Genomic DNA, 227,953 nt, shown 5'->3' on the forward strand with positions numbered 1-227,953 from the left:
CTGTACCGCCGAGGTGCCGCCCCCGACCACGATGACGCGGGCCCCGGCGAACTCCTGCGGCCCGGGGTAGTTCGCCGTGTGCAGCTGTCGCCCGCGGAACAGTTCCTGGCCCGGGTAGCGCGGCCAGAACGGCCGGTCCCAGGTGCCCGTGGCGTTGACCAGCGCCCGCGCCGACCAGGTGCCCGCCGTCGATTCGACGAGCAGCCGTCCGCCCGGGCCCTGGCCGCCGTCGCGCACCGCCTTCACGTCCACGGGCCGGCGTACGCGCAGGCCGAACCGCTCCTCGTACGCCGCGAAGTACGCCCCGATCACCTCGGACGAGGGCCGCAGCGGATCGGCGTCCACCAGTTCCAAGCCGGGCAGGGCGTGCATGCCGTGGACCTTGCCGTAGGTGAGCGAGGGCCAGCGGAACTGCCAGGCCCCGCCCGGCCGCGGGGCGTGGTCCAGGACCACGTGTCCGATCCCCGCCCTGGCCAGGTGGTACGCGCTGGACAGACCCGCCTGTCCGGCCCCGACGACCACCACGTCCACCTCTGCCGCGCCCCGCACCGTTTCGTTCACGGTTCTACCAACTCGGGGCGGCCCCCCGGTCTTCCCCGCCCGCCAGCAGGCCCCGCGCCGCCAGTTCCGGAGCGACGCCCTCGCCGAACCAGTACGCCTCCTCCAGGTGCGGGTACCCCGACAGGACGAAGTGCTCGATCCCGAGCGCGTGGTACTCCTCGATCCGGTCGGCCACGTCCCCGTGGCTGCCGACGAGGGCCGTACCCGCACCGCCCCGGACCAGGCCGACGCCCGCCCACAGGTTGGGCGAGATCTCCAGACCGTCCCGCGAGCCGCCGTGCAGGGCCAGCATCCGCTGCTGCCCGACCGACTCGCTCACGCCCAGCAGCGACTGCGCGGTGGCGATGTCCTCGTCGGAGAGGTCCCCCAGCAGCCGGTCGGCCGCCCCCCACGCCTCCTTCGCGGAATCCCGTGAAATGGTGTGCAGCCGGATGCCGAACCGCACCGTGCGCCCCCGCTCCTCGGCCAGCGAACGGATCCAGTCGATCTTCTCCTTCACCTGCTGCGGCGGTTCGCCCCAGGTCAGGTACACATCGGCGTGCTCGGCCGCGACGGGCCCGGCCGCGGCCGAGGACCCGCCGAAGAAGATCTCCGGGAGCGGGTCGGGCGGCAGCGCCGTGAGCCCGCCGTCGATCCGGTAGTGCTCGCCGTGGAAGTCGTACGGCCGGCCGCCCCAGACCCCCCGGACGACCGACAGGAACTCGGCGGTGCGCTCGTAGCGGCGGTCGTGGTCGAGGTGGTCCCCGAACCGCCGCTGCTCGGAGGAGTCCCCGCCCGTCACCACGTTCAGCAGCAGCCGCCCCCGCGTGATCCGCTGGTACGTCGCCGCCATCTGCGCGGCGAGCGTCGGCGAGATCACCCCGGGCCGGAAGGCCACCAGGAACTTCAGCCGCTCCGTGTGCTGCGCGAGGGCCACCGTGGTCAGCCAGGCGTCCTCGCACCAGGTCCCGGTCGGCGTCAGCACCGCCTCGAAGCCGAGCCGCTCGGCCGCCTTGGCGATCTGGGCCAGGTACTCGATGTCCGGGGCGCGCACCCCGGCAGCGGCCTTGTTGTGGGCGTACGCGTGCCGGTCGACCAGGGTGCGTCCGTCCCCGCCGGTCGGCAGGAACCAGTGCAGGCGGACGGTCATCAGGAGTCCTTTCCGTACACGCGGGGCGCGCTGGTGGAAGGCGGCAGGTCACGGTTGAACCGGGTGTCGACGAAGTCCTTGAAGACGACCTTGCCGGGGATCAGCTTCAGCTCGGCGAAGGTGTCGGCGATCTTCTGCTCGGAGGCCACGGCCGCGTCGTCCACGGCGACCGTGACCCGGGTGCCGCTGCTGCGCTTGACGGCGTCGAGGGCGACCTCGTACGGCAGGCCCGTCTCCTTCGCCCACACCTTCGCCCACTCCTCCGGGTGCTTGAACACCCAGTCCTGGGCGCGCTGGAGCCGCTGGAGGTAGTCCGCGACGGCCTTGCCCCTGGCCGGGTCCTCCAGCGCCGCCGGAGCCGCGACCTGGAAGCCGAGGCCGTTGACGACGCCCTCGCCGGTGGCCAGCACCCGTGCCCCGGTGCGCAGCACCTGGGAGGTGTACGGGTCCCAGACCGCCCACGCGTCCACCTTGCCGCTGTTGAAGGCGGCGAGCGCGTCCGCCGGCTGGAGCAGGGTGATCTGCACGTCGGAAGGCGTCAGGCCGGCCTTCTGGAGGGCGGAGATCAGCTGGAAGTGTGCCGAACTGCCCTGCGCCACCGCGATCTTCTTGCCGCGCAGGTCGGCGGGGTTCTGGAGGGGCGAGTCCTTCGGTACGAGCACGGCCTCGCCCGCCGAGGAGCCGTGGGTGGCGCCCACCACGGCGATCTTCGACTTGGCGGCGGCGGCGAAGACCGGCGGGGTGTTGCCCACCCCGCCGATGTCGACGGCCTTGGCGTTGACCGCCTCCAGCAGCGGCGGGCCGGAGGTGAAGGTGGACCACTTGATGGTGTAGTCGAGGTGCTCCAGTTCGCCGGCCGCCCGCAGCAGGGACTCGGCGCCGCCCTTCTGGTCGCCGACGTTGAGGGTGATCTTCGCTCCGCCCTTGGCCGCGCCGTCGGCGGGGGTCGCGCCGCTGTCCGCGGCGGAGCTGCCGCCGCAGGCGGTCAGGGCCAGCGACAGCGGGACCAGGGTGGCGAGCAGGGGCAGGGACAGGGAGGTGCGTCTCATGTCGGTTCTCTTCGTTCTGTGGTGCGCGGGCATGCGGCGCAGCGGGCAGGGGAAGGGCGGGAAGGGAGGAGGGGCGGGAAGGGGAAGGGTGCAACGGGGGGAGAGGAGCGGCGGGGCGGCAGCGGCGGTCAGCCGACGCCGAGTTCGGCGAGCAGCCGGGTCCGCAGGTCCGCGAACCCCGGGTCACCGGCCGAGCGCGGCCGGTCCAGCGGGACCTGGACGTCGCAGGAGATCCGGCCCTCGTCCATCACCAGTACCCGGTCGGCCAGCAGGACGGCCTCGTCCACGTCGTGCGTGACCAGCAGCACCGCACAGCCGCGCCGCTGCCACAGTTCGGCCACCAGCCGCTGCGCCTTGATGCGGGTCAGCGCGTCCAGCGCGCCGAAAGGCTCGTCCAGAAGCAGCAGATCCGGCTCGCGCACCAGCGCACGGGCCAGCGAGGCCCGCTGCGCCTCGCCGCCCGACAGGGTCTTGGGCCAGGCGTCGACGCGGTGTTCGAGTCCCACCTCGGCCAGGGCCCTTTCGGCGCGCTCCCGTTCGGGCCGCCCCGGCAGCCCGAGCAGTACGTTGCGCCAGACCCGCTTCCACGGCATCAGCCGGGGTGCCTGGAAGGCCACCGCCCGTCGCTCCGGCACCAGTACCTCGCCCTCGATCTCCCGGTCCAGGCCGGCCAGGATCCGCAGCAGGGTCGACTTCCCGCAGCCGCTGCGGCCCAGCAGCACCGTGAACTCCCCGGCTCGCAGGGCCAGATCGAGCCCGTCGATGACGGGACGCCCGTCGAAGGACCGGGTCAGCCCCCGGACCCGTACGGCGGTCCGCGGGATCACTGTCCCGTGAAGGTCGGTCGCCATTGCAGCAGCAGCCTTTCGAGAGCGCGGACGACGAGGTCGGCGGTGAGGCCGAGGAAGGCGTAGACGACGAGGCAGACGACGATCACGTCGGTACGGAAGAACTCGCGCGCCTGGTTCATCAGGAACCCGATGCCGGCGTCGGCGTTGATGGACTCCCCGAAGACCAGGGCCAGCCAGGCCGTGGCGAGCGAGTAGCGCAGCCCGGTCATGAACCCGGGCAGCGCGCCCGGCAGCACCACGTGCCGGACCAGTCCCCACCGGCCGAGCCCCAGTGATCCGCCCGCCTCGATGAGTTGCTCGTCCACGCCGCGGATCCCCGCGTACACGTTGAGGTAGAGGTGGAAGGCGGTGCCCAGTGCGATGAGCGCGACCTTGGGGGCCTCGCCGATGCCCATCCAGATGATGAACAGTGGGATGAGACCGACCCAGGGGACGGTGCGCAGCATCTGCACGCTCGCGTCGATCAGGTCCTCGCCGAGCCGGGACAGCCCGGACAGCAGGGCGAGGGCCGTGCCCACCGTCCCGCCGAGCAGCAGGCCGATGGCCACGCGCTGGAGGGAGATCCCCATCGCGGCCGGCAGGGTCCCGTCCCCGATCAGGCGGGCGCCCGCGGTGGCGATCGTCGACGGCGGGGCGAGGGTGTCGGCGGGCAGCGCCCCGAAGGTGCTGGCCAGTTGCCACAGCGCGAGCAGGAGCAGAGGTCCGGCGGTCCGGCGCGCCCAGCGGGGCACGGACCTGCGGCGCGCCGAGGACGGAGTGACGGGGACCAGCGCGGGGGAGGTGTCGGCGGTGTCCCCGGCGGGGGACGGCTCGACCGGATCGGATCCCGCTACGGGGGATATGTCGGGCGGCGCATGGCCGATGCTCATCGGGGCTCCACGGAGGGGGAGAGTCAGGGAGGCGTGCGCACACCCCGGCCGGAGCCCCCGCCCCCGGCCGGCCGCAGGTACGGCGGAGCGGGGCGGGGCACGGCTACGGGAGCGGTACGGCCGGGGGACCCGTACGGCTACGGGACCCGTGCGGCCGGGGGACCGGTACGGCGGGGAAGTCCGGGGTGCGCGACGGCCGAGCGCGAGGCGCTCGTGACACGGAAAGGAGGTGAAAGGGCGTCAGCAGCCGCGGCGACACGCGGCGGAGGCCACCCGCAGCAGGTCGATGTGACCGCGCGTGGTGAGGAGGGCTGAACGCAACATGCCGCAGAACGTAGCCACCCGGCCGTCGACGGGTCAATGGTGTCTCGCCCAATGGACATCCCGTCTCCGATACCGGAACGCGGCGTGACGCGCGAAGCCCCCGTGCGGCGGCGGGGGAACGTCGCCGCACGGGGGCCTCGTGCGTCCGGGGTCAGGCGGAGTCCGCTATCCAGGCGGCCAGCTGCTCCGGTGTCGTGGACGGGTCCGCCACCAGGGTGGCGAGTTCGTCCTCCCGGAAGGTGGCCGTGGTGACGGCCGGGCAGCGGTGGCAGGCGGCCACCCCCGACTGCTGCCACCACTGGCACCGCGCACGCAGGTGGCACCGCGGGACCGCACGGGTGTCCGCCGTGGCCGAGGGCAGGGTCAGGACCCGCTCCACCAGGGAGCAGTCGTCGCCCCGCCGGTTGGCGCAGGCGGAGACGCAGTGCGAGGCGAAGCGCAGGACCCGGGTCGGCTCGATCCCCTGGGGGAGCGTGCCGAGCACCTCGGACGCCGGGACCGGATCGGCGAGGTAGACCACCTGGCCGTCGGATCCCGAACGCACGCCGAGGACCACGGACTCGGGGGCCCGGGCCTCACCGCTCGGGCACCAGGTCGCCGGTGCCACCGCCGATGCCGCCGTCGCCGGTGCCGCCGCCGGTGCCACCGTCCGTGCCGCCGCCGTCTGGTCGCTTCCCACGGTGCTCACCCGGCCCGTCAGCCGTCGACGGCGTCGCTCGACGCCAGGACCTCACGGCCGACGGGGTCGCCGAGGGTGCCCTGGAGTCCGAGGGCCTGCTCCCGCTGCACCGCCTGCGCGAGGTTCTGGTGCAGCTGCTCCACCGAGGTGATGCGGGCGCCGCCCGGAGCAGCGTTCGCCGTGCCGACCGAGGTCATCGCGATCCCCGCCGCCATCACGACCGCGGCGCCGCCGGCCGCCAGTTTGTTCCGGTTCATTTCCATCGAGCCCTCTCCTGGTCCGGGCGGCGCGCTCTCCCGCCGCCGAGGGCCCGAGCGTAGGAGCGGCGGACGGGCCGAGGGGGCAGTTCCCGGGGGCAGTTCAGGCCGTTTTCCGACCCCGGCGCCCGGGCCCGGAAGGGCGGGGAGAGGGCTCAGGAGGGGGTGCGGGAGAGCAGCCACGCTCAGGAGGAGGTGCGGGAGAGCAGCCACGCGTGGGCCGTCCGCGCGCTGAACTCCCGCTGCCCGCCCGCGAAGAGCAGCCCCGCGCCGGCGAAGGCCGGATCGCCGGCGGTGTCCGGAACGTAGGGGACCGCCAGGCAGTCCATGCCGGCGGCGTGCGCGGCCAGGGCGCCCGGAGCCGCGTCCTCCACGACCACGCAGTCGGCCGGCGCGGCTCCGAGCCGGCGGGCCGCCTCCAGGAACACGTCCGGGGCCGGCTTGCCCCGCGCGACCTCCTCCGCCGAGACCACCGTGGTCAGCAGCGCGTCCAGCCCGGTGCCCGCCAGTACGGCGTCGATCGCCTCGCGCGAGGAGCCGGAGGCCACCGCCATCGGCACGCCCCGCGCGTGCAGGAGCTCCACGAACGTCCGCATCTCCGGGAAGGCTTCGGTGCGGGTGCGGGCCAGCTCCAGGTAGGCGGCGTTCTGCTCCGCGAGCAGCTGCTCCAGTGGGGCGTCGAGCCCGTGGCGCTCCTTGAGGATCTCCAGCGTCTCCAGGGTGCCGATGCCGATGAAGCGGGAGTGCTGCTCCCAGGTGAAATCGGGGACCCCGTGGCGCTCCAGGGTGCGGCGGCCCGACTCGTAGTAGTTCGGCTCGCTGTCCACGAGGGTGCCGTCGAGATCGAATATGACGGAGATCATCCGCTGTGCCGTCCTGCCGGTTACATACCTGTCTCCGCCATCTTGTCAGGGTTTGCGAGCCGCTCGTCCCGCCGCCTCCCGGCCCACGGACTCGACCAGCGGCAGCAGCCGGTGGGCCACCCGTTCGCGCAGGGCCACCTCGGTGCGGGTGCGGACCACCCCCGGCAGCCGGATCAGCTGCTGGATCACGTCCTCCAGATGGGCGTTGTCCCGGGCCGCCACCCGGGTCAGCAGGTCCCCGCCGCCGGTGATCGAGAAGGCCTCGATGATCTCGGGGACGGCGGCGAGCGCGTCGCCGACCTCGTCCAGGTGCCCCTGGGTGACCTCGATGTGCACGAAGGCGAGGACGGGGTGGCCCAGTGCGGCGGGCGAGAGCGCGGGGCCGGTTCCGGTGATCACCCCGGTCCGCTCCAGCCGGTCCAGCCTGGCCTGGAGGGTGCCGCGGGCCACGCCGAGGATCCGGGCGTACTCGCGGACGCTGGTGCGCGGCTGCTCGATCAGCAGGCGCAGGATCAGGGTGTCGAGCTCGTCCACCGCCATGCCAGGACTGTACCAATGGCCCGGGATCACCCCTTTTCGGCGCGACCGGAGCCAAGGCCGCGGCCGTCGCCCCCGCCGTCCCTCTCCGGAGCCCGGACCCGCCTCGGCGGCCACGGCAGGAACCCGCTGGTCCGGGCCCGGTACTCGGCGTAGCCCGGCCGCTCGGCCATGTGCCGCTCCAGCAGCCGCTTCCCGCTCCCCGCGATCAGCAGGTACGACATCACCAGCGGGGAGACCACGGACACCGCGGCCGCCTGCGCCGACCCGCACGCGATCAGGAAGAGCCCCCACCAGACGCAGAAGTCGCCGAAGTAGTTCGGGTGCCGGGTCCACGACCACAGCCCCCGGTCCATGATCCGGCCCCGGTTCGCGGGATCCGCCGTGAACCGGGCCAGCTGGTGGTCGCCCACCGCCTCGAAGACGATCCCGCAGAGCCACAGGGCGCTCCCGGCCACCGCGAGGCCGACCGGCCACCCCGCCCCTCCCTCGACGTACGCGCCCGCCTGCACCGGCAGCGACACCAGCCACACCAGCGCCGCCTGCAGCAGGTACACCATCCGCAGCGCGTACAGGTTCCGGTTCCCCGGGGCCCGCGCCAGCATCCGCTCGTACCGCGGGTCCTCCCCGCGCCCGCGCCCCCGCCACGCGATGTGCCCGGCCAGCCGCAGCCCCCACACCACCGTCAGCGCCGTCAGCAACAGTCCGCGCCCGCCGCCCCCGCCGGACATCCCGTACGTGGCCACCGCGACGGCGGCGAAGCCGAGACCCCACGCCACGTCCACCACCCGGTGGACGCCCTTGCGCACCCCCACCGCGAACGCGAGCAGCATGACGCCCAGGGCCGCGCCCGCCGCCACGGCCAGGTTGACCCCGAAGGCGCCCCAGTTCACCGTCCGCCGCCTTCCCCGCCCGTGAGCAGGAACTGGTGGACGTCCAGGTAACCGGAGGCGAACCCGGCCTCGCAGTAGGCGAGGTAGAAGGTCCACATCCGCCGGAACCGCTCGTCGAAGCCGAGCTCCGCCACCCGCTCGGACCGCTCCGCGAACCGTTCCCGCCACAGCCGCAGGGTCTGCGCGTAGTGGGCCCCGTAGCCCTCGCACCGTACGACCCGCAGCCCGGTGTGCTCGCGCGCCATCTCCTCCACGACCCGCACCGAGGGCAGCATCCCGCCGGGGAAGATGTACTTCTGGATCCAGGTGTACGTGTCCTTCGTGGCCAGCATCCGCTCGTGCGGCATGGTGATCGCCTGGAGCGCCACCCGGCCGCCCGGCTCCAGCAGCCGGTCCAGCGCGCGGAAGTACACCGGCCAGTACTCGACGCCGACCGCCTCGATCATCTCCACGCTGACGATCGCGTCGTACCAGCCGTGCGCGTCGCGGTAGTCGCACAGCCGCACCTCCACCCGGTCCGCGACACCCGCCGCCGCGATCCGCCGCATCGCCAGCTCCCGCTGCTCCCGCGAGAGCGTCAGGGTCACCACGCGGGCGCCGCGCCGGGCCGCCCGGAGCGCGAGTTCGCCCCAGCCCGTGCCGATCTCCAGCAGCCGGGTGTCCGGGCCCACACCGGCCAGGTCCAGCAGCATGTCGATCTTCCGGTGCTGGGCGGCGGGCAGCTCGGCCGCCCCGGCGGGCAGGGCGCGGAACACCGCCGAGGAGTACGTCATCGTCGGGTCGAGGAACTCGGCGAACAGTTCGTTGGACAGGTCGTAGTGCCACTCGACGTTGGTACGGGAACCGGAGCGCGTGTTGCGCCGCTCCGCCGGCTGCCGGGCCGCCCACAGCCCCCGCAGCCGCTGGAGCGGGGCCGGGACCAGCGCGGCGACGTGCCCGGCCAGGACGGTCAGCACCGCCACCGGATCGCGGGCGTCCCACTCCCCGGCCACGTACGACTCGCCGAACCCGATCAGTCCCCCGGCCGTGATCCGGCGTTCGAAGGCGGCCGGGTCGTGGACCGCCATCGCCGGACCTCCCTGCCCCAGGAGTCCCTCGGGCCCCATCTTCACCTGGAGCGGGAGCCGGTCCAGCGCCCGGCGGATGATCATCCGGCCCACGGCCGCCCTCGTCCGGGAACAGGGCGGCACGTCCGGAAGCGTCGTCAGCGTCACTTCACACCCTCCTGGGGTACGTGGCGGGGCCGCGGCAGCACGGGCACCCCGCGCAGCCACAGCCGGACGCCGTGGAAACGGATGCCCACCGCCACCGCGGCCGTGGGCCAGGGGCGGCGCGCCAGGGCGCGCAGCAGGCCGCGCACACCCGCGCGGCGGCGCCGGCCCCGCACGGTCGCCGTCAGCCGGGCGCCGTCGGCCCCGCCCGCCAGCTGGACGGTCAGGTCGAGGCGTTCGCCCGGTACGGGCAGCCGCATCCGGTAGTCCCCGTCCACCTCCAGGAAGGGGGAGACGTGGAACTCCTTGGGGACGCGGGCCTCCCGGGCGGCCTCCGGGCCGAGGAGGTAGCAGTGCCGCTCCCCGTACGTGTTGTGCACCTCGGCGACCGTGTGCAGCAGGGCGCCGTCCGGGCCGTGGCACCAGTACACCGACAGCGGGTTGAAGACGTACCCGAACACCCGGGCGTGCGCCAGCATCAGCACCCTCGACCCCGGCGGCAGGGCGGCCCCGCGCGCCGCGAGGAAACCGTCCAGGCCGGCCCGGATCGAGGGGAGCCGCCCGCCGAAGTGGTCCCGCGCGTCGAACCCGGCCAGGACCCGCAGCGGCCCCGGCAGCCGGGGCAGCGCGTCCAGGTCCACCAGCCACAGGAAGGTGCGGTGGCGCAGGGCGTAACGGTGCCCGCCCGCCCGCACGTGCCGGACGTCGGCCTCGTACAGCGCGCCGCCCGCCGCCAGGGGCGCGCGCGGCCCGGCCGTCACCAGTCCACCCCCAGCGCGGCGGCCGCCGCCACGCCCGAACGGCAGCCGTCCTCGTGGAACCCCCAGCCGTGGTACGCCCCCGCGAAGGCCGTCACCGGCCCCGACAGCCCGGGCAGCCGCCGCTGCGCCGCCACCGAATCCGGCGTGTACAGCGGGTGTTCGTAGTCCATCTCCGCCACCACCCGGTCCGGCCGCACCCGCCCGGTCCCGGCGTTCAGCGTGACCACGTAAGGCTCCGGAGCCGCCAGCCCCTGGAGCCGGTCCATGTCGTAGCTGACCTGGACCGGCACCTCCCCGGCCGGCCGGCAGTCGGACAGCCGGTAGTTCCAGCAGCCCCGCGCCCCCGCCGCACGCGGCAGCACGGAGTCGTCGGTGTGCAGCACCGTGCGGTTGCGGGAGTAGCGGAAGGCCCCGAGAACCGCCAGCTCGGCGTCGGTCGGGTCGGCCAGCATGCGCAGCGCCTGGTCGGCGTGGACGGCGACCACCACCGAGTCGTACGCGGCCGAGGCCCCGTCCGCGGTGGTCAGCCAGACCCCGCCCGGGGTGCGGGCGAGGGACCGCACCCGGACGCCGGAACGGACCGCGCCCGGCCCCAGCGCCTCGCGGACCCGCTCCACGTAGCGCGCGGAGCCGCCCTCGACCGTGCGCCAGCGCGGCGAGCCGCCGACCGACAGCATGCCGTGGTGGGAGAGGAACCGGAACAGGTAGCGGGCCGGGTGCGCGAGCGCCCCGCCCGGCGGGCAGGACCACACCGAGGCCACCAGCGGGATCGCGAAGTGCCCCGTGAAGTACGCCCCGAAGCCGCCCCGCTCCAGGAACTCGCCCAGCGTCGGCTCCGGTCCGGCCCCGGGCGGCGTGGCCAGCAGCCGCCGGGCCCGCCGGTGGAAGACCGGCACCTGCGCGAGCATCCGCAGGTAGGCGGGGCGCAGCGCGCTCCCGGGCCGGGCGAACAGCCCCCTCGGCCCGCGCGCCCCCGCGTACTCCAGCCCGCAGCCCTCGCAGTGCACCGACAGGCTCATGGTCGTGGGACGGGTGGCCACCCCCAGCTCACCGAAGAGCCGCAGCAGGTGCGGGTAGGTGCGGTCGTTGTGGACGATGAAACCGGAATCGACACCCCGGACCAGGCCGTCGGGGCCCTTCACCGGATGGGTGTGGGCGTGCCCGCCCAGTCGGTCGTCCGCCTCGTACAGGGTCACCGCATGGCTCCTGGCCAGCACGTACGCCGCCGTCAGCCCGGACACGCCCCCGCCGATCACGGCCGTGCGCGGTCGTCCTCGCTCGGTCATCTCGCTCCCTCCTTCACGCTCACTTCGGAGCCGGAGGGGGTGTCGGATGTGTCGAGGGGCGAAACCGTACGGGGGAGGGCAGGCTGGGTGCCGTACCCGGCGTACGTGCGGTACGCGCCGTACGCGTCGCCCACGGCCCCGCCCACGGCCCGGGCCGCATCCGAAAGCGCCGGTCCGGCCGAATCCCCTACGGGCCCGTGGGGGGCCCGGGGGCGGCCGACGACGGGGGAACGACGAGCGGAGACAGCCCATGACAGGCCCGCACTGCCTGGTCACCGGGGCCACCGGCTACATCGGCGGCCGCCTGGTGCCCGAACTCCTCGACAGCGGACACCGGGTCCGCTGCATGGCCCGCTCCCCGGAGCGGCTGCGCGACCACCCCTGGGCCGGCCGTGCCGAAGTGGTGCGCGGGGACGTCACCGACCCCGCTTCGCTGGCGGAGGCCCTGCGCGGCATCGACGTCGCCTACTACCTCGTCCACGCCCTCGGCACCGGCCACGGCTTCGAGGACCGCGACCGCGCCGCCGCCCGGACCTTCGCCGAAGAGGCCCGCGCGGCCGGGGTCCGCCGGATCGTCTACCTCGGCGGCCTCGTCCCCGCGGACGTCCCCCGCGACGCGCTCTCCCCGCACCTGCGCTCGCGTGCCGAGGTCGGTGAGATCCTCCTCGCCTCCGGGGTGCCCACCACCGTCCTGCGCGCGGCCGTCATCATCGGCTCCGGCTCCGCCTCCTTCGAGATGCTGCGCTACCTCACCGAGCGGCTGCCCGTCATGGTCACCCCCAGCTGGGTCGGCACCCGCATCCAGCCCATCGCCGTCCGCGATGTGCTGCGCTACCTCGTCGGCAGCGCCGCCATGCCCCCCGGGGTGAGCCGGACCTTCGACATCGGCGGACCGGACGTGGTCACGTACGAGGAGATGATGCGCCGCTACGCCGTCGTGGCCGAGCTCCCCAAACGGCTCATCGTGCGCGTCCCCATGCTGACGCCACGGCTCTCCAGCCACTGGATCGGCCTCGTCACCCCCGTCCCGCGCGCGCTCGCCCGGCCGCTCGCCGAATCCCTGCGCCACGAGGTGGTCTGCGACGAGCACGACATCGCCGCCTACGTCCCCGACCCGCCCGGCTCCCCGATCGGCTTCGACCGGGCCCTCGACCTGGCCCTCCAGCGGGTCCGCGAGGCCAAGGTCACCACCCGCTGGTCCTCCGCCTCCCTGCCCGGCGCGCCCAGCGACCCGCTGCCCACCGACCCCGACTGGGCGGGCGGCAGCCTCTACACCGACGAGCGGGAACTGCCCGTCGACGCCCCGCAGGACGCGCTGTGGCGGGTGGTGGAGGGCATCGGCGGGGAGAACGGCTGGTACTCCTTCCCCCTGGCCTGGGCCGTACGGGGCTGGCTGGACCGGCTCGTCGGAGGGGTCGGCATCCGGCGGGGCCGCCGCGACGCCGACCGGCTGCGGGTGGGGGACTCCCTCGACTTCTGGCGGGTGGAGGAGATCGAAGCGGGCCGTCTGCTGCGCCTGCGCGCCGAGATGCGGCTGCCGGGGCTGGCCTGGCTGGAGCTGTACGCGGAGCCGCGCGCGTCCGGCCCTTCCACCGGCCCCGCCGGGCAGCGGGCCCTGTACCGGCAGCGGGCCCTGTTCCACCCGCACGGGCTGCTCGGACACCTGTACTGGTGGAGCGTGTCCCCCTTCCACGCCGTCGTCTTCGGCGGCATGGCCCGCAACATCGCGGGCGCCGCGGAACGGGCCGCGTCGGGATCCGGGTCCGCGCCGTCCCCCGGGTCCGCGCCGTCCCCCGCCCCCGCATCCGGAACGGGCCCCCGCGCCGAAGAACCCCCGACGACCGACGCCCCCAGCCCTGACGCGGAGCCCAGAGCATGAACACCGCCGTGGTCCTGTACACCTCCGACCTGCGCCTGCACGACCATCCACCCCTGCGGGCCGCCCTCTCCTCCGGCGACCAAGTCGTCCCGCTCTTCGTCCGCGACCGCGTCATCGAGGACTCCGCCTTCGCCGCGCCCAACCGGCTGGCCTTCCTCGCCGACTGCCTCGCCGACCTCGACGCCGCCCTGCGCGACCGCGGAGGCCGCCTCCTGCTGCGCTCCGGGGATGTCGTCGCCGAGGTCTGCGCCCTCGTCCAGGAGGCCGACGCCGACGAGGTGCACATGGCCGCCGGGGTCAGCGGCTACGCCCACGCCCGCGAGGAACGCCTGCGCGAGGCCCTCGAAGCCCAGGGACGGCGCCTCTACGTCCACGACACCGTCGTCACCGCCGTGGCCCCGGGAGCGGTGCTGCCCTCCGGCTCCGGAGCCGACCACTTCGCCGTCTTCACCCCGTACCTGCGCCGCTGGACGGAACTGCCCCTCAGGCCGGCCGAGCCCGCGCCCCGCGCCGTACGGGTACCCGAAGACCTCGGCTCCGAGCCGCTGCCCCGCCGCTCCGCCGTCACCGGCACCTCCCCGGGCCTCGCCCGAGGCGGCGAGACCGAGGCCCGCAGGCTGCTCACCAACTGGCTGCGCTCCGGCATCACCCGCTACGAGGACACCCACGACGACCTCGCCGGAGACGCCACCTCGAAGCTCTCCCCGCACCTGCACTTCGGCACCCTCTCGCCCACCGAGGCCGTCCACCGCGCCCGCGCCGCCGGCGGCCCCGGCGCCGAGGCCTTCGTCCGCCAGCTGTGCTGGCGCGACTTCCACCACCAGGTCCTCGCCGCCCGCCCCGAAACCGCCGCCGAGGACTACCGGGCCCGCCAGGACCGCTGGCGCACCGGACCCGACGCCGAGGAGGAGATCCAGGCCTGGAAGGACGGCCGCACCGGCTACCCGGTCGTCGACGCGGCCATGCGCCAGCTGCGCCACGAGGGCTGGATGCACAACCGGGGCCGCCTGCTGGCCGCCAGCTTCCTCGCCAAGACCCTCTACGTGGACTGGCGCACCGGAGCCCGCCACTTCATGGACCTCCTCGTCGACGGGGACGTGGCCAACAACCAGCTCAACTGGCAGTGGGTGGCCGGCACCGGCACCGACACCCGCCCCAACCGGGTCCTCAACCCCGTCCGCCAGGGCCTGCGCTACGACCCCGAGGGCCGTTACGTCCACCGCTGGGTGCCCGAACTCGCCGGCCTGCCCGCGCCCCGCGTCCACGAGCCCTGGCGGCTGCCCGGCCTGGAACGGGCCCGCTTCGACTACCCGGACCCCGTCGTGGACCTCGCCGACGGCCTCGGCCGCTTCCGCGAGGGGCGGCCCGGCGCCGTATCGTGAGCCGGGTGGACCCCGTGCCGGCCCCCGTGCCGCCGCCCCCCGAACCCGCCCTGAGCACGGGCGCCGTCGCCCGTCGCCTGGGGGTCTCGCCGACCACCCTGCGCTCCTGGGAACGCCGCTACGCCATCGGCCCGGCCCGCCGCGAGGACGGCCGGCACCGCCGTTGGACCCCCGAGGACATCGCCCGCCTCGACGAGATGTGCCGGCTCACCGCGCGGGGCGTGCCCCCGTCCGAGGCGGCACGGGCCGCGCTCGGCGAAGCACCTGCCGCCCGCGCGGGGGACCGGGCGGCGGCCGTGACGCCGGGCGGGCCCGGGGCCCTCCCCCTCGGGGAGGTGCGGCCGGAGGCCAGGGGGCTCGCGCGGGCCGCCGTACGCCTGGACGCGCCCGCGGTGGCGGACCTGCTGGAGGCCGCCCTCGCGGAACACGGCCCGGTCACCGCGTGGGAGGAGATCATCGCGCCGACCCTGCACGCGGTGGGCCGCAAATGGGCCTCGGCGGGGGAGCGGTACATCGAGGTGGAGCACCTGCTGTCCTGGCACGTCTCCGCCGCCCTGCACCGCGCCCGTCCGGCCCCCGAGCGCTCGCACACACCCCCGGTGCTGCTCGCCTGCGCGCCCGGGGAGCTGCACAGCCTGCCCATCGAGGCGCTGGCCGCCGCGCTCGGGGAACTGGGCGTGCCGGTACGGATGTTCGGCGCCGCCCTGCCCGCCGAGGCGCTGCGGGACGCGGTACGGCGGACGGGGCCCTGCGCGGCCGTGCTCTGGTCGCAGTCCCGTACGACGGCGGACCGGGCCCTGGTCCGTTCCGTGGCCGGCATCGCGTGGGGGCCGCCCGGGGCGCGCGGTCACTCGGCGCTGCTGCTGGCCGGACCCGGCTGGGACGGGCGGGACACCCAGCCGCGCGCCGAGCGGCTGTTCGGGCTGCGGTCGGGCGTCGCCGTCATCGCGGCGCTGGCAGCCGGGCCGGGGCCGGGGCAGGGGGCCGGTCGGGGTCCAGGGCCTGCCGCAGGACGCGCAGCGCCCGCCGCATGTGGCTCTTGACGGTGCCCAGCGGGATCCCGGTGCGGGCGGCGATCTGGCTCTGGCTGAGGTCGGCGTAGAACGCCAGCCACAACACGTGCCGCTGCGCCTGCGGCAGCCGGGCCAGCTCCCCGGTCACCAGCAGCCGGTCCAGGGACTCTTCCGGACCGGGCCGGCCGGACCCTCCGGAGCTCCCGGGGTGCGTGCCGGGCGGGTGCGGGCCGCCCGCCAGGGCGAGGGCGGCGGCCGCCACCGCACGGGCCCGGCGGGAACGGGCCTCCAGGGCGTCGGCCACCTTGTGCCGGGTGATCCCGGTGAGCCAGGCGCCGAGTCCGCCCGGGCCGGGCCGGTAGCCGTCGCGGCCGCGCCAGGCGGCCAGGAACACCTGTTGCGTCACGTCCTCGGCCTCGCGGTCGTCGCCCAGGGAACGCCGGGCGAGGGAGTGCACCAGGGGCCGCCAGCGCCGGTAGACCGCCTCCACGGCGCCCTCGTCCCCCGCCGCGAACCCGGCGGAGAGGGCGGTGTCCCGGTCGGTGGTGCGGGGAGGGTCGTCCATGACACGAGCGTCGCCACCACCGGGGACGGAGGAAAGTTGCAGCGTTTTCGCAGCGAATGCCCGCAGGGGCGCGCAGGGCCACGGGGGAGGGGGCGTGGCTACCGGGTGTGCAGCAGCGGCAACAGGGTCCGGTGCGCCACCGTCACCCCCGCCACCACCACCGCCGCCGGGAGCAGCACCTCGCCCACGCTCCACCCGGCCCGCACCAGCAGAGCCCCCGTCAGGCCGCCCGCGAACATGGCCAGTACCGCCAGCGCCCGCCGCGCCCAGGCCCCGCTCCCGTAGCCGAAGGCACTGTCCCGCCCGAGTGCCGAGCCGGCCAGCAGGCCGGTCATGGACCGGGTGACCAGCGTGGTCGGCACACCGGGCACGTTCACCCGCATGCTCGTCACGTTCCGGATGCCCATGGCCATCGACAGCAGCGCGGCCTCCACCAGGTGCGGCGCCCCCGGATCGCCGAACCGCGGGGTCACCCGCCACCCGCCCACGGCCGCGGCGAGGATCAGCGCGGTCTCCGCGTACAGACCCACGCACATCCCGCGCCAGCCCCGGCCCTCCGCCGCCGACTCCATCCGCGCGCCGCACACCGCGCCCAGGGCGAAGGCCACCAGCGAGACGGCGGCGGGCAGCGCGGGCAGGTCGCCCTCGTGGGCCGCGCCGAAGGCCAGGAAGAGCACGTTGCCGGTCTGCATCGCCGTGAACACCGGCCCCAGGGCGAGCAGGCTCACCGCCTCGATCAGACCGGTGACCGCGGTCAGGGCGAGCATGAGCGCCGTCAGGGAAGGCCGCAGCGCCCGCGCGTCCACCCCTCAGCCCCCGGCCCGTGCGGCACGCGGGAGGGGCCGGCGGGGGTTCACGTCCATGACGCCCGACAGTGGCACGGCCCCCGCCCCGGCTGAAGCCGACATGCGGGAAGGGGTGAGGGAGTTCGCGGACATGCCCTAGGGTCCGGATCATGAGTGATCTTCTACTGGTGCGTCACGGGGAGACGGCCTGGAGCGCCACCGGGCGGCACACGGGCCTCACCGACGTGCCCCTGACCGCGCGCGGGGTCGAGGAGGCCATCTCGCTGGCCCCCTTCTTCCGCGACGGGCAACCGGCCCTGGTGCTGACCAGCCCGCTGAGCCGGGCCGTGGCCACCGCCCGGCTCGCCGGGCTCACCGACGGGGTCCCCGACCCCGACCTCCACGAATGGGACTACGGCGGCTACGAGGGCATCACCACCGCCGAGATCCAGCGGACCGTGCCCCACTGGTCGCTGTGGACCGACGGGGTCCCGCAGGGCGACTCCCACCACCCCGGAGAGAGCGCCGCCCAGGTCGGCGCCCGCGCGGACCGGGTGCTGGCGCGGGCCGCCGCGGTGCTGCGCGAGGACCGGGGGGACGTGGTGCTCGTCGCCCACGGACACTTCCTGCGCGTCCTGACGGCCCGCTACCTCGGTCTGCCCCCCGAGGACGGCCGGCTCTTCCTGCTGCGCACCGGCACGGTCAGCGTGCTGTCCACGGAGCACGGACTTCCGGTCGTGGCCGGGTGGAACACCCGCCCCTGAACCGCGGCACCGGGCTTCCCCGGCCGGGCCCGTCCGCCTCGCGCGGCCGGGCCGGGTGCGTGACGATGCGTACATGGACGACGGCGACCACGGTGCGGCGGGCAGCACCCTCCCCGAGGCCGACGCGAGCCTGAAGGCCAACGCCATCGGCTTCCTCGACGCCCTGGTCATCGGCCTGAACTCCACCTCGCCGGCCTACTCGCTGGCCGCCGTCCTGGGACCGATCGTGGCCCTGGTCGGGGTCTACGCGCCGGGCGTGATGCTCGCGTCCTTCGTCCCGATGCTGCTGATCGCCGCCGCCTTCTACTACCTCAACAAGGTCGACCAGGACTGCGGCACCACCTTCTCCTGGGTGACCCGCGCCATGGGCCCCTGGGCGGGCTGGCTCGGCGGCTGGGCCATCACCATGACCGGCGTGCTCGTCATCGGCTCCCTCGCGGACGTCGCCGTCCACTTCGGCCTGCTCGCCGCCGGGCTCGACGGCCTGGCCGCGAACCAGCTGGTCCGGCAGGGCCTGAGCGTCCTGGTGATCCTCGCGATGACCGCCGTCTGCGTCATCGGCACCGAGATGTCCGCCCGGCTCCAGGACGTCCTGATCCTCGCCCAGGTCTTCTTCCTGCTCGCGTTCGCCGTGGTCGCCATCTACCGGGTCTACGCCGGCACCAGCACCCTCGGCGGCATCCCGCCCTCCCTGAGCTGGCTCAACCCCTTCGGCGCCGGAGGCGCCGCGCTCACCGGCGGACTGCTGCTCGGCGTCTTCATCTACTGGGGCTGGGAGTCCGCCGTGAACCTCACCGAGGAGGTCGAGGACTCCGCCACCGCGCCCGGCAAGGCGGGCATCTGGTCCACCATCGTCCTCCTGGTGACCTACCTGTCCGTCGGCTACGCCGTCGTCGCCTACGCCGGTACGCAGTTCCTCGCCGAGAACGCCGGCGAGGAGGAGGCCGTCTTCGCCGTCCTCGCGCACGAGGTGATGGGCGGCTGGGACTGGATGGTGCTCCTCGCCGTCTGCACCTCCGCCCTCGCCTCCACCCAGACGACGATCATCCCCGCCTCACGGACCGCCCTGTCGATGGCCCGCCGGCACGCCCTGCCGCCGCACCTCGCGCACATCCACCCCCGCTTCCGCACGCCCGACGTGAGCACCTGGTGGGTCGCCGCCATCGCCATCGCCTGGTACCTCGCCGTCAACCAGATCAGCGAGAACGCCCTCCTCGACTCCCTCACCGCGCTCTCCCTGCTCATCGCCTTCTACTACGCCCTCACCGGCGTGGCCTGCGCCGTCTACTACCGCCGCCACCTGCTGGAGAACGCGCACAACTTCCTCCTCATCGGCCTCGGCCCGCTGGTCGGAGCGGGCCTGCTGACCTGGCTGCTGGTGGAGTCCGTGGGCGACATGTCCAACCCGGCGAACTCCGCCGGCGGGGTCTCCTGGTTCGGCCTCGGCCCGCCCCTCGTCATCGGCATCGGGATCGCCGTCGTCGGCGTCCTCCTCATGTGCTTCTGGCGGGTCCGGGACGGCAGGTTCTGGCAGGAGCGCCGGGGCGTGGTCGACCCGGCCCTCGTACGCGGCAGGAAGTCCTGAGGAGGCCGGATGTCCGTGGTCCTGGGTTACGACGAGTCCCCCGGCGCCGAACGCGCCCTGCACGTGGCGCTGGAGGTCGCCACCGCCTTCGGTGAACCACTGGTCCTCGTCTACGGAGCCGCCGCGCCCGGAGCCACCGGCGAGGAGTACCGGGCCCACCGCGAGGCCGTCCGCCAGGCCGGCCGCAGCGCCCTGGCGCGGGCCGTCGGGGCCGCCGACGAGGCGGGTGTCCCCTCCACCGTCGAGGTGGTCGACGACAAACCCGCCCAGGCGCTGCTGGACGCCGCCGAACGCCACGACGCCCGGGTCATCGTCGTCGGCACCTGGGGCGACAGCCCGATCCGCGGCGCCCTCCTCGGCTCCACCCCGCACAAGCTCCTGCACCTCTCGCCCGTCCCGGTGCTCTGCGTGCCGACCGCGGACGAGGCGTAGGGCGGGGGGCGGACGGCATGGCGAAGGCGAACGGGGCGGGCGCAAGGCGCGGGCTCTTCCACGGCCGGGACCGGGCGGTGATCGCGGCCGCCGCGATCTCGATGCTGCTGGTCCAGATGGACTGGTTCGCCCTCAACCTGATGCTCCCCGTCATCGGGCGCGAGTTCGACACCCCCACCACCAACCTCCAATGGCTGGTCAGCGGCTACATGCTGACCCTCGGCGCCCTGATGGTCACCGGCGGCCGGTCCGCCGACCTCTTCGGCAGGCGGCGGGTCCTCGTCTGCGGGCTCACCGGCTTCGCCCTCGTCTCCGTGGTGTGCGCCGCCGCGCGGAGCACCGCCTGGCTCACCGCCGGACGCTTCGTGCAGGGGTGCACCGCCGCAATGATCCTCCCCGTGTCCGTCGCCGTGGTCACCGCGTACTTCCGGGACGAACGGCAGGGCCGCGCCGTCGGCACCGTCCTCGCCTTCAGCGCCATCGGCACGGCCCTGGGACCCTTCGTCGGCGGGGCCTTCGCCGAACACGTCAGCTGGCGCGCCGTGTTCCTGCTCAACGTGCCCTTCGCCCTCGCCGCGGCCCTGCTCCTGCTGCGCTTCGTCCCCGAGACCCGCGACGAGGAGGCCGGACGCGGCCTGGACCTGCCCGGCGTGCTCACCCTCGCGGGAGGCCTGATGGCCCTGATGACCGGCGTGGACCAAGGCGCCCACTGGGGGTGGGGCTCCGCGGCGACCCTGGGCTGCCTCATCGGCGGCGCGGTCCTGCTGGCCGCGTTCGTCCTGATCGAGCGGCGCAGCCCGCAGCCCCTGCTGGACCTCGAACTCCTGCACAACGGCCCCTTCGTCGCCGTCACCCTCGCCGGATCCCTGTCCAACGTCGTGTACTGCCTCGTCGCCGTGTTCTCGGCCCTCTACCTCCAGCAGGCGCGGGGGCTCTCGCCCCTGGACTCCGGGCTGATCTTCCTGGCCCTGTCCGTCGGCGCCGGAGCCGCCAGCTACTGGTCCGGCCACCTCGCGCTGCGCGTGCGCCCCGAGCGGCTGATGGCCGCAGCGATGCTGCTGAGCGGAGTCAGCCTGTTCGTCCTGACGCTGGTGAACTCGCTCGTCGTCTACACCGCCGTGTTCGCGGTGGTCGGCGTCGGCGTCGGCCTCGGCTGGGCGCTGACCAACGTCGCCACCCAGTCCTACGTCCCGCCCGGCCGCCTCGCGGCCGCCTCCGGGCTCGTCCTGACCTCCCTCGTCCTGCTGGGAGCCGTCGCCGTGGCCGTCGCCTCCACCGTCCTGGAGGTGATCAGCGGCTCCGTCGAGGGGGCCGCCTCGGACGGCTCCGCCATCGAGACCGTCCTGCGCGCGGCGGCCCTGCTGGCCGTGCTGGGCGCCGCCGCTCTCGCCGCCGTCGTCCGCCGGGTCCCGGTCCCGGCCCCGGAGCCTTCCTAGGCCCGCGAGCCGGTGACCCCGCGGCTCAGTCCGCGAACACCCCCGACAGGTACGCGGACAGCTCCCCGGCCGCCGGCGGGCACAGCCGGGCCCCGAGGTGGCCGTCCGGCCGGACCACGAAGGCGGTCGGCTCCCGGACCCCGTAGACCCGGCGGAACTCGCCCCGCCCGTCGAGGTACACCGGCATCGGAGCCCAGGCGGGCGCGGTCCCGCCCTCGGTGAGGACCGCGTACGCCGTGAGCCGTCCCGCGGGCAACCCGCCGGTCAGTGAGGCGAGTTCGGGGACGCAAGGGGCCTGCGGGCCGTCGGCGCAGAGCAGGAGCACGTGCTCGCTGCCCCGCAGCAGCTCGTGCAGGCGGACGGGCCGGTTCTCGATGCGCCCGATCAGCCCGTCGCAGTCGGGAGCGCGATCGCCGGGGCGCGGTGCGGGACCGGCGCCGTCCGGGCCCGCGGGGCGCACCAGCGGGCTGTCCGGATAGCCGACGAGCAGCTGCGCCTCGCGCATCAGTACGGTCGTCAGGTCCCCGGCGTCGCCCGGAACGCCCTGGTTGGCGTGCCGCACGGTCCGCCCGACGACCTCCTCGCCGACCGGCCGGCGCTCGGCGTCGTAACTGGCCGTCAGCCGCGGGTGCGCCGTCCCGTCGACGGCCAGGGCCAGCTTCCAGGCCAGGTTCCACGCGTCCTGGATCCCGGTGTTCATGCCCTGCGCGCCGGTCGGGGGATGGATGTGCGCCGCGTCCCCGGCGACGAAGACCCGCCCGTCGCCGTACCGGTCGACGATCCGGTGGCTGATCCGGAAGACCGAGGACCAGCGCAGGCCGGAGGCGGTCGCGGGCCGCGGCGCCAGACGGTCCAGGACCGCCTGCACATGGGAGAGCCCGGGGGCCCGGCCGCCCTCCAGCCCGTGCGCCACCCCGTCCTCGCCGGCCGGCGGGGCGGACAGCTCCGGCGGCACCAGCATCGACGCCCGGTACCGGCCCGGACCCGGCAGCGGAATGCACACCAGCAGGTCGTCCAGGGCGCCGGCGGCGTCGTGGTGCAGGGCCCGGACCCCGTAGGCGTGGGGCAGGTCCCAGTCCACCACCACGTCGGCCAGCATGTACTCCTCGGGGAACGCCCCGCCCTCGAAGCCGAGGCCGAGCCCCTTGCGCACCGTGCTGTGGGCCCCGTCGCACCCCACCAGGAACCCGGCGCGCACCTCCTCCTCGCCGTCCGGCCCGACGAGCCGGCAGGTCACCCCGTCGGGGTCCTGCGCGAAGGACACCAGTTCGGTGTTCCGCTCGATCCGGGTGCCGAACCGGGCGAGGAACTCTTCCAGGAGCCGCTCGGTCTCGTTCTGCGGCAGAGCGGCGAAACCGTAGGGGACGTCGCCCGGCAGCGACATCTCCACCCGTGCCCGCTCCCGGCCGTCGACGTACACCAGCTGCCCGCGCATCGGGATCGCGGCGTCCAGCACGGCCCGCACCAGCCCCATCCGGTCCCACAGTTCCAGCGTGCGCGGCTGGATGCCCACCGCCTTCGCGTACGGCATCCGCTCCGGCAGCCGGTCCACCAGCCGGCAGCCGACCCCGCGCCGGCGCAGCTCGATCGCCGCGGTCAGCCCCACCGGGCCCGCGCCCGCGACCAGAACGTCCACCGGTGCGCCGTGCACCCTCCCATGGTCGCCGCCACCGCGGCCCCCGGCGACCGCAAGGCCGTCCTGCCGGCGGGCGCGGGCCCGGTGGGGCGGGCCGCGTCCCGTTCAGGCCTCGTCCTGTGCCCGGATGGCCTCCCGGAGCCGACGGGCCGCCCGTCCCGGCTCGCCGCGCTGCTGCTCCAGCAGCGCGGCGGCGATCGCGTCCAGCTTCTGCTGGATCGCGTGCTCCGCGCGCCGTTCGGAGTTCTTCAGCAAGGCCAGCAGCAGCAGCGACACGGCCGCCATCGTGTCCCCGGCGAACAGCTGCCAGCTCAAGGGCAGGCCCGCGAGGTGCACGGCCACGAACCCGGCGACCAGCACCAGGCACACCACGGAGAACGCCGCCGAGCTCGTGAAATTGGAGGCGAGTTCGGCCAGCTTCCCGAAGCGGCCGATCCGCCCGTCGCCGTGCCTCTCCGCCGGATGCTCGAAGCTCATGCCCGGCGACTGCCCCTGGCGGAGCCCCGTACACCTCGGACGGGATCCGGACGCGACCGCACCGGCGCCGGCGGAGCTTCCCCGGAGGGCCGTCGCCGGGGCGCCGCACGTGCCATGCTCGTGGCATGGACAGCGATGCCGCCTCCGTCGGCGAGGGCACGGCACCCGAGGTCCTCGCGCTGGCCAGGACCGTCGCCAGGCTGCGCTCGGAGATCGTGGACCTGAAGGGCGTCCTCGCGACCGCGGTCGTCGTGGAGCGGGCCCAAGGCGTGCTCATGGGCCGGCTCGGGATCTCCGCCGAGGCCGCCCACGAGCGGCTCGTCGCGCACGCCGCGCGGCGGGGCCGGACCGTCCTGGAAGAGTGCTGGATCACCCTCGGACGGGCGGGCGCGGACTCCCCGCCGGATCCGCCCCCACCCCCGCCGACGCCCGCCACGCCGGCCGTCCGCACCCGCGGGACCCCCGGCCCGGCGGCCGCCGCCACGGTCCTGGCCCGGCTGGCCGAAGGGCTGGTGGGCGCGCGCACCGGCGACGACGTCGCCGAGCTGCTCCGCGGGGAGCTGGCCCCGACGGAGGTCCCGGACCTCGACGGAGTGATGATCTACGTGGCGACCCACGGCGGCGCCCTGGAGCTGGTGGGCCACGCCGGTGTGGGCGACGTGGTGGCGGGCCAGTGGCGCCACGTCCCGCCGCTCGGCGGGCTCGCCGCCCTCCAGGCCCTCAGCGGCGGCGAGCCGCTGTGGCTGCAGGATCCGGTCGGCGACGCCCGGCGCCACACGCTGATCGGCCCACCGGACCGCTGGCCCGCGCGCGCCTGGCTGCCCGTGTCCCGCGACGGTGCCCCCGGGGCCGTCATCGGCTTCCTGCGGACCGGACCGGGGCCCTTCGGCCCGTCCACCAGGGACCTGCTGCGGCGTGCCGTACGGCTCTGCGGCGGCCCGCTCCGCACGTTCGGACGCCCCGGCCCCACCCGGCCCGACGACCCGGCGGAGGCCGGCGGGGCCCCGGCCGACGCGGACGCCGTCCAGCGGATCCTTGACGCCCTGGCCGGGCCCGCGGTCCTGCTCACCCCCCTGCGCGGGGCCGGCGGCGAAGTGGAGGACTACCGGATCGACGCGGCCGCCCCGGACTCGGTCGACGTGGCCGGACGCCGGGGCCGGGAACTCGTGGGCCTGCGCGTGCTGGAGACGTACCCCACCGTGGCGGGCACCGCCGTGTGGGAGGGCTACCTGGACGCGCTGACGACGGGCAGGCCGTACGAGGGCGAACCGTTCACCTACGAGGAGGTGCTCGCCGGGGTCCCGAAGCGGTCCGTGTACTCGGTCCGGGCGACCGCGCTGGGGGAGCACCTGGTCGTCTCCTGGCTCCGCCACGACGGCGACGAGCGGGAGCTCCGGCGCCTCGCGGACATGCAGCGGCTCGGCAACCTCGGCTGGGCGGGCTGGAACCCGGTGACGGGGACCGCCGTCTGGTCCGACCAGGTCTACGCGATCTTCGACCGTGACCCCGCCCTGGGGCCTGTCCGGCTGGAGGACCTGCCCCGCCACCTGCCAGCGGCGGACCGGCCCGCCGTCGACGCGGCCGTCGCCCGGCTGCTGGGCCGGGGCGGGTCCGTGGACGAGGTCTTCCGCATCAACACCCCCCACGGCGTGCGCCACGTCCGGATGGTCGCCGAGGCGCTGACGGACGCCGACGGCCGGCCGGTCGAGGTCCACGGACTCCTCCAGGACGTCACGGCCCGGCAGGACGCCGAACGCGCCCTGCTGGAGAGCGAACGCGACGTCCTCGTCCAACGCGGCAGGTTCGAAGCCGAGCGCGCGCTCGCCGCCAACCTCCAGAACACCCTGCTGCCGATCCCCGAACAGTCCCTGGAACTCGCCGGTCTCTGCGTCGACGTCGCCTACGTGCCCGCCGACAGTGGCATCAACGTCGGCGGCGACTGGTACAGCGCCATCGAACTTCCCGACCGCAGCGCCCTGTTCGTGGTCGGGGACGTCGCGGGCCACGGGCTGCCCGCCGTCGGCACCATGGCCCAGCTGCGGTTCACGGCCAAGGGGATGGCCATCACGGGGTCGGCGCTGCCCGAGGTCCTGGCCCGGCTCAACCGACTGCTGCTCCACACCGCCTCCGACCCGGCCGGGGGCGCCACCGCCACCATGGTGATGGGCCGCTACCGCCCCTCGGACCGGCGTCTGACCTGGGTACGGGCCGGGCACCTGCCGCCCCTGCTGATCCGCGGCGAGGGCGCGCGCTTCCTCCCGCAGCCCAAGGGCGTCCTGCTCGGCGCCGCCTTCGGGGCCGAGTACGGCCAGTCCGTGGCCGACCTGCTGCCCGGTGACCACCTGCTGCTCTACACCGACGGTCTCGTCGAGGAGCCGGGGGAGGACATCCGGACCGGCCTCGCCCGGCTCGCCGACACCGCCCTGCGCCTCGTGCGCGAGGGCCGGGGCGAAACCCTCGCCCGGACCCTCGTCGCCCTGCGGCCGCGCCACCGCGACGACATCTGCGTACTGGACCTCCACGTCCCCGACGAGGCCTGAACGGGCCTTACGGGGGCCCGGTCCCGCGGACGAGGAGGGGCGACGGCGCGCACAGGGGCCCGGACACCGGGGACCTCCGGTGTCCGGGCCCAGGGGGCCCGACGGGTGGGGCGGGTGGTGCGGGTGCGCCGGGCGGCCGGCTACGCGGCTTCGGGGCTCAGGGCATTGTCGGCATGGGCCTGCACCGCGGAGCGGAAGGCCGTCATGCAGGGCGCGCAGTAGCGCTCGCCGGCCGTTCCGTCGGATATGGCGGGGACGGCGGGCGGTGGCGGGGCGTGCCGGCCGCAGAGGGTGCCGGAGGAGGGTTCCTTGGAGAGGACGTGCCAGAGGAGTTCACCGAGGCCGTCCGGGGATTCAGCGCGCATTTCGTACATGAGGACGCCTTTCCGCGCTTGCGTGGGTGGGCGGGAAACCGCCCGCTGTCCCATGAGAGCCCCCGATCGGCCGAGCGGCCACCGGACTTCGGCCGACCGGGGGAATCCGCCGCGCGGGAGGTTTGAAGCGGCCCGGAACCTCCGGTCCGGAACCTCCGGTCCGGCGGGTCAGACGGCGAGGCCGGTCCCGTCCATCTCCCGCGGAGCGTGGTGGGCGCCGTCCGCGAGGCGGAGTTCCGCGGCGCGCAGCGCCTCGTACGCCGTGGGGCGGCCCATCAGCACGCACAGCGTGTACGTGGCGTCGTCCATCGCCCGGCGGGCGCGCTCGTCCGCCGGGTCGGCCCACAGCCAGGCCCGGCACCCGCGGAAGCGGCCGAGGGCCTCCTCCGTCCGCTCCCGGCTCGGCACCAGCGGCCGGGCCGGAGCCGTCCCCGCCCCGGCCCCGCCGGCCCCCGACGTACGGGCCGCCTCCACGGCCCGCCGCAGGGCCCGCTCCACTCCCTTGGGCGCCTTCACGCCCCACGCGGCGGCGGCCATCGAAGCCGCCAGCCCCTCGACGCCGATGCGTGCCGCCGCGGCAGCGGCCGCCAGTACGCGGTGCGCCTCCCGCGCCGGACAAGGAGTCACCACCATCACCACGCCCACCGCCCACACGGTCGCGCACGGGGCGGAGGCTTCGCGTCCGCCAATCTGAGGAATGTGAGGAAACGCCACCGGATGATCCCTTCAACCCAAGGCCGAGCGCGCACATGTCCGCACGTATGAAAGGTATGCCCGCCTCGAAACCGGTCGGCACCCCCACCTCGCCCCGGCTCCCGCCGACGGCGCGTCCCGCAGCCCCCGGCCGCCGCCCGGCACGCTGCGTCCGATCGGGCGGGTGCTGCCGAGCCTCACCGCCCGCACGGCCCGGCAGGGCTACGGTGGGCCGGTTCCGTACGCCGCGCGGCAGAGGAGACGTGGGACCGGTGTCGACATCCAGCCATGAGCTCGCGGGCGTGCCCTGCTGGGTCAGCCTGATGACCCGGGACCTCCCGGCAGGCCAGGAGTTCTACGCCGCGGTGATGGGGTGGGAGTTCCGCGACACCGGGGACGGCCTCTCGGTGGCCTTCCGCGACGGGACGCCGGTCGCGGGCATCGGCGCGCCGGCCCCCTCGCCGGGCCTGCCCGTGGGCTGGACCCCGTACTTCGCCGTCGACGACGCCGACGTGACCGCCGCGCGCGTCCGTGAGCGCGGCGCCACCGTGGCCGTCGGCCCGCTCCCCTTCGGGACGGGCCGCGCCGCCCTGGCGGCCGACCCCGACGGGGCCGTCTTCGGCTTCTGGCAGGGCGGGGTCATCCCCGACTGGAGCGTCGGACGCGGCTCCGCCCCCGCCTGGCTGGAACTGCGCACCCGCGACGCCTTCGCCGCCGCCATCTTCTACGGCCAGGTCCTCGACTGGGCCGATGACAGCACGGGCTGCTGCACCGTCTCCTACGAGCACGACCGCGTGGTCCTGCGGCACGGCCGGGACACCGTCGCCCGGATCACCGGCGGCGCGATCGAGGCGGACCCCGACCCGCACGTCCGCCCCCGCTGGCACACCCACTTCCACGTCCCCGACCTCGAAGCCGCCGTCGAGCGGGCGACGGCCCTCGGCGGGAGCGTCGCCTCCCCGGTCCAGACCACGGGAACCAGCCGCTCCGTCACCCTGCGCGACCCCGACGGGGCCCTCTTCACCGCGGTGGCCGCCAACACCGCCTGACGCCCCCGCGCGGTCCGCCGGAGTGCGGCCCCCGTCGCAGCCTCGGTGGCCAGAGCCGCACCCCGTACGGCCGAACGTACCCGCCTCCGGGCCGTCCTGGTCCGCCGGTCGGATCCCGGTCGATTTCCGGACGCCGCGGCTGTGCCAATGGCCCAGTGGCAGGGGGCCCGCTTGAGCCAGTGGGCCTCCGGATGGTTATCTGTGGCGTATCCATGTACTTACGGCGCCACGCAGCGCCGGACGGCAACGAGGCCGGTCCGGACCGTGGCGCCTTCGCCGTGCCCCCACACCGCCCACCACCCCCGGGCGGCAGGCGGCCCGGCGTGCTCCATCGCAAGGGGGGCGGCACACCGCCGTGAAGAGAATGTTCGTGGCTCCGGACCCGGGGCGCACCAGACTCAGGAACTCACTGCGCGCGGTCGTCGGCGTGGGACTCGCCGTCGTCGCGGCCGAACTGGCGGGGCTCTCCCTGACCGCCTCCATCACCGGCGGACTCGCCGCCCTGCTCGCGCTGTTCACCGTCCTCGACGCGGACGTGCGCGCCCAGCGGGTGACCACCGCCCTGCTGCCCGCCGCCGGTTTCCCCGTCCTGGCGCTGGCCACCACCCTGCACGGGATGCCCCAGGCCCGGGACGCCGGCTTCCTCGCCGTGGTCTTCGCCGGGGTCTACGCCCGCCGCTGGGGACCGCGCGGCCACGCCCTCGGCGTCTTCGCCTTCATGATGTTCTTCGTCACCCAGTTCCTGCACGCCGTGCCCGCCCAGCTCCCGGAGCTGTTCGCGGCCGTCGGGCTGGCGCTGCTGTCCGCGGGGGCCGCCCGCTTCGTCCTGTGGCCCATCGAGCGCCGCACCCCGCCCCCGGCCGCCCCGCCGGGGCTGCCCGGCACCGGTCTGGCCCGCCCCACGACCCGGCAGGCCTTCCAGGCCACCGCCGCCTGCGGCTTCGCCCTCGCCGTCGGCCAGGCGCTGTCCGAGGACCGCTGGTACTGGGCCGTCGGCACCGCCTGGTGGATCTTCGTCAACACCGCCTCGCGCGGCGAGACCCTGGTGCGCGGCTTCCGCCGGGTGCTGGGCACCGTCATCGGCATCGCGGCCGGACTGCTGATCGCCGTACCGCTGCACGGGGCGCCCGCGCCCACCGCCGCCCTCGTCGCGGTGTGCGTCTTCGGCATCTTCTACACGGCGGCGCCCTCGTACTCCTGGATGATGTTCTTCGTCACCGTCATGGCCGGCCTCCTCTACGGGCTCCTCGGCGTGCTGCACCCCGGCCTGCTGCTGCTCCGCTTCCAGGAGACGGCCGTCGGCGCGCTGGGCGCCTCGCTCGCCGTGGTCCTGGTCCTCCCGGTCACCACGCACGCCGCCAACGACGCCTGGATCCAGCGCGCGCTGCACTGCGTACGGGCGTCCACCGCGGCCTCCCTCGACCGGCTCGCGGGGGACCCGGCCGCCGACCCCGCCCCCCACGCCGCCGAGCTGGAGCTGCTGCTGGGCCGGGTGCGGATGGCCCTCGCGCCGCTGGTCCACCCGCTGAGCCCGCTGCGCGCCCGCAAGGCCCGCGCCCGGCAGGTGCTGGCGCTGCTCGACGACTGCGCCCGCGAGGTGCGCGGGCTGGTGGCCGTCGCCGCCGACCCGCAGGCCTCGCACGACGCCCGGCTCGCCGCCGCCTGCTGGCGCGTGGAGGCGGCCGTCGAGGCGCTCACCGCCCCGCAGGGCACCGCCGGTCCGGCCGCCCCGCGGACCGAGAAGCCCCGACCGGCCGCCGCGGAGCCCGCGCTGGCCCACCTCCACGGCCTGGAGGAGGCCCTGGCGGCCCTCGCCGCGCCCCTGCGCACCGACCCCCGCGCTCCGCTGGCCACCGTCGGGGCGTGAGCCGTCCCTGCGACTGACCGTCCGGTCGTCCGGCTGCGGCGGATGATACGACCGCCGCAGCCCCCACCGCGGGCCAACGGGCGAAGACCACTCGGACGGGTGTTCCCTGCCCGCCCCGCTCACGGCGCTGACCTGCGACAGGTACAACGGGTGATTGTTCACAGCACATTCATCCGGCACGTACAGGGTGGATCTGGTCGGACGGGGGGTAGCGGGTCGGGATGGAAATTCTCCAGCAGAACGCGAGCGCCGCGCAGGTGTGGGAAGAAGCCGAGGAGTTCATCCGGCTCTTCCACCGGGAGAATCCGGAGGCCGGCGATCCGCGGGCCCGGCTCGCCGAGGTACGGGCGGAGCTCGCGGACACCGGCACCTACCGGCACACCCCCCGGGAGCTGGTCCACGGCGCCCGCGTGGCCTGGCGCAACAGCAACCGCTGCATAGGCCGCCTCTACTGGAACTCGCTGCGCGTGCGCGACCGCCGCACGCTCACCGAGGCCGAGGACATAGCCGACGAGTGCTTCGCGCACCTGCGCGAGGCCACCAACGGCGGCCGCGTCCGCCCCACGATCACGGTCTTCGCCCCCGACGCCCCGGACCGCCCCGGCCCGCTGATCTGGAACGAGCAGCTGGTGCGCTACGCCGGCTACGGGGACCATCACTCCATCACCGTCGGGGACGCCCGCAACGCCCCGCTGACCGAGGCCCTGCTGCGGCACGGCTGGGCGGGCGGCGCCGGCACCCCCTTCGACCTCCTCCCGCTGGTGGTCCAGGGCGTCGACGACAAGCCCCGCTGGTTCGACACCCCCGTCGACGCCGTGCTGGAGGTGCCGATCCGGCACCCGGACCGGCGGGACGACTGGGGCGACTGGGACCTGCGCTGGCACGCCGTTCCCGCCATCTCCAACATGTGCCTGGAGATCGGCGGGGTGCACTACCCGGCCGCCCCCTTCAACGGCTGGTACATGGGCACCGAGATCGGCGCCCGCAACCTCGCCGACACCGACCGCTACAACCTCCTGCCGGCCGTGGCCCGCAGGCTCGGCCTGGCCACCACCAGCGACCGCTCGCTCTGGAAGGACCGGGCTCTGGTCGAACTCAACCGGGCCGTGCTGCACTCCTTCGACGAGGCCGGGGTCACCATTGCCGACCACCACACCGAGTCCCGGCGGTTCCTCTCCCACCTGGAAAGGGAGGAGAGCAAGGGGCGCGAGGTGGGCGCGGACTGGTCCTGGATCGTCCCGCCGATCTCCGGTGCGGCGACCCCAGTCTTCCACCGGACCTACGAGGACCGGCCGAGCGCCACCGCGTACGTGCACCACGCCGGTGCCCAGGAACGCGCCAGAGGCGAGGACTTGGTCTAGACCTTCTGTTACGGTCGGCCCGTACGGATCCGGAACGGCGGAGGAGGGGCACCCGTGGACGACGCGGACAGCACGGACCAGAGCGGCGGACACCGGGCCCACATCGGCTCGTTCACCTCGGGGGGCGGCCGCGGCATCACCACCGCGGCCGTGGATCCGGCCACCGGGGCGCTGACCCCGCTGGCGACGGAGGGCTCCCTGGCCGACCCCTCCTACCTGGCCCTCGACCGCGGCACCGGAGTGCTCTACGCGGTCAGCGAGACCGAGCGGGGCGCGGCGGCCGCCTTCCGCCCCGTCCCCGGGGGGCTGGTCCCGCTGGGGGCGCCCGTCCGCGTCGGCGGCTCGGGGCCCACCCACCTCGCCCCGGCCGGACGCCGGCTGCTCACCGCCAACTACGGTTCGGGCAGCGTCAGCAGCCTGCCGCTCGCCGGGGACGGCGGCCTCCACGGGCCCGCCTCCGTCCTCACCCACCGGGGCTCCGGACCCGACGCCGGCCGGCAGGAGGCGCCGCACGCCCACCAGGTGCTGCCCGACCCCACCGGCCGGTGGGTGCTGAGCGTGGACCTGGGCACCGACTCCGTACGGGTCTGCGTGCTCGACCCGGCCACCGGGGAGCTCCGGGTGCACGCGGAGGTGGTGCTGCGCGCCGGCACCGGGCCGCGCCACCTCGCCTTCCACCCGTCGGGCGAGGTGGTCTACGTACTGCACGAGCTGGAGCCGCAGCTGACCGTCTGCCGCTGGAACGCGGGCTCCGGGCAACTGCAACCGGTCGGCGAGGTTCCGGTCGCCCCAGCGGGCGCCCCGGGGGCCGCACGGGCCCATCCCTCCGCGATCGTGGCCTCGCCCGACGGGCGCTTCGTGTGGGCGGCCGTCCGCGGCCCCGACACCCTCGTGACCTTCTCGCTCGCCGGAGGCCCGGAGAAGCCGCAGCTCACCGGCACCGTCGGCTGCGGCGGCCGCTGGCCCCGCGATCTCGCGGTCGATCCCTCGGGGCGCCGGCTCTACGCGGCCAACGAGCGCTCGGGCGACGTCACCTGGTTCGAGGTCGACCCGCTGACCGGGCATCCGCGCCGCGCCGGTTCCGTCGCCGTACCGGCCGCCTCCTGCGTGGTCTTCGGCTGACCCCGGAGCCGTGGGCCCCGGGTGGCGGTCCACCGGTACGGCGAGGGCCCGCCCCGGATCCGGGGCGGGCCCTCGCCGTGTCGTACGGGACCTCAGTGGGCGGCGGCGCCCAGCGTGATCCCGAGGGCGGCGCTGTACTGGGCGACGGCGAGCTTGCCGAGCGCCGGGTAGGCACCGAGCACCTCGGCGGCGGCGCAGTCCGCCTCCTTGCAGGCGGTGTCCAGCAGCCCCTCGGCGGCCTCGGGACCGATCAGGTACGGCGCCAGGGCCAGCTGGGCGGAACCGGAGCCGCGGAGCTCGGCGGCGACGGCGGCCACCGATCCCTCCTGGTCCAGAGCCGCGGCGATCACGGGCACCGCGAGGCGGGCGGCCAGCAGCATGCCGGTGATCCCGGCGGCCTGGACGGCCTCCTCGCCGCCGGTGGTGGCCAGGATGATGCCGTCGGCCGCGGTGGCCACGGTGAACAGGCGGGCCCGGTCGGCGCGGGCCAGGCCGGCCTCGGAGAGCCGGACGTGCAGGCCCTCGGCGAGCAGCGGGTGCGGACCGAGTACGTCGGCCAGCTCGGCGGCGGCGGAGGAGTCCATCAGCGCCTGGCGGACCCGGCGCAGCAGGTCGCCGTCGGGGCCGGCCAGCAGGGGCACGACCACGGCGTCGGGGCCGGTCGGCGCGGGCACCTCGTGCCCGGCGGCGCGCGCGAACTCGGCGCGCGCGGTCCGCTCGTTGGCGACGGCGGTCAGCACGCCGGAGAGCGAGGGGAACTCGGCCCCCTCGGCGTCGTCACCTTCGAGGTACCCGATCCGGGCGTCCAGGCCGGGCAGCTCGGAGCGGCCGATGCTGATGATCTCTTCCGCGAGACCGCGCGAGGCGGCGGAGGGAGCACCGGGCACGGCGAGCACCAGCGCGGGCGCGCCCTCGGGCGCCACCGCGGGCTCGGGCCGGCGGTGCCGTCCGGTCTGGCGGGGTCGCGGCATTCGTACGGGCAGGCCGTTGGCGGGCCCAGTGGGGGAGCTCATGGCGCCGCATGCTACTGGTTCATCGGAACGACGTGTTCGGGCAGGGCCTGTTCGGGCGGCTTCTGTCCGTATTTATCCGTGGAATGTCGTAGCTCAATGTCATATAAGGTTCAACTGACCGTCGGCAGGCGCCAGTCGACCGGCTCCGCACCCAGGCCCACCAGCAGCTCATTGGTCCGGCTGAAGGGCCGGGAGCCGAAGAAGCCGTTGGCCGCGGACATCGGGGAGGGGTGGACCGACTCCACGGCGGGCAGGTCGCCCAGCAGCGGCCGGAGGTTGCGGGCGTCACGCCCCCACAGCACCGACACCAGCGGCTTGCCGCGCGCCGCCAGGGCGCGGATCGCCTGCTCGGTGACCGCCTCCCAGCCCTTGCCGCGGTGGCCGCCGGTCTTGCGGGGGGCGGTGGTGAGCGCGCGGTTCAGCAGCAGGACGCCCTGCCGGGTCCACGGGGTCAGGTCGCCGTTCAGCGGCCGGCCGGTGCCGAGGTCCGCGTGCAGTTCGCGGAAGATGTTGTCCAGGCTGGGCGGCCACGGGTCCACCTCGGGCGCCACGGAGAAGGACAGGCCCATCGCGTGCCCCGGGGTGGGGTACGGGTCCTGTCCGACGATGAGCACCTTCACCTCGTCGAAGGGCTGCTGGAAGGCGCGCAGGACGTTCGCGCCGGAGGGGACGTAGGTCCTCCCGGCCGCGATCTCCGTGCGCAGGAAGTCGCCCATCGCGGCGATCTGCCCCGCCACCGGCTCCAGGGCCCGGGCCCAGCCCGGTTCGACGATCTCGTTCAACGGTCTTGCTGCCATGGGTGATCACTCTACTGGCCCACACCGACAGCCGGTCCCGTTCGGCTCAGTACGGCGGCCCGGACGCACAGGACGTCCGGGAGGTGGGCGGCCAGCTGCTGCCAGCTGTCGCCGTCGTCGTGGCTGGCGTACAGCTCGCCGTTGCGGTTGCCGAAGTAGATGCCGGCCGGGTCCGCGTCGTCGGTGCACAGGGCGTCGCGCAGCACCGTGCCGTAGTGGTCCCCGGGCGGCAACCCCCTGGAGAGCGGCTCCCAGTGCGCTCCCGCGTCCTCGGTGCGGAAGACCCGGCAGCGGTGCTGGGCCGGGACCCGGTCGGAGTCGGCGTTGAGCGGGAACACGTAGGCGGTGTCGGGCCGGTGGGGGTGAGCGGCCACGGCGAAGCCGAAGTCGGACGGCAGTCCGGCGCCGATGTCGGTCCACTCGGCGCCGGCGTCGTCGCTGCGGTACACGCCCCAGTGGTTCTGGAGGTAGAGCCGGCCGGGAGCCCCGGCGTCCCGGGCGATCTTGTGGACGCACTGGCCGAACTCGGGGTGCGGGTCGGGCAGGAACACCGCCGAGACCCCGTGGTTGGACGGCTCCCAGCGGGCTCCGCCGTCGCGGGTGCGGAAGACCCCGGCGGTGGAGACGGCCACCGTCACGGCCGCCGGATCGGCCGGGTCGGTGATCACCGTGTGCAGGCCCTCGCCCCCGCCGCCCGGAACCCAGGCGGAGCGGGTCGGGTGCTCCCACAGCGGCCGGACCAGCTTGAAGGAGTCGCCGCGGTCGGTGGAGCGGAACAGGGCGGCCGGCTCGGTCCCGGCGTAGACCACGTCCGGGGCCTCGGGGCCCGCGGGCTGCAGCTGCCAGATCCGCTCCAGCGAGGCGCCCGTGTCCTGGGGGAACCGCACGGCGGGCGTGGCCGGTTCCCGCCAGGTGGCCCCCAGGTCGTCGGAGGTGAAGACGGAGGGCCCCCAGTGCGAGCTGTCCCCGCCGACCAGGAGCCGGGGCGCGGGCCCGCGGTTGTCGATGGCCACGGCGGACACGGCCTGGGCGTTGAAGAGGGGTCCTTCGAGCTCCCAGGGGCCGGTGTCCCGGCGCCGGCCGATGAACAGCCCCTTGCGCGTTCCCGCGAGCAACAACACATCGGTCATGGCCGGTACCTCCGGACGCCCTCGCCCACCTGGTGGCTTTCCGCCAGTCTGCACCCGGCCGCCGACACCGGCCGGGCGGCGCGCGGCGCCCCGCCGGGACGCTTGTACGTGAGGTCTCGTACTACGAGAGATTTCGTAGTACGGTGTTTCTCGTACTTAGCGCCGGTCCCCGGCGCGCGTCCGGTGACATCTGGAGAGACCCATGAGTGCTGCACCCGCCGCCTTCACCGCCCTTTTCCAGCCCTACACCCTGCGGTCGGTGACCGTGCCGAACCGCGTCTGGATGGCGCCGATGTGCCAGTACAGCGCCGAGCCCGCCGGCCCCGACGCCGGCGTGGCCCACGACTGGCACTTCACGCACTACGCGGCCCGCGCCACCGGCGGCACCGGACTGATCGTCCAGGAGGCCACGGCGGTCTCCCCCGAGGGCCGGATCAGCCCCTACGACCTGGGCATCTGGAACGACACCCAGGTGGCGGCCCTGCGCCGGATCACCGACTTCGTCAAGTCCCAGGGCGCCGTTCCCGGGATCCAGATCGGCCACGCCGGCCGCAAGGCGTCCACCGAGCGGCCCTGGAAGGGCGGCCGCCTCGTCGGGCCCGAAGCGCACGGCTGGACCCCGGTCGCGCCGAGCGCCGTGCCGTTCGCCGAGGGCGACCCGGAGCCGCGGGCCCTCACCGTGGAGGAGATCCGGGAGATCACCGGGCAGTTCGCCGCCGCCGCCGGGCGCGCGCTGGCCGCCGGGTACCGGGTCCTGGAGATCCACGGCGCCCACGGGTACCTGATCGGCCAGTTCCTCTCCCCGTACACCAACCGGCGCACGGACTCCTACGGCGGCTCCTTCGAGAACCGCACCCGCTTCGCCCTCGAAGTCGTCGACGCCGTGCGGGAGGTGTGGCCCGAGGAGCTGCCGCTGTTCTTCCGGATCTCCGCCACCGACTGGCTGGACGAGGAGGGCTGGACCGCCGACGACACCGTCCGGCTGTCCGCCCTGCTCCTGGAGCACGGGGTGGACCTGCTCGACGTCTCCACCGGCGGCCTCGTCCCGCACGCGAAGATCCCCGTCGGCCCCGACTACCAGGTGCCCTTCGCGGCCCGAGTCAAGAAGGAGACGGCGCTCCCCGTGGCCGCCGTCGGGCTGATCACCGAGCCCGAGCAGGCCGAGAAGATCCTGGCCAACGGAGAGGCGGACGCCGTCCTCCTCGGCCGCGAGCTGCTGCGCGACCCCTACTGGGCCCGCCGCGCCGCCGCCGAACTCGGCGGGGAGCTGCGCATGCCCGACCAGTACCACCGCTCCTGGTGAACCGGGTGCGGCGCGGGAGTTCCCCACGCCCGCGCCGCACCCCCACCCGTCCTACGACGGTTCTCGTACGATGGGGGTCCGCCGCCCGGCGGAGGCCGATCCGAAACGAGAGGAGCCGGACATGACGGAACGGGACACCGTCCGCACCCTGGCCCACCCCGAGCCGGACGAGATCCGCCTCGAAGGCGTCCTGCACGCCCTGTCCGACCCGGTGAGGCTGTCCATCGTGCGCGACCTCGCGGCGACCGAAGCCGAGCTCTCCTGCTCGCACTTCGACCTGCCGGTCACCAAGTCCACGACCACCCACCACTTCCGCGTCCTGCGCGAGAGCGGGGTCGTGCGCCAGACCTACCGGGGCACGGCCAAGATGAACGGTCTGCGCCGCACGGAGCTCCAGACGCTCTTCCCCGGCCTGCTGGACAGCGTCCTGGAGGCCGCCGCCGCCGAAGGCGCCCGGCTCGGCGCCCCGGGCGCGCCCCTCACATAGGGGTGCCGGAGGCGGGGGCGTCCCGCGCGGGACGGCCGGCTCAGGCGATGCCCGCCGCCGCGCGCAGGCCCGGCCAGTCGGGGATCTTGACCGAGCGGCGGCCCAGCGAGCGGCCCAGATCCGCTTCGGCCGCCTCGATGGCCAGCCAGCCCGGCCATTCCACGGGGTGCAGCCCGGCCGCGTGCAGGGCGGTGAGCGGATCGGCCGGCAGCGCGCGCCGGGCCAGCGGGCCCGCGTCCTGGAGCAGCGAGGACACCGTCTCCTTGGCGCACGGCCGGTTGGTGCCGATGACCCCGGTCGGGCCCCGCTTGATCCACCCCGCCACGTACTCGCCGACCGAGGCCCGGCCCGCGCGCAGCACCCGGCCCGCCGCGTGCGGCACCGTTCCGGTGGCGGCGTCGAAGGGCAGCCCGGCCGGCGGCACGCCCAGGTAGCCCACCGAGCGCAGCACCAGTTCGGCGTCGAGGTCCTCGTACGCGCCCGTACCCCGCACCCCGCCCCGGCCGTCCGGGGCGGTCCGCTCGAAGCGGACCCCCCGCACCCGGCCCCGCGGGCCGGCCAGCAGCTCGACCGGGCGCAGGTAGAAGCGCAGTGAGATCGACCGCCGGGCGCCGGGGTCCGGCGCCGCCCGCGCCCAGCCGCGCAGCACCTCCACGTTCCGCCGGGCCACGGCGGGCAGGGCGGCCGCCGCGGCCGGGTCGCCCGGTTCGGCGCAGGCCGGGTCGAGGGCCAGATCGGCGGGGTCCACCCGGGTGTCCACCTGCGCCAGCGTGCCCAGTTCGCGCAGTTCCTTGGTGGTGAACCTGCCCTGAGACGGGCCCCGCCGGGCCACCATCGTCACCGTCCGCAGCCCGCTGTCGGCCAGCGCCCCCAGGGCCGCCTGCGGCATGTCGGTCGGCCGCAGCTCGGGCACGCCCCGGGCCAGGATCCGGGTCACGTCCACCGCGACGTTCCCGGCCCCGACGACCACGGCCGAGCGCACCCCGGCCAGGTCGAAGGGGCGGGCATCGGGGTGCCCGCTGTACCAGGAGACGAACTCCGTCGCGGAGTGCACCCCGGCCAGTTCCTCGCCGGGGAGGCCCAGCGTCCGGTCGCGCGCCGCGCCCACGCAGTACACCACCGCGTGGTACAGCTCCAGCAGCCGTGCGGTGGGCAGGAGTTCACCGCCGACCTCGACGTTGCCGAGGAAGCGGATCCGCTCGTCCTCCAGGACCGACCGGAGGCTTCCGGTCAGCGACTTGATCTTCTCGTGGTCGGGGGCCACCCCGTACCGTACGAGGCCGTACGGCGCCGGCAGCCGGTCCAGCACGTCGATCCGGACGCCCGGTACCTCCCGCTGCTGGACCAGTGCCTGAGCGGCGTAGACCCCGCTGGGGCCCGAACCGACGACGGCGACACGAAGCACGGCGGAGCTCCTCCCGCAGGTGCTCCCAGCATGCCACCGGGGCCCCGGCCCGTCAGCCCATCGCGCGCATCCGGTGGATCTCGGCGGTCTGGGTGGCCACCACCTCGTTGGCCATCTCCTCGACGGCCCCGTTGTTGCCCTGGGCCAGCGCCTCGCCGGCCATCTTCACGGCCCCCTCGTGGTGGGCGGTCATCAGCTTCAGGAAGAGCCGGTCGAAGTCGGCGCCCCTGGCCGCGGTCAGTTCCTCGATCTGCTGCTGCGTGGCCATGCCGGGCATCGCGCCGTGGTCGTGGGCCCCGGCGTCGGAGCCGGGCGAGGGGTAGCGGGAGAGCCACTTCTCCATGGCCCCGATCTCGGGCCGCTGAGCGGCCGCGATGCGCTCGGCGAGGCGTTTGACGGCGTCCGAGGAGGCCCGCTCGGGGGCGAGGGCGCTCATCGTGAGGGCCTGGCGGTGGTGTTCGGTCATGTGCCGCACGTAGGCCTGGTCGGCGGCGTTGGGGGAGTCGTCGGGGCGTTCCTTCGCGGCCTGTTCCGGGGAGAGGGTGCGGGACTTCTCGCCCGGTTTGCCGGGGGCGACGACCACCGGGGAGTCTTCGGCGGCCCGTCCGCCGCCGCCGCCGTCCTGGCAGCCGGTGAGTGTGAGGAGGAGTGCGGCGGCCAGAGCCGCCCCCAGGAATCGGCCGAGTAATGCGTTTGCCATGTCCATGGAAAGGAAGATACTGCCGGGGTCCAGGTTCCGTTCCCAGGAGGAGCGAAACGTACGGGCCCCCACGGGAGGCACAGTGACCACGTTGCACACCGTCAGAGTGCGCCACCGGAGTCTGGGGGTGGCGCTGGCCGCCGCCGGACTCCTCACTACGCTCCTGGCCACCGCCGGACCGGCGGCCGCCACCCCCGACCCCGGCGACCTCACGCCGGGAGCGGGTTCCCGGCAGAGCGCCGGCCCCGCGCAGGAACGCGAACTCGCACCCGGTGAGATCCCCGGCAAGGACGAGATCGTGCACAGCCGCAACATCAAACCCCTGGCCAACATCCCGAGCGCCAACCCCAACACCATCAACTCCGACCTGGCGTTCCAGGGGAACTACGCCTACGCCGGGAACTACGACGGCTTCACGATCTACGACATCGCCGATCCCAAGTCCCCCAAGGTGGTCACCCGGGTCCTGTGCCCCGGCGGCCAGAACGACGTCTCCGTCTCCGGTGACCTGCTCTTCCTCTCCACCGACTCCTCGCGCAGCGACGACTCGTGCAACAGCGTCTCGCAGCCCGCCACGGAGAAGTCCTCGTGGGAGGGCATCAAGATCTTCGACATCAAGGACAAGAAGAACCCCAAGTACATCAAGTCCGTCGAGACCGCCTGCGGTTCCCACACCCACACCCTGGTGCCGGGCGGCCGCGACATCTACCTCTACGTCGCCTCCTACTCGCCCAGCGAGGCCTTCCCGGACTGCCAGCCGCCGCACGACGGCATCTCGGTCGTCAAGGTCCCGAAGAAGGCGCCGACCAAGGCCGCCGTCGTCGCCTTCCCGGTGCTCTTCCCGGACGGCGGGAACCCCGGCGCGCCCACCAACCCCGGGGTCTCCAAGACCACCGGCTGCCACGACATCACCGTGCTGCCCTCCGAGGACCTGGCCGCCGGTGCCTGCATGGGCGACGGCATCCTCTTCGACATCAGCGAGCCCGAGCGGCCCCGCGTCATCGACCGGGTCCAGGACAACGTCAACTTCTCGTTCTGGCACTCGGCGACCTTCAACGAGGACGCGGACAAGGTGGTGTTCACCGACGAGCTGGGCGGCGGAGGCGGCGCCACCTGCAACGCGGCCACCGGGCCCGACCGGGGCGCCGACGGCATCTACGACATCACGGGCCGCGGAGACCAGCGCAAACTGGTCTTCAAGGGCTACTTCAAGATCCCGCGCGCCCAGGCCGACACCGAGAACTGCGTGGCCCACAACGGCTCGCTGATCCCGGTCGGCGACGGCCGCGACATCATGGTCCAGGCCTGGTACCAGGGCGGTGTGTCCGTCTGGGACTTCACCGACTCCACCAGCCCCAAGGAGATCGGCTACTTCGAGCGCGGCCCGCTGACCACCGACCAGCTCGGCCTCGGCGGCTCCTGGTCGGCGTACTACTACAACGGCCACATCTACTCGAACGACATCGCCAAGGGGCTGGACGTCCTGCGGCTCGACGACTGGCGCACCGACGGCGCCAAGCGGGTCCGGATGGACCGGCTCAACGTACAGAGCCAGCCCGAGTACCACTGACGGGCCCGCCCCGGGCTACCGGGGGAACGTTCCGCCGGGCGGTCCGCCGTCCGGCGGGACACCCAGTTCCCAGTCCAGCCCGTACCGCTGGAACAGCTCCGCCCGCAGCCGGGACGCGGGCATCGGCGCCCCCGGCAGCAGCACCGCCACCACCGCCCCCATCAGCAGTGCCCGCAGCAGCGGATAGTCCGTGTCCGCGTCCGTCGAGCCGTAGCGGACCACGGTGTCCCGCAGCAGTGCCGCCAGCCGCTGCTGCTCGGGGCACTGGATGAACCCGTCCGCCTGGAGGATCCCCGCCATGTGCGTCCGCATCAGCCGCGGCTGGTCGCGGGCCAGTCCCAGGATCGCGTCGATGGCACGGGCGAGCCGCTCGCGGCCGTCGTCGCTGCGCGGCTCGCGCTCCAGCCCCGCCTCCAGCGTCAGGTGCATCAGCCGGTGCACCGCGGACTGCAGCAGCTGCCGCTTGCCGGGGAAGTAGTACGAGACCAGGCCGCGGGCCGTGCCCGCCCGGTCGGCGATGTCGCCGAGCTTGGTGGCCTCGTAGCCGCGCTCGGCGACCAGTTCGACCGTCGCCTGCAGCAGCCGCTCCCGGGAACGTCTGCGCAATTCTTCATTGACCGATGCGCTGCGCGGGGACATGCTTACTCCTGCGTTGACTGGCTCCGAGCCAATGTACTCAGCGCGCGGGACCGTCTGCCCGGGGTGACGCGGGGGATCACCCCGGGCAGGCACCCCTTCCCCCTCTTCGTTCCGCCCTCCTCTCCGCGCTCCGGCGGTCTTCCACCACGGCTCCAGCGGAACCCTTCCTTCCGGACCGCCGCGCCGCCGTCCGCCGTGCCGCCGTCCGCCGTGCCACCGCCCGCCGGGCGGGCGGCCGGGTACGGGCGCATCCTGGCCAGGTGGAGCGGTCACCCGAGCCGGAGGAGGACCCCGTCATGGACGCCGTGGACGCGGCACTCGAAGGAACGGTCGCCCTGGTCACGGGCGCCTCCAGCGGCATCGGCGCCGCAACGGCCGAGGTCCTGGCGGCCCACGGCGCGGCCGTGGCGCTCGTCGCCCGGCGCGCCGACCGGCTGGAGGAACTGTCCGCGCGACTGAACGCCGCCGGAGGGACCACGCTCGTCATCGCCGCCGACATGGCGTACGAGGCCCAGGTGCGCGAGGCCGTCGAGCGGACGGTCACCGAACTGGGCCGGCTCGACACCCTCGTCAACAACGCGGGCCTGATGATCCTCGGGCCGGCCGCCGCCGCCACGACCGACGAGTGGCGGCGCATGGTCGACATCAACCTGACCGGACTGATGAACACCACCCACGCGGCCCTGCCCCACCTGGCCGCGGCCGCCGCCGAGGGCTCCCGGCGGGTCGCCGACGTGGTCAACGTGTCCTCGGTCGCCGGCCGCGTCGCCTTCGCGGGCAGCAGCGCCTACTGCGCCACCAAGTACGGGGTCGTCGCCTTCAGCGAGGCCCTGCGCCAGGAGACCGCCGGCCGCCACGTCCGGGTGTCCGTGGTGGAGCCGGGCGCCGTGGACACCGAGCTGCGCGAGCACAACAGCCCGGAGGTCCAGGAGGCGCTCACCCGCCGGTTCGGCTCGATCGAACGGCTCCGGGCCCGGGACGTCGCCGACACGATCGGCTACGTCGTCACCCGCCCCCGGCACGTGGCGGTGGCCGAGCTGCTGGTGCGCCCCACCGAGCAGGTCTGACCCCGGCCCGTCCCGGGCGCCCGCCGCGCGCGCCGTGCTACGCCAGCGCGCTGAGCCCCGGTACGAAGGCCACCAGCAGCGGCACCGCGGGCACCAGGGTGGCCAGGGCCGTCAGCCGCAGCCGGCGGCCCGCCGAGAGACGGGGTACGGGCGTCAGCAGCCGCCGCACCCGCTGCGGTACGTGGGCCTGGGTCGGGCAGGGGCCGAAGACGCCCCGGTCCTCGTTCAGCCCGACCAGGGCCAGGGCCACCGTCAGGCGCCCGTAGCGCCGCGAGGCCACGTCGTCGGCGGCCAGCTCCACCAGCCGGTGCATCTCCGCCTCGAACGCCGCGAACACCGGCACCTGCGGGAACCCCTGCGACAGCGCCCCCGAGCAGTGCAGCAGCCAGTCGTGCCGCGCCGCCACGTGGCCCTGCTCGTGCGCCAGCACCGCGTCCAGCTGGCTGCCCTTGAGCCGGCCCAGCGCCGCCGTGGTCACCACCAGCCGGGGCGCGGCCCCCGGCTGCCACCAGGCCTCCGGACGCGGGCCCTCCAGGACCACCAGCTTCGTCGCCGCCGGGTCCTCCCCGGGCAACAGCGGCGCCCGCAGATCCAGTTCGGCCCCGCTCGTGCGCCGCCGGGCCCGCGCCCGCAGCACCTCCCGGGTCAGCATCGCCCCGGTCCACAGCCCTCCGCAGGCCAGCGCGAGGGCGGTCCCGGTGGCCCACGGGCCGCCTTCGGCCCCCAGCCCGTACGCGTCGACCACCCCGTGGGGCGCCGCCGCGAACAGCCGGCCGCGCACCGCCTCCCAGGCGGCGGCCGCGCTGAGCAGCATCGACAGCGCCAGGCACAACAGGGTGGCGCCCACCACGCACTGCCACGCCCACAGCGCGACGACGGGTTCACGCTCGGGCCACCGGGCCCGGGCCAGCAGGCGGGGCGCGAGGAACGCGGTCAGGGCGCCGAGCACCAGAAGAGCGGCGGGGACCATCATGTCCGCCAGCCTATGAGCGGCGCACTTCCCGCGGGTACGGTCCCGGGTCATTGGTGACGCAGGACACGTTCCGCCCGCGTTCCGGCGGGGCGTCACATGGTCATCAGCATCGCCAACATCCCCGTACCCATGGCGAGTCGGCAGGCCCGGGTGAGGTCGTCCACCCCGCTTCCCCCGCCCGGCCCGCTTCCCGGGCCCACCCCGCTTCCGGCGCCCAGCCCGATCCCCGCCCCCGCCCCCGCCGCCGCCCGGGCCGCGCTCCCCGCCGCGACCGGCAGCGCGCCGCCGGCCGCGGTCACCAGCCGGGCCCCGCCGAGCAGCACGTACCCGGCGTAGTAGACGAGGAGCGCCCCCGTCACCCACGGCAGCCCCGCCCGGCCGTGCCCGTGCTCCGGCCCGCCGCCCGCCGCCAGCGCCATGTAGGCCATCGTCAGCGAGCCGACCAGGTGGTGCGCGTGATGCACCCCGTCGCGCAGCAGCCACAGCGCGTGGAGCGAGGCGGCGCAGAAGACCGCCAGCAGGACCGGCGGCCCCCAGGACCCTGTCCCCACGGGCACGGCCATCGCCGCCATCCCCAGCCCCATCACCGCCTCGCCGCCGGCCGCGCCGCGCGCCCGCCGGCCCGCTCTGCGCGCCCGCAGCAGACAGTACGTACCGCTCACGGCGCACAGCAGGACCAGCAGCCAGGCGGAGACGGCGGAGGCGGAGAAGGGGGAGAGCGGCATCGCGGGACCGTGCACGGCGGAACCTCCCGGTTCGTCGGCGTCACCGGAAGGAATGCCCGCCCGGCGGCCCTCTCACGCCGCGCTCAGGGCGCCCCGCGTTAGGCTCTCCCTGCCGCACCCGGCGCCCGCGCGCGCCGCCGTACCGAACGGAGCCCTCCCGATGCCGACCGCCCACTCCGCAGCCCTGAGTTTCCGCAGTGCCGTGGACGCCGACGTTCCGGAGCTGGTGGCCCTCGTCGAGTCCGCCTACCGGGGTGACGCCAGCCGGGCCGGCTGGACCACCGAGGCCGACTTCCTCGACGGGCAGCGCACCGACCCCGACGGCGTCCGCGCGGTCATCGCCCAGCCGGACTCCGTCCTCCTCGTCGTCGAGCGGGCCGGCGAGCTGATCGCCTGCTGCCAGCTCGAACACCGCGGTGACCACGTCTACTTCGGCATGTTCGCCGTCCGCCCCGGGCTCCAGGGCGGCGGCCTCGGCAAGGAGATCATGGCGGAGGCCGAGCGCCGCGCCCGTGAGACGTGGGACGCCAAGGAGATGCGGATGACGGTGGTCAACGTACGGGAGGAGCTCATCGCCTACTACGTGCGCCGCGGTTACGAGCGCACCGGCGAACTGAGCCCCTTCCCCTACGGCGACGAGCGCTTCGGCGTGCCGCTCCGCGACGACCTGGCCTTCGAGCTGCTCGTCAAGGCCCTCTGAGGACCAGCACCAGCACCAGGGCCGGGACCGCTCCGGGGGTTCCGGCCGCTCACGCCGTGAAGCGGCCCGTGCTGCGGATCTCCGGGAAGTCGGTGGCGGCGCCGTCCAGTTGCAGGGCGCGCGCCAGCCGCAGCCCGTCCAGCGTGTTCACCGTCCAGCCCGTCACCCGCAGTCCGGCCGCGTGCGCCGCCTCCACCGTCTCCAGGCAGATCCGGCCGATGTCGAGCGCGAGGGTCCGCGCCCCCGCCGCCCGGCCCAGGTCCACGACGCCCTCGTGCTGCCCGGCGACGCGCAGGACGGTGCGGACGCCCGGGGCCCGTTCGGCGACCGGGGCGAGGAGGCCGCCGTCGGTGGAGGCCACCTCCACCCGCGAGGTCAGGTCCCGGCGCACGAGCAGCTCCGCGAGCGCCAGCGCGGCGCCCCGGTCGTGCACCGCCACCAGCAGCGGGGGCCGCACGGCGTCGAGCACCTCGTCCAGGAGCGGTACGCGTTCCCCGTCGCCGGCGTCCAGCCCGCGCAGTTCGGCCAGGGTCAGGTCGGCGACGGCGCCCGCGCCGTCGGTGGTGCGGTCGACCTCGGCGTCGTGCAGGACGACGAGGGCGCCGTCCTTGCTGAGACGGACGTCCAGCGCGATCACGTCCATCCCGCAGCGTTCCGCGCGGACGAACGACCGCAGGGTGTTCTCCGGCTCTACACCCATGACCCCGCGGTGACCGATGGTGAGGAAAGTCAAGGTTCTCTCGCTTCCGTCGACGGCGGCTCGGCGCGCGTTCACGGTGTCCCTGCCGGCCGCGCGCGCGGTGAGGTCGCATGCTAGTGCGCCGCGCTCACGAGGGGACCGGTCGTGCAGGGCCTCGCGGAAGCCCCCCGGCCGCTTCCCGGCAGGGCCGTGCGCGCCGGGCGCCGCCGGGGAGGCGTTGCCGCGTCACCCGGGCGTGGGCGAGTCCCCGTCGGCTTGACGCCCGGGGTCCGCGGGGGCCCCGGCCGCCGGGCCGGCGGGCCCGGCCTGCGCGAGGTCCGCCAGCAGGGCCTCGGCCAGCTCCAGTTCGGCCAGGTGCTGGCGCTCGCTCCAGCGCAGGGCCAGCGTGGGGAAGGCCCACTCCGGGACCTCCGCCGCGTGCGCCATGGCCTCCCGTACGGCGGCCAGCTCGGCCAGCGTCCGGTCCATGTGCTCCTCCACCATCGCGCGCAGCCGCTCCGGCTCCGACAGGTGCCCGAGCCAGACGCGCAGCAGCAGTCCGTGCTTGAGCACCGGGGGACCCGCCTCGGCCGTGTCGGAGGCCCAGCCGGCCAGGGCCGCGCGCCCCGCGTCGGTGATGGCGTAGCGGCGCTTGGCGCGGACCTCCTCGGGTCCCGAGCGCGCGGAGGCCGCGTAGCCGAGCTCCTCCAGCCGCCGCAGTTCCGCGTAGATCTGGCTGATGGCGGGCGACCAGTAGAAGAAGCGCAGCGAGGAGTCCGCCCACTTCTTCAGTTCGTACCCGGTGCGCTCCCCGGGGAACGACAGCAGGCCGAGGACGGCCCACGCGGTCGGCGGGAGCTCTTGCTTGTTCGAGGTCTGACTACTAGTCATATTTCGAATAGAAGTGAGTCCGGGCAGTGGACGCGATCCTGGAGGCACCGTGATTTTCTCCGTCATCTTCGAAGCTCAGCTCGCCGACCCGACCGTGGAACGGGAGCACCAGGTGATCCGCGACTGCGTCGAGCAGGCGGTGCTCGCCGAACGCATGGGATTCGACCGGATCTGGGCCGTCGAACACCACTCCCTGAAGTGGTACGCGCACATGTCAGCCCCGGAGGTCTTCCTCAGCTTCGTCGCGGCCCGGACGCACACCATACGCATCGGGCACGGCGTCGTGTGCATGCCCTTCAATTTCAACCATCCGGTCCGGGTCGCCGAGCGTGCCGCCATGCTCGACCTGCTCTCCGGCGGCCGCCTCGACCTGGGCGCCGGGCGCGGGGGCACCGCGCAGGAGACCTCGCTCTGCGGGGTCGACCCGCTGCGCACCACGGCGGAGGTGGAGGAGGCGCTGCGGATCATCGGGAAGGCCTGGGAAGAGGAGGAGCTGGAGTACCACGGCCCGCTCGTGGACATCGACCCGCACCCGATCCTGCCGCGCCCGGCCCAGCGGCCGCACCCGCCGCTCTTCCTCGCGTGCAGCCGGGGCGAGACCCTGGTGCGGGCCGCCGAGCTGGGGGTCGGGGCACTGGTGATGGGCTTCGCCGGACCGGAGGCGGTCGCGGGGATGCGGTCCGTGTACGACGGGGCGCGCGCGGCCCGGGACGGGAGCGCGTTCGTCTCCCGCGTCGTCAACGACCACTTCTCGGTGCTCTGCCCGACCATCGTGCTCGACGACCCCGAGGAGGCCCGGCGGATCGGGGTGCGGGGCCAGCGCTTCTTCGCGCAGTCCATCGGCCACTGGTACGGGGGCGCCGGCGTGCCGGACGAGGCGGTGGAGGAGGGCGGCGACGAGGAGGCCCGGATGCGCGGGGCCGCCGAGCAGGTCGTCGCCCGGCTGCACGAGCTGGACATCCCCGTCCGGCCCACCGCCACCGCCATCTTCAACGCCGACCACGCCTACGGGAGCGCGGACGAGGCCATCGCGTACGTGGAGCGGCTGCGGCGGGCGGGCGCGGACGAGGTGATGTGCCTGATCCAGATGGGCACGGTGCCGCAGGAGGCCTGTCTGGAGACGCTCCGGCAGTGGGGGGAGAAGGTCATTCCGCACTTCACGGGCAAAGCGGGCGCCGCAGGCGTCGCGGGCGTCTCCGGCGGGGGTGTGTGAGGTATTCGGCGCGACGGCGCTCCGGGCGTCGCGCATACCCCTCCGAGCCTTGGAACGCCTAGGCGGAGTGGTGGCTTCCACCCATAACAACGGGAAGACTTTCGGTGGAGAAGGGGGTCGGGCGGGATAATTTCCCGCATCCCCTCTTGAGCAGGAGAGCCTCACATGCATACGCTGTCTTGACGTGAGGTTCTCCTGTGGAGGAAGTGACATGACGGAAACTCTTGTGCCGGGTGCCGGCGGTGCCGTGATAACCGCTGGGGCGCGGGTGGTCGACCACCCTGCGTGGCCCGCGCTCAAGGCCGCCGTGGAGGAGATCCGCCCCTGGCAGTCCAAGGACGGTTCGATCGACTTCGAGGCAGCCGGTGCCCCCGCCCCGGTCGACGTCGAGGCCGCCGTGGAGCGGGCCATCGACGCCGTGGAGACGCTGTCCCCGCTGCTGCCGCACGCCGCCGCGTACCACCGCGCGCTCGTCGCCGACCTGCGCAAGTGGGTCGCGGACGGCTTCAAGGTGCCGGACTTCCTGGACTCCCTGCTGGCCTTCCACCCGGCCGCCGAGCGCGCCGACGGGCTCCAGCACCTCGTCGTCTTCCCCATGTACACGCAGAACGGCAACCTCGACCGCAACTTCGAGGCCGTCGTCCTGAAGATGGTGTGGCCCGAGTGGCTCTCCGAGCTGGAGCGCACGCGGTACGACAACCCGCTGTTCCTCGGCATCACCTTCGAGGACTTCACCCCGGGCTACGACACCCACTCCGCCGTGCTCTTCCCGGAGACCATCGCCGTCCGCGAGGCCCCCGAGCGCTTCACCTGGGGCGGCATCTTCTGTGACCGCGAGGCCGCCCGCTACCGCAAGGTGACCGAGGCCGCCGTCGACATCCTCGGCATCGAGCTGCCCGAGGACATCGCGCGCATGGTCGAGGACCAGGAGCGCTGCGAGAAGGCCTTCGTCCTGTGGGACATGGTCCACGACCGCACCCACAGCCACGGCGACCTGCCGTTCGACCCCTTCATGATCAAGCAGCGCCAGCCGTTCTGGATGTACGGCCTGGAGGAGCTGCGCTGCGACCTCACCGCCTTCAAGGAGGCCGTGAAGCTGGAGTCCGAGGGCAACGAGCACGGCCGCGACGTCCAGTACGCCGTCCTCTTCGACCGGATGTTCCGCTTCCCGGTCTCGGGCGACCGCAACCGCAACTACGACGGTCTCGGCGGCCAGCTCCTCTTCGCGTACCTCCACAAGCACGACGTCGTGCGCTGGACGGACAACAAGCTGAAGATCGACTGGATGCGGGCCCCGCAGGTCACCAACCAGCTGTGCGCCGAGATCGAGGACCTCTACCGGGCCGGCATCGACCGCCCGAAGCTCGTCCACTGGTTCAAGGCGTACGAGCTCGTCTCCACCTACCTCGCCCCGCACCCGGGCTCCAAGTGGGCCAAGGGCCCCGACGCCCTCGACCTGACGCAGCCGCCGCGCAAGCTCGTCGACGACGTGCTCGCGGACGAGTTTCCGCTCAGCATGTTCTACGAGGCCCTCGCCAAGAAGCTCAAGGGTGTGATCGCCTCGACCAAGGGCATCACCGCCCTGAACGCCGCAACGGCCGAGCGGGCCGACGCGTGAGCACTCGCCCTCAGGAGGCTGCACAGATGAACGGCTCCGGGAACGGCAACGGCGCCCTGCGCGGAGCGGTGGTGGCGGTCGCCGGCGCCGCCGGCCCCGCCGGCCGCGCCACCCTGCTCCGTCTGGCCGAGGCGGGTGCCACCGTGGTGGCCGCCGACGCGGACGCGGCGCGGCTCGCGGAGGCCGTCGACGCGGCCCGCTACGCCCACGGCGGTGCGACCGTCACCGGTGACACCGTCGACCTGCTCGACCTGGAGGCCACCAAGGCCTGGGCCGAGCGCACCGAGAAGGAGTTCGGCCGGATCGACGGCGTCGTTCACCTGGTCGGCGGCTGGCGCGGCAGCAAGACGTTCACCGACGTGGACCTCGCGGACTGGGACTTCCTGGAGAAGCTCCTCATCCGCACCGTCCAGCACACCTCGCTCGCCTTCCACGACGGCCTGCTGCGCAGCGACCGCGGACGCTACGTGCTGATCAGCCAGTCCGGTGCGCACAAGCCGGTCGCCAACAACGCCGCGTACAACGCGGGCAAGGCGGCCGCCGAGGCCTGGACCCTGGCCATGGCGGACTCCTTCCGCAAGGCGGGGGGCGACGACGGCCCGAGCGCCGCGGCTGCGATCCTGGTCATCAAGGCACTGGTGCACGACGCGATGCGCGCCGAGCGTCCCAATGCGAAGTTCGCGGGCTTCACCGACGTCAAGGAGCTGGCCGAGGCCATCGCCGGCGTGTGGGAGCGGCCCGCCTCCGATGTGAACGGACAGCGTCTGTGGCTCACCCCGCAACCGTGAGGACCGATACCGGCAAGACCGATGCCCGGCGTCACCACGACCCGGCCGTGCGCGGATTCGCCAGCGACAACTACGCGGGCGTGCACCCCGAGGTGCTCGCCGCCGTCGCGCTCGCCAACGGCGGCCACCAGGTCTCCTACGGCGAGGACGAGTACACCGAACACCTGCAGAAGATCTTCCGCAGTCACTTCGGGCCGTCCGCGCAGGCCTTCCCGGTCTTCAACGGCACGGGTGCCAACGTCACCGCCCTCCAGGCCATGACCGACCGCTGGGGCGCGGTGATCTGCGCCAAGACCGCCCACATCAACGTGGACGAGGGCGGCGCGCCCGAGCGGATGGCGGGCATCAAGCTGCTCGCCGTACCGACGCCGGACGGCAAGCTCACCCCCGAGCTGATCGACCAGGAGGCCTGGGGCTTCGAGGACGAGCACCGGGCGATGCCGCAGGTCGTCTCGATCACGCAGAACACCGAGCTCGGCACGGTCTACACCCGGGACGAGATCAAGGCGATCTGCGACCACGCGCACGGCCTCGGCATGAAGGTGCACCTCGACGGTGCCCGGATAGCCAACGCCGCGGCCTCCCTCGACCTGCCGATGCGCACCTTCACCAACACGGTGGGCGTGGACGTGCTGTCCTACGGCGGCACGAAGAACGGCATGATGTTCGGCGAGGCCGTGGTGGTGCTGAACCCGGACGCGGTCCGGCAGATGAAGCACATCCGCAAGATGTCGATGCAGCTCGCCTCCAAGATGCGGTTCGTCTCGGTGCAGCTGGAAGCGCTGCTCGCGAAGGACCTGTGGCTGCGCAACGCCCGCCACGCCAACGCGATGGCGCAGCGGCTCGCCGCCGGTGTGCGCGAGACCGACGGGGTGGAGATCCTCTACCCGGTGCAGGCCAACGCCGTCTTCGCGCGGCTGCCGCACGAGGTCACGCGCCGGCTCCAGCAGCGGTACCGCTTCTACTTCTGGGACGAGGCGGCCGGTGACGTCCGCTGGATGTGCGGCTTCGACACCCAGGAAGAGGACGTGGACGGCTTCCTCCAGGCGCTCAAGGAGGAGCTGGCCCGCTAGCCACCTCCCCGCCAAGAACTGAATATATATGCCTCCGACCGCAAATCTATTGATCTGCGGTCGGAGGCATGCCTATGCTGCGGATCATGGAACTCATCCAACAGAACCCAGACCTGCACGCCTATTTGGCATCCGACGAGGCCATCGACCACTGGCATCCGCTGGTACAGGAGACCGCCGACGCCCTGTGGGCCGCCACCGGTGATGCATATTCATACGCCGAAGCCGCCTTCGAGTTCGTCCGCGACACGATCCCGCACTCCGCCGACTCCGGGGACACCCGGGTCTCCTGGCGCGCCTCCGACGTGCTGAGCACGCGCAACGGCACCTGCTACGCCAAAGCCCACGCCCTCGCCGCCCTGCTGCGCGCCCAGGGGATCCCCGCGGCCCTCTGCTACCAGCTGCTCGCCGACGACGACGGCGGCGCCCCCGCCGCCCACGGCCTCGTGGCCCTGCGGCTGCCCGGCAGCGAGCGCTGGGCCCGTGTCGACCCGCGCGGCAACAAGCCCGGCGTCGACGCCCGGTTCACCCTCGACCACGAGCGGCTCGCCTTCCCCGTGCGCCCGGAACTCGGCGAGGTCGACCACCCCGAGCTCCACGCCGCCCCGCACCCCGCCGTGCTCAAGGTCCTCCGGGAGTCCGCCGACCGGCAGGAGCTGTGGCGGAAGCTGCCGACCGCCCTGTAGCCGGGACCCCGCCCACCCGCCCGCGCGCCGACACCAGCAGGTGCAGCGCGGCGGCCGCGAGCTGCAGCACGGCGATCCCGAGCAGCAGCGTCCACGGCGGAGCGGCGGCGGCCAGCCCGACCAGGGCGGCGCCCGTCGAAGCCGCCGTCACCTTCAGCCCCGCCCCCAGGGTGAACACCTGGGCCCGCACCGCGCCCGGCGCGTGCTCCGAGCGGATCCGCAGCGTGGCCGTCAGCAGTGGCCCGTCGCACACCCCCGCCGCCGCGAACGCGGCCGCCGTCAGCGCGACCGACGGAGTGAACGCCGCCACCCCGAGGGCGGCCCCCGTCCCCGCCATGGCCCAGCGGGCCAGCCGCCCGGGCGCCACCGACGTCATCCGGCCCAGCGTCAGCGACCCGGCCAGCGCACCCACCGCGAAGGCCGTCATCAGCACCCCGCCCGCGCCCGGCCTGCCGAGCCCGCGGGCCAGCAGCACCGAGGTGGTGGTCAGCGCCCCGACGCCGACGAAGGCCAGCGTCGTCGCCGAGGTGATCGCCCGCAGTTCCCGCACCCGCCACAGGGTTGCCAGGCCCGCCCCCAGGCCGGCCCGGGGCGCCTCGGGCGGCGGGCCCGCGCCCTGGTCCTCGTACGCGTCCTCCCGCGGCCTGCCGTGCGGGTCCTCGTACGGCAGGGACGCCGCCAGCGCCGCCGCCAGTGCCGCGGAGACCGCCAGCACCCCCATCGCGGGCCCCGCCGAGACCACCGCCCCGGCCAGGCCGACCGCCGCCGGGGCCAGCACCGAAGCCGCGTTGTAGGTCGAGGCGTCCCAGCCGTAGGCCCGGTCGCGCCGGGGGCCCTCCGGGACCAGCCCCGCCACCAGGCTCGACAGCCCGCCCGTCACCACCGGCCCGCAGGATCCGCCCAGCACCGCCACCGCCAGCACCACCGGGACCGGAGCCCGGCCCAGCAGCACCGCCAGCGCCGCCACCGCGGCCGTGAAACCGGCCAGCGCGCCCGCGTAGAACAGCCGGGGCCGGCGCGCCCGCGCCGCGGCGGCGCCCGCGAGCGGCGCGGCCAGCACGTGCGGGGCCATCCACGCCGTCAGGACGAACGCCCCGTGCGCGGCGCTCCCCGTCCGCTCCAGGGCCAGCAGCACCACGCCCATGCCCATGCCCTCGGACGCGAAACGGGCGGTGAGCGCCGCCGCCAGATACCGCCCGAACCCGCCCACCGGCGAACCCCCTCCGCTGCCCGGTCACGTCCCGCGCGATCAGGACGTTACGCCGGACGGGTGGAGGGCGGAAGGAGCCGGGGAGGGGACCCGGCGCACTCGAACATCGACACGGGGAGTGAGCCGGACCGCGGCGCGTGCGCGGCCCGGGCGCCCCCTCCGCGGGGGTGGGGTCAGCCCGCTTCCTTGACCTGCGCCGCCGTCGGGGCCGTGCCGCCGAGGTGCGCGGGCAGCCACCAGGAGTCCTCGGGGCCCTTGGGCTTGGCCGGGTAGGCGGCCTGCGCCGCGTCCAGCAGCTCCTGCACGCGCTCGCGCAGCCGGCGCGTGATGGCGCCCGCGTACTGGTCGGCCGGGGCCTCCAGGGGCTCGCCGACGCGCATCGTCACCGGGATGTGGCTGCGCTTGAGGTCCTTGGGCCGGCCCTTGGTCCACAGGCGCTGGGTCCCCCACAGTGCGACCGGGATCAGCGGGACGCCGGCCTCCTGCGCCATGCGCGCGGCGCCGGACTTGAAGCTCTTGAGGGTGAAGGACTGGGAGATCGTCGCCTCCGGGAACACCCCGATGATCTCGCCGGAGCGCAGCGAGTCCAGCGCGTGCTGGTAGGCGGCCTCACCCTGCTTGCGGTCCACCGGGATGTGCTTCATCGCGCGCATCAGCGGACCGGACACCTTGTGCCGGAACACCGACTCCTTGGCCATGAAGCGGACCAGGCGCTTCTGCGGCCGCGCGGTCAGGCCCGCGAAGATGAAGTCGAGGTATCCGATGTGGTTCGACACCAGGACCGCCCCGCCCTTGCGCGGGATGTTCTCGGTTCCCTTCATGTCGATGCGGATGTCCAGCGCACGGAAGAGGGTGTGCGCGGCGCCGATCACTGGGGGGTAGACGAGCTCAGCCATGGTGGGGAGACCCCGCTTTCTGCCTGGGGAGGTGCTCCCGGCCGGAAGTTACGGAAGCGTAGGTACGCGACCATGGGGATGGTGCCCCAAACACGGCGCGCTGGCCAGCCCAGACGCCCGTGCCCGGGGAGATTCTCGTCACGCGGGGAATGCGCGGCGCCGGACCGGTGCTGCGATCAGCGTACGTACATACGGACGGGGCGGACGGGAGCGGGCGTGCAGGGGCGCGAACAGGGTGGTCGGGGTGCGGGCGGACACGGCCGGCTGGGCGCCGCCGAGCTGGGGCGCGAACCGGGGGAGCGGGCCAGCCTGGTCCAGTTCTCCAGCGCCTTCTGCCAGCCCTGCCGGGCCACCCGGCGGATCCTCGCCGAGGTCGCCGCCATGGTCGACGGGGTCGCGCACATCGAGATCGACGCCGAGCGGAACCTCCCCCTGGTGCGCGCCCTCGGCATCGAGAAGACCCCGACCGTGCTCGTCCTGGACTCCGCCGGGCGGATCGTCCGGCGCGCCGCCGGGATGCCGCGCAAGGCGGACGTGATCGCCGCACTGGGGGCCGCGGTGTGACGGGCGCGCCGGTCCGTGCGCCCGCACGCAGCGTGACGCGCCTGACATCTGACCGTCGCGGCTTGACTGTGTACACGTGAGATCGCCAGGCTGACGACATGCGGTATGAACTCCTGCTCTACGGGCGGGTCCACGTGGACCTCGTCCGCTACGCGAGCGCGCGCTGTCGGGATCACTGAACGCCCCCGGCCCCCCGATCCTCGACCGCGCCCGCGATCTCCGCGGCAGAAGGAAGTCTTCCCATGACGGCCCCGACGCTCCCGACGGCTCCGTACGCACCTTTCGCCCCTGACGCCTCCACCGCCTCCCACGCCTCCGGCGGTGCGGACCGCGCCGCCCCCGCCGGGGCGGCCGACGGGTCCCCCGGTCCCGAGGGCGGCACCGCCCGGCCCGGGTCGCCCGAACTGCTGCGCTCCGTCTTCCGCCGGCACGCCGCAGGTGTCGCCGTGATCACCGCGGAGTCCGGCGGCCGGCCCGCCGGATTCACGGCGACCTCGCTGAATTCCGTCTCGGCCGAACCGCCGCTGCTCTCGTTCACCATCGGCACGGGCTCCTCCAGCTGGCCCGCCGTACGGGACAGCGACTACCTCGGCGTCCACATACTCGGCGAGCACCAGCGGGAGCTGGCGGGCCTCTTCGCGCGCAGCGGGGCGGACCGCTTCGGCCCCGGTACCGGCTGGGCCGCGGGTCCGCACGGGGTGCCGCTGCTCGACGGGGTGCTGGCGTGGCTGGTGTGCCGGGTGGTGGCCAGGGTGCCCGCCGGTGAGCATCGTGTGATCATCGCGGAGGCGGTGGCGGGGGACCCTGCGGGCGAGGGCCGGCCGCTGCTGTACCACCAGGGAAGCTTCAACGCGTTGCGCGACTGAATCGTCCCTGCTGGGGCGGGTTCGGGCGGCGTTGGCCAGATCACAGTTCGGTGGCCTTGCCTCCGGGGAGCACCCGCTGTGTACTGACGAGTAACATTCCCTTCGGAGCGCGGGCCGCCCCGACCGGGATCCGCCCCACAAGGCGCCTATGCTGCCTGCACAAGGCGGTACCAGTAAAAGACGATGCGGTAGGAGAGTCGGCGTGAGCCTGAGGATCGTTGTCTGTGTGAAGTACGTGCCCGACGCCACCGGTGACCGGCACTTCGCCGATGACCTGACCGTGGACCGCGACGACGTCGACGGCCTGCTGTCGGAGCTCGACGAGTACGCCGTCGAGCAGGCGCTGCAGATCGCCGACGAGGCGGACGACGCCGAGATCACCGTTCTGACGGTGGGCCCCGAGGACGCCAAGGACGCGCTGCGCAAGGCGCTGTCCATGGGCGCCGACAAGGCCATCCACGTCGAGGACGACGACCTGCACGGCAGCGACGTCATGGGCACCTCCCTGGTGCTCGCCAAGGCGATCGAGAAGGCCGGCTACGACCTGGTCATCACCGGCATGGCGTCGACGGACGGCACCATGGGTGTCCTCCCGGCGATCCTGGCCGAGCGCCTGGGCGTCCCGCAGGTCACGCTGCTGTCCGAGGTCAAGGTCGAGGACGGCACCGTGACCGGCCGCCGCGACGGCGACTCCGCCAGCGAGCAGCTGGAGGCCTCCCTCCCCGCGGTCGTCTCCGTGACCGACCAGTCCGGCGAGGCCCGCTACCCGTCCTTCAAGGGCATCATGGCCGCCAAGAAGAAGCCGGTGGAGTCCTGGGACCTGGACGAGCTGGACATCGAGGCCGAAGAGGTCGGCCTCGAAGGCTCCTGGACCGCGGTCGACTCCGCGGCGCAGCGTCCGGCCCGCACCGCCGGCACGATCGTCAAGGACGAGGGCGAGGGCGGCAAGCAGCTGGCCGAGTTCCTGGCCGGCCAGAAGTTCATCTAAGAACTTCAGCCCCCTTAGTAGCCCCCAGACACTTCGCAATCGCAGGAGAGCAGTCCCATGGCTGAAGTTCTCGTCTACGTCGACCACGTGGACGGCGCCGTCCGCAAGCCCACCCTTGAGCTGCTGACGCTGGCCCGCCGCATCGGCGAGCCCGTCGCCGTCGCCCTCGGCGCCGGTGCCGAGGCCACCGCCGCCGTCCTCGCCGAGCACGGTGCGGTCAAGGTCCTCACCGCCGACGCCCCCGAGTTCACCGAGTACCTCGTGGTGCCGAAGGTGGACGCGCTCCAGGCCGCGTACGACGCCGTCTCCCCGGCCGCCGTGCTCGTCCCGTCCTCCGCCGAGGGCAAGGAGATCGCCGCCCGTCTCGCCGTGCGCATCGGCTCCGGCATCATCACGGACGCCATCGACCTGGAGGCCGGTGACGAGGGTCCGGTCGCGACGCAGGCCGCCTTCGCCGCGTCGTTCACCACCAAGTCCCGCGTCTCCAAGGGCACCCCGGTCATCACCGTGAAGCCGAACTCGGCCCCGGTCGAGGCCGCTGCGGCCGCCGGCACCGTCGAGGCGCTCGCCGTCACCTTCGGCGCCCTGGCCACCGGCACCAAGGTCACCTCGCGCACCCCGCGCGAGTCGACCGGCCGTCCGGAGCTGACCGAGGCCGCGATCGTCGTCTCCGGCGGCCGTGGCGTCAACGGTGCCGAGAACTTCGGCATCATCGAGGAGCTCGCGGACTCCCTCGGCGCGGCCGTCGGCGCCTCCCGCGCCGCCGTGGACGCCGGCTGGTACCCGCACACCAACCAGGTCGGCCAGACCGGCAAGTCGGTCTCCCCGCAGCTGTACATCGCCTCCGGCATCTCGGGCGCGATCCAGCACCGGGCCGGCATGCAGACCTCGAAGACCATCGTGGCCATCAACAAGGACGCCGAGGCCCCGATCTTCGACCTGGTCGACTACGGCGTGGTCGGCGACCTCTTCGAGGTCGTCCCGCAGCTGACCGGCGAGATCAAGGCGCGCAAGGGCTAAACCCCGGGTCACTCGCTGACCTGCGCACTCTTTGCCTCCGGGGCCGTGTGGTGATTGTCACCGCACGGCCCCGAGTCGTTTGTCCAGGACGGCGGGGGCACCATTGACGGAGCGGAACCCCGTGGCTAAATTCTGCTATGCGGATCTAAGCTTCCGTGAAGCGGAAAAGAGGAGAGTGCACGATGGGTCAGCAGGAGAAGGTGGCGACGAGCCTCGCAGGCGCGGTCAGCGAGGGCATCAGCGCCTCCCTGGCGCCGGTGGACGCGGAACTCGCGCGTCACTACCCGGGCGACCCCGGCACCCGCCAGCCCATCCACACCGTCTACGTCCCCGGTGACGTCTTCACCGCCGACACCATCCGCTCCTGGGGCGACCAGGCCCTCGCGGCCCTCGACGAGCACGCCCCGGACGCCGCCACCTTCGCCAAGGTGCTCGGCATCTCCGACGAACTGGCCGTCCCCGTCTACGACCGCGTCCGCGCCAAGCTCGCCTCCGAGCCCATCGAGGACCTCCGCGTGGACTTCGAGGACGGTTTCGGCGTCCGCTCCGACGAGGAGGAGGACCAGGCCGCGGCCCGCGCCGCCCGCCTCGTCTCGGAGGCCTTCGCCAACGGCGCGAACGCCCCGTACATGGGCATCCGCATGAAGTGCATGGAGTCCAACGTCCGTGACCGCGGCATCCGCACCACGGACGTCTTCCTCTCCGGCCTCCTGGAGCACGGCGGCCTCCCCGAGGGCCTCGTGCTGACCCTCCCCAAGGTCACCTACGCCGAGCAGGTCAGCGCCTTCGTCAAGCTGCTGGAGGCCTTCGAGACCACCCGCGGCCTGCGCCCCGGCCGGATCGGCTTCGAGATCCAGATCGAGACCAGCCAGTCCATCCTGGCCTCGGACGGCACCGCCACCGTCGCCCGGATGATCGAGGCCGCCAAGGGCCGCGCCACCGGCCTGCACTACGGCACCTTCGACTACAGCGCCTGCGTCGGTGTCTCCGCCGCGTACCAGGCCAGCGACCACCCGGCCGCCGACCACGCCAAGGCGATCATGCAGGTCGCGGCCGCCGGCACCGGCGTACGCGTCTCCGACGGCTCGACGAACGTCCTGCCGATCGGCACCACCGACAAGGTCCACGAGGCCTGGAAGCTGCACTACGGCCTCACCCGCCGCGCCCTGGCCCGCGCCTACTACCAGGGCTGGGACATGCACCCGGGCCACCTCCCGACCCGCTACGCGGCGGTGTTCACGTTCTACCGCGAGGGCCTGGAGGCCGCGGCGGCGCGCCTGAAGGCGTACGTGGCCAAGATCGAGGGCGACGTGATGGACGAGCCCGCCACCGCGAAGGCCCTGGCCGGCTACCTGGTCCGCGGCCTGGACTGCGGCGCGGTCGGCACCGACGAGGTCACCGCCCTGACCGGCCTGACCCGCGCCGAGCTCGACGCCTTCGCCATCCCCCGCCGCTCGGCCACCCTGACGGCCACCGCCTGACCGGCCCCGCCTGAGCGGCCCCGCCGCCACCCGACCCGCAGCCCCGCCCGGACGCTCCCGGCCGGGGCTGCGCTCAGTGGGCCGGCGGGAGTTCGCCCGAGCCGCGGGGGATCAGGCGGGTGGGGAGCTCGATGCGGGACGGGGGCGGGGCGGCGCCGGCCAGGCGCTGGAAGAGCCGGTCCGTGGCCACCCGGCCCAGGGCCGCCGCGTCCTGGGCCACCACCGTGACGCCCGGACGCAGCAGGTCGGCCAGCTCGAAGTCGTCGAAGCCGACCAGTGCCACCGGGCGGGGGTGTTCGGCCAGGACGCGGACCACCGTCACGGTCACCCGGTTGTTGCCCGCGAAGACCGCCGTCACCGGATCGGGTCCCTCCAGCATCGACCGGGTCGCCGCCGTGACCCGGCCGGGGGCCGTCGCGCCGAGCGACACCCACGCGTCGGCCACCGGCAGGCCCGCCCGGCCCATGGCCTCGCGGTAGCCGCGCAGACGTTCGGTGGCGGTGTGGATGCGGGGGCTGTCGCCGATGAAGCCGATCCGCCGGTGGCCGCCGGCGATCAGGTGGGCCACCCCGTCGCGGGCGCCGCCAAAGCTGTCGGAGAGGACGACGTCCGCCTCGATCCGGCCGGCCGGACGGTCCACGAACACGGTCGCCACGCCCGCGCGGATCTCGGGCTCCAGGTAGCGGTGGTCCTCCCCGGCCGGGATCACGATCAGCCCGTCCACCCGGCGGGCGCACAGCGCGAGCGCCAACTCCCTCTCGCGGTCCGGGTCCTCGGCACTGGAGCCGTTGATGAGCAGGGCGCCGTGCGCCCGGGCCACCTCCTCGACGGCCCGGTTGAGGGGACCGTAGAAGGGGTCGGCGAGGTCCTCCAGGACCAGGCCCACGGTCGCGGTGCGGCCCTTGCGGAGCACCCGCGCGCTGTCGTTGCGGCGGAACCCGAGGGCCTCGATGGCCTCCTGGACCCGCCGCTCGGTGTCCGGGGTGACCCCCGGCTCGCCGTTGACGACCCGTGAGACCGTCTTCAGGCCCACGCCCGCCCGGGCCGCCACGTCCTTCATGGTCGGCCGGTTGCCGTAGCGGGGCTCGGACGGCTGGCGGGTCTGCGGCACGGCGGGACGACCTCCGGAGGTGACGGTGGCGGGGCTGGATCCCGCCGCTGACCTTGAGGATAAGCACTCGGCCGGTGAGCGGGTTTCCGTGGCAGGGTGGTGCGGGCAAGCCACAGGGGGCTTCGGAGACGAGCCATTGGGAGAGGGGTAGACGTGATTGTCTGGATCAACGGCACGTTCGGTGCCGGGAAGACCAGCACGGCGCGCGAACTGGCCGGGCTCCTGCCCGACGGCACCCTGTACGACCCGGAGCTCATAGGCGACGCGCTGCGCCGGCTCCTGCCGCACAAACGCCTGGCCGAGGTCTGCGACTACCAGGACCTGCCGAGCTGGCGGCGGCTCGTCGTGGACGCGGCCGCGGCGATGCTCGCCGAGCTGGGCGGGGTGCTGGTGGTGCCGATGACACTGCTGCGCCAGGAGTACCGCGATGAGATCTTCGGGGCTCTGGCCGCTCGCCGGATCCCGGTGCGGCACGTGCTCCTGGCCCCGGCGGAAACGATCCTGCGGGAGCGCATCGCACGGCGTCAGGAGACGGAGCCCGAACCGGCGGACCCCCGGGACAGGACCTGGGCGTACGACCACATCCCCGTGTACCGGCAGGCGCTGGGCTGGCTCACCGCCGACGCGCACGTCATCGACAACGGTCCGCTGACGGCACGGGAGACCGCCGAGCGGATCGCGGAGGCCGTCCGCACCGACGCGGCGGGGATCTGCGACATCGTGCAGACCCCGGAGCCGACGCGGGAGACGGTGGCGGCGGGGGTGCTGCTCTTCGACGACCAGGACCGGGTGCTCCTGGTGGATCCGACGTACAAACCGGGCTGGGAGTTCCCGGGCGGCGTGGTCGAGGCGGGCGAGGCACCGGCGTGCGCGGGCGTACGGGAGGTCGCGGAGGAGCTGGGCCTGACCCTGGAACAGGTCCCGGGGCTGCTCGTGGTCGACTGGGAGCCGCCCCGCTCACCGGCCTACGGGGGCCTGCGGCTGCTGTTCGACGGCGGCCGGCTGACGCGGCAGGACGCGGAGCGCCTGCGGCTGCCGGGGCCGGAGCTGCGCGCCTGGCGGTTCGTCACCGAGACGGAGGCCGCCGGGCTGTTGCCGCCGCAGCGCTACGAACGGCTGCGCTGGGCCCTGCGCGCCCGCGAGCGGGGCCACCCGCTGTACCTGGAGGCGGGTCGCCCGACACCCTGAGGCCGGGGTACGCCCCCGCCGCCCGGGCCGGCCGCCCCGGCGCGGGGGCGCCGGTCCGCCGGGGAGCGGCCGTAGGCGGCGAGGGCGAGGGCCGTGGCGATCAGGGCGGCGGCGACCGCGAAGGCGGTCCGCGTTCCGCCGGCGACCGCATCCGGGCCCGCCGTCGTGACGTCCGCCGCCCCCGAGGCGAGGGCGAACACGGCGCCCATGACCGAGGCCCCGGTGACCAGCCCGAGGTTGCGCGACAGGTTGAGCAGGCCCGAGACGACGCCCCGCCGGTCCGGGTGGACCTCCGCCATGACGGCGGTGTTGTTGGCCGTCTGGAACACCGCGTAGCCGAGGGTGAGGACCGCCAGCGGGCCCACGTAGCCGGGTATCCCCAGGCGGACCGGGAGCAGCGACAGCAGGCCTGTGCCGGCCGCCATGGCGGTGAGCCCGGCGAACGTCGTGCGCCGCGCACCGAACCGGTCCACGAGGCGGCCGGCCGGCACACCGGCCGCCGCGGCGACCAACGGCCCCGCCGACAGGACCAGTCCGACGGTCGCGGGGGCGAGCCCGAGCGCGCGGGAGAGGTGGAACGGGCCCACCACCAGCGTCGACATCATCACCGTCGAGACGAGCGCGCTCATGCCGAGGCTCGTGCTCAGGGCCCGGTCGCGGAACGCCGACGGCCGGATCAGCGGCGAGGCCGCGCGCGCCTCGACGCGCACGAAGGCGACGGCCCCCAGACCGGCGGCCGCCAGCAGCACGAACGTGAGCGGGCCGGACGAGCCGGCGCCCCGGGTCAGGGCGAGCGCGTACGCGCCCAGGGCCGCCGCGAGCAGCAGGGTGCCCGCGCGGTCGAAGCGGGCCCGCCCCGCCCGGGATCCGGGCCGGTCGGCGGGCAGGTGCCGCCGCGCCAGGAGGAACGCGAGGACGCCGAGCGGCGCGTTGACGAGGAAGACCGCCCGCCAGCCGGGTCCGGCGAGCAGCACCCCGCCCAGCGACGGCCCCAGGGCGGTGCCGATGGCCGAGGTGGTGCCGAGCAGCCCCATGGCCCGGCCGGTGGCCTCCTTGGAGACGGTCTCGCCGACGAAGGCCATGGTGAGGGCCATCATGACGGCCGCTCCCAGGCCCTGCGCCGCCCGGGCGGCGATCAGCAGCCACAGGGTGGGCGCAAGCCCGCACAGGACCGAGGCCCCGGTGAACAGCAGGATGCCGGCCAGCAGCAGCCGCCGCCGCCCGACGAGGTCACCGAGCCGTCCGACGCTGACGATCAGGGTGGTGACGGCGAGGAGGTACGCGAGGACGATCCACTGCACCGCCTGGAAGGAGGCGTCGAATGCCTGCGCCAGGGCCGGCAGGCCGACGTTGGCGATGCTCGTGCCCAGCGAGGACAGCAGCATGGACAGGGCGAGGCCCGCGAGCGCCCACCGGGCCGCGGGCCGTGGCCGCTCCGGCTTCACAGGACCGGGCGCTTTCCGGCGAAGACCGTGGCGGCCGACAGCAGGAAGACGTCGGGACGCCGCCGCAGGCCCTCCGCCGCGGCCGGGTCGAGCAGACGGTCGAGGGTCTCCAGGTCCAGCGCGTCCAGGGAGCCGTCCGACGCGTCCCGCAGCCGGGTCAGCCGGGAGTGCAGGAAGTCGCGGCCCGGCTCGCCGAGGGGGGCGGGCAGGTCGAGCAGGGTGGTGAAGGCGCCCACCCCGGTCAGCCCGGCGCGCCGGAGCATCGCCGGCCAGTCCTCGGCCACGGGGACGCTGCCGGGCAGCCCGGCCCGCATGGCCTGGTACCGGTCCTCCTGGAGGGCGTCGAGCCGGGCCTGCAGCCCCGGCCTGCCGAAGCCGAGGTCGCGGGGGAGGAACCGCATGGGCAGGCCGCTCTCGGCCACGGCGAGCATCCCCCCGGGGCGCAGGACCCGGGCCAGGGCGTCCAGCGCGCCCTGCTGGTCCCCGAGATGGTGCACGGCCTCGCTGCTCCAGACCAGGTCCGCCGCCCCCAGGGCCCCGTCGGCCAGGCCTTCCGGCAGCCGGGCGTGGTGGACGCCCACCCGGCCGGAGAGGCCGAGCCGCCCGGCGCGCGCCAGGGCGCGGTCGAGCAGTGCGGGCGTGCCGTCGACGGCGACGACCTCGGCCTCCGGGAAGGCCTCGGCGAGCACGCAGGTCATCACGCCGGGCCCGCTGCCGATGTCGAGGACGCGCCGGACCTCGCGGCCACCGCCGAGGAGTTCGCTCAGGCGGGCCGCGGCGGCGCGGTGGGCGGGGACGTGCAGCTCGCCACTGGCCTCCAGGTGGCCTGCCAGGAGCTCCCAGTCGAGGTCGTCGGCGACGGCGTGGTGGGCGTGGCCGTGCGTGTGGCCGTGGGTGTGGGCGTCGCCGTGCCGGTGGGCGGGGGCGGGGGCGGGGGCGGGGGCCGGGGCGCGGCCGGAAAGGTCGTGGTGCTGTGCGGGGTCCTTCGGTGCGTTCATGCCGAGGAGGGTGGGCCTGGCGGGAGGGATCCGGCAACTCCTGTTGCCGATTCCGGGAAACCGGGGTGGAATGCCCGCATGGACACACCGGCCCCGTACCAGACGGTCCTCGACGAGGTGGCTCCCCGGCTCAAGCGGCTGCGCGCCCAGCGCGGCCTCACCCTGGCCGCCCTCTCCGAGGCGACCGGCATCTCCAAGAGCACCCTGTCCCGCCTGGAGGCCGGGCAGCGCCGTCCGAGCCTGGAGCTGCTGCTCCCGCTCGCCGGCGCGTACCGGGTGCCCCTCGACGACCTCGTCGGGGCGCCCGAGGTGGGGGACCCCCGGGTCCGGCTGAAGCCCCACCCGCTGCCCAACGGCGGTACCTTCGTGCCCCTGACGCGGAGTCCGGGCCCCCTCCAGGCGTACAAGATGATCATCACGGACCGGGGTCCCGAACCCGACCACCGCACGCACGAGGGCTACGAGTGGCTCTACGTGCTCAACGGCCGGCTGCGCCTCGTCCTCGCCGACCACGACCTCGTCCTCGGGCCCGGCGAGGCCGCCGAGTTCGACACCCGCCTGCCCCACTGGTTCAGCAGCGCGGACGGGCAGCCCGTCGAGATCCTGAGCCTCTTCGGGAGGCAGGGCGAGCGCATGCACGTACGGGCCAAGCCCCAGGACCGGGACGGGACCTGACGCCGCGCGGCCCCGCGCGTCTGTGCGCCCGCGCGCCCGCGCGTCTGCGGGGCCGCGCGGCCCGGCCGCTCAGCCCGCGTGCGCGGGGGCCTGCGCCGCCGCCCGGAGGGTGGCCGCCGTCTCCGTCACACAGGGGTCTCCATGGCCGAAACAGGCCACCGCCGGGTCCAGGGCGGCCAGCCGCCGGAAGGAGGCGAGTGCCTGGTCCCGGTCCACGTTGAACACACCCGGCATCACCTGTCCCACCCCCGCGACGCAGTCCCCCGTGAACAGCACCCCGTGCCGCGGCAGATGGACGCCGATGCTGCCCGGGGTGTGACCGGGCGCGTGGACCACGACCGCCCCACCGCCGAACGGCAGCACCTCCCCGTCCAGGAGCTCCCGGTCGACCGGGGTGGGCGGGGCCTCGGGAACCGTGAGGCCGTGCGCGTAGAGGGGGAGCTCCCAGTCCAGCAGCACCGGTTCGGGGACCGGCTGCTCACCGCGGATGACCGGGGCGTCCAGCCGGTGCGCCGCCACCTCCGCGCCCCGGCGGGCGGCGAGCTCACCGGCCGCGCCGACGTGGTCGCGGTGGCAGTGGGTGAGGACGATCCGTTCCAGCCGTTCGGGTGCGAGACCGAGGGAACGTATCGCCTCCTCGATGGCGTCGGCGGACCCGGCGTGTCCGGCGTCGATCAGCGTCAGGGCCCCCTCGTCCTGCCAGAGGTAGGCCTGGCCGATGGGGAAGCGCAGCATGTGCAGGCGGTTCGGGATGACTTCGACGAGTTCCATGCCGCGAACGTAGGCAGCCGGCCCCGGCCCCCGCACACGACTTCGCCGGGAGCGGAGTACGCGCAGAGCGCAGGGGCACGGGAACCCGGAGCCCCGGACCCAGGGCCGGGGGAGGGCCGCCCGGCCCGTGTGTCCACGGGCCGGGCGGGTCCCCGCGGGACTCAGGCGCGCTTGGACTCCGCGTAGTTGACGAGGAAGAGGGCCTCGGCCACCGACAGGCGCTCCAGCTCCTCCGGGGAGACGCTCTCGTTCACCGCGTGGATCTGCGCCTCCGGCTCGCTCAGGCCGATCAGCAGCATCTCCGCCTCCGGGTACAGCGACGTCAGCGTGTTGCAGAGCGGGATGGACCCGCCCATGCCGCTGACCTGCATCTCCTGGCCGGGGTAGGCGACCTGCATGGCCGCCGCCATCGAGGCGTACGCCGGGCTGGAGGTGTCGGCCTGGAAGGGCTGCCCCTGGCCGACGACCTCAAGCTCCAGCTTCGCCTGCCACGGGGTGTGCGCGATCAGGTGCGCCTCCAGCAGCTTGATGGCCTCGGCGGTGTCCACACCCGGCGGCACGCGCAGGCTGATCAGCGCGCCCGCGCTCGCGTGCACCGAGGGGGTGGCGCCGATCACCGGCGGGCAGTCGATGCCGAGCACGGTGACGGCCGGACGGGCCCACAGCCGGTCCGCGATCGTGCCCTCGCCGATCAGGCCGACCCCGTCGAGCACCTTGGCGTCGGCCCGGAAGTCCGCCTCCGGGTACTGCAGGCCCTCCCACACCGCGTCCGAGGCCAGTCCGTCGACGGTGGTCGAACCGTCCGCCGAGCGCAGCGAGTCCAGCAGGCGGATCAGCGCGGCCAGCGCGTCGGGGGCGACGCCGCCGAACATGCCCGAGTGCAGGTTGCCGCCCAGCGTGTCGATCTTCACCTTGACGAGCGTCATGCCGCGCAGGGTGGCCGTCACCGTGGGCAGGCCCAGGCGGAAGTTGCCCGCGTCGCCGATGACGATGGTGTCGGCGGCGAGCAGCTCCGGGTGCGCCTCGGCGTACTGCTGCAGACCGCCGGTGCCCTGCTCCTCCGAGCCCTCGACGATCACCTTCACGGCGACCGGCACGCCGCCGTTCGCCTTCAGCGCGCGCAGCGCCAGCAGGTGCATGATGAAGCCGCCCTTGCAGTCGGCCGCGCCGCGCCCGTACCAGCGGCCGTCGCGCTCGGTCAGTTCGAAGGCGGGGGAGACCCAGGCGTCGTCGTCCAGCGGCGGCTGGACGTCGTAGTGGGCGTAGAGCAGCACGGTCGGGGCGCCCTCGGGGCCGGGCAGGAAGCCGTACACCGACTGGGTGCCGTCAGGCGTGTCGAGCAGGGCCACGTCCTGGAAGCCCTCGGCGCGCAGGGCGTCGGCCACCCAGTTCGCGGCGCCCTCGCTCTCGCTCTTGGGGAACTGGGCCCAGTCCGCGACCGACTGGAAGGCCACCAGCTCCGTCAGCTCCGCCTTGGCGCGGGGCATCAGCGAGGCGATGGTCTCGGCGATCGGATTCTGGGACATGGGCACGCTCCTCGTGGGTGCGACGTTGGTGTAAGTGCCGGGGTACGGCGGAAGTAAGGCGAAAGACAGTCCCGATCCTCGCACAGAGGGTCGGGCGGCACTCTCGCCGTAGGATTTCCACGGCATCGGAGCAACCGCGTGATCAGGAGCAGCAGCACATCGTGAGCAGCGACGACGACGTACACGGCGCAGGCGCAGGACAGGTCGCTCGGGGGGCGGACGCAGGGACGGACGCCGGGGGGAGGGAAGGGACGGACACGGCGGCCCGGAAGGGTCCGCAGGACGGAACGGCCGCGGGTGCGGCCGAGGTGACGGCCGCGGTCACGGTGGAGGCGGAGGCGGACGCAGAAGCAGCGGCGCCGACCGAGACGGTCGCGGCAGCGGCGGCGGACGCGGACGCCGTTCCCGGCGGGGCGGCGGGGGAGGCCCCCGTACCGGTCCACCTGCCGGCTCCCGTGCCGTCCCCCGACGGGCTTCCCGAGACGGCCGCTTCCGAGGCGGTACCCGAGGGCACCGGCGAGGTCTGGGACGTCGTCGTGGTCGGCGCGGGACCGGCCGGCGCCTCGGCGGCCTACGCGGCGGCCACGGCGGGGCGCCGCGTCCTGCTTCTGGAGAAGGCCGAACTGCCCCGGTACAAGACCTGTGGCGGCGGCATCATCGGCCCCTCGCGCGACGCCCTCCCGCCGGGCTTCGTCCTGCCCTTCAAGGACCGCATCCACGCGGTCACCTTCTCCTACGACGGGAAGCTGGCCCGCACCCGGCGCTCGAAGGGCATGCTCTTCGGGCTCATCAACCGGCCGGAGTTCGACGCCGCGCTGGTCGTGGAGGCCGAGAAGGCCGGCGCGACGCTCCGTACGGGTACGGCCGTGTCCCGCGTCGAACAACACGGCGCGGCGGTGCCCGACCGGCGCACGGTCGCCGTGGTCCTGGCCGACGGCGAGACGGTGCTCGCCCGTGCCGTGGTCGGCGCGGACGGCAGCGCCAGCCGGATCGGCGCCCACGTGGGGGTCGAGATGGACCAGGTCGACCTCGGCCTGGAGGCGGAGATCCCCGTCCCGCAGACGGTCGCCGACGACTGGAAGGGCCGCGTCCTCATCGACTGGGGTCCGCTGCCCGGCAGTTACGGATGGGTCTTCCCCAAGGGCGACACCCTCACCGTCGGGGTCATCTCGGCGAAGGGCGAGGGCGCCGCGACCAAGCGGTACCTGGACGACTTCATCGCCCGGCTGGGCCTCGCCGGTTTCGAACCGGCCGTCTCCTCCGGGCACCTGACCCGCTGCCGCAAGCCCGGTTCGCCGCTCTCGCGCGGCCGGGTGCTGGTGGCGGGTGACGCGGCCGGCCTCTTGGAGCCTTGGACCCGTGAGGGCATCTCCTTCGCGCTGCGCTCGGGGCGGCTCGCGGGGGAGTGGGCCGTCAAGATCTCGGAGGCGCAGGACGCGGTGGACGCCCGGCGCCAGGCGCTCAACTACGCCTTCGCGGTCAAGGCCGGGCTGGGCGTGGAGATGGGCGTCGGCAAGCGGATGCTGAGCCTGTTCGAGTCCCGCCCCGGGATGTTCCACGCGGCGCTCACGGGTCTGCGGCCCGCGTGGCTGGCGTTCGCCCGCATCACCCGCGGGTCGACGACGCTGGCCGACCTGGTGCGTACGTACCCGCTCGCGCGGAAGGCGCTGCACCTGCTGGACGCCCGTCAGGCCCGCAACGGCCGGGGCTGATCCGACGGCGGAGGGCCGCTCCGGCGGCCCTCCGCACCCGCGGGCCGGGTGGTGGGCCGGCTAGTGGGCCGCGCGGCAGGCGCCGTTCGAGACGTCCGTGGAGATGCCGGCCGCCTTCAGGCTCGCGACGCAGCTGGTCTGGTTGCCGATGGCGCCCTGGTAGCAGGCCTGGGCGACGTCGGCCGTGGACGACTTCCCGTGCGACACGACGTACTGCTGGCACTGCTGGACGCTGGCGGAGGCGGCCGGGGCGACGACGAGGGCTCCGCCGGCGGCGAGGACCAGGCCGGCGAGGATGCTGGGGATACGGGCCGACGGACGCATGCGGATGCACCTGCTCTCTCGGTCGGTCACGCGATCCGCGAGTACGCCGGACCACGGGCGGGGGCGGCGCGGAGCGGGCACTCGGGGGGTCGACCGGCTCGGCGCATCGGTCACCCCCGCCCTTCCGACGCTAGAGCACCGCACCGGCGCTCGCACCACGGCCGTACGGGGCCCGCGCCGCTGCGGGGACGGCCGTTGCCGGGGGTTCAGTCCGACACCGTGATGCGGAAGACCGGGTGGTCCCCGGCGGCCGCCCGGAGCTCGGCGTCGGAGGACTTCGCGGTGACGCCCTGGAAGAACCGGTTGACCTCCCAGCCCCACTTCTCCAGGTAGGCGCGCAGCACCTCCGCCTTCTGCGCCGGGTCCGTGAGCTCCGTGACGGTGAAGGTCCTGACCTTGCGGCCCACGCGCAGCTCGCCGCCGCCCGCCACCCGCATGTTGCGGACCCACTGGGAGTGACCCCGGGCCGAGACCAGGTACTGGGCACCGTCGTAGGTGTGCGGGTTGACGGGGATCCGCTGCATCTGGCCGGACTTGCGGCCGCGCACCGAGAGCTCGGCCGTTCCGGCGAGGCTGATGCCGACCCGGGCGAGCCGGCCGAGGAGGGCGTTGAAGCGGGTACCGAGTCGGCTGGCCTGGACGTAGTAGGGGGCGGACGCGTTCACGGTGACCTCCGGAGCGGATGGGGAGAGCAGTGCTCTCGCTTGAGGCCAGTGTGCACGGATCGCCGCACCAAAACAAGAGCAGTGCTCTCCGAAATGAGCGCCGCTCCCGTTTTTGTGCACTGCTCCACATGTATGGCACACTGACCTGCATGAGCACCGTGCGAGGAGCCAGGGAACGGGCCCGCCTTGAGGTCACCGCCGCCATCAAGGACGAGGCGCGCCGCAGACTCGCCGCCGAGGGCGCGGCCAAGCTCTCGCTGCGCGCCGTTGCCCGCGAGCTGGGCATGGTCTCCTCCGCCCTCTACCGCTACTTCCCGAGCCGCGACGAACTCCTGACCGCCCTGATCATCGACGCATACGACAGCGTGGGCGTCGCGGCCGAAACGGCCGATGCGGTCTCCCTCGCCGCCGGTGCCGCGCCCCGCCCCCGCTGGATCGCCGTCTGTGGGGCGGTCCGCGCCTGGGCGCTCGCGCACCCCCACGAGTACGCCTTGATCTACGGCTCCCCGGTCCCCGGCTACAGCGCCCCCGCCGACACCATCGGCCCCGCCTCCCGGGTCGCCAACGTCCTCATCGGCATCCTCCGCTCCGCCCACGAGGGCCGCGGCCTGTCCCTGCCGCCGCTGCCCGCCGCCCTGCGCTCCGAAGCGGACCGGATGACCGCCGACTTCGCCCTGGGTCTGCCGCCCGAGGTGACCGCCGCCCTGGTCGCGGCCTGGGCGCAACTCGTCGGCCTGATCTCCTTCGAACTGTTCGGCCAGTTCAACCGGGTCGTCGAGGAGCGGGACGCGTTCTTCGCGCACGCCGTCGGCCGGCTGGCGCACGAGGTGGGACTGCCCGCCGTCTGACGGGGAGTCCGCGCCATCCGGCGTCCGTGCCATCCGGCGTCCGTGCCATCCGGCGTCCGCGCCGCCCGGCGGGTGTTCGGACGGCGAGGTGACGGATCGATTCCCTGTTCCTCCCGTCAATGTGGGTGGTTCACCCTTCACCGACTTGCCGCGCGTCTACTGTTCCTCGGGTCGACCCCCTGCCCCGCCGGAGGAAACAGCCCATGGCCCGCGCCCGCGCCGTGAAGGCCCTGTACGCCGTCCTGGTCACCTGGCTGCTCACCGCCCCGGCGCCCGCCCCGCCCGCCCCGGCCGAGGCGGCCCGAGCGGTCGGCGCCGACCGCGCGGCCGGCGCCGACCGGGGTCCGTCACCCGGCCCCGCTCCCTCCAGACCCGGCGGGGCGGAACCCGCCCTGGGCGCCGCCCCCTCACCCGCCTCCGTACCCGCCCCCACGGTCACGCCCGTACCCCGGGCCCCCGGCGTCCGCGGTCTGGAGATAGCCGTGCCCGCCTACGTCTGGGCCGACGACCCGGTACTGGCCGACCTCTCCGCCACCGGCCCCGCCCCCTCCGTCGTCGTCCTCAACCCGGGCAACGGCGACGCCCCCTTCGACGCCCGGTGGCAGGCCCGCGCGGACGCCCTGCGCACCGGGACCACGGCCACGGGCGAGCGCACCAAGGTCCTCGGCTACGTCCACACCGACCACGGCAGACGCGACCCCGCCGCCGTCAGGGCCTCCGTCGACAACTACCTCAAGCCCTCGGGGAACGGGAGCGGACGCCTCCATGTGGACGGCATCTTCTTCGACGTCGTCAGCCGCGACTGCGGCCCCGGCAACGCCACCCGCGACCACTACGCCGCACTGCGCCGCTACGTCCAGGACACGATGCACGCCGCCGACCCCGACGCCGCCGAGCTGGTCGTCGACAACCCCGGCACGGCCATCGCCGACTGCTACCTCGAACCCGGCCACCGCACCGCCGACGTCTTCGTCACCTTCGAGGACACGTACGCGGCGTACACCTCGGGCGGCTGGCGCGGCGGCAACGTGTTCGACCCGCTCGGCGGGTACCGCGCGGGCACCGAACTCGACCCGAGCGGCACCGCGTTCTGGCACCTCGTCCACGACGTCCCCGACGCCGCGGCCATGCGCACCACGCTGCGCACCGCCTTCGAACGCGGCGCGGGCTACGCCTACGCCACCAGCGCGGTCATGCCCAACCCCTGGAACACCGCCCCCGAATGGAAGTACGCCCTCCAGACCGGCTACGCCGCCACCCTCGGCTGAACCCCGCCCGAAGGCCCCGCCCCGCGCGCCCCGCCCCGCGCGCCCCGCCCCGCGCGCCCCGCGCCGGGCGTCCTACGGAGCGCCGGTTCCGCCGCCCCCGGCCGCCCCGCCGGCCCGCGCGGAGGCGTCCCCGAAGTACCCCACCGCGAAGTCCGCGAGGCTCCGGGCGCCCAGGGACGCGTAGGCGCCCCCGGCCCGGACGAGGCGCAGTTCCCGGCGGGCGTCGGACGAGGCCAGCCCGGCCCAGGCCACGATGTCCCGGGTGCCGGACTCCCGGGCGAGGGCCGGCACCAGCGCCACTCCGAGCCCGGCGGCGACCAGGTCCAGTACCGCCCCCGGTTCGTCCCCCTCGCACACGACCGTCGGCCGTACCCCGGCCCGATCGAACAGCCGCTCGGCCAGCACCCGCTGCCAGTGCCCCCGCCCCGGGGTGACGAACGGCTCCCCGGCCAGCTCCGCCACCGCCACCCGGTCCCGCCCGGCCAGCCGGTGGCCGCGGGGCACCGCGAGCAGCACCTCCTCGGTGAGCAGCACCACCGACTCCAGGGCGGGCCCGGCGAGCGGCTGCGAGGCGAAGCACAGGTCCGCCTCCCGGGTCCGCAGCAGGTGCGCCATCGTGTCGGCCGACGCCTGCCGCAGCCGGACGTCGACCCCGGGACGGGCCGCGCGGAAACGGGCCAGCAGCCCGGTGAGGGTCAGCAGGGTCTCGCTCGCCACCGTCACCTCGCCGCCCCCGCCGGCGCGCGCGACGTCCGCCAACTCGCGGCGGCCGTCTTCGAGTTCGGCCAGTGCCCGGTCCACCCGCAGCAGGAAGGCCGCGCCGTGCCGGTTGAGGTGGATCCGGCGGCCCCGCCGGTCGAAGAGCGGCACCCCCAGCTCGGCTTCCAGCCGGGCGATCGTCCGGCTCACCGACGGCTGGGCGGTGCGCAGTTCGTCCGCGGCCCGGCTGATGTGCTCGTGCCGCGCGACCACCTGGAAGCACCTCAACGACAGCAGGTCCACCGCCCGCCCCCCTTTCATAACCCCGAGAGCACGTTCTCATGGCGGAGCCGGTCTTGGACGGCATGAACGAGCGCCCCCTAACCTCCGAGGACCACCCGCACCTCCCACAGGACCCCACCAAGAAGGGGGCAGTACCGTCATGCCCGGATCCCCGCGACCGCCCTACGAGAGCTACGTGGACGCCCTCCTCGCCGTCCTCGCGCGCCCGGACCACCCGCCCGCCCGGCCCGTGATCGTCGCCGCCGACCGGACCGTCGGCGCCCGCGCCCTCCACGCCGGGATCCACCGGGCCGCACGGCTGCTGGCGGCCCGCGGCGTCACCCGTGGGAGCACCGTCGCCCTGCTCACCGGGAACCATCCCGAGGCCCTCGTCGCCCGCTACGGAGCCAACCTGCTCGGCGCCAGGGTCGTGCACCTGAGCCCGGGTTCGCCCGCCGCGGCACGGGCGCGGATCCTGGAGAGCACCGGTGCGGTCCTCCTCCTGGTGGACCCCGCCACGCGGGACCTGCCGACCGGGACCCCCGAGCCCCTGCGGCTGGTCCTGGACCCCGGCCTGTTCACCGACGGCGAGCCCGACCGGCACCCCGTGACGCCCCCGGCCGCGGTCCGCCCAGAGGACGACTGGTGCCTGCGCTTCACCGGCGGGACCACGGGCCCGCCCAAGCTGGTCCGGCTGTCCCACGGCCCGTACCGGAGGATGCTGGCCGGGCACGCCGCCCACTTCCCCTCCGGCGCCTCCGTCCGGTTCCTCGCCTGCACGGCCCTCGCGCACGTGGCCGGCATCGCCGCCGACGCCACCCTGCTCGCCGGCGGCTCCGTCGTCGTGCAGGAGGGCTTCGACCCGGCCGGGGTCCTGGCGGCGGTCGAGCGGTACGGCGTCACCGACCTCTGGCTCCTGCCGCCCCTCCTCCACGAGCTGCTGGACCACCCGGACCTCGCCACCACCGACGTCTCCGCCCTGCGCCGCCTCTTCTACGGGGGCACCCCCGCGTCCGCCGCGCGGCTGCGCCGGGCGGCGGAGGTCTTCGGCCCCGTCCTGCACGGTTCGTACGGGCAGACCGAGACGGGTCCGATCTCCGAGGTCCTTCCGCACGAGCACACCGTCACCGGCCCCGGCGGGCGCGTCACCGCGGGCCGCCCGCTGCCCGGCGTGGACGTCGAGATCCGGGATCCTTCGGGCATGGCGCTCCCGCCCGGGAGTACGGGGGAGGTCCACGTCCGCACGCCCACGGCGATGGCCGGCTACTGGGGGCGCCCCGAACCGGCCGGGGCGGCGGCGGTCCCGGACGGCTGGACGGCCACCGGGGACCTGGGGCTCCTCGACGCCCGGGGCTACCTCCACCTCGTCGACCGGCTCAAGGAGACGGTCATCGTCGTGGGCGCCCATCTCCACCCGGCGGAGGTGGAGGAGGTCCTGCACGCCCACCCGGCCGTCGCCCGCTGCGCGGCCTTCGGGATCAGCGCGGCGGACGGGGACGAGGAACTCCACGTCGCGGTCGTAACCGCTGCGGGCCGGGCCCCGGACGCCGCCCGGGAGCTCGGAGCCTTCGTGACCGCCCGCCTGGGGGCGGCGTACGAACCGGCCGCGATCCACGTCATGGACCGGCTGCCCCTCACCGAGGCAGGCAAACCGGACAAGGTCCTCCTGCGGAGCCGGTACGGCGGAGGCGCGGATCCCGCCTGACGGCCGCTCCCCGGTCCGGCCGGCGGACCCCGGGCCGCGTCCGGCGGATGACCGTCAGGCGGCCCCGGCCCCGGCTCCGGCTCCGGCTCCGGCTCCGGCTCCGGCTCCGGCTCCGGCCCCGGCTCCGGCCCCGGACCCGGGGCCGGGGCCGGGCCCGGGACAGGGCCCGATGGAGCGCGGGCGCCTGCGCCGGGAGTACTCCCGGGCCGGCATCAGCCGGCACGCGCCGTCGGTCCGGCCGACGAACACCGGTGCCCCGACGGGTACCCCGCCGACCGGGGCGATCACGAACACGTAGCCGTCCTCGCGGGTCGCCCACTCGTCCCACCCCAGCGTCCAGCCGTCCTCCGTCCACCCCCGGATCTCGCCGCGCAGGAAGGCGCGCGCGAGCCGCTCGGCCTCCTCCAGCGTCACCTTCCCCACCACATGGGTCCGCCTCCACGCCACCACGTCAGCCACCACGTCAGTCAACTCCCGCCATTCCCTCTAACCGGCCGCACGACCGTCCGTCAGACGGCCCGGCCCTCCCCGAACGGGCCGTCCTCGGCGAAGGCCAGCTCGGCGAAGCGCTCCCCGATCCGGCGGTGGCCGGCCGGGTCCGGGTGCAGGCCGTCCGGCAGCGGGAACTCGGCGAAGTCGGCCTCCCCGTAGAGGGAACGGCCGTCGATGTGGTGCAGGTTCGGGTCGTCGGCGCCGCGCTGCGCGGTGATGCGGGCGAGCTCGCGGCGGATGACGGTGAGCGTGAGCCGCCCGGCGGCGACCTCCGCCGGATCCCCCAGGGCCCGGAAGCTCAGCTTCCCGTCGCGCAGGTCCGGGGCGAGCGGCCCCGGGGTGTCCTCCTGGAGCGGGCACAGGATGGGGGAGACGACCAGCAGCGGAGTGTCGGGGTGTCCCTCGCGGATGGTGTCGAGGAAGCCGTGCACCGCCGGGCCGAAGGCCCGCAGCCGCATCAGATCGGTGTTGACGATGTTGATGCCGATCTTCACGCTGATCAGGTCCGCGGGGGTGTCCCGCAGGGCGCGCGCGGTGAACGGGTCGAGCAGGGCGTTGCCGCCCAGCCCCAGGTTGACCAGCTCCACGCCGCCCAGCGAGGCGGCCAGCGCCGGCCAGATCGTCGCCGGGCCCGCCGCGTTGGAGCCGTGGCTGATGGAACTGCCGTGGTGCAGCCACACCCGGCGGCCGTGTTCCCGCGCCGGTTCGACCGGAGCGTCGGTGCGCAGCGCGATCAGTTCGGTGACCTCGTTGTACGGCAGCCAGATCTCGACGTCCTTGAGCCGGGCGGGCAGCCCCTCGAAACGGACGGTGCCGGGCGGTCCGGGCACGAGTTCCGCGGAGCCGGTGGCCATGTCCACCATCAGGACGTTGCCGCCGTTCGCGGTGGCCTGACCGGCCGGGTGGCCGTCCACGAGCAGGTCGTACACGCCGTCCGGGCGGGGCGGGACGCCCCGGTAGCCGTTCTTGGTGCGGAGCGCGTCGAGTTCGACGGTGGTGGCCCGCGTGCGGAAGACCAGCCGGACCCCGGAGGGCTGCGTCTCGACGGTGGCGAGGTAGGCATCGGGGAACTGCCGGCGGGCCCGGGCCGGCAGCCGGTGCGGCAGTACCCCGTGCGCGGTGCGTTCCACTTCGAGGGCGCCGCGCAGCAGGTCCGCCCCGATCGGCGTGGTGGTCCATCCGGCCGCGCCCGCCGCCTGCGGATCGTCGGTCGCGTCGTTGAGCTGGGAGTTCATACCCTCCACCCTGTCAACCGGATTCCCGATCCGCACACCCGTTTTCCGCGCCGCGGCCCCCCGCCCGGGGGAGGCCGCGGCGGCCGTCAGATGCGGCCGGCCTCCTGCCAGAGCGCCGCCAGCGAGGCGTCGCCGCTCACCTCCGGGCCGGCCAGCGGGAGCCGGTTCCACAGGGCCGCGTACAGCCAGGACGCCGCACCGGTCAGCTCGCAGTCCACCGGGTCGCCGGTGTCGCCGCGCACCGTGCGCGCGGGCTCCTTCGACAGGTGCACCGTCCACACCGCGCCGGTGTCCGCCGCCCGGATCCGCAGCACCTTCGGCTCCTCGGTACGCACCCGGCTGCGCGGCCGGGCGTGGAAGCCGGTCAGCAGCTCGTCCACCCCGTCCTCCGCGAACTCCGGGGTGACCGCGGAGAAGGCCGGACCCTCGGCGGACTCGGCGTCGAAGCGGTGCACGGTCGTCTCGTGCGCCTGCCGGCGGGCCCAGAACGCCAGCGGCGACGGCGCCGCGGTCGGGAGGAAGGTCCAGCACACCAGCTCCGCCGGGGCCGAGGCCAGCGCCCGGACCAGCTCCGCGTGCCCCTCCCGGAACCAGGCCAGCAGCTCGGCCCCGGACAGCTCCGGCGCGTCCGGGAACGGCACCGGGTCCACCAGGCCGTCCGCGACGAAGCCCGTCGCCCAGCGGTGCACCGCACCGGTGTGCCGCAGCAGGTCGGCCACCCGCCACCCCGGGCAGGTCGGCACCAGGGCCTCCGTACCGGTCCGTTCGGCGGTGGCGGCCAGCAGCTCGCCCTCCCGGGCGAGGGTCTCCACGTATTCGGTGATCTTCATACCGCGAGTCTGCCAGCGCGCCCCGACAATGGAGGGGTGACCGGTGAACTGTTCCCGCGCGAGCGGGCCGAGATCGCACCCGGCGCCGTCCACCTGCCCGACTGGATCGGGCCCCGGCGCCAGGGCGAGCTGCTCGCCGCCTGCCGGGAGTGGGCGCGCCCGCCCGCCGGACTGCGCACCGTGCACACCCCCGGCGGCGGGACGATGACCGCCCGGCAGGTGTGCCTGGGGCTGCACTGGTACCCGTACGGATACGCCCGCACGGCCGTCGACGGCGACGGGGCGCCCGTCAAACCGATGCCCGGATGGCTGGCCGCACTGGGCCGCGAGGCCGTCCTCGCCGCGTACGGCACGCCGCTGCCGCCCGCCGAGGAGTACGACATCGCGCTGGTCAACTTCTACGCCGGCGACTCCCGGATGGGCATGCACCGGGACGCCGAGGAACGGTCCGGGGCGCCGGTGGTCTCGCTCAGCCTCGGTGACTCCTGCCTCTTCCGCTTCGGCAACACCGTCTCGCGCGGACGCCCGTTCCGGGACGTCGAGCTGCGCAGCGGGGACCTGTTCGTCTTCGGCGGACCGGCCCGGCGGGCCTTCCACGGGGTGCCGAAGGTCCTGCCCGGCACCGCGCCGCCCGGCCTGGGGCTGACCGGGCGGCTCAACATCACCCTGCGGGTCGGCGGGCTCGGGTCCTAGCGCCGTGCGCCCGGGGCCTCCCGATCATGCGAGGATCCATGTCATGAAAGGCAACGGGGCCCCGCCGCGGGTGGGGGATGTGACCACGGCGTCCACGGCGGCCGACGCTTCCGGGACCTCCGGGACCTCCGGGACCTCCGGGACCTCCGGGACCTCGGCGGCTTCGGCGGCCTCCGCGCGGACCAGGCTGGAACGGGGCCGGGGCGCGCTCGGCCCCGCGCTGGAGCTCGTCCATACCGGCCGGGCCCCGACCCGGGCGGTCCTGACGGCCGAGCTCGGCGTCACCCGCGCCACCGCGGGCGCCGTCGCCGCCGAGCTGGAGGCCCTCGGCCTGATCCGCGTCGACTCCCGCCCCGGCGGGGCGGGCGGGGCCCAGGGCCGTCCCTCGCACCGGCTGTCGGTCGACGAGAACGGCCCGGTGGCGCTGGCCGCGCAGGTGCACCCGGACGGGTTCCGGGCGGCCCTGGTCGGCCTCGGCGGGCGGATCGTGGCCACCGCGCCCGGCAAGGTCACGGTCTCCGCCGACCCGGCGCAGGTCCTCGGCGCGGTCGTCGACGCCGGCGCCGCGCTGCTCGCCGAGTCCGGGCGGCGCTGCGTGGGCGCCGGTCTGGCCGTGCCCTCCGCGGTCGCGGAGCCCGAGGGCACCGCCCTGAACCCGCTGCACCTGGCCTGGCCGGCAGGCGCTCCCGTGCGGGCCATCTTCGCCGAGCGCGTCAAGGCGGCCGGGATCGACGGACCGGCCCTGACCGGCAACGACGTCAACCTCGCCGCACTCGCCGAGCACCGCCACGGCGCGGGCCGCAGCGCCCAGCACCTGCTCTGCGTGGCGACCGGGCACCGCGGAGTGGGCGGGGCGCTGGTCCTGGACGGCCGGCTGCACAGCGGGAGCGCGGGGCTGGCCCTGGAGGTCGGCCACCTCACCGTCAACCCGGAGGGGCGGGCCTGCCACTGCGGCAGCCGGGGCTGCCTGGACGTGGAGGCCGACCCGCTGGCCTTCCTCACCGCCGCGGGCCGTATCCCGGGCCCCGAGGTGTCCCTGCTCCAGCAGGCCCGTGACCTGCTGCGCGCCGAGTACGCGGACCCGGGCGTGCGGGCCGCCGCCGAGGAGCTCATCGACCGGCTCGGGCTCGGGCTCGCGGGGCTGGTCAACATCCTGAACCCGGACCGGATCATTCTCGGCGGGCTGCACCGGGAGCTGCTGTACGCCGACCCGGAGCGGCTGCGCGCGGTCGTCGCCGACCGCAGCCTGTGGGGGCGCAGCGGCGGCGTGCCGATCCTGCCGTGCACCCTCGACCACAACAGCCTGGTCGGGGCGGCGGAGCTGGCCTGGCAGCCGGTGCTGGACGACCCGCTGGGGGCCTTGGGCGCGGCTGCCTGAGGCGGCCCGGGCCCGGGCCGCGGCCGGGCCGTCCGCCCCGGGGTGCGGCGGGGCGGGCGTCGGGGCCGGTCCGCGGGGGTGCGGCCGGGGGCGTCAGCCGGGCCCGGTGCCGACCGGGACCGGTACCGGCACGGCGACCGGGACGGCCTGCGCGTCCACGGCGGTGAGCACCGCCCGGGCGGGTTCCCGTACCGGCTTGTTCACGCCGATACGGACCGTGCCCGTGGGCGCCGCCGGCGCGGGGGCGGCCCGTAGCGAGAACCACACCACCTTGCCGGTGCCGTCCGGCCGGTGCCGGGCCCCCCAGGCCTCGCTGACGGCCTCCACGAGCGCGAGTCCGCGCCCGCAGGTCTCCAGGGCGTCGGCCGCCCGGACCACGGGCAGCCGCGGATCGCTGTCGGAGACGGAGACGGTCAGCCGCCCGAGGCGCAGTTCGATCTCGACCGTGCAGACCTTGTCGGGCTGCGCATGGCGGTGGACGTTGCTGAGCAGCTCCGTCACGCCGAGCGCAGCCCGGTCTATGAGCGGATCGAGCTGCCAGTGGCGCAGTTGCGCGGAGACGATTCTGCGGACCTGACCGATCCGCGCTGGCAAGGCCTGCAGTTCGACGACGCAGTGCCTGCGGGAATGACTGATCACGGCTGCGACTCCCCGATATCAGTGTTACGGGTGCTGCACCCTCGGTAGCGCACCACCAGGGTCACCCACAGTGGCCCCGGGTGCAACCGAACGCGACCGAAAGCGATCCGCATGGAAACCCAAAGTAACCATTTGTGCAGGTGGGAGGGGTACATTGCGAAAGCAGGGGGCCACGGAACCGACAAAGGAGCAAGGCGCATGAGCACCACCGGTACCACCGGTACGACGGACGCGAGCGTGGCCGCGAACAAGGCCGCGGGAGCGGTCATGACGACGGTCGACGTCGACCGGAGCGACGCGGAATACCGCGCCTGGCTCAACGAAGCCGTCCGCAAGGTCCAGGCGGACGCGAACCGCTCCGCCGACACCCACCTGCTGCGCTTCCCCCTCCCCGAGGCGTGGGGCATCGACCTGTACCTCAAGGACGAGTCCACGCACCCGACGGGCTCCCTCAAGCACAGACTCGCCCGCTCCCTGTTCCTGTACGCGCTCTGCAACGGCTGGATCCGCCCCGGGCGCCCGGTCATCGAGGCCTCCAGCGGCTCGACGGCCGTCTCCGAGGCCTACTTCGCCAAGCTGATCGGCGTCCCCTTCGTCGCGGTGATGCCGAGGACCACCAGCCCGGAGAAGTGCCGTCTCATCGAATTCCACGGCGGCACCTGCCACTTCGTCGACGACCCGATGAAGATGTACGAGGAGTCCGCCGACCTGGCCGCCCGCACCGGCGGCCACTACATGGACCAGTTCACCTACGCGGAGCGGGCCACCGACTGGCGCGGCAACAACAACATCGCGGAGTCGATGTACCAGCAGCTCCGCCTGGAGCGGTACCCCGAACCGGCATGGATCGTCGCGACGGCCGGCACCGGCGGCACCTCCGCCACCATCGCGCGCTACGTGCACTACATGCAGCACGACACCCGCATCTGCGTCCCGGACCCGGAGAACTCCTGTTTCTTCGACGGCTGGACCCACGGCGACCCCCACGCGAGCAGCGACTGCGGCTCGCGCATCGAGGGCATCGGGCGGCCGCGGATGGAGCCCAGCTTCGTGCCGGGCGCCATCGACCGCATGATGCGGGTGCCGGACGCGGCGAGCGTCGCCGCCTGCCGCGCCCTGGAACGGGCCATAGGGCGCAAGGCGGGCGGTTCCACCGGCACCGGACTGTGGAGCGCCCTGAAGATCATCTCCGAGATGGTCGCGCAGGGCCGCACGGGCAGCGTCGTCACCCTGCTCTGCGACCCGGGCGACCGCTACCTCGACAAGTACTACTCGGACGAATGGCTGGCCGCGCAGGGCCTCGACATCGCCCCGTACGAGAAGACGATCGAGACCCTCCTGGAGACGGGGGACTGGCGCGAGCCCACCGCCTGAGCCCGGGCGCGGCCGGGGCCCGCCCGGTGGCCGTCCGTCAGCCGCGGGTGCGGGCCGCCAGGCGGGCGTCGAGCGTGCGCACCGCCGTGCGGAAGGAGTGGCCGAGGCCCGGGCGGGCGGCGGTCAGCGCCAGCCGGAAGGCGGGCGGGCCGTCAGCGGCGAAGGTCCAGCGGACCAGGGTGCCGGGGGAGTGGTCCGCCGGGGCCAGGAGCCACTCCTCCAACAGGGCCCGTACGCCGGGCACGTTGGTCTCGTCGACCCGGTAGGCGTACCGCAGCCCGGGATCCGCGGCCATGACGGTCTCCTGGAAGCGGACCCCGCCCATCAGCCGGACCTCCCGGCCCCCGCCGCCCCGCGTGGGCCGGGCCAGCGTCACGGCCCGGAACCAGGACGGCCAGCCCGTCACCTCCTCCGCCAGCGCCCGGTACACGGCGTCGGGTGCGGCCGAGGCGCGGGCGGTGAACACCAGGCGCGTCGGGGCGTCTTCGGCGAAACCCAGCCCCACGGGGCGGAGTCGGCGGGTCATGTCGTTACCCCCTGGGCGGTGCGGGGCACCGGGTGCGCCGCCGCCGCGCCACCATAACCGGCGGCCCGTCAGAAGTCTCCGCCCGGCCGGGACATCGCCCGGCCCCGGCCCGAACGGCCTTCACACGCACGGGGCCTGGGCAGCGGCGCCCCGGAGCGGGATGCTGAAGGGGCCGCCCCGCGCGCACCAGCCCCTCACCTGCGGAGGCCCCCACATGCCGGACCCCGTCGCCGCCGCCGAACCGCCGCCCCCGGGCCCGCCGCCCGCGCTCGAACTGCTCGTCCACGGCGTGGGCGGAGCCTCCCCCGCCGAACTGCTCCGGGACCCCTACCCCGTCCGGATCACCGGCGACTCGACCGCCGCCGTGTTCCGCCGCCCCGAGGACGCCGACGCCGAGGACCGTCCCGGGCGCCCCCGCGGCCGGCCCGTGGCCGAGGCCTACTGCTGGTCCCGCCTCACCTCCGGCAACGGGGCCCGGGCCCTGTGGCTGCTGCTCCTGCCGTTCATGGTCGCCAACCTCGCCCACTGGGCCCGGCCCGCCGCCGCACCCGGCAAGGCCGCGGCCCGGGCGGTGCGCACGTACGGGCTCCTCGTACGGGTCCTCGCCCTCAGCCTCACCGTGCTCCTCGTCGCGGCCGCCTGCGAGGTGGCGCTGGACCTCCTCGCCTGGCAGTGCGCGGGCAACACCGCCTGCGCGGGCACCCGTTCCCCGCTCGGTGCCCTGCGGCCCGGCACCTGGTGGGGGCAGCCCGGACGCCGCCTCGCGGTCGGCGCCCTCGTCCCCGCCGCCCTGACCGGCCTGCTCTGGTACCTCTCGACCCGCACCTGGAGCGCCTACGAATCCCAGCCGCCGCCCGCCGGCCCCGCCACCCCGGGCGCCCCCGGAACGGGCGGGGAGGAGGCACCGCTGGGGCAGGCCGGATTCTGGTACGGGCGGCGGATCGTGGCACGGCTGCGCGCCGCGCACACCGCCGCCGGACTCCTCACCGTGGCGGTGGCCGTCGCCGCCCCCGCCGTCCGCCACGACCGGGCCGCCACCGGAACGTCCCCCGCCCTCCAGGCCGCCGGATGGGCCGTCGAGGCACTGCTCGCCACCGGAGCCGCCACCGTCCTGTGGGTCGTCTGCCGGCGCGGCCGCACCGAGGTCCGGCCCGACCACCGGCTCGACCGGGCCGCCCTCACCCTGCTGCCCGGCGGCGCCCTCGCCCTGCTCGCCGCGGTCCTCCTCTACGCGGGGTGGTCCCGCCCCGGCTGGGTCTCGGCCGGGCGCCTCCCGGGGGACTTCGCGTTCGGGGTGCTCATGCTCGGCCAGGGCTGCTGCGCGCTGGCCCTCGCCTTCGTCGCCCACCGCCTGCACCGCGACACCCCCGAGCCCGGAGCCGCCCTGCGGGGCCTCGCCGGACCCGCCGTCGCCGTGCTCGGCTGCGCCCTCGGCGGGGTCATGTCCGGCGGGGTCGCCCAGCGCGTCGCCGACTGGCTCGACGGGGGCGGCACACCGGGCACCCCCGGGGCCGCACTGCCCGGACCGCCCGTCCTGCTGTCCTGGCAGGCCGCCGTGCTGCCACCGCTGCTGATCGCCCTGCTGCTGCCGGCCGCCTGGGCACTCGCCCGCGCCGCCCTGGCCCGGCGCCGGATGGCCGCCGGCCTCGCCGCCGAGTACCCGGGAGAGCCCGCCGACCCCGACCGCAGCCGCCGGATCGCCGGGGCACGGGCGGCCGCCGCCCTCACCGACTCCGCGCCGTGGTTCGTGGGGGCCGTCTCCGGGATCACCCTGCTGCTCGGCACCGGCGCCCTCGCCGGAGCCTGGATCAGCGGACGGGTCCCGGCCGAGGCCGCCCGGGGGGCCCACCCGCTGCTCGCCGCCGCCGCCCGCGGCGCCCAGGACACCGGGTCCTGGCTGATAGGGCTCGGCGTCGCCGCCTTCGTCGCCTGGGGCCGCCGCGCCTACCGCGACCCCGCCGCCCGCCGGACCGTCGGGATCCTCTGGGACGTCGGCACCTTCTGGCCGCGCGCCGCCCACCCCTTCGCCCCGCCCTGCTATGCCGAGCGGGCGGTCCCCGACCTGACCTGGCGGATGACCGGCTGGACCGCCCGCACCGGGGGCCGCCTCGTCATCTCCGGACACTCCCAGGGCAGCGTGCTCGCGGCGGCCGCCGTCTGGCAACTGCCGCCCGAAGTGCGCGGCCGCGTCGGCATGCTGACCTACGGCTCCCCGCTGGCCCGGCTCTACGGCCGCTGGTTCCCCGACTTCTTCGGCCCCGGCCGGCTCGCCGCCCTGCACCGCGACCTCGACTGCTGGCGCAACCTGTGGCGGGCCACCGACCCCATAGGAGGGCCCGTCGAGACCGGTGCTGCCGTCGGCGAACCCGTCGACCGGGGCCCCCTGCGCGACCCGCTCGCCTACGGGCGCAGCCCCCGCCACCCGCTGCCCGCGCCGATCCTCGGCCACGGCGACTACCAGGCCGATCCGGCCTTCACCGCCGAACGCGACGCACTCCTCGCGCGACTGGACGCCGCCCCGCGCGGCGACGTACACGACACCCGGGAGGTGCCCGGCCCGCGGATCAGCAGGGCGCGGACAGAGCCGGCAGATCCGCCGGGAAGAGCAGGGTGAGCTCGTCCGTACTCGGCTCGGCCAGCTGAGCCACCCGCCCCGCGTGCCGCTCCACCATCGACTCGAAGGTCTGGCGCGCGGTGCGGCCGTTGCCGAACGCCGGACCCTTGGGCAGCTCCGTGAAGTACGCCAGCAACGCCTCTCCCGTGCCCTCGCCCAGCCGGTACTCGTGCTCCTCCGCCTGCTGCTCCACGATCCGCAGGAGCTCCTGGGGCCCGTAGTCGCCGAAGGTGATGGTGCGGGAGAAACGCGACGCCACCCCCGGGTTGACGGTCAGGAAGCGTTCCATCTCCTCCGTGTACCCGGCGACGATCACCACCACCGCGTCCCGGTGGTCCTCCATCAGCTTCACCAGCGTGTCGATCGCCTCGCGCCCGAAGTCCCGGCCCGAGTCCTCCGGCGAGAGCGCGTACGCCTCGTCGATGAACAGCACCCCGCCGCGCGCCCGGTCGAAGGCCTCCTGCGTACGGATCGCGGTCGAGCCGATGTGCTCACCGACCAGGTCCACCCGGGACACCTCCACCAGGTGGCCGCGCTCCAGCACCCCGAGGGAGGCCAGGATCTCCCCGTACAGCCGGGCCACCGTCGTCTTGCCGGTGCCGGGGGAGCCCGTGAAGACCAGGTGCCGGCGCACCGAGGCCGCCTTCAGGCCCGCCTGCTGCCGTCTGCGCCCGACCTCGATCATGTCGGTGAGGGCCCGTACCTCGCGTTTGACGCTGTCCAGACCGACCAGCGCGTCCAGCTGGCCCAGCGCCTCGCCCGAACCGCGGACCGCACCCGCGTCGGCCGCGTCGCCCGCCCCAGGCGCCCCCGGGTCCGAGGGCCGCTGCCCGGGCATCGCGGCAGGCGCTCCCGCCGGACCCGGCACGGCCGCCGCACGGACCACCGGCTGCGCCCCGGCGGGCACGTCGCCCGCGGCCGCCCGCGCGCCGAGGCGCGGCCCGGGCTCGTCGCCGGTGCACCCCTCGGCGACCGGGCCGTCCTCCGCGAACTCGTACCCGCCGCGTGCGCAGCGCTCGGTGTGGCAGCGGCTGAGAGTGGTCCGGCAGCCGTCGATGACGTGGAAGCCGAAACCGGAACTGCCGCTCACCCGGCAGGCCGTGAACGTGCCGCGGCCGCCCGCCGACACGTAGAAACCGGCCTCGGCCGCCGAAGTGACGGTGCACCGCTCCACCACCGGGTCGGCGCCCTTGGTCACGATCACGCCGGACTGCACGTCGTCGATGGTGCAGTTGGCGAGGGTGCCGCCGCTGCCGTGGTCGCGGAACCAGGCCCCGGTGCCGGCCTCCCGGATGCGGCAGTCGTCCAGCCGCGCGCCGGCGCCGTCGCTGACGGAGACGGCCGTGTTGCGGACCTGGGTGAGGTCGCTGTCGACCACGTCCACGCGCGAACCCCGGTCCAGCACGAACAGGGCGTCCGGCACGTCGTGCACCCGGCAGGAGTCCAGGGAGACCGTGGCCCCGTCGCTGATCCACACCGCCGGGTAGTCACCCGTGCTGTCGTGGATCTCGCAGGACTCGGCATCGACCCGGGTTCCCGGATCCCACACCGACAGGCCGTTGCGCCCGAACCGGCGGACCGTGCTGCGGCTGAGGGTCAGTACCGAACGGGAGCGCAGGTCGACCGCGTTCTCCGGGATGTCGTGGATGTCGCAGCCGGCGAGGGTCAGCACGGCGTCGGTGTCGAGGGTGACCCCGTCGGCGGAGGTGCGGTGCACCGCGCAGTCCGTGAGGCGGGCCGCGGCGCGCGCCGCGATCTGCACCCCGCTGCCCTTGATCTCGTACACCTCGCAGCCCAGCGCCTCCAGGCCCGAACCCTCACCGGTCACGGCGATGCCCGCGCCCGTGGCGTGGTGGATGCGGCAGCGCTCCAGGCGCGGGTGGCCGCCGCGCACCGAGACCCCGGCCTGCCCGGCGGCCACCACCTCGCACTCCTCGAACACCCCGCCGCCGCCGTCCAGGACGGAGATCCCGACCCCGGCCGGATTCTCCACGGTGCACCGGCGCACCAGCGGCCGGGCCCCGCCGCGCACCTCGATGCCGGCCGAGGAGCGGGTGTGCACGCGCAGGTCGCTCAGCTCCGGACAGCCGTCCTCGACGAGCAGCGCGGGCGCCGCCCGGTCGGCACCCTCCAGATGGAGGTCCTGGACCACGGCCGAGGCGCGCACCGTCAGCGCGACCCCGTCGAGCGGGGCGATCCGCACCGAGCCGGCCGCGGCACCCTCGGGCCCGCGCAGGGTGACGGCATGGTGCAGGACCAGGTTCTCCCGGTAGGTGCCGGGGGCGATGGACAGGACGTCGCCGTCGCCCGCGGCGGCGAGCGCGGCGCTCAGCGTCGGATACTCACCGGAGCGCCGCCGCCACCGCGAGGCCCCGCCGTGCGTCACCTGGACCGTGCCCTGAGCCATCGCGATGTCGTGCCCCCACCCTCGTACTCGTGTTGCAGAAGTTCCCGGCGCGGCCGGAGCGGCCGGAGCCGTTCCCTGCGGTTGGAGCGGCCGGAGCGGCCGGACCGGACTCCGGCTCCACGGTAGCGCGCGCGGGGCCGGGGAGTTGCCAGGTCAGCTGCCCGCGCCCGCCCGGCCCCAGTCCGGCCCGGCCGCGGCCCACGCGCGGTCCAGACGGGTGTACCGCCGATGCATGAGCCGGCGTACGACCAGCCGCCGGAGCGTCTCCGCCAGCGCGGCCGCGGTCAGCGCGGCGGCCAGCCCGGCCACGCCCGCGTGGAAGGAGGCGGCGGACGGGTCGAGGGGCCGCCCCACCAGCCGTCCCCGGATGTCCGTCCATATCCGGAACCGGTCGCCCGGGAGGGGCGGTTCCTCCGCCGCCGGGACCGTGCCCTCGTGGCTGCTGCCGTCGGGCGCGGTCCAGGACGCCACGATCCGCGTCCGCTCCGGGGCCTGACGCCCCGCTCCCGGATCGGTGGCCGAACCGGCGACGGGACCCGGCGTCGGCCGGACCACCACCGCCGGAACCAGATACCGCTCGTGCCGCTGCTCGCGCGCGGCCCGCTGCAGCGTGCCGTCCACCTTCAGGCCCGCCGCGCAGCCGAGGGCGGGAGCCACCAGCAGCACGCACACGAGCGCGGCGAACGCCACCCACGCCTCGAAGAGATCGGTCGGTCTGCGCAGCGGATTGCGCCGCCAGCGCCACACACCCATTGCTGTCCGCACGGTCCCCGGCTCCCCCTACTTGCGCCAGCCATCCGTCTGTCTGCGCGTCCAAGCCTTCCGCACGCCCGGCGGACGCGCATTCCGGGACGCGCGGGACATGTGGCCACCCGATCCGGTACGGACGGTCGTGGTGGGTGTTCACATGTCCTGCCTGCTCCAACGGCCCCGTGCCGCCCGTTGGTTCCATCGGGCACCCGGAGCCCCTCGAAGGTGTCATTCCACCCGCCGTGGTCAGCGGCGCGCGGAGCTCTGCCGGGTGCTGTGGGGGCCGTGCGGGGCCGCGCGGGATCACTCCAGCACGCGCACCTCGTCGCCCACCCGGACCGTGCCCAGGACCACCGGCACCAGCTGCCGTCCGAAGGCGAGGGACTTGCCGATCCGCCGGTGCCGGGCGAGCGTCTTGAGCGGCTCCCGGCCGCGCTCCGCCGTCTCCTGGTCGGTGGTGGTGACGATGCAGCGCCCGCACTCGCGCACGCCGCGGAAGACGGCGTCACCGATCGCGATCCGCCGCCAGCCGTCCTCGGCCCACGCCTGCGCCGGGCCGCCGACCACCAGGTTCGGGCGGAACCGGTTCATGGGCAGGGGCCCCTCCTGCGGGTGGTCGCCGTGGGCGATCAGCTCGTTGAGGGCGTCGAGCGAGGAGGTCGTGGTCAGCAGCAGCGGATAGGCGTCGGCCAGGCTGACGGTCTCGCCGGGGAGCGCGTAGTCGGGGTCCACGGGCCGGCGCACGGCCGGATCGTCGAGGTGGACCAGCCGCGCGGGCTGCCCGAGGTAGGTGCTGAACCAGTCGGCGGCGGTGCCCGCCGCGACGACGGTGTCGATCTTCTTGCCGAACAGGACGACGGGCTCCAGCGGGCCCGGCTCCGGCACGTCCACCACCAGCTCCGCCATCCCGGGCCCGGACAGGGCGATCCGGCCGTCCGGCAGCGGACGGGACGAGGCCAGGGCCAGTCGCGGCTGCTGGCGCTGGGTGATGACGGCCCCCGCCGTGTCGACGACCGCCCAGCGGCGGTCCCCGGACAGCCCCCAGGGCTCCACGGCCACCTCGTCGGGAGCAGTCCCCGCTACCGACTTGACGGGATGGACGTGGAGCGACTGGACGTACAGATTCGACATGGGAGCATTTTGCCAGCCCTCCCTGCCGGATCCCCAGCGCGTATTTCGCGGGGCCCGGCGGCGGGAGGCCGGGTCAGTAGCCCCGTCCCTGGAACTGGCGGCCGTACGGGTCCTCGTACGAGGGGACCTGGGCGGGGGCCGCCACCGGCCGCGGCGCCGCCGGGCGCATGGCCTCGTAGCCGGTGCCCATGGCGGCCGGCCGCGGCTGCTGCTGGGGCTGGGGCTGCTGGACGTACCCCGCGCGGGCCGCCATCGGCTGCTGCTGCGGGATGTACGGCGCGGGCGCGTTCTGCAGGGGCACCGGCATCGCCATCGGCATCTGCTGCTGGGGCGCGGCCTGCTGCTGGTACTGGTAGCCGTACCCCGGGCCCCCCTGCTGCTGCGGCGCGGACGGCGCGGCGGGGAGGGCGGGAAGGGCGGACGGGAGGGCCGGCAGGTACCCACCGCTCGAATAGCCGGCACTGGGCGACTCGTAGGCGGCCGGAACGCGGATGGGGGCGATCTGCGGAGTGCCGCGTTCGGCTACGAGGGAGTCGTAGATGGGGGTGTCTTTGAAGGAGGGCGCGGAGTAGTAACCGCCGCCATAAGTGGAGCGGGGGGAGGTCATGGGACCTAAGTTAAGCCCACGACTTCACCGGGTCCATAGCGAGGTGTCGTCAACACCGCCCTGACCTGCATATTCCCAGGTCAGGGCCTCAGCTTTCACTTGAAGTTCACCTGCACGATTCGTCACTTGCACCCCGGCTTGTTCCCACTCGTACTCACCGGTTGGGTGTTGCACCTATGTGGTGCTGACGCAGGGTCACAATGCGATGACCTCGGATGACGTTCCCTCAGTCGGTGCGCGGGCTGGTCCCGCGGGCCGGAAGGCGGACGTTTCAGACATCACCGGGCCGGGCATAGGTGCGGCCCTTCCACGCGGCCCCGCGCCCCCGGTAGTGCTGGACCGCCGAGTCGACGGTCATCAGCAGGTACAGCAGCGCCGTAAGCGGAAGCAGCGGCGCCAGCAGCGGCGACTGGCGGTAGTAGCGCAGCATCGGCAGGTAGGTGGCGGCCATCAGCAGCCAGGCCGTGCCCCCGGCCCAGGCCATGGCGGGACGTCCGGCGGCGAGCCCCGCGCAGAGGGCGGCCGGGGGCACCAGGTACACGAGGACCAGCCCGGCCACCGTCCCGGCCAGCAGCACGGGCCGGTGGCGCAGTTGGGCGTACGCGCTGCGCGACACCATCCGCCACAGGTCGCCGAGGCCGGAGTAGGGCCGGACGCTGTCGACCCGCTCCGCCAGCCCGAGCCAGATCCGGCCGCCGGCGCGGCGGACCGCGCGGGCGAGGGCGACGTCGTCGATGACGGCCTGGCGGATCGAGTCGGGGATCCCCGCCCGGACGGCTGCCTCCGTGCGCAGCAGCACGCAGCCGCCCGCGGCCGCGGAGGTCCGGGCGCCGGGTCGGTTGATCCGGCGGAAGGGGTACAACTGGGCGAAGAAGTACACGAACGCGGGCACGACGAGCCGCTCCCACGGGCTCACCACGCGCAGGCGGGCCATCTGCGAGACGAGGTCGAGGTCGGCGGAGGTCGCGGCGGCGACGAGTTCGCGGAGGCTGTCGGGCTCGTGGGCGATGTCGGCGTCGGTGAGGAGCAGGAACTCCGGCCCGGGGCCTTCCGGGGTGCCGGGCGCGTGCGCGGGCTCGTGTGCGGGCTCGTGTGCGTGTCCGTTGACGTGGGCGCGGGTGTGCGCGGTGCGGACGTGGGCGATGCCGTGGCGCACGGCCCACAGCTTGCCCGTCCACCCGGGCGGGGGGTCTCCCGGCGAGACCACGGTGAGGGGCAGGCCCGGCTGCTCGGCGGCCAGCCGGGCGGCGAGGGCGCCGGTTCCGTCGCCGCTGCCGTCGTCGACGAGGACGATCCCCGCCTCGCCGGGATAGTCCTGGGCGAGGAGGGAGGGAAGGCTGAGGGGGAGCACCTCGGCCTCGTCGCGCGCCGGGACGATGATCGCGACGGAGGGCCAGCGGGCGGGGGCGGAGCGCGGGGGGAGACGGACGTCGGTGCGCCAGAACATGCCCTGGGCGAGGGTGAGCCAGAGCCAGGCGGCGAGGGAGGCGTAGGCGGCGATGAGGAGGCCCATGCCCGCAGTCTGCCGAACCCCGCGGACCCTGTCCCGCACCCGGACGGTGCGCCGCCACCCGCCACCCGGGGCAGCACCGCCCCGGAACCCCACCCCGGCCGCCCGGCCCGCCCCGCCCCGCCCCGCCCGCGAGGTCCGACCGCCCGCAGCTGCCCGGCCCGCCTGGCCGCTCGCGGTCCGGCGGGTCCGGCGGGTGCGGGTACGGGCCCGGTCCGGCGGGGTTTTCGGGTGTTTCGGGGGCTGCGCGGTGGCGTGGTCGTCCGGGTGGTGGGCGGTGCGGGGCCCGGGTGGGGGCGGGGCGTCGATTAAGGTGACCAGGTGAAGATCGCCCTCATGGACTCCGGAATCGGCCTCCTCGCGGCGGCCGCCGCCACGCGTCGGCTGCGGCCCGACGCCGATCTGCTGCTGTCCTCGGATCCCGACGGGATGCCCTGGGGGCCGCGCACGCCCGCCGACCTGACCGAGCGTGCCCGCGGCGTCGCCCGGGCCGCCGCGGCGCTGGGCCCGGACGCGCTGATCGTCGCCTGCAACACCGCCAGTGTGCACTCCCTGGAGACCCTGCGCGCCGATCTGGAGCCCGGCATCCCCGTCATCGGGACCGTGCCGGCGATCAAGCCCGCCGCCGTGGCCGGCGGGCGCGTGGCGATCTGGGCCACCCCCGCCACCACCGGCAGCCCGTACCAGCGCGGCCTGATCCGTGACTTCGCCGCCGGGGCCCGCGTCACCGAGGTGCCCTGCCCCGGGCTCGCCGACGCCGTCGAGGCCGCCGACGAGGCCGCCATCGTCCGTACCGTCGAGGCCGCCGCGGCGCTCACCCCCGCCGACGTCACCGACCTCGTCCTCGGCTGCACCCACTACGAGCTGGTCGAGGAGACCATCCGGGCCGCCCTCGCCGTACGCACCGGCGGCGCCCAGCTGACCTTCCACGGTTCCGCCGAGGCAGTCGCCGTCCAGGCCCTGCGCCGCATCGGCGCCGAGCCCGCACCCGCTCTGCCCCGCACCGGCAGCCTGACCGTCCTGCACAGCGGGAGGACGTCCACGCTGTCGGCGGCGGCCCTCGGCTACGCCGAGGGACGGCTGCTCGCCGGGCTGGAGCTCCGCGCGCCCGTCGCGGGCTGACCCCCGCGACGGCGGGGCGGGAATCCCCGTTCCGCCGTGCCCCGGGCGCTCCCATACTGGGCCGGTGACCGCCTACGCCAAGCACCTGCCCACCGGGGCGACGCCGGCAACCGACGTGAGTACGTGGGGAGTCGAGGCGGCCGAGCGCTGGCGCGGAGCACGCGCCCCGGCCGTGTTCGCGCCCGGCGCCGGAAGCCGGGTCCTCGGCCCCCTCGTCGTCCTCTCGCTCGTCCTGATCCTGAGGAACGACGCCCCCGGACCACCGGCGGGAACGGCATGGCGGGCCTATCCCGACGCCGTGCTGCTCGTGGCGCTGCCGCTCTGGTACCGGTACCTGCCGGGCGCGACCCTCGTGTCCGCGACGCTGCTCGCGGTGGAGTCGGCCGTCGCCCTCCCCGCACGCCCCGCCGCCGACACCGCGGGCCGGACCGGGCTGTTCCTCGTCTGCCTGCTGTCGCTGTGGGCGCTGACCGGGGCGTTCCTGCGGCTGCGGGCCCGCCGCAGGCAGGCCCGGCTCGCGGGCGCCGCGGCCGGCCCCGCCCGGTTCCCGCTCCCGGCCCGCCTGCCGGCCGGACACGACCGGCGCGGCAACGGGCGCCTCCTGGGCGGATCCTTCCTCTGCCTCGTCGCCGCGGGCATCCTGCTCGACGGCATCCTGGGCGACCTCGGCGCGCACGGTGGCCCCCACCCGTACGACGCCGTCGGCCAGCAGTGCTTCGCCCTGCCCCTGCTGGTCCTCGGGAGCACCCTGCTGGGCGCGGGCTGGAGCGCCGACCTCACCGCGCGGCGCCTGCACCGCGCACCGCAGCCCGTGCTGCTGGTCGGCGTACGGGCCGCCCCGTCGGGGCACTTCTGGCTCTACCCGGACGCCGACACCACCGCCGGGCGGCCCCTGATCCCGTACCGGCCGCGCCGCGAGGACACCCTCGGATCCGTACGGCTGCTGGCGCGCGGGGCGCCCGGATCCCTCCCGCGTGGTCTGCACGACATAGACGCCCGCGCCGAACCCTTCGAGGCGCTCCTGTACGGGGCCCCGTACGACGGCGCCGAGGTGGTCCTGGAGTACGCGGTCCACGGCGGAGCCGGCATCTCCGCCTCCGTCACGGCCGCCGTCCTGCTGCCCCGCCGACGGCACGGGCTCGACCGCTGGATCCCGTCCGGCGTCTCCTACGAGCAGACCCGGGAACGGCGCCGGGCACGGGAGCGGGAGCGGGCCCGTCCGTACGCCCCGCCCGAGCGGCGCGGGCGGACCACCCGCGGCACGGCGACCGCCGGCGGCACGGGCGCCGCGGCCACCGGAGGCGGCTGCGGGGGCGACGGCGGGGGAAGCGGGTGCGGGGGCGGGTGTGGCGGCGGCTGCGGAGGGTGCGGCTGTGGCTGACCCGGCGCGCGGCCCGCAGCCGCGACGGCCCGGCTCCGGCCGCCCCCCGTCAGGCCGCCCCGGCCCCCGCCCCCGCGAGCCGCCGGGCCAGGGCGCGCAGGTCCCCGGCGTCCAGGACCCGGTCGGGCACCCGGCCGCCGCCGCGCTCCCCGTGGCCCGGCCCCGCACCGGGCAGCGGCACGTGCAGCGGTTCCGTCCACTCCCGGGGGACCGCCCGGGCCCCGTAGACCGCCCCGGCCAGCGCCCCGGTCACCGCGGCGACCGTGTCGGTGTCCCCGCCCAGGTCCACCGCGGCCCGCACGGCCGCTGCGAAGCCGCCGGTCGTGCGCAGCGCCCACACCGCCGAGCCCAGGCAGGGCCACACCGCTCCGTTGAACTCGGTGGCCAGGTCCGGATGCCATGCGGGCCCGAGCACGCGGGCGTACCGCGCGCGGTGCTCCGGATGTACGGCGTCCAGCACCTCGGGCAGGGCGGCGAGCGGATCGGCCCCGTCCAGGGCCACCCGTACGAGCTCGTGCAGGACGGCCGTGCCCTCCCAGGCGGCCCGGTCCCCGTGTGTGAGGGCGGCGATCCGCCGGGCGGCGTCCATGGTGGCCCCGCGCCCGGCGGGTGCGAACCAGACGGCCGAGGTCGCGGCCCGCATCAGGGAACCGTTGCCCGCCGCCCGGGCGTTGACCTGGAAGTGCAGGGCGGCCGCCAGGTCCCAGGGGTCGCCGCCGCTCAGCACGGCCTCGGTCTGGAGGCCGATGTCCTTGGGCTCCCAGGCCGCCCAGTGCCGGAACCGCGCGAAGACGTCGGCCGGCTCCAGCCCGCCGTGTTCCAGGAGCGATTCCCCGACCAGCACCGCCATCTGGGTGTCGTCCGTGGCCTCGCCCGGATCCCACCCGCCGCCCCCGCGCATCTCCTCGCCCCGCGCGCTCAGCGCGCCCGCCGGGCCGAACTCGTACGGAGCGCCGAGGGCGTCGCCGGCCGCCGAACCGAGCACGGCCCCCACGGCCCGGTCGAGCCGCTCGCCCGGACCGCCCGCTCCGCCGCCGTCCCCGGCGTGGACGCGGGCTCCCGCGGTCGGGGCCGCACCGGCCGTGCCCCGCGTCTGTTCCCTCGCTCGCTGATCCATGCCGTCACTCCACCACGCGCGTGGTCCCGCGCACAGGGGGAGCCACCGTTTCGCCGCCCCCCCGGGTGCGCTGCGCCGACTGGCGCAGAGGTGGTGGTGGCTCGGCGGAACGTGGGTACGCTGCTGGACATGACGGTTCACCCCCCGGGTCCGCTGTGGACGGGACGGGCCTCCAACCGCGTCCAGTGGCTGCTCGCCGCGGCCGGTGCCGCGTGCCTCGCGCTCGGCATCGAGCTCGCCGTCGACAACGCCTGGACCTCCGGCACGGTGCCGCTGCTCATGTCGGTGATCGGCTGCCTCGCCGCCGGGCTGCTCATCCTCTACGGCACCCTCGCGTTCGTGCACGTGGCCGTCACCGTCGACGCCGAACGCCTCGACGTGCGCTGCGGCCACATGGGACTGCCGCGCCGCACGATCCGGCTCTCCGACGTCGTCGCCGCCGAGTTCCTGCCCCTCATCACCCCGCAGCAGTGGGGCGGCTGGGGCTACCGCTGGCGACCGGACAAGGGCACCGCGATCATCGTCCGCCGCGGCGAGGGCGTCGAGCTCAGGCTCGGCGACGGCAAGCTCTTCACGGTCACCGTCGACGACGCCGAGAACGCCGTCCGCGTCATCCGCACGCACCTGCGCACCCTCGCCCGATAGCCGGCTCCCCGCTTCCCCGGCCGCCGGGTCCGTCCGGGCCGTCCGGTGCCCTGTGTCCGGCGGCTCCTTACCGACCCTTGGGGTACGGGGACGTACACTCCGCCAGATGAGCAGCAGTGTCACCAGCGCCGCCGGGAGCGGGCCCTCGCAGCCCGCCGGACGAGCCGAAGCGGGTACCGAGACCACGGCCGGAGCCACGGCCGCAGCCGAGGCCGCGGCCGCCGCCGGGCCGGGGAAGCGCAAGGCGGCCTGGCTGCTGCGGGCCGCCCTCGCCGCCGTCGCCGGAGTCCTGCTCTACCTCAGCTTCCCGCCCCGCCCCACGTGGTGGCTGGCCCCCTTCGCCGTCGCCCTGCTGGCGGGCTGCCTGCGCGGCCGCCGCGCCCGGGCGGGCTTCGGGCTCGGTTTCCTCTTCGGGCTCGGCTACCTGCTGCCGCTGCTCGTCTGGACCAGCGAGGGGGTCGGCCCCGTGCCCTGGCTGGCCCTCGTCACCCTCGAAGCCCTGTTGATCGGCCTCGCCGGTCTCGGTATCGCCCTCGTCTCCAAGCTCCCCGGCTGGCCGCTGTGGGCCGCCGCCGTCTGGGTCGCGGACGAGGCCCTGCGCGCCCGTGCCCCCTTCGGCGGCTTCTCCTGGGGCCGGCTCGCCTTCGGCCAGGCCGACGGGGTCTTCACCCCGCTCGCCGCCGTCGGCGGCACCCCGCTGCTGTCCTTCGGCGTGGCGCTGTGCGGATTCGGGCTCTACGAGGCGGCCCGCATCGCCCGCCGCCACCCGGGCCGGACCACCGCCGCGCTCGCCGCCGTCGCCGTGGTCGCCCCGGTCGGCGCGGCCCTCGCCGCCCGGCCGCTGGTCTCCGACGCCGCCGAGGACGGCACCGCCGTGGCCGCCGTCATCCAGGGCAACGTGCCCCGCGCCGGGTTCGACTTCAACGCCCAGCGCCGCCAGGTCCTCGACAACCACGCGAACCGCACCCTCCAGCTCGCCGAGGACGTCAAGGCCGGGCGGGTCGCCAAGCCCGCCTTCGTGGTGTGGCCGGAGAACTCCTCCGACATCGACCCCTTCACCCAGCCCGACGCCTACGCCGTGATCGACCGGGCGGTGAAGGCCATCGGCGTGCCCGTCGCGATCGGCTCCGTCCTGGCCCCCGAGACCGGCCCGCTGCGCAACACGATGATCCTGTGGGACCCGGTCAAGGGACCCACCGCCACCTACGACAAGCGCAAGATCCAGCCCTTCGGCGAGCGGATCCCGATGCGCTCCTTCGTCCGGCTCTTCAGCTCCGACGTGGACCGCGTGCGCCGCGACTTCGGCCCCGGCAAGGAGCCGGGCGTCTTCGACATGGGCGGCAGCGGGATCGGCATGGTCACCTGCTACGAGGCCGCCTTCGACGACGCCGTCCGCTCGACCGTCCGGGCCGGGGCCCAGGTCATCGCCGTCCCCAGCAACAACGCCACCTTCGGCCGGACCGAGATGACCTACCAGCAGCTCGCCATGGACCGGATCCGCGCGGTCGAGCACAGCCGCAGCGTCCTCGTCCCCGTCACCAGTGGGGTCAGCGCCGTCATCCGCCCCGACGGCTCGGTCGTGTCGCAGACGAAGATGTTCACCGCCGACGCGCTCGTGGCCGAGATCCCGCTGCGTTCCACACAGACCCCGGCCACCCGCCTGGGCCCGCTGCCGGAGTACGCGCTGGTCCTGGTCGCCGCGGGCGGCCTCGCAGCGGTGCTCTTCCGCCGCATTCGCGCCCGCCGGGCCGCATGACGACGGTGACCGGCGTCCGGCCTCGTAAGGTCGGGGCATGACCACTCCCGAATTCATCCGCGCGATCCGGGCGGGCGCCGGGCAGCTGCTGCTCCTGCTGCCCGGGGTGACCGCCGTCGTCTTCGACGACCGGGGCCGGGTGCTGCTCGGACGCCGCGCCGACACCGGCCGCTGGTCCGTCATCGGGGGGATCGCCGAACCGGGGGAGCAGCCCGCCGACACCGCGGTGCGCGAGGTGTACGAGGAGACGGCCGTGCGGTGCGTGCCCGAGCGGGTCGTGCTCGTCCAGATGCTCGAACCGGTCACCTACCCCAACGGCGACGTCTGCCAGTTCCAGGACATCACCTTCCGCTGCCGTGCGACCGGCGGCGAGGCCCGCGCCGCCGACGGGGAGCTGCTGGAGGTCGCCTGGTTCGGCCCGGAGGAGCTGCCGCCCCTGGAGCCCTTCGCGCTGGACCGCGTACGCCGTGCCCGGCGCGAGGAGCCCACCTGGTTCGAGGCACCGGCCGGCCCCGGAGCGCGGTAGCGGCCCGGGCGGCGGTTCAGCCCGCCGGGACGGCCGCCTCGCGGTAGAGCTCCAGGGCCTGGTCGCCCATCACCGCGCTGTAGGAGACCTCCGGGACGGAGCCGCCCTCCTCGTAGCCGCCGAGGACCCCCGCCAGCGCGCCGTCCGCCAGCCAGGGGCTGCCGCTGGTGCCGCCGCTCAGATCGGGGCATTCGACGCGCCGCTGGGTCTCGGACAACAGGCTGGTGGCGTTGGAGCAGCGCAGCGGGGCGTCCAGCGTGCTGGGGTAGCCGAGGACCGTCACCGTCACGTCGTCGGGCTGCTCGGTGGCGACCGGGAAACCGCCGACGATGTCCTCGATCTGCGCCCCGTCCAGCGGTGCGAGCGTCGCGAAGGCGATGTCGTCGTCGGGGTCCTTGCGGTCCGTCCAGTCCCCGGCCACGTTCACACCGGTCAGCCGCCACACCCCGTACGGGGCCTTCCCGTCCCGGTAGCCCGGGGCGAACACGGTGGTGTCCGGGTGGTCGAGGCAGTGCGCGGCCGTGGCGATCACGTCGCGGTCGGCGCTGTGTACCACGGCGGCGGTGCAGAAGTGCCCGCCGTCGAGGCCGCCCGCGAACAGCGCGCCCACCCGGGCCACCGTCGCGTCGGGCAGGGCGGCGGCGGTGACGCCGAGCGGGGGCACGGCCGCGGCGCTCGGCATGTCCACGCTCAGCAGGGCGGCCATCGCGGCCACCGCGAGCAGGATCCGGGACGCCCGCCGGGCGCGGGGGCGGCCGGCCTGTCGGAGGAGGATGCGCTGGATCATGCACCGAGCCTCCCCGGGGAAACTGTGTCCGGAGCCCGGTGCTCCGTATGAATCCGCTGTGAATCACCCACGGGCTCCCCGGACGCCGTTCCCGGCTCCGCCGAGTCTATGGACGCCGCGGTGGGTTTCCGCACCGGCTGTTGTGCACCGCGGAGCGTGATCGCCGGGCCCGCCCGCCCCTAGCCTCGCCGCAGGAGCACGAACGAGGGGCGGTACCCGGTGAACTGGCTCATCCACGACTACCGCGAGAGCGATCTCGCAGCGGTGGTCCACCTGATCGACACCACGGCGGAGCTCGGCCAGGAGTCCGTCTTCTCCCTCGCCGAGTGCATCAGCGCGCTCACCGACCGGCAGCCCTGTGTGGTCGCCGTCCACCAGGGCGTACCGATCGGCGCGGCCCTCGCCTGCGTGACCGGCGAGCGCGCCTGGGTGATGCGCCTCGCGATCGCCGCCGGCTGGCGCGGGCGGGGCCTGGCCAGCGCCCTGCTGGTCGAGCTGGAGCGGCGGCTGATCGCCGCCCGCGTCGGCCGGATCGCCTACGTCCTGCCCGAGGAGGACCTGCTCGGCGAGGGCCTGCTGAACGCGGGCTACACCCGCCAGCCCGCGGTCGCCTACTTCGAGAAGACCGAGCCCCTGCACGGACCGGCCGCCGGCCTCCTCGACGACCTCGGCGGCCGGTTCCTCCAGAGCGACCTCTGGGACCGGGTCGCCGGCATGGAGAAGGAGAAGGACCTCATCGAGCGGCGCGTGGTGCTGCCGCTCGCCGAGCCGGAGCGGGCCGCCTCGCACGGGGTGCGGCCCCCGCGGGCCATCACCCTCTTCGGCCCGCCCGGCACCGGGAAGACCACCTTCGCCCGGGCCATCGCCTCCCGGCTGGGCTGGCCCTTCGTGGAACTGCTGCCCTCGCGCCTCGCCGACGAGGGCAACCTGTCGGCCGCGCTGCGCGACGCCTTCGCCCGGATCGCCGAGCTGGAGCGGGTCCTCGTCTTCATCGACGAGGTCGAGGAGATCGCCCCCGTGCGCACCGAGCCCGCGCAGCCCGGCGGGATCCACGGGGTGACCAACGAACTGCTCAAGCTGATACCCGGCTTCCGGGAGGGCGACGAGCGGCTGCTGGTCTGCGCCACCAACTCCATCCGCTCCCTCGACCCGGCCTTCCTGCGGCCCGGCCGCTTCGACTACCTGATCCCGATCGGCACCCCCGACGCCGGGGCGCGCGCCGCGATCTGGTCCCGCTACACGGCGGGCCGCGCGGGCGTGGACGTGGCGGCGCTGGTGGAGGCGAGCGAGCTGTTCACCCCCGCCGACATCGAGCACGCGGCCCGGATCGCGGCGCAGGTCTCCTTCGAACGGGACCTGGAGGCGGCGGTCGTGCGGGGTCTGGGGGCCACCCCGCCCGGGGCGACCACGGAGGACTACCTGGCGGCGGTCGCGCAGTGCCGTCCGACGGTCACCCCGGCGATGACGGGCGAGTTCCAGGCGGACATCGCCGCCCACGCCCGCTTCTGAGTTCCGCCCTCCCCGGAGCCCCGTGCCCCGGGCGGGCGGATCCGCAGGGGCCGGGCCGCACCCCGCCCGGTACGCGAAACGGCCCGCAGCCACTCCCCAAAGCGGCTGCGGGCCTCCCGCGCGGACTCGGCATCCGTGCGGGACGGCCACGCTCCGGTTGGGGTGTCGCCGGCTGGAACGGCCGCCGGCCGGAACGCGGCACGCAGGGGTGCCTGTGGGCGTCCTGCACGCCCTCGTCTACGTCCACGAGTCAACCAGCGCAGCCCGGCCCCCCGCTTCGGCCGGACGGCCACCGCGACCCCGGCCGGAAGACCGACCCGCACGGACCCTCACGGGCCGGGCCGTGGGCCGCGCCGTGATCCGGCTGCCCGCTACGGGCGGCAGCGGTACGTGAAGTCCGTCGCCGCGGACCGCGTGACGGGGGAGATCAGCTGGAGCTCGGCCCGCGCCGGGTAGCTGCCGGTCCCCCGGAACGTCCACAGCAGGTGCAGCGTGGCCTCCTTGCGCCCGCCCGGCACCCGCTCCGTCAGCTCCTCCGAGCGCGTGCCGTCGCTGCGGACCCAGCGGTAGGTGAGGGTTCCGGGCCGCCCGTCGGTGCGTACGACGGCCACCACATCGGCGGCCCGGTCGCAGCCGGGACCCGCCGGGTCGGTGCTGACCGCCAGGTCCCGGACGACGACACCGGGCCCGAACCGCTGCCAGCCCAGATACGCCAGCACCAGCGCGAGCACCACGGCGGCGAGGGCGTACCGCCGCCAGCCCCCTCCCCGGCGCCGGACCGGCGCCGCAGCGGCGGGCCCCAGGGGGAACGGCGCCGGCATCGCCGCCGTCACACCCGGCCCGAAGCGCAGCACGGAACCCTCGACCCGGTCGGGGGCGGCGTCCTCGGGAGTCGGCGGCCCGGTGAACCAGTGGCTGCCGAGGACGGTGGCGCTGTAGTCGTCGCCGTGCGGGGCGCGGGGATCGCTCATCGCGGGGGCTCCTGGTCCTGGCAGCGCAGCAGCGGCTTCGAGTCGGATGCCGCACCGTTCCCGGCGGCCGGCTTGGTGGTGACGCGGACGCCGCCGTAGCAGCCGTACCCCCGCGGGAAGGTGTGGGAGCGCACCACGGGGGCCGCGGAGCCGGCCTCGACGACGAAGGTGTCGGTGCCGTCGGGCACCGTGTAGGCCCCCTGGGCGGAGCCCAGGTACCACTGCAGGACCACCGTGACGGTCCCCTTCCCCACCGCGGTCACGGAGACGGCGGCGTCGGTCCGGTAGACCCCCGCCTTGAGGGAGACGTCCACGGCGCTCACCCGCAGGGTGGGGGTCGGCGTGGGCGTCGGCGTCGGGGACCAGGACACGGTCGGCTTCCCCGTCGGGGTCGGCGAAGGGCTCGGGCTCGCCGAGGGGGAGGCCGTCGGCGTCGGGGACCACGAGGGGCTCGGCGCGGCCGACGGCCCGGGGGACCCGCCGGGGGAGGCGGAGGCGGAGACGGAGCCCGACGGGGACGCGGACGGACCCGGGGCGGGCGGCGCGGACCCGGGCGGGGCCGCGCTCGTGGTGGCGAGGGCGCTCAGCGCCGACGCCCCGTCGGGGGCGGCGCCGACGGCGTCGGTGGTCAGCACCAGCGCCGCCCCCAGGACCAGGGCCAGCCCGGCCGCGAACCAGCCGGTCCGCCCCGGGGCCCAGCCGGCGCCCTGCCCGATCGAGGTCGTGGCCACCGCGGTGGTGCCCGCCGCGGTGGCGCCCGCCGAGGGGAACAGCAGCGGCAGCAGGGCGGCCAGCGCGGCGAGCTTGCGCTGCCCGCGCTCCTCCCAGCCCGGCCCGTACGCGGTCAGCGCCAGCTCCTCCAGCTCCGCGACGAAGGCCTCGGCGTTCTCCGGCCGCTGGTCCGGCCGCTTGGCCAGACCGCGCCGGATCAGCGGACGCACCGGCTCCGGGGCCTCCGTCTCCGGTACCGGAGCCTCGATGTGCTGGACGGCGAGCTCCGCGAAGTTCGTCCCGTCGTACGGCTTGCGCCCGGTCAGGAACTCGAAGAAGGTCGCGGTGGCCGCGTACACGTCGGCGGCCGGCGAGGCGGGTTCGCCCTGCCACTGTTCGGGCGCCATGTAGGCGGGGGTGCCGGCCACGCCCGGGGTGGTGCCGCGGCCCGTCGCGATCCCGAAGTCGACCAGCTTCGAGGAACCGTCCGGGGCGACCAGTACGTTCTCCGGCTTGTAGTCCCGGTGGACCACGCCCGCCCGGTGGGCCGCGGCCAGCCCCAGCAGGGAGCCCTTCAGCACGACCAGGGCCGCCTCGGGCTCCGCCCGCCCGGACTCCCTGAGCACCGCGCGCAGCGAGATCCCGTCGACCAGCTCCATCACGATCGCGGCGCCGCCCGGCGCCTCGACGTACTCGTAGAGGCCCACCACGTACGGGGAGCCGAGACCGCCGAGCAGCCGCGCCTCCGCCCGGAACTCCCGGACGAAGGCCGGGTCCCGGCGCAGCCGCTCCGACAGGTACTTCACCGCGACCGCCGTGCCCGTGGCCGCGTGCACCGCGAGCACCACCCGGCCGCTGGCGCCCGCACCGAGCTCACGGACCTCGCTGTAGCCGGGCACCGTCCAGCCGTTGTCCATCGTCCGCCCCCGTCCGTGGCGTCACCGGCCTCCGAGGGGCCGGCCGGTCGTCCCCCGACCGGCACCCTCCAGGACACGGTTTCCGCCACGGCCGGTTCCCAACCCCGCGACGTGTCCAGGACCCGGACGCCCGGTACGGGTCAGGCGGCGGCCGAGACCGCGCCGATCATGGTGTGCAGCCGGTCGGCGGCGGCCCGCCCGAAGGCCGGGTCGTTGATGTGGGTGGCGTAGTCGTAGAGGCGGGCGGCGCTCCCGCGCAGCCCCTCGCGCAGCGTCGAGAACAGGGCCCCGTCCGCACGGGGGTCGTGGTACGGGCCGCCCGGCGCGCCGAGCGCGGACAGCCCGCGCAGGGGCAGGCAGACCGCCGTCGGCCCCGTCGACGCGCGCAGCTTCGCCGCGACCCGGCGGCCGAGCTCCGCGCATTCGGACTCGGTCGTACGGATCACCGTGATCGAGGGGTTGTGGATGCGGATCCTGCGGTAGCGGGCCCGTTCGGGCAGGGTCTCCAGCGGCCCGAACTTCACCATGTCCAGCGCGCCCAGGCTCACCACCTGCGGGATCCCCGCCCGCCCGGCGGCGCTGAGCCGGTCGGGCCCCGCCGTGAGGATGCCGCCGCACAGGTCGTCGGCGAGCTCGCCCAGGGTCAGGTCCAGCACCCCGGCGAAGATCCCCTGCCCGGCCAGGGTCTCCAGCGTCCGTCCGCCCGTACCGCTGGAGTGGAAGACCAGTACCTCGTAGCCCAGTTCGGTCAGCCGCTCGCGGGCCGCGTCCACACCGGTCGTGGTCACCCCCGCCATGCTCGCCGCGACCAGCGGCCGGGCGCCCGCCCCCAGCCGCGCCGGGCGGCGCAGCTCCAAGGAGGCGCGCTGGAACGCCTTGGCCATCCCGGCGACCGCCTCCGCGGCGTTCGCCAGCACCGGCGCCGAGATGCTGTTGATCCCGGCGATGTCCACCACGCTGTACATCATCGTGATGTCCGCGGACCCGACGTACGGGGCCACGTCCCCTGACGCCATCGAGGAGACCATCAGCTTCGGCACGCCCAGCGGCAGCGCCCGCATGGCGCGCGTCGCGATCGAGGTGCCCCCGCTGCCCCCGATCGCGAGCACCCCGTGCAGCCGCCCCTCGGCGTGCAGGCGCGTGAGGGCGGCCTCGGCACCCCGCGCCATCGTGGTCACGGCCGCGCCCCGGTCGGCGGCGGCCCGCAGGTCGGACAGTTCCGTGCCCGCCGCCCGGGCCACCGCTTCGTTCGGCACGTCCGCGTCCACCCGGGGCTCTCCCATGATCCCCGTGTCGACCAGTACCACCTCGACGCCGGCGCGCAGCAGCCTCTCGCGCAGCCAGCCGTACTCGACACCCTTGGTGTCCAGGGTTCCCACCAGCACGACGCTCGTCATATGTGCAATGTCCACGCAGGTGGGGTTTATTGGCAAGTAAAGGTCGAGTCAACCCTCCAGGAGCACCAACAGGCGCTCCAGAAACGGAATTTGAGGAACCATCAGCTTGTTTCGCGCCATCGGTGGAGCGAACCAGGCCACCCGGTCCAACTCGGGGAACTCCCTCTCCTGCCCGGAGTGCGGGGGCCATTCCATCGTGAACGTCCCGGGCACCATCAGCGCCGGATCGAGGTCCGCCTCGACCGCCCAGATGGTCACCAGCTTCCCGCTCGTCAGCCGCACCTCGCCGAGCGGCAGGTAGTCGCCCTCCGGCGGCGCCAGCCCGAGCTCCTCCGTGAACTCGCGGCGGGCCGCGTCCCGGGGCGCCTCGTCCGGCCCGTACTCGCCCTTGGGGATCGCCCAGCCGCCGGCGTCCCGCCCCGCCCACAGGGGACCGCCCATATGGCCGAGCAGGACCTCCACGCCGCCGCCGGTACGGCGGAACAGCAGCAGGCCGGCGCTGCGCTTGTGCCTCTTCGGCTCCGTCATGGGTTCATGTATGCCCCGCCGGCCGGCCCCTCAGTGCGCGTGCGGGCCCTCGCGGTGGACCGGGCCGTGCGCGTCGGCGCAGTGCGGGTCACGGCCGCCCGGCTCCTCGCCCGCCCGGCCGACCGACAGCAGCGCCTCCTGGACGTGGTCCACCTGGAGCGTGGTGTGAGTGATCCCGTACTCCTTCTCCAGCATCCGCTCCAGCTCCCGGCGCACCGCGTGGCAGTCGCCCTCCGGCGCCACCAGCACGTGCGCGGACAGTGCGGCCTGCCCCGAGGTGATCGTCCAGATGTGCAGGTCGTGCACCTCCGTCACCGGCGGGTGCCCGACGAGACGGTCCCCGACCGCGTCGGGGTCCAGGTGCGCGGGGGCCGCCTCCAGGAAGATCCGCCCCGACTCGCGCACCAGCCCGTAGCCCGCCTTCACCATCAGCACCACGACCACGAGCGTGGCGATCGCGTCCGCCTGGACGAAGCCGGTGGTGAGCACGATCAGGCCGGCCACGGCCGTCCCGATGAAGGCGAACAGGTCGTTCAGGATGTGCTGGTAGGCGCCCTCCACGGCCAGCGAGGACCGGTTCGCCCGCGAGATGCACCAGGCCGCCCCCACGTTGACGACGATGCCGGCCAGCGCCGTCACCAGCACCAGACCGCCCTCCACCTGCGGTGGGTCGATCAGCCGCCGGACCGCCTCGTACGCCAGCCAGAGCGCCAGCAGCAGCAGGGTCAGCCCGTTGGCCTGGGCGGAGAGGATCTCGGCCCGCTTGAGGCCGAACGTGAAACCACCGCGCGCCGGGCGCGCCGCCAGCCGCATCGCGATCAGCGCGAGGACGATCGAGACGGCGTCGGTCAGCATGTGCGCCGCGTCGGAGATCAGGGCCAGGGACTGGGCCATCACGCCGATGACCACCTCGACGGCCATGAACCCGCCGATCAGCGCGAGCGCGATCGCCAGCCAGCGGCGGTCCGCGTCCGGGTCGACCCCGTGACTGTGCCCGGCGTGCCCGTGGCCGTGGTCGGGCCCCTCGTCGTGGTCGTGCGCGTGGTCGTGCCCGGTCATGGCGTCCCCCGTTTGTTCGGTTCCGACGCGTGAAGTGAAGCGCACCTCGGCGGGATCGGCAAAGGCTGCAACGGGGACCGTTGTCATTCTCCATAAGACCCCTCTGACCTGCGACGATGCTGCCCGCGCCGGGACCGGCCGATCGTGGGAAGATCTGTGCATGGTCCAGCGCCCCGGTGCGGACACCGCGCCCGAACTCGTCCTGGAGACCGCCGGGGGCTCGACCGAGATGAGCCCGCCGCGGACCTATCACGTCGGCCGGGACCCTCTCTGCGAGATCTGCCTCGACGACGCCCGCGTCTCCTGGCACCACGCCGTCCTGTGCCCCGACGGGGACCACTGGACCGTCCGGGACGAGGACAGCACCAACGGCACCTGGGCCGACGGGCACCGCATCCACGAATGGCGCGTCGGCCCCGGCAGCGAGCTGCGTTTCGGCAGCGCCCAGGACGGCCCGCGCGCCGTCCTCTCCATCCGCACGCCCCCGCCCCCGCCCCCGCCCCCGCCCCTGGCCACGGCCGTCGCGTCCGCCGCCCCCGTCGCCCACCCGGAGCGCACCGGCACCTTCCGCCGCCCCACCACCGTCCGCCCGCTGGCCGCCCGCACCGCCCTGCGCATCGGCCGCGACCCCGCCAACGACCTCGTCCTCGACGACCTCGTCGTCTCCCGCCGCCACGCCGAACTGCGCGCCCTCGCCGACGGCGGCTACGAGATCGCCGACCTCGGCAGCCACAACGGCACCTACCTCAACGGCACCCCCGTGGAACGGGCCAGGATCGCCGAGGGGGACATCGTCGGCATCGGCCACTCGGCCTTCTGCCTCCTCGGCGACCAGCTCCAGGAGTACGTCGACAGCGGTGAGGTCTCCCTCGACGTGCAGGACCTCGCCGTAGCCGTCGACCACGGCCGCAAGACGCTCCTCGACGACGTCTCCTTCCCCGTCGGCGGGAAATGCCTGCTCGCCGTCGTAGGACCCAGCGGCGCCGGCAAGTCCACCCTGCTCGGCGCCCTGACCGGACTGCGCCCCGCCGACCACGGCACCGTCCTCTACGACGGCCGCGACCTCTACCGCGACTACGCAGAACTGCGCAGCCGCATCGGCCTGGTCCCCCAGGACGACATCCTGCACGCCCAGCTCACCGTCCGCCGCGCCCTCACCTACGCCGCCGAACTGCGCTTCCCACAGGACACCGCCAAGGCCGAACGCCGGGCCCGGGTGGACGAGGTGATCGGCGAACTCGGCCTCGGACAGCGCGCGGACCAGCCCATCCACAGCCTCTCCGGCGGCCAGCGCAAACGGGTCTCCGTCGCCCTGGAACTGCTGACCAAACCGTCCCTGCTCTTCCTGGACGAACCCACCTCCGGCCTCGACCCCGGCATGGACCGCTCCGTCATGCACATGCTGCGCGACCTCGCCGACGACGGCCGCACCGTCATCGTCGTCACCCACAGCGTGCTCAGCCTGGACGTCTGCGACCGGCTGCTGGTCCTCGCCCCCGGCGGCCGCGTCGCCTGGTACGGGCCGCCCGGCGAGACGCTCGGATTCTTCGGCTTCGACCAGTGGCCCGAGGCCTTCGAGGCCTTCGAGAACGAGCGGGACCGCGACTGGGCCGGCCAGTACGCCGCCTCCCCGCAGTACCGCGCCTACGGAGCCGGAGCACCCCGTCGCCCCCGCGGCGCCCCCGACGGCCCGGCCGGCCAGGGCCCGGCCGGCTTCGCCCCCGCGCCGCCCAAGGCACAGAGCTGGGGATCCCAGCTCTCCACCCTGGTCCGCCGCTACGCCGCCGCGCTCGGCGCCGACCGCACCTTCCTCGCCATCATGATCGCCCTGCCGTTCGTGATGGGCGCCATGGCCCGCGCCCTGGCCGGAAGCGCCCTCACCCAGGAGACGGCGATCAACGCCCTGCTCATCCTGTGCGTCGGCGGCGTCCTGACCGGAGCCGCCAACGCCGTCCGGGAACTGGTCAAGGAACGGGTGATCTACCAGCGCGAACGCGCCGTCGGACTGTCCCGGTCCGCCTACCTGATGTCCAAGGTGGTGGTGCTGGGCACGATCACCGTGGCCCAGGCCGTGGTCCTGACCCTCGTGGGCCTCTTCGGCGTGCGGCTCGTCCCGCCGGGCGCCACGGGGGTGTTCCTGCCGCCGCTCGTCGAGATCACCCTGGCCGTCGCCCTGCTGTCCTTCACCGCGATGACGCTCGGCCTGCTCGTGTCCGCCCTGGTGAAGAAGGAGGAGGTCACCATGCCGCTGCTGGTCCTCCTCGCCATCGTCCAGGTGGTCTTCTGCGGGGCGCTGCTCCAGCTCGACGGGGTGCCGGTGATCGAGCAGCTCGCCTGGTTCGTCCCCTCCCGCTGGGCGCTCGGCGCGATGGCCGGCACCATCGACCTCGCCCGGATCGTGCCCGGCCCGCTCACCGACGACCCCCTCTTCGCGCACTCCGCCGGGGTCTGGCTCCTCGACATGGGCATGCTGGTGGCCCTGTCCGTCCTGTTCTGCGTACTGGTCGCGCGGCTGCTGCGGCGGCACGAGCCCGCGATCATGCGGAAGTAGGCCCGGCCGATGACCACCCCGGACGGCCCCGGCGCCGTGTTCCGGCCCACGCACGTGGTCCCGCCCGACGGGCTGCCCGCCTGGGAGGCGCCCGACACCACCCGGCCGACCACCGCCCTGGACGCCTTCCTCCCCGTACGCCTGCTGTCCCGGAGCGGGGAGTGGGGGGAGGTCCTGTGCGCCAACGGCTGGTCCGCCTGGGTCGACGGCCGGCTGCTGGTGGCCGTGCCGCAGCCGCCGCCCACCGGCGGCCGGCCCGTCGCCCCGGCCGAGGACCCCGGGCCGCTGCTCTCCGCCGCCGCCGAGGCCCTCGACCGCTACCGGCGGGCCGTCCGCGACCTCGCCGCGGACCCGGCGGACACCGGCGCGTTCCGGGAGGCCGTACGCGGCCTGCGGGCCGGGATCGTCATCGACGGCGGGTCCGTGTGGCTCTACGACGCCCCGGCGGAGCGGTGGACGTACGCGGACGGGAGCCGCCTGGCCCCCTACGCGGTCGTCTCGGGACCGGGCACCCCGCCCGCGCCGCAGCCGCAGGACCCGCAGCCGCAGGACCCGCAGCCGCGGGATTCCGGCGGCCCCGCTCCCGGCGCCGGCCCCGCGGAGGCCGCCCACGATCCCACCAGGGTCGTGGACCCGCCCCCGCCCGAACCGGGCGGGCGCTGATGGCCCCCGACGACCCACGGGCCGGGCGGGCGTCCGGACCCGCCGGCGGGCGGATCGCCGGCTACCAGCTGGAGGAGGAGATCGGGCGCGGCGGCATGGCCGTCGTCTACCGGGCCCGGGACCTGCGCCTGGACCGCACGGTCGCGCTGAAGGTGCTGGCCCCCGAACTGGCCCGCAACGACACCTTCCGGCAGCGCTTCGCCCACGAGTCCAAAGTGGCGGCGGCCATCGACCACCCGCACATCGTGCCCGTGTTCGAGGCGGGAGAGGCGGACGGGCTGCTGTACATCGCCATGCGCTACGTCCCCGGGCAGGACCTGCGCGCCCTCCTCGACCGCACCGGTCCGCTCTCCGTGGCGACGGCGGCCCGGATCGCGGGCCAGCTGGCCTCCGCGCTCGACGCCGCCCACGCCCACGACCTGGTCCACCGGGACGTCAAACCCGGCAACGTCCTGGTCGCGGAGGGCACGGACGGCGAACACCCCGAGCACGTGTACCTGACGGACTTCGGCCTCACCAAGAAGTCCCTCTCGCTGACCGGGTTCACGACCGTCGGCCAGTTCGTCGGAACCCTGGACTACGTCGCCCCGGAGCAGATCTCCGGGAAGCCGGTGGACGGCCGCTGCGACGTGTACGGGCTGGGCTGCGTGGTCTACGAGATGCTGACCGGGGGCCCGCCGTTCCGCCGCGACGACGACCTCGCCCTGCTCTGGGCCCACCAGTACGACCCGCCGCCCCCACCGTCCTCGCACCGCCCGGAACTGCCGCCCGCCGTCGACTCCGTCCTCGCCAAGGCCCTCGCCAAGGCCCCCGAGGACCGCTGGGGGACCTGCCTGGCCTTCACCGCCGCCCTCCGCGCCACGGCCGGCCGGCCGCCACCCGCCGCCCCCGCCTGCCCGCCGCCCCCGGACTGGGCCCTGCCCGTGTTCCGCGGCCCGTCCGGGCACGCGTAGCGAGCGCCACGGAGCCCGCAGCCATCACGGCCTCACGGTGACGAGGGCGTGCGCGCGGCGCGGCGGCGCCGCAGGGGCCGGGACAGGAGGTCGCCGAGGAGACCCGCCACCGCGCCCCACAGGAGGGCCAGGCCCGTCGTCCGCCACAGCTGCGGGGTGAGCTCGGCGCTGCCGCCGAGACCGGCCGCGTCGCCGATGCCCAGCAGGGACAGCCCGAACCTGACCTCCACCCGGGCCAGCAGGCACACCGTCAGGGTGGCCAGCGCGAGTGCCACCGCAAGGTGCAGGGCGTGCTGCCACGGCCGCACGTGCGCGGGGGAGCGTACGGCGGCCAGCACCCCGGTGGCGAGCAGCAGGACGGCCGCCACCGGGACCAGCCACCAGGCCCGCGGGTCGTGCTCCGCGAGCGAGGCCACGTCGACGGTCGACGGCTCGGAGCCGCGCAGGACCTCGTCCAGCACCTGCGGCACCGGCAGGCCGAACGGCCCCTCCACACGGCCCTGCCAGGCACCGCCGAAGCCGACGGTCAGGGCGGGCCAGGCGAGGTTGGGCAGGCCGAGCAGGAGGACGGCCAGGGTCCGGGCGGCGTGGCCCCGGGCCGCGGCCGTCACCAGGCCGACGATCAGGCCCAGCCCCACGTACGCGACGAGCAGCACGGCGCCGGCGTGGGCGGCCGGGCGGACCGCCGCGTGGAAGCGGACGAGGGAGGCGGGCAGCGGCGCGCGCCGCGAGACCAGCAGGGTGATCAGCAGCAGCCCCAGGATCCACAGCAGCCCGAAGAGGAGCGTCGCGGGCAGGTCGGCACGGAAACCCACCGTCGGCGCGGAGCCGCCGAGCAGCTCGCCGAGGTCCCCGAGGGGTGAGTCCCCGGGGAAGAGTCCGAAGTCCTGCCGGGCCAGGAGGGCGGTCGCCAGGAGCAGGAGCAGCCACAGGACGGTCAGCCGGGCGGCCCGCAGCGCCAGTTCCCGGGGCACGGCCACCGCCCGGCCCCGCAGCGGACGCAGGAAGAGGAAACCGGTGGTGAGCGCCCCGGCCAGGCTGACCGACAGGGGCATCACCGACAGGCTCACGTCCGCCCCCGCCAGCGGACCCGCGTCGGCGGAGCCCTCGACCGCGCCGCCGGCGGCCATCACCACGACGGCGGCGAGCACCCGGGGGAAGGCACCCTCCGGAAGATCGCCCGCTCCGGCGCAGGCGAGCCCGGCCGCGGCCACCGCGGTCATCACCACGAAGCCCGCCAGGGCGGCCACGAGCGCGTCGCGCCAGGCCCTGGTGGAGGTGCGTGCGGAGGTCCCGGCGGAGGAACGGATCACCCGCTCACCGTGGCACCCCCGGCTTGCGGGCACCACCGGGAGCACGCACACAATGGTCCGCAGGAGTGTACGAGTCGGTACGAAGAGGTATCGGTCGGAGCTTTCGGGAATTCCGCCGCTCGGGGAGAAGAGCCCGTGACCACGCAGCCCTCCGGCGAACGGCCGCCGCAGCCCCACCAGCCGTCACCGCCGGACGCGTCCTCGTCCGGGCCCCCGTCCGGACGGCCCACCGGGCCCCCTTCCGGGCCGCTTTCCGGCGGGGCGGGCCAAGGTCCCCCCGAGCCGCCGCCCCCGGCACCGCCGGGCGGGTCCCGGCCGCCCTGGTGGCGGTCCGGCCCCGGGATCGCGGCGGCGGTCGTGGCGCTGGCCGCAGTGGCCGCGCTGGTCGTGGTGCTGACCCGGCCCGGCGGCGGGGGCTCCACGCAGCGGGCCGGGGCCGAGGTGTTCCTCCAGCCGGCCTCCGCGACCGGCCCCGCCCCCTTCACCGAGTCCACGGCTGCGCGGCAGGCCACCCCGCCCCCGTACAGCCCGGCCCCGGTCCCGTCCCCGGTGGGCACCGGCACCACCCCGACCCGCAGCGTCAGCGGCGCCGCCCCCGGCCTGTACGGCGGCACGAAGAACGTGGTCAGCTGCGACGTGCCCAGGCAGATCGCCGCGCTGTCCGCCGATCCCGCCAAGAACGCGGCCTTCGCCTCCGCCCTCGGTATCGGACCCCGGGCCGTCCCCGGCTACCTGCGCGGACTGACTTCCGTACAGCTGCGCACGGACACCCGGGTCACCAACCACGGCTACCGCGACGGCAGGGCCACCCCCTACCAGGCGGTCCTCCAGGCGGGAACGGCCGTACTCGTGGACGACCGGGGGGTCCCGCGGGTCCGCTGCGCCTGCGGCAACCCCCTCGGCGCCCCCGTACCGCTGCCGGCGAACCCGAAGCGCTCCGGACAGCCCTGGCCCTCGTACCGGCCCTCCGAGGTCGTGGTGATCGCACCGTCGAAGACGGTCGTGCACAAGATCGTGATCTACGACCACGGGAGCGGCCGCTGGTACGAGCGCGACCGGGGCGCCCGGCCGAAGCCGGACCGGCCCGTTCCGCCACCGGCGACCCCGACCCCGCCGACCGGCACCCCGTCGCCGGTCACCTCCCCGCCGCCCTCCGGCGCCACCTCGCCGCCCGTGACCGGCACCCCGAGCACTCCGAGCACTCCGGACACAGGAACGCCCGAGGACACCGCCACGGCGACCACCCCCGCAGGGAGCCCGTCGGGCAGCCCAGGGGACACGTCCACCCCCTCGGGACCCGCGTCGAAGCCGCCCGCCCTCACCGACCGCAGCACCCCGAGCGGACCCGCCACCCCCTCCGGCCCCTCCACCGCCCCGCCCGCGAGCGCGCCCGCGCAGGGGTGAAACGTGCACGGTGCCCGTACCCACCTTTGGTGATCTTCGTCAGTACCGGGATCCGGAGGCTCCCGCCCGGCCCCAGCTTGCCGCCCCCGGAGCCCCGGCAATCGCACCGCACGCGCGCCGAGAACGGGCGGGAGTGAGACCCTGGCTGCATGGACCAGCGGGGACGGACCCATGAGGTCGACTGGCCCGCGCGGCCGGACCTGAGCCTCGCGCTCAACCGCATGGGCACCTTCGACTGGGACCTCGACAGCGGGCGCATGCATCTGGACGGCACCGCCCTCGGGGTCCTCGACCTGCGCCCCGAGGAGTTCGGCGGCACCCCCGAGGGGCTGCTCGGCCGGGTCGCGCCCGGCGAACGGGCCCGGCTGGAGCGCCGCGTCGAGGAGGCCCTGCGGGAAGGGCGCAGCCACTACGGGGCCTACTTCCGCACCCTGCGCCGGGACGGCGGCGCCGCCTGGACCCACGTCCAGGGACACGTCCTGCGGGACCCGCACGGCCGCCCGTACCGGATCATCGGCATCCTCCGCGACGCCACCACGGACCCCAACGAGCCGGGCGCCGCCGGGAACGGGGACGAGGGACGCCGCCGGATGACCGGGGTCGTCGAGCGGACCACCGCGATCCTCGCGCACGCCCGCACCGTCAACGACGTGACCGACGTCCTCAAGGACCCCGAGGCCCTCGGCCACCTCGGCGCCGTCAGCGTCATGCTCGGGATCGTCGACGGCGCCCGCATCCACCTGGTCGCCGAGGGACAGCTCGGCTCGTACGTCCCCGAGATCGAGTACACGCGGATCGACGCGCAGTTCCCCATGAGCGAGGCCGTACGGACCCTCCAGCCGGTGTTCATCGCCTCCCGGGAACAGTTCCAGCGCAACTATCCGCAGTTGTGGCCGTACATCGAGCCGCTCGCCGTGCGCAGCGGCGTCTACCTGCCGCTGATCGCCCAGGGACGGGCCGTCGGCGCCCTCGGCCTGCTGTACACGCGGGACGGGGACTTCACCGCGGAGGAGCGCAACGTCCTGGTCGCCCTCGGCAGCGGCATCGCGCAGAGCCTCCAGCGGGCGATCCTCTTCGAGCAGGAGCACGACCTCGCCGAAGGCCTCCAGCGGGCCATGCTGCCCCGCCGCATCCCGGACGTACCGGGCGCGCTGATCGCCGTCCGGTACCGGGCGGCGCGGATGGGACGCGACATCGGCGGCGACTGGTACGACGTGGTCCCGCTCGGCGACGGCCGGGTCGGGGTGATGATCGGCGACGTCGAGGGCCACGACACGGACGCGGCGGCCGTGATGGGCCAGCTCCGGATCGTGTTCCGGGCCTACGTCATGGAGGGCCACACCCCCGGTGCGGCGATGGCGCGCGCCTCCGCCTTCCTGCGCGACCTGGCCACCGAACGCTTCGCCACCTGCACCTATGCCGAGGTGGACCTGAACACCGGAACCCTCCACCTGGTCCGGGCCGGCCACCTGGACCCCGTCGTCCGGCGCGGCGACGGCACCTGCCACCGCATCCAGGTCGCGGGCGGGCTGCCGCTCGGCCTGCCCCCGCGCGAGCAGCCGGGCACCGGCTCCGGCTACCCCGTCACCAGCCTGGAACTGCACCCGGGGGACACCCTGCTGCTCTGCACCGACGGGCTGCTCGAACGCTCCGGCGGTGACCTGGAGACCGGGATGCGGGAGCTGATGGACGCGGCCCGCGAGGGTCCCGTCGACGTCGAGGAACTGGCCGACGTACTGTGCGACCTCGTCGGGGACGCGGGCGGCGGGGACGACATGGCCATGCTCCTGCTGCGCCGGCGCGGCACCCCCGCCCCGCGCGGCGGCGGACCGCTGCACCAGCGCCTCGTCCCCGGCGACCCCGACAGCCTGGTGATGGGCCGCCACCTGATCCGGGCGGCGGTGGCCGCCTGGGGGGCCCGGGAGCGGGCCGACGAGATCGAGCTGGTGGCGGACGAGCTGATGACCAACGCCCTCGTGCACACCGACGGCGGCGGCCTGGTCAGCCTGCGGCTGACGGCCGAGGGCCGGATCCGGATCGAGGTCGAGGACTACAGCAGCGCCCTGCCGCGCCGCCGCGAGGCGGACGACTGGGCGGTGTCCGGCCGTGGCCTGATGCTGGTGGAGCGGCTCGCGGAGGGCTGGGGCGTGGAGCCCAGGGGCGGCGGGAAGTGCGTGTGGTGCGAGTTCGCCGTACCGCCGGGGGACGGGCGCTGAGGACGCCCGTCCCGAGGGAGCCGGTTCAGGCGGCGGCGTAGGGCCCCTGAGCGGCCTTCACGTTCTGCAGGGACGTCAGCCGGAGCACGAAGACGATGCCGAGCGCGGCCGCGGCCACCGTGGTCACACCGGCGAACGCGCCCAGGGCGGACGCGGTCCGCAGGGCCTCGGGGGTCTGCGCCCGGCTGCCGAGCAGCGTGGCCGTCGTGTCGAGGACCCGGCAGAGGACCCAGAGGATCCACCACGAGGTCAGCGGCACCGTGGAGACCCGCCGGAAGGAGCCGTCCGGCCCCAGCTGCACGCTCGCCGCCCAGGTCTGCGCCGCGACCCGGTAGGGCAGGAAGAGGTTCCCGAAGGGGATGAACCAGGACCCCACGGCCCAGCCCGCGGACCCGGTGAAGGCACCCGGGTTGAAGATCCCGCCGTTGGTCCGCACGCGGTGGAACCAGATGACGAAGACGACCGCCGTGGCCAGCAGCGTCAGGCTCTGGAAGCCGCCGGTGAGGCTGGTGAGCAGGTCCGCGCCTTCGAGGGTGTCCTGCTCCACCGAGAAGGGGGCGGCCTGTACGTCCTTCATCAGCGACCAGGTGTACAGGTCGGCGGCGGACCCCAGCAGGGCGGCCAGGGCCGCAGCGCAGAGCAGCACCGTGACGGCCGTCGCCAGCCCCCGCGGGGAACGCAGCACGGGGGCGGCCGGCTGCCCGTAGGGCGGCTGGCCGTACGGCGGCTGCCCGTACGGGGCCTGTCCGTGGGGCGGCTGACCGTACGGCGGCTGTCCGTACGGCGGCGGGCCGGGCGGAGGCGGCGGTGAGCCGGGCGCGCTGAAGGACATGACGGAGGACCCCCCACGGGTACGGAAGACGGCTGGAGCGGGCCGGCCTGCTGACGGGCCGCCCGGGCAGGGTCGAACATATGCCAGCCCGTCTTCCGCGTCCAAAGGGATGCGGAAGGGCCCCGGCAGGCTGTCCCTAAAGCCGTACGAGGGTGACCTCGGTCGCCTTCACGCTCGTCCACACCGCGGCGCCGTCGGCCAGTCCCAGTTCGGCCGCCGCCTCCGGAGTGATCTCCGCGACCAGGTCGGGGACTTCGGCGGACCCGACGAGGACGCGCAGCCGGCTGCCGACCGCGGTGATCTCCCGTACGGTGCCGGGCCAGACGTTGCGCGGACTGCCACCGGGGCGCTCCCGGTGCACCGCCACCGCCTCCGGGGCGATGATCGCCAGCGCCGCCGCCCCTTCGGGCAGGGACTCCGCCACCACCAGCCGCCCGCCCGGCCCGAGCGCCATCCCGTCGGCGGAGGCGGTGCCGGGCCAGGCGTTGCGGCCCAGCATCCGGGCCACCCAGGGCGAGCGCGGCCGGCGGGTCACCTCGGCCGGGGCCGCGTCCTGCAGCGTGCGCCCGTCGGAGAGCACGAGGACCCGGTCGGCCAGCGACACCGCCTCGACGGGATCGTGCGTGACGATCAGGCAGACCCCGCCGAAGCCCGCCAGGTGCGTGCGCAGGGTGTGCCGCACGTGGGCCCGGGTGGTCTGGTCGAGGGCGGCGAGGGGCTCGTCGAGCAGCAGCAGCCGGGGCCGGGCGGCGAGCGCCCGGGCGAGCGCCACCCGCTGGGCCTGCCCGCCGGACAGCTGGGCCGGCTTGCGCCGGGCGAGGTGGCCGACGCCGAGCCGGTCCAGCCAGTCCTGCGCCTCGCGGCGGGCCTCGGCGCGGCCGGCCCCGCGGGCGCGCAGCCCGTACGCGGTGTTGGCGAGGGCGGTCAGATGGGGGAACAGCGCCCCGTCCTGGGGCACCCAGGCCACCTGGCGCCGGTGCGGGGGCAGGGCGGTGACGTCGGTGTCGCCCAGGCGCAGCCGGGCGTGGGCGCGCGGGGTGAGCCCCAGCAGGGCCCGCAGCAGGGTGGTCTTGCCGGCGCCGTTCTCGCCGACGACGGCGATGGTGGTGCCCGGCCCGGCGTCCAGGGTGAGCTCGTTGAAGCCCGTCACCTCGGCGTGCAGGGCCCAGTCGCCGCCGTCGGCCCGCACGGCCTCCCCGTCGGGCACGGGGCCTCCGTCGCCTCCGTCGGGCCCCGGGACGGACGGCGACGGCTCCTCGGTGACCGCCGCGGCCCCGGCCTCCTTCGCGGCGACCGGGGTGCCGGTCCAGCGTCCGCGCAGGGCGATGAGCACGCCCATGGCGATGGCGAGCAGCAGCAGCGACACCGAGGTGGCGGCCTCCGGCTTGTCCTGGAGCAGCAGGTACACCTGGAGGGGAAGCGTCTGGGTGGTGCCGGGCAGGTTGCCCGCGAAGGTGATGGTCGCGCCGAACTCGCCCAGCGCGCGGGCCCAGGTGAGGGCCGCCCCGGCGACCAGACCGGGCGCCACCATGGGCAGCGTCACGGTGAAGAACACCCGGACCGGCGGGGCGCCGAGGGAGGCGGCGGTTTCCTCGTAGCTCTGCTTGAGCCCGCCGAGCGCGCCCTCCAGGCTGATCACCAGGAAGGGCATCGCGACGAACGTCGCCGCGACGACGGCGCCGGAGGTGTGGAACGGCAGGGTGATGCCGAAGGTGCCCTCCAGCCAGGGGCCGAGGAGCCCGCGCCGCCCGAAGCCCAGCAGCAGGGCCACACCGCCGACGGTCGGCGGCAGCACCATCGGCAGCAGCACCAGCGAGCGGACCAGGGCCTTGCCCTTGAAGGGGACCCGGGCCAGCAGCCAGGCGAGCGGCACGCCCAGCAGCAGGGAGAGCCCCAGCGCCCACAGCGACACCACCAGCGACAGCCGCAGCGCCTCGACGACGCCGGGGCTGGTGAGGTGGGTACCGAGTTCGCCCCACTGCGTACGGGAGAGGATCCCGATCAGCGGGAGCAGCAGGAACGCGACGGCGAGCAGCGCGGGCAGCGCGAGCGCCAGGGGAGGCCGGGGGCGGATGCGGAGTCTGCTCATGGGGTTCCTGCTCGAAGCGGCGGCGGTGGGCACCGGGGGCGCGGAAGGAGGATACGGACGAGGGGGCTGCCCGTCCCCCCGGACCGGGCAGCCCCCTGGAACCTGTGGCGGGTTACGCCTTCTGGAAGCCGGCGTCCTGGAGGATCTTCTGCGCCTCCGGGGTGCTCAGCCAGGCCACGAACGCGGCCGCGGCCTCGCTGTTCTTGGACTGCTTGAGCGTGGCGGCCGGGTAGGAGGCCACGGCGTTCTGGTCGTCCGGGATGTCGACGGTGACGACCTTGTCGCCGGACTTCGCGGAGTCCGTCTTGTAGACGAGACCGGCGTCGGCCTCGCCCAGCTCGACCTTGGACAGGACCGCGCGGACGTTCGCCTCCTGGGAGACCGGCTTCACCTCGATCTTCTGGGCGTCGAGGATTTGCTTGGAGTAGCGGCCGACGGGGACCTCGGGAGCCGCCAGGACGACCTTGATCTTGGAGTCGGCGAGGTCCTTCAGCTCGTCGATCTTGAACGGGTTGCCCTTGCCCGCCGCGATGACGAGACGGTTCTTCGCGATGACGAGACGGTTCTTCGCGATGACGGTGGCGTCGTTGGTCTCGCCCTTGAGGCCGTCCATCGTCTTGGTGTCGGCGGTGACCAGGGCGTCGGCCGGGGCGCCCTGCTTGACCTGCGCGGCCAGCTCCTGCGAACCGGCGAAGGAGAAGGTGACCTTCGTCCCGGGGTGGGACTTCTGGTACGCCTCACCGGCGGTCTTGAAGACGTCGGTGAGGGAGGAGGCCGCGAGGACCGTGAGGTTCACGGCCTTGGGCGAGGCCGGGGCCGGGGCGGACGCGGAGCTCGCGGCGTCGTCCTTCTTCTCCGCGTCGCTGCCACAGGCGGACAGCGGGACGAGCAGGGCGGCGGTCAGCGCCGCGGCGGCGGCACGGCGGTTCAGGATCGCGGACATGGAAGGGCTCCTCGGTCGGGTCGGCGGCCGGCCGGGGGCCGGACCGCGTGGTGGTGACCCGCGCCGGTGACGGGCGGAGCGGGTGGGGACGGGCGGACGGGAAAGCGGTGCGGCTGCTGGATCGGGCGGATCGGGTGGTATCAGGCGCGGTCGATGTGCACGCTGGTGGACTTCACGCGGGCGGTGGCCTGCATGCCGACCTCCAGGCCCAGTTCCTCGACGGCCTCGCGGGTGAGCAGGGAGACCAGGCGGTGGGGACCGGCCTGGATCTCGACCTGGGCGGCCACGTCGCCGAGCTTGACGGCGGTGACGATCCCGGGGAACGCGTTGCGCGCGGAGGTGTAGGGCTCTCCGTCCTCGGCGTGGGCGCCCTGCCCCACCTCGACGGAGAAGGCCGCCAGGTCACGGCCGTTGATCAGGCGACGGCCGCCCTCGTCGCGATGGGTCGCGACCCGGCCTGCGTCGGCCCAGCGGCGCGCCGTGTCCGGGCTGACGCCCAGCAGACGTGCCGCCTGTCCGATGGTGTAGGACTGCATGGGCGACAAGGTAGGGGCAGTTCTGGCGCATTTGCAATTCGTTTGGGACGATCTCCATCGCAGATGCCATCCCCATTGTGTTATCCGCCAAAACTCATTCCGCTTTCCGGCCTTCCGGTCGCTAAAGTCTGGGCATGGCTGATGCAGACGTGAGGACGACGGGTTCGACGGATGCCGGTGGCACGGCGCGGGTGGACGCCTGGATCTGGTCGGTGCGCCTGACGAAGACCCGATCGGTCGCCGCCACCGCCTGCCGGGCGGGCCACGTCAAGGTCAACGGGGAGCGCGCGAAGCCCGCGCAGAGCGTGCGCGCGGGGGACGAGGTACGGCTCTTCCACGCGGGGCGCGAGCGGATCGTGGTGGTCCGCAGGCCCGTGACCAAGAGGGTCGGGGCACCCGTCGCGGCGGAGTGCTTCATCGACAACAGCCCGCCGCCGCCCACCCCGGTGGAGGCGGCCGTGGTCGGCATCCGCGACCGCGGCGCGGGCCGCCCCACGAAGCGCGAACGCCGCGAGATCGAAATCCTGCGCGGCCGCCCGTAGCCTCCGGCGGAGACCGGGCGGGGCCGGCCGCGACGCCCCTCCGCCCTACCGGGCCCACGGACCCACCGCCGTGCCCTACGGATCCACCCAGGCCTCGCCGTGCCCTGCCGGGCCTCATGGGCCCGCCACCGTGTCGTGCGGGGGTCCGGGCCGCGCGGGTCGCCGCCGTGCCCTGCCGGGCAGGGCCGCGTCGGGCCGGGCCGCGCAGGGGCGCCGGGCGGCCCGGGGTGGGCGGGTCGGTTGTGGTCGGGCCGCGTGGAGGCCGGGTTTGGTGGGGGCGGCCGGCGCCGGTGGGGGTGCCCGGTCCGGGTCAGGCCTTGCGGTAGTCGTACGCTTCCGCGGCGGCCGCCGCCACCGCGTCCAGGGGGGCGCCCGCGGAGGCGGCCACCACCGCCGCCACCGCCCCCTCCAGGAAGGGGGCGTCCACCAGCCGGGATCCGGCGGGCAGTTCCTCGTCCTCCAGCAGGGCCTTGACCGTCAGCACGGAGCTGCCCAGGTCCGTGAGGAGCGCCACCCCCGCCCCCCGGTCCACCGACGCCGCGGCCGCCAGGACCAGCTCCGCGCTCGTGCCCAGCCCGCCGTCGACGGTGCCGCCCGCCGGGGCCACCGGCGCCACCGCTCCGCCCGCGGCCAGCCCCCGGGCCAGCTCCGCCACCGACTCCGCGACCGCGGCGCTGTGGGAGACCAGCACGATCCCGACCACCGGCCCGGCGCTCATGCCGCACCACCCGCGGCATCGGCCAGCGCGCGCAGCAGCAGCGCCGACGAGGTGGCCCCCGGGTCCTGGTGCCCGATGCTGCGCTCCCCGAGGTAACTGGCCCGGCCCTTGCGCGCGAGCATCGGGGTGGTCGCCACCGCACCGGCATCGGCCGCGTCCGCGGCATCGGCGTAGGAGGTGGCGAGCGCCGCGACCCCCGGTACCAGCGCGTCCAGCATGGTCTTGTCGCCCGGTGCCGCGCCGCCCAGCCGGGCCACCGCGTCCACCCCCGCGTCCAGCGCCTCCCGCACCTGCTCGTCGGAGACCTCCGCGGCCTCCCCGAGCTCCTTGCCCGTGCGCCGCAGCAGCGTTCCGTACAGCGGACCGGAGGCGCCGCCGACGGTGGAGATCAGCGTCCGCCCGGCCAGTTGCAGCAGGGCGCCCGGCGGGGCCGACGCGTCGGCCCCGGCCAGTGCGGCGCGGACGGCGACGAACCCCCGCAGCAGGTTGCTCCCGTGGTCGGCGTCCCCGATGGGGGAGTCCAGCTCCGTCAGCCGGTCCGCCTCCCGTTCCACGGCCGCCGCGGCGGCGTCCAACCAGCGTCGGAAGAAGTCTGCGTCACGCACCGGATCTCCTCGTCTCGCACCCGCTCGGACGGTCCCACCGCCACCCTACGGTCACCCGCGTCTCAGCGGCCCCAGCGCAGGGCGGCGGTCTGCACCGGCGCGTCCCACAGGCGCAGCAGCTCGTCGTCGGCCCGGCACAGGGTCACCGAACAGCCGGCCATGTCCAGGGAGGTCACGTAGTTGCCGACGAGGGACCGCGCCACCGGTACGCCGCGCGCCTCCAGCACCCGGGCCACCTCGGCGTGGAACCCGTACAGCTCCAGCAGCGGGGTCGCCCCCATGCCGTTGACCAGGGCCAGTACCGGCGCGTCCGCCGGGCCCGACCGCGCCAGGTCCTCCAGTACGGCGCCCACCGCGAACTCCGCGATCTCGCGGGAGGTCATCATCGCCCGCCGCTCCCGCCCGGGCTCGCCGTGGATGCCGATGCCCAACTCCAGCTCCCCGTCCGGGAGGTCGAAGGTGGGGCTGCCCTTGGCGGGGGTGGTGCAGGCGCTGAGCGCCACACCGAAGCTGCGCGAGGACTCGTTGACCTGACGGGCGATCGCCGCGACCCGGTCCAGGGGGGCTCCCTCCTCGGCGGCCGCTCCGGCGATCTTCTCGACGAACAGGGTGCCGCCGGTGCCGCGCCGGCCCGCCGTGTAGAGACTGTCGGTGACGGCCACGTCATCGTTGACCAGGACCTGTTCCACCCGCAGCCCGTCGTCCTCGGCCAGCTCCGCGGCCATCTGGAAGTTGAGCACGTCGCCGGTGTAGTTCTTCACGACGAACAGCACGCCCTGCCCGGAGTCGACGGCGCCGGCCGCGCGCAGCATCTGGTCCGGCACCGGCGAGGTGAAGACCTCCCCGGGGCAGGCGGCCGACAGCATCCCGTACCCGACGAAGCCGCCGTGCAGGGGTTCGTGCCCGGAGCCGCCGCCGGACACCAGTCCGACCCGGCCGCCCTCGCGGGCGTCGCGGCGCACCACGAGCCGGTTCTCGACGTCCACGTCCAGGTCCGGATGTGCGGCCGCCATGCCGCGCAGCGCGTCCGCGACCACCGTGTCCGCGGTGTTGATCAGCATCCTCATGGTTCTCTCCCGGTGAGGTCGACGGTGTTCTCCACGACCGCCCAGCCCTTGCCGCCGTCGGGGGCGGCGACCTCGATCAGGTGGTGGTCGAGGTGGCCCGTGATCATGACTGCCATGAGGGAGAGGTACTCGCGCTGCAGGTCGGGGGCGAGTCCGTGGTCCCCCGGCACCTCCAGTACGGTCCGGTCGCCTTCCTCCAGCAGTGCGCAGGTGGACTGGACCGCGCGGACGAGGACCTCGAACCGCTCCCCGTCGAGGCGGTCCCGCACGTCCTCCAGGTAGGTTCCCAGGACGTCGGCCTCCCGGTCGTCGTCCCGGTCCGGCGGTCGGTATCCGCTCACCATGCCACCTCTCCCGGACGGCCGTGTCCACTCGAAGTGTAGGCCGCGGGCCCCGTCCGACGCCGGGTATGCCGTTCGCATATTCCGCACGAATACACTTTCGGTATTTTCCGGATGAATTCATCTTCTCCTCTCGTCCTACATTGACAGTGCGCTGCGGCCTGCGAGTTAATTAGTTCAACGGTGGCCTGATGTGGTCGTGTGTCGGCGGGATCTGGTCGCTCCATGACCGGTTCATTTCGGCAGCCACAGCCGGCCGTCGCGACAATGCCGCAGCAGGAGGGGTGTCTTCACACGATCGTGACCGTCACGGTCGTTCACGTGAGCGGGTATTGGCGAATCGGACTCTTTCATGGGGGGATCAATGACCCAGCTCAACTCTTTCTCTGTTCCCGATTTTCACCTTCCCTTCGGGAATTCCAAACATCCGCTGGCCGCCCGTGCCAACGCCGAGGCCGCCACGTGGGCGGTGCGGCACGAACTCGTCACCGATGCCGTGGACCAATTCGCGGGCATCGGGTTCGGTCATCTCGCGGGCCGGGTGAGCGGTGACGTGCCGTACGAAACGGTCGTCCTGCTCGCGGAGTGGATGGCGTGGTCGTTCGTCCTGGACGACCAGCACGACCACCTCATCAGGACGGGTGAGGTCGCCGCCTGGCGGCCGGTGGCCGAAGCGATCACCGAGCACCTGGCGACGGGATCGGCCGGTGGATCGGGGGCCCGCCGCAACCCGCTGGTGAAGGGGTTCGTCGACGTGTGCGACCGGATCCTCGACGGCATGCCCGAGGGGCCCGCGGCCCGCTACCGGGCCCATGTCCCGCTCATGCTGGACTCCTTGGACCAGGAGGCCGGCAACCGCGGGGGCGAAGGCCGTCCGACCGTCCGGGACTACATCCTGATGCGCCGTCACAGCTCGCAGATACTGCCGATGATGGACATGGTGGAGGCGGGCCTCGGCCTGGACGTGCCGCAGCGCATCCACGACCTGCCCGAGTTCAAGGCGCTCGTGGCGAGCGCCCTGGACGTCATCTCCTGGGGCAACGACGTGTTCTCCCTCCCCAAGGAGCACTCCTGCGGGGACAACAACAACCTCGTCTCCCTCATCTCCTCGTGGGAGGGCTGCTCGCTCGCCACGGCGGTGCGGGCGGTCGAGGGCCGGATCCAGGACCGGATCGAGGAGTACCTCGCGGGCGAGAGGCTGCTGACGGAGACCCTGGACGCCCGCGGCGAGACCGATCCGCAGGTGCGCGCCGCGGTCTCCCGGATCGTGCGCAGCTACGAGGACTGGATCATCGGCGCCGATCTGTGGCAGCGTTACGAGTGCACGCGGTACAGCGACGAACGGTTCGCGGCCGGGCTGGAGTCGGCGTACACCCGCCCCGGCCTGGTTTCGGTGGCATGACAGGGAGTCGGTCCATGGCACAGGCGGAGCAGCCCGGCTCTGTGGTCCCCGCGCCCGTGGCCCCGGGGCGGTTACCGCTCCTGGGCCACGCGGTGCAGCTGTGGCGGCGTCCGATCGCCTTCCTGGAGTCCTTGCGGGAGCACGGTGAGGTCGTGCGCCTCGACATCGGCACCTGGCCCGTGCACGTCCTCACGAGCCCGGAGCACGTCCACGACGTACTCGTCCAGCAGGCGCAGCGGTTCGGGCGGGGCCGGGTCTTCGAGCGGCTGCGCCCGATGTTCGGCAACGGCATCGTCACCACCGACGGGGACTTCCACCGCAAACAGCGCCGGATGATGCAGCCGGCCTTCCACCGCGGCCACATCACCGAGTACGCCGAGGTGATGGGCCGCCAGGCCACGGCGATGTCCTCGTCGTGGACCTCCGGCCGCGAGGTCTCGATGGTCACCGAGACCCGCCGCTACGCGCTCTCCTCGGTCGCCGAGATGATCTTCTCGGGAGACCTGAGCCGGCCCGCCGTGGAGGAGGTGCACCGCTCGCTGCCCATCGTCCTGGAGGGCATGCTCATACGCGCGGTCATGCCCAAGTCGCTGGACCGGCTGCCCATTCCGCTCAACCGCAGGTTCGACGCCGCCGCCGCGCGGCTGCGCGCGATCATCGACCAGGTGATCGCGACCTACGGTTCCGACGGCGAGGAGCGGCACGACCTGCTGTCCCTGCTGCTGTCGAGCGTGGACGCCGAGACGGGCGCGGGGATGTCTCCCGAGCAGGTGCGCGACGAGGTGATCGCCATCATGTTCGCCGGTACGGAGACCTCGGCGACCACCCTGGCCTGGACCTTCCACGAACTCGGCCGGCACCCCGAGGTGCAGGAGCGGCTCCAGGCGGAGGTCGACGAGGTGGTGGGCGAGGGCCCGGTCCGCGCCGAGGACCTGGCACGGCTGACGTACGCGCACGACGTGTTCCAGGAGGCGCTGCGCCTGCACTCGCCGCTGCTGTTCACCCGGCGCGCCCTCGCCCCGCTGACGCTCGGCGGCTTCGCGATCCCGGCCGGGGCCGAACTGGCCTACAGTCCGTACGCGTTGCACCGCGACCCCGAGCTCTTCCCCGACCCCACGGTCTTCGATCCGGACCGCTGGCGCCGGGACGCGGGGGAGCGGTCGCGCGACCACCGGTACGTCCCGTTCGGGGCCGGCCAGCACAAGTGCATCGGCGACACGTTCGCGGTGGCGGAGATCCTGACGGCCCTGGCCACCGTGTCCTCACGCTGGCACCTGACCCCGGCCCCGGGCGTCACGGTGCGTGAGGTTCCGGCGGGCATTCCCCAGCCGAGTGAACTTCCGATGATTCCGATAGCCCGACGCTGACGAAATCCGATCGTTCTTGATCGATTCTAGGCGGATTTACGTCAAAACCGAGTATCACACCGCAATGAAGCCGAGTGATGGTACAGCATTGTTCCCGTAAGAGTGGCGAGATGCCTCAATATTAACTTTAAGCAGCAACATCTCGCCCCCGGGGTCGTACACTCGGCCGCACGCGCAGGAGGGGGCAGGAATGTCACATGTCACGGAACCGAGAGGGTGGGCCCCCGCGCCCCTCCTCGAACGGGAATCCGAAATTCTGGCGATCCATCGCGCGGTGGACGAACTCTTCGGTGTCTCGGACACGGGTTCGCCCACCCGCCGCGGAGGCGTGCTGACCTTCGCGGGGTCGGGCGGCATAGGCAAGACCACCCTGCTCGGCGAGGCCCGCCGGCACGCGGCCGACCGCGGCTGCACCGTGCTCTTCGCACGCGGCGGCGAGCAGGAGAAGCAGGTCCCGTTCCACGTCATGCGCCAGCTGATCCAGCCCACGTTCGCCGCCCTGAGCGAGCAGGAGCGGCGCGACGTCCTCGGCAGCTGGCACGGCATCGTCGCCCCGGCACTCGGCCTGACGGCCTCCGCCAAGGGCCGCACCGCACCCGACCCGCAAGGCGTCCGGGACGGCCTGGACTGGGTCGTCACGCATTTAGCGGTACGCAGCGGCGCGCCCGTCGTCCTGATCCTCGACGACGCGCACTGGGCCGACGCCGAATCCCTGGCGTGGCTGGCCGCCTTCGCGGCGCGGGCCGAGGAACTGGCCATGCTGATCATGGTGGCCTGCAGGCCCGACGAGATCCCGTCGGACGCCGCCCCGCTGCGCGCCCTGATGGGCCGCCAGGGGACCCGCCCGCACGAACTGGCCCCGCTCACCACGAGCGCCGTGGCCCGCATCGTGCGCGAGGCCCTGGGCGACAGCGCCGACGACGTGTTCTGCCGGGAATGCTGGGCGATCACCGGCGGCAACCCCTTCGAAGTCGTCGAACTGGGCATGAAGGGCCGCGACCGCGGTCTCAAACCGCACCAGGACAACATCCCCCAGCTGCGCGACCTGGCCTCCGCCGTCAAGGGCAGCGGCCTGATCGAGCGCCTCGAACAGCTCGGCCCCTCCACCGTCCGGCTGGCCTGGGCCGCCGCCGTCCTCGGCAACGCGGTCCCGATCGGCATCGTCGGGGGAGTCGCGGCGCTCGGCGACGCACAGGCCGCCGACGCCATCGACCAGCTGCACAACGCGCGCATCCTCACCGTCCTGACCAGCGTGCAGCGCAAGGAGGTCGTGGAGTTCTTCCACCCCCTCATCGCCACCGCCGTCTACCGCTCGATCCCGCCCGGCGTGCGCGTCGGCATGCACGGGATGGCCGCGCAGGCCCTGGTCGACGACGGGCACGGTCCCACCGCCGCGGCCCGCCACCTGCTGGAGATGCACCCCGAGGGCGACCCCTGGGTGGTGCAGCAGCTGCGCCGGGCCGCGCGCGAGAGCTTCTCCGCCGGAGCGCCCGACGCCGCGCGGCGCTACCTGGCGCGGGCACTGCGCAAACCGCCCGAGGCCGAACACCGGGCCGAGGTGCTCTTCGAACTCGGCTCCGCCAACCTCCTGCACGACCCGGTGACCACCATCAACCAGCTCAGGACGGCACTGGAGGAACCCAGTACCGCGCCGGAGCTCCGCGAGGCGATCACCTACCGGCTCGCCCAGGCCCTCGGCCACACCGGGCAGCTGGCGCAGGCCGCCGAACTCCTCGCCGAGGAGGCCCGCCACGCGACGAACTCCCGCACCCGGCTGCGCATGCAGGCCGAACAGTTCAAGTGGAACTCCGTCCGCGTCGACGAGGAGAACTCCCCGGCCCGGTCCCGGCTGCTCTCCCAGTTCGCCAAGCGGATCGTCGGCCGGGGCCTGGCCGAGCGGCACATCCTGGGCCTGCGCGCCTGGGACGCCGCACTGCGCGGCGAACCCGTGGGCACCGCCCTGGAGTACGCGGAGCAGGCGCTCGACGGAGGCATGAGCTGGATCGACCAGGACTTCGGTTTCGAGGTCCCGGCCGTCGTGGCCCTCACCCTCATGTACTGCGACCAGCCGGGCCGCGCCGAGGAGCTCTTCAACACCGCCATCATGGAGTTCGAGGCGAAGGGCTGGCGCGGCGCCCACCTGTCGTTCGTCTACACTCTGCTCGGCTACATCCGGTACCGGCGCGGACGCCTCGCGGAGGCCGAGGACTTCGTCCGCAACGGCCTGCAGATCGCCGACCGCATCGGGCACGACATCCCGGCCCAGTGGTACGCGATCGGCACCCTCATCGAGACGCTGCTCGCCCGTGGGAACGTCGCCGAGGCCCGGCAGGTCGCCCGGACCTACAAGCTCGCCGACGGAGGATTCCCCAAGGCGGTCGTCTACCCCGATCCGCAAGCCGTGTGGGGCAAGCTGCTCCTGGCCCAGGGCCGCATCGAGGAGGCCGAACACCACCTCTCCACCGCAGGGAAGCGGCTCGACCTGCGCGGCACGCGGAACCCGTCGTGGAGCCCCTGGCAGCTCGACCTGGCCCTCGCCCAGGTCACCCACGACACCGAACTGGCCGCCGCCACGGCGGCCGAAGCGGTCGTGCGCGCCCGCGCGTTCGGAGCCTCCAGCGTGATCGGCCACGCCCTGCGCGTCGCGGCGGCGGCAGCCGAGCCCGCCCGGGCCGCCCTCCTGCTCAAGGAGGCCGTGGACCACCTCGACCAGTCCCCGGCCGCCGCCGAACTGGCGCACGCGCTGATCGACCACGGGACGGCCCTGCACACCCTGGGCGACCCGCACCAGGCGGCGCAGCAGCTCTACCGGGGCATGGAAACCGCCGCCGCCTGCGGTGCGGACGCCCTGGTGGACCGGGCCCGCGCCCAGATCGCCTCGGCCGGGCTGCGTCCGCGCCGCCTGTCCTCCTCCGAGCAGGAGAGCCTGACGGTCGCCGAGCTCGCGGCGGCGCGCCACGCCGCCCGGGGCCTCGACAACGCGGCGATCGCCAAGGAACTGCGCATCGACTCCCGGACGGTCGCGGCACGGCTGTCCGCGGCCTTCACCAAACTGGGCACCGACCGGCTCGGCCTGGGCCGGGCCCTCGGGGACTGAGCGGGGGCCGGGACCCCGGCCACGAGGGGTGCGGGCCGCCGCGACACGCGCGCGGCGGCCCGCAGCCCCCACCGGCGCTCAGTAGCCGTACACGCTCAGCTCGGTGATGGACGCGAAGACGTGCTCCCACAACTCCTGCGCCGGGCCGGGTTCCAGGGCGGCCGGTTCCAGGACGGCGACCTCCTCGTGGAAGTCCCCGGTGCCGTCCTCGCACGGGTACGGGTCCCAGCAGGCCCCCATGTACCGGCGGACGGCCTCCAGCAGCCTGACGAAGGTCTCCGCGTCCCGGGCGAGGACGAACGGTTCCTCCTCGTTGCGGGAGACGAGGACCTCGCCCGTCCCCGTGTCGAGGAGCACCCGGCCCTCGTCCCCGTACGCCAGCTCGAAGGAGCCCAGGCACAGCGTGCCCTCCGGGTCCTCCGGGGTCCGTACGGGGCCCTCGTCCCCGAAATCCAGCTCGAAGGAGGTCACCCCCGCGCCCCAGTGACGGGGCACGCCCACGCGGGTCAGCAGCTCCCGCGTCGGGGCGTGCTTCAGGGTGGCGGGCAGCGCGGACTCCGCCAGGCGCTGCACCTGCCCGGCGCCGAAGACCCCCTCCAGCCGGGCCGTGTCCAGCGGGGTGTCGGCCGGCGCCGGGTCCAGGAACCACGGCTCGCCGTCCCCGTCGTCATCGGTGCCGGCCCCGCCGGCGGGCCAGTCGGCCACCGCCGGGTTGCGCTCGGCGACCAGCACGCCGCGCGCCTCGGCGAGCAGGAACCGGCCCCCGCCGAGTGCGACGGGCTCCTCCCAGGTCCCGGGACACCGCAGTGCCCAGGCCTCCTCGTCCCCGTCGAAGAGGAACGGCCCCTCCTCCTCGGCCTCCCCGGCCCGGGGCTCGTACGACCCCTCGGCCGGAGCCGGGCACGGCGTACCGGTGGCCAGGTCGAACCAGCGGTCGGCGGTCCAGATCGACCACACCTTGAGCAGCGGCCCGGCCCCGGTGCCCCGCGCGTCGTCGAAGACCTCGGCGCTGCTGTCCCCGCTGAGGTTCGGCTCGGCCCGGTGCGCGCCGACCGGACGCCACCAGGCCCACACCGTCCGCCACGGCATCCCGGGCTCGGCGGCCGCGACCCCGTCGGCGTAGGCGTCGCGGCCCAGCACCTTCGCCGCACAGTGCAGCCACGACGCGAACTCGGCGCGTGAGACCTCCCCGCGCCCGAACACAGCCTCGGCCTGGGTGAACACCTCGCGCCCCACCCCGCCGGCCGATCCGGCGAGGGCGCGGGCGCGGTCGGGACCGGCCTCCAGCAGGGCTGCCGGGGAGGCGAAGGGGGAGCCGGCGGAATCCGGGGACACAACGTCATCAAGATCGTCACGAAGCATGGGGGCCATGGTGCCACCGGCCACCGACAGCACTGCGCCGGGTGCCGCCCCGTCCCCGGCGCCCCGGCCGACGTCAATCGGGAACGAGATTTCACTCGAAGGGCGGACGGTCCAATCCGCCGGACCGGTGGCCCCGAAGACCCGTTGTGAGGATCAACCGCAGCACCTTCGCCCGCACCGCCCCGGCGGCGCTCGGCGGCCTGCTCTCCGGCTACGCGGCCCTGGCGGTCGCCGAGCTGGTCTCGGCCGCGGTGCGCCCCGAGGCGGGGCCCGTCACAGCGGTGGGCGGGGCGGCCATCGACCGCACGCCGCCCGCCCTGAAGGACTGGGCGATCCGGCACTTCGGCACCGACGACAAACTGGTCCTCCAGCTCGGGATCCTGGCCGTCCTCGGCCTCCTCGCCGCCGCCCTGGGCATCCTCGCGCTCCGCCACCGGCGCACCGGCGCGGCCGGCGTGCTGCTCTTCGGAGCGGTCGGCGGAGCGGCCGCCCTGACCCGCCCCGACTCCACCGGCCCGGCCGACGTCCTGCCCTCGCTGGCGGGCGCGCTGGCCGGAGCGGGGCTGCTGTACCTCCTGACCGGACTGCTGACCGCCCCGCGAACGGCGCCCGCCCCGGGCGGCGGCACCGGCTGGAACCGCAGGGGCTTCCTGGCCGCCGCCGGGGCCGCCGCACTGACCGCCACGGCGGCCGGCGCCCTGGGGCGCCGCCTCGGGGCCTCGCGGGGCCGGGACGCGGCCGCCACCCGGGACGCCGTACGGCTGCCCGCACCCGCCTCGCCCGCCGCGCCGCTGCCCCGGGCAGCCTCCCTCCGCGTTCCCGGGATCAGCCCCTTCACCACCCCGAACGCCGACTTCTACCGGGTCGACACCGCCCTGGTGGTCCCCCGGTTGTCCGCCGACACCTGGCGGCTGCGCATTCACGGCCGGGGAGTGTCCCGGCCCCGCACCTACACCTACGCCGACCTGCTCGGCCGGGACCTGATCGAACGGGACGTCACCCTGACCTGCGTCTCCAACGAGGTCGGCGGCCCCTACGTCGGCACCGCCCGCTGGCTCGGCGTCCCCCTCGCCGGACTGCTCCGCGAGGCCGGGGTGCGGCCCCCGTCCGAGGGCGGCCCGGCCGACCAGCTGGTGGCCCGGTCCACCGACGGCATGACCCTGGGCAGCCCCGTCGAGGAGGTCATGGACGGCCGGGACGCCCTGCTGGCCGTCGGCATGAACGGCGAGCCGCTGCCCTTCGCGCACGGCTTCCCCGTACGGATGCTCGTACCGGGCCTCTACGGATACGTGTCCGCCTGCAAGTGGATCCAGGACATCGAGCTCACCACCTTCGACGCCTACGACCCGTACTGGGTCAAGCGGAAGTGGGCCCGCAGGGCCCCCGTCAAGACGCAGGCGCGCATCGACACGCCCAAGCCCTTCGCACGGCTGGGCGCCGGCCCGGTCACCGTCGCCGGGGTGGCCTGGGCGCAGCACCGCGGCATCGACCGGGTGGAGGTGCGCGTCGACGAGGGCCCCTGGGAGCAGGCCGACCTCGCGGCCGAGGACAGCGCCGACACCTGGCGGCAGTGGTCCTACCCCTGGCGGGCCGCTCCGGGCGGCCACACCCTCACCGTCCGCGCCACCGACCGGACCGGAACCGTCCAGACCGAGGAGCGCACCCGGACCGTCCCGGACGGTGCGAGCGGCCGGCACTCGGTGGTGGTCAGCGTGGACTGAATCCCCCCTCCAGCTCCCCCCACGACCCCTCCAGCCCCCCCCCACGACCCTTCCAGCCTCCCCACGACCCTTCCAGACCTCCGCTCCGGCGGCAGACCTCCCAAGGAGAACCCCCGTCATGAACACCCCCCGTTTCCGCCGTACCGCCGTCGCCGTGGCCGCCGCCGCGGTCCTGCCCTTCGCCCTGGCCGCCTGCTCCTCCGACTCCGGCTCCGACACCGCGTCCGGCAGTCAGGCGGCGGCCGCCGGGACCACCCCGAGCAGTGCGGGATCGATGCCCGCGGCCGCGATGGACCAGCCCTTCGGCCCGGCCTGTGCCGGTGTGCCCAAGGAGGGCGCGGGCAGCTTCGACGGCATGGCCAAGGACCCCGTGGCCACCGCCGCCTCCAACAACCCGGCGCTGTCCACGCTGGTCACGGCCGTCAAGAAGGCGGGGCTGGTGGACACCCTGAACAACGCAAAGGGCATCACGGTGTTCGCCCCGACCAACGACGCCTTCGCGAAGATCCCGAAGGCCGACCTGGACAAGGTGCTGGCCGACAAGGCCACGCTGACCAAGATCCTCACGTACCACGTGGTGGGCCAGTCGATCACTCCCAAGCAGCTGGAGAACGGCTCCTTCGACACCCTGGAGAAGGGAAAGATCACGACGGCCGGCTCGGACGGCTCGTACAAGGTCAACGACACCTCGAACGTGGTCTGCGGCAACGTCCCGACCGCGAACGCCACGGTCTACATCGTCGACACCGTCCTGATGCCGAAGTAGCGCCCCGGCCCAGCGCCGCGCGCGCCGTCCGGCGGCGCCGCGGTCCATGGACGGACGCCGTGCGGCCCCGGGGAATGGGCCGTGCGGCGTCCTCGGCGCCCGCGATGGCGGGCGCCCCGCGCCGTCAGGCGGCCCGGTCGGAGGGCCTCCTGGCGGCGGCGGCCGAGGCGGCCGCCTGGAGGGAGCGCAGCGCCAGCAACAGGATGCCGATGTCGTCGAGGTACACCGGGTCCGGAACCAGGTCCACGGGCGACAGGGTGTAGGCGACGGCCACCCAGAACAGCGCCTTGTCGCGCAGCGGGATCCCCGCGTCCAGCAGCAGCCGGCGCGCCGCGAAGACCCGGACCAGCAGCACGCCCGCCGCGACCGCCAGCCCGAGGGCGAGGACCGCGGCGAGGATCACCCAGGCATTTCCGTCCATGAGGGACTTCTACCCGTCAGGCGCCCTGTTCGCGCAGCCGGCGGCTGACCTCGCCGAGACCGGCGGCCAGCGCGTCGAGCTGCTCGGGGGTCAGGACGTCTACGAGGATCTCCCGGACGGTGGTCACGTGCCCGGGGGCGGCCGCCTCCAGCCGGGCCAGACCCGCCTCGGTGAGCACCGCGAAGACCCCGCGGACGTCGGAGGGGCAGCTGCGGCGGCGGACCAGACCGGCCTTCTCCATCTGGGTGACCTGGTAGGTCAGACCGCTCTTGGAGTTGATCAGGCCGTTGGCCAGTTCGGTCATGCGCAGCTCGTGGTCGGGTGCCGCGGCGAGCCGCACGAGGATCTCGTACTGCGGATGGGAGAGGCCGGAGTCGTCCTTGAGCTGTTGGTCGAGGCGCCGGTTCACCAGGGCGGAGGCGGCCAGGAAGCCGTTCCAGGCCCGCATCTCGCGGTCGTCCAGCCATCTCGTCTCAGCCATGGGGCCAGCCTACACGGGTTGTTCCAATTTGAATCAATGGTTAGGGTCGGGGTGTCGGTTCGAATTTGAACAACTCCCCTCGGACCGTACCGACCGGAAGGAACCTCCCCATGACCAGCGCCTCCGCCACCGCGACGAAGGCCCGGGCCACGGCACCGGCCGTGCAGGACGCCCCCACCGCCCCCACCGCCACCAGCACCGCCCACGACGCCGGACTGCTGCTCCTGCGCGTGGTCCTCGGCCTGACGGTCGCCGCCCACGGAGTGCAGAAGCTCTTCGGCTGGTTCGACGGCGGCGGCATCACCGGCACCGGCCATTTCTTCACCGCCAGCGGCTACCCGGCCGGGGAGACCATGGCCGTCGTCGCCGGCCTGACCGAGACCCTGGGCGGACTCGCCCTCGCCGTCGGCCTCCTCACCCCGCTCGCCGGCGCCGCGGTGCTCGGCACGATGATCAACGCCGCCGCCGTCCACGGCCCCGGAGCCTTCTTCGCCCCCAAGGGCATGGAGTACGAGCTCCTCCTCGCCGTGGCCGCCGCCGCCCTCACCCTCTCCGGCCCGGGCCGCTTCGCCGTCGACCGGCTGCTGCCCGTTCCCGCGCTGCGCAACCACCGGCTGGCCCTCGGTGCCCAGGCCCTGGCCCTCGGAGTGGTCCTCGCGGCCGTGACGCTCCTCGTGCGCAGCTAGTCCGGGCCCTTTCGCCCGCGGCGGGCGGGTCCCTCCCCCGGAGGGATCCGTCCGGGCACCCTGATTGGCTCCGGGCAATCGGGGGAACAGCGGAGAAATGACACAACCCATCGAAGACTACGCACTCATCGGCGACCTGATGACCAGCGGTCTGGTCGGCCGCGACGGGTCCATCGACTGGCTGTGCCTGCCCCGCTTCGACTCCGCCGCCTGCTTCGCCGCCCTCCTCGGCGAAGTGGACAACGGCCACTGGCGCATCGCCCCGAAGAGCGCCGCCGACGGCGAGCGCTGCACCCGCCGGGCGTACGTGGACGGCTCGCTGGTCCTGGAATCCCACTGGGAGACCGAGGACGGCACCGTCAAGGTCACCGACTTCATGCCGCAACGGGACGCCGCGCCCGAGGTGATGCGCATCGTGGAGGGGATCACCGGCCAGGTGGCCGTCCGCAGCACCCTGCGGCTGCGCTTCGACTACGGCCACGTGGTCCCCTGGGTACGGCGCAGCGACGGCGACCGGGTCGCCGTGGCCGGACCCGACTCGGTGTGGTTCCGCAGCGACCCGCCGGTCCACACCTGGGGCGAGGACAAGAGCACCCGCTCGGAGTTCACCGTCGGCCCCGGAGACCGGGTCGCCTTCGTGCTCACCTGGCACGCCTCGCACGAACCGCGCCCCGAGCAGACCGACCCGTACGAGGCGCTCCAGCAGAGCCTCGCCGACTGGCAGGAGTGGTCCGGGCGCTGCCTCTACCGCGGGCCCTACCGGGAGGCGGTCGTCCGCTCCCTGATCACCCTCAAGGGCCTCACCTACGCCCCCACCGGCGGAATCGTCGCGGCGGCCACCACCTCGCTGCCCGAGGAACTCGGCGGCGTCCGCAACTGGGACTACCGCTACTGCTGGCTGCGCGACTCCACCCTCACCCTCGGCACCCTCCTGTCCACCGGCTACCTCGACGAGGCCGGCGCCTGGCGCCGCTGGCTGCTGAGGGCCGTCGCCGGCGACCCGGCCGACCTCCAGATCATGTACGGCCTCGCGGGCGAGCGCCGGATCCCCGAGAGCGACCTGGCCTGGCTGCGCGGATACGGCGGCTCCGCGCCCGTCCGCGTCGGGAACGCCGCCGTGGACCAGCTCCAGCTCGACGTGTACGGAGAGGTCCTGGACTCGCTGCACCTCGCGCGGACCACCGGTCTCGCCAAGGAACGGCACGCCTGGAAGATCCAGCTCGCCCTCCTCGACTTCCTGGAGCGCAACTGGCACCGCCCCGACGAGGGGCTGTGGGAGGTGCGCGGCCCGCGCCGCCACTTCGTGCACTCCAAGGTGATGGCCTGGGTCGCCGCCGACCGGGCCGTGCAGGCCCTGGAGGGGGACCCGACCATGCCCGGGGACGTGGAGCGCTGGCGGACCATGCGCGACGAGGTCCACCGCGACGTCTGCGAGCACGGGTTCGACGCCGAGCGGGGCACCTTCACCCAGTACTACGGCTCGCGCGAGCTGGACGCCGCCACCCTCCTCATCCCCCGGGTCGGCTTCCTGCCGCCCCACGACCCGCGCGTCATCGGCACCGTCGACGCGGTCCGCGCGGAACTGGGCCGCAGCGGTCTGGTCCGCCGCTACTCCACCGAGGGCCCCTCGGTGGACGGGCTGCCCGGGGACGAGGGAGCCTTCCTCGCCTGCTCGTTCTGGCTGGCGGACGCGCTGCACCTGACCGGCCGGGAGAAGGAGGCGCGCACCCTCTTCGAACGGCTGCTGGACGTGCGCAACGACGTGGGACTGCTGGCCGAGGAGTACGACCCGATCGCCGGACGCCAGCTCGGCAACTTCCCGCAGGCCTTCAGCCACGTCGGCCTGGTGAACACCGCCCTCACCCTGTCCGGGGAGGGCACCACGACCGGCTGAGCGTGCTCCGAACCCCGCGCCCGCGCGAACGCCCCCGGGGCCGTCGCGCGTCGCGACGGCCCCGGGGGCGTGGAGGGGGCGGGCCGGGGGATCAGTCCTCCAGGCCCTCCTCGGTCTCCGGGATGCTCACCAGCCAGCGCGAGTCCTTGCGCGGCCGCAGGTACAGGGCCCAGTACAGGGTGGCCACCGCGGTGATGCCACCGGTCCACAGCAGGTACTGGGTCTCCTGCTGGGTCAGGATGTACGCGAGGACGAGGATCAGCGCGATCGGCACCGCCGGCCACAGCGGCATCCGCCAGGCGGACGCCTGTCCGTGCGCCCCGCGCCGGCTGAACAGCGCGGCCACCGCGACCAGCAGGTACATGCCGGTCACCGAGACGCCGGTGACCCCGTAGAGGGTGTCCAGGTTCACGAAGCACATCGCGGCGCCGGGCAGGCCCACCAGCAGGGTGGCCACCCACGGGGAGCCGAAGCGGCCCAGGCGGGCCAGACCGCGGTTGACCGGCTCGGGCCAGGCCTTGTCACGGGCGGAGGCGAACAGCACCCGGGAGTTCTGGATGACCATGACGATGCCGGCGTTGATGATCGCCAGGGCCACGCACAGGCTGACGAAGGTGCCGACCGCCGAGTTCGACCAGGCCGTCACCATCGCGCCGAGGTCGCCGCCGGCCAGGGCGTCCAGGTCCGGGGCGCCCATGGTGATCGCGATGACCGGCACGAGGATGACCGCGGTGGAGATGGCCAGGGTGGCCAGGACCGTGCGCGGCACGTTGCGGCGCGGCTTCTCCAGCTCCTCCGACAGGTACACGGCGGTGGAGAAGCCCTGGGTGATGAACAGCGCGATGGCCAGCCCCGAGACCACCATCATCGCGGTCACGGTGGAGGTGCCGCCGCCCTCGACGGCGACCGAACCGTGCACCAGGGCGCCCGCGCCCCGCTCGCTGTGGGCGAAGCCGAGCACGGCGACCAGCGCCGCGGCCACCACTTCGAGGACGAGGAAGATGCCGGTGATCCAGGCGTTGGCCCGCAGGTCGAGCAGACCGGCGAGCGTGGCGAGCAGCATCACGGCGCCGCCGGCGACCGGGGCCGGTATGTCGATCACGGGGGAGAGGTAGTCGGCCGTACCCATGGCGATCACCGGCGGCACGATCATCACCACCAGCAGCGACAGCACGAACACCAGCCAGCCCGCGAGCCGGCCCGCGAGGGTGGACACCATGGCGTACTCACCGCCCGCGCTGGGGATCAGGGTGCCCAGCTCCGAGTAGCAGAAGGCCACGCCGACGCAGAGCAGCGACCCGATGGCGATCGTGAGCGCGGTCCAGGTGCCGAGGCTGGAGAAGAGGTCGGGCACGACGACGAAGAGGGTCGAGGCGGGCGTCACGCACGACAGCGTGAGCAGTGTCCCGCCGACGACGCCGATGGAACGCTTGAGCTTCTGCGGGGTCGGCCCGGTCGCCGGGGCGAGGGCCTGGGGGGCGCTGATCGTGTCAGTCATCGTGCGGGATTTCCGATCGCCAGATGCGGGGAATGAGCGCGGGAGCGGTATCGCCTCCGGGGCGGTGGTGGGCAAATCGCTGCGTGCTCCCGTGGCCGATATGGAAACTCCACGAGATCCGCAGGTCAATAGCTGTTCACCTGCGGATTCCATCGTGCGGGTCGGGGGCGCGGCCCTGAGGCGAGCGTTAAGACCGCGTAAACATTGACCCGCGCAGGGGTGCGATAACCGCAGCATGATCGTACGAATTTCCTTCCGCTTTGCCCGCCGCGGGAGCGATCCGGCGACCGGATCCGGCCACCGGACCCGGTTACCGGTCCCCGCCCGTGCGGGAGGCGAGCAGCAGGGCGATGTCGTCGGGGCGGTCGGCGGTGCTCCCCGCCTCGGCGACCAGCCGGTCCGCCGTCTCCGTCAGCGGCGACGGCCGGGCCCCGGCCAGCGCGGCCCGCAACCGCTCCACCCCCTCGTCGATGTCCGTGCCCGGCATCTCCACCAGCCCGTCGGTGTACAGGGCGAGCACCGCACCCGGCTCCAGCCACAGCTCGGTCACCGGGTAGTCGCCGCCCGGGTCGATGCCCAGCACGACCCCGCCGGGCAGGTCCAGCACCTCGGTGCGGCCGCCGGGGTGGCGCAGCAGCGGCTGGGGATGACCGGCCCGGGCGGCGAGGGCCCGGCCGGAGCCCGGGTCCAGCAGGACGTAGCAGCAGCTCGCGAACTGGCCCGGGTCCAGGTCGATCAGCAGTTGGTTCGTCCCCCGCACCACCTCGTCCGGGGCGTTGCCGCTCAGCGCGAAGGCCCGCACCGCGCTGCGCAGTTGCCCCATGGTCGCGGCGGCCGCCACCCCGTGCCCCTGGACGTCCCCGATGACGAGCGCCAGCAGCCCCGCACTCGTCTCGATCACGTCGTACCAGTCACCGCCGACGTCCATGCCGACCGTGCCCGGAAGGTAGCGGCCCACCGTGTCCACGTGCTTGAGCACCGGCAGCCGCCGCGGCAGCAGGGCCGCCTGCAGACCCCGGGCCAGCGCCGCCTCGCTGTCGTAGCGCCGCGCCCGCTCCAGGGCCTGCGCGATCAGCCCCGCGAGCGCGGTGAGCACCGTACGCTCCTCCGCGCTGAAGCCGCGCGGGGCGTCGAAACCGAGGATGCAGGAACCCACCGGCCGCCCGGAGGCGATCAACGGCAGGAACGCGCGGGCGCCGACGTCCGCGTCCAGCGGGATCCCCGGATAGGCCGCCGCCAGGTGCTGCATCGACTCGAAGAACAGCGGCCGGCCCGTGGTCAGGGTCTCCACACCGGGCAGCCGGACGTCGAGCGACACCCCGTCGAAGCGGTCGAGGAACCCGTGGGGGAAGCCGGTCTCCCAGGCCAGGAACAGGTGCCGCTCGTTCAGCAGGTAGATCGCCAGCTGGCGGCCGCCGAAGGCCGGCAGCAGCTCCTCGGTGACCACCGCCGACACCTGACGGGCGGTGACCGCCTCCGTCAGCGCGATGGCCAGGGCCACCGGCCGGTACAGGGCGGCCGCCCGGTCGGCGGGCGTCCCGGACCCCGTGGCGGTCCGGGCCTGCGCATCGGGCACGGGGGCCGGTTCCCCACCGGGTTCCAGGGTCACCGTCACCCCGTCCGGCCCGGGGTAGAGCCCCACCGTCATCCAGTCGCGGTCCGGGTCCGGGCCGCTGCGCGCCGCGAAGTGCACCGGCACGGGGGACAGGAACACCCCCCGGAAGTGGTCCTCGTAGGCGGGATGCCCCAGCCACGGCACCGCCTCCCACAGGAAGCGGCCGGGCAGCCCCTGCGCGCCGGGGCCGATGAGCGCCTCGGCGGCGGAGTTGGCGAAACCGATCCTGCCCTCCCGGTCCACCGACAGCAGGGCCTGCGCAAGGCGGTTCACGGCCTCCCGGGCGCCCCCCGCCGGGGCCGTCGGGGGGATCTCCACCGGGTCACCGGTCCACACCACCGGGTCCCCCGCCGCCGCCAGCGCGGCCAGCTCCGCCGACAGAGCCTCGGCGGCCGCGCGCAGCAGCTCCCGGTCGGCCTCCCCGACGGCGTGGCCCGGGGTCGCCGGGCGCAGCACGAACAGCACCCCGAAGCGCTCGGGGCCGCCCGTCACGGGCTCGTACAGCGAGGAGAAGGGGACCGGCAGCCCCGCCATCAGCTGGGGGAAGCGCCGCATGGCCGCCTCCTCGTCCGCGAGGTGCACGGACTGGCCGGAGCGGTAGGCCTCGGCGACCGGGTACGGGCGGTTCACCTGCATCCGCCACCAGGGGCCGAACAACGGCCCCGGCAGACCGGTGAACACCGCCAGCCGCAGCAGCTCCGGGGACTCGGAACGCAGGTACACCCCGCCCGCGTACCCGCCGAGGGCCTCCACGGCGCTCACGGTGGCGCGCGCGAGCACCCGGTCCCGGTCCTCGTCGGGGCAGGAGCCACCGCTGTCCGGTCTCGCCGTCACACAGCAAGGATGCGCCCGCGGCGGCGAGCGGTGCATCCCGGCACCCGCCTCCGCGCCCGGCCCCCGGGGGCCGCCGGGGGAGTACGGGAGCGGCCGCGGAGCCCCCGCCGGGCCCGCGCCGGCCCCGCGGCGACCGGACGCCGTAACCACTGACCCGAACGCCTCCCCCGTCCGGGGGACGGACCGGCGCGCGGGCCGTCGCCCGGGCCCGTACCGGGGAGGCATCCCGGCATGCACCAGCCCTACGACACGTCCACGCACCCGGCGCCCCGGGCCGCCTTCACCGCGGCCGACGCCTACACGCTCCGCACCGCGCTGGACGCCCTGGGCGGGGTCCGCGACCTCGACGCCCTCGACGTGGCCTGCGGGCACGGCGGCACCGTCACCCTGCTCACCGGCGGGGGAGCCCGGCGCACCGTGGGGGTCGACAGCTGCCCCGACCGCCTGCGCCGCGCCCGGGCGGCGGCCTCCGGCTCGGCCGCGGTGGAGTACGTCCTCGCCGACGCCGCCGCCATGCCCCACCTCGGTCCCTTCGACCTGGCCACCGCCGTCTACGTGTTCAGCCACGCACCCGACCGGGAGGCCCTGCACGCCATGTTCCGCGGGATCCGCGCGAACCTGCGGCCCGGCGGCCGGCTGCTGTCACTGGTGCGCAACCCGGGCGCCTTCCCGCGCGTGGACTGGTCACCGTACGGCGTGCGCATCCTCGACCGCGTACAGGAGGGCGACGCACCGCTGCTGAAGGCCCAGCTCCTGACCGAGCCCCCGCAGCACTTCGAGTACCGCGAATGGGCGCACGCCGACTTCGCCGAAGCCGCCGTCGACGCCGGCTTCACCACCGTCGGCTGGCAGCCCAGCCGGACCCCGCCCGCCGACCCGGCGCGCGACGAGGCCTACTGGAGCGCGTACCGGGCCTGGCCCGTCAGCTCGCTCATGACCTGCACCGCCTAGAGCGGATCGGCCGCCGCCGTGACGAGCTCGACGATGCGCTCCCGGGCCGCGCGCCCCTCCGGGACCGGGAGCAGCGGGTACCCGTGCGGCAGGCCCGGCTCCTCGTGCCACTCCACCTCGACCCCGGCGGCCCGCGCCCGGCGCAGCAGCTCGCGGCTGTCGGTGCTCAGCACGTCCCGGGTCCCGGTGAACACCGTCAGCGGCGCCAGCCCCTCGAAGGAGCCGTGCAGCGGGCTCACCCGGGGGTCGTCGAAGGGGAGGGTGCCCGCGTACAGCCGGCCCGCCTCGGCCAGACCCGCGCGGGCCAGCACCGGGTCGGCCGGCTCGATGGCCGCCTGGTCCGGGTGGGTCATGCTCACGTCCAGCCAGGGGGAGACCAGCACGATCCGGGACGGCTGCGCCCCGGTGCGCTCGCGCAGCCGCTGTGCGGCCGCCAGTGCCAGCCCGGCCCCGGCCGAGTCGCCCAGGAGGATCGTCCCGCCCGCCCCGCCGCTCTCGATCAGACCGCTCAGCAGGTCGGCGGCGACCGGAACCGTACGGTCGGCGGTCCCGCGCGGCGCCAGTACGTACGCCGGTACGACGACCCGGGCCCGCGCCCGGGTCACCAGGGTCCGGACCAGCGACCAGTGCGGCCGGACCAGCTCGTCGACGAAGGCCCCGCCGTGCACGTAGAGCACCCGCGCCACCGGCTCGGCCCCGCGCGGCGAGGCGTCGTACACGGGCCAGGCCCCGACGAACGTCCGCGACACCTCGGCGACGCGGCCCAGCGAGCGCGGCGGCAGGTGCGAAGCGGGCCGGCGGGCCGACCGCGCCACCGTCGCCCGGACCGCTTCCGCCGTCGCGAACCGTCTTCGCCGCCCCGTCGCGACCAGTGCGGCCGAAAGCGCCCTGCTGCGCAGACTCGGCACGCCCCTCACCTCCCCTTTTCCCCGAACCGGGACCGTCCACCGGGTCGTGCCCCGGCCCCCGTCCCCCATCACCTGAGGAGCATAGGCGTGAAGCTGCGCTGTCGACCCGCTTAAGAAAGTCTCGATGGACTGATCACTACGCCGATCGGCAGATTGGTGCCAGTCACCCACGCCACCCGCGCACCTGCGCACCCGGCGTCCCCTTCCGCAATGCCCCTGGAGCCACCCGCATGAAGGCACTCGTCAAGCACAAGGCCGAGCCCGGACTGTGGCTCATGGACGTCCCCGAGCCGGAGTACGGCCCGGGCGACGTGCTGATCAAGGTGCTGCGCACCGGCATCTGCGGGACCGACCTGCACATCCGCGCCTGGGACGGCTGGGCGCAGGGGGCCGTCAAGACTCCCCTGGTCCTCGGCCACGAGTTCGTCGGGGAGGTCGCCGCGCTCGGCGCGGACGTCCGCGACATCGAGATCGGCGCCCTGGTCAGCGGCGAGGGCCACCTGGTCTGCGGCAAGTGCCGCAACTGCCTGGCCGGCCGCCGCCACCTGTGCCGCAGCACCATCGGGCTGGGCGTCGGACGCGACGGGGCCTTCGCCGAGTACGTGGTGCTGCCCGCGCAGAACGTGTGGGTGCACCGCACCGCCGTGAACCTGGACGTGGCGGCCATCTTCGACCCGTTCGGCAACGCCGTGCACACCGCGCTGTCCTTCCCGCTCGTCGGCGAGGACGTCCTGATCACCGGCGCCGGCCCGATCGGGATCATGGCGGCGGCCGTGGCGAAGCACGCCGGAGCGCGCAACGTGGTGATCACCGACGTCAGCCCCGAGCGGCTGGAGATCGCCCGCAAGGCCGGTGCCACGCTCGCGGTCAACGTCGCCGAGACCTCCATCGCCGACGCGCAGGCACGGCTGGGCCTGCGCGAGGGCTTCGACGTCGGCCTGGAGATGTCCGGCCGCGCCGAGGCCATGCGCGACATGATCGACAACATGACGCACGGCGGCCGGATCGCCATGCTCGGCCTGCCGGCCCAGGAGTTCCCGGTGGACTGGGCCAAGGTCGTCACCTCGATGATCACCATCAAGGGGATCTACGGCCGCGAGATGTTCGAGACCTGGTACGCGATGACCGTGCTGCTGGAGGGCGGGCTCGACCTGTCCCCGGTCATCACCGGCCGCTACTCGCACCGCGACTTCGAGGCGGCCTTCGACGAGGCGTCGACCGCCCGGAGCGGGAAGATCATCCTGGACTGGACGGCCTGATCCCGCGGGTGCGGTGTGCGGGTGCGCGGACGGCTACCGGGCGGGGTCACACCCCCGGCCGGCCCCGCCACCCCGCTCCGAACCGCCGCCCGGCCGCGGGGCGCGGGGCCTCCGGGCCGCAGGGCCTCCGGCTCCCGGCGCCAAGGGGCCACTCGGCCACGGGCTCACCGGCCACCGGGCCCATCGGCCACCGGGCCCACCGGGCCGTCCGGCCACTGGCTCACCGAGTCAGACGGTCACCGGGCTTCCGGGCCCTGGGGCCACTGGCTCACCGAGTCAGACGGTCACCGGCTCCTCGGGCCACCGGGCCACCGGGCCACGGGCCACGGGCCACGGTTCACCGGACCGGTCGGGCCGTTCGTTCACCAGGGCCACCGGCCCGCCGGGCGGGGCGATCCGTCCCGGTCGGTTCGGGCCGCCACAAGACCATTTCCCTACGCCGGGCCCCGCACACCCTCCCCCCTCCGCGGGGCCCGGCCCCCCTCGTCCGCCCGCCCCGCCTCCGCTCCCGCCGGACGGCGCCGCCGCACAAGGAGACACCGAAGACATGTTCGAGTCCGTCCGCGAAGACCTCCGCACCACCCTCGACGAGATCCGCGCCGCGGGCCTGCACAAGCCCGAGCGCGTCATCGGCACCCCGCAGAACGCCGCCGTCGCCGTCACCGCGGGCGGCGCCCCCGGCGAGGTCCTCAACTTCTGCGCCAACAACTACCTCGGGCTGGCCGACCACCCCGAGGTCGTCGCCGCCGCGAAGGACGCCCTGGACCGCTGGGGCTACGGCATGGCCTCCGTCCGCTTCATCTGCGGCACGCAGGAAGTGCACAAGGAGCTGGAGGCGCGGCTCTCGTCCTTCCTCGGCCAGGAGGACACGATCCTCTACTCCTCCTGCTTCGACGCCAACGGCGGCGTCTTCGAGACCCTGCTCGGCGCCGAGGACGCGGTGATCTCCGACGCCCTCAACCACGCCTCGATCATCGACGGCATCCGCCTCTCCAAGGCCCGCCGCTACCGCTACGCGAACCGCGACCTCGCCGAGCTGGAAGCCCGGCTCAAGGACGCGCAGGACGCCCGCCGCCGCCTGATCGTCACCGACGGCGTGTTCTCCATGGACGGCTACGTCGCCCCCCTCGCCGAGATCTGCGACCTCGCCGACCGCTACGACGCCATGGTCATGGTCGACGACTCGCACGCCGTCGGCTTCGTCGGCCCCGGCGGCCGCGGCACCCCCGAACTGCACGGGGTCATGGACCGCGTCGACATCATCACCGGCACCCTCGGCAAGGCCCTGGGCGGCGCCTCCGGCGGCTACGTCGCGGCCCGCGCCGAGATCGTCGAGCTGCTGCGCCAGCGCTCGCGCCCGTACCTCTTCTCCAACTCCCTCGCCCCGGTCATCGCGGCCGCCTCCCTCAAGGTCCTCGACCTGCTGGAGTCCGCCGGCGACCTGCGCGAGCGGCTCGCGGCCAACACCGCGCTCTTCCGCGCGAAGATGACCGAGGCGGGCTTCGAGGTCCTGCCCGGCGACCACGCCATCGCCCCCGTCATGATCGGCGACGCCGCCGAGGCCGCGAAGATGGCCGAGCTGCTGCTGGAGCGCGGCGTGTACGTGATCGGCTTCTCCTACCCGGTCGTGCCGATGGGCGCCGCCCGCATCCGCGTCCAGCTCTCCGCGGCCCACTCCACGGCCGACGTGGAGCGCGCGGTGGCCGCGTTCGTCGACGCCCGCACGGCGCTCGGCACGTCCGCCGGCTGAGACAATGGAGGGGTGATCGACCCCCGCCGGCTGCGCATCCTGCGGGCCGTGGCGGACCACCGTACGGTGACCGCCGCGGCCGCAGCCCTGTACCTCACCCCTTCCGCCGTGTCCCAGCAGCTCGCCGCGCTGGAGCAGGAGACCGGCCACGCGCTGCTGACCCGCAGCGGACGGGGCGTACGGCTCACCGCGGCCGGGGAGATCCTGCTGGGCCACACCCACGAGGTCCTGGCCCAGTTGGAGCGCGCCGAAGCCGAACTCGCCGCCTACGCGGGCGGATCGGCGGGCGAGGTCACGGTCGCCGCCTTCGCGACCGGCATCGCCGAGGTCCTGGCCCCCGCGATCTCCCGGCTGGCGCTGGAACACCCGGGGATCCGCCTGCGGGTCCGGGACGCGGAGGGCGACCAGAGCCTGCCGATGCTGCTCGACGGGGAGGCCGACGTGGCCCTGGCCGTCGAGTACCGCGGCGGTCCGGGCGCCGACGACGCCCGCCTGTCGGTGCTCCCGCTCTACGCGGAACCCTTCGACGCGGTCCTGCCCTCGGGGCACCCGCTCGCCGACCTGCCCGCCGTGGCGCTGGCGGACCTCTCCGACGCGGACTGGGTGGGCCAGTACCCGGGCAACCCCTGTCACGACGTGACCCTGCTCGCCTGCGAACTGGCGGGCTTCCAGCCCCGCTTCGCGCACTCCTCCGACGACTTCCGGGCCGTGACGGCCCTGGTGGGCGCGGGGGCCGGGGTGGCCCTGGTGCCGCGTTCGGCGCTGCGCGGCATGGACCTCAAGGAGGTCCGCGTCCGCCCGGTGATAGGCCCGGCCGCCACCCGCCGCGTCTTCGCCGCCACCCGCCGCGGCGCCGAGTCCCACCCCCTGATCGCCCCGGTCCTGGCGGCCCTGTCCCGCGAGGCGGAACGGGTTCCGGCGCACTGAGGGGGTCGGGGTCGGGGGGTCGCGGGACTCTGGTCGGTCGGGCTCCCGGAGGGTCTGGGGGCTTCCCGCCAGTCCACTGTCCTTCCGTGCCGTGCCGGCCTGTCAAGGGCGCTCCCTTCGGTCGCGTCGCTTCGCGATGGCCTTCGGCCACCCTTGACAGACCGACCCGTCCCGGAATGCCAAAGACTGCCGGGAAGCCCCCAGAGGAACGGTCAGGGGGACGAGACACAGGAACGGCCCCGTCGGAGAAGCGCCGAGGCGTCCCGCTCCATCCCCGAATCGGCGATCGGTCCGACGCCGGGCACCCCCCGAGGCCCCACCCGCACCAGATCGCTACGCGCTCCTCCCGGCATGGCGTCCGGCGGCTGTCTGGGGTTGGGCACAAGCCGCCCAAGGCCACCCGCTTTTGCCAGTCAGGCGGTTGCGGGCAATTCGTCCCGATCGGGGGGCCGTGCAGACGTCGGATGGCTGCTTGTGGGAGCGAGAGGACGAAGAAGGTGTCGTCGGACTCCTACAAGGTCCTTGCCCGCCCCGCTGGCGGCGGTCAGGCGCCCGTCGACGCGGCGGGAAAGGGCGATCTGGCGGCTTGTGTCCAGCCCCAGACGGCTGGGGGACGCCATGCCGGGAGAAGCGCGTAGCGATCCGATGCGCCCGGGGCTCGGGGAACGGTCTGGTCGCCGTTTCGTGCGGGTTGGGCCGGCCCCCGGCGCTGAAGGGGTGGCTGATGGGCCCGTCTCCCGGGCGTGCCGAGGCGCAGGCAGGTCGTCGCTTCTCTGACGGGGCCGTTCCTGTCTCTCGTCCCCCTGACCATTCCTCTGGGGGCTTCCCGGCAGTCTTTGGCATTCCGGGACGGGTCGGGCTGTCAAGGGTGGCCGAAGGCCATCGCGAAGCGACGCGACCGAAGGGAGCGCCCTTGACAGGCCGGCACGGCACGGAAGGACAGTGGACTGGCGGGAAGCCCCCAGGCCCTCCGAGAGCCCGACCGGGCCGGTGCCCCGCCACCCCCCGACCCCGACCATGTCGCACTCCCGGCCGGCCGGAGTCCCCCACCCCCCGCCCCCGCCCCTCACACCCGGACCACCTCCACCCCCGCCGCCGTGAAGCCCTGGGCGACTTCCGGGGGGAGGCCCGTGTCCGTCACCAGGACGTCCACCTCCGAGGTGGCGCAGATGCGGGCGAAGGCGCGGACGCCGAGTTTGCTGGAGTCGGCGGCGATGACGACCCTGCGGGCGCGTTCGCACAGGAGGCGGTTCATCGCCGCCTCGTCCTCGTGCCGGGTCGCCGCTCCGTCCGCCGGGTCGAAGGCGTCCACCCCGAGGACGGCCGTGTCCATCGTGAGCTGGCCGAGGACCTGCTGCGCCAGCGGGCCCGTCAGTTCGTAGGACTGGGGGCGGGCCACCCCACCCGTCAGGACGATCTTGAACTGCGGGCGGATCACCAGCTCGCCCGCGATGTTCAGGGCGTTGGTCACCACCGTCAGCGCGGGCGAGCCCGCGGCCAGGTCCGCGCGGGCCGCCAGGGCGCGGGCCACCTCCGTGGTCGTGGTGCCGCCCGTGAGGCCGACGACCTCGCCCGGAGCGATCAGCGCCGCCACCGCCTCGCTGATCCGGAGCTTCTCCGCGGCCCGCCGGGACGTGCGGTAGCGCAGGGGCAGTTCGTACGAGACCCCGTGCGGGACGGCCCCGCCGCGCGTGCGGACCAGCAGCTGCTGCTCGGCGAGCTGGTCGAGGTCGCGGCGGATCGTCGCGGCGGACACGCCGAGGGCCTCGGCGGCCGGCTCCACCTCCAGCCCGCCCCGCTCCACCAGCAGATCCAGCAGCGTCTGCCAGCGTTCCTTGCGGGTCATGGCGCCCCTCCCGTGTGCTCCCCGAGCCTCGCTCCCGGCCCGCCATCGAGATTAACCCAGGCCGCCACCCCGTAGATGCTTGAAGTTGCGCGAAACAGCCCGCTACCTTGCAGGAAAACGCACCCAACGCGCAGGGAGCCCGCATGAGTCACGTCGCGTACGAGTTGGCCACGCAGCCCGAAAGCTGGGAACGGGCCGCCGAACTGGCCCCGGCCCACCGGGCGGTGCTGCCGAAGCCGGGGGAGCGTACCGCGATCGTCGGGTGCGGCACCTCGTACTTCATGGCCCAGGCCGCCGCCGCCCTGCGCGAGGAGGCCGGACAGGGCGAGACCGACGCCTTCCCCGCCTCGGAGTTCCCCCACCACCGCCGCTACGACCGGGTCGTGGCGCTCACCCGGTCCGGGACCACCACCGAGGTCCTCGACCTGCTGGCCGGCCTGCGGGAGGCCGGGGTCGTGACCACCGCCGTCATCGGCGACCCCGACACACCGGTGACCACCCTGGCGCACGACCTCGTCGTGCTTGACTTCGCCGACGAACGCTCCGTGGTCCAGACCCGGTTCGCCACCACCGCCCTCACGCTGCTGCGCGCCCACGTCGGCGCGCACACCCCGGCCGTGGTCGCCGACGCCCGCGTCGCGCTCGCCGAACCGCTGCCCGCCGGCCTGGAGGACCGGGGCCAGTTCACCTTCCTCGGCCGGGGCTGGGGCGTGGGACTGGCCAACGAGGCCGCCCTCAAGATGCGCGAGGCCTCCCTGTCCTGGGCGGAGGCCTACCCGGCGATGGAGTACCGGCACGGCCCGGTCAGCGTCACCGGGCCCGGCTCGGTGACCTGGTCGCTGGGCGGGACCCCCGACGGGATCGCCGAGCAGGTCCTCGGCACCGGCGCCGCGTGGATCGACGGCACGCTCGACCCGCTCGCCGAACTGGTGCGCGTCCACCGGCTGGCCGTCGCCGTGGCCGCCCACCGGCAGCTGGACCCGGACGCACCCCGCAACCTCACCCGCTCGGTCATCCTCACCGCCACCGGAGAGGGGGCGGTCCGATGACCCTCGCCCCCGCCGGAGACCTCGTCGCCGGAGCGGCCGTGGCCGGAGGTGCCGTCGCCGCCTTCAACATCATCACCCTGGAGCACGTCGAGGCCGTGGTCGAGGGGGCCGAGCGCGCCGGTCTGCCCGTCATCCTGCAACTCAGCGAGAACGCCGTGAAGTTCCGCGGCGGAGCCCTGCTGCCCATCGCCCGTGCCGCCGCCGCCTGCGCCGAGGCCGCCGGGGTGCCCGTCGGGCTCCACCTGGACCACGTCAAGAGCCCCGACCTGCTGCGGCGGGCCGTGGACGCCGGCTTCGGATCGGTGATGTACGACGCCGCGCACCTGCCCTACGCCGAGAACCTGGAGGCCACCCGCTCCGCCGCCGACTGGGCCCACGCCAACGGCCTCTGGATCGAGGCCGAGCTGGGCGAGGTCGGCGGCAAGGACGGCGCCGCCCCCCTGGACCCCCACGCGCCGGGCGCCCGTACCGACCCGGACGAGGCGCGCCGGTTCGTCGCCGACTCGGGGGTGGACGCCCTGGCCGTGGCCATCGGCAGCAGCCATGCCATGACCAGCCGGACCGCGGCCCTGGACCACGCGCTGCTGGCGCGGCTCGCCAAGACGGTGGACGTCCCGCTCGTGCTGCACGGCTCCTCCGGCCTCCCCGACGCGGAGCTCGCGGCCGCCGTCGCCGGGGGGATCCGCAAGGTCAACATCGGCACCGCCCTCAACGTGGCCATGACCGGGGCCATCCGCGCCCACCTCACCCCCGCGGACCCGCGCCCCTACCTCACCGCGGCACGGACGGCGATGGCGGCGACGGCCGCCGCCATGATCGGCGCCCTGAGCCGGCGGCCCTGAGGCTGTGGCCCTGAGGCTGTGGCGCCCTGAACCGACGGCCCGGGAAGCGCGGATCCCGGAAGGGCGCGGCGGGCGGGCGGCCCGGACGGCCCGGACGTCCCACTCAGCGGGAGGACCGGGCCGCCGTCGTTGAAGGTGCGGCCCGGGCGGTGTTTCGTCGGACGGCGGCCACCCACCGTCCGAACGCCCGCACCCTCCGAAGGGACACCCGCGCATGCCCCAGCCGTACCTCCCGTCCGCCTTCGGGGTGTTCCTCGCCCCCTACCACCGGCCCGATCGCGACCCCGCCCTCCAGCTGCGCCGCGATCTGGAGCTGGTGACCGAGCTCGACCGGCTCGGGTACGAGGAGGTGTGGGCCGGGGAGCACCACTCCGCCGGGTACGAGATCATCGCCTCGCCGGAACTCTTCCTGGCGGCCGCCGCCGAACGCACCGGGCGGATCAGGCTCGGTACGGGGGTCAACTCCCTCCCGTACCACCAGCCGCTGGTCCTCGCCGACCGGATCTGCCAGCTCGACCAGCAGTCCCGGGGGCGCGCCATGCTGGGCGTCGGCCCCGGCCAGCTGGCCTCCGACGCCTTCATGATGGGTGTCGACCCGATGGACTCCCGCACGATGATGGCCGATTCCCTGGAGGTCATCGTCCGCCTGCTGCGCGGGGAGACCGTCACGGCCGCCACCGACTGGTTCACCCTGGACGAGGCCCGGCTGCAACTCGGGCCCTACCGGGGCAGGGAGATGGAGGTGGCCGTGGCCTCCGCCGTCTCCCCGACCGGCGCCGTCCTCGCGGGACGCCACGGGGCCGGGGTGCTCTCGCTCGCCGCCGCCGACCCGGCCGGATTCGCCACGCTCGACACCAACTGGGCCGCCCACGAACGGGCGTGCGCCGAGGCGGGCCGCACCGCCGACCGGGGGAGCTGGCGGCTGGTCACCCCCGTCCACCTGGCCGAGACCCGCGAAGAGGCCCTGAAACAGTCCGAGTTCGGTGTGCTCGACCTCGTCGCCTACATCGAGGCCCTGGGCGGTGTCCGGCTGCCGGGGTGCGCCACCGCGGCCGGTGCCGTCCGGCGCTGGACCGAGGAGGGGCTGCCCGCCTTCGGCCGGGCCGTGATCGGAACCGCCGAGGACGCCGTCGAGCGGATCGGGCAACTGGCAAGGAAGACGGGTGGGTTCGGGACCTTCCTGATCCTCCAGCTGGACCTCGCCGAACCGGCCGCCGCCCTGCACAGCCTGGAGCTGTTCGCCGAACGGGTCGTGCCCCGGCTCACCGGAACCACCGACGCCCGCCGGGCCAGCCTCGACTGGGCCGCCCGCAACGGCGAGCGCTTCACCGGAGCCCTGCGCCGCTCCACCGAGCAGGCCATCGCCCGCAAGGGAGAGGTGTGTTGAGGGCGGCGGCCCTGGTGGCCGGCCGCTTCGCCGTCGGCGAGCAGCCGGACCCGGTACCCGGGCCCGGACAGGCGCTGGTCGCCACCGAGGCCTGCGGGATCTGCGGTTCCGACCTCAGCGCGGTCGCGCACACCGCCGAGTTCCTCCGGGCCTCCCGGGACAGCGGCACCACCGGCTTCCTCTTCGATCCGGCGCGCCCCCTGGTCATGGGCCACGAGTTCTCCGGCCGGGTCCTCGGCTACGGCCCCGGCGCGCGCGGTCCCGCACCCGGCACCGGAGTGGTCGCCCTGCCCTGGGCCCTCGACGCCGGCGGGGTCGTCCGTACCGTCGGCTACAGCAACGCCTTCCCCGGCGGCTTCGGCGAACGGATCGTCGTCCAGGCGGAGGCCCTGCTGCCGGTCCCGGACTCCCTGGACCTGGCCCTGGCCGCCCTCACCGAGCCGCTGGCCGTCGGCTTCGGGAACATCGCCCGTACGGAGGCCGGGCCCGGCACCCCCGCCGTGGTCGTCGGCTGCGGACCCGTCGGGCTGGGCGCCGTCGCGGCCCTGCTGGAGCGCGGGGCCGGCCCCGTCGTGGCCTGCGACCCCTCGGCGTTGCGGCGGGCGGCCGCGGCCCGGCTCGGCGCGCACGCGGTGGTGGACCCGTCCGGGGGAGAGGATCCGGTGGCGCACTGCGCGGCGCTCGCCGGGCCCCGGCCGCGGCCGACGGTCGTGGTCAACTGCGTGGGCCTGCCCGGGATGCTGAACCGGTTGCTGCACACCGTCCCGCGCGGCGCCGAGATCCTCCAGATCGGCGGGGTGATGACGGACGACGTGATCCGCCCGGTGGTCGGCATCTACAAGGACGTCACCGTACGGATGTGCCTGACCTACCCGCCGCGGGAGTTCGGCGCCACCCTCGACCGGCTGGCCGACGGCCGTATCGACGCGGCCGCGCTGGTCACCGGCGAGGCGGGGTTCGGCGGGCTCGACGAGGCCTTCGCCTCCCTGCGGCGCCCGGAGCGGCACATCAAGGTGCTGATCCGCCCCGGGCTGCCGGGCGCGGGCCTCCTGCCGCCCGGGGTCTGACCGGACCCGCTCCCGAACCGCCCCCGGCCCCCGAGCGGCCGGGTGCCCCGAGCGGCCGGGGGCCCGCCGCCGCGCCACAGCAGGCGGTCGCAGTCCCCCGAGCGGCCTACTCGCCGGTACCGCAAGTGCAAGGAAAAATCGAGGATCCGGCCTTACTTGCCTACTTATCTGACTGCTACATTCCGCAAGTGCATCGCGCTGCTGCAGGGCGGCGGGCAAGCCACGACCTGGCCTGCCCCGCCCCGCCGCAGATATGTGACACCGGTCCATGCCGCCGCTCCGCCATGCCGACCACCCGATCAGAATTCCTCCCTCCCCCCGCAGCGCCGAACCGGACCCCGTCCGGCGAACGGTGCTGCCCCCGTGCGGCCCCGGCCGCCCGAACCTCCTCTCCGAAAGGGAGCATCCGTGCGCAATTTCCTCCTGCGGCGTCCCGTCGTGGGCAAGGCGCTGATCGTGGGCGCCCTGCTGGCCCTGTCCGTCCCCGGCACCGCCTACGCGAACACGGTCGGCGTGACGGTGAAGACCCCCGGCGCCACCGCCGGACCGGTCGCCGCCTTCTCCGAGATCTCCACCGACGCCGCGTGCGCGAGCGGCCTGGTCTCCGGCGGTGGCATCAACCAGGCCATCGGCACCGGGTCCTCCTCCAACGGCAACAAGATCAACGGCACGTCGCCGAGCCCGGACGGAAGCACCGAGTACCTAGGCTCCACGGGCGTGGTCGGCACCGACGTCACCCACTGGCTCGGCATCGGCGGCAGCGGCGGCGCGGTCAACGCCTCCTTCTCCAGCACCCCGTACGCCATGTGCTTCGGCAGCAGCCTGATCAACCACACCCAGGTGGTGATGAACAAGCTGGCCGGCCCCACCACCGGCTCGACCGTCGGGCTCGTCACCGCGACCTGTCCGGCCAACACCCGTCTGCTCGGCGGCGGGGCCCGGATCACCCCGGCCGACATCGGCAGCCTCAAGCCGATCGCCAGTTTCCCGACCTTCAACAACTCCGCCCACGGCTACGGCCAGAAGGCCGCGGCCGACGGTGAGGGCAACCCCGACTCCTGGAGCGCCGTCGGCTGGAACGGCGGCGGCGGCAACAGCGACAACACCACGTACGCGTACGCCATCTGCAGCGGCAACGGCATCAACATCAGCGGCGCGACCGTGAAGGTCCGCCACAGCGAGGTGAGCGGCCCCACCGCCGCGACCGCCGGCCAGACCGTGACGGTCGGCTGCGGGGGCGGCGACGGGAAGCTGATCGGCGGCGGCGCCGCGATCAGCGGAGGCAGCGTCACGACCACGAACTTCACCGGGCCGGGCTCCCAGGGCGACCACTTGAACGGCAGCTACCCCAGTGACTCGGGCGGCAACCCGGTCGCGGACGGGACCACCACGGCCGCGTACTGGTCCGCGACGACCCACACCGGGGGAGTCAGTTCCCCGAGCACCTACTCCGACGCCTGGGCGCTGTGCGCCGACGACGGCGTCTGATCCACCCGCAGCACGGTCGCCGCAGCCAGGGCCACGGACGTGTCCCGGCTGCGGCCCCGCACGTCCCGTCTCCCGAGTACCGTCGTTTGGAACCCACTTGAGCACGTACCGATCGAAGATTCTGAAGATGGCCGGAGCCGCCGGCCTGGTGGCCGCCGCGATGGCCCCGCTGCCCGCGACGGCCGAGCCGACGGCGCCGTCCGCCGCCACCCCCTGCGGCGCGGGCGGCGTCTTCACCGCCGCGTCGCCCACCTGCACCTACACCACCGTGGGCACGGACACCTTCACCGTCCCCGCAGGGGTGACCGCGGTGACGGTCGACCTCCTCGGTGCCGAGGGCGGCAGCGCGGCCGGCTTCGTCCTCCCCAGCCCCCCGAACGACGGTGCACCCGGCGGACTGGGCGGCGAGACCCGCGCCGACCTGGCCGTCACGGCGGGCCAGACCCTCCAGATCACCATCGGCGGCGTCGGAAGCTCCGGCACCTCCCGGCACGGCGAGTTCGCCCGGCCCGGCGGCACCGGTCACGGCTCCGGCGGTGGCGGCGCCCACGGCGGCGGCGGGTCCGGCGGCGGCGCCAGCGACCTGCGTACGGGGGCCTTCGGCCCGGCCGACCGGGTCCTGGTGGCGGGCGGCGGCGGTGGCGCGGGCAACGGCGGGCCGCTGCTGCACGGCGGCGACGGCGGCGGGCCCGAAGGGGAGCCCGGCGGCCAGGGCGGCGGCCCCGAGGGGTCCGGCCTCGCGGGCGGCGGCGGAACCCGCTCCGCGCACGGGGCGGGCGGAAGCCGCAACTCCGCGGTCGGAGCCCCCGGCGCCGCGGGCAGCGACATCGACCAGTACACCAGCCAGCCCAGCCCCGGGAGCGGCGGCTCCGGCGGCAACGGCGGGGGCGGCGGCAACGGAGGCGGAGGCGGTGGCGGCGGCTACTTCGCCGGCGGCGGCGGCTCCGGCGGCGGCAGGCCCGGCAACCTCTACGGGGCCGGCGGCGGCGGGGGCAGCGGCTTCGCGGCCCCGACGGCCGTCGGCGCCACCCTCACCGGGGGCGTCAACCACGGCAACGGCAAGGCGGTCGTCTCCTTCCGCTACGGCACCTCGGTCACGGTGACCGCCGATACGGCCACCCCGCTGTTCGGACGGCCGGTCACCCTCACGGCGACCGTCGACCCGGCCGGCACGGACGTCGGAACCCCCGGCGGGGAGGTCACCTTCTTCGACGGGCCGACCCCGATCGGCACCGCCGCGCTCGACGGCGGCCGCGCGAGCATCCGTACCGGCGTCCTCCAGCCCTCCGCCCACCCCATCACCGCACGCTACGGCGGCGACGCGGCCTTCACCCCGGGCCCGACGACGGCGCCCACCGAGGTCACCGTCGGGTTCAGCGGCCCCTGCCTCACCACCGCACACGCCGGCCCGCTGACCGTGGGCCCGGGCGAAGCCCTGTGCCTCGCGGCGGGCGGCAGCCAGAGCGGCCCGCTGACCGTACGCCCCGGCGGGGCCCTGGCCGTCTCGGGCGCGACGATCACCGGACCGCTGTCGGCCCAGGGCGCCACCGCGGTCACCCTCTGCGGGTCCGCGCTCACCGGCCCGGTCTCCGTGGCGGGGACCACCGGTCCGGTGCTCATCGGCTCCGACCGCGAGGCGACGGCCTGCGCCGGGAACACCGTCCGGGGCCCGCTGACCCTCGACGCGAACACCGGCGGCCTCGAAGCCTCGGCCGACACGGTCACCGGACCGGTCCGGATCACCGGCAACAGCGGCCCGGGCACCGCGTCCGCGGACCCCGCGCCCGCCTTCCGGTCCAACCGCGTCACCGGCCCGCTGCGCTGCGAGGACAATGCGCCGACCCTCCTCCAGGCGCGGAACACCGTCACCGGCCCGCGCACCGGGCAGTGCCGCCTGGACGGCTAGGACGTGCTGCGGCGGCCGCCCGGCCGGCCCGCGGATCATGCATCTACGCTTGTGCCCCGTCAGAGAGTCGAGACGGACGACCGGTCGTGGAACGGAGAATGTGGTGCCAGCGGGCCAAGCGGGGGAAGCCAATGACGGGGACCTGATCGGAAAGGTGCTCGGGGGACGCTACCGGGTGACCTCCGTGGTCGGCCGCGGCGGCATGGGCGTGGTCGCGCGGGCCCACGACGAACTGCTCGCCCGCGAGGTCGCCGTCAAGGTCCTGCGGGCCTACACCGACTCCAGTGACGCCGAACTGGCCGACCTGCGCACGCGGATGGAGCGCGAGGCGCAGGCGGCCGCCCGCATCCGGCACGCCGGCGTCGTCACCGTGCACGACGTGACGCACGAGCAGGGGCTGCCCGTCATCGTCATGGAACTCGTCGACGGGCCCTCTCTCGACGAGGTGGTGACCCGGCACGGCGCGCTCGACCCGTACGAGGCCGCCGCGATCGGCGCCAAGCTGATGGACGCACTCGACGCCGCGCACCGCGCGGGCGTCCTGCACCGCGACGTGAAACCGGGCAACGTCCTGCTGGAGCGCGGCGGCCGGGTCGTGCTCACGGACTTCGGCATCGCCACCATGGAGTCCTCCGGCGACGAGGCCGTGGCCAAGCTGACCCGCAGCGGTGAGCTGGTCGGCTCGCTCGACTACCTGCCGCCGGAGCGCGCCCAGGGCAGGGAGCCCGGCCCGGCCTCCGACATCTGGTCGCTCGGGATGACCCTGTACGCGGCGGTGGAGGGCGTCTCGCCGTTCCGCCGCACCTCGGTGTGGTCCACGCTGGCCGCGATCGTCGGCGAGCCGCTGCCCGAACCCCGGCGCGCGGGGCCGCTCACCCCGGTGCTGCGGGCGCTGATGGCGAAGGAGCCGGAGCAGCGGCCCACCGCCGATCAGGCCCGCGCCATGCTGGAGCAGGTGGCGGCGGGCGGCGGCGCGGCTCCGGCGTCCGCGGCGGCGCCCACTACGGCGGTCCCCACCGCACCGTCCGTTCCCGCGCCCGTTCCCGGCTTCGGACCCCCGCCCCCGGCCGGTTTCGACGTCGGCGCAGGATCGTTTCCGCAGCCCTACGCCCCCACCCCCGGGCCCGGCTTCCCCCCGCAGGGACCCCCGCCCGGCCAGCCGTTCACGGCCGACCGCTCCGGCTCGGCCGCCGTGGACCGGGCGCGGCGCCGCAGCCGCGCCGCGATGGCCGTCGCGGTCGTGGCCGTACTCGCCGCCGGCGGCGTCACCTACGCCGTGACCTCGGGCGGCAGCGGCGACGACCCGGCGCGGGCGGTGGCCGCGACCCCGGCGCCCGGCGGCTCCCCGGCCGCCGACGGGCAGCCGGGTGCGCAGAGTCCGCCGCCGTCGCCCTCCGGCTCCGGACCCACGGCGAAGCCGTCCGCGAGCGCCTCCAAGAAGACCGGCACGTCATCTCCCTCCCCGAAGGGCTCCTCGTCCGCCCCGGCCAAACCGGGCCCCGTACCGACGGGCTGCGCCGGCTGGACCCACAAGAACCCGACGCCGGGCACGTACGGCTACATCTCCGGCGACCACCACCTGCTGGCCGCTCCGTACCAGCAGTGCGCGCAGGGCAGCCTGGTCAAGGACGGCACCAAGCTCTGGTACGAGTGCTACATCGTCAACTCCTACGGCAACCAGTGGACGTTCGTGCGCGTGGACGGCACGAACGCGACCGGGTGGCTGTACAACCGCGACCTCAAGGGCCAGAAGGGCTCTTCACCCGCCTGCTGACGGTTCGTCACCGCCCCTTCCGGATTACTGCAACGGGTTCTACCCTGGCCGCCGCCACCACACGACCGGCTGGACCGCGAGACTCCCGGAGGGGCCGTGCACCTCGAATACACGCCTGAGCAGCAGCGGTTGCGCACCGAGCTGCGCGCCTACTTCGCCGAGCTCGTGCCGCAGGACGTCTACGCCCGCTACGAGGACCCGGCCGCGCAGAAGCGCTTCTACCGGGAGACCATCCGCCGTCTCGGTGCCGACGGCTGGCTCGGCGTCGGCTGGCCGAAGGAGTACGGCGGGCGCGGCATTTCGCCGATGGACCAGTTCATCTTCTTCGACGAGGCCGCGCAGGCCGTCGTCCCGCTGCCGCTGATGGCGCTGAACACCGTCGGTCCCACCCTCATGCAGTTCGGCACCGACGAGCAGAAGGCGTACTTCCTCCCCAGGATCCTCGCCGGGGAGATCGACTTCGCCATCGGCTACAGCGAGCCCGACGCGGGCACCGACCTCGCCGCCCTCCGGTGCAAGGCCGTCCGCGAAGGCGACGAGGAGACCGGCACCTACGTGGTGAACGGCCAGAAGATCTGGACCACCAACGGGGACACCGCCGACTGGGTCTGGCTGGCCGTGCGCACCGACCCGGACGCCCCCGCGCACAAGGGCATCACCATGCTCCTCGTGCCGACCTCCGACCCCGGCTACTCCTGCACCCTGATCAACACCCTGGCCTCGCACGACACCACCGCCAGCCACTACGAGGACATCCGGGTCCCGGCGGACCGCCGCGTGGGCCAGGAGAACAAGGGCTGGCGGCTGATCACCAACCAGCTCAACCACGAACGCGTCACCCTCGCCGCCCACGGCACCATGGCGATCCGCGCCCTGCATGACGTCCAGAGCTGGGCCGCCGCGACCAAGCTGGCCGACGGCCGCCGCGTCATCGACCTGCCCTGGGTACGCGGCCGCCTCGCCCGCACCCACGCCCGCCTCGACGCGATGAAACTGCTCAACTGGCAGATGGTGAACGCGGTCCAGTCCGCCACCCTCACCCCGCAGGACGCCTCCGCCGTCAAGGTCTACGGCTCCGAGGCGCGCCGGGACGCGTACGCCTGGCTCATGGAGGTGGTCGGCGCGGCCGGTTCCCTCAAGGACGGGTCGGCCGGCGCGGTCCTGCACGGCGAACTGGAGCGCGGCTACCGCAGCGCGGTGATCTTCACCTTCGGCGGCGGGAACAACGAGATCCAGCGCGAGATCATCGCGTGGATCGGCCTCGGCATGCCGCGGGTACGCCGCTGAACCGCGTCCTCAGTGGTCCAGCGCAGCTCCGGCCACTCCAGGGGCTGGGAGGTCGTCGAGGTGGCCAGACCGTCGGCGGTGGCCGCGGCCGGTGCCATGACCCGGATCACAGCATGGGGGGAGGAACGTCCGTCCGAATGTGATCGAGGGTTCGGTAGCCGACGGGTACGGTTTGGCCATGGATTTTTCCGGAACTGGTGCTACCGATGAGAACACCGGGCAGGTGGGGGCCATCAAGGCCGTGGCGCGCCGGCTGCTGCTGAAGACGGGGGCCCCGGGGCTGTCCCCGGAGGCGGTGGCCGCCGAGGGCGGGCTGGCCGTCGCCGATGTGGCGGCCGTCTTCCCGCACCGGGACGACCTGTTGACGGCGTTGGTGATCGACGCCTACGACGCGTCGGCCGCCGCCATGGAACGGGCCGACGCGGACGCCGTCGCCGAGGGCGCCCCGGCGGGCGCGCGGCTGCTGGCGGTCACCCGGGCCCTGCGCGCCTGGTCCTTCGCCCACACCGGCGAGTTCACGCTGATCTACGGTTCGCCCGTACCCGGCTACCACGCCCCGCAGGACACCGTCCCGCCCGCCTCGCGCACCCCCGCCGTACTCGCCGGCATCGTGCGGGCCGCGCTGGAGGGCGGCGAACTCCTCCCGCCCCGGCGGACCGTACCGGGACCGCCGCTGCTCCGGCCGGAGGCCGTGGAACTCTTCGGTGGGGTCCCCGACGCCCCGTTCTCGGACCTCGTCGAGCGCGGGATCGTGCTCTGGAGCAGCCTGATCGGGCTCCTGGTGTTCCAGGTCTTCAGCCGTACCCACGACAGCGTCCGGGACGAGGCCGCCTACTTCGACTTCGCCATCGCGGTGGCGGCCGAAGGCATCGGCCTGACCGTCCCCTCGGACGAACCCACCCACACCGACTAGACCGTCTGCCGCGCGGAAACGCCCGGCACCGGCGGGGAATCAGGCCGTGAACACCACAAGAACCCTCTGCTTCGTCATCGCGGCGCTCTCGTCGTACGCCGCCCTCGTCTACCGGCTCTGCCAAGCGCGCCGCAGCTGGCGGGACAACGCCTACCGCACCCTCGTGGTCACCCTGCTGCTGCAGTGCCTCACCTTCACGATGGGCGCCGTCGCCATGGGCGGCGACAGCTTCCTGGGCGTCGGCAACCTCGCCATCCTGCTGATGCACGTGTCGGCCGTCGCCTTCTGCGTCGCGGCCCAGATCATCCTGTTGCGCTGGGCGGCCGACCCCGAGGAGGCGGTGCGCAAGGCCCGTTACTGGCTGATCACCGGCATCGCCCTCAGCGTGCTCCTGATCGCCCTCTTCTTCGTCGCCGACGGCCCCGGCCGGCCGGCGACGGACTTCAACACCGGCAGCGGCCAACCGCTGGTCCTCGTCTACCTCCTGGTCTTCATCGTCTCCCAGGCGGTTCCGTGCGTGACCATCTTCCGCCAGTGCGGTCCCTACGCCCGGATGACCGGCAAGGCCTCGCTGCGCCAGGCGCTGCGCATGCTGTCGGTGGCCGCGGTGATCCTCTTCCTCTACTGCACCTGCCGGACGGTGAACATCCTCACCGCCGCGGCCGGGATCGACATCGGCGTCTGGCAGCTCGCGTCGAACGTCTTCAGCGCCGCGGGGATCGTCACCCTCTCGCTCAGCCTGACGACCTCCTCCTGGGAGGCGTCGGCCGCCAGGCTGCTGGAGTGGGCCCACAGCTACCGTTCCTACCGGGCCCTCTACCCGCTCTGGCGGGACCTGTACGAGTCCTCCCCGGACATCGTCCTGGAGCCGCCGGGCTCGGCCTCGGTCTCGGACCTCAACTACCGCCTGCACCGCCGCGTGATCGAGATACGCGACGGGTGGCGGGACCTGCGCCCCTACATCGACCGCACCGCACCCGTCGCCGGGGCGGCGGATCCCGGAGCGGGCGAGGAGTACCGGCAGGCCCACGCCGAGGCGGCGCGGATCAGGCAGGCCCTGGATGCGAAGCGGGCCGGGACCGTCCCCGATCTCAACAAGGACGCGGGCGACTTCGACGACCGGGACACGGACAACTTCTCGGCGGAGGTCGCCTGGCTCACCCAAGTGGCAGTCGTCTATCGTAAACTCGGTAAAGCGGGTTGAGAGCTCCCGCCCGGTCTGTCCCCCGTCAGGCCGGGCGGGTTTTCCCTTTTTCACCCTCCCCGTGGTTCCCCCCGTTTTCCCCCGTGGGTCCCCCCGTTGTTTCCCCCCGTTTCCCCCGTGTTGCTTCCGGGCCGAGCGGGTGTGTTCCGCTCGGTTCCGGCCCTCATCCCCCGAGGGCCGGCCCGGACCGACAACCGTCAGCACATCAACTCGGCTACCCCCGTAAGCAAAGTTAGCTGCCAGCTATCGGCGAGGTCCACGGTGGCGGACTCTGATCAGATTGTCAACTGACCGCTAATCTGCAAAACTTCCGGATAGCTGAGAGCAATGCCGAGGAGGTGACGGAAGGGAGATTCGCAGTGTCGGAGACCGACGACCGGCCCAAGCTGGCAGTGCGTCTGGACAACCTCTTCAAGACGGTCCGCCCCAAGGGCAAGCACTGGACCAACGCCGAGGTCGCGGAGGAACTCAAGCGGGGCAACCCCGAACTCAAGGCGGGCGGCGTCTACTTGTCGCAGCTGCGGACCGGCAAGCGCTCCAACCCCTCGCCGGACCTGCTGGCTGCCCTCGCCCGGTTCTTCGGCGTTTCCGTCGCGTACTTCTTCGACGACGAGGTCGCCGAGTCCGTCCTCAGCGAGGTGGCCGCCATCGAGGCGCTGCGCCAGGCCGGAGTCCGCTCCGTGGCCATGCGGGCGGCCGGGATGAAGAAGGAGAACCTCCAGGCCATCACGGCCATCATGGACCAGTACCGGCAGTTGCAGGGCCTCCCGCCCGTCACCGACCCCTCGGAAGAGCCGGAGTGAGGGTCCCCGGCAGGGGGCGCTCGGCCGATCACGGCCGCCGCAGTCAGCTCAAGAAGCTTCGCAAGGACGGCGCGCGCCGGATCGCGGAGCTCAACCTGCCGGACGGGGCCGACGTGGCCGAACTCTGCCGCTACATCGGAGAGATCCGCGACCGCCCCATCACCCTGATCCCGATGCAGATGCCCGCCTCGCAGCCGTGCGGCATGTGGGTCGCCGCACGGGACGAGGACCTGATCTTCTACGACGCCAACACCACCAGCGCGCATCAGGAGCACATCATCTTGCACGAGCTGGGCCACATCATCTGCTGTCACCGCGGGGCGGGCTGGCTGGACGAGGCGAGCTCCCGCCTCCTGTTCCCCAACCTCGACCCCGACCTCGTCCGGGACATGCTCCTGCGCGCCACCTACGACGACGTGCAGGAACAGGAGGCGGAGGTCATCGCCTACCTGCTCTCCCAGCGGCTGGGCGGCGCCGAGGAAGGTCCCGGTGCGCCCGCCGGCCCGGACGGCGGACCGTCCGGGAAGGGCGACGACGCGCTCAGCCGCATCGAACGCACCCTGTTCTGAGGCGGGGCGCCGGGCAGGGCAGGGCGGGGCCGGACCGGCCCCGGCCCGCGGTCACACGTCGCGCCGGCGTACGACGACCACCGCGAGGGCGACCGCGACCAGCGGCCACACCGCGTACACGGCCCAGGAGCCGGGGACCGTGGCGTCGTGGACGCGGTTGATGTCGGGGAGGTCCCCCCAGTTCTGCACCAGGCGCTTCCAGGCGCTGACCACCATCACGTGGTTGACGTCGGCCGACCACTGCCGGGAGGTGCTGAACAGCGGCGGCAGCATCACGAGCGTGAACAGGGTGGCGGCCACGCTGCCCGGGGTGTGTCTGATCAGCGCGCCGAGCCCCAGGCCGACCAGGGCGCAGGCCGGAGCCAGCAGGGCGGACGCCACCAGGGCCCGGGCCACGCCCGGATGGGTGAGCGGGACCCCGGCGTGCCGTCCGTCGAGGACGGCCTGGGAGGCCAGGAAGGCGGCCAGGGAGATCACCGTCCCGACCGTGGTCCACACCGCCGCGAGGACCACGGCCTTGGCCAGGACCACCGCATGACGGGCGGGTACGGCCACCATGGTGGTCCGGATCAGCCCGCTCCCGTGCTCGCTCACGATCGTGACGGCCCCGACGCTGCCGGAGACGAGCATCAGCGTCATGTAGGCGCCCGGTGTGAAGGCGTCGAAGGGCAGGAAGCCGCTGGTGCCGCCGTGGTCCGCCAGCGAGGCGACGGTGGCGCACCCGATGACGAACAGCGCGGTGAGGGCGATGGTCCACCACGTGGAGCGCAGGGAGCGCATCTTGATCCACTCGGCGGCGAGCAGGTCACCGAAGCGGGCGGGAGGCCCGGCGGCGGAGGTGGCGGAGGCGACGGAGGGCGCGTGGGCGGGGGCGTGGGCGTGGGCGGGGGCGGTTCGGGTCATCGGGTCCGTCCGGTGGGGTATTCGACGCTGTCGGCGGTCAGTTCCATGAAGGCCTCCTCCAGGGAAGCCGTGCGCGGGGTCAGTTCGTCGAGCACGATCCCGTGCGCCAGGGCGAGCGCCCCGATCCGGTCCGCCGCCAGCCCGGTCACCACGAGCCTGCGGGTGTCCGCCGGGCCCTGCGGCTCGACCGAAGCGCCCGCGCCGGCCAGCAGCGCCCCCAGTTCGGCCGCCCGCGACGTGCCGACGACGGTGCCGGGCCGGGTGCTGCGGGCCGCGAACTCCCGTACCGACTCGGCGGCGATGAGCCGGCCGCGGCCGATGACGACGAGGTCGTCGGCGGTGTTCTGCATCTCCGACATCAGATGGCTGGAGAGGAAGACCGTACGGCCCTCGGCCGCCAGCCGCCGGAACAGGCCGCGCATCCAGAGCACGCCCTCCGGGTCCATGCCGTTGACGGGCTCGTCGAACATCAGCACCGGGGGATCGCCGAGGAGGGCGGTGGCGATCCCGAGGCGCTGCTTCATGCCGAGCGAGAACCCGCCCGCGCGACGGGCCGCCGCCCCGGTCAGGCCGACCTCCTGGAGCACCTCGTCCACCCGGCGCGCCGGGATGCCGTTGCTCCGGGCCAGCGCCGACAGGTGGGCCGTGGCGCTGCGTCCGCCGTGCACCTGGCCGGCGTCGAGGAGGGCGCCCGCGTGCCGCAGTCCGCGCGGGTGGTCGCGGAAGGGGACGCCGGAGACGGTGGCGGAGCCGGAGGTGGGCCGGTCCAGGCCGAGGAGCATCCGCAGGGTGGTGGTCTTGCCGGCTCCGTTCGGGCCGAGGAACCCGGTGACGCGGCCCGGCCGGACCGTGAAGGACAGCCGGTCGACGGCGGTCCTGGCGCCGTAGCGCTTGGTGAGTTCGTTGACTTCGATCACAAGGGCAACCCTGCCGGGAGGGCGCCCCGAGGGCATGGTGCCGTGGGCTGCAATCGCGCGGCCGGACCCGCCCCGGGGCGTACGCCCCCGGACGGTCCCGCGTGGGGCCGGAGGTGTCAGCCCCCGGCCGCCGCCACCTCCTGGGCCAGGATCGACACGGCCCGGCGGACGTCCTCTTCGCGGTGGTCGGAGGTGACGAAGAACCGCAGCCGGGAGAGCCCCTCCTCCACCGCGGGATGGAAGATCGGATCGGCGATCACCCCGCGGTCGTACAGCCGGCCGGCGACGCGCAGGGTCCTCGCCGAGTCGCCGAGGAGGCACGGCACGATCGGGGTGTGGGCGCTGGAGCCGGTCGCGAGACCGGCGGAGGCGGCCAGCGAGAGGAAGAGCTCGGCGTTGCGGCGCAGGGCACGGACCCGGTCCGCGGTGATCAGCTCGCTCGCGGCCAGCGCGGCGGCCGCGTTGGCCGGGGTCAGGCCGACGCTGTAGACGAAGCCGGGCAGCGTGTGCCGCAGCCACCGCACCATCCGGGCCGAACCGCCGAGGTAACCGCCGCAGCTGGCGAAGGCCTTGGAGAGGGTGCCCATCCACAGGTCCACTCCGGACCGGTCGACGCCGAAGAACTCGCCCACACCGCGGCCGTGTTCGCCCACGGTGCCGATGCTGTGGGCCTCGTCGACCATCAACAGCGCGCCGTATCGTTTCTTCAGCTCGATCACGGCCGGCAGGTCCACCAGGTCGCCGTCCATGCTGTAGGCGCCCTCGACGGCGATCAGTACCCGCCGGAACCGTGGCCGGTTGACCCGCAGCATGTGCGCCAGCTGGTCCGTGTCGTTGTGGGCGAAGGGCCGCCGGGCCGCCCCGGACAGCGCGCAGCCCTGCAGGATGCTGTCGTGGGCGAGGGCGTCGTGCAGCACCAGGTCCCCGGCTCCGACGAGGTGCCCGATCGCGGTGACGTTGGTGGCGTGGCCGCTGACCAGCGCCAGGCAGTCCTCGACGCCGAGGAAGCGGGCGAGCGCCCGCTCCAGCCGTACGGTCAGCTCCCGTTCGCCGGAGAGCACCCGGCTCGCCGAGACCGAGGTCCCGTACCGGTCCACCGCTTCGTGGACGGCGGCGGTGACCGCCGGATGGCCCGAGAGCCCCAGGTAGTTGTAGGAACCGAAGGAGAGGTACTCCCGGTCGCCGATCACGGTCGTGTCGCGGATCGTGCCCCGGTGGACCCGGAAGTACGGGAACTCCGCGCCGTCGGCGGTGATCGCCTCCAGACGTTCCTCGAACTGCCGCACCTCCGGGAACCCGTCGACGCTCGCCGTGGCGGCGTACTCGTCCCCGCACGGCTCCTGCACCTCCCACGGCTCGCGCGCGGGAGCGGCGGGGGCGGGCGGGAGCGCGAGGTAGGGGGCGACCAGTTCCGTCAGCCGCCCGATGGTGAGGCCGGGCTTGAAGGTCTCCTCGGTGGGGAACCCCGGCGCGTGCCGCGCGAGGATGACGTCCAGCTCCTGGAGCATCAGGGAGTCGAAGCCGAGATCGGTCGTCAGCACCATCCGCTCGCTCAGGTCGGAGAGCGGGAAGACCCCGGTGCGCGACACCGCTTCGAGGACGACGGACGCGGCGGACCCGCCCGGCGCGGCGGAGGGCACGACCGCGGGCGCAGCCCGCGGGGGTTCCTCCACACGGCCGCCCGGGTCCACGGTCTCGCGGGCCGATGCGTCCACCACCCAGTGGTGGCGGGGCGCCAGGGGGCTGGGCGGCAAAGTGCACGGCGGTGTCCGCTCCGTCGCGGGAGGCGGTACGGGGTCGTCGGCGCCACGCACGGCGAGGCCCGCCGTGACGGCCCCGGCCGCGGCGGTCAGCCGGACCGCGGCCTCGGCCGCGTCCCGCGCCACCACCGTCAGCCGCTCCGCGAAGGGCGTACGGCGCGCCAGGGTGTCCGCGACCCGGGCCAGCGGGGGCCGGTCCTCGGTGAGGACCTCCGCCAGATCGAGGGCGTAGCGGGCCAGCCCCGCCCGGTCACGGGCGCTGAGCACCAGGAGGTGCGGCTCCCCGGCCGCGTCGGGCACGGCCGGCGCCGGGGCGGCGCACTCCTCCACCACCAGGTGGACGCCGGTGCCGCCGAAGCCGAAGGCGCTCACCCCGGCCCGGCGCGGCCCCCGGGTCCGCGGCCACGGCGTCGCCTCCGTCGGGACGACCAGCCGCGCGGCGTCGAGGGCCGCGGGCTCCGCCGGTTCGAACTCCGGCTGGGGCGGTACCACCCCCCGGTGCACGGCCAGGACGGTCTTGATGAGCCCGGCCATCCCCGCGGCGTTGAGGGAATGGCCCACCACCGCCTTCACCGCACCGAGGAAGGCGGGCGCCGCGTCCGCACCGCGCAGTTCGCGCAGCACCCCGACCTCGACCGGGTCGCCGACCGTCGTCCCCGTGCCGTGCGCCTCCAGGTACCCGACCGAGTCCGAGGCCAGGCCCGCGTCGCGGTAGGCCCGGCGCAGCGCCCGGAGCTGACCGGCCGCCTGGGGGTGCATACCGCCCTGCACGGTCCCGTCGTTGGCCGTGCCCACCCCGCGGATCACCGCGTAGACGCGGTCGCCCGCGGCCAGCGCGTCGGCCAGCGGGCGCAGCACCAGGACCCCGGCGCCCTCGCCCAGGACGAAGCCGTCGGCCCCCGCCCCGAACGGCAGGCACCGGCCGCTGCGCGAGATGGCGCCGATCCGGCTCAGGCCCACCAGCAGGTCGGGGGTGAGGATCAGCTGGGCGCCGCCCGCCAGCGCGATGCGGGTGCGGCCCGCGCGCAGCGCGAACACGGCGTTCGCCACGGCCATCAGCCCACCGGAGCACGCCGAGTCCAGCGCGTAGCTCTCGCCGTGCAGGTCGAAGACGGAACTGATGCTGTTCGGGCCCATGTTGAGCAGGAGTCCGGCCACCGACGTGCCCTGGAGGTGGTCCACGCCCCGGACCGTCTCCAGCCACCGGGGACCGTCCGGCCGGGCCCCGAACTCGCCGCCGGCCACCTGGCGCATCCGGATCTGCAGGGTGCTGAGCTCGCGGTAGCCGCTCTCGGTGAGCGAGGTGATCACCGAGGTCTCCTCGCGGTCGAAGCCCTCGGTCTCCCACCCCGCGTCCTGGATCGCCTCGCGGGCGAGGTCGATCAGCAGCCGGTGCTGGGGGTCCATCGACCGGGCCCGTCGTGGGGGGATGCCGTAGTGCGCCGCGTCGAAGTGGCCCACGTCCGGCAGCAGCGCCATGGTGTCCGTGTACGTCGTCGACGGGTCGCGGAAGTTCTCGCTGAGGAACGCGGAGGCGTTCCACCGCGACTGCGGGATGGCGGTGAACTGGGGCCGCGGGTCCGTCAGGAGGCGCCAGTACGCGTTCACGTTCCGCGCCCCCGGGAACCGGCAGGCCATGCCCACGATCGCGACGTCGTCGTGCCGGGCCGCCGGGGATCCCGCGGAGCCGTCCGTCTGCGCCACGCGTGTCACCCGGCGGTGGTCAGTCGCTCGCGCCACCATGCGACCGTCGTCTTGACCTGCTCGTCGACGGGCGTGGCCCGGACCGCGAAGGCGGTTTCCCAGGCGCTGGAATCGACCACGAACGGGCGGTCGAACTGGTAACGGATCTCCTTGAGCTCACGCATCAGGGGGGAGAAGAGCGAGAGCGCGCCCAGCACGGCCGACGGCAGTGCGCGTACGGGGACGGGCCCGGTGCCCGCCTCGGCGGCGAGCCGGGCGACCATCTCCCTTACGGACAGGGCCGGTCCGGTCGGGACGTGCCAGGCGCGGCCCCAGGACCGTTCCTCGCCCGCGGCCTCGGCCAGCGCCGCGGCCACGTCGGGGAGGTAGGTCCAGCTGTGCGGGGCGTCGGGGTCGCCGAGGGCGGAGACGGGCCGGCCGCGCAGCACCTGCGGTACGACCCGGCCGGCCAGGTGCCCGCCGTCGGTCACCCCGGGGCCGAAGAAGTCCGAGGCCCGCAGCTCGACGGCCTTCAGGCGGCCCTGTTCGTGCAGGGTCCGGACCGTCTCCCACGCGGCGGCCCGCACCCGCCCCTTGGGGCCGGTCGCCGCGAGCGGCAGCTCCTCGGTGAGGGGGATGTTCACCGGGCCGTAGCCGTAGAGGTTGCCGAGCATGACCAGCACGGCCCCGGTCCGCTCGGCCGCCGTGCACAGGGCCGAGGTCAGCGCGGGCCATTCGGCCGCCCAGCGGTGGTAGGGCGGTGCGGCGCAGCCGAAGACGGCGGCGGCGCCCCGTACGGCCTCGGTCAGCCGGTCGCCGTCGGCGGCGTCCAGTGCGACGTGCTCGATGCCCGGTTCCGGGGCACGGCCCGATCTGGTGACGACCCGTACGGAGTGTCCCCGCCCGGCCAGCAGCCGGGCCGTGGCCGCACCGGCGGGCCCGAATCCCACGACGACATAGAAACTCACGTGCGAACCCTAGCGCGCGGACCCGGCGTCACTCCCGGCCCGCAGGGCCCGGGCCGTGCCACGATGGCGGAGACCCCTGGGGACCACGGGAGGGGTTTGGCGGTCTTTGACGGTGAACGGAGCGAATTCAGGCAGCGGTTGTGACCGAGCGTTCGTCCGAAATCCGGCGGTCCGGCGAGGGGGACCTGGCGTCCGGGGGAGAGGGCGCCGGGCGGGCCGGTGGCGCGGAGCGGAGCGGGGCCCCCGGCGGGGGGTGAGCGACGAGCTCGCCGCGAACATGCGGCAGGGCTGGGCCGGCACCGAGCGCCACGACATCGAGCCCCTCCCGCAGGCCGCCCACACCGCCCGCCGGCGCGCGGCGCTCTCCGCCCGCTTCCCGGGCGAGCGCCTGGTGATCCCGGGGGCAACCCGCGGGTCCGCGCCAACGACACGTACCACCCCTTCCGCGCCTGCTCCGACTACGTCCATCTGACCGGCGACCGGTCCGAGGACGCCGTCCTGGTCCTGGAGCCCGAGGAGGACGGCGGCCCGGTCCGGGTCCTGCGCGGCCACGACGCCGGCGTGGAGACCCGCACCCTCTACGCCGCCGACGGCACCCGCACCCTGCCCGTCAGCGGCACCTTCTCCCCGCTCCAGCGCACGGTCTACGACGCGGTCCACGACGCGCAGGAGGCCGGGATCGCCGCCGTCAGGCCCGGCGCCCGCTTCCGCGACTTCCACGACTGCGCCGCCGCCCGCGCCGAGGCGTACGCCGACGGGGTCCTGGAACCCGGCGTCGTGCTCACCGTGGAGCCCGGCCCGTACTTCCAGGCCGACGACCTGACCGTCCCCGAGGAGTACCGCGGCATCGGCGTCCGGATCGAGGACGACGTCCTCGTCACCGAGGACGGCAACGAGAACCTCTCGGCGGCCCTGCCGCGCCGGTCCGACGAGGTCGAGTCCTGGATGGCCGACCTGCGGGCCTGACACCACGGCATCGGTTCTGTGGCGCTATGTCCGTAATCCGGCGCGCTGCGCAAACGTGAATCGCACGCTTATGAAGCCGTGGAGCGTCACTGGAGGCCGGAAAACGGCCCTTCCGTGGGACAGGATTCAGGTGCAGGAGCTGATGCCCTCCCCACGCGCCAACCCCCACTGACCTGGGGTTACGGCGGAATTCTCCCTACCCGTCGCGGGCTTTGTGCTGCCCGGACGCACCCAGGGGGAACGGGAACGGGCGGGCTCGAATCCGACCCTCCAGGAGACAGCGACGTGTCCACCACCACCGCCCCGCAGGAAGCCTTCCTCGCCGACACCCACACCGGCCTGCCCATCCCCGCCGATCCCGTCTTCTCCTCCACCGACGAGGAACGCCGCCACCGCAAGCAGCGACTGGCCGCGGCCATGCGCCTGTTCGGCAAGGAGGGCTACGCCGAGGGCATCTCCGGCCACATCTCGGTCCGCGACCCCGAGGACCACGACACCTTCTGGGTCAACCCCTTCGGCGTCTCCTTCAACCGCGTCCGCGTGGCCGACCTGATCCGCGTCGACGCCACCGGCCGGGTCGTCGACGGCACCGGCAAGGTCAACCCGAGCGCCTTCACCATCCACTCCTCGATCCACGAGCGCCCCGAGGCCAACGCCATCGCCCACGGCCACACCGTCCACGCCCGCGCCCTGGGCGCCCTGGAACGGCTGCTGGAGCCCTACGACCAGGAGTCCGCGGCCTTCTACCAGGACCAGGTCCTCTACGGGGACTACGACGGCCCCGCCATCAAGATCGAGCACGGCCGGGACATCGCCGACCGCCTCGGCGCCAAGCGCGCCATGCTGCTGCGCCACCACGGCCTGATCACCGTCGGCGGCTCCCTCGAAGAGGCCGTCCACTGGTTCTTCACCTACGAGAGCTGCGCCCGCGTCCAGCTCCTCGCCCTCGCCGCCGGCCGCCCCGTCCCCATGTCCCACGAGCAGGCCCTGCTGGCCCGCGACGGCTTCGGCGACGAACAGCTCGGCCGCTACAGCTTCCAGATCATGTGGGACGAGATCACGGCCGAACAGCCCGATCTGCTCGACGAGTAGCCACCCGCGCACCGAGCAGCACACCGGCCGGCCGCCCCAGATCCCAGGAAGCCCCTCATGAGTTCCACAGCCTCACCGCGCGCCGAAGCGCGCACCGTCCTCATCATCGTCGCGATCGTGCAGTTCGTCATCGGCGGCTGGTTCTCGTGGTCGGCCTCCCGCGCCGAACCCCGCGACCTGCCCGTCCTCGTCGTCGCCGCCCCGGGCGCGGAGCAGCTCACCGAGCGGCTGCGCGAGGCCGCACCGGGCGCCTACGCGGTCAAGAGCGCGGCCACCGCCGAGGAGGCCGACGCCGCCCTGCGCGACCGCGAGGCCTACGGCGTCCTGCTGCCGGTCTCCGGCGGGCTGGAACTGCACCTCGCCTCCGCCGCGTCGCCCACCGTGGCCCAGACCCTCACCGGCCAGGCGCAGGAGCTCGCCGGCGGCCCCGTCCGCGTCACCGACGTGGTGCCCGCCGACGCCGACGACCCGCACGGCGCGGGGCTGTCCACGGGCTTCCTGCCGCTGCTGATCACCGCGGTGATCGCGGCCCTGCTCTTCGTCCTCAAGGTCCGCGACGCGGGCGCCCGACTCCTCGGCGCCGTCGGCTTCGCCGTCGTCTCCGGCCTGCTCAGCTCCCTGATGCTCACGCACCTCAGTGGGGTGCTGCCCGGAAACTACTTCGTCAACGCCGGCATCGTGGCCCTGCTGGAGCTCGCCATGGTCTCCGTGATCACCGGCCTCGGCTCGCTGGTCGGACCGCCCGGGATCGCCGTCGGCGCGGTGCTGATGTTCGTGGTCGGCAACCCGCTCTCCGGTCTGGCCTCGGCCCCCGAGATGCTGCCCCAGCCGTTCGGCGCGATCGGCCAGTTCCTTCCCGCCGGCGCCGCCGCCACGCTGCTGCGCACGGTGGGCCCCTTCGACGGAGCGGGCGCGGGCGGACCCGTCCTGGTGCTCGTGGTCTGGGCGCTGATCGGCCTCGGCCTGCTCTACGCGAGCTCCCGCCGCCGCCCCGCCCCGGCAGCCCCGCAGGACCCGTCCGCCGCCCCGCGGCCCGCCGCCGCGCACTGACCGCACGCGCGCCGGCCCCTCCCCGACTGACTCCTTTTCCGTGAAGGGTGACCATGAACACGAACTCCAGTGACCGCCCGCCGACGCGCATCGCCCTGGTCGGCGGAGGGGCCGCAGCCGTCTGCCTGCTGGACCGGCTGTCCCGCACCCCCGGCCTCGGGCGGGGGACGATCACCGTCTTCGAGCCCTCGGGCAGCCTCTGGCGCGGGCGCGCCTACCAGCTCGACACCGACGCCGTCCTCGCCAACATCATCCCGTCCGAGATGAGCGCGCGCGTCGGCGACCCCGGCCACTTCCTGCGCTGGCTCCGCGAGTTCGGCCTGCCCTTCGGGGAGGGGGACTACGCCGCCGACGGCTACTTCCCGCCCCGCTGGGTGTTCGGCAGCTACCTGGAGCGCACCGGTGAGACCGCCGTCCGCGCGCTCTCCCTCGACGGTCTGCCCGTCCGGATCGTCAGGGAGGCGGTCGTCGCCGCCCGCGAGACCGACCGGGAGGTGGTGCTGACCTCCTCCGACGGCCGGTCGCAGGCCTTCGACTACGTGGTCTGCGCCGTCGGCGCCGGCCGCCCCGCCGACCACTACGGACTCCACGGATCCCCGGGCTACTTCGGCGACCCCTACCCGCTCGGCACCACCGTCGCCGCGGTCCCGGAGTCCGCCGACGTCACCGTCCTCGGCACCGGCCTCGCCGCCGTCGACGCCGTGGTCTCCCTCGCCGCCCACGGCCACCGGGGCCGGATCACCATGGCCTCCCGCAACGGCGCGCTCCCGGCCGTCCGCCAGCGACCCGTCTTCCCGGAGATCACGCACTTCACCCCGGCCGCCCTGCACGCGGCGGCCGCCCGGTCCGACGACCGGTGGATCGAGCTGGGCGACGTACTCGACCTCCTCGGGCGGGAGCTGGCCGAACACGGCGCCGACCCGTCCGTGGTCCTGGCCGAACTGCTCTCCCTCGGCGACGAGGCCCCGATGGAGCGGCTGCGCCGCCAGTACGAGGACCTCGACGCGGCGGACACCGGCCTGCGGGTCCTGCAGCACGCGGTGCCCGAGAGCGGCCCGGACGCCTGGACCCTGCTGCGCCCGGAGGACCAGCGGTTCATCCGCGAGAACCACTACCGGGCCGTGATGAGCCTGTGCTGCCCGATGCCGCCCGCCAACGCGCGCCGGCTCCTCGACCTGCACCGGACCGGCCGGCTGCACGTCACGGGCGGCCTGTGGAACGTGAAGCCGCTGGCCGCGGGAGGCTTCCACGTCGCCGCCGACACCGGGGAGTACGAGAGCGACGTCGTCATCAACGCCGTCAGTGCCCCCTCGCACCGGGTGCCCGAGCGGGCCCGCCCCTTCCTCGACTCCCTCGTCGAGGACGGCATCGGCGAGTACCACCCGCACGGCGGTCTGCGCGTCGAACCGGCCACCAGCCGGGCCGTGGGCGGGGGGCGGGCGCACCGCCGGATGCACGCCATCGGCGACATGGGCGCCGGAACCCTCTTCTTCACCTCCGGCATGCCCTCCGTCCTCGAACGGGCCGACGACATAGTCCGCGCCGTCGTGGAGGACCTCACGGCCGCCGCCCAAGCACCCACCACCCTCCAGGAGCAGCCCGCATGAGCCCCCGCACCGCCCCCGTCACCCGCCGGGACATGATGCGCGCCGCCCTGACCACCGCGGTGGTCGTCGGCACCAGCGCCGCCGTCGCCCCCATCGTGCTGGCCGACCCGGCCCCCGCCCCCGCCCCGGCCGCCCCCCGCGGCACCTTCGACGAGGTGTACCGGGGCCGCCGGATCCAGGGCGGGCCGGTCCCCGTCCGCTACGCCTCCGCCCGGGGCGCCGCCGCCCCTGCCTCCGGACCGGGCGTGGAGATCAGCATCGACGGCCGTCCGCTGCACGTCATGCGCCGCGCCGACGGCAGCTACCTGAGTCTCGTCAACCACTACCGGTCGTTCCCGACGCCGCTGGAGGCGGCGCGCGCGGCCGTGGACGAGATCGGCACCGCACAGCTCTCGACGGCCTCCTTCCACCACCACTGACCGCCGCCGACCACCACCGACCGCCGCCGAGGCGGGGAAACGGACACACGTGTACACCCGCAAGAACCAGAAGGACCTGGACCCCGACGAGCGCGCGAGGTTCGTGGGCGCCGTCCTGGAGGTCAAACGACGTGGCGTCTACGACGAGTTCGTCCGGCTGCACGGCCGGTACTTCGTCTCCGACGGCGAGGGCGGACAGCGGGTGGGGCACATGTCCCCCTCCTTCTTCCCCTGGCACCGCCAGTACCTGCTGGAGTTCGAACGCGCCCTCCAGCAGGTCGACCCCGCGGTGACCCTGCCCTACTGGGACTGGACGGTGGACCAGGCGCCCTCCTCGTCCCCGTGGACCGACGACTTCCTCGGCGGCGACGGCCGCCCCGGCGACCACCGCGTCATGACGGGTCCGTTCGCCTTCGACGGGGGCAACTGGCCGGTGGACGTGGGCGTCACCGAGGAGAAGTACCTCATGCGCAGCTTCGGCCGCCCGGCCGATCCCGTCGCGCTGCCCACCCCCGCCGAACTGGAGTGGGCCATCGGCGACCCGGTCTACGACAGCGCCCCCTGGGACTCCACCTCCACCACCGCCGGCTTCCGCAACAAGGTCGAGGGCTGGACCGTCGGCGAGCAGGAGGGCTGGCACAACCACAACCGGGTCCACCTGTGGGTCGGCGGCCAGATGACCGGCGGGACCTCGCCCAACGACCCCGTCTTCTGGCTCCACCACACCTTCATCGACCTCATCTGGGCCCGCTGGCAGCGCCGCCACCGGGGCTCCGGATACGAGCCCGCCCGGCCGCTGCCCGCATCCGACCCCCAGCACGGCCGGGTCGTCAGCCTCGACGAGCCCCTGTCCCCGTGGCAGGTGCGCCCCTCCGAACTGCTCGACCACACCCGCTTCTACCTGTACGCCGAGTGATCCGTCCGCACCCGCGGCCCGTCACCGCTTCCCGTCCCACCCACCGAAAAGGAACCGTCATGCGCATCCGCACCCTCCGCACCGCCGTCCCGGCCCTCGCCGCCGCGGCCCTGATCACCCTGGCCGGGGCCCCGTCGGCGCAGGCCGCCCCCGCGCAGGCGGCCTCCGCCCCGGCGCCCGCCGCCGTCCCGGACTTCGCGGGTCACACGTACGTCCTCACGCTCGACAACGGCGCGGTCCTGCGCAACTCCTACTCCGCGGACGGCACCACCCTGGACTGGACCGCCCTGGAGGGCCCGATGGCCGGGCACGGCGGCCGGGAGGCGCTCTCCGTGCGCGCCGTCGGCGAGGGTCTGTACTTCGTCAACTGGGTCGAGGCCTCGGGCATGACGGTCAGCCACGTGATGGACCTCGGCCGCGGCACCGTCAGCGTCTACTGGACCTACGCCACCCCCGACGGCGGCCGGACCGGCGAACTGCACACCGCGACGCTCCAGCGCGTCTCTTCTTGACCGGCACGGTCGGGCGGGGCCGGGCGCACGGCGTCCGGCCCCGCCCGCACCCGTTTCCAGGGGGGAAACACCACATGCCCGTACCACCGACCGGCTCGGCGCCCGCGCCCACCGCTCCCGCGCCCACCGCGCCCGCACCGCTGCCCGCCCCGCCGACGGGGGCCGGGCCTCCGGCCCCCGGCGCCCCGGGCGGGGAGGGGCTCGCGGGCTCCCTGAGGCCGCGCCACCTCACCATGCTGGCCCTGGGCGGGGTCATCGGGGCCGGCCTGTTCGTCGGGTCCGGCACCGGCCTGCGGATCGCGGGCCCGGCCATCATCCTCTCGTACGCCCTCGCAGCCGCCCTGGCCCTGCTGGTGATGCGGATGCTCGGCGAGATGGCCGCCGCCATGCCGGCCGGCGGATCGTTCTCCGTCTACGCCGACCGCGCCCTCGGCCGGTGGGCCGGATTCACCGCGGGCTGGCTGTACTGGGCGGTGACGGCCATCGCGATCGCCATCGAGCTGATCGCCGCCGCGACGATCCTGCACCAGTGGATGCCGGCCGTTCCGCAGTGGGCGATCGCCCTCGTGGCGCTCGGCGTCTTCACCCAGTCCAACATGCTGTCGGTCTCCTCCTTCGGGGAGGCCGAGTTCTGGTTCGCGGGCATCAAGGTCGCGGCCATCATCGCCTTCCTCGCCCTCGGCGTGGCCGCCCTGTGCGGGGCGGTCCCCGGCGTCGACGCCCCGGGCATGGCCAACCTGACCGGCCGCGGCGGTTTCCTCCCGCAGGGGTGGAACAGCGTGGTGGCGGGACTGCTCACCGTCGTCTTCGCCTTCGGCGGCATGGAGGTCATCACGATGGCGGCCGCGGAGTCCGGGGACCCGGCCCGCTCCGTCACCAAGGCGGTCGGCAGCGCGATCTGGCGGATCAGCCTCTTCTACCTCGGCTCGATCGCCGTCATCATCACCCTGCTGCCCTGGGACGCGGCCGTCCCCGGCCGCAGCCCCTACGTCGCCGTCCTGGACCGGCTCGGCATCCCCGGCGCGGGACGGCTGATCGAGGTCGTCGTACTCATCGCCCTGCTCTCGGCGATGAACGCCAACCTCTACGGCGCCTCGCGCATGGCCCACTCGCTCGCCGTGCGCGGGGAGGCGCCGCGCCTGCTGCGGCGCACCTCGGGCCGCGGGGCCCCGCGCCCGGCGGTGGCGGCGTCGGCGGCCTTCGGCTTCGTCGCGATCGGCCTGGACCACTGCTGGCCGGAGCGGATCCTGCCGTTCCTGGCCAAGGCCATGGGCGGGTCCATGCTGTACATGTGGCTGACGGTGGCGGCCGCCCACCTGGTGCTGCGGCGCCGCCTGGAGCGGGAGTCCCCGCACCTGCTGGTGGTGCGCACGCGGGGGTTCCCGTACCTGTCCTGGCTCGCCGCCGCGGGCATCGTCGCCGTGCTGCTGCTGATGGCCGTCGATCCGCAGGCGCGCGGGCAGCTGGGCTGGTCGACGCTGCTGGTGCTGGTCCTGCTGGCGGCCGCGGGAGTGCGGGCGCTGTGGGCGCGCCGGGCGTCCGGCCGCTGAAGGCGGGGCCCGGCCGGGAGGGTTCCCGGCCGGGCCGTACGGATGGTCTGGGCGGTGGCGCGGCGTCAGGCCGACAGCGGATCGCAGTCCCGCTCGGCGCCCTCGTCCGCGGGCAGCAGCCCCGACGTGGCGATGAGGTAGCCGAGCTGGGCCCGGCTGCGGCTCTGGAGCAGGGCGGCGATCCGGCTCACGTGGGCCGCGACGGTACGCCGGCTGGTGCCCAGCCGCCGGGCGATCGCCTCGTCGGTGTACCCGGCCACCAGCAGGCGCATCACGGCCCGCTGGATCTCGTCCGCGATGTCGGGTTCCACGGTGCGCGAGGCGCGCGGGTCGACGGACGAGCCGCGCTCCCAGGCCTCCTCGAAGACCTGCACCAGGAAGGCGACGATGGCCGGTTGCCTGATCTCCAGGGCCGAGGTGCGGGCCTCGACGTGGCCCGGCACGTAGGCGACGGCGCGGTCGACGACGACCAGCCGGTCGAAGACGTGGTCCAGGGTGCGGACCTCGCAGCCCGCCTCGGTCAGCCGCTCGATGTGGCGCAGGGTGGCCGCGTGGGTCCGCACCGCGTGCGGATAGAGCGTCCGGTGGCGGGCGGGGCCGCGGACGTGGTCGAGTTCGTCCAGGTCGTAGGAGACCCGGGAGCCCCCGGGCTGCACGGTCATCAGTTCCTCACGGCACTCGCGGACCGCGTGGGCCAGCGTGGAGTGGACGACCTTCTCCCCGTCGATCGGCGTGGCCCAGCCGGTGTGTTCGCGCTGCGCCGCGGTGTAGATCGCGGCGACCGGAACGAAGCTGCCGGCGATGGCCTGCGCGTCCCTGCGCTGCTTCTGCAGCGACTGCTCGATGGGCCGGACCAGTTCGGCCTTGGCCACGTCCGGCGAGACGGGCACCAGCACCGTCGGATCGTCGGGCGGAGGGACCAGCAGCCCCATCCGCAACAGGCAGGCCGGTGCGCCCTCCCTGGGCGCGCACCCCTTCACCACGGCCTTGCGGTAGAAGCCGAGGCCCTCACCGCATACGCCGCCCCCTCCTCCTGCAGAGTCGTCACCTTCACAACATTCCCCCGTGTACTGCCTTGCAAGATCCTGCATGGCGCCATTATGCACGTGAAAATCCAGCCACTATCGGTCGATTATCTGTCATCTTGGTGTCTTAATGAGTTGTTGACCATGGAACCGGAGGTAACAGGGCAAAATGGCAAGCAGATTCGGTGTGCTGGCCGAGGTCCTCGAAACATGGCGCACGGCCTTCGACGAACGGCGCGTGGACGACCTCGTGGACCTCTTCTCCGACGACGCCCTCTTCCAGGGGCTGTCCCCCCGCCTCCTCGCCGGACGGGACGAGATCCGCACCTACTACGCGAACGTCCCGCCCGGCACCACGGCGACCGTGGAGGTCCTGCACTCCCGCCCGCTCGCCGCCGAGGCGCTCGCCGGATTCGCCGACGTGACGTTCCGGACGGTGACCCCGCAGGATCCGGCCGGCACCCCGCTCCCGGTCCGCCTCTCGGTCATCGCCCAGCACCTCGACGACAGCTGGCGGATCCGCCAGTACCACGTCTCACGGGTGGGCTGACCCCCTCCCGGGTAGGCTCCCCGGCGGGAGGCGGGCCATGAGCACAGCTCCGTACGGGGGTGCGGACCCGGGGCTCTACGGGCCCGGGTCCGTCACCTGGCAGTGCCACGGCGACCCGGTCATGTGGATCGCCGGCGTCCGCGCGCTCTACCTCCAGGCCCTCCACCCCCGCGCCGTGCGCGGGGTGATGGCGAACAGCACCTTCCACCGCGACGCCTGGGGCCGGCTGCTGCGCACCGCCGACTTCGTCGGCACCCTCACCTACGGCACCACCGACACCGCCGAGCGGGCCGGGGCCCGGGTCCGGGCCCTGCACGCCCGGCTGTCCGCCACCGACCCGGACACCGGGGAGCGCTTCCGCGTCGACGACCCCGAACTGCTGCTGTGGGTGCACTGCGCGCAGATCGACAGCTTCCTCCACGTCCTGCTCCGCTCCGGCGTCCCCCTCACCGCGGACCAGGCCGACCGCTACGTGGACGAGAACCGGGTGAACGCGCGCCTCGTCGGCCTCGACCCGGCCGACGTGCCCGCCGACACCGCCGCGCTCGCCGCGTACTTCGAGGAGGTCCGTCCCCGCCTCGCCGCCGGGGCCGACGCCCGCGCCGTCGACGACTTCCTGCGGGCCCCGCCCGTACACCCCCTCCTCGTCCCTGGCCGAAACCTGCTGTGGAGACCGCTCGCCGAAACCGCCTACGGGACCCTGCCCGACTGGGCGCACCGGCTCTACGGGCGCCCCGCCCCGCCCCCGCGTGTCGTCACCCGGCGCCTGCGCCTCACGGGTCGCGTGTTGCGCAGCATTCCCGCAGGTCTACGCTGGCGGCTGCCTCCAGGTCACATCTTGAAAGCGATGCGCCGGCTGGGCCCCGGGAGCCGCCCCTGCGCGTACACACTGCGTACACCAGCGGCCATACTGGACCGGCCGAGGAGGGCGCGGCACGACGACGGGGGCGGCTTTAAGACATGGCGGAGTCCAGACTGATCCAGGGCCGGTACCGGTCACTCGATCTGATCGGGCGCGGCGGCATGGGCGAGGTGTGGCGCGCCCGGGACGAATCGCTCGGCCGTCAGGTCGCGGTGAAGTGCCTCAAGCCCATCGGGCCCGAACAGGACGCCCACTTCACCCAGGTCCTGCGCGAGCGCTTCCGCCGCGAGGCCCGGGTCGCGGCCTCGCTCCAGCACCGGGGCGTCACCGTCGTCCACGACTTCGGCGACGACAGCGCGGCGGGCGGTCCCCTCTACCTCGTCATGGAACTGCTCGAAGGCCGCAACCTCAGCCAGCTGATGGAGGACAACGAGGCGCGCCCGCTCCCCGTCGACGTGGTCCTCGACATCGCCGAGCAGATGGCCGCGGCCCTCGGCTACACCCACGACCAGGGCGTCGTCCACCGCGACCTCAAGCCCGCGAACATCATGCGGCTGACCGACGGCACCGTGAAGATCTGTGACTTCGGCATCGCGCGGCTGGCCCACGACATCGGCTTCACCGCCAAGCTCACCGGCGGCGGCATGGCCATGGGCACCCCCCACTACATGTCGCCCGAGCAGATCGCGGGCGGCGAGGTCGACCACCTCAGCGACCTCTACTCCCTCGGCTGCGTCCTCTACGAGATCGCCACCGGAGCCCCGCCCTTCGACCTCGGCGACTCCTGGTCCGTGCTCGTCGGCCACCGCGACAACGTCCCCGTACCGCTGCGCGACCACCGCCCGGAGCTGCCCGCCCACTTCGAGCAGCTCGTCCTGGAACTCCTCGCCAAGCGCCCCGAGGACCGGCCCGGCGACGCCCGGCACCTGCACCGCCGCCTCGTCGAGGGCCGCTCCGGCACCGGCGGGCCGGCCGCCCCGCACCCGCCGCTGCCCGCGTGGGCCGCGGGGATGACCGCCGGACGCAAGGCCGGGATCGACGCCCGGCCCGCCAGCGGGGAGTGGGCCGTGCTCACCGGCTCCTGGACCGCCGCCCGCCCCGCGGCGCCTGCCACCGGCACGGGCTCGGGGGAGCAGCGGATCCTGCGGCCCGCACCCGCCGAGGACCCGCGCCTCACCCCCGTCCACGGACTCGCGGGCCCGCCCGTCGCACCCGGCCCGGACCGCCCCGACGCGCTCGACGCCGGGCACACCCGCGCGTTCGTCCTCAGCCGCTCCGGCCACCCCGAGGAAGCCCTCTCCGTGTACGCGGCCGTCGCCCAGGGGCGGGCCAGGGTCCTGGGGCCGGACCACGCCGACACCCTCGCGGCGCGCCAGGAGGAGGCGTACGAGCTGGGGCGGCTCGGCCGGCACGGCGAGGCGTACGAGACCTACCGCGCGGTGCTCGCCGCCCTCGTGCGCACCGCGGGCCCGCGCCACCCCGACACCCTGCGCTGCCACCACAGCCTGGCCTGCGCCCTGAGCGCCCTGGGCCGGCACGCCGAAGCCCACGCCGCCGCGGCCGGGGTGGCCGCCGAACGCGCCGCCGTGCTCGGCGCCGAGCACCCGGACACCCTGCGCACCCGCTACGAGGCCGCCTACTCCCTCGGCCGGCTCGGCCGCTGGGGCGAGGCCCTGACCGGCTTCCGCCACGTCGCCGCCGTACGGGAGCGGGTACTGGGCCGGGACCACCCCGACTCCCTCGCCGCCCGCTACGAGACCGGCATCGCGCTCGGCCGCACCGGCCGCGCCGCGGAGGCCCTCGACCTCTTCCGCGCCCTGGTCCGCGACCGCACCCGGGCCTACGGCGCCTCGGACCCGGAGACCCTGCGCGCCCGCCACGTCCTCGGCGTCAACCTCGGCCGGCTGGACCGCTGGGAGGAGGCCGTGGCCGAGGCCCGCGCGGTCGGCGCCGCCCGCGCCAAGGCCCTGGGGGCCGAACACCAGGACACCCTGGTCAGCAGGCGCGAACTCGCCGTGGGGCTGGGCCGCCTGGGCCGCTGGGACGAGGCCCTGCCCATCTACCGGGACCTGTCGGGCATCCGCGAGCGGTCCCTCGGCGACGAGCACCCGGACACCGCCCTGGCCCACGCCGACGAGGCGCACTGTCTGGAGCGGCTCGGCCAGGTGTGCTACCAAGAGCCATGACGACCTTCGGGCGGGACGTGTACGACGACGTGATCGTGGGCGGTGGGCACAACGGCCTGGTGGCCGCCGCGTACCTGGCCCGGGCGGGCCGCTCGGTGCTGGTCCTGGAGCGGCTGGGGAACACGGGCGGGGCGGCGATCTCCAGCCGTCCCTTCGTGGGCGTCGACGCCAGACTCTCGCGCTACTCGTACCTCGTGTCCCTGCTGCCGTCGAAGATCGTGCGCGACCTGGACCTGCGGTTCGCGGTACGCCGCCGCACGATCTCCTCGTACACGCCCACGGAGCGGGGCGGGCGGCCCGGCGGACTGCTCGTCGGCGGCGGGGAGCAGCGCACCCGGGAGTCCTTCGCACGGCTGACCGGCTCGGAGCGGGAGTACGAGAGCTGGCGCGCCTTCTACGGGACCACGGGGCGGGTCGCCGAGAAGGTGTTCCCGACCCTGACCGAGCCCCTGCCCACGCGGGCGGAGCTGCGGGCCCGGATCGACGACGAGGCCGCCTGGCGGATGCTCTTCGAGGAGCCCCTCGGGCAGGCCGTGGAGCGGAACTTCGCCGACGACCTGGTCCGCGGGGTGGTCCTCACGGACGGGCTGATCGGCACCTTCGCGGACGCGCACGACCCCTCCCTCGCGCAGAACCGCTGCTTCCTCTACCACGTCATCGGCGGCGGGACCGGCGACTGGGACGTCCCCGTGGGCGGCATGGGCGCGCTCACGGACGCCCTCGCGGCAGCGGCGACCAAGGCGGGGGCGGAGATCGCCACCGGCCACGAGGTGCTGCGGATCGACACGGACGGGGTCGCCCCGGCCGAGGTGGTGTTCCGCACGGCGACCGGGGAGGGCCGCGTCGTCGGCCGCACGGTCCTGGTGAACGCCTCGCCGCAGGCCCTGGCCGAACTCCTCGGCGAGGAACCGGACCGGGCCGCCCCGGCCCCGGAAGGGGCCCAGTTCAAGGTCAACATGCTGCTGAGCCGCCTGCCCCGGCTGCGCGACGCCTCCGTGGACCCCCGCGAGGCCTTCGGCGGCACCTTCCACATCGCCGAGGGGTACGAGGAGCTGCGCCGCGCCCACGCGGAGGCCGCCGCCGGGGAACTGCCGTCCGTGCCGCCCTCGGAGATCTACTGCCACTCCCTGACCGACCCCTCGATCCTCGGGCCGGAGCTCGTGGAGCGGGGCTGCCAGACGCTCACCCTCTTCGGACTGCACACCCCGGCCCGGCTGTTCGGACACGACAACCAGCAGGCCCGCGAGGTGCTCCTGACCGCCACGCTGGCCCAGCTGGACGCCCACCTGGCCGAGCCGATCACCGACTGCCTGGCCTTCGACGCCGACGACCGCCCCTGCATCGAGGCCAAGACCCCGCTGGACCTGGAGCGCGAACTGCGCCTGCCCGGCGGGCACATCTTCCACCGGGACCTGTCCTGGCCCTACGCGGACCCCGCGACCGACGCCGCCGGACGCTGGGGCGTGGCCACCGCGCACCCCAACGTCCTGCTGTGCGGCGCGGGCGCGGTCCGCGGCGGCGGCGTCAGCGGGGTCCCCGGGCACAACGCGGCGATGGCGGTACTGGGGCACTGACCGCCGGGGCCCTGACCGCCGGGGCACCGACGGCCGGGGCGCCGACCGGGCCCCGCCGCCGGGGGCCCGGTCCCGCTCCCGTCAGACCGGCTCGATCACCACGATCGGGATCTCGCGGTCGGTCTTGGCCTGGTACTCGTCGTACGCGGGCCAGTGACCGACCATCAGCGGCCAGTACGCGGCCCGCTCCTCGGGGGTGGCCGTGCGCGCCGTCCCCTGTCGGACCTCGGAGCCGACCTGGACGCGCACCCGGGGGTCGGCCGTCAGGTTCCGGTACCACAGGGGGGCCTCGTCCGCCCCGCCCTTGGAGGCGACGACGAGGTAGCGGCCGTCGGCCTCGCCGTAGATGAGGGGCGTGCGCACCGGGTTGCCGGACACCCGGCCCACGGTGGTGAGGAGGAGGGTCTGGGTGCCGTTCCAGTGGTGGCCCTCGGCCCCGTTCGAGCCGACGTAGAGCCGGACGTGGTCCAGCTGCCAGCTCCCGGGCCTCGGGTCGGTGGGGTGTTCCCAGTCGATCTCGGTCGTCATGTGTGTTCCGCCTGCCTTCGTGTCGAACGGTCAGCAGTCCCGACAACGAGTGCGAACGCCGGTGGGCACGGTCTTCATTCCGGCTGCTCCGGAAGGGCGAACCCGTCGTACAGGTCGTCCAGGGCGTGCTGCGCGGCACGGTCCGGCAGGAGGCGCACGGCCAGGTCGCGGGCGGCCACGGCCAGCGGGTGGGAGAGCATCGTGACCCGGCCGGCCCGGCGGGCGCGGAGCCGGATCGCGTCGGTGCGGGCGAGACGGGCCCGGCTGTAGGCGGCGAGCGCGGCGGGCACCGCGTCGGCGCCGGCCGCCAGATGGGCCAGGACCACGGCGTCCTCGATCGCCTGGCAGCCGCCCTGGCCGAGGTGGGGGGTCATCGCGTGCGCGGCGTCGCCGACCCAGGCCGTCCGGCCGTCGTGGAGGCGGGGGAGCGGGCCCGCGAGGTCGTACAGGTCGTGCTGGAGGACGGCCCCGGGGTCGAACCGCGCGAGCAGGGCCGGGACCGGGTCGTGCCAGTCGCCGAAGCGGTCGCGCAGTTCCCCCGGTACGTCGGCGGGACGGTGGCCCTCGGGGACGACGGCGGTGGCGTACGCGTAGAGCCGGCCGTCGGCGAGCGGGACCGCCCCGAAGCGCCGGCCGCGGCCCCAGGTCTCGAAGGCCCCGGGCAGGGCGGGTCCGCCGGCCGGCAGGACGGTGCGCCAGGCGGTCTCCCCGCTGTAGCGCAGGCCCGGGTGGTCCGGGAAGTGCCGCAGGCGCAGGGGGCTGTGGATGCCGTCGGCGGCGACCAGCAGATCGGCCGGGAGCTCCCCGGCGTCCGTACGGACCACCGTGCGCCCGCCGTCCGGGTCCGCGCCGGTGACGGCGGTCCCGTAGCGCAGGGCGCCCTCGGGCAGGGCCTCGGCCAGGGCACCGGCGAAGGCCGCCCGGTGCACGGCGAGCGAGGGCCGGCCGTAGCGGGCGGTGAGCGCGGCGGTGTCGGCGCGGACCAGCCAGGTCCCGTCGGGGCGGCGCAGCCCCATGGCGGACGGGACGGCGCGGCCCGACGCCCGTCCCGCGTCGAATCCGATCGCCTCCAGGGCCCGCAGGGCGTTCGGCGCGAGCACGATGCCCGCGCCCGCGGAGGTCGGCCCGGCCGCCCGCTCGCAGACGGTGACCCGCCAGCCCCGGCGGTGCAGGGCCAGGGCGGCGGTGAGCCCCCCGATCCCGGCACCCGCGACGACGGCGTGACGCGGACGCTTGTCCATGGTGCGGCCTTCCTGCCGGCTCGACGCCCTCTACATCCGTAGAGGGTGAGATGCCGTCACTCTACAGCTGTAGAGTGACGGCATGTCCACCCCCGAGCCGGGCGCCCCGGCCGACGCGCCGAAGCCCGCACCGAAGCCCGCGCCGGACCGCCGCGCCCTGATCTCCGACGCCGCGATCGCCCTGGTCGCGGCCGGCGGACTGCGGAGCCTGACCCACCGGGCCGTCGACGGGGCCGCGGGGCTGCCCGCGGGCAGCACCTCGTACTACTTCCGCACCCGTGCCGCGCTGGTCGGCGCCTGCTACCGGCGGCTGGCCGAGCTGGACCTCGCCGACTTCGAGGAGGACGCCCGCACGCCCGGCCCCTGGGACCGGGACGCGGCCGCGCGGGCGCTCGGCGCGCTCCTGCACCGGTGGCTGACCGGGGGGCGGGAGCGCCAGCTGGCCCGCTTCGAGCTGAGCCTGGAGGCCGCCCGCACCCCGGAGGCGGCCCCCGAGCTGCTCCGCGCGGGCCTCGCCGTCCGCGCCCGCGCCGCCGGCCTCCTCGGGGCACTCGGCGCCGACCGGCCGGACGAGCGCGCCGCCCTGCTGGCCGCCTGGACGGACGGGCTGCTCTACGACCGCCTCGCGGGCGCCCTGGCGGGCACGCGTCCGGCGCCGGATCCCGCCGAACTGGCCTCCACCGCCCGCCTCATGATCGATGCGGCGCTGGCCTCCCCGTAGGCTGCCGCCATGATTGCCGAACTGCAGTGCGTGGTGCTGGACTGTCCGGAGCCCCTGGGGCTCGCCGAGTTCTACGCGGGCCTGCTGGGCGGGGAGGTCAACCGCCCGGACCGGCGCTGGTCCGTGGACGAGGACTGGGCCACGCTGCACACCCCGAACGGGCAGGTGCTGTGCTTCCAGCGGGCCGCCGGGTACCTGCCGCCGAGCTGGCCCGACCCGGAACTGCCGCAGCAGTTCCACCTGGACCTCGCCGTCCCGGACCTCGACCGCGGCCAGGAACAGGTCCTCGCCCTCGGCGCGCGCCTGCTGGAACAGGGGCCGCCCGAGCGTGACTGGCGCGTCTTCTCCGATCCCGCGGGCCACCCCTTCTGCCTCGTCCAGGGCTGACGGGCGCGGGTGCCGAGGGGCCGGTTCCGGCGGGCCCGTGCCGGCGGGCCGGGCCGGGGTGCCGCCGGCCCGCCGGTACCGCTCTCAGTCCGCCGAGCGGGTCCAGCCGGCGGCCTCCACCCGGGCCGCGTCCGCCGGCCGGTCCTCGGAGAACAGGAGCCGGGCCGGTTCGGCCACCCGGACCACGTCCACGTAGACCCCCCGCCCCACGTAGCGGCCGGTCGCGCCGTGGCGGAAGCGGAGCCTGACCTCGCGGCCCGCCCAGCCGGGCAGCGGGGCCTCCAGGCGGTGCCAGATGCGGCCCGACCAGCCGCCCGCGCTGCCCTGCGGCCACGACTCGGGGGCGCCGCCCGTGCTGCGGACGGTGGTGAAGGGGAGCGGCTCCCACACCGCCCCGTCGGCGGAGGCCTCCACGTGGAAGGCGCCCGCGCCGGGCACGGTGTCCCACCAGACGGCGCAGCGCAGCCGGGCCGAGTCGGTCGCGGGCGTGAGGGGAGGCAGGGTCAGGGTGCCGGAGCCGCCGGTCTCCATCCCCGAGTACCAGGCGGGTCCGCCGTGCCGGGTGCGGACGGGCACCGCGCGGGCGAAGCGGTTGCCGGTCGCCACCCGGGGCGCGCTGCCGGCCCGCCAGGTCCGCACCGGGTGGACGGAGTTGCCCAGCAGGACGAGGAAGGAGTCGGTGGAGGGGTCCAGGACCAGCGAGGTCCCGGTGAACCCGGTGTGCCCCGCCGAGTGCGGGGTGGCCATGGCGCCCATGTACCAGTGCTGGTAGAGCTCGAAGCCCAGGCCGTGGTCGTCGCCGGGGAAGGCCGTGTTGAAATCGGTGAAGAGCAGCTCGACGGAGGCGGGGCGCAGGATGCGCCGGCCCGCGTAGGCCCCGCCGTCGAGCAGGGTGCGGGAGAGGACCGCCAGGTCCCAGGCGGTGCCGAAGACCCCGGCGTGGCCCGCGACCCCGCCGAGCGCGTGGGCGTTCTCGTCGTGGACCTCGCCCCACACCAGTCCCCGGTCCAGGCCCGACCAGGGCGGGCGCTGCACCTCGGTCGCGGCGGTGACCCGGCGCCAGGACGGCGGCGGGTTGTACCGGGTGCGGTGCATCCCGAGGGGGATGGCGATCTCCTCCTGGAGCAGGACGTCCAGCGTGTGGCCGGTGAGCCGTTCCAGGAGCAGCTGCAGCGTGATGAGGTTCAGGTCGGAGTAGCGGTACACGGTCCCGGGGGTGTCCTGCGGGCGCACCGACCACAGCAGCCTCAACTGCCCGGCGCGGGTGGACTCCTGGTAGAACGGCGCCCACGAGCGCAGCCCCGAGGTGTGCGTCAGCAGCTGCCGGACCGTGATGGCCTCCTTGCCCCCGCCGGTGAACTCACGGAGGTACCGCTCGACCGGGGCCTCCAGCTCCAGCAGGCCCCGCTCCATCTGCTGCACGGCCAGGATGGAGGTGAAGAGCTTGCTCAGCGAGGCGAGGTCGAAGACGGTGTCCTCGGCCATCGCGATCCGCTCGGCGGCCGGGAACTCCCGCGGCCGGTCGGTGCGCCCGTCGTAGTCGGCGTACCGGACGGCGTCGCCCATCGCGCGGTGCAGGGCCACCGTGCGGCCGCGGCCCGCGAGGACCACGGCCCCGGCGTAGTAGGGGTGTTCGGGGGAGGGGCCGAGGAAGCGCCGGGCCTCCTCCGCGACCCCCTCCAGGTGCCGCTCCAGCAACCCCGCCCGGCGGGCGGAGCCGTAGCGCAGCCGCAGCCCCTGCAGGGCCCGCCGCTCGGCGGCGCCGCCGCCCGCCGCGCCCGCGCCCTGCCCGGGCAGCGCGGCGTGCAGGACCAGCACCCCGCCCAGCGCCAGCAGCCGCGCCCCCAGTCGTCTGCGGCTCATCGTGCCACCGCTCCCGGCCGCCCGTGATCCCGTACCCGAACCGCCCATGTCCGGCCCTCCTGTTCCTGCCCGCGCACGCTACTGGCTATCTGCCCGCCCGCCGCGCACCCTCCGCACCGACCGGCCGTCAAAGAATCTGACACTGCATCAGAAAACCTCTTCCCTCGGACGGTGCCCTGCGGCATCCTCACCGCCATGGAGACGGAGCTGAGCAGGAAACTGGGAGTCGAACACGCCATCTTCGGCTTCACGCCCTTCCCGGCGGTCGCCGCGGCCATCACCCGCGCGGGTGGATTCGGCGTCCTCGGCGCCGTCCGCTACACCGCCCCCGACGACCTCAGGCGCGATCTCGACTGGATGCAGGAGCACACCGACGGCAAGCCCTACGGGCTCGACGTGGTCATGCCCGCCAAGAAGGCGGTCGACGGCATCGGCGAGGCGGACATCGAGGCGATGATCCCGGCCGCGCACCGCGCCTTCGTCCGCGACACCCTCGCCAAACACCACGTGCCCGAACTGCCGGAAGGCGAGGCCTCCGGCTGGCGGATCACCGGCTGGATGGAACAGGTCGCCCGCAGCCAGCTCGACGTCGCCTTCGACTACCCCGTCAAACTCCTGGCGAACGCCCTCGGTTCCCCGCCCGCCGACGTCATCGCCCGCGCCCACGCACACGGGGTCCTCGTCGCCGCGCTGGCGGGCAGCGCCAAGCACGCCCGCCGCCATGCGGAGGCGGGCATCGACATCGTCGTCGCCCAGGGCTACGAGGCCGGCGGTCACACCGGCGACATCGCCACCATGGTCCTGGTCCCCGAGATCGTCGAGGCCGTCGCCCCGCTGCCCGTCCTGGCCGCCGGCGGCATCGGCAGCGGCGAACAGATCGCCGCGGGCCTCGCCCTCGGCGCCCAGGGGGCCTGGCTGGGCTCCCTCTGGCTCACCACCACCGAGGCCGACCTGCACTCCCGCGCCCTCACCGAGAAGCTCCTCGCCGCCGGGTCCGGCGACACCGTCCGCTCCCGCGCCCTCACCGGCAAGCCCGCGCGCCAGCTGCGCACCGAGTGGACCGACGCCTGGGACGACCCGGACGGACCCGGACCGCTTCCCATGCCGCTCCAGGGCCTGCTCGTCGCCGAAGCCGTCTCCCGGATCCAGAAGTACGAGGTCCAGGCACTGCTCGGCACCCCCGTGGGCCAGATCGTCGGCCGGATGAACAGCGAGCGCAGCGTCCGGGCCGTCTTCGACGAACTCACCGCCGGCTTCGAACGCGCCATCGACCGGGTCAACCGCATCGCCGGCCGGGCCTGAGAGAGGAACGCCACCGTCATGACCGACCCACAGCGTCCCAACGGATTCTGGGCCCAGGCGGGCGCCGACCCGGACCGGACCGTCCTGATCGCCCCCGACGGCGAGGCCTGGTCCGCCGGCCGGCTGCACGCCGACGTCAACCGGCTGGTCCACGGCCTGCGGGCCGCCGGGCTGGAGCGCGGCGACGTCCTCGCCGTGGTCCTGCCCAACGGCGTCGAGTTCCTCACCGCCTACCTCGCCGCCTCACAGGCGGGGTTCTACCTGGTCCCGGTCAACCACCACCTCGTCGGCCCCGAGATCGCCTGGATCGTCTCCGACTCCGGTGCCAAGGTCCTCGTCGCCCACGAGCGCTTCGCCGAGGCCGCCACCGCCGCGGCGGACGAGGCCGGCCTGCCCGCCGATCACCGCTACGCCGTCGGCGCCGTCCCCGGCTTCCGCCCGTACGCCGAACTCCTCGACGGGCACCCCGCCACGCCCCCGGACGGCCGCACCCTCGGCTGGGTGATGAACTACACCTCCGGCACCACCGGCCGCCCGCGCGGGATCCGCCGCCCGCTGCCCAGCAAGCTCCCGGAGGAGACGTACCTGGGCGGCTTCCTCGGGATCTTCGGCATCCGCCCCTTCGACGACAACGTCCACCTCGTCTGCTCGCCGCTCTACCACACCGCCGTGCTCCAGTTCGCGGGCGCCTCGCTGCACATCGGGCACCCGCTGGTGCTGATGGACAAGTGGAGCCCCGAGGAGATGCTGCGCCTGATCGAACGCCACGCCTGCACGCACACCCACATGGTCCCCACCCAGTTCCACCGCCTCCTCGCGCTGCCACAGGCGACCAAGGACGCCTACGACGTCTCCTCCATGCGGCACGCCATCCACGGCGCCGCCCCCTGCCCCGACCACGTCAAACGGGCGATGATCGACTGGTGGGGCCGCTGCGTGGAGGAGTACTACGCGGCGAGCGAGGGCGGCGGCGCCTTCGCCACCGCCGAGGACTGGCTCAAGAAGCCGGGAACCGTCGGCAGGGCGTGGCCGATCAGCGAGCTCGCCATCCACGACGACGACGGCAACCGGCTGCCCCCCGGCGAACTCGGCACCGTCTACATCAAGATGAACACCGGCGGCTTCAGCTACCACAAGGACGAGGGCAAGACCAGGAAGAACCGCCTCGGCGACTTCTTCACCGTCGGAGACCTGGGCCTGCTCGACGAGGAGGGCTACCTCTTCCTCCGCGACCGCAAGATCGACATGATCATTTCGGGCGGGGTGAACATCTACCCGGCGGAGATCGAATCCGCCCTGCTCACCCACCCGGCGGTCGCGGACGCCGCGGCCTTCGGCATCCCGCACGACTCCTGGGGCGAGGAGGTCAAGGCCGTCATCGAGCCCGCCGAGGGATTCGAGGCGGGCGAGGCACTGGCCGCCGAGATCCTGAGCCACTGCGAGCGCCGGCTGGCCGGCTACAAGCGCCCCAAGTCCGTCGACTTCATCGCGGCGATGCCCCGCGACCCGAACGGCAAGCTCTACAAGCGACGGCTGCGCGACCCCTACTGGGAGGGCCGGGAACGCGCCGTCTGAGCGGGTCCGCCACGCCCGGGGTCGGCGTGAGAAGTGCCACGTCAGAGCCCCCGGGGCGGCGTATGGGCCGCACCCGGGGGACACATCTGGCAAGTTGGCAGATATGAGTACGGCAACACGCAAGTCACCCCTGACCGACTGGACCGTCATCGTTCCCGTGGTGGCGCTCATCGCGCTCATCCTCAGCTGGGGACGGGAGCTGCCCGGATTCGCCGTGGCCCTGGTCGCCCTGTGTCTCGCGGGAGCGGTGCTGGCGGCCGTGCACCATGCCGAGGTGGTCGCCCACCGGGTGGGCGAACCCTTCGGCTCGCTCGTCCTGGCCGTCGCCGTCACCGTCATCGAAGTGGCCCTCATCGTCACCCTGATGGCCGACGGCGGCGACAAGACCGCCTCCCTCGCCCGGGACACCGTCTTCGCCGCCGTCATGATCACCTGCAACGGCATCGTGGGCCTGTCCCTGCTCGTCGGGGCCCTGCGCAACCGGGTCGCCGTCTTCAACGCCGAGGGCTCCGGCGCGGCGCTGGCCACCGTGGCGACCCTGGCCGTCCTCAGCCTGGTCCTGCCGACCTTCACCACCAGCAAGCCGGGTCCGGAGTTCTCCACCGCCCAGCTGACCTTCGCCGCGGTGGCCTCGCTCGCCCTGTACGGGCTGTTCATCGCCGTCCAGACGGTCCGCCATCGGGACTACTTCCTGCCGGTGGCCACCGGGGCCGCCGCCTCCGGGGGTACGGGGGCGACCGGGGGAGACGGGGGCGGGGGAGGCGAGGGCGACGGTGGCGGCGACGGGGACCACGCCGAACCGCCCACCCTCCGCGCCACCCTGATCAGCCTCGGCCTGCTGCTCGTCGCGCTCGTCGCCGTCGTCGGCGACGCCAAGTCCGTCTCGCCCGCCATCGAGGCGGGGGTCGCCAAGGCGGGCCTGCCCAACGCCGTCGTCGGTGTGATCATCGCCCTGCTGGTGCTGGCCCCCGAGACCCTCGCCGCCGTCAACGCCGCCCGCCGCGACCGCGTCCAGACCAGCCTCAACCTGGGTTACGGCTCGGCCATCGCGAGCATCGGCCTGACCATCCCGGCCATCGCCCTCGCGTCCATCTGGCTCTCCGGACCGCTGCTGCTGGGCCTCGGGCCGATCCACATGGTCCTGCTCGCCCTGACCGTCGTGGTCAGCGCCCTCACCATCGCGCCCGGCCGGGCCACCCTGCTCCAGGGCGGAGTCCACCTCGTGGTGCTGGCCGCCTACCTGTTCCTCGCCGTCAGCCCGTGACCCGGGCCGTCCCCCTCCCCGGCGCGGAAGGGGGACGGCCCGGCCCGGTTCAGCGCCGCTCGCGCGGCCGGACCACCCTCAGCGCAGGCGAGGAGAGGATGTCCCGCTCGCAGCACCGCGAGGTCACCGACCGTCAGCCGGCCCCTCGCGGCCATCCCCGAGACGGTCGCGGAAATCAGCCGGCACGCTGTGGTGGAACCCGGGGTCATCCAGTTCCATGGCCATCGCGTACTCGAAGTCGATGCGGGAGCGGACCGCCTCGGCGGCCGCCGGTCCGACAGGCCGAGCAGGAACTGCAGCACACAGACGGTAGCCAGTCGACTGGCCGAGGGACCACGGGCACCTCGACGACCGCATCGGTCACTGGAACAGCCCGAAATGCCCGTTGATCGTACTGCCGCACCGGGGGAACTCCAAGATCCCCGACAGCGTCAAGCTAGCCCGCTGTCGCCCCGCGCGGATGACGTACGAGCTGCTCCAGGGCGGTCCAGCTCTCGCCCGTCTCGCCGTCGCCGAGGCGGTAGTAGAAGCCGGGCCGGGCGTTCGGGCCCAGCGGCACCGGGCGCTCAACATCTCACCGACGGCGTCCGCCAGATCAGCGGCTCCGGCGACCGGACGCGGCCCGATGGCGCAGCGGCCCTCGCGGATCTCGAACCCCGTGTTTTGCAGGTCGCGGATCCCGGCCAAGGGGTCACGTCCTTACTCGTCAGCGTATTCGCGTCGGTACGCGTCGACCTCTTCGGGATTTGCCTGGCGGCAGTAGTCCCAGAAGTCGACCAGCACCCGGAACGCGTCGTCGAGGGTGAATTCGCCCTGGACGTGCTCGACGAAGTGGTTCTCCACCCTCACGCCCCGCGGGCCGATGGTGGCGGTGTGCGCGTTCCCGTCCAGATCCTCCGGCGCGAAACCCGGGTCGGCCATGGCCGCGGCCACCAGATCGATCGCCTCCAGGACGGACAGCGGCACGAGCTGGATGTCGGCCGTCACCCACTGCCCCAGGATGTTCAGCTCGGCGGGCCCGGAGAAGTCCGGCACCCCGAACGGGCCCTGCACGTAGTACTGCGTGCGGATCACTGCTTTGTTCTCCATCTTGCCTACTGCGGCATGAGCGGGTGGTCGGCGCGGCGGCCCAACGCCTCGCGGACCTCCGCGCACACCCGCTCGTTGCCGACGGTCAGCAGGTATTCGCCGAACTGCCGGCCCTCCGGGCCCCGCGCACGGAACACGATCGAGACGGCATGGTTCAGCGTGCGGGAGGAGGAGTCGACGTCGAGGATGCCCATGGCCAGCTCCACGGCCAGCTCCCCGTCGACCGTGGACACCCCGGCCGCCAGATCGACCAGCTGCGTGGGCAGGTCGAACGAGCACTTCTCACCTGCCGCCAGGGATCGCACACCCCGGCCGATGACGTCCTTGACGTCGTCCAGCAGCGCCTGAAGTGTGGCCCTGTCGAACAACTCGCCCAGCTTGTCCTCGAAATACTCGCCGTCGGCGAGCCGCACCAGAGCACGGGCGGCGTCCAGACGAAGCGTCTCGGTCCCCTTCTCCCGCGCCAGGTCCCGCTCGGCAACAGCTGCCGCGAGCTGCGCGAACGTACTGTCCACCGAGAACTTCCGGTCGATCGAGCAGTCGTACCAGGGAGTCCTCCTGGGATCCGCGGCGGCACGGATCACCGTCTCGTATCCCGCCGCCTCGCCCCAGGTGGTCAGCGCCACGCACGCCAGGAACCGCTCGATCTCGGGCGCCCCGGGATCGTTCATCAAGGCGACGAGGCCGGGAACGCGGGTCCGGTGACGGGGACTTTCGAACGCGTCGTAGATCACGTCGTCGATGTCGTCCGTCGGCCGGCCGTCGAAATCCGTTCCGAGCAATTCCTGATAGCCGTGCATGGACTGGCTCCTGCTTCCGCTGAGTTCATTTCCCGCCGAGCCGCTCGTCCTCAAAACGAGAACGAGCGGCTCGGCGAGACCGGGCACCCGCCGTGAAAGTGAAGGATTCCGGAAGGGGGTGCGGCCGCCCTACTTCGGGGGCCTGCCGGGAGCGATCACTTCGACCTGCCCGCCCCGCTCACCGAACCACGCCTCCAGCTCCGCGCCGGCCAACTCTCGGGACGATTCGCCACTGAAGACGGTGACCGGCCCGAAAACTGTGCCTGTCAAGCCACGCACCACCGTGGCGTCGTCGACCGTGACCCTGAAGCTGTTGTGGGACAAGACCGCGTCGGTCAGGTCCGCTCCCCTCAAATCGACGCGGAAGAGCGAGGCCCCCATGATCCTTGTCCCTCTGAAGCTCGCTCCCGACGCGTCGACCCCATGCAGCGAGGCCTTGACCATGTCGGCGCCGTCGAGCCGCGCCGACCGGAGCACGGCCTCGTCAAGATTCGCCCTGACGAGGTCGGCGCCGGTCAGATCCGCACCCGTGAGATCCGCCGACTGAAGGTCGGCGCGGTAGAAACTCACTCCTGCCAGCCGCACACCCGCCAGGACCGCCTGGGTAAACCACGAGCTCGTGAAGTCCGCGCCCGACAGATCCGCGCCTCGGAAGTCGTGCTCGATACCGAAGAGGCTGTAGCCGTCCTCGGCCAGCCATTCCTGCAACCGGTGCGTCGCCTCAGGGTCGGTCGGAAGCGCCTTAGGGTCCCGTTTCTTTACCGGATCCAGTTCCTGAAAGGCGTTGTGGACGTCGCGGCCCGTTCCGCGAATGCCGGAAGCAGTGGTCTTCAGCGAAGCCGCGTGCTTCTCCAGAGTCTCCAGGTTCCCCGTGAAGGTCGGTATCGCACCGGCCTCGGCGGTCTTGTTCAGGACTCCATGAATGCCACCCGGCTCGACGTCCCACGTCGACACGATGGCCCCCCGTTCCGTAAAGCGTTTCCTTCAAGTGCCCCGGCGCCGAATGCTCGCGTCGACGGGATCAGGCCACCGAGATCTTCACTCTAACGGCGCGTACGACAGACGCCGTCGGCCAACTCCGCGTCACCCGGCTCGAATATCCCAAGTCCCGGCCCGCCCCGGCCCATCTGTTGCTGAACAGTGGCATTCGTCGACGAGGAGCCCGCGGAGGTGGCGGACCATCGGCGCGTACGTGGTGTTCCGGGCCGACGAGCAGGTCAGGCACCCCTCAGTGGGGCCGATCCACGGGCGCCCGTCTGATGGGCCAAGCAGCTCACACCCACGCCGGGCTGGACCGCGTCCGGGGCCGAGGCCGGGGACGACCGGCCTGTAGCGGGTCCACCACTGTCTGCGGACCACCGGGGTCCCGCCGCCCTTCACCTCGACGCTGACCTTGCGTTCCGTCATCCGCTCCGGCCTGTCGTCCACCAGGTACGCGGCCGGGCCGGCCGGGTCGAGGGCCGGCGGGTGCAGGTCCTTGGTCGGACCGGCCGGAGCGGGCGCGGCCAGCAGCTTCCGACCGTGCCCGTCTCCCGAGAGGTTCGTCGTGGCCGAGGAGAGCGAGAAGTCGGGCGCGGCGGGGGGCCCGGCCGGCGCGAGCGCTCGCCGGACACGGTCTGGAACCCGCCGGCGAGCACGCAGACCGGGTCGGCGGCCCGGGCCCAGGCGGTGCCGAAACCGAGGTTCGCGTAGTCCCGGGCCGGCACGTGCGGGATGCCGTTCTCGGTGTAGCGGATGACCGCGGACAGACCGCCGCCCGAGGGGGCGACCCCCGGGATCGGGGCCGTTCGTGGCTCCGGCCTGCGGTAACGCGGCCGTCGCCGCGAGGAGCGTGGCACCGGTGACGGCGAACCGGCGCAGGAGCGGTCCGGTGCGGCGGCGGGTCGCGTGCGTGTCCCCACGCTCATGCAGTCCGTCCGATGCCCTGTCAACATCCCGTTCGGTGTCCCCTGTTGCCGCACCGATCTTGACCCGGGTGCGCCGCGGGGCGAGGATCGCGCCATGACGGCAGTACGGGACAACACGGTCGACGGGCTCGTACGGGACAGCGCGCGGCGGGTCCCCGACCGGGTGGCGGTCCGCTACCGCGACCGGGCCTGGACCTACCGGGAACTCGACGCGGCCGTCTCCACCGGCGCCGCCGTCCTGCGCGGGCGCTACGGGCTGGCCGCGGGCGACCGGGTCGCCACCTTCGCCCACAACAGCGACGCCTACCTCATCGCCTTCCTCGCCTGCGCCCGCGCCGGCCTCACCCACGTGCCGGTCAACCAGAACCTCACGGGCGAGGACCTCGCGCACATCCTCGGCGACTGCGGAAGCGCCCTGGTCCTGGCCGACCCGGACCTGGCGGAGCGGGTACCCGCCGCGCACGCCGTCCGGCCGCTGCGCGACGCCCCCGGCTCCTTCCTGGCCGAGCTCGCCGAGCCGCTCCCGTACGAGGGGGAGCCCGGCGACCCGTCGGCCGTGGTGCAGCTGCTCTACACCTCCGGGACCACCGCCCTGCCCAAGGGCGCGATGATGACCCACCGGGCCCTGGCGCACGAGTACGAGAGCGCGATCGACGCCCTGGACCTCACGGAGACGGACCGCCCCGCCCACGCCCTGCCGCTGTACCACTCGGCGCAGATGCACGTGTTCCTGCTGCCCTACCTGGCGGTCGGCGCGCACAACACCGTCCTCGACGCACCGGCCCCCGACGCGCTCCTCGACCTGGTGGAGGCGGGCGGCGCCGACAGCCTGTTCGCGCCGCCGACGGTGTGGATCGCCCTCGCCGGACACCCGAGGTTCGCGGCCGCGGAGCTGGGCGCACTGCGCAAGGCCTACTACGGCGCCTCGATCATGCCGGTGCCCGTCCTGGAACGGCTGCGGGAGCGGCTGCCCGGGCTCGGGTTCTACAACTGCTTCGGGCAGAGCGAGATCGGCCCGCTCGCCACCGTGCTGGGGCCGGACGAACACGAGGGCCGGATGGACTCCTGCGGGCGGCCGGTACGCCACGTGGAGGCGGAGGTCGTCGACGAGGACGGCGCCCGGGTGCCGGACGGCACGGCGGGGGAGGTGGTGTACCGCTCGCCACAGCTGTGCCTGGGCTACTGGAACGACCCGCGGGCCACCGAGATGGCCTTCCGGGACGGCTGGTTCCGCTCGGGTGACCTCGCGGTCCGCGACGCCGAGGGCTACTTCACCGTCGTCGACCGGGTGAAGGACGTCATCAACTCGGGCGGGGTGCTCGTCGCCTCCCGGCAGGTCGAGGACGTGCTGTACACCCATCCGGGGGTGGCCGAGGCGGCGGTGATCGGGCTGCCCGACGAGCGGTGGATCGAGGCCGTCACGGCGGTCGTGGTGCCGCGCGGGGAGGTCACGGAGGCGGAGCTGGTGGCGTACGCCCGCGAGCGGCTCGCGCACTTCAAGGCCCCGAAACGGGTGGTCTTCGTGGACGTCCTGCCGCGCAACGCCAGCGGGAAGATCCTCAAACGGGAACTCCGTGACCGCTTCGCGCAACGCTGACGCCCCTGCGGCGGGCGGGACGGGCGTGGGGCCGGGGCGGGGCGGGCGTTGGGCTGACCGGGCCGAGCGTCGGGTCGGGGCCGGGCTGGGACGAGGCGGAGCGGGTGCGCGGCCCCGGCGCGGGAGCCGGGGCCGCAGCGCCGACCGGCGGGCCGGGACCTGACGGGGCCGAGTACCCGCCGGGCCGGGACCTGCCGGGCCGAGTGCCCGCCGGGCTGAGGCCTGGCGGCCGGAGTGCCCGCCGGGCTGCGGCCCGGGGGCCGTATACCCGCCAGGCTGCGGCTGACGAGCCGAGTACTCGCCAGGCTGCGACCTGACGGGCCGGGACCCGCCGGGCCGTCCGGGGACCGCGGCGGCGCCCGCCCCCGGAGGGGACCCCCGGGACGTCGCCGCGACCGGCCGGCCGGCATCACCCCAGGCTCCCGGCACGCGCCAACGGAGCCCTGACGGACGGCTCATGGCACTCCGTCAGCCGATCACGGCGCGCGGCAGCGGCCCGGAATGGCCGGGATCCCCCTCAAGACCCAAAACACGGAGCCATAGGCTCGGCCGGGGGCCGCGAGCGTACGGACAAGGGCCGCATGCATGGAGTTCCGCGTGCCGGGAGCGGTGGCCGTGGTGGCGGAAGACGACCTTCCGGTCCCGCTCGGCCCCGCCACACGCCGAAGCCTGCTCGCAGCGCTGCTGTTGCGCCCCAATGCCCCCGTCGGCGTGGAGCGGCCGACCGAGGCCCTGTGGGACGAGGACCCGCCCCGGCACGCCCGCACCGTGCTCCAGAGCCACGTCTCCCGGCTGCGCGGGCCTGATGCCGGCCCTCGCCCGCCACGGGCCGCAGGGGCGAGGCCGCGCGCCGGCTCGACGCGGCCATCCGCGAGGCCCGCGCCCACGCCTACGAGGAGCGGGCGCCGCCCTGGCGGCCCCGGCCGGGAGGCAGGGCCCGTCCGGTGGATCGTGTGACCTCCTCGCGATCATGGCGTGGGGCACACGCAAGCGGGCCGGAGGGGATGACCGCCTGCCGGCCACGAACAGTGGGAGGCCTACGTCGTGTTGACCGGTGACAGCTTCAGCAGCAGTACCTTCGCCGTCGAGTTGGGCAAGTGCCAGGTCGGGACCGTCGAGTAGCAGCCAGGGCCCGTCGGTGCGACCGTCAGACGACGTCGTCGTGGACGAGCGCCAGGAGGCGGTCCAGGACGCGGGGGCCGCCGGCCCGGACGCCGTCGTGTTCGAACTCGTCGGTGACCCAGGTGCGCAGGCCGCGTACGGTCCGGGCGGTCTCCAGGGAGTGGGCCGTGTCGACGTACATGTCGTCGTGGTACACGGCGGCCGCGACCGGTACCTCGTTGGCGGCCAGCCGGGCAGGGTCGTAGAGCGGGGTCCAGCCGGTGCGCGCGGCGAGCAGTTCGGCGGTCTCGCGGAGCGGTTCGAGCGCCGGGTCGGTGGTGAAGTGCCAGGGGTGGATGCTCTCGCCGGTGAAGAGCAGGGGCCCGTCCCCGGCGAGCGCCCCGACGGCGTCGAAGCGGGGGTGCGCGGCGCGGACCCGTTCGGCGGCCCAGCCGGTGGGGGCGGTCGGGTCCTGGGCGTAGATGGCCTCGTGGAGCAGGGCGTAGAGGGGATGCCCGGCGAAGGAGAGCTGTTCGCGCACGCCCTCCAGGAAGGCGTCGGAGAGCGTGTGGCCGGCCGGGGTGCGGACGAAGGCGTCCTCCAGCAGGTAGTGCAATTGGTGGCTGCCGTCCCCGGTGCCGAGGAGGATGCCGAGGGACTGGAACGCCTCGGGCGTCAGCCGGTGCCCGCCGGGCAGGGTGGTGCGGTGCTCGGCGAGGTGGGCGGCGATCCGGCGGGCGCGTTCCACGTCCATCGGGTAGCGGGCGTAGTGGGCGAGGTTCTTGCGTTCGACGCGGGGGAGGGCGGCGGCGTACACCTCGTCGGCGGTGGCGGTGAGGGACGGCAGGCCGCCGGTGATCAGGGCGGTCCGCAGACCCTCGGGCGCGGCGGTGAGGTAGTGGGTGGTGCAGAAACCGCCGAAGCTCTGACCGAGCACCGTCCAGGGGGCGCCGCCGGTCAGGGCGGGCCGGATGGCCTCGCAGTCGCGGACGATGGAGTCGGCGCGGAAGTGCGAGAGGTACTCGGCCTGCCGGCCGGGGGTACCGCGCAGCGGCAGGGTCTGCCGGTTGGCGGGGGTGGAACGGCCCGTGCCGCGCTGGTCCAGGAGGAGCACGCGGTGGTCGCGCAGGGCCCGCTCCAGCCATGCCTGACGGCCGGTGAACCGGCGGGCACCGAAGCCGGGGCCGCCCTCCAGGTAGAGCAGCCAGGGCAGGGCCTCGGGGTCCTTCCCGGTGGCGACGACCTCGCGGGCGTAGAGCCCGATCCGCTCGCCGCCGGGGTCGTCGTGGTCCAGGGGGACCGTGAAGTGGTGGTCGGTGAGGACGACGCCGGGCTGGCGGTAGCTGGTGGTCACACGGGTTCCCTGGGTCTGCGGCGGTGCGGCCGTCCGGGACGCGCTCCGGCCGGCCGAGGGGGCTCGGCCCCCTTTCGGCCGGGCCGAGTCTAGGCGGTCGCTCCCGGATCCCGTGGGGCCCGCCCGGTGATGGGACGGGTCCGTCCGGCCCGTCCCGGATCGGGGCCCCGCGTCGTGGTGGGGCGGGCCCGTCAGGCCCGTCCCGGATCGAGGGGCGGGGCCGGTTCGGTGGGGAGGATGCCGTTCGCGCGGAGGCGGCGCAGGGTGAGGTGTTCGTGGACCAGACGGCCCACCAGGGCCCCGCCGTACACCACGAACCCGACGCCGACCAGCCAGGACTGGACGACTAGCAGGGTGCCGAAGGGGCCGTAGGTGACCGCGTTCGAGGCGATCAGGGGGGAGAACACCAGCTGCGAGAAGACCCTGAGGCCGAGCAGCCCGAGACTGGTGGCCACGGCCCCCGGGAGCAGCGCGCGCCAGCGGACCCGGCCGCCCAGCAGGAGCCGGCCCGAGGTCCAGAAGAACAGGCAGGTGCCGGTCATGTCGCTGATGGTGCCCAGGGTGGTGCCCAGCCAGTCGTGGGAGGGGGTCGGGATCCCGACGAGCAGCCCGAGGTAACAGACGAGCAGGGCCAGCCACACCACGTGCCGCCACATGGTGTGCCACCGGGCGGTCGGCAGGTCCCACACCTTCTCGTAACCGGTCTGCACGGCGGAGCCGAAGGTCAGGCCGAACACCGCGAGGGCCGCGAGGCCGAAGGCGGTGGTCCGTTCGAGCGCCAGGTCCGCCGCCCCGAACAGCAGCTCCACCCGGGCCCGCGAGGGCGCCGTGACCCCCAGGGCCTGGCCCAGCCAGCGGCCGAAGCCCGAGCCGCTGCCCGGTGCGGCAGCCGCGACGACCACCAGCAGGGGCACGAGGGTGAGGAAGCCGAGGGCGGCGAACCCCATCGCCCGGTGCATCAGCTCGATCTCCCGGCCACGGCTCCAGGCCAGCCCGACGGGCGAGCCCTGGAGCCGGTCGTGGAGCTGCCGGAGGAACGAGGTCACGCCCCATCCCCTACCCGTACGGGCCCGCCGAGTCCCGCAAGCGGCGCCGAAGTGGGCCCGAACGGGGTGGTTTCGACCGCCCCGGCGGCCGGACCCGGCCCGTGGCGGCCGGACTCGGCCCCCGGCGTCCCGGCTCAGCCCGCCCGGCCGTCGCGGAGGTCCTTCACGCGCTTGATCTTGCCGACCGACCGCTCCAGACTCTCCGGCTCCACCACCTCGACCCCGACCGACACCCCCACGGACTCCTTGACGGCCCGCACCACCTCCGCCGCCGCCTCCCGCCGCCGGGCGGCACCGGTCTCCCGGCGGGCCTCCACCCGCACGGTCAGGGTGTCCATCCGCCCCTCCCGGGTCAGCCTCAGCTGGAAGTGCGGGGCGAGCCCGCGGGTGCGCAGGAGTATCTCCTCGATCTGCGTGGGGTAGAGGTTCACCCCGCGCAGGATGATCATGTCGTCGCTGCGTCCCGTCACCTTCTCCATCCGGCGGAACGCGGGCCGGGCCGTCCCCGGCAGCAGCCGGGTCAGATCCCGGGTGCGGTAGCGCACGACCGGCATGGCCTCCTTGGTGAGGGAGGTGAACACCAGCTCCCCGAGCTCCCCGTCCGGCAGCACCGCCCCGGTCAGCGGATCGACCACCTCCGGGTAGAAGTGGTCCTCCCAGATGTGCAGGCCGTCCTTGTGCGAGGCGAACTCCTGCGCCACTCCCGGCCCCATCACCTCGGACAGCCCGTAGATGTCCACGGCGTCCATGCCGAGCCGCTCCTCGATCTCCCGGCGCATCTCCTCGGTCCACGGCTCCGCGCCGAACACCCCGGTGCGCAGGGAGGTCGAGCGGGGGTCCACGCCCTGGCGCTCCATCTCGTCCAGCAGCGTGAGCATGTAGGACGGGGTCACCATGATCACCTCGGGCCGGAAGTCCTGGATCAGGCGCACCTGCCGGTCGGTCATGCCCCCGGAGGCGGGCACGACCGTACAGCCGAGGCGCTCCGCGCCGTAGTGGGCGCCCAGGCCCCCGGTGAACAGCCCGTACCCGTAGGCCACGTGGACGATCTGGCCCGGCCGGGCGCCCGCCGCGCGCAGCGAGCGGGCGACGACATCGGCCCAGGTGGACAGGTCCCCGTCGGTGTACCCGACCACCGTCGGCCGGCCGGTGGTGCCGCTGGAGGCGTGGATGCGGCGCACCTCGGGGCGGGGCACGGCGAACATCCCGAAGGGGTACTGCTCGCGCAGGTCGGCCTTGGTGGTGAAGGGGAAGAGCGAGAGGTCGGCCAGTGAGTGGCAGTCGTCGGGATGCACCCCCGCCTTGTCGAAGGCCTGCCGGTGGAAGGGCACGCGGTCGTACACGCGGTGCAGGGTGGCCCGCAGCCGCTTCAGCTGGAGCGCCGCCAGTTCGTCGGGGCTCAGCCGCTCGCCTTCGTCGTGGAGATCCGCGTGCGCCGTCATCGTCGTCACCTCATCCAGGGCCAACCGAACGTTCATTCGGTAGACTGCCGGACCCCGTCCCGTAAATCAATGACTCGAACGAGTGATCGTCTGGTGGGATGGCCCCCATGCCTGCCTTCGCCACCTACGACGGAACCGAACTCGCCTACCACGTCCGCGGGGAGGGCGAGCCGTTGCTGTGCCTCCCCGGCGGCCCCATGCGGGCCTCGGAGTACCTGGGCGACCTCGGCGGGCTGACCGCCGGACGTCGCCTGATCCTCCTCGACCCGCGCGGTACGGGCGACTCCGCGACGCCGGCGGACGAGTCCACGTACCGCGTCGACCGCCAGGTCGCCGACGTCGAGGCCCTCCGTCTCCACCTGGGCCTGGAGCGCGTCGACCTCCTCGCCCACTCGGCCTCCGGCAACCTCGCCCAGCTGTACGCGGCCGCCCACCCCGAGAGGCCCCGCCGGACGGTGCTGGTCACGCCCACGGCCTGGGCGGTGGACCTGCCCGTCACCGACGGGCAGCGGATGGCGGCGGCCCGGCTCCGGGCGGGCGACCCCCTCTACGACACGGCCATCACGGCCTACGCGCGGGTCCTCGCGGACGGCGGCACCGACGCGGACTGGGACCTGGTCGCACCGCTGTTCTACGGCCGCTGGGACGACGCGGCCCGCGCGCACTGGGCGGCCAACGCCCACCAGCAGAACGAGCGGGCGGCCGACGCCTACGCCGATCCGGACGCCTTCGACCCGCCCGCCACCCGGGCCGCCCTCCGGCGGGTCACGGGCGAGGTGCTCGTGCTCGCCGGCGACCTGGACGGCAACCCGGCACCGGCCCTGGCGGCCCGGCTCGCCGCGCTCTACCCGCACGGAGCCCTCGACGTCCAGCCGGGCGGCGGCCACTACCCCTGGCTGGACGACCCGGCCCGGTTCGCGGGGCGCGTCGAGCGCTTCCTCGCCACCGGCACCTGAGCGGCGGCCCCCCGGCCGGAGGCGTACGGTCGAAGGAGGCGCCCCGGCCACAGGAGCGCGAAGGGAGGCGACGGCGATGTCCGTCATCGACCCGGCGGTATCGGTGCGACTCAGCGCTTCGGACGCCCGGCGCCTGTCCGCGCTGCTCGCCGAGGCGGCCCACCTACTGGAGGACCCCGGCCCGCACCGCATGACCGACGCGCAGGCCGAGGCCCTCGGCCGCAGCGCGAGCCGCACCGAGCTGGCGGGCTGGGCCCGCACCCTCGCGGCGGAACTGCGCGCCCAGGACTGAGGGCCGCACCCGGCCCCGACGGAGGCCCCGACGGAGGCCCCGACGGAGGCCCCGACGGAGGTGGCACCACGCGCCGGAGCCGCGGTGCCGGATCCCCCGCCAGGGCCCGCTCAGCGGGGCGAGTCGGCCTCCGTGGCCACCGTTTTCGCCCAGCGGTAGTCCGCCTTGCCGCTCGGGGAGCGCTGGATGGCGTCCGTGAGCACCAGCTGGCGGGGGATCTTGTACCCCGCGAGCCGGGTGCGGCAGTGCCGCTGGATGTCCTCCAGCGTCGGCTCCGGCGCGCCCTCGCGCACCTGCACCACCGCCGCCACGTGGCTGCCCCACGTCGGGTCCGCAACGCCCGCCACCAGGGCGTCGTACACGTCCGGATGTGACTTCAGCGCCTGCTCGACCTCCTCCGGGTACACCTTCTCGCCGCCCGTGTTGATGCACTGCGAACCGCGCCCCAGCACGGTGACGATGCCCTGCTCGTCCACGGTCGCCATGTCGCCGAGCAGCACCCAGCGTTCCGCGCCCTTGCGGAAGAAGGTCTCCGCGGTCTTCACCGGGTCGTTGTAGTACCCGAGCGGTACGTGACCGCGCTGCGCGAGCCGGCCGGGCACGCCCACCGCCACCGGCTCGTGCGTCACCGGGTCCACCACCTGGGTGCGGTCGTTGACCTGGAGGCGGAAGCCCTTCTCCGGGCCGGAGACGTCCGTCGCCCGGCCGTTGGAACCGGACTCGGAGGAACCGAAGTTGTTCAGGAGCACCACGTTCGGCACGAGCCGCTGGAACTCCGCGCGCACCGTCTCCGACATGATCGCCCCGGACGAGGAGACGCTGAACAGCGAGGACAGGTCGGTCCCCGCGAGCGGGCCGTTCAGGGCGTCGATCAGCGGCCGCAGCATCGCGTCGCCCACCAGCGAGACGCTGGACACCTTCTCCTTCTCGATCGTGCGGAGCACCTCCTCCGGTACGTACTTGCGGTGGATGACCACCCGCTGGCCGTAGTTGAAGGCGATGAACGAGGTGAGGGTCGAGGTGCCGTGCATCAGCGGGGGAGCCGGGAAGAAGGTGAGGCCCGCCCCCCGCGCCGCGACCCGCTCGGCCAGCTCCTCGGGCCGCTTCACCGGCTCGCCCGAGGGCTCCCCGCCGAACAGCCCGGCGAAGAAGAGGTCCTCGGCCCGCCACATGACGCCCTTGGGCATGCCGGTCGTGCCGCCCGTGTAGATGATGAACAGGTCGTCGGGGCTGCGCGCGGGGAAGCCGCGCTCCGCGGAGCCCGAGGCCTCGGCGTCCTCGTACGCCACCGGCGCGAGCGCCGGCTCCGGGGCGCCCCCGGGCACCGGCCCGACCCGGATCAGGTGCCGGAGCCGGGGCGTCTGCGGCAGCGCGGCGGCCACCCGCTCCGTGAACTCGCCCTCGAAGACGAGGGCCGCGAGGTCGGCGTCGTTGTAGAGGTAGACCAGCTCCTCCTCCACGTAGCGGTAGTTGACGTTCACCGGGACGAGGCGGGCCTTGAGGCAGGCCAGGACGGTCTGGAGGTATTCGACGCCGTTGTAGAGGTGCAGCCCCAGGTGGTCGCCCGGCCCCAGCCCGCTGTCGAGCAGGTGGTGGGCGAGGCGGTTGGCCGCCGCGTCCAGTTCCGCGTACGTCAGGCGGCGTTCGGCGCCGGTTCCGGGGTGGTCCACGTACACCAGGGCCTCGCGGTCCGGGACCACGTCCACGACCGACTCGAACAGGTCGGCAAGGTTGTACTCCACCGTTCCTCCTGACCCGAAAGATCCCATGGCTGGGCTGCTCGGCGGTCATTAGAGCCGTGCCCGGCCCAACTGGGAAGGGCGCCGTCCAAGAAATCTGACTGGGTGTCAGAAAACTATTGAACTGCACCCTCCCCTCCTGCAACCTGTTCTAGGTCTTGAGACGGGAGGACGGCAATGGGTGGGACGGAACACCTGACCGTGGACCGCCACGGCGCCACGCTGGTGCTCACCATGAACAGGCCGGAGGCGAAGAACGCGCTCTCGCTTCCGCTGCTGGTGGGGCTCTACGACGGCTGGCTGGAGGCCGACGCGGACGACACGGTCCGGTCGGTGGTCCTGACGGGCGCGGGCGGGGACTTCTGCGCCGGGATGGACCTCAAGGCGCTGGCCGGCAAGGGCATGGAGGGCGACGCGTACCGCGACCGCCTCAAGGCCGACCCCGACCTCCACTGGAAGGCGATGCTCCGTCACCACCGCCCGCGCAAGCCGGTGATCGCGGCGGTGGAGGGGTACTGCGTGGCGGGCGGCACCGAGATCCTCCAGGGCACCGACATCCGGATCGCGGGGGAGGGGGCCACCTTCGGGCTGTTCGAGGTCAGGCGGGGGCTGTTCCCCATCGGGGGCTCCACCGTGCGGCTGCCGCGCCAGATCCCGCGCACGCACGCGCTGGAGATGCTGCTCACGGGACGCCCGTACGGGGCCGGGGAGGCGGCGCGGATCGGCCTGGTCGGCCGGGTCGTACCCGACGGGACGGCCCTGGAGGCCGCGCTGGAGACCGCGGAACGCATCAACGCCTGCGGGCCGCTGGCCGTCGAGGCGGTGAAGGCCTCCGTCTACGAGACCGCCGGGCTGACGGAGACGGAGGGGCTCGCCGCGGAACTGGAGCGGGGGTGGCCGGTCTTCGACACCGCCGACGCGAAGGAGGGGGCACGGGCGTTCGCCGAGAAACGGGCGCCGGTCTACCGCCGGGCCTAGGCCCTGTCCTTCCCCCATCCAGAATCGGAGACCCACCATGACCGCCGCGCCCCCACCCCAGGTACTCCGCGCGCCCCTCGTCGTCGAGTTCCCCTTCACCCGCTCCCTCGGGCCCGTCCAGAGCGCCTTCCTCACCGGCCTGCGCGAGCGCGTCGTGCTCGGCGTCCGCACCGGCGACGGGCGGGTGATGGTGCCGCCCGTCGAGTACGACCCCGTCACCGCCGAGGAGATCCGCGAGCTCGTCGAGGTCGCCCCCGCCGGCACCGTCACCACCTGGGCCTGGAACGGCGACCCCCGCCCCCAGCAGCCCCTCGCGACCCCCTTCGCCTGGGTGCTGGTCCGGCTCGACGGCGCCGACACCGCGATCCTGCACGCCCTCGACGCCCCCGGCCCCGACGCCGTCCGCACCGGCATGCGGGTACGGATCCGCTGGGCGGCCGACCGCACCGGAGCCATCACCGACATCACCTGCTTCGAGCCGGAGGAGAACGGCGGGGACGGCGGGGACGGCGGCGCGGCCACCCCCCACGACGGGGCCTTCGCCGACCCCGTCACCGGCATCGTCGCCGAGGCCCGCCTGGACTACACCTACAGCCCCGGCCGCGCCCAGACCGCCTACATCAACGCCCTCGCCGAGCGGCGGACCGTCGGCGAGCGCTGCCCCTCCTGCCACAAGGTGTACGTCCCCCCGCGCGGCGCCTGCCCCACCTGCGGGGTCGCCACCACCGACCGGGTCGAGGTCGGCCCCGCCGGCACCGTCACCACGTACTGCATCGTCAACATCAAGGCCAGGAACCTGGACATCGAGGTCCCCTACGTCTACGCCCACATCGCCCTCGACGGCGCCGACCTCGCCCTGCACGGCCGGATCGGCGGCATCCCGTACGACCAGGTCCGCATGGGCCTGCGCGTCGAACCGGTGTGGACCGACGGCGGACGCTACCCCGACCACTACCGGCCCACCGGCGAGCCGGACGCGGACTACGACGCGTACAAGGAGCTCATCTGATGCCCAGGACGAGCAGGTACGCCCGCGACGTGGCCGTCGTCGCCTTCGCGCAGAGCGACCACCTGCGCCGCACCGACGAACTCAGCGAAGTCGAGATGGTCATGCCGGTCCTGCACGAGGTGCTGGCCGCCACCGGACTGAAGGCCGGGGAGATCGGCTTCACCTGCTCCGGCTCCAGCGACTACCTCGCCGGCCGCGCCTTCTCCTTCACCATGACCCTCGACGGGGTCGGCGCCTGGCCCCCGATCTCCGAGTCGCACGTCGAGATGGACGGCGCCTGGGCGCTGTACGAGGCCTGGGTCAAGATCCAGACCGGCGAGGCCGACACCGCGCTCGTCTACTCCTACGGGAAGTCCTCCCCGGGATCCGTCCGCGACGTCCTCACCCGCCAGCTCGACCCGTACTACCTCGCCCCCCTCTGGCCCGACTCGGTGGCCCTCGCCGCCCTCCAGGCCCGGGCGCTGATCGACGCGGGCGAGACCGACGAGGCCGCGCTCGGCGCCATCGCCGCCCGCAGCAGGGCCGCCGCCGAGGACAACCCCCACGCCCAGCTGCGCGGGGACGTCCCGCGGGGCGAGTACCAGGTGGCGCCGCTGCGCACCGGGGACTGCCCGCCGATCGGCGACGGCGTCGCCGCGGTCGTCCTCGCGGCCGGGGACACCGCCCGCAGGCTCTGCGGACGGCCCGCCTGGATCACCGGCATCGACCACCGCATCGAGGCCCACGGCCTGGGTCTGCGGGACCTGACCGACTCCCCGTCCACCCGGCTCGCCGCCGAGCGCGCCGGGCTCTTCGAGGCGCCCGTGGACACGGCGGAACTGCACGCGCCGTTCTCCTCCCAGGAGGTCGTGCTGCGCAAGGCGCTCGGCCTCGCGGAGGGCGACGCCGTCGCCGTCAACCCCTCCGGCGGGGCCCTCGCCGCCAACCCCGTCATGGCGGCGGGCCTGATCCGCATCGGCGAGGCCGCCGCCCGCATCCACCGCGGCGCGTCCGACCGGGCCGTCGCCCACGCCACCTCAGGCCCCTGCCTCCAGCAGAACCTGGTCGCCGTCCTGGAAGGGGATCCGGCATGAGCACGTTCGGCAAGGAGCCCGTGGCCGTCGTCGGAGTCGGCCAGACCAAGCACGTCGCCGCCCGGCACGACGTCTCCCTCGCCGGCCTGGTCCGCGAGGCCGCCGCCCGCGCCCTCGCCGACGCCGAGCTGACCTGGGCGGACGTGGACGCCGTCGTCATCGGCAAGGCCCCCGACTTCTTCGAGGGCGTGATGATGCCGGAGCTGTACCTGGCGGACGCCCTCGGCGCCGTCGGCAAGCCGATGCTCCGCGTCCACACCGCGGGATCCGTCGGCGGGTCCACCGCACTGGTCGCGGCCAACCTGGTCGCCGCCCGCGTCCACCGGACCGTGCTCACCCTCGCCTTCGAGAAGCAGTCGGAGTCCAACGCCATGTGGGGGCTCTCCCTGCCCGTCCCCTTCCAGCAGCCGCTGCTGGCCGGCGCCGGAGGCTTCTTCGCGCCGCACGTGCGCGCGTACATGCGGCGCACCGGCGCCCCCGACGCGGTGGGCTCCCTCGTCGCGTACAAGGACCGGCGCAACGCCCTGAAGAACCCGTACGCGCACCTGCACGAGCACGACATCACCCTGGAGAAGGTCCAGGCGTCCCCGATGCTGTGGGACCCGATCCGCTACTCCGAGACCTGCCCCTCCTCGGACGGGGCCTGCGCCATGGTCCTCACCGACCGGGCGGGCGCCGCCCGTTCGCCGAAGCCGCCCGCATGGGTGCACGGCGGGGCGATGCGCAGCGAGCCGACCCTGTTCGCGGGCAAGGACTTCGTCTCCCCGCAGGCCGGCAAGGACTGCGCCGCCGACGTCTACCGGCAGGCCGGGATCACCGACCCGCGGCGGGAGATCGACGCGGTCGAGATGTACGTCCCCTTCTCCTGGTACGAGCCCATGTGGCTGGAGAACCTGGGCTTCGCGCAGGAGGGCGAGGGCTGGAAGCTGACCGAGTCCGGCGTCACCGAGCTCGACGGGGACCTCCCCGTGAACCCCTCCGGCGGGGTGCTGTCCACCAACCCGATCGGCGCCTCCGGCATGATCCGCTTCGCCGAGGCCGCCCTCCAGGTACGGGGGCTGGCCGGGGAACACCAGGTCCCCGGAGCCCGCCGGGCCCTCGGGCACGCCTACGGCGGCGGCGCGCAGTTCTTCGCGATGTGGCTGGTCGGGGCCGAACCCCCGGCGTCCTGACGGGTACCGGGCGGGGCGGCCGGGCCGGGCCGGTCACCCCCCGCCCGGCGGGGCCTGTGCGGCGGCCGTCCCGATGGCTACCCTGGGCCCCCGGACGACGTACCGGGAGGAGCACGCACGTGGCGAACGGCAACACGGTGTGGGGAAAGCCCGAGCTCGATCTCAGCGGGGCGGACTGGCGGTCGGGCAGCCGGGGGGTGGGCGACGTCCAGATCGCCTTCGTGGAGGGATTCATCGCGATGCGCAGCGGCGGGCGCCCCGACGGTCCCTCCCTGGTCTTCGCGCCGGGCGGATGGCGCAAGTTCGTCCTGGGGGCGCGGGGCGGGAACTTCGGGCTGACCTGACGGAACGCCCCCTCGGCGCGCGGCCGGTGTGCCGCGCGCCGGGGCAGGGCCGCAACCATCCGCGCCGGGGCCGCGCCACTTCGACGACTGGGCCTAGGGTGGGCCCATGAGCGGAGAGAGCGACCTTCGGAAACTGCTGAGCGGCATGCGCCCGGAGCTGAACGAGGGCCGGTACGTGTTCTGCACCCTCCCGGACACGACGGCGGTACCCCCCGGGCTGGCGCCCGTCGCCACCGTCCGCGAGGCCGAGGGGCTGACCCTGGTCCTGCGCCAGGACGAAGCCGACGCGGCCGGACTCGCCTACACGTACACCGCGGGCTGGATCACCCTGCGCGTCCACTCCGCCCTCGACGCCGTGGGCCTCACCGGAGCCTTCGCCGCCGCGCTGGCCGAGCGCGGACTCAGCTGCAACGTGATCGCCGGATACCACCACGACCACCTGTTCGTGGCCGCCGACCGGGCCGCCGAAGCCGTCTCCGTACTGGAGGAACTGGCCGCACGTTCGACGGAATAGGGAAATCCGTAAAACAAACCGATCTTTCCCGGCCGCGGGCCTCCCTCAGCGTGCGTGCGGGCGTACGCTGAGGCACCGAACCGGCCAGGGGGGTTCCAGCCATGACGGATCGTCACGCCCGCACGCGGCACACGCTCTTCGAACGCGAAACGGAACTCGTCGCCGTGGACGAGGCCCTCGACCGGCTCACCGGATCGGGCCCCGACGCGGGCGGCGGACTGCTCGCCCTCTCCGGCCCCGCCGGCCTCGGCAAGACCACCCTCCTCGCCGAAGTGCGCCGCAGCGCCCTCACCCGCTCCTGCACCCTCCTCGCCGCCCGCGGCGGCGAACAGGAACAGGGCCAGCCCTTCCACGTCGCCCGCCAGCTCATCCAGCCCCGCCTGGCCGGCCGCTCCGAGACCTCCCTGCGCGCCGCCCTCGGCGGCTGGTACCCGATCGTCGGCCCCGCCCTCGGCCTCTGCGCCCCCGGACAGGGCGCCCCGCCCGACCCCCAGGGCCTGCGCGACGGACTCGACTGGGTGCTCACCCAGCTCACCGTCCAGCGCGCCCCCGTCGTCCTCGTCCTCGACGACGCCCACTGGGGCGACGCCGAATCCCTCGGCTGGCTCGCCGCCTTCGCCCCGCGCGCCGAACACCTCGCGCTGCTCCTCGTCGTCGCCTACCGCCCCGACGAACTGCCCGCCCACGCCGAGGCCTTCCGCGGCCTGTCCGGCCGGGCCGGACGACGCCCGCTGAACCTCGCCCCGCTCAGCGCGGCCGCCGTCTCCACCCTGGTCCGCGAGACGGTCGGGGAGCACGCCGAGGAGTCCTTCTGCCGCGAGGCCTGGGCCGTCACCACCGGAAACCCCTTCGAGGCCGTCGAACTCACCGCCAGGGTCCGCGCCAAGGGCCTCGAACCCACCTCGGCCAGCGCCCCCCCTGCTGCGTGACCTCGCCGCCGCCCAGCGCGGGAGCGGACTCGTCGCCCGCCTGCACGGACTCGGGCCCTCCACCGTCCGCTTCGCCTGGGCCTGCGCCGTCCTCGGCACCGCCATCCCGCAGCGGATCGCCGCACGCGTCGCCGGTCTCGGGGCCGAAGAGGCGGCGGACGCCACCAACCGGCTGCGCGCCGCCCGCATCCTGTCCGCGCCCGCCGAGGACGGCGACCCCGAGGGCGACCCCCCGCTGGAGTTCGTCCACCCGCTGCTCGCCACCGGCATCTACCGGGCCATCCCCGACGCCCTGCGCGTCGCCCTCCACGGCAAGGCCGCGGCCGCCGTCGTCGACGCCGGACTCGGCCCCTCCGCCGCCGCCCGCCACCTCCTGGAGACCCAGCCCGAGAACGACCCCTGGGTCGTGCGCACCCTGCGCGAGGCCGCCGCCGAGAACCTGCGCGCGGGCGCCCCCGAAGCCGCCCGCCGCCAGCTCGACCGCGCCCTGCAGGAACCCCCGGACTTCGACGAACGCGCCGCCGTGCTCTACGAACTCGGCTGCGCCTCCCTGCTCACCGAACCCGCCAACACCGTCAACCACCTGCGCGCCGCCCTCGCCGAACCCTTCGACGACCCGGCCCTGCGCCAGGGCATCGTGATCCGGCTCGCCCAGGTCCTCGCCCACAGCGACCACCTCTCCGAGGCCTCCGAACTCCTCGCCCGCGAGATACCCCACACCCCGGACGCCCGCGCCCGGCTGCGCCTGCAGTCCGAGCAGTTCATGTGGGACGCCTTCGACGCCGCCGAGACAGACTCCCCGGCCCGCTCGCGCCGGCTCGCCAAACTGGCCGACCGCCTCGGCGGGCGCGACCTCACCGAGCGGTACGTCATAGGCCTGCGCGCCTGGGACGCCTGCCTGCGCGGCGAGAGCGTCGAGACGGTCCTGCACCACGCGCGCCGGGTCCTCGCGGAACCCTTCAGCTGGGCCTACGCCGACCGCGGCTTCGAGGTCCCGGTCCTGACCGCGATGGTCCACATGTACGCCGACCGGCCGGGCCGCGCCGAGGAGCTCTTCGCCGCGGGCACCGCCGAGTTCGAACGGCAGGGCTGGCGCGGGGCCCACCTGTCCTTCGCGTACGGACTGCGCGCCTACATCCGCTACCGGCGCGGGCAGCTCGCCGAGGCCGAGGAACTGGCCCGCGCCGGCCTGCGGCTCGCCGAACGCGTGGGCCGCCGTACGCCGGTGCACTGGTACGCCATCGCCATCCTCCTCACCACCCTGGTCGCCCGGGGCCGGGTGGACGAGGCCTGGGAACTCGCGCGCGAGCACGGGTACGGGGAGCCCTTCCCCGCCGCCGTCGTCTTCCCCGACTCGCAGACCGTCCACGCCGAACTGCTGCTGGCCCGGGGCGAGACGAAGGCGGCGACCGCGGCACTCGAAGAGGTCGGCCGCCGGCTCACCCCGCGCGGCATCCAGAATCCGGCCTGGTGCCCCTGGCAGCTCCTCCTGGCCCGCGCCGTGGCCCCCGAGGACCCCGCCGCGGCCCGCGCCCTGGCCGACGAGGCCCTCGGCCGCGCCCGTGCCTTCGGCGCCCCCTCCGCCATCGGCCAGGCCCTGCGCGTCCGCGCGGAGGTGGCGGACGCCCCCGGCGAGCGCACCGCCCTCCTCGCGGAGGCCGTGGCCCTGCTGTCCCGCTCGCCCGCAGGCTACGAACTCGCCCTCGCCCTGGCCGCCCTGGGCGCCGAACGCGGGGACCGGGAACTGCTCACCCGGGCGCTGATCACCAGCCGGGAGTGCGGCGCCGACTCGCTCGCGGCGAGCACCGCCGAACGGCTCCTGGCCCTCGGCGGAGCCCTGCCCTGCGGTTCCTCCTGGGAGGACGAGCCCACCCCGGAGGAACTGCGCGCCGCGGAGGACGCCGTACGGGGCGTCCCGACGCCGGGCCCCGAACTGTCCGCCGTCTGCCGCAAGCTCGGCACCGACCTGAACGGCCTGTCCGACGCCCTCGCGGCGTTCGCCCGTGGCGCACACTGAGCCGCGGGCGTTCGCCCGCGGCTCAAGCCGGGGCCGCGTGGCCCGCCGCCGGGCACGGTGGCCCGTATGGATCACTCAACCCGAATCAGGATCTTCCTGGCCGAAGCGGCCGCCTTCGACCGGGCCGTGCGGCGCGCGGCCGGGGCGGGCAGCCGGCCGCCCCTCGTCCCCGCGTGCCCCGGCTGGTCGGTCGCCGACCTCGTCGGACACCTCGGCAGCGTCCAGCGGCTCCTCACCCACGTCCTGCGCGAGCGGCTCACCACCGCGCCTGATCCCACCGACCCGTCCCTCTACGGGCTCCCCGCCGACCCGGCGGTCCGCGCCGCCTGGCCGCTGCCCGACCGGACCCCGACCCTGGGCCCCGTGCCCGGGGAACTCCTCGACTGGTCGGCGCAGGCCGCCCGCGGCCTGGCGGAGGTACTGGACGGGCTCGGCCCCGACGTCCCGGTGTGGACCTGGTCGGCGGAGCGCACCAGCGGCTTCTGGCTGCGGATGCAGACCATCGAACAGGCCGTCCACCGCTGGGACGCCGAGGACGTCACCGGGGAACCGGCCCCCTTCGACCCCGAGCTGGCGACCGACGCCGTGAGCCAGACCTTCGAGGTGATGGCCCCCGCCCGGCGCGGCTGGAAACCGGCCCCCGCCGGGGACGGGGAGCGCTACCGCTTCCGCCGCACCGACGGCCCCGAGAGCTGGACGGTGGAGTTCCGCGGCGACGAGGTCCGCCTGGAACCCGGCGGTGACGGCCCCGCGCACGTCGAGCTCGCCGCCACCGCCTCGGACCTGATGCTCCACCTCTGGGGGCGCAGGCCCGCCCGGGAACCGCGCGTCACCGGGGACGCGGGGCTGCTCCCGTACTGGTTCACGCTCGTCCCACCGGTCTGACCCGGACGCGGCCCGCCGGCGGGGCACCGCTACGCGGCGCCGCCGCTCACCCGCGCAGTGCCGCGAGCGCCGCCAGCTCGGCCTCCGCCAGCGGCGGCCCGGTCAGCTGCGCGCGGCGCGGGCCCAGCGCGGCGGCCAGCAGCACCGGCGGGGTGAACAGCCGGGCCGCGGGCCGCTCCAGGGTCATCACGTCGGTGACGGCGCGCGCCACCCGCCCGTTGCCGGTACTCGTGTGCAGCAGCCGCCGCACGTACGCGGCGGCCACCCGCTCGGCCCGCGTCGGACCGCCCTCGGTGGCACCCGGGTAGAAGACGTCGTTGCCGGTGGACAGCGCCCACGCGGCACCCACCGGCCCGGCGACGGCCTTCTGCACGCGGGCGCCGAGCCCGTCGGCGGACCATCCGTGCCGGGCGATCACGGCCCGCAGGGCGAGGGCGCTCTGCGCGGCCACCGACATGCCGTGCCCGTATACGGGGTTGTAGGCGGCGACGGCGTCCCCGATGACGGCGAACCCCTCCGGCAGCGCGGACTTCTCGTAGTGGTGCCTGCGGTTGACGGTCGTCCGCGTGACGACCACGTCCGTCAGCGGCTCCGTCCCGCTGATCAGCTGGCCGACGACCGGGTGGCGCAGCTCCCGCGCGAAGCGCTCGAACGCCTCCGGATCCGAGGTGGGTTCGCCGCCCCGCGTCCCCGACAGGGTGACGAGCCAGCGGTCCCCCTCGATCGGCACCAGGGTCGCCGAGCGGCCCGGACCGGGCTCGCGCGGATCGGCCTGCACGTTCACGATGACGGGGAAGGCGTTCCCGAGGTCCGCGGGGGCGCGGAAGATCCGGCTGGCGTAGACGAGACCGGGGTCGACCGTCCGCACCGCGGGCTCCGCCAGGCCGAGCCCGCTCAGCCAGGCCGGTGCGCGCGAGGACCGGCCGGAGGCGTCGACCACCAGGTCCGCCGCGAGGACCCGCTCCGCGCCGCCCCGTTCGCGCACCCGGACCCCCGTGACCCGGCGGGCGCCACCCTCCAGGCCCAGCACCTCCGTACGGTCGACGACGCCCACCCGGGCCAGGGCCCCGGCGGCCCGGCGGACGTGCCAGTCGAGGAGGTCGCGGCTGGCCACGACCACGTAGTGGGAGGCCTCGGCCCAGCGGCGGAACCAGCCGGCCGGGGAGAAGCCCACCATGTTCGTCGGCAGCGCTATTCGGTGGGCGCCGTCGTCCATGAGCCGGCCGATGGTCCCCGGCAGCAGCCGGTCGATGGCCGCCGCCCCGCCGGACCACAGCAGGTGCGCGTGGTGGGCCTGCGGCAGCGCCCGGCGCGGCAGGGGGCCGTCGGGCAGCGCGTCCCGTTCCACGACGACCACGTCGGCGAACTCCGCGAGCGCGGCGGCCGTCAGCATCCCGGCGAGGCTGCCGCCGATGACGACCGCGGTGCGCGGACCCGGTGACGACGGTGCGGTGCTGCTCATGAACTCACGCTCTCTGGATGGTCTGCCGGCCCGGAACGGGCGCGGAAGGAGGTGACGACGGGCGACCGGCGCAGTGCCTTGGAGACCGCGACCAGGTCCGGGGCCTTGGTCTGGCCCGCCTCGGCCGCGTCCTCGGCTTCGGCGCCGCCGTGCATCCGGCGCAGCGCGGCGACCACGGCGACCGCGTCGGCGGTGGCCGCCGCCTGGGCCGGTGCCTCCCTGCGCGCCAGGGCCTCGGCGAGGGCCCGCTCCCGGACCGCGGGTTCCATGTACGGCTGGAGGCGCAGCAGCCCGTCGCTGATCTGGGTCCTGCGCTGGACGAGGCGCCGGCTGATGGGGGAGCGCCGGGGCAGCCGCAGCGAACCGGTGTCGAGCGGCTCCAGCTCCTTCACGAACGGCACCAGGCAGCGGAAGTGGTAGTAGTCGGTCCCGATCCGCTGGAGGGCCTCGCCCGCGTGGGGCAGGATGAAGCCCACCGCGATGAACAGCGCGCAGACGGCGGCGATGGGCGGGGCGACGTAGGTGCTGAGCCAGTCCAGGTCGTGGCCGCTCCAGCGGGCGAACACGGCGATGAGCTTCACCGTGTCGTAGCAGAGGTTCAGGATGAAGCCGATGACCAGCAGCACCAGGCCCGCGCGCAGCCAGCCCGAGACCTGGCGCAGCCAGGACCAGGTGACCACCGAGGTGATCGCGCAGGCGATGGTGTGGGCCCCCAGGTAGAGCAGGATGTGCTCGCGCATCCAGGGGGTGTTGGCGTAGTACGTGTCCAGGTCCCGCAGGCGTTCGACCGGCGCGTCGGCGAACGCGAAGGTGATCCACAGCCCGGCGACGACCGCAGAGTAGACGATCCCGATCGTCCAGCTGGTCCGCCGCACGCGCCGTGGATCGCCGCCCCGCCAGTGGATGATCATCACCAGGCAGGAGGCGCAGAACAGCGTGAGCAGCGTGTACAGGACCGGCGCCGCGATGTTCGCGACGCCCGTCGCCCGGTTCATGGCCCCCAGCGTCTTGGGGCGGCCGCAGTAGAAGACGGCGGAGGCCAGCAGCAGCAGGCCGCCCACGGAACGCACGTTGGGATCGATGCGCCAGAACCTCATCATCACGGGCAGCCGGATCGCGAACGCCAGGGTGAGGATCGCGGCCGGGATGAGGTAGGGGATGTAGTACTTGTCGGAGTTCACCGTCAACCGATCGGTCCGCGGTAGCCGAGCGCGTTGCCGATGCGCCCCGCGACGTCGTTGCGGCGCACCGCGCCCGGGCCGTCGCCGCCCACCAGCCAGGGCCGGCACCGGTCGCCGAGCATCAGGCCGAAGCTCTCCGCCTCGATCTCCTGGACGTCCTCGTAGTGGGAGCGCGCCGCGACGCTGGCGTAGGTCAGGTCCGAGGCGTCCGGCAGGGAGCGGGCGGCGGCGGCCGCCCCGCGTCCGTGCTCGGTGCAGTGGCCGGCCTTCATGTGCCACAGCTCGTGCCCGAGGATGACCAGTTGGTGGTCAGGGGTCGTGTACTTCTCCACGACGACGATGTCGTACTCCTCCATGTTCAGCCACAGTCCCGAGGTGGTCAGCTCGGTGGGGAAGCGCTCGAAGCGCAGCACGATGGGCCGGCCGCCGCGGGTGCGGCTCATGGCGTCGCAGAGCGCCCTGAAGAGGGTCTGCGGATCGACCGGGGCCTCCAGGTCGAGCGACGCGGTGAGCGCGGTGCAGAGCTTGCGCATGGAGCGAGAGACGTTCACCGGACCTCCTCGGCGGGCAGCATCGAGGTGATCATGCCAAGGAGCAGTGTCTCCTGGGTACGGCTGAGGGGTCTGCCCCGGGTGGATATGGAGACCGGACCGCAGTGGTCCGTCGGGAAGGCGGGTACGTGGCCGAAGCAGGCCGCGAACTCCTCGCCCCGCGGCAGCGCGGCCGTCACCCCGGTGGGTACGCCGGTGCGTGCCGCGAGGGCCTGCGCGTCCAGGATCTCGTCGAGGTCCAGTTGCCTCTCCTTGGCGAGCGCCCGTATGCGGGCGAGCGTCGTGGCGAGGGACAGGACAGACTCCGCCATCTGTCTGTGCTCCCATACGTCCGAAGGGCAGATCCGTCTGCACTCACGGAGGGGCGCCGTGCCCCCCGGTCACAAGATCCTCAGCGCCGTTCCGGTAGTCGTCGCGTCGTCGTACGGAGGACGGCCGGACCGGTGGTGGGGACGGACAGCAAGATACAGCCAGTGAGCGGGGCTGTGGCGGGAAAGGGAGCGTGCTTCCGGGTCCGGAGCGGCGGCCCGCCTCCGCTCCGCCCGGACGGTAAGGAGTACAGCGGTCGGACGGTCCATACGTGCAGGTCCGGGAATCCCCGGGCCGGTGCGGGGGGCGTCCGGGAGGCCCGTCGCCGACCCGTCTCGCGGCCGTCGCCGACCCTTCGCGGGGCCTTCGCCCGGACGAGGCCCCCCGGGGCCGGAAAACCGCCGCGGCCACGTACCATGGCGGCATGTCCTTCCTCCGCCGCCACCGTGCCGCCACTCCCGCCGGCCCGGACTTCGACGTCCTGGCCATGGACCCGGGGGACTGGCCGGGCAACCTCGGGGCCGGGCTGCTGCCCGCTCCCGACGGCAGCTGCCAGGGCGTCTTCCTCCGCTACGACCTGTTCGGCGGACGCGGCCCCGCGATGATCATCGGCAACCTCCCCGAGGGATCCCCGGCCAGGGACCTCGCCGAGGGCCAGGTCCCCTTCGAGGTGGCCCAGCTCCTCGCCGCCCTGGAGAACGACGAGGAGGTCGAGGTCACCGGCTCCGAGGACTGCCCCGTCATGCAGGGGGACAACCTCCTCATCGTCCGGAAGGTCAAGCTCTCCGAGGGCCGGATCTCCTGCGTCCAGTTCGACCGCAGCGACAACGTCCTCGTGACCATCGCCAGCTGGGACCGTCCCATCACCGACGACCTCTACGCGCTGCTCAAGCCGCTGCCCGCGGAGCTCTTCCAGCAGGGCTAGCCCCTTCCCGGGCCGGCTCGCGCCGGCCCGGCGCCGCCGCCCCTGCGGTCAGGCGTCCGCGATGTCGTTCGCGGCCACGTAGCCGAAGGTCATCGCGGGCCCGATCGTCGATCCGGCCCCCGCGTAGCTGTGGCCCATCACCGCCGCGCTCGCGTTGCCCGCCGCCCACAGACCCCGGATCACGGAACCGTCGGGCCGCAGCGCCCGGGCGCGGGCGTCCGTGACGATCCCGCCCTTGGTGCCCAGGTCCCCGGGCACGATCTTGAAGGCGTAGAACGGCGGCACCCAGACCGGGGCCAGGCACGAGTTCGGCTGCACGGCCGGGTCCGTGTAGTAGTGGTCGTACGCCGTGTCGCCCCGGTGCTGGTCGGTGTCGGTGCCGTTCCACGCCTGGGCGTTGAAGCGGTTCAGCGTGGCCCGCAGCGCGGCCGCCGGCACCCCGATCTGGCCCGCCAGGGCGTCCCAGGTCCAGGCCTTCTTCGCCGCGCCCGCCTCGTACCAGGCGTCGGGGAAGGGGAGCGTCGGCAGGATGTCCTTGAACAGGTACCTGTTGCGGTAGTTCTGGTCCACGATCAGCCACGCCGGGATGTGGGAACCCGCCCCCGCCCGGTCCTTCTCGTACATCACGTGCACCACGTCGCTGTACGGGGCGGCCTCGTTCACGAAGCGCGTCCCCGCCCGGTTCACGATCAGACCGCCCGGCAGGGTCCGCTCCGCCAGGCAGAAGTACGGCTCGCCGGGCAGCGGGATCGACGGGCCCCACCAGGCGTCCTCCATCAGGGCCAGCGCGGCGCCCGCCCGCTGCCCGGCCCGGATCCCGTCGCCCGTGTTCTCCTTCGCGCCCACCGACCACTCGGTGCCGATCGGCTGCTGCTGGTACTGCGCCCGCATCTGCGCGTTGTGCTCGAAGCCGCCCGAGCCGACGACCACCCCCTTGCGCGCCCGTACGACGCCCCGTACGCCCTCCTTCTCCACCACGACCCCGGTCACGGCACCGTCGGGCCCCTCCTGCACCAGGTCCACCAGCGGGCTGTTCAGCCACACCGGCACCCCCGCCCGCAGCAGCCCGGCCCGCAGCCCGGCCGCCAGGGCCTGGCCCATGGTCAGCGGCTTCTCCCCGCGCAGCGCGGCCTTGGCGCCGCGCGCCAGGCACTCCGTGGACACCGCGAGCCCCTTCGCGCTGACCGCGGCGAGGTTCAGCCACTTGTAGTCCTGGCTGAACACCACCATCCCGGCGGGCACCGGCATGTACGCCGGGTTCAGGTGCGCCAGCTCCGCCCCCAGGAGGTTCCCGTCGATCTGGTCCGGCTCGATGGACCGGCCGTTCGGCAGCCCGCCCGGCAGGTTCGGGTAGTAGTCGCTGTAGCCGTCCATGAAGCGGAACCTCAGCGGGCTGTTCGCCATGACGAAGTCCAGCATCCGGGGCCCGTTCGCCAGGAACGCCGCCTGGCGGTCGGCCGGCACGTCGGGGCCGACGACGGCCGAGAGGTACGTCGCGGCCTTCTGCGGGGTGTCCGGGACCCCGGCGCCCAGGATCACCGAGTTGTTGGGCAGCCAGATCCCGGCACCCGAGCGGGCGGCCGACCCGCCGAAGGTGGGGGCCTTCTCGACCACCAGGACGCTCAGCCCGCGCCCGGCGGCGGTGAGCGCGGCGGTCATCCCGGAGGCCCCGGACCCGACCACGACGACGTCGTACTCGCCGAGCGGCGGCCCGTCGGCCGCCCGCGCGACGGCGGACGGGAGCACGGAGGCGGCGAGCACCCCGGCCCCGGTCCCGGCCAGGACGGTCCGCCTGGACGGGAGGGCGGCGGGGGAGGTGCGTGAAGCACTTGCGGACATGGGCGGGCTCCGGCGGGAGGGAGGGAAGGGGGTGGTTCCGACATGTCTGATGCCGAGTCAGAAAACTCTTCGGGGGATCATGTGATGTCAAGGCATCCGGCGCCGCCGCGTCCAGTACCCGACCGTGGCGACGCCCAGTAGCGGGCCCCACAACAGCAGTGGCGTGTAGCAGGCGTAGAACCAGACGGTGGCGAAACCCTGCGCCTCGCTGGGGAAGTCGGCGGGCAGCGGCTCTCCCGTGACGGTGGTCCCGGCCGCCTGGCTCCACGCGACGAAGCACCACAGGACGGTCAGCGCGAGGGCGCCGAGGGCGGCGGGGATCCCGGCGGCCGCCACCGGTATCCGCCGCCCGCCCAGGACCGGCAGCCGGCGCGGGAGCCGCTCGCCCCACGCCGCGACCAGCCCGACGGCGGTGAAGGCCAGCAGCTCGGAGAAGAGCGTCAGGGCGACCACGTACACCCGCATCGGGATCCACCCCGGCAGGTCCGACCGCGCTCCTTCGGGATCGTCGGCGAAGAGCAGGCCGAGCCGCCAGATCCCGGAGGGAAGTACGGCGAACGGGACGGCGTACGCGGCGGTCCGGGCCCAGCGCGGGACCCCGGGCACCGGTGCGTGCGCGGCCCGCCAGGCGGCGCGCAGGCGCCGGCCCGACGGCCGGACGTCGATCAGGGGTACGGGCACGGTGTCCTCCTGTGGCAGGCGTCCTCAGGGGTGCCCTCCGAAGATCGCAGCCGCCCCCGGGCCCGCGGATCCCCCGGCGGAGCGATCCGCCTCGCCCGCGCGGGGGAAGGAGGATCCGCCCCGCGGCGTACGCACACGAGCGAAGTCCCGTGGCGGTGGGAGCCACGGGACTTCGCGTCATGGGGGGCGGGGTCAGCGCGTGCCGACCGCGGCCCTGACCGCTCTGCGCGCCATCCCGGCGTCGTCGTGCAGGCGGCGCAGCAGCAGGCGCTGCTCCTCCCCGGAGGACAGGGCCCCCGCGGGCAGCGGCTGCGCCGGCGCGGCGGCCGTCATCGACCGCTGCACCGCGGTCTCGGCCATCCGGATCTCCCTGGTCAGCACCAGCATCAGGTTGACCAGGAAGGCGTCCCGGAAGGCGGGACCGGCCGACTGGGCGAGCCGGCTGATCTGACCGCGCGCCGCCGGGGCGTCACCCAGCACCGCCCACAGCGTGGCCAGGTCATAGCCGGGCAGGTACCAGCCCGCGTGCTCCCAGTCCAGGAGCACCGGACCCGCCGGGGAGAGCAGCAGGTTCGACAGCAGGGCGTCGCCGTGGTTGAACTGCCACGGGACCCCCGCCGGCCGCAGGCCGTGCAGCAGCTTCTGCAGGTCGCCGAAGTCCCGGTCGGGCAGCAGCCCGAGCTCGTGGTCCCGGCTGATCCGCCGCGCGTAGTCCACCGGGTGCCCGAACAGGTCGGTCGGCGGCCGCCACTGGTTCACCCGGCACACCGCGCCGAGCGCGGCCCGGACGTCCGCCCGGGGCGGGGCGTCCACCGGGTGCCGCTGGAGCGCCGCGACCCGGCCCGCCATGCGCTCCACGATCAGTACGCAGTTCTCCGGATCGGCGGCGATCAGCCGGGGCACCCGTACCGGCGGACGGTGCCGGACGAAGGTCCGGTACGTCGCTATTTCGTGCCGGTACCGCTCGCGCCATTCGGGCGAGTGGTCCAGTAAAACCTTCGCGACGGCGGTCATCCGCCCGGTCGTTCCCACCAGCAGGACCGACCGGCCGCTGCGCCGCAGGACCTGTACCGGTGCGAACTCCGGACAGATCCGCTGCACCGAGGCGAGCGCGGTGCGCAGCTGCGCCCCCTGCGGCCCCGACAGGTCGATTCTTCCGCTGGGCGGCTGGGATCCGGTACCCGGCATCCGCCGCGCCCGTACGGCGCCGGCGCCCTGCGCCGGGGCCGCCGCGCGGCCGGGTTCGAGGTACGGGCCGCCCCCTGCCTGGAGGGTGCGGTGCGGACGGACCGGGGCGGACACGGAGGACGTTGCTGCGTACATGGCGTTTACGGTTCCCTTCGTGCGCCGACGAGTTGCGTACGCCGCCCCGCCGGATCCCGTACTTCACCCTGGGGAGTTCCGCCGGTGAACCGGGTCGGGGAGGCGCATTCCTACCTGACACCCGGTGGTCCCTGGCGAACCATGGGGCGTGCCCTGGCGAACCCTGGCGAATAGTCCACGGGGATCTGACAGGGGGCTACTGTCAACTCAGCCGAGAACCTGGGGGCTTGACGTGAGCAAAGGTCCAAACACCCGTCTGAACGACCTGTTCGGCCTGGCCGGCTGGTCCAAGGGCGAACTGGCGAGGATGGTCAACCGGCAGGCGGCGGCCATGGGCCACCACCAACTGGCCACCGACACCTCGCGGGTGCGGCGCTGGATCGACATGGGGGAGACCCCGCGCGAGCCGGTGCCCACGGTACTGGCAGCACTGTTCACCGAGCGGCTCGGTCGTGTCGTGACCATCGAGGACCTCGGGTTCGTACGGCAGCGGCGCACCACCAAACGGCAGCCGGACGGGGTGAAGGAGAACCCCGACGGAGTGCCCTGGGCGCCCGAACGCACAGCCGCGGTCCTCACCGAATTCACGGGAATGGACCTCATGCTCAACCGTCGCGGCCTGATGGGCGCGGGAGCCGCGCTCACCGCCGGCTCAGCCCTCAGCAACGCCATGTACGACTGGCTCCACTCCGACCCCGCCGCGGCCAAGCGCGCTCAGGGCTTCGGCGATCCCCACCAGGCCGATCCGGCGGGCTACGACCGCTACGAGGCCGCCCCCATCGGCTCCCAGGAGATCGAGGCCCTGGAGCGCTCCGTGGAGGTGTTCCGCGCCTGGGACGCCTCCCGGGGCGGCGGCCTCCAGCGCAAGGCCGTCGTGGGCCAGCTGAACGAGGTGGGCGGCATGCTCGCCTACCACCACCCCGACCACCTCCAGCGCAGGTTGTGGGGGGTGGCGGCCAACCTGGCGGTGCTGGCGGGCTGGATGTCGCACGACGTCGGCCTCGAACCCACCGCGCAGAAGTACTTCGTCATCGCGGCCCACGCGGCCCGGGAGGGCGGCGACCGCCCGCGCGCCGGAGAGGCGCTCTCGCGGGCGGCCCGGCAGATGGTCCACCTCGGCAAGCCGAACGAGGCCCTGGACCTGATGAAGCTGGCCCAGTCCGGTTCCGGCGAGCAGACCCTGCCGCGCACCCGCGCCATGCTGCACACCATCGAGGCCTGGGCGCAGGCCGCCATGGGCAAGGGCCAGGCCATGCGCCGCACCCTGGGCGAGGCCGAGGAGCTGTTCGTGTCCGACAAGGGCGACGTACCGCCGCCCTCGTGGATGCAGCACTTCGACGAGGCGGACCTGCACGGGATGCAGGCCCTGGCGTACCGGACGCTCGCCGACCACGACGCCACGGCGGCGCCGGTGGCGGCGCGCCACGCCCGGGAGGCGCTGCGGCTGCGCGGCGAGGGCTACCAGCGCTCCCAGACCTTCGACTACATCTCCATGGCCTCGGCCTGCTTCATCGCCGACGACCCGGAGCAGGCCGACCGCTACGCCCGGCTGGCCCTGGTCTCCATGAGCGAGACCAGCTCGCACCGCACCTGGGACCGGCTGCGCGAGATGTACCGGCTGACCGGCCAGTACGCCGGCTACGCCCGGATCGAGGACCTGCGCGAGGAGATCAAGATGGCCCTGCCGGACGCGCCCGCGCCGAGGGTCGCCCGCGGGACGGAGGCGTAGAGGGGGAGGGGTGCCACCGAACGGGAGCGGATGGGAACGGACGCGGAGGGGAAGGGGAACGCCGAAGGCACGGGGAACGACGAAGGGCCGCGCTCCGGGCGCGGCCCCCAGCCTGTGGTCGCGGGGCTGCGGTCCGTCGGCCGACGGGGCGCGGGCGGGTACGCGGTGCCGGTGTCCTAGCCGCCGATCCGGGCGACCAGGACGCAGGCGTCGTCCTCCCGCTCGCCCTCCCCGAACTCCTCCGTCACCAGCCGTACGCAGTCCTGCGCCGAGCGCGCCGCCAGGAACCGCGGGGCGAGCGCCAGCAGGCGTTCCGTACCGTCCGGCCGGCCGAACCCGATGCCCTGCGGCGCCAGTCCGTCCGTGTGCAGGACGAGCACGTCGCCCGGTTCGAGCTGCTCCTCGGCCTGCCCGTACGCGGCCCCCGCGGTCGCGCCCAGCAGCACGCCCTCCGGCGGCCGCAGCGCCCGCCCCCGGCCGCACCGGAACAGCAGCGGCGCGGGGTGCCCGGCCTGGGCCCAGGACAGCACCCGGCGCGCGGGGTCGTAGCTGCAGCAGAGGGCCGAGCCCAGGGCGGGTTGTACGGAGGCCTCCAGCAGCCGGTTCAGCCAGCCCATCAGGGGGCCGGGCTCGATCCCGGCGATGGCCATCCCGCGCAGGGCGCCGAGCATCATGGCCATGCCGGACGCGGCGCTCACCCCGTGCCCGGTCAGGTCGCCGACCGTCAGCAGGGAGCGGCCGTCGGGCAGTTCGAGGGCGTCGTACCAGTCGCCGCCGATCAGCGAGCCGGTGGCGGAGGGCAGGTAGTGCGCGGCCACGTCCATGGCGGCGGCGCTGCCGTGCGGGAACCGCAGGGAGCCGCGCCACGGGGGGAGCACGGCTTCCTGCAGCTCGACCGCCAGCCGGTGCTCGGTCCGCGCGATCTCCTGCCGGCGCTGGAGCGAGTCCTGTGACTCGCGCACCGCCCGCTGGCTCCGGCGCAGTTCACTCACGTCACGGAGCACGGCCCACATCGTGGCCGTGCAGCCGTCGGAGTCGAGTACCGGCTCGCCCCTCATGTGCAGCGTCCGGACGCGGCCGTCGGCCCGGACGATGCGGAACTCGCCGTCGATCGGCTTCCCGTCGACCAGGCAGTCCGTGACCATGGCGGTCAGCAGGGGCTGGTCCTCGGAGAAGAGGGTGGAGCCCAGCTCGTCGAGGGGCAGCGGGCCGGCCTCGGGCGGGCGGCCGAAGATCTGGAAGAGCTCCTCGGACCAGGTGACCTCGTCCGTCAGCAGGTTCCACTCGGCGCTGCCGACCCGGGTCTGCCGGTCCTCGGCGGTGGTCCCGGGCGCCGCCGGGGGGAGCCCGGAGGACTCGGGGACGGGCGGCAGCCCCTCCCGGAGCTGGCCCAGGTGCTCGCCGAGGTCGTCGAGCTGGTGTACGGCCAGGTCGCAGAGCGCGCGCTGCCAGCGGCCCCGCGGGTCGTCCTCGTCCACGACGGTGTCGCGGCGGACCGCGTCCACGTCGCCCCGCAGCCGCCGGGTCCGGGAGATCAGGGCGTCCACCGGTCCCGGCTCGGGAGGCTGCGCGGGGCGGTCCGCGTACAGATGGGACGGCATGGGCACTCCGATGCAGGCGCGGCGATGAGAACGCGTCACGGCCAGGTCCGGAAGAAGGACCGGCTACGACTGTGGCACAGCCCGCGACGGGCCGTAAGCCGTTTGGCAACATCCGTACAGGCCTTGCTCCTGGCATATGCCTCGGGCCTTCCGGGCTCCCGGCACGCGTACGAACGAATCCGGTCACCCGCGTACGGGCCCGGCCGACCGGGGGACCTGGGAGGTCCCTGCGCCCACCCCGCCCGCGGGCCGCACACCGACGTCCGGAAACGGACCCTTCCGGCGGGGCCTTCGAGCGTACGGACGAGGTGTGCGGGGCCTTGAGCACCGCCCGACCTCCGGGTGAGCCCGCGATCACCCCCTCCGGGGGATCCCTCGAAAGGGGGAGCCCCCCGCCCTCGTGAGGTCCGAACCGGGTGTGCGCCGGGCGCGGTTCGTGGTCACGGAGGTCACCTGCGCCCCGCACTTCCCACTCCTTCGCGTGATCGCTACTCTACGTGTCGGTAATGAGCCGGTGGCGGTCCGAGCGGCGGGCCGGGGGCAGGGCGGGGACACGACCAGATGGCCGAACAGAGCGGGGCGACCGCGACCGGTTCCGCACGTCCCTCCGACGACGGGCAGGGGGCCACCGGGAGCAGCCGGCGCTCCTTCCTGACCTACCTCGTCGCGGCGCCGACCCTGGCGCTGATCACCCGGGCGGGCGCCGACGTGCTCGCGCCGCAGCCCGCGCACGCCGTGATCCCGACCCTGCCCGCCGTCGCCGACCTGGTCGACCTCGGCGACCTGTTCATCCTGGCCGGCGCCCCCACCTCCGCCCTGCTGGCGCTCGCGGTGGAGACGGACGGCACGATCCGCTTCCGGCTGCCGCGCGAGGAGGTCGGCCAGGGGCTGACCACCGCCGTGGCCATGCTGGTCGCCGAGGAGCTCGACGCGCCCCTGGGCTCGGTCCGGGTGGAGCTCGACGACGCGCGCCCCGAGCTGCTGTTCAACCAGCTCACCGGCTCCTCGAACTCGATCCGTTCCCTGTACGGCCCGGTCCGCCAGTGCGCCGCCGGAGCCCGCGCCCGCCTGGTCGCGGCGGCCGCCGCCCGCTGGAACCTGCCCGCCTCCCGCCTGACCACCGCGGGCGGCGTCGTACGGGCCCCCGACGGCCGTACCGCCGACTACGGCAGCCTCTCCGCGGAGGCGGCGGCGCCCGGCCTGATCGTCCTCGGGGCCTCCCCGAAACCCGCCGCACGGCACGCCCTCGTCGGCACCCCCACCCGCCGCATCGACGCCCGGGCCATGGTCACCGGAGCCCAGAAGTACACCCTCGACCTCGACGTGCCCGGCGCCAAGCCCTGCGTGGTGCGCCGTCCGCCCACCCTCGGCGGCGCCGTGCGCGGCGTGTCCAACCTCGCCGCCGTCCGGGCCATGCCCGGGGTCCTGCACGTGGTCACCGTCCCGACCGGGGTCGCCGTCGTCGCCGAGACCTTCGGGCAGGCCCTGGACGCGAAGGCCGCCCTCCAGGTGGTCTGGGGCCCCGGCCCCGCCGACCAGCTCTCGGACGCGCAGATCCGCACCAGGCTCCGGGCCGCCACCCCGCCGCTGCTGGTGCCGCCGCTGCTCACCCCGTACGTGGACGCCGAGTTCGACTTCGCCTTCGTCAGCCACGCCCCGATGGAGACCAACTCCGCCGTGGCCGACGTACGCGACGACCGTGCCGAGATCTGGTCCGGGCTCAAGTCCCCGATCGTGGCGCGCGAGACCATCGCCGCCGATCTCGGGCTGCCGCTGGACAAGGTGAAGGTGCACGTGGTCCAGGCCGGCGGCTCCTTCGGCCGGCGCCTGTTCTTCGACGCGGCCCTGGAGGCCGCCCGGATCTCCAAGGCCTGCCGCCGCCCGGTGAAGCTGATGTGGACCCGCGTCGACGACACCCGGCACGGCCGGATGCGCCCCGCGACCCACCACCGGATCCGCGCCACGCACCTGCTGGGCGAGGTGCTCAGCTTCGAGCACCGGGTCGCCGCCGCCGAGACCGACTTCCGGCACGGACTCGGCGAGATCATCACGGCCACCGCCGCGAGCCTGCCGTCGGGCATCGGCAACGCCACCCTCGCGCAGACCCTGTTCCTGACCACGGTGAAGTCCCCGTACCACTTCGGGCTCACCACCCAGACGCTGAACGAGGTGCCCACCGGCATCCCCACCGGGTCCTGGCGCTCGGTCTACTCGGCCAACACCCGGGGCGCCGAGGAGATCGTCGTCGACGAGCTGGCCGCCGCCACGGGCAAGGACCCGTACCGCTTCCGCCGCACCTTCCTGAAGACCGACGCCCAGCGCGCGGTGCTGGACAAGGTGGCCGCCGAGGGGGAGTGGGGGCGGGCGCTGCCGGCCGGCTGCGCGCAGGGCATCGCCTTCCACGAGGAGTACAAGTCCCGCACCGCCTGTCTGGTGGAGATCGACACCCGCGATCCGGAGCACGTGCGGGTCACCCGGGCGGTCATCGCGGTGGACGTGGGCCTGCCGGTCAACCCGAGCGGCCTGGAGGCGCAGATGATCGGCGGCCTCACCGACGCGATCTCCACCACGTTGCGGGCCGGGCTGCACCTGGACAAGGGGCTCCCGCTGGAGGGCAGTTACAGTCAGTTCCACTGGGCGAAGCAGCGTGACACCCCGCTGGACGTACGGGTCTTCGTGCTCCCGGCGACGGGGACCGATCCGGGCGGCGCCGGCGAGCTCGGGGTGCCTGCCGCCGTCGGCGCCATCGCCAACGCCTGGGCCCGCGCCACCGGTTCCAAGCCGCGCAGCTTCCCCCTCGACTTCGACGTCGACTTCACCCCCTACCCGCGCTGACCGACTGGAGCACGCCGTGCCCTCGCACACCTTCACCGTCAACGGGCGCAGCGTCACCGTCGACGCGCCCGACGACCTGCCCCTCCTGTGGGTGCTCCGGGACATGCTGGGCGTCACCGGCCCCAAGTACGGCTGCGGGGTGGACGTCTGCAAGGCCTGCACCAGCCACCTCGACGGCACGGACGTCCGCCCGTGCGTGGTGCCCGTCTCCGCCTGCGCGGGCAAGCGGGTCACCACCATCGAGGGCCTGGCGGACGGGGACGTGCTGCACCCCGTGCAGGAGGCCTGGCTGGAGCAGGACGTGGCCCAGTGCGGCTTCTGCCAGCCCGGCCAGATCATGGCCGCGGTGGCGCTGCTCCGGCGGACGAGCGAGCCGACGGACGAGGACATCGACGCCATCGCCAACATCTGCCGCTGCGGCACCTACTTCCGCATCCGCGAGGCCATCCGCAGCGCCGCCGCCCGGATGTGAGGCCGCCCGTCCGCGGGGGACGGGGCCGTGGGCGGGGGCCGGATCCCGGTGGATCCGGCCCCCGCCGCGCGGCGCGCGGGGCTCAGGCGAGCAGCTTCTGCTTGGCCTGCTGGAACTCGGCCTCGGTCAGATCGCCCTTGGTCCTGAGCTCGGAGAGTCTGGCCAGCTCGTCCGCCGTGCTCTTGGCGGAGCCGCCCGCGGTCTCGCGGATGTAGCTGTTGAACGCCTCCTGCTGTTCCTGCGCGTGCTTGATCTCGCGCTTGCCCATGTTCTTGCCGCGGGCGATCACGTAGACCAGGACGCCCAGGAACGGGATCAGGATCAGGAACAGCAGCCAGAGGGCCTTCAGCCAGCCGTTCATCTCGTGGTCGCGGAAGAGGTCCACGATGATGCGGAAGAGCAGGACCAGCCACAGGACCCAGAGGAAGATCCACATCACCGTCCAGAACGCGCCCAGCACGGGGTAGTCGTAGGCCAGATAGACGGATGCCTGCATGGCCGTCCTCCTTCGTTCGGGCGGCCGTCCGGACGCGTGGCGCGCGGACGGCCGACGTGATCACCATCGCAGCAGGCCTTCAAGATCGCCACTGGGCCGGACGGCGGCCCGACGCAGGCCCCGCGGGGCCCTGCGGGAGCCCGACGGCGGCCGGACGGACCGGCCGCTTCCCGCCGAATCGGGCACCAATGGACGATCATGCCGGAATGAGGCGTATCAATCTGAAACGCGTGCTGGTCGGTCAGCCCCTCGACACCGCGCGCCTGGGCGAGACCCTGCTGCCCAAGCGGCTGGCGCTGCCGATCTTCTGCAGCGACCCCCTCTCCTCCGTGGCCTACGCCACCGAGGAGATCCTGCTGATCCTCGCCCTCGGCGGGGTCGCGCTGCTCCACCTCACCTGGTACGCGGCCGCCGCCATCGTCTTCCTGCTGGTCGTCGTGATCGCCTCCTACCGGCAGACCTGCCACGCCTACCCCGGCGGCGGGGGCGCGTACAT

204 protein-coding genes and 2 pseudogenes (2 of these 206 running past the window's edge) are annotated in these 227,953 nt (G+C 74.4%); 107 read left to right on the forward strand and 99 right to left on the reverse strand.

The features are described 5' to 3' along the window. From SLAV_RS31975 to SLAV_RS32035, 14 genes are all read right to left on the reverse strand, one after another. On the reverse strand, positions 1–561 hold the 5' portion of the coding sequence (locus tag SLAV_RS31975) for an FAD-dependent oxidoreductase (protein ID WP_030232670.1). Its footprint begins 543 nt before the window's first position; 561 of the gene's 1,104 nt are visible here — the first part of the coding sequence; its start codon is at positions 559–561; its stop codon lies off the left edge, out of view. A 4-nt stretch (positions 562–565) separates the two neighbouring features. Further along, positions 566–1,690, reverse strand: coding sequence for an LLM class flavin-dependent oxidoreductase (locus SLAV_RS31980; RefSeq protein ID WP_051841097.1), 1,125 nt, complete (start codon positions 1,688–1,690; stop codon positions 566–568). After that, entirely contained in the window at positions 1,690–2,739 is a 1,050-nt protein-coding gene (locus tag SLAV_RS31985) for an ABC transporter substrate-binding protein (protein WP_030232674.1), read from the reverse strand. The genes SLAV_RS31980 and SLAV_RS31985 overlap by 1 nt, the downstream gene beginning before the upstream one ends. A gap of 128 nt (positions 2,740–2,867) precedes the next feature. Beyond that, positions 2,868–3,590, reverse strand: a complete 723-nt coding sequence (locus SLAV_RS31990; RefSeq protein ID WP_051841098.1) for an ABC transporter ATP-binding protein — start codon at positions 3,588–3,590, stop codon at positions 2,868–2,870. Further along, positions 3,563–4,459 carry an ABC transporter permease gene (locus tag SLAV_RS31995; protein ID WP_030232679.1) on the reverse strand — a complete coding sequence of 299 codons (897 nt, stop codon included), beginning with the start codon at positions 4,457–4,459 and terminating at the stop codon, positions 3,563–3,565. The genes SLAV_RS31990 and SLAV_RS31995 overlap by 28 nt, the downstream gene beginning before the upstream one ends. A gap of 240 nt (positions 4,460–4,699) precedes the next feature. Further along, positions 4,700–4,783 carry a putative leader peptide gene (locus SLAV_RS43705; RefSeq protein WP_349817350.1) on the reverse strand — a complete coding sequence of 28 codons (84 nt, stop codon included), beginning with the start codon at positions 4,781–4,783 and terminating at the stop codon, positions 4,700–4,702. A gap of 151 nt (positions 4,784–4,934) precedes the next feature. After that, positions 4,935–5,462: a hypothetical protein gene (locus tag SLAV_RS32000; RefSeq protein ID WP_234333693.1), complete on the reverse strand. Its 528-nt coding sequence runs from the start codon at positions 5,460–5,462 to the stop codon at positions 4,935–4,937. 17 nt (positions 5,463–5,479) lie between these two features. Continuing rightward, entirely contained in the window at positions 5,480–5,725 is a 246-nt protein-coding gene (locus SLAV_RS32005) for a hypothetical protein (RefSeq protein WP_030232687.1), read from the reverse strand. A 179-nt stretch (positions 5,726–5,904) separates the two neighbouring features. Then, the gene (locus SLAV_RS32010; protein WP_030232698.1) at positions 5,905–6,582 is read right to left on the reverse strand and encodes an HAD family hydrolase; all 678 of its coding nucleotides are present in this window, start codon (positions 6,580–6,582) and stop codon (positions 5,905–5,907) included. A 45-nt stretch (positions 6,583–6,627) separates the two neighbouring features. Then, positions 6,628–7,122: an Lrp/AsnC family transcriptional regulator gene (locus SLAV_RS32015; protein ID WP_030232701.1), complete on the reverse strand. Its 495-nt coding sequence runs from the start codon at positions 7,120–7,122 to the stop codon at positions 6,628–6,630. A 26-nt stretch (positions 7,123–7,148) separates the two neighbouring features. Further along, positions 7,149–7,952: a DUF1295 domain-containing protein gene (locus SLAV_RS32020; RefSeq protein ID WP_078950429.1), complete on the reverse strand. Its 804-nt coding sequence runs from the start codon at positions 7,950–7,952 to the stop codon at positions 7,149–7,151. Between the two features lie 56 nt (positions 7,953–8,008). Then, the gene (locus tag SLAV_RS32025) at positions 8,009–9,286 is read right to left on the reverse strand and encodes a class I SAM-dependent methyltransferase (RefSeq protein WP_388095252.1); all 1,278 of its coding nucleotides are present in this window, start codon (positions 9,284–9,286) and stop codon (positions 8,009–8,011) included. Continuing rightward, positions 9,223–9,984, reverse strand: coding sequence for a DUF1365 domain-containing protein (locus SLAV_RS32030; protein WP_234333694.1), 762 nt, complete (start codon positions 9,982–9,984; stop codon positions 9,223–9,225). The genes SLAV_RS32025 and SLAV_RS32030 overlap by 64 nt, the downstream gene beginning before the upstream one ends. Continuing rightward, entirely contained in the window at positions 9,981–11,270 is a 1,290-nt protein-coding gene (locus tag SLAV_RS32035; RefSeq protein WP_030232713.1) for an NAD(P)/FAD-dependent oxidoreductase, read from the reverse strand. The genes SLAV_RS32030 and SLAV_RS32035 overlap by 4 nt, the downstream gene beginning before the upstream one ends. A 250-nt stretch (positions 11,271–11,520) precedes the next feature. Between SLAV_RS32035 and SLAV_RS32040 the strand changes: the two genes are divergently transcribed. Genes SLAV_RS32040 through SLAV_RS32050 form a run of 3 tightly spaced genes read left to right on the forward strand, consistent with a single transcriptional unit; the run spans position 11,521 to position 15,574 of the window. Then, positions 11,521–13,149, forward strand: a complete 1,629-nt coding sequence (locus SLAV_RS32040) for an SDR family oxidoreductase (RefSeq protein WP_051841100.1) — start codon at positions 11,521–11,523, stop codon at positions 13,147–13,149. Further along, positions 13,146–14,531: a cryptochrome/photolyase family protein gene (locus SLAV_RS32045; protein ID WP_030232719.1), complete on the forward strand. Its 1,386-nt coding sequence runs from the start codon at positions 13,146–13,148 to the stop codon at positions 14,529–14,531. The genes SLAV_RS32040 and SLAV_RS32045 overlap by 4 nt, the downstream gene beginning before the upstream one ends. Before the next feature lie 5 nt (positions 14,532–14,536). Continuing rightward, positions 14,537–15,574: a MerR family transcriptional regulator gene (locus SLAV_RS32050; protein ID WP_030232731.1), complete on the forward strand. Its 1,038-nt coding sequence runs from the start codon at positions 14,537–14,539 to the stop codon at positions 15,572–15,574. Here the strand turns inward: SLAV_RS32050 and SLAV_RS32055 are convergent. Continuing rightward, positions 15,474–16,109 (reverse strand): RNA polymerase sigma factor, encoded by a 636-nt coding sequence (locus SLAV_RS32055; protein WP_051841101.1) that lies wholly within the window; start codon positions 16,107–16,109, stop codon positions 15,474–15,476. The genes SLAV_RS32050 and SLAV_RS32055 overlap by 101 nt on opposite strands. Positions 16,110–16,207: 98 nt before the next feature. Next, complete coding sequence (locus tag SLAV_RS32060; protein ID WP_244225256.1) at positions 16,208–16,915, reverse strand: YoaK family protein; 708 nt, start codon at positions 16,913–16,915, stop codon at positions 16,208–16,210. Positions 16,916–17,064: 149 nt separating this feature from the next. Here SLAV_RS32060 and SLAV_RS32065 point away from each other — a divergent pair, with 149 nt between their 5' ends. From SLAV_RS32065 to SLAV_RS32080, 4 genes are all read left to right on the forward strand, one after another. After that, a complete protein-coding gene (locus tag SLAV_RS32065; protein ID WP_030232739.1) occupies positions 17,065–17,658 on the forward strand; it encodes a histidine phosphatase family protein in 594 nt (197 codons plus the stop codon). 73 nt (positions 17,659–17,731) lie between these two features. Beyond that, complete coding sequence (locus SLAV_RS32070; RefSeq protein ID WP_051841102.1) at positions 17,732–19,243, forward strand: APC family permease; 1,512 nt, start codon at positions 17,732–17,734, stop codon at positions 19,241–19,243. Positions 19,244–19,252: 9 nt separating this feature from the next. Continuing rightward, on the forward strand, positions 19,253–19,675 hold the full coding sequence (locus SLAV_RS32075) for a universal stress protein (RefSeq protein WP_030232745.1): 423 nt from the start codon (positions 19,253–19,255) through the stop codon (positions 19,673–19,675). A 17-nt stretch (positions 19,676–19,692) separates the two neighbouring features. Continuing rightward, complete coding sequence (locus SLAV_RS32080) at positions 19,693–21,111, forward strand: MFS transporter (protein WP_051841103.1); 1,419 nt, start codon at positions 19,693–19,695, stop codon at positions 21,109–21,111. Positions 21,112–21,136: 25 nt separating this feature from the next. Here the strand turns inward: SLAV_RS32080 and SLAV_RS32085 are convergent, their stop codons facing one another. Continuing rightward, on the reverse strand, positions 21,137–22,762 hold the full coding sequence (locus SLAV_RS32085; protein ID WP_030232751.1) for an FAD-dependent monooxygenase: 1,626 nt from the start codon (positions 22,760–22,762) through the stop codon (positions 21,137–21,139). A 90-nt stretch (positions 22,763–22,852) separates the two neighbouring features. After that, positions 22,853–23,224, reverse strand: coding sequence for a hypothetical protein (locus SLAV_RS32090; RefSeq protein ID WP_030232753.1), 372 nt, complete (start codon positions 23,222–23,224; stop codon positions 22,853–22,855). A gap of 125 nt (positions 23,225–23,349) precedes the next feature. Here SLAV_RS32090 and SLAV_RS32095 point away from each other — a divergent pair, with 125 nt between their 5' ends. Beyond that, positions 23,350–25,764 carry a SpoIIE family protein phosphatase gene (locus tag SLAV_RS32095; protein WP_030232756.1) on the forward strand — a complete coding sequence of 805 codons (2,415 nt, stop codon included), beginning with the start codon at positions 23,350–23,352 and terminating at the stop codon, positions 25,762–25,764. Between the two features lie 140 nt (positions 25,765–25,904). Here the strand turns inward: SLAV_RS32095 and SLAV_RS32100 are convergent, their stop codons facing one another. Next, positions 25,905–26,138 (reverse strand): hypothetical protein, encoded by a 234-nt coding sequence (locus tag SLAV_RS32100; RefSeq protein ID WP_030232758.1) that lies wholly within the window; start codon positions 26,136–26,138, stop codon positions 25,905–25,907. A 168-nt stretch (positions 26,139–26,306) separates the two neighbouring features. Further along, positions 26,307–26,783, reverse strand: coding sequence for a DUF5133 domain-containing protein (locus SLAV_RS32105; protein WP_234333695.1), 477 nt, complete (start codon positions 26,781–26,783; stop codon positions 26,307–26,309). Positions 26,784–27,154: 371 nt separating this feature from the next. Between SLAV_RS32105 and SLAV_RS32110 the strand changes: the two genes are divergently transcribed. The 4 genes from SLAV_RS32110 to SLAV_RS32125 all read left to right on the forward strand — a co-directional run bounded on the left by SLAV_RS32110 (position 27,155) and on the right by SLAV_RS32125 (position 32,230). After that, complete coding sequence (locus SLAV_RS32110) at positions 27,155–27,880, forward strand: VOC family protein (RefSeq protein WP_037687692.1); 726 nt, start codon at positions 27,155–27,157, stop codon at positions 27,878–27,880. Positions 27,881–28,244: 364 nt separating this feature from the next. Further along, positions 28,245–29,747, forward strand: a complete 1,503-nt coding sequence (locus tag SLAV_RS32115) for an FUSC family protein (RefSeq protein ID WP_030232764.1) — start codon at positions 28,245–28,247, stop codon at positions 29,745–29,747. A gap of 221 nt (positions 29,748–29,968) precedes the next feature. Beyond that, a complete protein-coding gene (locus SLAV_RS32120) occupies positions 29,969–31,108 on the forward strand; it encodes a nitric oxide synthase oxygenase (protein WP_030232768.1) in 1,140 nt (379 codons plus the stop codon). Positions 31,109–31,162: 54 nt separating this feature from the next. Then, on the forward strand, positions 31,163–32,230 hold the full coding sequence (locus SLAV_RS32125; RefSeq protein ID WP_030232771.1) for a lactonase family protein: 1,068 nt from the start codon (positions 31,163–31,165) through the stop codon (positions 32,228–32,230). A gap of 92 nt (positions 32,231–32,322) precedes the next feature. On the opposite strand, the gene SLAV_RS32130 is transcribed toward SLAV_RS32125, so the two are convergent. The 3 genes from SLAV_RS32130 to SLAV_RS32140 all read right to left on the reverse strand — a co-directional run bounded on the left by SLAV_RS32130 (position 32,323) and on the right by SLAV_RS32140 (position 35,170). Then, on the reverse strand, positions 32,323–33,243 hold the full coding sequence (locus tag SLAV_RS32130; RefSeq protein ID WP_100661109.1) for a sirohydrochlorin chelatase: 921 nt from the start codon (positions 33,241–33,243) through the stop codon (positions 32,323–32,325). Positions 33,244–33,353: 110 nt separating this feature from the next. Further along, complete coding sequence (locus SLAV_RS32135) at positions 33,354–34,040, reverse strand: uracil-DNA glycosylase (RefSeq protein WP_030232773.1); 687 nt, start codon at positions 34,038–34,040, stop codon at positions 33,354–33,356. 11 nt (positions 34,041–34,051) lie between these two features. Next, complete coding sequence (locus SLAV_RS32140) at positions 34,052–35,170, reverse strand: WD40/YVTN/BNR-like repeat-containing protein (protein ID WP_051841105.1); 1,119 nt, start codon at positions 35,168–35,170, stop codon at positions 34,052–34,054. Positions 35,171–35,372: 202 nt separating this feature from the next. Between SLAV_RS32140 and SLAV_RS32145 the strand changes: the two genes are divergently transcribed. Then, entirely contained in the window at positions 35,373–36,473 is a 1,101-nt protein-coding gene (locus tag SLAV_RS32145) for an NADH:flavin oxidoreductase/NADH oxidase (RefSeq protein WP_030232778.1), read from the forward strand. Positions 36,474–36,594: 121 nt separating this feature from the next. Beyond that, positions 36,595–36,960, forward strand: a complete 366-nt coding sequence (locus SLAV_RS32150; RefSeq protein WP_030232781.1) for an ArsR/SmtB family transcription factor — start codon at positions 36,595–36,597, stop codon at positions 36,958–36,960. Between the two features lie 40 nt (positions 36,961–37,000). Here the strand turns inward: SLAV_RS32150 and SLAV_RS32155 are convergent, their stop codons facing one another. Together SLAV_RS32155 and SLAV_RS32160 are read right to left on the reverse strand one after the other, a co-directional pair. Beyond that, positions 37,001–38,365, reverse strand: a complete 1,365-nt coding sequence (locus SLAV_RS32155; protein ID WP_030232782.1) for an FAD-dependent oxidoreductase — start codon at positions 38,363–38,365, stop codon at positions 37,001–37,003. A 52-nt stretch (positions 38,366–38,417) separates the two neighbouring features. Next, the gene (locus SLAV_RS32160) at positions 38,418–39,071 is read right to left on the reverse strand and encodes a DUF305 domain-containing protein (protein ID WP_037687663.1); all 654 of its coding nucleotides are present in this window, start codon (positions 39,069–39,071) and stop codon (positions 38,418–38,420) included. 76 nt (positions 39,072–39,147) lie between these two features. Here SLAV_RS32160 and SLAV_RS32165 point away from each other — a divergent pair, with 76 nt between their 5' ends. After that, positions 39,148–40,635: an LVIVD repeat-containing protein gene (locus tag SLAV_RS32165; RefSeq protein ID WP_030232787.1), complete on the forward strand. Its 1,488-nt coding sequence runs from the start codon at positions 39,148–39,150 to the stop codon at positions 40,633–40,635. Between the two features lie 15 nt (positions 40,636–40,650). Here the strand turns inward: SLAV_RS32165 and SLAV_RS32170 are convergent, their stop codons facing one another. Then, positions 40,651–41,274, reverse strand: a complete 624-nt coding sequence (locus SLAV_RS32170; RefSeq protein ID WP_030232789.1) for a TetR/AcrR family transcriptional regulator — start codon at positions 41,272–41,274, stop codon at positions 40,651–40,653. 305 nt (positions 41,275–41,579) lie between these two features. On the opposite strand from SLAV_RS32170, the gene SLAV_RS32175 reads away from it, so the two are divergent. Next, entirely contained in the window at positions 41,580–42,341 is a 762-nt protein-coding gene (locus SLAV_RS32175) for an SDR family NAD(P)-dependent oxidoreductase (RefSeq protein WP_199922186.1), read from the forward strand. A 37-nt stretch (positions 42,342–42,378) separates the two neighbouring features. On the opposite strand, the gene SLAV_RS32180 is transcribed toward SLAV_RS32175, so the two are convergent. Beyond that, positions 42,379–43,314, reverse strand: a complete 936-nt coding sequence (locus tag SLAV_RS32180; protein ID WP_030232794.1) for a M56 family metallopeptidase — start codon at positions 43,312–43,314, stop codon at positions 42,379–42,381. A gap of 92 nt (positions 43,315–43,406) precedes the next feature. Further along, positions 43,407–44,039 (reverse strand): DUF5134 domain-containing protein, encoded by a 633-nt coding sequence (locus SLAV_RS32185; protein WP_100661340.1) that lies wholly within the window; start codon positions 44,037–44,039, stop codon positions 43,407–43,409. Between the two features lie 160 nt (positions 44,040–44,199). Here SLAV_RS32185 and SLAV_RS32190 point away from each other — a divergent pair, with 160 nt between their 5' ends. Next, positions 44,200–44,739 carry a GNAT family N-acetyltransferase gene (locus SLAV_RS32190; protein WP_030232796.1) on the forward strand — a complete coding sequence of 180 codons (540 nt, stop codon included), beginning with the start codon at positions 44,200–44,202 and terminating at the stop codon, positions 44,737–44,739. Positions 44,740–44,788: 49 nt separating this feature from the next. Here SLAV_RS32190 and SLAV_RS32195 read toward each other — a convergent pair whose 3' ends face one another. After that, entirely contained in the window at positions 44,789–45,472 is a 684-nt protein-coding gene (locus SLAV_RS32195; RefSeq protein WP_030232798.1) for a glycerophosphodiester phosphodiesterase, read from the reverse strand. Between the two features lie 192 nt (positions 45,473–45,664). Beyond that, on the reverse strand, positions 45,665–46,309 hold the full coding sequence (locus SLAV_RS32200; protein ID WP_051841106.1) for a PadR family transcriptional regulator: 645 nt from the start codon (positions 46,307–46,309) through the stop codon (positions 45,665–45,667). 49 nt (positions 46,310–46,358) lie between these two features. Between SLAV_RS32200 and SLAV_RS32205 the strand changes: the two genes are divergently transcribed. The 5 genes from SLAV_RS32205 (at position 46,359) to SLAV_RS32225 (ending at position 51,687) form a co-directional block, all read left to right on the forward strand. Further along, positions 46,359–47,522 carry an LLM class flavin-dependent oxidoreductase gene (locus SLAV_RS32205; protein WP_030232803.1) on the forward strand — a complete coding sequence of 388 codons (1,164 nt, stop codon included), beginning with the start codon at positions 46,359–46,361 and terminating at the stop codon, positions 47,520–47,522. A 211-nt stretch (positions 47,523–47,733) separates the two neighbouring features. Then, on the forward strand, positions 47,734–49,140 hold the full coding sequence (locus SLAV_RS32210; RefSeq protein ID WP_078950421.1) for a DUF6421 family protein: 1,407 nt from the start codon (positions 47,734–47,736) through the stop codon (positions 49,138–49,140). A gap of 26 nt (positions 49,141–49,166) precedes the next feature. Then, positions 49,167–49,928, forward strand: coding sequence for an SDR family NAD(P)-dependent oxidoreductase (locus tag SLAV_RS32215; RefSeq protein ID WP_030232809.1), 762 nt, complete (start codon positions 49,167–49,169; stop codon positions 49,926–49,928). Then, positions 49,907–51,001: a threonine aldolase family protein gene (locus tag SLAV_RS32220; protein ID WP_051841107.1), complete on the forward strand. Its 1,095-nt coding sequence runs from the start codon at positions 49,907–49,909 to the stop codon at positions 50,999–51,001. The genes SLAV_RS32215 and SLAV_RS32220 overlap by 22 nt, the downstream gene beginning before the upstream one ends. Positions 51,002–51,087: 86 nt before the next feature. Beyond that, positions 51,088–51,687 carry a transglutaminase domain-containing protein gene (locus SLAV_RS32225; protein WP_030232814.1) on the forward strand — a complete coding sequence of 200 codons (600 nt, stop codon included), beginning with the start codon at positions 51,088–51,090 and terminating at the stop codon, positions 51,685–51,687. On the opposite strand, the gene SLAV_RS32230 is transcribed toward SLAV_RS32225, so the two are convergent. Together SLAV_RS32230 and SLAV_RS32235 are read right to left on the reverse strand one after the other, a co-directional pair. Continuing rightward, complete coding sequence (locus tag SLAV_RS32230; protein WP_030232817.1) at positions 51,623–52,897, reverse strand: MFS transporter; 1,275 nt, start codon at positions 52,895–52,897, stop codon at positions 51,623–51,625. The genes SLAV_RS32225 and SLAV_RS32230 overlap by 65 nt on opposite strands. A gap of 173 nt (positions 52,898–53,070) precedes the next feature. Continuing rightward, positions 53,071–53,793 (reverse strand): lysophospholipid acyltransferase family protein, encoded by a 723-nt coding sequence (locus tag SLAV_RS32235; protein ID WP_030232819.1) that lies wholly within the window; start codon positions 53,791–53,793, stop codon positions 53,071–53,073. 216 nt (positions 53,794–54,009) lie between these two features. Here SLAV_RS32235 and SLAV_RS32240 point away from each other — a divergent pair, with 216 nt between their 5' ends. The 6 genes from SLAV_RS32240 to SLAV_RS32260 all read left to right on the forward strand — a co-directional run bounded on the left by SLAV_RS32240 (position 54,010) and on the right by SLAV_RS32260 (position 58,712). Beyond that, entirely contained in the window at positions 54,010–54,357 is a 348-nt protein-coding gene (locus SLAV_RS32240; RefSeq protein ID WP_030232822.1) for a TlpA family protein disulfide reductase, read from the forward strand. Between the two features lie 98 nt (positions 54,358–54,455). Further along, positions 54,456–54,536, forward strand: a complete 81-nt coding sequence (locus tag SLAV_RS43710) for a putative leader peptide (RefSeq protein ID WP_351032633.1) — start codon at positions 54,456–54,458, stop codon at positions 54,534–54,536. Between the two features lie 63 nt (positions 54,537–54,599). Beyond that, positions 54,600–55,223 (forward strand): flavin reductase family protein, encoded by a 624-nt coding sequence (locus SLAV_RS32245; RefSeq protein WP_234333696.1) that lies wholly within the window; start codon positions 54,600–54,602, stop codon positions 55,221–55,223. A gap of 202 nt (positions 55,224–55,425) precedes the next feature. Beyond that, a complete protein-coding gene (locus SLAV_RS32250; protein ID WP_030232828.1) occupies positions 55,426–56,211 on the forward strand; it encodes an electron transfer flavoprotein subunit beta/FixA family protein in 786 nt (261 codons plus the stop codon). 57 nt (positions 56,212–56,268) lie between these two features. Further along, positions 56,269–57,231 carry an electron transfer flavoprotein subunit alpha/FixB family protein gene (locus tag SLAV_RS32255; RefSeq protein ID WP_030232831.1) on the forward strand — a complete coding sequence of 321 codons (963 nt, stop codon included), beginning with the start codon at positions 56,269–56,271 and terminating at the stop codon, positions 57,229–57,231. A gap of 182 nt (positions 57,232–57,413) precedes the next feature. Continuing rightward, positions 57,414–58,712, forward strand: coding sequence for a DUF6986 family protein (locus SLAV_RS32260; RefSeq protein WP_030232834.1), 1,299 nt, complete (start codon positions 57,414–57,416; stop codon positions 58,710–58,712). Positions 58,713–58,785: 73 nt separating this feature from the next. On the opposite strand, the gene SLAV_RS32265 is transcribed toward SLAV_RS32260, so the two are convergent. After that, positions 58,786–59,772, reverse strand: coding sequence for a LacI family DNA-binding transcriptional regulator (locus tag SLAV_RS32265; protein ID WP_391283049.1), 987 nt, complete (start codon positions 59,770–59,772; stop codon positions 58,786–58,788). Between the two features lie 204 nt (positions 59,773–59,976). On the opposite strand from SLAV_RS32265, the gene SLAV_RS32270 reads away from it, so the two are divergent. Next, positions 59,977–61,011 carry an NUDIX hydrolase gene (locus SLAV_RS32270; protein ID WP_030232840.1) on the forward strand — a complete coding sequence of 345 codons (1,035 nt, stop codon included), beginning with the start codon at positions 59,977–59,979 and terminating at the stop codon, positions 61,009–61,011. On the opposite strand, the gene SLAV_RS32275 is transcribed toward SLAV_RS32270, so the two are convergent. Both SLAV_RS32275 and SLAV_RS32280 read right to left on the reverse strand, forming a co-directional pair. Next, complete coding sequence (locus SLAV_RS32275; RefSeq protein ID WP_234333697.1) at positions 60,930–62,456, reverse strand: MFS transporter; 1,527 nt, start codon at positions 62,454–62,456, stop codon at positions 60,930–60,932. The genes SLAV_RS32270 and SLAV_RS32275 overlap by 82 nt on opposite strands. Continuing rightward, entirely contained in the window at positions 62,453–63,454 is a 1,002-nt protein-coding gene (locus SLAV_RS32280) for a class I SAM-dependent methyltransferase (protein WP_078950422.1), read from the reverse strand. The genes SLAV_RS32275 and SLAV_RS32280 overlap by 4 nt, the downstream gene beginning before the upstream one ends. 78 nt (positions 63,455–63,532) lie before the next feature. On the opposite strand from SLAV_RS32280, the gene SLAV_RS32285 reads away from it, so the two are divergent. Further along, positions 63,533–64,129 (forward strand): helix-turn-helix domain-containing protein, encoded by a 597-nt coding sequence (locus tag SLAV_RS32285; protein ID WP_030232847.1) that lies wholly within the window; start codon positions 63,533–63,535, stop codon positions 64,127–64,129. Positions 64,130–64,198: 69 nt separating this feature from the next. Here the strand turns inward: SLAV_RS32285 and SLAV_RS32290 are convergent, their stop codons facing one another. Both SLAV_RS32290 and SLAV_RS32295 read right to left on the reverse strand, forming a co-directional pair. Continuing rightward, entirely contained in the window at positions 64,199–64,900 is a 702-nt protein-coding gene (locus SLAV_RS32290) for an MBL fold metallo-hydrolase (RefSeq protein ID WP_030232850.1), read from the reverse strand. A gap of 161 nt (positions 64,901–65,061) precedes the next feature. Next, positions 65,062–66,426 carry a dipeptidase gene (locus tag SLAV_RS32295; RefSeq protein ID WP_030232853.1) on the reverse strand — a complete coding sequence of 455 codons (1,365 nt, stop codon included), beginning with the start codon at positions 66,424–66,426 and terminating at the stop codon, positions 65,062–65,064. A gap of 536 nt (positions 66,427–66,962) precedes the next feature. Between SLAV_RS32295 and SLAV_RS32300 the strand changes: the two genes are divergently transcribed. Then, positions 66,963–68,138 carry a geranylgeranyl reductase family protein gene (locus SLAV_RS32300; protein WP_030232856.1) on the forward strand — a complete coding sequence of 392 codons (1,176 nt, stop codon included), beginning with the start codon at positions 66,963–66,965 and terminating at the stop codon, positions 68,136–68,138. Between the two features lie 60 nt (positions 68,139–68,198). Here the strand turns inward: SLAV_RS32300 and SLAV_RS32305 are convergent, their stop codons facing one another. Further along, on the reverse strand, positions 68,199–68,462 hold the full coding sequence (locus tag SLAV_RS32305; protein WP_078950423.1) for a hypothetical protein: 264 nt from the start codon (positions 68,460–68,462) through the stop codon (positions 68,199–68,201). Between the two features lie 206 nt (positions 68,463–68,668). Then, positions 68,669–69,127: a nitroreductase/quinone reductase family protein gene (locus SLAV_RS32310; protein WP_030232861.1), complete on the reverse strand. Its 459-nt coding sequence runs from the start codon at positions 69,125–69,127 to the stop codon at positions 68,669–68,671. A 149-nt stretch (positions 69,128–69,276) separates the two neighbouring features. Here SLAV_RS32310 and SLAV_RS32315 point away from each other — a divergent pair, with 149 nt between their 5' ends. Next, positions 69,277–69,975 carry a TetR/AcrR family transcriptional regulator gene (locus SLAV_RS32315; protein WP_030232863.1) on the forward strand — a complete coding sequence of 233 codons (699 nt, stop codon included), beginning with the start codon at positions 69,277–69,279 and terminating at the stop codon, positions 69,973–69,975. 203 nt (positions 69,976–70,178) lie between these two features. Then, positions 70,179–71,243, forward strand: coding sequence for a spherulation-specific family 4 protein (locus SLAV_RS32320; protein WP_234333698.1), 1,065 nt, complete (start codon positions 70,179–70,181; stop codon positions 71,241–71,243). A 72-nt stretch (positions 71,244–71,315) separates the two neighbouring features. Here the strand turns inward: SLAV_RS32320 and SLAV_RS32325 are convergent, their stop codons facing one another. Next, positions 71,316–72,245 carry a LysR family transcriptional regulator gene (locus SLAV_RS32325; protein WP_051841108.1) on the reverse strand — a complete coding sequence of 310 codons (930 nt, stop codon included), beginning with the start codon at positions 72,243–72,245 and terminating at the stop codon, positions 71,316–71,318. A 139-nt stretch (positions 72,246–72,384) separates the two neighbouring features. Here SLAV_RS32325 and SLAV_RS32330 point away from each other — a divergent pair, with 139 nt between their 5' ends. Continuing rightward, positions 72,385–73,929 carry a class I adenylate-forming enzyme family protein gene (locus tag SLAV_RS32330; protein WP_030232872.1) on the forward strand — a complete coding sequence of 515 codons (1,545 nt, stop codon included), beginning with the start codon at positions 72,385–72,387 and terminating at the stop codon, positions 73,927–73,929. A gap of 54 nt (positions 73,930–73,983) precedes the next feature. Here the strand turns inward: SLAV_RS32330 and SLAV_RS41635 are convergent, their stop codons facing one another. The 3 genes from SLAV_RS41635 to SLAV_RS32345 all read right to left on the reverse strand — a co-directional run bounded on the left by SLAV_RS41635 (position 73,984) and on the right by SLAV_RS32345 (position 76,486). Further along, complete coding sequence (locus tag SLAV_RS41635; RefSeq protein ID WP_167456813.1) at positions 73,984–74,388, reverse strand: hypothetical protein; 405 nt, start codon at positions 74,386–74,388, stop codon at positions 73,984–73,986. Between the two features lie 50 nt (positions 74,389–74,438). After that, positions 74,439–75,656 (reverse strand): GDSL-type esterase/lipase family protein, encoded by a 1,218-nt coding sequence (locus tag SLAV_RS32340; RefSeq protein ID WP_078950424.1) that lies wholly within the window; start codon positions 75,654–75,656, stop codon positions 74,439–74,441. 86 nt (positions 75,657–75,742) lie between these two features. Further along, positions 75,743–76,486 (reverse strand): maleylpyruvate isomerase family mycothiol-dependent enzyme, encoded by a 744-nt coding sequence (locus tag SLAV_RS32345; RefSeq protein ID WP_030232881.1) that lies wholly within the window; start codon positions 76,484–76,486, stop codon positions 75,743–75,745. 36 nt (positions 76,487–76,522) lie between these two features. Between SLAV_RS32345 and SLAV_RS32350 the strand changes: the two genes are divergently transcribed. After that, complete coding sequence (locus tag SLAV_RS32350) at positions 76,523–77,179, forward strand: alpha-ketoglutarate-dependent dioxygenase AlkB family protein (RefSeq protein ID WP_030232883.1); 657 nt, start codon at positions 76,523–76,525, stop codon at positions 77,177–77,179. Between the two features lie 43 nt (positions 77,180–77,222). Continuing rightward, positions 77,223–78,557, forward strand: coding sequence for an ROK family protein (locus tag SLAV_RS32355; RefSeq protein ID WP_234333699.1), 1,335 nt, complete (start codon positions 77,223–77,225; stop codon positions 78,555–78,557). 93 nt (positions 78,558–78,650) lie between these two features. On the opposite strand, the gene SLAV_RS32360 is transcribed toward SLAV_RS32355, so the two are convergent. Next, positions 78,651–79,196 carry an ATP-binding protein gene (locus SLAV_RS32360; RefSeq protein ID WP_030232887.1) on the reverse strand — a complete coding sequence of 182 codons (546 nt, stop codon included), beginning with the start codon at positions 79,194–79,196 and terminating at the stop codon, positions 78,651–78,653. Between the two features lie 198 nt (positions 79,197–79,394). Between SLAV_RS32360 and cds1 the strand changes: the two genes are divergently transcribed. After that, positions 79,395–80,570 carry an L-cysteine desulfhydrase Cds1 gene (gene cds1 / locus SLAV_RS32365; RefSeq protein ID WP_037687669.1) on the forward strand — a complete coding sequence of 392 codons (1,176 nt, stop codon included), beginning with the start codon at positions 79,395–79,397 and terminating at the stop codon, positions 80,568–80,570. Positions 80,571–80,607: 37 nt separating this feature from the next. Here cds1 and SLAV_RS32370 read toward each other — a convergent pair whose 3' ends face one another. Further along, positions 80,608–81,096 carry an SRPBCC family protein gene (locus SLAV_RS32370; RefSeq protein WP_030232894.1) on the reverse strand — a complete coding sequence of 163 codons (489 nt, stop codon included), beginning with the start codon at positions 81,094–81,096 and terminating at the stop codon, positions 80,608–80,610. A gap of 214 nt (positions 81,097–81,310) precedes the next feature. On the opposite strand from SLAV_RS32370, the gene SLAV_RS32375 reads away from it, so the two are divergent. Beyond that, entirely contained in the window at positions 81,311–83,710 is a 2,400-nt protein-coding gene (locus tag SLAV_RS32375) for a hypothetical protein (protein WP_234333700.1), read from the forward strand. Here the strand turns inward: SLAV_RS32375 and SLAV_RS32380 are convergent. From SLAV_RS32380 to SLAV_RS32400, 5 genes are all read right to left on the reverse strand, one after another. Beyond that, a complete protein-coding gene (locus SLAV_RS32380) occupies positions 83,661–86,117 on the reverse strand; it encodes a right-handed parallel beta-helix repeat-containing protein (protein ID WP_030232901.1) in 2,457 nt (818 codons plus the stop codon). The genes SLAV_RS32375 and SLAV_RS32380 overlap by 50 nt on opposite strands. Before the next feature lie 153 nt (positions 86,118–86,270). Next, positions 86,271–86,882, reverse strand: a complete 612-nt coding sequence (locus SLAV_RS32385) for an Rv1733c family protein (protein ID WP_030232904.1) — start codon at positions 86,880–86,882, stop codon at positions 86,271–86,273. A 288-nt stretch (positions 86,883–87,170) separates the two neighbouring features. Next, on the reverse strand, positions 87,171–87,998 hold the full coding sequence (locus SLAV_RS32390; protein WP_030232907.1) for an MOSC domain-containing protein: 828 nt from the start codon (positions 87,996–87,998) through the stop codon (positions 87,171–87,173). Between the two features lie 73 nt (positions 87,999–88,071). Next, positions 88,072–88,605 carry a DUF6643 family protein gene (locus SLAV_RS32395; RefSeq protein ID WP_030232910.1) on the reverse strand — a complete coding sequence of 178 codons (534 nt, stop codon included), beginning with the start codon at positions 88,603–88,605 and terminating at the stop codon, positions 88,072–88,074. A 271-nt stretch (positions 88,606–88,876) separates the two neighbouring features. Beyond that, on the reverse strand, positions 88,877–90,118 hold the full coding sequence (locus tag SLAV_RS32400) for a glycosyltransferase (protein WP_030232912.1): 1,242 nt from the start codon (positions 90,116–90,118) through the stop codon (positions 88,877–88,879). A gap of 318 nt (positions 90,119–90,436) precedes the next feature. Between SLAV_RS32400 and SLAV_RS32405 the strand changes: the two genes are divergently transcribed. After that, on the forward strand, positions 90,437–91,237 hold the full coding sequence (locus SLAV_RS32405; RefSeq protein WP_030232915.1) for a glutamate racemase: 801 nt from the start codon (positions 90,437–90,439) through the stop codon (positions 91,235–91,237). Positions 91,238–91,301: 64 nt separating this feature from the next. Further along, complete coding sequence (locus SLAV_RS41855; protein WP_030232918.1) at positions 91,302–92,618, forward strand: hypothetical protein; 1,317 nt, start codon at positions 91,302–91,304, stop codon at positions 92,616–92,618. Positions 92,619–92,667: 49 nt separating this feature from the next. On the opposite strand, the gene SLAV_RS32415 is transcribed toward SLAV_RS41855, so the two are convergent. After that, a complete protein-coding gene (locus SLAV_RS32415) occupies positions 92,668–93,735 on the reverse strand; it encodes an ADP-ribosylglycohydrolase family protein (RefSeq protein ID WP_078950425.1) in 1,068 nt (355 codons plus the stop codon). Between the two features lie 129 nt (positions 93,736–93,864). Here SLAV_RS32415 and SLAV_RS32420 point away from each other — a divergent pair, with 129 nt between their 5' ends. From SLAV_RS32420 to SLAV_RS32430, 3 genes are all read left to right on the forward strand, one after another. Next, complete coding sequence (locus SLAV_RS32420) at positions 93,865–94,380, forward strand: hypothetical protein (RefSeq protein WP_030232922.1); 516 nt, start codon at positions 93,865–93,867, stop codon at positions 94,378–94,380. A 106-nt stretch (positions 94,381–94,486) separates the two neighbouring features. Beyond that, a complete protein-coding gene (gene lnt / locus SLAV_RS32425) occupies positions 94,487–96,136 on the forward strand; it encodes an apolipoprotein N-acyltransferase (protein WP_037687673.1) in 1,650 nt (549 codons plus the stop codon). A gap of 37 nt (positions 96,137–96,173) precedes the next feature. After that, on the forward strand, positions 96,174–96,662 hold the full coding sequence (locus tag SLAV_RS32430) for an NUDIX hydrolase (protein WP_030232927.1): 489 nt from the start codon (positions 96,174–96,176) through the stop codon (positions 96,660–96,662). A gap of 16 nt (positions 96,663–96,678) precedes the next feature. On the opposite strand, the gene SLAV_RS32435 is transcribed toward SLAV_RS32430, so the two are convergent. Next, positions 96,679–97,449: a trypsin-like serine peptidase gene (locus SLAV_RS32435; protein ID WP_030232930.1), complete on the reverse strand. Its 771-nt coding sequence runs from the start codon at positions 97,447–97,449 to the stop codon at positions 96,679–96,681. Positions 97,450–97,668: 219 nt separating this feature from the next. Here SLAV_RS32435 and SLAV_RS32440 point away from each other — a divergent pair, with 219 nt between their 5' ends. Further along, on the forward strand, positions 97,669–98,958 hold the full coding sequence (locus SLAV_RS32440) for an ATP-binding protein (protein WP_030232932.1): 1,290 nt from the start codon (positions 97,669–97,671) through the stop codon (positions 98,956–98,958). A 371-nt stretch (positions 98,959–99,329) separates the two neighbouring features. Here SLAV_RS32440 and SLAV_RS32445 read toward each other — a convergent pair whose 3' ends face one another. From SLAV_RS32445 to SLAV_RS32465, 5 genes are all read right to left on the reverse strand, one after another. Beyond that, positions 99,330–99,929: a hypothetical protein gene (locus SLAV_RS32445; RefSeq protein WP_051841109.1), complete on the reverse strand. Its 600-nt coding sequence runs from the start codon at positions 99,927–99,929 to the stop codon at positions 99,330–99,332. Continuing rightward, positions 99,926–101,557, reverse strand: coding sequence for a serine/threonine-protein kinase (locus SLAV_RS32450; protein ID WP_078950426.1), 1,632 nt, complete (start codon positions 101,555–101,557; stop codon positions 99,926–99,928). The genes SLAV_RS32445 and SLAV_RS32450 overlap by 4 nt, the downstream gene beginning before the upstream one ends. 140 nt (positions 101,558–101,697) lie before the next feature. Next, positions 101,698–102,954: a Tm-1-like ATP-binding domain-containing protein gene (locus tag SLAV_RS32455; RefSeq protein WP_030232939.1), complete on the reverse strand. Its 1,257-nt coding sequence runs from the start codon at positions 102,952–102,954 to the stop codon at positions 101,698–101,700. Between the two features lie 48 nt (positions 102,955–103,002). Continuing rightward, entirely contained in the window at positions 103,003–103,482 is a 480-nt protein-coding gene (locus SLAV_RS32460; protein ID WP_030232942.1) for an NUDIX hydrolase, read from the reverse strand. Between the two features lie 30 nt (positions 103,483–103,512). Next, positions 103,513–104,541 carry a cation diffusion facilitator family transporter gene (locus SLAV_RS32465; protein WP_030232944.1) on the reverse strand — a complete coding sequence of 343 codons (1,029 nt, stop codon included), beginning with the start codon at positions 104,539–104,541 and terminating at the stop codon, positions 103,513–103,515. Positions 104,542–104,701: 160 nt separating this feature from the next. Here SLAV_RS32465 and SLAV_RS32470 point away from each other — a divergent pair, with 160 nt between their 5' ends. Genes SLAV_RS32470 through SLAV_RS32480 form a run of 3 tightly spaced genes read left to right on the forward strand, consistent with a single transcriptional unit; the run spans position 104,702 to position 108,708 of the window. Further along, a complete protein-coding gene (locus SLAV_RS32470) occupies positions 104,702–107,092 on the forward strand; it encodes an FHA domain-containing protein (protein ID WP_030232947.1) in 2,391 nt (796 codons plus the stop codon). 9 nt (positions 107,093–107,101) lie between these two features. Further along, positions 107,102–107,755, forward strand: a complete 654-nt coding sequence (locus SLAV_RS32475; RefSeq protein WP_037687675.1) for a hypothetical protein — start codon at positions 107,102–107,104, stop codon at positions 107,753–107,755. Beyond that, complete coding sequence (locus SLAV_RS32480; RefSeq protein ID WP_030232950.1) at positions 107,755–108,708, forward strand: serine/threonine-protein kinase; 954 nt, start codon at positions 107,755–107,757, stop codon at positions 108,706–108,708. Before SLAV_RS32475 ends, SLAV_RS32480 begins: the two co-directional genes overlap by 1 nt. A gap of 32 nt (positions 108,709–108,740) precedes the next feature. Here SLAV_RS32480 and SLAV_RS32485 read toward each other — a convergent pair whose 3' ends face one another. Beyond that, positions 108,741–110,021 carry a streptophobe family protein gene (locus tag SLAV_RS32485; RefSeq protein ID WP_234333702.1) on the reverse strand — a complete coding sequence of 427 codons (1,281 nt, stop codon included), beginning with the start codon at positions 110,019–110,021 and terminating at the stop codon, positions 108,741–108,743. A gap of 135 nt (positions 110,022–110,156) precedes the next feature. On the opposite strand from SLAV_RS32485, the gene SLAV_RS32490 reads away from it, so the two are divergent. Further along, positions 110,157–111,425: a DUF6777 domain-containing protein gene (locus SLAV_RS32490; RefSeq protein ID WP_394298624.1), complete on the forward strand. Its 1,269-nt coding sequence runs from the start codon at positions 110,157–110,159 to the stop codon at positions 111,423–111,425. 149 nt (positions 111,426–111,574) lie between these two features. Next, positions 111,575–113,641 carry a SpoIIE family protein phosphatase gene (locus SLAV_RS32495; RefSeq protein ID WP_030232957.1) on the forward strand — a complete coding sequence of 689 codons (2,067 nt, stop codon included), beginning with the start codon at positions 111,575–111,577 and terminating at the stop codon, positions 113,639–113,641. Between the two features lie 25 nt (positions 113,642–113,666). On the opposite strand, the gene SLAV_RS32500 is transcribed toward SLAV_RS32495, so the two are convergent. The 4 genes from SLAV_RS32500 to SLAV_RS32515 all read right to left on the reverse strand — a co-directional run bounded on the left by SLAV_RS32500 (position 113,667) and on the right by SLAV_RS32515 (position 118,041). Next, positions 113,667–114,473 (reverse strand): DUF4328 domain-containing protein, encoded by an 807-nt coding sequence (locus SLAV_RS32500; protein WP_051841110.1) that lies wholly within the window; start codon positions 114,471–114,473, stop codon positions 113,667–113,669. A gap of 136 nt (positions 114,474–114,609) precedes the next feature. Beyond that, positions 114,610–116,562 (reverse strand): ABC transporter permease, encoded by a 1,953-nt coding sequence (locus SLAV_RS32505; RefSeq protein WP_030232962.1) that lies wholly within the window; start codon positions 116,560–116,562, stop codon positions 114,610–114,612. A 112-nt stretch (positions 116,563–116,674) separates the two neighbouring features. Next, positions 116,675–117,505, reverse strand: a complete 831-nt coding sequence (gene modA / locus SLAV_RS32510; RefSeq protein WP_030232965.1) for a molybdate ABC transporter substrate-binding protein — start codon at positions 117,503–117,505, stop codon at positions 116,675–116,677. A gap of 140 nt (positions 117,506–117,645) precedes the next feature. After that, positions 117,646–118,041 carry a TOBE domain-containing protein gene (locus tag SLAV_RS32515; RefSeq protein WP_030232967.1) on the reverse strand — a complete coding sequence of 132 codons (396 nt, stop codon included), beginning with the start codon at positions 118,039–118,041 and terminating at the stop codon, positions 117,646–117,648. A 134-nt stretch (positions 118,042–118,175) separates the two neighbouring features. Here SLAV_RS32515 and SLAV_RS32520 point away from each other — a divergent pair, with 134 nt between their 5' ends. Then, positions 118,176–118,583 (forward strand): RNA-binding S4 domain-containing protein, encoded by a 408-nt coding sequence (locus SLAV_RS32520; protein WP_051841111.1) that lies wholly within the window; start codon positions 118,176–118,178, stop codon positions 118,581–118,583. 310 nt (positions 118,584–118,893) lie between these two features. Here SLAV_RS32520 and SLAV_RS32525 read toward each other — a convergent pair whose 3' ends face one another. The 4 genes from SLAV_RS32525 to SLAV_RS32540 form a co-directional block, all read right to left on the reverse strand. After that, positions 118,894–119,301, reverse strand: a complete 408-nt coding sequence (locus tag SLAV_RS32525; protein ID WP_030232972.1) for a PTS-dependent dihydroxyacetone kinase phosphotransferase subunit DhaM — start codon at positions 119,299–119,301, stop codon at positions 118,894–118,896. Next, complete coding sequence (gene dhaL / locus SLAV_RS32530; protein ID WP_030232975.1) at positions 119,298–119,906, reverse strand: dihydroxyacetone kinase subunit DhaL; 609 nt, start codon at positions 119,904–119,906, stop codon at positions 119,298–119,300. The genes SLAV_RS32525 and dhaL overlap by 4 nt, the downstream gene beginning before the upstream one ends. Positions 119,907–119,968: 62 nt before the next feature. Continuing rightward, positions 119,969–120,973 (reverse strand): dihydroxyacetone kinase subunit DhaK, encoded by a 1,005-nt coding sequence (gene dhaK, locus SLAV_RS32535; RefSeq protein WP_030232977.1) that lies wholly within the window; start codon positions 120,971–120,973, stop codon positions 119,969–119,971. Beyond that, on the reverse strand, positions 120,970–121,317 hold the full coding sequence (locus tag SLAV_RS32540) for a hypothetical protein (RefSeq protein ID WP_051841112.1): 348 nt from the start codon (positions 121,315–121,317) through the stop codon (positions 120,970–120,972). The genes dhaK and SLAV_RS32540 overlap by 4 nt, the downstream gene beginning before the upstream one ends. Positions 121,318–121,678: 361 nt before the next feature. On the opposite strand from SLAV_RS32540, the gene SLAV_RS32545 reads away from it, so the two are divergent. From SLAV_RS32545 to SLAV_RS32555, 3 genes are all read left to right on the forward strand, one after another. After that, positions 121,679–122,716, forward strand: coding sequence for a terpene synthase family protein (locus SLAV_RS32545; RefSeq protein ID WP_030232983.1), 1,038 nt, complete (start codon positions 121,679–121,681; stop codon positions 122,714–122,716). Between the two features lie 14 nt (positions 122,717–122,730). Further along, complete coding sequence (locus SLAV_RS32550; protein ID WP_030232985.1) at positions 122,731–124,083, forward strand: cytochrome P450; 1,353 nt, start codon at positions 122,731–122,733, stop codon at positions 124,081–124,083. Between the two features lie 190 nt (positions 124,084–124,273). Next, entirely contained in the window at positions 124,274–127,180 is a 2,907-nt protein-coding gene (locus tag SLAV_RS32555; protein ID WP_030232988.1) for an ATP-binding protein, read from the forward strand. Between the two features lie 78 nt (positions 127,181–127,258). Here SLAV_RS32555 and SLAV_RS32560 read toward each other — a convergent pair whose 3' ends face one another. Continuing rightward, the gene (locus tag SLAV_RS32560) at positions 127,259–128,515 is read right to left on the reverse strand and encodes an SUKH-4 family immunity protein (protein ID WP_030232991.1); all 1,257 of its coding nucleotides are present in this window, start codon (positions 128,513–128,515) and stop codon (positions 127,259–127,261) included. Positions 128,516–128,688: 173 nt separating this feature from the next. Here SLAV_RS32560 and SLAV_RS32565 point away from each other — a divergent pair, with 173 nt between their 5' ends. Both SLAV_RS32565 and SLAV_RS32570 read left to right on the forward strand, forming a co-directional pair. Then, positions 128,689–130,263 carry a molybdopterin-dependent oxidoreductase gene (locus SLAV_RS32565; protein ID WP_030232993.1) on the forward strand — a complete coding sequence of 525 codons (1,575 nt, stop codon included), beginning with the start codon at positions 128,689–128,691 and terminating at the stop codon, positions 130,261–130,263. A gap of 118 nt (positions 130,264–130,381) precedes the next feature. Continuing rightward, positions 130,382–131,029 carry a fasciclin domain-containing protein gene (locus tag SLAV_RS32570; protein WP_030232996.1) on the forward strand — a complete coding sequence of 216 codons (648 nt, stop codon included), beginning with the start codon at positions 130,382–130,384 and terminating at the stop codon, positions 131,027–131,029. A gap of 124 nt (positions 131,030–131,153) precedes the next feature. Here SLAV_RS32570 and SLAV_RS32575 read toward each other — a convergent pair whose 3' ends face one another. Beyond that, entirely contained in the window at positions 131,154–131,450 is a 297-nt protein-coding gene (locus SLAV_RS32575; protein WP_030232998.1) for a YkvA family protein, read from the reverse strand. A gap of 16 nt (positions 131,451–131,466) precedes the next feature. Next, positions 131,467–131,931: a MarR family winged helix-turn-helix transcriptional regulator gene (locus tag SLAV_RS32580; protein ID WP_030233001.1), complete on the reverse strand. Its 465-nt coding sequence runs from the start codon at positions 131,929–131,931 to the stop codon at positions 131,467–131,469. A gap of 110 nt (positions 131,932–132,041) precedes the next feature. Between SLAV_RS32580 and SLAV_RS32585 the strand changes: the two genes are divergently transcribed. Both SLAV_RS32585 and SLAV_RS32590 read left to right on the forward strand, forming a co-directional pair. Then, complete coding sequence (locus tag SLAV_RS32585) at positions 132,042–132,617, forward strand: DoxX family protein (RefSeq protein WP_030233004.1); 576 nt, start codon at positions 132,042–132,044, stop codon at positions 132,615–132,617. Between the two features lie 97 nt (positions 132,618–132,714). Then, the gene (locus SLAV_RS32590; protein ID WP_030233006.1) at positions 132,715–134,511 is read left to right on the forward strand and encodes a glycoside hydrolase family 15 protein; all 1,797 of its coding nucleotides are present in this window, start codon (positions 132,715–132,717) and stop codon (positions 134,509–134,511) included. Between the two features lie 91 nt (positions 134,512–134,602). On the opposite strand, the gene SLAV_RS32595 is transcribed toward SLAV_RS32590, so the two are convergent. Together SLAV_RS32595 and SLAV_RS32600 are read right to left on the reverse strand one after the other, a co-directional pair. Beyond that, entirely contained in the window at positions 134,603–136,009 is a 1,407-nt protein-coding gene (locus tag SLAV_RS32595) for an APC family permease (RefSeq protein WP_030233009.1), read from the reverse strand. 310 nt (positions 136,010–136,319) lie between these two features. Then, complete coding sequence (locus tag SLAV_RS32600) at positions 136,320–138,494, reverse strand: SpoIIE family protein phosphatase (protein ID WP_037687677.1); 2,175 nt, start codon at positions 138,492–138,494, stop codon at positions 136,320–136,322. Between the two features lie 195 nt (positions 138,495–138,689). Between SLAV_RS32600 and SLAV_RS32605 the strand changes: the two genes are divergently transcribed. Then, positions 138,690–139,409: a class I SAM-dependent methyltransferase gene (locus tag SLAV_RS32605; protein ID WP_030233013.1), complete on the forward strand. Its 720-nt coding sequence runs from the start codon at positions 138,690–138,692 to the stop codon at positions 139,407–139,409. On the opposite strand, the gene SLAV_RS32610 is transcribed toward SLAV_RS32605, so the two are convergent. Further along, positions 139,406–140,317, reverse strand: coding sequence for an alpha/beta hydrolase fold domain-containing protein (locus SLAV_RS32610; RefSeq protein WP_063760321.1), 912 nt, complete (start codon positions 140,315–140,317; stop codon positions 139,406–139,408). The genes SLAV_RS32605 and SLAV_RS32610 overlap by 4 nt on opposite strands. A gap of 230 nt (positions 140,318–140,547) precedes the next feature. Between SLAV_RS32610 and tdh the strand changes: the two genes are divergently transcribed. From tdh to SLAV_RS32625, 3 genes are all read left to right on the forward strand, one after another. Then, the gene (tdh, locus tag SLAV_RS32615; RefSeq protein ID WP_030233019.1) at positions 140,548–141,576 is read left to right on the forward strand and encodes an L-threonine 3-dehydrogenase; all 1,029 of its coding nucleotides are present in this window, start codon (positions 140,548–140,550) and stop codon (positions 141,574–141,576) included. Between the two features lie 547 nt (positions 141,577–142,123). After that, positions 142,124–143,326: a glycine C-acetyltransferase gene (locus tag SLAV_RS32620; protein WP_030233022.1), complete on the forward strand. Its 1,203-nt coding sequence runs from the start codon at positions 142,124–142,126 to the stop codon at positions 143,324–143,326. A 12-nt stretch (positions 143,327–143,338) separates the two neighbouring features. Next, positions 143,339–144,253, forward strand: a complete 915-nt coding sequence (locus SLAV_RS32625) for a LysR family transcriptional regulator (protein WP_030233024.1) — start codon at positions 143,339–143,341, stop codon at positions 144,251–144,253. Between the two features lie 1,066 nt (positions 144,254–145,319). Here SLAV_RS32625 and SLAV_RS32630 read toward each other — a convergent pair. Continuing rightward, positions 145,320–146,099: a DeoR/GlpR family DNA-binding transcription regulator gene (locus SLAV_RS32630; protein WP_030231646.1), complete on the reverse strand. Its 780-nt coding sequence runs from the start codon at positions 146,097–146,099 to the stop codon at positions 145,320–145,322. Positions 146,100–146,242: 143 nt separating this feature from the next. On the opposite strand from SLAV_RS32630, the gene SLAV_RS32635 reads away from it, so the two are divergent. The 12 genes from SLAV_RS32635 (at position 146,243) to SLAV_RS32700 (ending at position 160,388) form a co-directional block, all read left to right on the forward strand. Next, positions 146,243–147,148: an SIS domain-containing protein gene (locus SLAV_RS32635; RefSeq protein ID WP_030231643.1), complete on the forward strand. Its 906-nt coding sequence runs from the start codon at positions 146,243–146,245 to the stop codon at positions 147,146–147,148. Continuing rightward, a complete protein-coding gene (locus SLAV_RS32640) occupies positions 147,145–147,990 on the forward strand; it encodes a class II fructose-bisphosphate aldolase (protein WP_030231641.1) in 846 nt (281 codons plus the stop codon). Before SLAV_RS32635 ends, SLAV_RS32640 begins: the two co-directional genes overlap by 4 nt. Positions 147,991–148,204: 214 nt before the next feature. Next, the gene (locus SLAV_RS32645; protein ID WP_037687531.1) at positions 148,205–149,377 is read left to right on the forward strand and encodes an LLM class flavin-dependent oxidoreductase; all 1,173 of its coding nucleotides are present in this window, start codon (positions 148,205–148,207) and stop codon (positions 149,375–149,377) included. Then, complete coding sequence (locus SLAV_RS41190) at positions 149,374–150,444, forward strand: zinc-binding dehydrogenase (RefSeq protein WP_030231636.1); 1,071 nt, start codon at positions 149,374–149,376, stop codon at positions 150,442–150,444. The genes SLAV_RS32645 and SLAV_RS41190 overlap by 4 nt, the downstream gene beginning before the upstream one ends. A gap of 408 nt (positions 150,445–150,852) precedes the next feature. After that, entirely contained in the window at positions 150,853–151,932 is a 1,080-nt protein-coding gene (locus tag SLAV_RS32660) for a hypothetical protein (protein ID WP_030231633.1), read from the forward strand. 97 nt (positions 151,933–152,029) lie between these two features. After that, positions 152,030–153,838 (forward strand): Ig-like domain-containing protein, encoded by a 1,809-nt coding sequence (locus SLAV_RS43250; protein WP_158740703.1) that lies wholly within the window; start codon positions 152,030–152,032, stop codon positions 153,836–153,838. A 100-nt stretch (positions 153,839–153,938) separates the two neighbouring features. Further along, entirely contained in the window at positions 153,939–155,612 is a 1,674-nt protein-coding gene (locus SLAV_RS32670) for a serine/threonine-protein kinase (protein WP_030231628.1), read from the forward strand. Positions 155,613–155,708: 96 nt separating this feature from the next. Next, a complete protein-coding gene (locus tag SLAV_RS32675) occupies positions 155,709–156,899 on the forward strand; it encodes an acyl-CoA dehydrogenase family protein (protein WP_030231624.1) in 1,191 nt (396 codons plus the stop codon). Between the two features lie 223 nt (positions 156,900–157,122). Beyond that, complete coding sequence (locus tag SLAV_RS32685) at positions 157,123–157,812, forward strand: TetR-like C-terminal domain-containing protein (RefSeq protein ID WP_234333657.1); 690 nt, start codon at positions 157,123–157,125, stop codon at positions 157,810–157,812. 46 nt (positions 157,813–157,858) lie between these two features. Then, on the forward strand, positions 157,859–159,016 hold the full coding sequence (locus SLAV_RS32690; protein ID WP_030231620.1) for an MAB_1171c family putative transporter: 1,158 nt from the start codon (positions 157,859–157,861) through the stop codon (positions 159,014–159,016). A gap of 359 nt (positions 159,017–159,375) precedes the next feature. Continuing rightward, on the forward strand, positions 159,376–159,819 hold the full coding sequence (locus tag SLAV_RS32695) for a helix-turn-helix domain-containing protein (RefSeq protein WP_030231618.1): 444 nt from the start codon (positions 159,376–159,378) through the stop codon (positions 159,817–159,819). Continuing rightward, positions 159,816–160,388 carry a toxin gene (locus SLAV_RS32700; RefSeq protein ID WP_030231615.1) on the forward strand — a complete coding sequence of 191 codons (573 nt, stop codon included), beginning with the start codon at positions 159,816–159,818 and terminating at the stop codon, positions 160,386–160,388. The genes SLAV_RS32695 and SLAV_RS32700 overlap by 4 nt, the downstream gene beginning before the upstream one ends. A 51-nt stretch (positions 160,389–160,439) precedes the next feature. On the opposite strand, the gene SLAV_RS32705 is transcribed toward SLAV_RS32700, so the two are convergent. From SLAV_RS32705 to SLAV_RS32720, 4 genes are all read right to left on the reverse strand, one after another. Then, on the reverse strand, positions 160,440–161,291 hold the full coding sequence (locus SLAV_RS32705) for an ABC transporter permease (protein ID WP_051841043.1): 852 nt from the start codon (positions 161,289–161,291) through the stop codon (positions 160,440–160,442). Further along, positions 161,288–162,208, reverse strand: coding sequence for an ABC transporter ATP-binding protein (locus SLAV_RS32710; RefSeq protein ID WP_030231611.1), 921 nt, complete (start codon positions 162,206–162,208; stop codon positions 161,288–161,290). The genes SLAV_RS32705 and SLAV_RS32710 overlap by 4 nt, the downstream gene beginning before the upstream one ends. A 116-nt stretch (positions 162,209–162,324) precedes the next feature. Beyond that, positions 162,325–165,711 carry an aminotransferase class I/II-fold pyridoxal phosphate-dependent enzyme gene (locus SLAV_RS32715; protein WP_078950383.1) on the reverse strand — a complete coding sequence of 1,129 codons (3,387 nt, stop codon included), beginning with the start codon at positions 165,709–165,711 and terminating at the stop codon, positions 162,325–162,327. After that, entirely contained in the window at positions 165,678–166,619 is a 942-nt protein-coding gene (locus SLAV_RS32720; protein WP_030231607.1) for an NAD-dependent epimerase/dehydratase family protein, read from the reverse strand. The genes SLAV_RS32715 and SLAV_RS32720 overlap by 34 nt, the downstream gene beginning before the upstream one ends. A 253-nt stretch (positions 166,620–166,872) precedes the next feature. Between SLAV_RS32720 and SLAV_RS43255 the strand changes: the two are divergent. From SLAV_RS43255 to SLAV_RS32760, 8 genes and pseudogenes are all read left to right on the forward strand, one after another. Next, positions 166,873–167,585: pseudogene (locus tag SLAV_RS43255) on the forward strand (aminopeptidase P N-terminal domain-containing protein). A 285-nt stretch (positions 167,586–167,870) separates the two neighbouring features. Continuing rightward, entirely contained in the window at positions 167,871–168,677 is an 807-nt protein-coding gene (locus SLAV_RS32730; RefSeq protein ID WP_030231601.1) for a class II aldolase/adducin family protein, read from the forward strand. A 57-nt stretch (positions 168,678–168,734) separates the two neighbouring features. Further along, a complete protein-coding gene (locus SLAV_RS32735) occupies positions 168,735–169,727 on the forward strand; it encodes an ABC transporter permease (protein ID WP_037687530.1) in 993 nt (330 codons plus the stop codon). A gap of 53 nt (positions 169,728–169,780) precedes the next feature. Then, complete coding sequence (locus SLAV_RS32740; RefSeq protein WP_051841041.1) at positions 169,781–171,334, forward strand: FAD/NAD(P)-binding protein; 1,554 nt, start codon at positions 169,781–169,783, stop codon at positions 171,332–171,334. Beyond that, entirely contained in the window at positions 171,331–171,753 is a 423-nt protein-coding gene (locus SLAV_RS32745) for a tyrosinase family oxidase copper chaperone (protein WP_030231595.1), read from the forward strand. The genes SLAV_RS32740 and SLAV_RS32745 overlap by 4 nt, the downstream gene beginning before the upstream one ends. A 49-nt stretch (positions 171,754–171,802) precedes the next feature. After that, entirely contained in the window at positions 171,803–172,669 is an 867-nt protein-coding gene (locus SLAV_RS32750; protein ID WP_030231593.1) for a tyrosinase family protein, read from the forward strand. 59 nt (positions 172,670–172,728) lie between these two features. Next, positions 172,729–173,181 carry a MoaF-related domain-containing protein gene (locus SLAV_RS32755; RefSeq protein ID WP_051841040.1) on the forward strand — a complete coding sequence of 151 codons (453 nt, stop codon included), beginning with the start codon at positions 172,729–172,731 and terminating at the stop codon, positions 173,179–173,181. 74 nt (positions 173,182–173,255) lie between these two features. Beyond that, positions 173,256–174,731, forward strand: coding sequence for an amino acid permease (locus SLAV_RS32760; protein ID WP_078950382.1), 1,476 nt, complete (start codon positions 173,256–173,258; stop codon positions 174,729–174,731). Positions 174,732–174,796: 65 nt separating this feature from the next. On the opposite strand, the gene SLAV_RS32765 is transcribed toward SLAV_RS32760, so the two are convergent. Continuing rightward, positions 174,797–175,714 (reverse strand): helix-turn-helix transcriptional regulator, encoded by a 918-nt coding sequence (locus SLAV_RS32765; RefSeq protein WP_158740701.1) that lies wholly within the window; start codon positions 175,712–175,714, stop codon positions 174,797–174,799. A 211-nt stretch (positions 175,715–175,925) separates the two neighbouring features. Here SLAV_RS32765 and SLAV_RS32770 point away from each other — a divergent pair, with 211 nt between their 5' ends. The 4 genes from SLAV_RS32770 to SLAV_RS32785 are packed head-to-tail and all read left to right on the forward strand — an operon-like array spanning position 175,926 to position 180,928. Next, a complete protein-coding gene (locus SLAV_RS32770; protein WP_030231582.1) occupies positions 175,926–176,306 on the forward strand; it encodes an SgcJ/EcaC family oxidoreductase in 381 nt (126 codons plus the stop codon). A gap of 37 nt (positions 176,307–176,343) precedes the next feature. Further along, complete coding sequence (locus SLAV_RS32775) at positions 176,344–177,285, forward strand: oxygenase MpaB family protein (RefSeq protein ID WP_030231580.1); 942 nt, start codon at positions 176,344–176,346, stop codon at positions 177,283–177,285. Beyond that, positions 177,267–179,354 carry a serine/threonine-protein kinase gene (locus SLAV_RS32780; RefSeq protein ID WP_030231577.1) on the forward strand — a complete coding sequence of 696 codons (2,088 nt, stop codon included), beginning with the start codon at positions 177,267–177,269 and terminating at the stop codon, positions 179,352–179,354. Before SLAV_RS32775 ends, SLAV_RS32780 begins: the two co-directional genes overlap by 19 nt. Then, the gene (locus SLAV_RS32785) at positions 179,351–180,928 is read left to right on the forward strand and encodes a phytoene desaturase family protein (RefSeq protein ID WP_030231574.1); all 1,578 of its coding nucleotides are present in this window, start codon (positions 179,351–179,353) and stop codon (positions 180,926–180,928) included. Before SLAV_RS32780 ends, SLAV_RS32785 begins: the two co-directional genes overlap by 4 nt. 81 nt (positions 180,929–181,009) lie before the next feature. Here the strand turns inward: SLAV_RS32785 and SLAV_RS32790 are convergent, their stop codons facing one another. Both SLAV_RS32790 and SLAV_RS32795 read right to left on the reverse strand, forming a co-directional pair. Continuing rightward, complete coding sequence (locus tag SLAV_RS32790) at positions 181,010–181,456, reverse strand: nitroreductase family deazaflavin-dependent oxidoreductase (RefSeq protein ID WP_030231572.1); 447 nt, start codon at positions 181,454–181,456, stop codon at positions 181,010–181,012. 74 nt (positions 181,457–181,530) lie between these two features. Continuing rightward, positions 181,531–182,697, reverse strand: coding sequence for an FAD-dependent monooxygenase (locus tag SLAV_RS32795; protein ID WP_037687529.1), 1,167 nt, complete (start codon positions 182,695–182,697; stop codon positions 181,531–181,533). An 82-nt stretch (positions 182,698–182,779) separates the two neighbouring features. Here SLAV_RS32795 and SLAV_RS32800 point away from each other — a divergent pair, with 82 nt between their 5' ends. Both SLAV_RS32800 and SLAV_RS32805 read left to right on the forward strand, forming a co-directional pair. Continuing rightward, entirely contained in the window at positions 182,780–183,418 is a 639-nt protein-coding gene (locus SLAV_RS32800) for a TetR/AcrR family transcriptional regulator (protein WP_051841037.1), read from the forward strand. Between the two features lie 9 nt (positions 183,419–183,427). Then, positions 183,428–183,805, forward strand: a complete 378-nt coding sequence (locus tag SLAV_RS32805) for a VOC family protein (RefSeq protein ID WP_030231561.1) — start codon at positions 183,428–183,430, stop codon at positions 183,803–183,805. An 84-nt stretch (positions 183,806–183,889) separates the two neighbouring features. On the opposite strand, the gene SLAV_RS32810 is transcribed toward SLAV_RS32805, so the two are convergent. Next, a complete protein-coding gene (locus tag SLAV_RS32810) occupies positions 183,890–185,716 on the reverse strand; it encodes a serine hydrolase domain-containing protein (RefSeq protein WP_030231558.1) in 1,827 nt (608 codons plus the stop codon). A 147-nt stretch (positions 185,717–185,863) separates the two neighbouring features. Between SLAV_RS32810 and SLAV_RS32815 the strand changes: the two genes are divergently transcribed. The 3 genes from SLAV_RS32815 (at position 185,864) to SLAV_RS32825 (ending at position 189,809) form a co-directional block, all read left to right on the forward strand. After that, positions 185,864–186,970: an NAD(P)H-dependent flavin oxidoreductase gene (locus SLAV_RS32815; protein ID WP_030231555.1), complete on the forward strand. Its 1,107-nt coding sequence runs from the start codon at positions 185,864–185,866 to the stop codon at positions 186,968–186,970. An 18-nt stretch (positions 186,971–186,988) separates the two neighbouring features. After that, positions 186,989–188,545, forward strand: a complete 1,557-nt coding sequence (locus SLAV_RS32820) for an acyl-CoA synthetase (RefSeq protein ID WP_030231552.1) — start codon at positions 186,989–186,991, stop codon at positions 188,543–188,545. A 103-nt stretch (positions 188,546–188,648) separates the two neighbouring features. After that, positions 188,649–189,809: a calcium:cation antiporter gene (locus SLAV_RS32825; protein ID WP_030231546.1), complete on the forward strand. Its 1,161-nt coding sequence runs from the start codon at positions 188,649–188,651 to the stop codon at positions 189,807–189,809. 436 nt (positions 189,810–190,245) lie between these two features. On the opposite strand, the gene SLAV_RS42680 is transcribed toward SLAV_RS32825, so the two are convergent. The 5 genes and pseudogenes from SLAV_RS42680 to SLAV_RS42685 all read right to left on the reverse strand — a co-directional run. Then, on the reverse strand, positions 190,246–190,368 hold the full coding sequence (locus SLAV_RS42680; protein WP_234333656.1) for a DUF6177 family protein: 123 nt from the start codon (positions 190,366–190,368) through the stop codon (positions 190,246–190,248). Positions 190,369–190,508: 140 nt separating this feature from the next. After that, positions 190,509–190,883: a hypothetical protein gene (locus SLAV_RS32835; RefSeq protein ID WP_030231544.1), complete on the reverse strand. Its 375-nt coding sequence runs from the start codon at positions 190,881–190,883 to the stop codon at positions 190,509–190,511. 20 nt (positions 190,884–190,903) lie between these two features. Next, the gene (locus SLAV_RS32840; protein WP_234333655.1) at positions 190,904–191,785 is read right to left on the reverse strand and encodes a hypothetical protein; all 882 of its coding nucleotides are present in this window, start codon (positions 191,783–191,785) and stop codon (positions 190,904–190,906) included. 42 nt (positions 191,786–191,827) lie between these two features. Next, on the reverse strand, positions 191,828–192,652 hold the full coding sequence (locus SLAV_RS32845; protein ID WP_234333654.1) for a DUF6507 family protein: 825 nt from the start codon (positions 192,650–192,652) through the stop codon (positions 191,828–191,830). A gap of 516 nt (positions 192,653–193,168) precedes the next feature. Then, positions 193,169–193,558: pseudogene (locus SLAV_RS42685) on the reverse strand (penicillin acylase family protein); the annotation flags it as partial. A gap of 141 nt (positions 193,559–193,699) precedes the next feature. Here SLAV_RS42685 and SLAV_RS32855 point away from each other — a divergent pair. Further along, entirely contained in the window at positions 193,700–195,202 is a 1,503-nt protein-coding gene (locus tag SLAV_RS32855; protein ID WP_030231538.1) for a fatty acyl-CoA synthetase, read from the forward strand. A 1,147-nt stretch (positions 195,203–196,349) separates the two neighbouring features. Here the strand turns inward: SLAV_RS32855 and SLAV_RS32870 are convergent. The 3 genes from SLAV_RS32870 to paaK all read right to left on the reverse strand — a co-directional run bounded on the left by SLAV_RS32870 (position 196,350) and on the right by paaK (position 200,145). After that, complete coding sequence (locus tag SLAV_RS32870; RefSeq protein ID WP_030231536.1) at positions 196,350–197,657, reverse strand: alpha/beta fold hydrolase; 1,308 nt, start codon at positions 197,655–197,657, stop codon at positions 196,350–196,352. A gap of 191 nt (positions 197,658–197,848) precedes the next feature. Continuing rightward, complete coding sequence (locus tag SLAV_RS32875) at positions 197,849–198,703, reverse strand: YhjD/YihY/BrkB family envelope integrity protein (RefSeq protein ID WP_037687528.1); 855 nt, start codon at positions 198,701–198,703, stop codon at positions 197,849–197,851. A 134-nt stretch (positions 198,704–198,837) separates the two neighbouring features. After that, positions 198,838–200,145 carry a phenylacetate--CoA ligase PaaK gene (gene paaK / locus SLAV_RS32880; protein WP_030231534.1) on the reverse strand — a complete coding sequence of 436 codons (1,308 nt, stop codon included), beginning with the start codon at positions 200,143–200,145 and terminating at the stop codon, positions 198,838–198,840. A gap of 107 nt (positions 200,146–200,252) precedes the next feature. On the opposite strand from paaK, the gene SLAV_RS32885 reads away from it, so the two are divergent. Both SLAV_RS32885 and SLAV_RS32890 read left to right on the forward strand, forming a co-directional pair. Next, complete coding sequence (locus SLAV_RS32885; RefSeq protein ID WP_030231531.1) at positions 200,253–201,101, forward strand: alpha/beta fold hydrolase; 849 nt, start codon at positions 200,253–200,255, stop codon at positions 201,099–201,101. Positions 201,102–201,177: 76 nt separating this feature from the next. After that, positions 201,178–201,393, forward strand: coding sequence for a hypothetical protein (locus tag SLAV_RS32890; RefSeq protein ID WP_100661113.1), 216 nt, complete (start codon positions 201,178–201,180; stop codon positions 201,391–201,393). Positions 201,394–201,503: 110 nt separating this feature from the next. Here the strand turns inward: SLAV_RS32890 and SLAV_RS32895 are convergent, their stop codons facing one another. Beyond that, entirely contained in the window at positions 201,504–203,135 is a 1,632-nt protein-coding gene (locus SLAV_RS32895) for an acyl-CoA synthetase (protein ID WP_037687526.1), read from the reverse strand. 174 nt (positions 203,136–203,309) lie between these two features. Between SLAV_RS32895 and SLAV_RS32900 the strand changes: the two genes are divergently transcribed. From SLAV_RS32900 to SLAV_RS32935, 9 genes are all read left to right on the forward strand, one after another. Next, positions 203,310–204,110, forward strand: a complete 801-nt coding sequence (locus tag SLAV_RS32900; protein ID WP_030231523.1) for a crotonase/enoyl-CoA hydratase family protein — start codon at positions 203,310–203,312, stop codon at positions 204,108–204,110. Between the two features lie 37 nt (positions 204,111–204,147). Then, entirely contained in the window at positions 204,148–205,119 is a 972-nt protein-coding gene (locus SLAV_RS32905) for a Zn-ribbon domain-containing OB-fold protein (RefSeq protein ID WP_030231521.1), read from the forward strand. Beyond that, a complete protein-coding gene (locus SLAV_RS32910; RefSeq protein ID WP_030231518.1) occupies positions 205,119–206,192 on the forward strand; it encodes a thiolase family protein in 1,074 nt (357 codons plus the stop codon). The genes SLAV_RS32905 and SLAV_RS32910 overlap by 1 nt, the downstream gene beginning before the upstream one ends. Continuing rightward, entirely contained in the window at positions 206,189–207,364 is a 1,176-nt protein-coding gene (locus SLAV_RS32915; RefSeq protein ID WP_030231516.1) for a thiolase family protein, read from the forward strand. Before SLAV_RS32910 ends, SLAV_RS32915 begins: the two co-directional genes overlap by 4 nt. Positions 207,365–207,483: 119 nt before the next feature. Beyond that, positions 207,484–207,708 (forward strand): DUF397 domain-containing protein, encoded by a 225-nt coding sequence (locus SLAV_RS32920; protein WP_030231513.1) that lies wholly within the window; start codon positions 207,484–207,486, stop codon positions 207,706–207,708. 106 nt (positions 207,709–207,814) lie between these two features. Beyond that, the gene (locus tag SLAV_RS32925; protein WP_030231511.1) at positions 207,815–208,222 is read left to right on the forward strand and encodes an ACT domain-containing protein; all 408 of its coding nucleotides are present in this window, start codon (positions 207,815–207,817) and stop codon (positions 208,220–208,222) included. A 101-nt stretch (positions 208,223–208,323) separates the two neighbouring features. Further along, positions 208,324–209,151, forward strand: coding sequence for an AAA family ATPase (locus SLAV_RS43405; RefSeq protein ID WP_335341804.1), 828 nt, complete (start codon positions 208,324–208,326; stop codon positions 209,149–209,151). A 406-nt stretch (positions 209,152–209,557) separates the two neighbouring features. After that, entirely contained in the window at positions 209,558–211,168 is a 1,611-nt protein-coding gene (locus SLAV_RS43410) for a tetratricopeptide repeat protein (RefSeq protein WP_335341803.1), read from the forward strand. Between the two features lie 66 nt (positions 211,169–211,234). After that, positions 211,235–212,053 (forward strand): maleylpyruvate isomerase family mycothiol-dependent enzyme, encoded by an 819-nt coding sequence (locus SLAV_RS32935; RefSeq protein ID WP_030231509.1) that lies wholly within the window; start codon positions 211,235–211,237, stop codon positions 212,051–212,053. Between the two features lie 46 nt (positions 212,054–212,099). Here SLAV_RS32935 and SLAV_RS32940 read toward each other — a convergent pair whose 3' ends face one another. The 4 genes from SLAV_RS32940 to SLAV_RS32955 are packed head-to-tail and all read right to left on the reverse strand — an operon-like array spanning position 212,100 to position 215,558. Then, entirely contained in the window at positions 212,100–213,515 is a 1,416-nt protein-coding gene (locus tag SLAV_RS32940) for an NAD(P)/FAD-dependent oxidoreductase (protein WP_030231507.1), read from the reverse strand. Further along, positions 213,512–214,696: a DUF6545 domain-containing protein gene (locus SLAV_RS32945; protein ID WP_037687525.1), complete on the reverse strand. Its 1,185-nt coding sequence runs from the start codon at positions 214,694–214,696 to the stop codon at positions 213,512–213,514. The genes SLAV_RS32940 and SLAV_RS32945 overlap by 4 nt, the downstream gene beginning before the upstream one ends. A gap of 2 nt (positions 214,697–214,698) precedes the next feature. Beyond that, positions 214,699–215,229, reverse strand: a complete 531-nt coding sequence (locus SLAV_RS32950) for a hypothetical protein (RefSeq protein ID WP_030231503.1) — start codon at positions 215,227–215,229, stop codon at positions 214,699–214,701. A 14-nt stretch (positions 215,230–215,243) separates the two neighbouring features. After that, positions 215,244–215,558, reverse strand: a complete 315-nt coding sequence (locus SLAV_RS32955) for a hypothetical protein (protein WP_030231501.1) — start codon at positions 215,556–215,558, stop codon at positions 215,244–215,246. Between the two features lie 422 nt (positions 215,559–215,980). On the opposite strand from SLAV_RS32955, the gene SLAV_RS32960 reads away from it, so the two are divergent. Continuing rightward, entirely contained in the window at positions 215,981–216,481 is a 501-nt protein-coding gene (locus SLAV_RS32960) for a hypothetical protein (protein WP_030231498.1), read from the forward strand. Between the two features lie 48 nt (positions 216,482–216,529). On the opposite strand, the gene kstD is transcribed toward SLAV_RS32960, so the two are convergent. The 3 genes from kstD to SLAV_RS32975 form a co-directional block, all read right to left on the reverse strand. Continuing rightward, positions 216,530–218,320, reverse strand: coding sequence for a 3-oxosteroid 1-dehydrogenase (gene kstD, locus SLAV_RS32965; protein ID WP_030231495.1), 1,791 nt, complete (start codon positions 218,318–218,320; stop codon positions 216,530–216,532). Positions 218,321–218,407: 87 nt separating this feature from the next. Further along, a complete protein-coding gene (locus SLAV_RS32970; protein ID WP_199922177.1) occupies positions 218,408–219,001 on the reverse strand; it encodes a hypothetical protein in 594 nt (197 codons plus the stop codon). Positions 219,002–219,193: 192 nt separating this feature from the next. Beyond that, positions 219,194–220,324, reverse strand: coding sequence for an aminoglycoside phosphotransferase family protein (locus tag SLAV_RS32975; protein ID WP_030231490.1), 1,131 nt, complete (start codon positions 220,322–220,324; stop codon positions 219,194–219,196). A gap of 232 nt (positions 220,325–220,556) precedes the next feature. On the opposite strand from SLAV_RS32975, the gene SLAV_RS32980 reads away from it, so the two are divergent. Then, positions 220,557–222,053: a DNA-binding protein NsdB gene (locus tag SLAV_RS32980; RefSeq protein ID WP_030231488.1), complete on the forward strand. Its 1,497-nt coding sequence runs from the start codon at positions 220,557–220,559 to the stop codon at positions 222,051–222,053. Positions 222,054–222,229: 176 nt separating this feature from the next. Here SLAV_RS32980 and SLAV_RS32985 read toward each other — a convergent pair whose 3' ends face one another. Further along, the gene (locus tag SLAV_RS32985; RefSeq protein WP_030231486.1) at positions 222,230–223,654 is read right to left on the reverse strand and encodes a PP2C family protein-serine/threonine phosphatase; all 1,425 of its coding nucleotides are present in this window, start codon (positions 223,652–223,654) and stop codon (positions 222,230–222,232) included. 561 nt (positions 223,655–224,215) lie between these two features. On the opposite strand from SLAV_RS32985, the gene SLAV_RS32990 reads away from it, so the two are divergent. Together SLAV_RS32990 and SLAV_RS32995 are read left to right on the forward strand one after the other, a co-directional pair. Beyond that, positions 224,216–226,489 (forward strand): xanthine dehydrogenase family protein molybdopterin-binding subunit, encoded by a 2,274-nt coding sequence (locus SLAV_RS32990; RefSeq protein WP_030231484.1) that lies wholly within the window; start codon positions 224,216–224,218, stop codon positions 226,487–226,489. A 16-nt stretch (positions 226,490–226,505) separates the two neighbouring features. After that, positions 226,506–226,961: a (2Fe-2S)-binding protein gene (locus SLAV_RS32995; protein WP_030231481.1), complete on the forward strand. Its 456-nt coding sequence runs from the start codon at positions 226,506–226,508 to the stop codon at positions 226,959–226,961. An 82-nt stretch (positions 226,962–227,043) separates the two neighbouring features. Here SLAV_RS32995 and SLAV_RS33000 read toward each other — a convergent pair whose 3' ends face one another. Next, complete coding sequence (locus SLAV_RS33000; RefSeq protein WP_030231479.1) at positions 227,044–227,457, reverse strand: SHOCT domain-containing protein; 414 nt, start codon at positions 227,455–227,457, stop codon at positions 227,044–227,046. A gap of 206 nt (positions 227,458–227,663) precedes the next feature. On the opposite strand from SLAV_RS33000, the gene SLAV_RS33005 reads away from it, so the two are divergent. Continuing rightward, on the forward strand, positions 227,664–227,953 hold the 5' portion of the coding sequence (locus SLAV_RS33005; RefSeq protein WP_030231477.1) for an APC family permease. 1,669 nt of this gene lie beyond the right edge of the window; the window shows 290 of its 1,959 coding nt (coding positions 1–290); its start codon is at positions 227,664–227,666; the stop codon falls past the right edge of the window.

Origin of the sequence: Streptomyces lavendulae subsp. lavendulae (genome assembly GCF_002803845.1) — a bacterium.
In the GTDB taxonomy this organism is placed as follows: domain Bacteria; phylum Actinomycetota; class Actinomycetes; order Streptomycetales; family Streptomycetaceae; genus Streptomyces; species Streptomyces lavendulae.

Excerpts from the sequence above, each read along its gene's own strand:
- SLAV_RS31980 (WP_051841097.1), bottom strand. The coding sequence starts at position 1,690 with ATGACCGTCCGCCTGCACTGGTTCCTGCCGACCGGCGGGGACGGACGC.
- SLAV_RS31985 (WP_030232674.1), bottom strand. The coding sequence starts at position 2,739 with ATGAGACGCACCTCCCTGTCCCTGCCCCTGCTCGCCACCCTGGTCCCG.
- SLAV_RS31990 (WP_051841098.1), bottom strand. The coding sequence starts at position 3,590 with ATGGCGACCGACCTTCACGGGACAGTGATCCCGCGGACCGCCGTACGG.
- SLAV_RS31995 (WP_030232679.1), bottom strand. The coding sequence starts at position 4,459 with ATGAGCATCGGCCATGCGCCGCCCGACATATCCCCCGTAGCGGGATCC.
- SLAV_RS43705 (WP_349817350.1), bottom strand. The coding sequence starts at position 4,783 with ATGTTGCGTTCAGCCCTCCTCACCACGCGCGGTCACATCGACCTGCTG.
- SLAV_RS32005 (WP_030232687.1), bottom strand. The coding sequence starts at position 5,725 with ATGGAAATGAACCGGAACAAACTGGCGGCCGGCGGCGCCGCGGTCGTG.
- SLAV_RS32010 (WP_030232698.1), bottom strand. The coding sequence starts at position 6,582 with ATGATCTCCGTCATATTCGATCTCGACGGCACCCTCGTGGACAGCGAG.
- SLAV_RS32015 (WP_030232701.1), bottom strand. The coding sequence starts at position 7,122 with ATGGCGGTGGACGAGCTCGACACCCTGATCCTGCGCCTGCTGATCGAG.
- SLAV_RS32020 (WP_078950429.1), bottom strand. The coding sequence starts at position 7,952 with ATGCTGCTCGCGTTCGCGGTGGGGGTGCGCAAGGGCGTCCACCGGGTG.
- SLAV_RS32035 (WP_030232713.1), bottom strand. The coding sequence starts at position 11,270 with ATGACCGAGCGAGGACGACCGCGCACGGCCGTGATCGGCGGGGGCGTG.
- SLAV_RS32040 (WP_051841100.1), top strand. The coding sequence starts at position 11,521 with ATGACAGGCCCGCACTGCCTGGTCACCGGGGCCACCGGCTACATCGGC.
- SLAV_RS32045 (WP_030232719.1), top strand. The coding sequence starts at position 13,146 with ATGAACACCGCCGTGGTCCTGTACACCTCCGACCTGCGCCTGCACGAC.
- SLAV_RS32055 (WP_051841101.1), bottom strand. The coding sequence starts at position 16,109 with ATGGACGACCCTCCCCGCACCACCGACCGGGACACCGCCCTCTCCGCC.
- SLAV_RS32065 (WP_030232739.1), top strand. The coding sequence starts at position 17,065 with ATGAGTGATCTTCTACTGGTGCGTCACGGGGAGACGGCCTGGAGCGCC.
- SLAV_RS32070 (WP_051841102.1), top strand. The coding sequence starts at position 17,732 with ATGGACGACGGCGACCACGGTGCGGCGGGCAGCACCCTCCCCGAGGCC.
- SLAV_RS32075 (WP_030232745.1), top strand. The coding sequence starts at position 19,253 with ATGTCCGTGGTCCTGGGTTACGACGAGTCCCCCGGCGCCGAACGCGCC.
- SLAV_RS32080 (WP_051841103.1), top strand. The coding sequence starts at position 19,693 with ATGGCGAAGGCGAACGGGGCGGGCGCAAGGCGCGGGCTCTTCCACGGC.
- SLAV_RS32090 (WP_030232753.1), bottom strand. The coding sequence starts at position 23,224 with ATGAGCTTCGAGCATCCGGCGGAGAGGCACGGCGACGGGCGGATCGGC.
- SLAV_RS32095 (WP_030232756.1), top strand. The coding sequence starts at position 23,350 with ATGGACAGCGATGCCGCCTCCGTCGGCGAGGGCACGGCACCCGAGGTC.
- SLAV_RS32100 (WP_030232758.1), bottom strand. The coding sequence starts at position 26,138 with ATGTACGAAATGCGCGCTGAATCCCCGGACGGCCTCGGTGAACTCCTC.
- SLAV_RS32110 (WP_037687692.1), top strand. The coding sequence starts at position 27,155 with ATGACCCGGGACCTCCCGGCAGGCCAGGAGTTCTACGCCGCGGTGATG.
- SLAV_RS32115 (WP_030232764.1), top strand. The coding sequence starts at position 28,245 with ATGTTCGTGGCTCCGGACCCGGGGCGCACCAGACTCAGGAACTCACTG.
- SLAV_RS32120 (WP_030232768.1), top strand. The coding sequence starts at position 29,969 with ATGGAAATTCTCCAGCAGAACGCGAGCGCCGCGCAGGTGTGGGAAGAA.
- SLAV_RS32130 (WP_100661109.1), bottom strand. The coding sequence starts at position 33,243 with ATGAGCTCCCCCACTGGGCCCGCCAACGGCCTGCCCGTACGAATGCCG.
- SLAV_RS32135 (WP_030232773.1), bottom strand. The coding sequence starts at position 34,040 with ATGGCAGCAAGACCGTTGAACGAGATCGTCGAACCGGGCTGGGCCCGG.
- SLAV_RS32140 (WP_051841105.1), bottom strand. The coding sequence starts at position 35,170 with ATGACCGATGTGTTGTTGCTCGCGGGAACGCGCAAGGGGCTGTTCATC.
- SLAV_RS32145 (WP_030232778.1), top strand. The coding sequence starts at position 35,373 with ATGAGTGCTGCACCCGCCGCCTTCACCGCCCTTTTCCAGCCCTACACC.
- SLAV_RS32150 (WP_030232781.1), top strand. The coding sequence starts at position 36,595 with ATGACGGAACGGGACACCGTCCGCACCCTGGCCCACCCCGAGCCGGAC.
- SLAV_RS32160 (WP_037687663.1), bottom strand. The coding sequence starts at position 39,071 with ATGGACATGGCAAACGCATTACTCGGCCGATTCCTGGGGGCGGCTCTG.
- SLAV_RS32170 (WP_030232789.1), bottom strand. The coding sequence starts at position 41,274 with ATGTCCCCGCGCAGCGCATCGGTCAATGAAGAATTGCGCAGACGTTCC.
- SLAV_RS32180 (WP_030232794.1), bottom strand. The coding sequence starts at position 43,314 with ATGATGGTCCCCGCCGCTCTTCTGGTGCTCGGCGCCCTGACCGCGTTC.
- SLAV_RS32185 (WP_100661340.1), bottom strand. The coding sequence starts at position 44,039 with ATGCCGCTCTCCCCCTTCTCCGCCTCCGCCGTCTCCGCCTGGCTGCTG.
- SLAV_RS32190 (WP_030232796.1), top strand. The coding sequence starts at position 44,200 with ATGCCGACCGCCCACTCCGCAGCCCTGAGTTTCCGCAGTGCCGTGGAC.
- SLAV_RS32200 (WP_051841106.1), bottom strand. The coding sequence starts at position 46,309 with ATGACTAGTAGTCAGACCTCGAACAAGCAAGAGCTCCCGCCGACCGCG.
- SLAV_RS32210 (WP_078950421.1), top strand. The coding sequence starts at position 47,734 with ATGACGGAAACTCTTGTGCCGGGTGCCGGCGGTGCCGTGATAACCGCT.
- SLAV_RS32215 (WP_030232809.1), top strand. The coding sequence starts at position 49,167 with ATGAACGGCTCCGGGAACGGCAACGGCGCCCTGCGCGGAGCGGTGGTG.
- SLAV_RS32225 (WP_030232814.1), top strand. The coding sequence starts at position 51,088 with ATGGAACTCATCCAACAGAACCCAGACCTGCACGCCTATTTGGCATCC.
- SLAV_RS32235 (WP_030232819.1), bottom strand. The coding sequence starts at position 53,793 with ATGGCTGAGCTCGTCTACCCCCCAGTGATCGGCGCCGCGCACACCCTC.
- SLAV_RS43710 (WP_351032633.1), top strand. The coding sequence starts at position 54,456 with ATGCGGTATGAACTCCTGCTCTACGGGCGGGTCCACGTGGACCTCGTC.
- SLAV_RS32245 (WP_234333696.1), top strand. The coding sequence starts at position 54,600 with ATGACGGCCCCGACGCTCCCGACGGCTCCGTACGCACCTTTCGCCCCT.
- SLAV_RS32255 (WP_030232831.1), top strand. The coding sequence starts at position 56,269 with ATGGCTGAAGTTCTCGTCTACGTCGACCACGTGGACGGCGCCGTCCGC.
- SLAV_RS32260 (WP_030232834.1), top strand. The coding sequence starts at position 57,414 with ATGGGTCAGCAGGAGAAGGTGGCGACGAGCCTCGCAGGCGCGGTCAGC.
- SLAV_RS32265 (WP_391283049.1), bottom strand. The coding sequence starts at position 59,772 with ATGAAGGACGTGGCGGCCCGGGCGGGCGTGGGCCTGAAGACGGTCTCA.
- SLAV_RS32280 (WP_078950422.1), bottom strand. The coding sequence starts at position 63,454 with ATGAACGCACCGAAGGACCCCGCACAGCACCACGACCTTTCCGGCCGC.
- SLAV_RS32285 (WP_030232847.1), top strand. The coding sequence starts at position 63,533 with ATGGACACACCGGCCCCGTACCAGACGGTCCTCGACGAGGTGGCTCCC.
- SLAV_RS32290 (WP_030232850.1), bottom strand. The coding sequence starts at position 64,900 with ATGGAACTCGTCGAAGTCATCCCGAACCGCCTGCACATGCTGCGCTTC.
- SLAV_RS32295 (WP_030232853.1), bottom strand. The coding sequence starts at position 66,426 with ATGTCCCAGAATCCGATCGCCGAGACCATCGCCTCGCTGATGCCCCGC.
- SLAV_RS32305 (WP_078950423.1), bottom strand. The coding sequence starts at position 68,462 with ATGCGTCCGTCGGCCCGTATCCCCAGCATCCTCGCCGGCCTGGTCCTC.
- SLAV_RS32315 (WP_030232863.1), top strand. The coding sequence starts at position 69,277 with ATGAGCACCGTGCGAGGAGCCAGGGAACGGGCCCGCCTTGAGGTCACC.
- SLAV_RS32320 (WP_234333698.1), top strand. The coding sequence starts at position 70,179 with ATGGCCCGCGCCCGCGCCGTGAAGGCCCTGTACGCCGTCCTGGTCACC.
- SLAV_RS32330 (WP_030232872.1), top strand. The coding sequence starts at position 72,385 with ATGCCCGGATCCCCGCGACCGCCCTACGAGAGCTACGTGGACGCCCTC.
- SLAV_RS32340 (WP_078950424.1), bottom strand. The coding sequence starts at position 75,656 with ATGAACTCCCAGCTCAACGACGCGACCGACGATCCGCAGGCGGCGGGC.
- SLAV_RS32345 (WP_030232881.1), bottom strand. The coding sequence starts at position 76,486 with ATGAAGATCACCGAATACGTGGAGACCCTCGCCCGGGAGGGCGAGCTG.
- SLAV_RS32355 (WP_234333699.1), top strand. The coding sequence starts at position 77,223 with ATGAAAGGCAACGGGGCCCCGCCGCGGGTGGGGGATGTGACCACGGCG.
- cds1 (WP_037687669.1), top strand. The coding sequence starts at position 79,395 with ATGAGCACCACCGGTACCACCGGTACGACGGACGCGAGCGTGGCCGCG.
- SLAV_RS32370 (WP_030232894.1), bottom strand. The coding sequence starts at position 81,096 with ATGACCCGCCGACTCCGCCCCGTGGGGCTGGGTTTCGCCGAAGACGCC.
- SLAV_RS32375 (WP_234333700.1), top strand. The coding sequence starts at position 81,311 with ATGCCGGACCCCGTCGCCGCCGCCGAACCGCCGCCCCCGGGCCCGCCG.
- SLAV_RS32380 (WP_030232901.1), bottom strand. The coding sequence starts at position 86,117 with ATGGCTCAGGGCACGGTCCAGGTGACGCACGGCGGGGCCTCGCGGTGG.
- SLAV_RS32390 (WP_030232907.1), bottom strand. The coding sequence starts at position 87,998 with ATGTCGAATCTGTACGTCCAGTCGCTCCACGTCCATCCCGTCAAGTCG.
- SLAV_RS32395 (WP_030232910.1), bottom strand. The coding sequence starts at position 88,605 with ATGACCTCCCCCCGCTCCACTTATGGCGGCGGTTACTACTCCGCGCCC.
- SLAV_RS32400 (WP_030232912.1), bottom strand. The coding sequence starts at position 90,118 with ATGGGCCTCCTCATCGCCGCCTACGCCTCCCTCGCCGCCTGGCTCTGG.
- SLAV_RS32415 (WP_078950425.1), bottom strand. The coding sequence starts at position 93,735 with ATGGATCAGCGAGCGAGGGAACAGACGCGGGGCACGGCCGGTGCGGCC.
- SLAV_RS32420 (WP_030232922.1), top strand. The coding sequence starts at position 93,865 with ATGACGGTTCACCCCCCGGGTCCGCTGTGGACGGGACGGGCCTCCAAC.
- lnt (WP_037687673.1), top strand. The coding sequence starts at position 94,487 with ATGAGCAGCAGTGTCACCAGCGCCGCCGGGAGCGGGCCCTCGCAGCCC.
- SLAV_RS32430 (WP_030232927.1), top strand. The coding sequence starts at position 96,174 with ATGACCACTCCCGAATTCATCCGCGCGATCCGGGCGGGCGCCGGGCAG.
- SLAV_RS32435 (WP_030232930.1), bottom strand. The coding sequence starts at position 97,449 with ATGATCCAGCGCATCCTCCTCCGACAGGCCGGCCGCCCCCGCGCCCGG.
- SLAV_RS32445 (WP_051841109.1), bottom strand. The coding sequence starts at position 99,929 with ATGAGCGATCCCCGCGCCCCGCACGGCGACGACTACAGCGCCACCGTC.
- SLAV_RS32450 (WP_078950426.1), bottom strand. The coding sequence starts at position 101,557 with ATGGACAACGGCTGGACGGTGCCCGGCTACAGCGAGGTCCGTGAGCTC.
- SLAV_RS32455 (WP_030232939.1), bottom strand. The coding sequence starts at position 102,954 with ATGACGAGCGTCGTGCTGGTGGGAACCCTGGACACCAAGGGTGTCGAG.
- SLAV_RS32460 (WP_030232942.1), bottom strand. The coding sequence starts at position 103,482 with ATGACGGAGCCGAAGAGGCACAAGCGCAGCGCCGGCCTGCTGCTGTTC.
- SLAV_RS32465 (WP_030232944.1), bottom strand. The coding sequence starts at position 104,541 with ATGACCGGGCACGACCACGCGCACGACCACGACGAGGGGCCCGACCAC.
- SLAV_RS32470 (WP_030232947.1), top strand. The coding sequence starts at position 104,702 with ATGGTCCAGCGCCCCGGTGCGGACACCGCGCCCGAACTCGTCCTGGAG.
- SLAV_RS32475 (WP_037687675.1), top strand. The coding sequence starts at position 107,102 with ATGACCACCCCGGACGGCCCCGGCGCCGTGTTCCGGCCCACGCACGTG.
- SLAV_RS32480 (WP_030232950.1), top strand. The coding sequence starts at position 107,755 with ATGGCCCCCGACGACCCACGGGCCGGGCGGGCGTCCGGACCCGCCGGC.
- SLAV_RS32495 (WP_030232957.1), top strand. The coding sequence starts at position 111,575 with ATGGACCAGCGGGGACGGACCCATGAGGTCGACTGGCCCGCGCGGCCG.
- SLAV_RS32500 (WP_051841110.1), bottom strand. The coding sequence starts at position 114,473 with ATGTCCTTCAGCGCGCCCGGCTCACCGCCGCCTCCGCCCGGCCCGCCG.
- SLAV_RS32505 (WP_030232962.1), bottom strand. The coding sequence starts at position 116,562 with ATGAGCAGACTCCGCATCCGCCCCCGGCCTCCCCTGGCGCTCGCGCTG.
- modA (WP_030232965.1), bottom strand. The coding sequence starts at position 117,505 with ATGTCCGCGATCCTGAACCGCCGTGCCGCCGCCGCGGCGCTGACCGCC.
- SLAV_RS32515 (WP_030232967.1), bottom strand. The coding sequence starts at position 118,041 with ATGCAGTCCTACACCATCGGACAGGCGGCACGTCTGCTGGGCGTCAGC.
- SLAV_RS32520 (WP_051841111.1), top strand. The coding sequence starts at position 118,176 with ATGGCTGATGCAGACGTGAGGACGACGGGTTCGACGGATGCCGGTGGC.
- SLAV_RS32525 (WP_030232972.1), bottom strand. The coding sequence starts at position 119,301 with ATGAGCGCCGGGCCGGTGGTCGGGATCGTGCTGGTCTCCCACAGCGCC.
- dhaK (WP_030232977.1), bottom strand. The coding sequence starts at position 120,973 with ATGAGGATGCTGATCAACACCGCGGACACGGTGGTCGCGGACGCGCTG.
- SLAV_RS32540 (WP_051841112.1), bottom strand. The coding sequence starts at position 121,317 with ATGGTGAGCGGATACCGACCGCCGGACCGGGACGACGACCGGGAGGCC.
- SLAV_RS32545 (WP_030232983.1), top strand. The coding sequence starts at position 121,679 with ATGACCCAGCTCAACTCTTTCTCTGTTCCCGATTTTCACCTTCCCTTC.
- SLAV_RS32550 (WP_030232985.1), top strand. The coding sequence starts at position 122,731 with ATGGCACAGGCGGAGCAGCCCGGCTCTGTGGTCCCCGCGCCCGTGGCC.
- SLAV_RS32555 (WP_030232988.1), top strand. The coding sequence starts at position 124,274 with ATGTCACATGTCACGGAACCGAGAGGGTGGGCCCCCGCGCCCCTCCTC.
- SLAV_RS32570 (WP_030232996.1), top strand. The coding sequence starts at position 130,382 with ATGAACACCCCCCGTTTCCGCCGTACCGCCGTCGCCGTGGCCGCCGCC.
- SLAV_RS32575 (WP_030232998.1), bottom strand. The coding sequence starts at position 131,450 with ATGGACGGAAATGCCTGGGTGATCCTCGCCGCGGTCCTCGCCCTCGGG.
- SLAV_RS32580 (WP_030233001.1), bottom strand. The coding sequence starts at position 131,931 with ATGGCTGAGACGAGATGGCTGGACGACCGCGAGATGCGGGCCTGGAAC.
- SLAV_RS32585 (WP_030233004.1), top strand. The coding sequence starts at position 132,042 with ATGACCAGCGCCTCCGCCACCGCGACGAAGGCCCGGGCCACGGCACCG.
- SLAV_RS32590 (WP_030233006.1), top strand. The coding sequence starts at position 132,715 with ATGACACAACCCATCGAAGACTACGCACTCATCGGCGACCTGATGACC.
- SLAV_RS32595 (WP_030233009.1), bottom strand. The coding sequence starts at position 136,009 with ATGACTGACACGATCAGCGCCCCCCAGGCCCTCGCCCCGGCGACCGGG.
- SLAV_RS32600 (WP_037687677.1), bottom strand. The coding sequence starts at position 138,494 with ATGCACCGCTCGCCGCCGCGGGCGCATCCTTGCTGTGTGACGGCGAGA.
- SLAV_RS32605 (WP_030233013.1), top strand. The coding sequence starts at position 138,690 with ATGCACCAGCCCTACGACACGTCCACGCACCCGGCGCCCCGGGCCGCC.
- tdh (WP_030233019.1), top strand. The coding sequence starts at position 140,548 with ATGAAGGCACTCGTCAAGCACAAGGCCGAGCCCGGACTGTGGCTCATG.
- SLAV_RS32620 (WP_030233022.1), top strand. The coding sequence starts at position 142,124 with ATGTTCGAGTCCGTCCGCGAAGACCTCCGCACCACCCTCGACGAGATC.
- SLAV_RS32630 (WP_030231646.1), bottom strand. The coding sequence starts at position 146,099 with ATGACCCGCAAGGAACGCTGGCAGACGCTGCTGGATCTGCTGGTGGAG.
- SLAV_RS32635 (WP_030231643.1), top strand. The coding sequence starts at position 146,243 with ATGAGTCACGTCGCGTACGAGTTGGCCACGCAGCCCGAAAGCTGGGAA.
- SLAV_RS32640 (WP_030231641.1), top strand. The coding sequence starts at position 147,145 with ATGACCCTCGCCCCCGCCGGAGACCTCGTCGCCGGAGCGGCCGTGGCC.
- SLAV_RS32645 (WP_037687531.1), top strand. The coding sequence starts at position 148,205 with ATGCCCCAGCCGTACCTCCCGTCCGCCTTCGGGGTGTTCCTCGCCCCC.
- SLAV_RS32705 (WP_051841043.1), bottom strand. The coding sequence starts at position 161,291 with ATGACCCGAACCGCCCCCGCCCACGCCCACGCCCCCGCCCACGCGCCC.
- SLAV_RS32715 (WP_078950383.1), bottom strand. The coding sequence starts at position 165,711 with ATGGTGGCGCGAGCGACTGACCACCGCCGGGTGACACGCGTGGCGCAG.
- SLAV_RS32735 (WP_037687530.1), top strand. The coding sequence starts at position 168,735 with ATGAGTTCCACAGCCTCACCGCGCGCCGAAGCGCGCACCGTCCTCATC.
- SLAV_RS32740 (WP_051841041.1), top strand. The coding sequence starts at position 169,781 with ATGAACACGAACTCCAGTGACCGCCCGCCGACGCGCATCGCCCTGGTC.
- SLAV_RS32745 (WP_030231595.1), top strand. The coding sequence starts at position 171,331 with ATGAGCCCCCGCACCGCCCCCGTCACCCGCCGGGACATGATGCGCGCC.
- SLAV_RS32755 (WP_051841040.1), top strand. The coding sequence starts at position 172,729 with ATGCGCATCCGCACCCTCCGCACCGCCGTCCCGGCCCTCGCCGCCGCG.
- SLAV_RS32760 (WP_078950382.1), top strand. The coding sequence starts at position 173,256 with ATGCCCGTACCACCGACCGGCTCGGCGCCCGCGCCCACCGCTCCCGCG.
- SLAV_RS32770 (WP_030231582.1), top strand. The coding sequence starts at position 175,926 with ATGGCAAGCAGATTCGGTGTGCTGGCCGAGGTCCTCGAAACATGGCGC.
- SLAV_RS32775 (WP_030231580.1), top strand. The coding sequence starts at position 176,344 with ATGAGCACAGCTCCGTACGGGGGTGCGGACCCGGGGCTCTACGGGCCC.
- SLAV_RS32780 (WP_030231577.1), top strand. The coding sequence starts at position 177,267 with ATGGCGGAGTCCAGACTGATCCAGGGCCGGTACCGGTCACTCGATCTG.
- SLAV_RS32785 (WP_030231574.1), top strand. The coding sequence starts at position 179,351 with ATGACGACCTTCGGGCGGGACGTGTACGACGACGTGATCGTGGGCGGT.
- SLAV_RS32790 (WP_030231572.1), bottom strand. The coding sequence starts at position 181,456 with ATGACGACCGAGATCGACTGGGAACACCCCACCGACCCGAGGCCCGGG.
- SLAV_RS32795 (WP_037687529.1), bottom strand. The coding sequence starts at position 182,697 with ATGGACAAGCGTCCGCGTCACGCCGTCGTCGCGGGTGCCGGGATCGGG.
- SLAV_RS32800 (WP_051841037.1), top strand. The coding sequence starts at position 182,780 with ATGTCCACCCCCGAGCCGGGCGCCCCGGCCGACGCGCCGAAGCCCGCA.
- SLAV_RS32805 (WP_030231561.1), top strand. The coding sequence starts at position 183,428 with ATGATTGCCGAACTGCAGTGCGTGGTGCTGGACTGTCCGGAGCCCCTG.
- SLAV_RS32810 (WP_030231558.1), bottom strand. The coding sequence starts at position 185,716 with ATGGGCGGTTCGGGTACGGGATCACGGGCGGCCGGGAGCGGTGGCACG.
- SLAV_RS32815 (WP_030231555.1), top strand. The coding sequence starts at position 185,864 with ATGGAGACGGAGCTGAGCAGGAAACTGGGAGTCGAACACGCCATCTTC.
- SLAV_RS32820 (WP_030231552.1), top strand. The coding sequence starts at position 186,989 with ATGACCGACCCACAGCGTCCCAACGGATTCTGGGCCCAGGCGGGCGCC.
- SLAV_RS32825 (WP_030231546.1), top strand. The coding sequence starts at position 188,649 with ATGAGTACGGCAACACGCAAGTCACCCCTGACCGACTGGACCGTCATC.
- SLAV_RS32855 (WP_030231538.1), top strand. The coding sequence starts at position 193,700 with ATGACGGCAGTACGGGACAACACGGTCGACGGGCTCGTACGGGACAGC.
- paaK (WP_030231534.1), bottom strand. The coding sequence starts at position 200,145 with ATGACGGCGCACGCGGATCTCCACGACGAAGGCGAGCGGCTGAGCCCC.
- SLAV_RS32885 (WP_030231531.1), top strand. The coding sequence starts at position 200,253 with ATGCCTGCCTTCGCCACCTACGACGGAACCGAACTCGCCTACCACGTC.
- SLAV_RS32890 (WP_100661113.1), top strand. The coding sequence starts at position 201,178 with ATGTCCGTCATCGACCCGGCGGTATCGGTGCGACTCAGCGCTTCGGAC.
- SLAV_RS32900 (WP_030231523.1), top strand. The coding sequence starts at position 203,310 with ATGGGTGGGACGGAACACCTGACCGTGGACCGCCACGGCGCCACGCTG.
- SLAV_RS32905 (WP_030231521.1), top strand. The coding sequence starts at position 204,148 with ATGACCGCCGCGCCCCCACCCCAGGTACTCCGCGCGCCCCTCGTCGTC.
- SLAV_RS32910 (WP_030231518.1), top strand. The coding sequence starts at position 205,119 with ATGCCCAGGACGAGCAGGTACGCCCGCGACGTGGCCGTCGTCGCCTTC.
- SLAV_RS32915 (WP_030231516.1), top strand. The coding sequence starts at position 206,189 with ATGAGCACGTTCGGCAAGGAGCCCGTGGCCGTCGTCGGAGTCGGCCAG.
- SLAV_RS32925 (WP_030231511.1), top strand. The coding sequence starts at position 207,815 with ATGAGCGGAGAGAGCGACCTTCGGAAACTGCTGAGCGGCATGCGCCCG.
- SLAV_RS43405 (WP_335341804.1), top strand. The coding sequence starts at position 208,324 with ATGACGGATCGTCACGCCCGCACGCGGCACACGCTCTTCGAACGCGAA.
- SLAV_RS32935 (WP_030231509.1), top strand. The coding sequence starts at position 211,235 with ATGGATCACTCAACCCGAATCAGGATCTTCCTGGCCGAAGCGGCCGCC.
- SLAV_RS32940 (WP_030231507.1), bottom strand. The coding sequence starts at position 213,515 with ATGAGCAGCACCGCACCGTCGTCACCGGGTCCGCGCACCGCGGTCGTC.
- SLAV_RS32950 (WP_030231503.1), bottom strand. The coding sequence starts at position 215,229 with ATGCGCAAGCTCTGCACCGCGCTCACCGCGTCGCTCGACCTGGAGGCC.
- SLAV_RS32955 (WP_030231501.1), bottom strand. The coding sequence starts at position 215,558 with ATGGCGGAGTCTGTCCTGTCCCTCGCCACGACGCTCGCCCGCATACGG.
- SLAV_RS32960 (WP_030231498.1), top strand. The coding sequence starts at position 215,981 with ATGTCCTTCCTCCGCCGCCACCGTGCCGCCACTCCCGCCGGCCCGGAC.
- kstD (WP_030231495.1), bottom strand. The coding sequence starts at position 218,320 with ATGTCCGCAAGTGCTTCACGCACCTCCCCCGCCGCCCTCCCGTCCAGG.
- SLAV_RS32975 (WP_030231490.1), bottom strand. The coding sequence starts at position 220,324 with ATGTACGCAGCAACGTCCTCCGTGTCCGCCCCGGTCCGTCCGCACCGC.
- SLAV_RS32985 (WP_030231486.1), bottom strand. The coding sequence starts at position 223,654 with ATGCCGTCCCATCTGTACGCGGACCGCCCCGCGCAGCCTCCCGAGCCG.
- SLAV_RS32990 (WP_030231484.1), top strand. The coding sequence starts at position 224,216 with ATGGCCGAACAGAGCGGGGCGACCGCGACCGGTTCCGCACGTCCCTCC.
- SLAV_RS33000 (WP_030231479.1), bottom strand. The coding sequence starts at position 227,457 with ATGCAGGCATCCGTCTATCTGGCCTACGACTACCCCGTGCTGGGCGCG.